At 70.8% G+C, this 230,686-nt stretch carries 189 protein-coding genes, 2 tRNA genes and 3 pseudogenes (1 of these 194 cut by a window edge); 73 read left to right on the plus strand and 121 right to left on the minus strand.

What is annotated here, in order from left to right; genetic code table 11:
* Positions 1-82: 82 nt before the first annotated feature.
* From ABH935_RS00950 to ABH935_RS00970, 5 genes are all read right to left on the minus strand, one after another.
* Entirely contained in the window at positions 83-958 is an 876-nt protein-coding gene (locus ABH935_RS00950; RefSeq protein ID WP_370375813.1) for a PstS family phosphate ABC transporter substrate-binding protein, read from the minus strand.
* The gene (locus tag ABH935_RS00955; RefSeq protein WP_370375814.1) at positions 895-1,680 is read right to left on the minus strand and encodes a hypothetical protein; all 786 of its coding nucleotides are present in this window, start codon (positions 1,678-1,680) and stop codon (positions 895-897) included. Before ABH935_RS00955 ends, ABH935_RS00950 begins: the two co-directional genes overlap by 64 nt.
* 106 nt (positions 1,681-1,786) lie before the next feature.
* Complete coding sequence (locus tag ABH935_RS00960) at positions 1,787-2,950, minus strand: hypothetical protein (RefSeq protein ID WP_370375815.1); 1,164 nt, start codon at positions 2,948-2,950, stop codon at positions 1,787-1,789.
* 95 nt (positions 2,951-3,045) lie between these two features.
* Positions 3,046-4,464, minus strand: a complete 1,419-nt coding sequence (locus ABH935_RS00965; protein WP_370375816.1) for an ABC transporter permease — start codon at positions 4,462-4,464, stop codon at positions 3,046-3,048.
* Positions 4,461-5,357, minus strand: coding sequence for an ABC transporter ATP-binding protein (locus ABH935_RS00970; protein WP_370375817.1), 897 nt, complete (start codon positions 5,355-5,357; stop codon positions 4,461-4,463). The genes ABH935_RS00965 and ABH935_RS00970 overlap by 4 nt, the downstream gene beginning before the upstream one ends.
* Before the next feature lie 69 nt (positions 5,358-5,426).
* Here ABH935_RS00970 and ABH935_RS00975 point away from each other — a divergent pair, with 69 nt between their 5' ends.
* The 7 genes from ABH935_RS00975 (at position 5,427) to ABH935_RS01005 (ending at position 12,005) form a co-directional block, all read left to right on the plus strand.
* Positions 5,427-6,959 carry a sensor histidine kinase gene (locus ABH935_RS00975; protein WP_370375818.1) on the plus strand — a complete coding sequence of 511 codons (1,533 nt, stop codon included), beginning with the start codon at positions 5,427-5,429 and terminating at the stop codon, positions 6,957-6,959.
* Complete coding sequence (locus ABH935_RS00980; RefSeq protein ID WP_370375819.1) at positions 6,956-7,642, plus strand: response regulator; 687 nt, start codon at positions 6,956-6,958, stop codon at positions 7,640-7,642. Before ABH935_RS00975 ends, ABH935_RS00980 begins: the two co-directional genes overlap by 4 nt.
* Positions 7,643-7,675: 33 nt before the next feature.
* Entirely contained in the window at positions 7,676-8,974 is a 1,299-nt protein-coding gene (locus tag ABH935_RS00985) for an ArgE/DapE family deacylase (RefSeq protein WP_370375820.1), read from the plus strand.
* A gap of 50 nt (positions 8,975-9,024) precedes the next feature.
* Complete coding sequence (locus ABH935_RS00990; protein ID WP_370375821.1) at positions 9,025-9,405, plus strand: PadR family transcriptional regulator; 381 nt, start codon at positions 9,025-9,027, stop codon at positions 9,403-9,405.
* On the plus strand, positions 9,402-10,379 hold the full coding sequence (locus ABH935_RS00995; RefSeq protein ID WP_370375822.1) for a hypothetical protein: 978 nt from the start codon (positions 9,402-9,404) through the stop codon (positions 10,377-10,379). Before ABH935_RS00990 ends, ABH935_RS00995 begins: the two co-directional genes overlap by 4 nt.
* The gene (locus tag ABH935_RS01000) at positions 10,376-11,161 is read left to right on the plus strand and encodes a hypothetical protein (protein WP_370375823.1); all 786 of its coding nucleotides are present in this window, start codon (positions 10,376-10,378) and stop codon (positions 11,159-11,161) included. Before ABH935_RS00995 ends, ABH935_RS01000 begins: the two co-directional genes overlap by 4 nt.
* A gap of 136 nt (positions 11,162-11,297) precedes the next feature.
* Positions 11,298-12,005: an AIM24 family protein gene (locus tag ABH935_RS01005; RefSeq protein WP_370375824.1), complete on the plus strand. Its 708-nt coding sequence runs from the start codon at positions 11,298-11,300 to the stop codon at positions 12,003-12,005.
* A gap of 36 nt (positions 12,006-12,041) precedes the next feature.
* Here ABH935_RS01005 and ABH935_RS01010 read toward each other — a convergent pair whose 3' ends face one another.
* The gene (locus tag ABH935_RS01010; protein WP_370375825.1) at positions 12,042-12,491 is read right to left on the minus strand and encodes a MarR family winged helix-turn-helix transcriptional regulator; all 450 of its coding nucleotides are present in this window, start codon (positions 12,489-12,491) and stop codon (positions 12,042-12,044) included.
* An 82-nt stretch (positions 12,492-12,573) separates the two neighbouring features.
* On the opposite strand from ABH935_RS01010, the gene ABH935_RS01015 reads away from it, so the two are divergent.
* From ABH935_RS01015 to ABH935_RS01035, 5 genes are all read left to right on the plus strand, one after another.
* The gene (locus ABH935_RS01015) at positions 12,574-12,930 is read left to right on the plus strand and encodes a VOC family protein (RefSeq protein WP_370375826.1); all 357 of its coding nucleotides are present in this window, start codon (positions 12,574-12,576) and stop codon (positions 12,928-12,930) included.
* A 207-nt stretch (positions 12,931-13,137) separates the two neighbouring features.
* The gene (locus ABH935_RS01020) at positions 13,138-14,829 is read left to right on the plus strand and encodes a hypothetical protein (protein WP_370375827.1); all 1,692 of its coding nucleotides are present in this window, start codon (positions 13,138-13,140) and stop codon (positions 14,827-14,829) included.
* A gap of 191 nt (positions 14,830-15,020) precedes the next feature.
* Complete coding sequence (locus tag ABH935_RS01025; protein ID WP_370376105.1) at positions 15,021-15,248, plus strand: MbtH family protein; 228 nt, start codon at positions 15,021-15,023, stop codon at positions 15,246-15,248.
* Entirely contained in the window at positions 15,245-17,125 is a 1,881-nt protein-coding gene (locus ABH935_RS01030; protein ID WP_370375828.1) for a non-ribosomal peptide synthetase, read from the plus strand. Before ABH935_RS01025 ends, ABH935_RS01030 begins: the two co-directional genes overlap by 4 nt.
* A gap of 97 nt (positions 17,126-17,222) precedes the next feature.
* Positions 17,223-18,089, plus strand: coding sequence for an RCC1 domain-containing protein (locus tag ABH935_RS01035; protein ID WP_370375829.1), 867 nt, complete (start codon positions 17,223-17,225; stop codon positions 18,087-18,089).
* Between the two features lie 124 nt (positions 18,090-18,213).
* Here ABH935_RS01035 and ABH935_RS01040 read toward each other — a convergent pair whose 3' ends face one another.
* Genes ABH935_RS01040 through ABH935_RS01055 form a run of 4 tightly spaced genes read right to left on the minus strand, consistent with a single transcriptional unit; the run spans position 18,214 to position 23,453 of the window.
* Complete coding sequence (locus tag ABH935_RS01040) at positions 18,214-19,131, minus strand: NAD(P)/FAD-dependent oxidoreductase (RefSeq protein ID WP_370375830.1); 918 nt, start codon at positions 19,129-19,131, stop codon at positions 18,214-18,216.
* Positions 19,132-19,185: 54 nt separating this feature from the next.
* Complete coding sequence (locus ABH935_RS01045) at positions 19,186-21,585, minus strand: ATP-binding cassette domain-containing protein (RefSeq protein WP_370375831.1); 2,400 nt, start codon at positions 21,583-21,585, stop codon at positions 19,186-19,188.
* A gap of 48 nt (positions 21,586-21,633) precedes the next feature.
* Positions 21,634-22,455 carry an ABC transporter permease gene (locus tag ABH935_RS01050; RefSeq protein WP_370375832.1) on the minus strand — a complete coding sequence of 274 codons (822 nt, stop codon included), beginning with the start codon at positions 22,453-22,455 and terminating at the stop codon, positions 21,634-21,636.
* Complete coding sequence (locus ABH935_RS01055) at positions 22,455-23,453, minus strand: ATP-binding cassette domain-containing protein (RefSeq protein WP_370375833.1); 999 nt, start codon at positions 23,451-23,453, stop codon at positions 22,455-22,457. Before ABH935_RS01055 ends, ABH935_RS01050 begins: the two co-directional genes overlap by 1 nt.
* 176 nt (positions 23,454-23,629) lie before the next feature.
* Here ABH935_RS01055 and ABH935_RS01060 point away from each other — a divergent pair, with 176 nt between their 5' ends.
* The gene (locus tag ABH935_RS01060; RefSeq protein ID WP_370375834.1) at positions 23,630-24,355 is read left to right on the plus strand and encodes a TioE family transcriptional regulator; all 726 of its coding nucleotides are present in this window, start codon (positions 23,630-23,632) and stop codon (positions 24,353-24,355) included.
* A 236-nt stretch (positions 24,356-24,591) separates the two neighbouring features.
* Positions 24,592-25,332: a thioesterase II family protein gene (locus ABH935_RS01065; RefSeq protein WP_370375835.1), complete on the plus strand. Its 741-nt coding sequence runs from the start codon at positions 24,592-24,594 to the stop codon at positions 25,330-25,332.
* 78 nt (positions 25,333-25,410) lie between these two features.
* Here the strand turns inward: ABH935_RS01065 and ABH935_RS01070 are convergent, their stop codons facing one another.
* From ABH935_RS01070 to ABH935_RS01080, 3 genes are read right to left on the minus strand one after another with little or no spacing between them, the layout of a single operon-like run.
* On the minus strand, positions 25,411-26,490 hold the full coding sequence (locus ABH935_RS01070) for a hypothetical protein (RefSeq protein ID WP_370375836.1): 1,080 nt from the start codon (positions 26,488-26,490) through the stop codon (positions 25,411-25,413).
* On the minus strand, positions 26,487-28,883 hold the full coding sequence (locus ABH935_RS01075; RefSeq protein ID WP_370375837.1) for an amino acid adenylation domain-containing protein: 2,397 nt from the start codon (positions 28,881-28,883) through the stop codon (positions 26,487-26,489). The genes ABH935_RS01070 and ABH935_RS01075 overlap by 4 nt, the downstream gene beginning before the upstream one ends.
* Positions 28,880-29,191: an acyl carrier protein gene (locus tag ABH935_RS01080; RefSeq protein ID WP_370375838.1), complete on the minus strand. Its 312-nt coding sequence runs from the start codon at positions 29,189-29,191 to the stop codon at positions 28,880-28,882. Before ABH935_RS01080 ends, ABH935_RS01075 begins: the two co-directional genes overlap by 4 nt.
* A 156-nt stretch (positions 29,192-29,347) precedes the next feature.
* Here ABH935_RS01080 and ABH935_RS01085 point away from each other — a divergent pair, with 156 nt between their 5' ends.
* Positions 29,348-30,109, plus strand: coding sequence for a thioesterase II family protein (locus tag ABH935_RS01085; protein ID WP_370375839.1), 762 nt, complete (start codon positions 29,348-29,350; stop codon positions 30,107-30,109).
* 33 nt (positions 30,110-30,142) lie between these two features.
* Here the strand turns inward: ABH935_RS01085 and ABH935_RS01090 are convergent, their stop codons facing one another.
* The 7 genes from ABH935_RS01090 to ABH935_RS01120 all read right to left on the minus strand — a co-directional run bounded on the left by ABH935_RS01090 (position 30,143) and on the right by ABH935_RS01120 (position 37,763).
* The gene (locus ABH935_RS01090; protein ID WP_370375840.1) at positions 30,143-31,975 is read right to left on the minus strand and encodes an amino acid adenylation domain-containing protein; all 1,833 of its coding nucleotides are present in this window, start codon (positions 31,973-31,975) and stop codon (positions 30,143-30,145) included.
* A gap of 21 nt (positions 31,976-31,996) precedes the next feature.
* Positions 31,997-33,205: a cytochrome P450 gene (locus tag ABH935_RS01095; RefSeq protein WP_370375841.1), complete on the minus strand. Its 1,209-nt coding sequence runs from the start codon at positions 33,203-33,205 to the stop codon at positions 31,997-31,999.
* 123 nt (positions 33,206-33,328) lie between these two features.
* Complete coding sequence (locus tag ABH935_RS01100) at positions 33,329-34,111, minus strand: PIG-L deacetylase family protein (RefSeq protein ID WP_370375842.1); 783 nt, start codon at positions 34,109-34,111, stop codon at positions 33,329-33,331.
* 33 nt (positions 34,112-34,144) lie between these two features.
* Entirely contained in the window at positions 34,145-34,660 is a 516-nt protein-coding gene (locus ABH935_RS01105; RefSeq protein ID WP_370375843.1) for a helix-turn-helix domain-containing protein, read from the minus strand.
* Between the two features lie 263 nt (positions 34,661-34,923).
* Complete coding sequence (locus ABH935_RS01110) at positions 34,924-35,628, minus strand: tryptophan 2,3-dioxygenase family protein (protein ID WP_370375844.1); 705 nt, start codon at positions 35,626-35,628, stop codon at positions 34,924-34,926.
* Entirely contained in the window at positions 35,628-36,851 is a 1,224-nt protein-coding gene (locus tag ABH935_RS01115; RefSeq protein ID WP_370375845.1) for a pyridoxal phosphate-dependent aminotransferase, read from the minus strand. Before ABH935_RS01115 ends, ABH935_RS01110 begins: the two co-directional genes overlap by 1 nt.
* 111 nt (positions 36,852-36,962) lie before the next feature.
* Positions 36,963-37,763, minus strand: coding sequence for an SDR family NAD(P)-dependent oxidoreductase (locus ABH935_RS01120; RefSeq protein ID WP_370375846.1), 801 nt, complete (start codon positions 37,761-37,763; stop codon positions 36,963-36,965).
* A gap of 398 nt (positions 37,764-38,161) precedes the next feature.
* Between ABH935_RS01120 and ABH935_RS01125 the strand changes: the two genes are divergently transcribed.
* A complete protein-coding gene (locus ABH935_RS01125; RefSeq protein ID WP_370375847.1) occupies positions 38,162-39,754 on the plus strand; it encodes a flavin-containing monooxygenase in 1,593 nt (530 codons plus the stop codon).
* A gap of 75 nt (positions 39,755-39,829) precedes the next feature.
* Here ABH935_RS01125 and ABH935_RS01130 read toward each other — a convergent pair whose 3' ends face one another.
* The 4 genes from ABH935_RS01130 to ABH935_RS01145 form a co-directional block, all read right to left on the minus strand.
* Entirely contained in the window at positions 39,830-40,045 is a 216-nt protein-coding gene (locus tag ABH935_RS01130) for an MbtH family protein (protein ID WP_370375848.1), read from the minus strand.
* A 35-nt stretch (positions 40,046-40,080) separates the two neighbouring features.
* A complete protein-coding gene (locus ABH935_RS01135) occupies positions 40,081-50,220 on the minus strand; it encodes an amino acid adenylation domain-containing protein (protein ID WP_370375849.1) in 10,140 nt (3,379 codons plus the stop codon).
* A gap of 7 nt (positions 50,221-50,227) precedes the next feature.
* Complete coding sequence (locus tag ABH935_RS01140; protein ID WP_370375850.1) at positions 50,228-58,126, minus strand: amino acid adenylation domain-containing protein; 7,899 nt, start codon at positions 58,124-58,126, stop codon at positions 50,228-50,230.
* A 125-nt stretch (positions 58,127-58,251) separates the two neighbouring features.
* Complete coding sequence (locus ABH935_RS01145; protein WP_370375851.1) at positions 58,252-58,542, minus strand: phosphopantetheine-binding protein; 291 nt, start codon at positions 58,540-58,542, stop codon at positions 58,252-58,254.
* A 232-nt stretch (positions 58,543-58,774) separates the two neighbouring features.
* Between ABH935_RS01145 and ABH935_RS01150 the strand changes: the two genes are divergently transcribed.
* Positions 58,775-59,803 (plus strand): methyltransferase, encoded by a 1,029-nt coding sequence (locus tag ABH935_RS01150; protein ID WP_370375852.1) that lies wholly within the window; start codon positions 58,775-58,777, stop codon positions 59,801-59,803.
* A gap of 60 nt (positions 59,804-59,863) precedes the next feature.
* Here the strand turns inward: ABH935_RS01150 and ABH935_RS01155 are convergent, their stop codons facing one another.
* Positions 59,864-60,295, minus strand: a complete 432-nt coding sequence (locus ABH935_RS01155; RefSeq protein WP_370375853.1) for a VOC family protein — start codon at positions 60,293-60,295, stop codon at positions 59,864-59,866.
* A 447-nt stretch (positions 60,296-60,742) separates the two neighbouring features.
* Positions 60,743-61,897: an FAD-dependent oxidoreductase gene (locus ABH935_RS01160; protein WP_370375854.1), complete on the minus strand. Its 1,155-nt coding sequence runs from the start codon at positions 61,895-61,897 to the stop codon at positions 60,743-60,745.
* Between the two features lie 215 nt (positions 61,898-62,112).
* On the opposite strand from ABH935_RS01160, the gene ABH935_RS01165 reads away from it, so the two are divergent.
* Entirely contained in the window at positions 62,113-62,613 is a 501-nt protein-coding gene (locus ABH935_RS01165) for a hypothetical protein (protein WP_370375855.1), read from the plus strand.
* A 10-nt stretch (positions 62,614-62,623) separates the two neighbouring features.
* Here the strand turns inward: ABH935_RS01165 and ABH935_RS01170 are convergent, their stop codons facing one another.
* Positions 62,624-63,013, minus strand: coding sequence for a hypothetical protein (locus ABH935_RS01170; protein WP_370375856.1), 390 nt, complete (start codon positions 63,011-63,013; stop codon positions 62,624-62,626).
* A gap of 320 nt (positions 63,014-63,333) precedes the next feature.
* On the opposite strand from ABH935_RS01170, the pseudogene ABH935_RS01175 reads away from it, so the two are divergent.
* Positions 63,334-63,606, plus strand: a pseudogene (locus tag ABH935_RS01175) (NADP oxidoreductase); the annotation flags it as partial.
* 122 nt (positions 63,607-63,728) lie between these two features.
* Positions 63,729-65,621: a Na+/H+ antiporter NhaA gene (locus ABH935_RS01180; RefSeq protein ID WP_370375857.1), complete on the plus strand. Its 1,893-nt coding sequence runs from the start codon at positions 63,729-63,731 to the stop codon at positions 65,619-65,621.
* Positions 65,622-65,673: 52 nt separating this feature from the next.
* Here ABH935_RS01180 and ABH935_RS01185 read toward each other — a convergent pair whose 3' ends face one another.
* Positions 65,674-66,120, minus strand: a complete 447-nt coding sequence (locus ABH935_RS01185) for a hypothetical protein (protein ID WP_370375858.1) — start codon at positions 66,118-66,120, stop codon at positions 65,674-65,676.
* 210 nt (positions 66,121-66,330) lie between these two features.
* Positions 66,331-67,197 carry a universal stress protein gene (locus tag ABH935_RS01190; RefSeq protein WP_370375859.1) on the minus strand — a complete coding sequence of 289 codons (867 nt, stop codon included), beginning with the start codon at positions 67,195-67,197 and terminating at the stop codon, positions 66,331-66,333.
* 174 nt (positions 67,198-67,371) lie between these two features.
* On the opposite strand from ABH935_RS01190, the gene ABH935_RS01195 reads away from it, so the two are divergent.
* Both ABH935_RS01195 and ABH935_RS01200 read left to right on the plus strand, forming a co-directional pair.
* Positions 67,372-67,674 carry a hypothetical protein gene (locus ABH935_RS01195; RefSeq protein WP_370375860.1) on the plus strand — a complete coding sequence of 101 codons (303 nt, stop codon included), beginning with the start codon at positions 67,372-67,374 and terminating at the stop codon, positions 67,672-67,674.
* A gap of 117 nt (positions 67,675-67,791) precedes the next feature.
* Positions 67,792-68,508: a response regulator gene (locus ABH935_RS01200; RefSeq protein WP_370375861.1), complete on the plus strand. Its 717-nt coding sequence runs from the start codon at positions 67,792-67,794 to the stop codon at positions 68,506-68,508.
* 50 nt (positions 68,509-68,558) lie between these two features.
* On the opposite strand, the gene ABH935_RS01205 is transcribed toward ABH935_RS01200, so the two are convergent.
* Entirely contained in the window at positions 68,559-70,274 is a 1,716-nt protein-coding gene (locus tag ABH935_RS01205; RefSeq protein ID WP_370375862.1) for a GAF domain-containing protein, read from the minus strand.
* A gap of 170 nt (positions 70,275-70,444) precedes the next feature.
* Between ABH935_RS01205 and ABH935_RS01210 the strand changes: the two genes are divergently transcribed.
* A complete protein-coding gene (locus ABH935_RS01210; protein WP_370375863.1) occupies positions 70,445-70,876 on the plus strand; it encodes a pyridoxamine 5'-phosphate oxidase family protein in 432 nt (143 codons plus the stop codon).
* Between the two features lie 173 nt (positions 70,877-71,049).
* On the plus strand, positions 71,050-71,664 hold the full coding sequence (locus tag ABH935_RS01215; protein WP_370375864.1) for a cation transporter: 615 nt from the start codon (positions 71,050-71,052) through the stop codon (positions 71,662-71,664).
* A gap of 42 nt (positions 71,665-71,706) precedes the next feature.
* Here the strand turns inward: ABH935_RS01215 and ABH935_RS01220 are convergent, their stop codons facing one another.
* Complete coding sequence (locus tag ABH935_RS01220) at positions 71,707-72,903, minus strand: cation:proton antiporter (protein WP_370375865.1); 1,197 nt, start codon at positions 72,901-72,903, stop codon at positions 71,707-71,709.
* A 209-nt stretch (positions 72,904-73,112) separates the two neighbouring features.
* Between ABH935_RS01220 and ABH935_RS01225 the strand changes: the two genes are divergently transcribed.
* Positions 73,113-74,006, plus strand: a complete 894-nt coding sequence (locus ABH935_RS01225) for a 2-oxo acid dehydrogenase subunit E2 (RefSeq protein ID WP_370375866.1) — start codon at positions 73,113-73,115, stop codon at positions 74,004-74,006.
* A 178-nt stretch (positions 74,007-74,184) separates the two neighbouring features.
* Here ABH935_RS01225 and ABH935_RS01230 read toward each other — a convergent pair whose 3' ends face one another.
* Positions 74,185-76,503: a M4 family metallopeptidase gene (locus tag ABH935_RS01230; protein WP_370375867.1), complete on the minus strand. Its 2,319-nt coding sequence runs from the start codon at positions 76,501-76,503 to the stop codon at positions 74,185-74,187.
* Positions 76,504-76,657: 154 nt separating this feature from the next.
* Here ABH935_RS01230 and ABH935_RS01235 point away from each other — a divergent pair, with 154 nt between their 5' ends.
* On the plus strand, positions 76,658-77,176 hold the full coding sequence (locus tag ABH935_RS01235) for a hypothetical protein (RefSeq protein ID WP_370375868.1): 519 nt from the start codon (positions 76,658-76,660) through the stop codon (positions 77,174-77,176).
* A 60-nt stretch (positions 77,177-77,236) separates the two neighbouring features.
* Here ABH935_RS01235 and ABH935_RS01240 read toward each other — a convergent pair whose 3' ends face one another.
* Entirely contained in the window at positions 77,237-78,289 is a 1,053-nt protein-coding gene (locus ABH935_RS01240) for an alpha/beta hydrolase family protein (RefSeq protein WP_370375869.1), read from the minus strand.
* A gap of 170 nt (positions 78,290-78,459) precedes the next feature.
* Positions 78,460-78,840: a hypothetical protein gene (locus ABH935_RS01245; RefSeq protein WP_370375870.1), complete on the minus strand. Its 381-nt coding sequence runs from the start codon at positions 78,838-78,840 to the stop codon at positions 78,460-78,462.
* Positions 78,841-79,186: 346 nt separating this feature from the next.
* Between ABH935_RS01245 and ABH935_RS01250 the strand changes: the two genes are divergently transcribed.
* The gene (locus ABH935_RS01250; protein ID WP_370375871.1) at positions 79,187-80,413 is read left to right on the plus strand and encodes a carbohydrate-binding protein; all 1,227 of its coding nucleotides are present in this window, start codon (positions 79,187-79,189) and stop codon (positions 80,411-80,413) included.
* Positions 80,414-80,458: 45 nt separating this feature from the next.
* Here ABH935_RS01250 and ABH935_RS01255 read toward each other — a convergent pair whose 3' ends face one another.
* Positions 80,459-81,667, minus strand: a complete 1,209-nt coding sequence (locus ABH935_RS01255; protein ID WP_370375872.1) for a low temperature requirement protein A — start codon at positions 81,665-81,667, stop codon at positions 80,459-80,461.
* A gap of 191 nt (positions 81,668-81,858) precedes the next feature.
* Between ABH935_RS01255 and ABH935_RS01260 the strand changes: the two genes are divergently transcribed.
* Positions 81,859-82,431, plus strand: coding sequence for a TetR/AcrR family transcriptional regulator (locus ABH935_RS01260; RefSeq protein WP_370375873.1), 573 nt, complete (start codon positions 81,859-81,861; stop codon positions 82,429-82,431).
* Between the two features lie 122 nt (positions 82,432-82,553).
* On the opposite strand, the gene ABH935_RS01265 is transcribed toward ABH935_RS01260, so the two are convergent.
* The 3 genes from ABH935_RS01265 to ABH935_RS01275 all read right to left on the minus strand — a co-directional run bounded on the left by ABH935_RS01265 (position 82,554) and on the right by ABH935_RS01275 (position 86,009).
* On the minus strand, positions 82,554-84,263 hold the full coding sequence (locus ABH935_RS01265; protein WP_370375874.1) for an alpha/beta fold hydrolase: 1,710 nt from the start codon (positions 84,261-84,263) through the stop codon (positions 82,554-82,556).
* 126 nt (positions 84,264-84,389) lie between these two features.
* Entirely contained in the window at positions 84,390-84,536 is a 147-nt protein-coding gene (locus ABH935_RS01270) for a hypothetical protein (RefSeq protein WP_370375875.1), read from the minus strand.
* An 81-nt stretch (positions 84,537-84,617) separates the two neighbouring features.
* Positions 84,618-86,009 (minus strand): tetratricopeptide repeat protein, encoded by a 1,392-nt coding sequence (locus ABH935_RS01275; protein ID WP_370376106.1) that lies wholly within the window; start codon positions 86,007-86,009, stop codon positions 84,618-84,620.
* A gap of 285 nt (positions 86,010-86,294) precedes the next feature.
* Here ABH935_RS01275 and ABH935_RS01280 point away from each other — a divergent pair, with 285 nt between their 5' ends.
* A complete protein-coding gene (locus ABH935_RS01280; protein ID WP_370375876.1) occupies positions 86,295-87,080 on the plus strand; it encodes a neprosin family prolyl endopeptidase in 786 nt (261 codons plus the stop codon).
* Positions 87,070-87,921, plus strand: a complete 852-nt coding sequence (locus tag ABH935_RS01285; protein ID WP_370375877.1) for a neprosin family prolyl endopeptidase — start codon at positions 87,070-87,072, stop codon at positions 87,919-87,921. The genes ABH935_RS01280 and ABH935_RS01285 overlap by 11 nt, the downstream gene beginning before the upstream one ends.
* A 455-nt stretch (positions 87,922-88,376) precedes the next feature.
* On the opposite strand, the gene ABH935_RS01290 is transcribed toward ABH935_RS01285, so the two are convergent.
* The 11 genes from ABH935_RS01290 to ABH935_RS01340 form a co-directional block, all read right to left on the minus strand.
* On the minus strand, positions 88,377-89,423 hold the full coding sequence (locus ABH935_RS01290; RefSeq protein WP_370376107.1) for an ABC transporter ATP-binding protein: 1,047 nt from the start codon (positions 89,421-89,423) through the stop codon (positions 88,377-88,379).
* 23 nt (positions 89,424-89,446) lie between these two features.
* The gene (locus ABH935_RS01295; protein ID WP_370375878.1) at positions 89,447-90,487 is read right to left on the minus strand and encodes an ABC transporter ATP-binding protein; all 1,041 of its coding nucleotides are present in this window, start codon (positions 90,485-90,487) and stop codon (positions 89,447-89,449) included.
* Entirely contained in the window at positions 90,487-91,461 is a 975-nt protein-coding gene (locus ABH935_RS01300; protein ID WP_370375879.1) for an ABC transporter permease, read from the minus strand. Before ABH935_RS01300 ends, ABH935_RS01295 begins: the two co-directional genes overlap by 1 nt.
* A gap of 68 nt (positions 91,462-91,529) precedes the next feature.
* Positions 91,530-93,290 carry an ABC transporter substrate-binding protein gene (locus tag ABH935_RS01305; RefSeq protein ID WP_370375880.1) on the minus strand — a complete coding sequence of 587 codons (1,761 nt, stop codon included), beginning with the start codon at positions 93,288-93,290 and terminating at the stop codon, positions 91,530-91,532.
* Between the two features lie 56 nt (positions 93,291-93,346).
* The gene (locus ABH935_RS01310; RefSeq protein WP_370375881.1) at positions 93,347-94,354 is read right to left on the minus strand and encodes an ABC transporter permease; all 1,008 of its coding nucleotides are present in this window, start codon (positions 94,352-94,354) and stop codon (positions 93,347-93,349) included.
* A 175-nt stretch (positions 94,355-94,529) separates the two neighbouring features.
* Positions 94,530-96,194 (minus strand): alpha/beta hydrolase, encoded by a 1,665-nt coding sequence (locus ABH935_RS01315; protein ID WP_370375882.1) that lies wholly within the window; start codon positions 96,192-96,194, stop codon positions 94,530-94,532.
* Between the two features lie 78 nt (positions 96,195-96,272).
* Entirely contained in the window at positions 96,273-97,544 is a 1,272-nt protein-coding gene (locus tag ABH935_RS01320; protein WP_370375883.1) for an alpha/beta fold hydrolase, read from the minus strand.
* Between the two features lie 89 nt (positions 97,545-97,633).
* The gene (locus ABH935_RS01325; RefSeq protein WP_370375884.1) at positions 97,634-99,922 is read right to left on the minus strand and encodes a collagenase; all 2,289 of its coding nucleotides are present in this window, start codon (positions 99,920-99,922) and stop codon (positions 97,634-97,636) included.
* 196 nt (positions 99,923-100,118) lie between these two features.
* A complete protein-coding gene (locus ABH935_RS01330; protein ID WP_370376108.1) occupies positions 100,119-101,075 on the minus strand; it encodes a LysR family transcriptional regulator in 957 nt (318 codons plus the stop codon).
* Positions 101,076-101,259: 184 nt separating this feature from the next.
* A tRNA-Leu gene (locus tag ABH935_RS01335) sits at positions 101,260-101,345 on the minus strand.
* Positions 101,346-101,393: 48 nt separating this feature from the next.
* Positions 101,394-101,467, minus strand: a tRNA-Leu gene (locus tag ABH935_RS01340).
* 407 nt (positions 101,468-101,874) lie between these two features.
* Between ABH935_RS01340 and ABH935_RS01345 the strand changes: the two genes are divergently transcribed.
* Positions 101,875-103,197, plus strand: a complete 1,323-nt coding sequence (locus tag ABH935_RS01345) for an alginate lyase family protein (RefSeq protein WP_370375885.1) — start codon at positions 101,875-101,877, stop codon at positions 103,195-103,197.
* On the opposite strand, the gene ABH935_RS01350 is transcribed toward ABH935_RS01345, so the two are convergent.
* Positions 103,184-104,029 (minus strand): alpha/beta fold hydrolase, encoded by an 846-nt coding sequence (locus tag ABH935_RS01350; protein WP_370375886.1) that lies wholly within the window; start codon positions 104,027-104,029, stop codon positions 103,184-103,186. The two genes, ABH935_RS01345 and ABH935_RS01350, sit on opposite strands and share 14 nt — an antisense overlap.
* 99 nt (positions 104,030-104,128) lie before the next feature.
* On the opposite strand from ABH935_RS01350, the gene ABH935_RS01355 reads away from it, so the two are divergent.
* The 3 genes from ABH935_RS01355 to ABH935_RS01365 are packed head-to-tail and all read left to right on the plus strand — an operon-like array spanning position 104,129 to position 106,520.
* On the plus strand, positions 104,129-104,548 hold the full coding sequence (locus ABH935_RS01355) for a winged helix-turn-helix transcriptional regulator (protein ID WP_370375887.1): 420 nt from the start codon (positions 104,129-104,131) through the stop codon (positions 104,546-104,548).
* A gap of 32 nt (positions 104,549-104,580) precedes the next feature.
* Positions 104,581-105,633: an ATP-binding cassette domain-containing protein gene (locus ABH935_RS01360; RefSeq protein ID WP_370375888.1), complete on the plus strand. Its 1,053-nt coding sequence runs from the start codon at positions 104,581-104,583 to the stop codon at positions 105,631-105,633.
* Complete coding sequence (locus ABH935_RS01365; protein WP_370375889.1) at positions 105,633-106,520, plus strand: ABC transporter permease; 888 nt, start codon at positions 105,633-105,635, stop codon at positions 106,518-106,520. The genes ABH935_RS01360 and ABH935_RS01365 overlap by 1 nt, the downstream gene beginning before the upstream one ends.
* Positions 106,521-106,541: 21 nt before the next feature.
* On the opposite strand, the gene ABH935_RS01370 is transcribed toward ABH935_RS01365, so the two are convergent.
* From ABH935_RS01370 to ABH935_RS01390, 5 genes are all read right to left on the minus strand, one after another.
* Complete coding sequence (locus ABH935_RS01370) at positions 106,542-108,797, minus strand: helix-turn-helix domain-containing protein (RefSeq protein WP_370375890.1); 2,256 nt, start codon at positions 108,795-108,797, stop codon at positions 106,542-106,544.
* Between the two features lie 288 nt (positions 108,798-109,085).
* Entirely contained in the window at positions 109,086-110,150 is a 1,065-nt protein-coding gene (locus ABH935_RS01375) for a low specificity L-threonine aldolase (RefSeq protein WP_370375891.1), read from the minus strand.
* A gap of 26 nt (positions 110,151-110,176) precedes the next feature.
* Entirely contained in the window at positions 110,177-110,890 is a 714-nt protein-coding gene (locus tag ABH935_RS01380) for an SDR family NAD(P)-dependent oxidoreductase (protein ID WP_370375892.1), read from the minus strand.
* A 55-nt stretch (positions 110,891-110,945) separates the two neighbouring features.
* On the minus strand, positions 110,946-113,084 hold the full coding sequence (locus ABH935_RS01385; RefSeq protein ID WP_370375893.1) for a DUF6421 family protein: 2,139 nt from the start codon (positions 113,082-113,084) through the stop codon (positions 110,946-110,948).
* Positions 113,085-113,350: 266 nt separating this feature from the next.
* On the minus strand, positions 113,351-114,319 hold the full coding sequence (locus ABH935_RS01390; RefSeq protein WP_370375894.1) for an NADP-dependent oxidoreductase: 969 nt from the start codon (positions 114,317-114,319) through the stop codon (positions 113,351-113,353).
* Between the two features lie 71 nt (positions 114,320-114,390).
* On the opposite strand from ABH935_RS01390, the gene ABH935_RS01395 reads away from it, so the two are divergent.
* Positions 114,391-115,437, plus strand: a complete 1,047-nt coding sequence (locus ABH935_RS01395) for a GlxA family transcriptional regulator (protein WP_370375895.1) — start codon at positions 114,391-114,393, stop codon at positions 115,435-115,437.
* Between the two features lie 43 nt (positions 115,438-115,480).
* Positions 115,481-116,530 (plus strand): DUF4037 domain-containing protein, encoded by a 1,050-nt coding sequence (locus ABH935_RS01400; protein WP_370375896.1) that lies wholly within the window; start codon positions 115,481-115,483, stop codon positions 116,528-116,530.
* A gap of 47 nt (positions 116,531-116,577) precedes the next feature.
* On the opposite strand, the gene ABH935_RS01405 is transcribed toward ABH935_RS01400, so the two are convergent.
* Both ABH935_RS01405 and ABH935_RS01410 read right to left on the minus strand, forming a co-directional pair.
* On the minus strand, positions 116,578-118,368 hold the full coding sequence (locus ABH935_RS01405; RefSeq protein ID WP_370375897.1) for an ABC transporter ATP-binding protein: 1,791 nt from the start codon (positions 118,366-118,368) through the stop codon (positions 116,578-116,580).
* Between the two features lies 1 nt (position 118,369).
* Positions 118,370-120,136: an ABC transporter transmembrane domain-containing protein gene (locus ABH935_RS01410; protein WP_370375898.1), complete on the minus strand. Its 1,767-nt coding sequence runs from the start codon at positions 120,134-120,136 to the stop codon at positions 118,370-118,372.
* 214 nt (positions 120,137-120,350) lie between these two features.
* On the opposite strand from ABH935_RS01410, the gene ABH935_RS01415 reads away from it, so the two are divergent.
* The 6 genes from ABH935_RS01415 (at position 120,351) to ABH935_RS01440 (ending at position 129,019) form a co-directional block, all read left to right on the plus strand.
* A complete protein-coding gene (locus ABH935_RS01415) occupies positions 120,351-122,771 on the plus strand; it encodes a nitrate- and nitrite sensing domain-containing protein (RefSeq protein ID WP_370375899.1) in 2,421 nt (806 codons plus the stop codon).
* A 44-nt stretch (positions 122,772-122,815) separates the two neighbouring features.
* The gene (locus tag ABH935_RS01420) at positions 122,816-123,253 is read left to right on the plus strand and encodes a roadblock/LC7 domain-containing protein (RefSeq protein WP_370375900.1); all 438 of its coding nucleotides are present in this window, start codon (positions 122,816-122,818) and stop codon (positions 123,251-123,253) included.
* Positions 123,253-123,840: an ATP/GTP-binding protein gene (locus tag ABH935_RS01425; protein WP_370375901.1), complete on the plus strand. Its 588-nt coding sequence runs from the start codon at positions 123,253-123,255 to the stop codon at positions 123,838-123,840. The genes ABH935_RS01420 and ABH935_RS01425 overlap by 1 nt, the downstream gene beginning before the upstream one ends.
* Positions 123,840-125,153, plus strand: a complete 1,314-nt coding sequence (locus ABH935_RS01430; protein WP_370375902.1) for an ABC transporter substrate-binding protein — start codon at positions 123,840-123,842, stop codon at positions 125,151-125,153. The genes ABH935_RS01425 and ABH935_RS01430 overlap by 1 nt, the downstream gene beginning before the upstream one ends.
* A gap of 1,014 nt (positions 125,154-126,167) precedes the next feature.
* On the plus strand, positions 126,168-127,373 hold the full coding sequence (locus ABH935_RS01435) for an FAD-dependent monooxygenase (protein WP_370375903.1): 1,206 nt from the start codon (positions 126,168-126,170) through the stop codon (positions 127,371-127,373).
* Between the two features lie 104 nt (positions 127,374-127,477).
* Positions 127,478-129,019 carry a hypothetical protein gene (locus ABH935_RS01440; RefSeq protein ID WP_370375904.1) on the plus strand — a complete coding sequence of 514 codons (1,542 nt, stop codon included), beginning with the start codon at positions 127,478-127,480 and terminating at the stop codon, positions 129,017-129,019.
* Positions 129,020-129,395: 376 nt separating this feature from the next.
* On the opposite strand, the gene ABH935_RS01445 is transcribed toward ABH935_RS01440, so the two are convergent.
* From ABH935_RS01445 to ABH935_RS01460, 4 genes are all read right to left on the minus strand, one after another.
* Positions 129,396-130,337, minus strand: a complete 942-nt coding sequence (locus ABH935_RS01445) for a beta-ketoacyl-ACP synthase III (RefSeq protein ID WP_370375905.1) — start codon at positions 130,335-130,337, stop codon at positions 129,396-129,398.
* A gap of 242 nt (positions 130,338-130,579) precedes the next feature.
* Positions 130,580-131,407: a tetratricopeptide repeat protein gene (locus ABH935_RS01450; RefSeq protein ID WP_370375906.1), complete on the minus strand. Its 828-nt coding sequence runs from the start codon at positions 131,405-131,407 to the stop codon at positions 130,580-130,582.
* Between the two features lie 64 nt (positions 131,408-131,471).
* On the minus strand, positions 131,472-132,167 hold the full coding sequence (locus tag ABH935_RS01455) for an SIMPL domain-containing protein (RefSeq protein ID WP_370375907.1): 696 nt from the start codon (positions 132,165-132,167) through the stop codon (positions 131,472-131,474).
* Between the two features lie 45 nt (positions 132,168-132,212).
* A complete protein-coding gene (locus tag ABH935_RS01460) occupies positions 132,213-132,494 on the minus strand; it encodes a metal-sensitive transcriptional regulator (protein WP_194910670.1) in 282 nt (93 codons plus the stop codon).
* A gap of 133 nt (positions 132,495-132,627) precedes the next feature.
* On the opposite strand from ABH935_RS01460, the gene def reads away from it, so the two are divergent.
* Positions 132,628-133,209, plus strand: a complete 582-nt coding sequence (def, locus tag ABH935_RS01465; RefSeq protein ID WP_370375908.1) for a peptide deformylase — start codon at positions 132,628-132,630, stop codon at positions 133,207-133,209.
* A 146-nt stretch (positions 133,210-133,355) separates the two neighbouring features.
* The gene (locus ABH935_RS01470) at positions 133,356-133,757 is read left to right on the plus strand and encodes a nitroreductase family deazaflavin-dependent oxidoreductase (RefSeq protein ID WP_370375909.1); all 402 of its coding nucleotides are present in this window, start codon (positions 133,356-133,358) and stop codon (positions 133,755-133,757) included.
* Between the two features lie 49 nt (positions 133,758-133,806).
* On the opposite strand, the gene ABH935_RS01475 is transcribed toward ABH935_RS01470, so the two are convergent.
* Entirely contained in the window at positions 133,807-136,074 is a 2,268-nt protein-coding gene (locus ABH935_RS01475; RefSeq protein WP_370375910.1) for a transglycosylase domain-containing protein, read from the minus strand.
* 286 nt (positions 136,075-136,360) lie between these two features.
* Here ABH935_RS01475 and ABH935_RS01480 point away from each other — a divergent pair, with 286 nt between their 5' ends.
* Both ABH935_RS01480 and ABH935_RS01485 read left to right on the plus strand, forming a co-directional pair.
* Positions 136,361-137,545 (plus strand): HoxN/HupN/NixA family nickel/cobalt transporter, encoded by a 1,185-nt coding sequence (locus ABH935_RS01480; protein WP_370375911.1) that lies wholly within the window; start codon positions 136,361-136,363, stop codon positions 137,543-137,545.
* A 9-nt stretch (positions 137,546-137,554) separates the two neighbouring features.
* Positions 137,555-138,019 carry a DUF4442 domain-containing protein gene (locus ABH935_RS01485; protein WP_370375912.1) on the plus strand — a complete coding sequence of 155 codons (465 nt, stop codon included), beginning with the start codon at positions 137,555-137,557 and terminating at the stop codon, positions 138,017-138,019.
* A gap of 197 nt (positions 138,020-138,216) precedes the next feature.
* Here the strand turns inward: ABH935_RS01485 and ABH935_RS01490 are convergent, their stop codons facing one another.
* Positions 138,217-138,630, minus strand: a complete 414-nt coding sequence (locus ABH935_RS01490) for a PaaI family thioesterase (RefSeq protein ID WP_370375913.1) — start codon at positions 138,628-138,630, stop codon at positions 138,217-138,219.
* Positions 138,631-138,737: 107 nt separating this feature from the next.
* On the opposite strand from ABH935_RS01490, the gene ABH935_RS01495 reads away from it, so the two are divergent.
* The gene (locus ABH935_RS01495; protein WP_370375914.1) at positions 138,738-139,379 is read left to right on the plus strand and encodes a TetR/AcrR family transcriptional regulator; all 642 of its coding nucleotides are present in this window, start codon (positions 138,738-138,740) and stop codon (positions 139,377-139,379) included.
* A 116-nt stretch (positions 139,380-139,495) separates the two neighbouring features.
* Here ABH935_RS01495 and ABH935_RS01500 read toward each other — a convergent pair whose 3' ends face one another.
* Genes ABH935_RS01500 through ABH935_RS01510 form a run of 3 tightly spaced genes read right to left on the minus strand, consistent with a single transcriptional unit; the run spans position 139,496 to position 142,358 of the window.
* On the minus strand, positions 139,496-140,311 hold the full coding sequence (locus tag ABH935_RS01500) for a GPP34 family phosphoprotein (RefSeq protein ID WP_370375915.1): 816 nt from the start codon (positions 140,309-140,311) through the stop codon (positions 139,496-139,498).
* Between the two features lie 36 nt (positions 140,312-140,347).
* A complete protein-coding gene (locus ABH935_RS01505) occupies positions 140,348-141,520 on the minus strand; it encodes an S-adenosylmethionine:tRNA ribosyltransferase-isomerase (RefSeq protein ID WP_370375916.1) in 1,173 nt (390 codons plus the stop codon).
* Between the two features lies 1 nt (position 141,521).
* Complete coding sequence (locus ABH935_RS01510) at positions 141,522-142,358, minus strand: SDR family NAD(P)-dependent oxidoreductase (RefSeq protein WP_370375917.1); 837 nt, start codon at positions 142,356-142,358, stop codon at positions 141,522-141,524.
* Positions 142,359-142,505: 147 nt separating this feature from the next.
* Between ABH935_RS01510 and ABH935_RS01515 the strand changes: the two genes are divergently transcribed.
* Complete coding sequence (locus ABH935_RS01515; RefSeq protein ID WP_370375918.1) at positions 142,506-143,675, plus strand: GAF domain-containing sensor histidine kinase; 1,170 nt, start codon at positions 142,506-142,508, stop codon at positions 143,673-143,675.
* 34 nt (positions 143,676-143,709) lie between these two features.
* Complete coding sequence (locus ABH935_RS01520; RefSeq protein ID WP_370376109.1) at positions 143,710-144,357, plus strand: response regulator; 648 nt, start codon at positions 143,710-143,712, stop codon at positions 144,355-144,357.
* 26 nt (positions 144,358-144,383) lie between these two features.
* Here the strand turns inward: ABH935_RS01520 and ABH935_RS01525 are convergent, their stop codons facing one another.
* Complete coding sequence (locus tag ABH935_RS01525) at positions 144,384-145,145, minus strand: dienelactone hydrolase family protein (protein ID WP_370375919.1); 762 nt, start codon at positions 145,143-145,145, stop codon at positions 144,384-144,386.
* Positions 145,146-145,225: 80 nt separating this feature from the next.
* Entirely contained in the window at positions 145,226-146,293 is a 1,068-nt protein-coding gene (locus tag ABH935_RS01530; protein WP_370376110.1) for a hypothetical protein, read from the minus strand.
* 68 nt (positions 146,294-146,361) lie between these two features.
* Here ABH935_RS01530 and ABH935_RS01535 point away from each other — a divergent pair, with 68 nt between their 5' ends.
* Complete coding sequence (locus tag ABH935_RS01535) at positions 146,362-146,979, plus strand: TetR/AcrR family transcriptional regulator (protein WP_370375920.1); 618 nt, start codon at positions 146,362-146,364, stop codon at positions 146,977-146,979.
* A 27-nt stretch (positions 146,980-147,006) separates the two neighbouring features.
* On the opposite strand, the gene ABH935_RS01540 is transcribed toward ABH935_RS01535, so the two are convergent.
* The 3 genes from ABH935_RS01540 to ABH935_RS01550 form a co-directional block, all read right to left on the minus strand.
* A complete protein-coding gene (locus tag ABH935_RS01540) occupies positions 147,007-147,660 on the minus strand; it encodes an N-acetyltransferase family protein (RefSeq protein ID WP_370375921.1) in 654 nt (217 codons plus the stop codon).
* Complete coding sequence (locus ABH935_RS01545; protein WP_370375922.1) at positions 147,657-149,984, minus strand: acyltransferase family protein; 2,328 nt, start codon at positions 149,982-149,984, stop codon at positions 147,657-147,659. The genes ABH935_RS01540 and ABH935_RS01545 overlap by 4 nt, the downstream gene beginning before the upstream one ends.
* Positions 149,985-150,105: 121 nt before the next feature.
* The gene (locus ABH935_RS01550) at positions 150,106-150,891 is read right to left on the minus strand and encodes a hypothetical protein (RefSeq protein WP_370375923.1); all 786 of its coding nucleotides are present in this window, start codon (positions 150,889-150,891) and stop codon (positions 150,106-150,108) included.
* A gap of 201 nt (positions 150,892-151,092) precedes the next feature.
* Here ABH935_RS01550 and ABH935_RS01555 point away from each other — a divergent pair, with 201 nt between their 5' ends.
* The 4 genes from ABH935_RS01555 to ABH935_RS01570 all read left to right on the plus strand — a co-directional run bounded on the left by ABH935_RS01555 (position 151,093) and on the right by ABH935_RS01570 (position 155,673).
* Positions 151,093-152,433: an MFS transporter gene (locus ABH935_RS01555; protein ID WP_370375924.1), complete on the plus strand. Its 1,341-nt coding sequence runs from the start codon at positions 151,093-151,095 to the stop codon at positions 152,431-152,433.
* 2 nt (positions 152,434-152,435) lie between these two features.
* Positions 152,436-153,029 carry a hypothetical protein gene (locus tag ABH935_RS01560; RefSeq protein WP_370375925.1) on the plus strand — a complete coding sequence of 198 codons (594 nt, stop codon included), beginning with the start codon at positions 152,436-152,438 and terminating at the stop codon, positions 153,027-153,029.
* Positions 153,030-153,143: 114 nt separating this feature from the next.
* On the plus strand, positions 153,144-154,535 hold the full coding sequence (gene fxlM, locus ABH935_RS01565) for a methyltransferase, FxLD system (protein WP_370375926.1): 1,392 nt from the start codon (positions 153,144-153,146) through the stop codon (positions 154,533-154,535).
* 328 nt (positions 154,536-154,863) lie between these two features.
* On the plus strand, positions 154,864-155,673 hold the full coding sequence (locus ABH935_RS01570; protein ID WP_370375927.1) for a DUF3048 domain-containing protein: 810 nt from the start codon (positions 154,864-154,866) through the stop codon (positions 155,671-155,673).
* 21 nt (positions 155,674-155,694) lie between these two features.
* Here ABH935_RS01570 and ABH935_RS01575 read toward each other — a convergent pair whose 3' ends face one another.
* Entirely contained in the window at positions 155,695-156,594 is a 900-nt protein-coding gene (locus ABH935_RS01575) for a diiron oxygenase (RefSeq protein WP_370375928.1), read from the minus strand.
* Positions 156,595-156,767: 173 nt separating this feature from the next.
* Positions 156,768-157,520, minus strand: a complete 753-nt coding sequence (locus ABH935_RS01580; protein ID WP_370375929.1) for a hypothetical protein — start codon at positions 157,518-157,520, stop codon at positions 156,768-156,770.
* 273 nt (positions 157,521-157,793) lie between these two features.
* Here ABH935_RS01580 and ABH935_RS01585 point away from each other — a divergent pair.
* Both ABH935_RS01585 and ABH935_RS01590 read left to right on the plus strand, forming a co-directional pair.
* Positions 157,794-158,111 (plus strand): annotated as a pseudogene (locus ABH935_RS01585) (gamma-glutamylcyclotransferase family protein); the annotation flags it as partial.
* Positions 158,112-158,819: a M24 family metallopeptidase gene (locus ABH935_RS01590; protein ID WP_370376111.1), complete on the plus strand. Its 708-nt coding sequence runs from the start codon at positions 158,112-158,114 to the stop codon at positions 158,817-158,819.
* A gap of 149 nt (positions 158,820-158,968) precedes the next feature.
* Here the strand turns inward: ABH935_RS01590 and ABH935_RS01595 are convergent, their stop codons facing one another.
* Complete coding sequence (locus ABH935_RS01595; RefSeq protein ID WP_370375930.1) at positions 158,969-159,388, minus strand: hypothetical protein; 420 nt, start codon at positions 159,386-159,388, stop codon at positions 158,969-158,971.
* A 190-nt stretch (positions 159,389-159,578) separates the two neighbouring features.
* Here ABH935_RS01595 and ABH935_RS01600 point away from each other — a divergent pair, with 190 nt between their 5' ends.
* Positions 159,579-161,594, plus strand: coding sequence for a cell wall-binding repeat-containing protein (locus ABH935_RS01600; RefSeq protein ID WP_370375931.1), 2,016 nt, complete (start codon positions 159,579-159,581; stop codon positions 161,592-161,594).
* Positions 161,595-161,728: 134 nt separating this feature from the next.
* On the opposite strand, the gene ABH935_RS01605 is transcribed toward ABH935_RS01600, so the two are convergent.
* A complete protein-coding gene (locus ABH935_RS01605) occupies positions 161,729-162,835 on the minus strand; it encodes a DUF4132 domain-containing protein (RefSeq protein ID WP_370375932.1) in 1,107 nt (368 codons plus the stop codon).
* A gap of 357 nt (positions 162,836-163,192) precedes the next feature.
* Between ABH935_RS01605 and ABH935_RS01610 the strand changes: the two genes are divergently transcribed.
* Positions 163,193-163,699, plus strand: a complete 507-nt coding sequence (locus ABH935_RS01610; RefSeq protein ID WP_370375933.1) for a hypothetical protein — start codon at positions 163,193-163,195, stop codon at positions 163,697-163,699.
* Between the two features lie 22 nt (positions 163,700-163,721).
* On the opposite strand, the gene ABH935_RS01615 is transcribed toward ABH935_RS01610, so the two are convergent.
* Genes ABH935_RS01615 through ABH935_RS01645 form a run of 7 tightly spaced genes read right to left on the minus strand, consistent with a single transcriptional unit; the run spans position 163,722 to position 170,250 of the window.
* Positions 163,722-164,915: a 4-hydroxybenzoate 3-monooxygenase gene (locus ABH935_RS01615; RefSeq protein ID WP_370375934.1), complete on the minus strand. Its 1,194-nt coding sequence runs from the start codon at positions 164,913-164,915 to the stop codon at positions 163,722-163,724.
* Complete coding sequence (gene pcaD, locus ABH935_RS01620; protein WP_370375935.1) at positions 164,915-166,141, minus strand: 3-oxoadipate enol-lactonase; 1,227 nt, start codon at positions 166,139-166,141, stop codon at positions 164,915-164,917. Before pcaD ends, ABH935_RS01615 begins: the two co-directional genes overlap by 1 nt.
* Positions 166,138-167,544 (minus strand): 3-carboxy-cis,cis-muconate cycloisomerase, encoded by a 1,407-nt coding sequence (gene pcaB / locus ABH935_RS01625; RefSeq protein ID WP_370375936.1) that lies wholly within the window; start codon positions 167,542-167,544, stop codon positions 166,138-166,140. Before pcaB ends, pcaD begins: the two co-directional genes overlap by 4 nt.
* The gene (gene pcaG / locus ABH935_RS01630; protein WP_370375937.1) at positions 167,531-168,100 is read right to left on the minus strand and encodes a protocatechuate 3,4-dioxygenase subunit alpha; all 570 of its coding nucleotides are present in this window, start codon (positions 168,098-168,100) and stop codon (positions 167,531-167,533) included. The genes pcaB and pcaG overlap by 14 nt, the downstream gene beginning before the upstream one ends.
* Positions 168,100-168,852: a protocatechuate 3,4-dioxygenase subunit beta gene (gene pcaH, locus ABH935_RS01635; protein WP_370375938.1), complete on the minus strand. Its 753-nt coding sequence runs from the start codon at positions 168,850-168,852 to the stop codon at positions 168,100-168,102. Before pcaH ends, pcaG begins: the two co-directional genes overlap by 1 nt.
* Before the next feature lie 7 nt (positions 168,853-168,859).
* On the minus strand, positions 168,860-169,495 hold the full coding sequence (locus ABH935_RS01640) for a CoA transferase subunit B (protein ID WP_370375939.1): 636 nt from the start codon (positions 169,493-169,495) through the stop codon (positions 168,860-168,862).
* A complete protein-coding gene (locus ABH935_RS01645) occupies positions 169,492-170,250 on the minus strand; it encodes a CoA transferase subunit A (RefSeq protein ID WP_370375940.1) in 759 nt (252 codons plus the stop codon). The genes ABH935_RS01640 and ABH935_RS01645 overlap by 4 nt, the downstream gene beginning before the upstream one ends.
* A gap of 151 nt (positions 170,251-170,401) precedes the next feature.
* Between ABH935_RS01645 and ABH935_RS01650 the strand changes: the two genes are divergently transcribed.
* Complete coding sequence (locus ABH935_RS01650; protein WP_370375941.1) at positions 170,402-172,057, plus strand: IclR family transcriptional regulator C-terminal domain-containing protein; 1,656 nt, start codon at positions 170,402-170,404, stop codon at positions 172,055-172,057.
* 14 nt (positions 172,058-172,071) lie between these two features.
* Here ABH935_RS01650 and ABH935_RS01655 read toward each other — a convergent pair whose 3' ends face one another.
* From ABH935_RS01655 to ABH935_RS01715, 13 genes are all read right to left on the minus strand, one after another.
* Complete coding sequence (locus tag ABH935_RS01655) at positions 172,072-173,172, minus strand: LacI family DNA-binding transcriptional regulator (protein ID WP_370375942.1); 1,101 nt, start codon at positions 173,170-173,172, stop codon at positions 172,072-172,074.
* Positions 173,173-173,177: 5 nt separating this feature from the next.
* Positions 173,178-174,230 (minus strand): LacI family DNA-binding transcriptional regulator, encoded by a 1,053-nt coding sequence (locus ABH935_RS01660; RefSeq protein WP_370375943.1) that lies wholly within the window; start codon positions 174,228-174,230, stop codon positions 173,178-173,180.
* Positions 174,231-174,285: 55 nt separating this feature from the next.
* On the minus strand, positions 174,286-175,752 hold the full coding sequence (locus tag ABH935_RS01665; RefSeq protein WP_370375944.1) for a GH1 family beta-glucosidase: 1,467 nt from the start codon (positions 175,750-175,752) through the stop codon (positions 174,286-174,288).
* Between the two features lie 141 nt (positions 175,753-175,893).
* Positions 175,894-177,609, minus strand: coding sequence for an ABC transporter substrate-binding protein (locus ABH935_RS01670; protein ID WP_370375945.1), 1,716 nt, complete (start codon positions 177,607-177,609; stop codon positions 175,894-175,896).
* Between the two features lie 204 nt (positions 177,610-177,813).
* On the minus strand, positions 177,814-179,301 hold the full coding sequence (locus tag ABH935_RS01675; RefSeq protein WP_370375946.1) for an ABC transporter ATP-binding protein: 1,488 nt from the start codon (positions 179,299-179,301) through the stop codon (positions 177,814-177,816).
* Complete coding sequence (locus ABH935_RS01680; RefSeq protein WP_370375947.1) at positions 179,298-180,395, minus strand: ABC transporter ATP-binding protein; 1,098 nt, start codon at positions 180,393-180,395, stop codon at positions 179,298-179,300. The genes ABH935_RS01675 and ABH935_RS01680 overlap by 4 nt, the downstream gene beginning before the upstream one ends.
* Positions 180,395-181,420: an ABC transporter permease gene (locus ABH935_RS01685; protein WP_370375948.1), complete on the minus strand. Its 1,026-nt coding sequence runs from the start codon at positions 181,418-181,420 to the stop codon at positions 180,395-180,397. Before ABH935_RS01685 ends, ABH935_RS01680 begins: the two co-directional genes overlap by 1 nt.
* Positions 181,421-181,423: 3 nt before the next feature.
* A complete protein-coding gene (locus ABH935_RS01690; protein WP_370375949.1) occupies positions 181,424-182,410 on the minus strand; it encodes an ABC transporter permease in 987 nt (328 codons plus the stop codon).
* A 1,112-nt stretch (positions 182,411-183,522) separates the two neighbouring features.
* Entirely contained in the window at positions 183,523-184,362 is an 840-nt protein-coding gene (locus ABH935_RS01695; RefSeq protein ID WP_370375950.1) for a substrate-binding domain-containing protein, read from the minus strand.
* A 5-nt stretch (positions 184,363-184,367) separates the two neighbouring features.
* On the minus strand, positions 184,368-184,982 hold the full coding sequence (locus tag ABH935_RS01700) for a hypothetical protein (RefSeq protein ID WP_370375951.1): 615 nt from the start codon (positions 184,980-184,982) through the stop codon (positions 184,368-184,370).
* Positions 184,983-185,079: 97 nt separating this feature from the next.
* The gene (locus ABH935_RS01705) at positions 185,080-186,537 is read right to left on the minus strand and encodes a benzaldehyde dehydrogenase (RefSeq protein WP_370375952.1); all 1,458 of its coding nucleotides are present in this window, start codon (positions 186,535-186,537) and stop codon (positions 185,080-185,082) included.
* 168 nt (positions 186,538-186,705) lie between these two features.
* A complete protein-coding gene (locus tag ABH935_RS01710) occupies positions 186,706-187,323 on the minus strand; it encodes a hypothetical protein (RefSeq protein ID WP_370375953.1) in 618 nt (205 codons plus the stop codon).
* Positions 187,320-188,678 (minus strand): MFS transporter, encoded by a 1,359-nt coding sequence (locus ABH935_RS01715; RefSeq protein ID WP_370375954.1) that lies wholly within the window; start codon positions 188,676-188,678, stop codon positions 187,320-187,322. The genes ABH935_RS01710 and ABH935_RS01715 overlap by 4 nt, the downstream gene beginning before the upstream one ends.
* Before the next feature lie 305 nt (positions 188,679-188,983).
* On the opposite strand from ABH935_RS01715, the gene ABH935_RS01720 reads away from it, so the two are divergent.
* Both ABH935_RS01720 and ABH935_RS01725 read left to right on the plus strand, forming a co-directional pair.
* Positions 188,984-189,556, plus strand: coding sequence for an ArsR/SmtB family transcription factor (locus ABH935_RS01720; RefSeq protein ID WP_370375955.1), 573 nt, complete (start codon positions 188,984-188,986; stop codon positions 189,554-189,556).
* On the plus strand, positions 189,556-190,824 hold the full coding sequence (locus tag ABH935_RS01725) for an MFS transporter (protein WP_370375956.1): 1,269 nt from the start codon (positions 189,556-189,558) through the stop codon (positions 190,822-190,824). The genes ABH935_RS01720 and ABH935_RS01725 overlap by 1 nt, the downstream gene beginning before the upstream one ends.
* A gap of 53 nt (positions 190,825-190,877) precedes the next feature.
* Here the strand turns inward: ABH935_RS01725 and ABH935_RS01730 are convergent, their stop codons facing one another.
* Positions 190,878-192,350 carry a PLP-dependent aminotransferase family protein gene (locus tag ABH935_RS01730; protein ID WP_370375957.1) on the minus strand — a complete coding sequence of 491 codons (1,473 nt, stop codon included), beginning with the start codon at positions 192,348-192,350 and terminating at the stop codon, positions 190,878-190,880.
* A gap of 92 nt (positions 192,351-192,442) precedes the next feature.
* On the opposite strand from ABH935_RS01730, the gene ABH935_RS01735 reads away from it, so the two are divergent.
* Positions 192,443-193,699 (plus strand): metallophosphoesterase, encoded by a 1,257-nt coding sequence (locus ABH935_RS01735; RefSeq protein ID WP_370375958.1) that lies wholly within the window; start codon positions 192,443-192,445, stop codon positions 193,697-193,699.
* Positions 193,700-193,923: 224 nt separating this feature from the next.
* On the opposite strand, the gene ABH935_RS01740 is transcribed toward ABH935_RS01735, so the two are convergent.
* Positions 193,924-194,781 (minus strand): NmrA family NAD(P)-binding protein, encoded by an 858-nt coding sequence (locus tag ABH935_RS01740; protein WP_370375959.1) that lies wholly within the window; start codon positions 194,779-194,781, stop codon positions 193,924-193,926.
* Positions 194,782-194,867: 86 nt separating this feature from the next.
* Here ABH935_RS01740 and ABH935_RS01745 point away from each other — a divergent pair, with 86 nt between their 5' ends.
* A complete protein-coding gene (locus tag ABH935_RS01745; protein ID WP_370375960.1) occupies positions 194,868-195,614 on the plus strand; it encodes a TetR/AcrR family transcriptional regulator in 747 nt (248 codons plus the stop codon).
* A gap of 102 nt (positions 195,615-195,716) precedes the next feature.
* Here ABH935_RS01745 and ABH935_RS01750 read toward each other — a convergent pair whose 3' ends face one another.
* Positions 195,717-197,279: a DEAD/DEAH box helicase gene (locus ABH935_RS01750; protein ID WP_370375961.1), complete on the minus strand. Its 1,563-nt coding sequence runs from the start codon at positions 197,277-197,279 to the stop codon at positions 195,717-195,719.
* 450 nt (positions 197,280-197,729) lie between these two features.
* On the opposite strand from ABH935_RS01750, the gene ABH935_RS01755 reads away from it, so the two are divergent.
* The gene (locus ABH935_RS01755) at positions 197,730-200,189 is read left to right on the plus strand and encodes a penicillin acylase family protein (protein ID WP_370375962.1); all 2,460 of its coding nucleotides are present in this window, start codon (positions 197,730-197,732) and stop codon (positions 200,187-200,189) included.
* Positions 200,190-200,202: 13 nt separating this feature from the next.
* Here ABH935_RS01755 and ABH935_RS01760 read toward each other — a convergent pair whose 3' ends face one another.
* The 3 genes from ABH935_RS01760 to ABH935_RS01770 all read right to left on the minus strand — a co-directional run bounded on the left by ABH935_RS01760 (position 200,203) and on the right by ABH935_RS01770 (position 202,680).
* Positions 200,203-200,841, minus strand: a complete 639-nt coding sequence (locus ABH935_RS01760) for a DUF3105 domain-containing protein (RefSeq protein WP_370375963.1) — start codon at positions 200,839-200,841, stop codon at positions 200,203-200,205.
* A gap of 103 nt (positions 200,842-200,944) precedes the next feature.
* On the minus strand, positions 200,945-202,294 hold the full coding sequence (locus tag ABH935_RS01765; RefSeq protein WP_370375964.1) for a hypothetical protein: 1,350 nt from the start codon (positions 202,292-202,294) through the stop codon (positions 200,945-200,947).
* Positions 202,295-202,302: 8 nt separating this feature from the next.
* Positions 202,303-202,680, minus strand: a complete 378-nt coding sequence (locus ABH935_RS01770; protein WP_370375965.1) for a hypothetical protein — start codon at positions 202,678-202,680, stop codon at positions 202,303-202,305.
* A gap of 156 nt (positions 202,681-202,836) precedes the next feature.
* On the opposite strand from ABH935_RS01770, the gene ABH935_RS01775 reads away from it, so the two are divergent.
* The 3 genes from ABH935_RS01775 (at position 202,837) to ABH935_RS01785 (ending at position 205,091) form a co-directional block, all read left to right on the plus strand.
* Positions 202,837-203,223 carry a BlaI/MecI/CopY family transcriptional regulator gene (locus ABH935_RS01775; protein ID WP_370375966.1) on the plus strand — a complete coding sequence of 129 codons (387 nt, stop codon included), beginning with the start codon at positions 202,837-202,839 and terminating at the stop codon, positions 203,221-203,223.
* On the plus strand, positions 203,220-204,194 hold the full coding sequence (locus ABH935_RS01780; RefSeq protein WP_370375967.1) for a M56 family metallopeptidase: 975 nt from the start codon (positions 203,220-203,222) through the stop codon (positions 204,192-204,194). The genes ABH935_RS01775 and ABH935_RS01780 overlap by 4 nt, the downstream gene beginning before the upstream one ends.
* A gap of 171 nt (positions 204,195-204,365) precedes the next feature.
* Positions 204,366-205,091, plus strand: a complete 726-nt coding sequence (locus ABH935_RS01785; protein WP_370375968.1) for an anti-sigma factor — start codon at positions 204,366-204,368, stop codon at positions 205,089-205,091.
* A gap of 30 nt (positions 205,092-205,121) precedes the next feature.
* Here ABH935_RS01785 and ABH935_RS01790 read toward each other — a convergent pair whose 3' ends face one another.
* The 4 genes from ABH935_RS01790 to ABH935_RS01805 form a co-directional block, all read right to left on the minus strand.
* Positions 205,122-205,637 carry a hypothetical protein gene (locus tag ABH935_RS01790; protein ID WP_370375969.1) on the minus strand — a complete coding sequence of 172 codons (516 nt, stop codon included), beginning with the start codon at positions 205,635-205,637 and terminating at the stop codon, positions 205,122-205,124.
* A gap of 1 nt (position 205,638) precedes the next feature.
* A complete protein-coding gene (locus ABH935_RS01795) occupies positions 205,639-206,205 on the minus strand; it encodes a hypothetical protein (RefSeq protein ID WP_370375970.1) in 567 nt (188 codons plus the stop codon).
* A 311-nt stretch (positions 206,206-206,516) separates the two neighbouring features.
* Positions 206,517-206,987: a hypothetical protein gene (locus ABH935_RS01800; protein WP_370375971.1), complete on the minus strand. Its 471-nt coding sequence runs from the start codon at positions 206,985-206,987 to the stop codon at positions 206,517-206,519.
* A 186-nt stretch (positions 206,988-207,173) separates the two neighbouring features.
* The gene (locus ABH935_RS01805) at positions 207,174-208,736 is read right to left on the minus strand and encodes a serine hydrolase (RefSeq protein WP_370375972.1); all 1,563 of its coding nucleotides are present in this window, start codon (positions 208,734-208,736) and stop codon (positions 207,174-207,176) included.
* Positions 208,737-208,797: 61 nt separating this feature from the next.
* Here ABH935_RS01805 and ABH935_RS01810 point away from each other — a divergent pair, with 61 nt between their 5' ends.
* The 3 genes from ABH935_RS01810 (at position 208,798) to ABH935_RS01820 (ending at position 210,891) form a co-directional block, all read left to right on the plus strand.
* Entirely contained in the window at positions 208,798-208,926 is a 129-nt protein-coding gene (locus ABH935_RS01810; RefSeq protein WP_370375973.1) for a hypothetical protein, read from the plus strand.
* 10 nt (positions 208,927-208,936) lie between these two features.
* Complete coding sequence (locus tag ABH935_RS01815) at positions 208,937-210,505, plus strand: WD40 repeat domain-containing protein (RefSeq protein WP_370375974.1); 1,569 nt, start codon at positions 208,937-208,939, stop codon at positions 210,503-210,505.
* 77 nt (positions 210,506-210,582) lie between these two features.
* On the plus strand, positions 210,583-210,891 hold the full coding sequence (locus tag ABH935_RS01820; protein ID WP_370375975.1) for a WhiB family transcriptional regulator: 309 nt from the start codon (positions 210,583-210,585) through the stop codon (positions 210,889-210,891).
* Positions 210,892-210,925: 34 nt separating this feature from the next.
* On the opposite strand, the gene ABH935_RS01825 is transcribed toward ABH935_RS01820, so the two are convergent.
* From ABH935_RS01825 to ABH935_RS01870, 10 genes and pseudogenes are all read right to left on the minus strand, one after another.
* Positions 210,926-211,588, minus strand: a complete 663-nt coding sequence (locus ABH935_RS01825) for a hypothetical protein (protein WP_370375976.1) — start codon at positions 211,586-211,588, stop codon at positions 210,926-210,928.
* Between the two features lie 63 nt (positions 211,589-211,651).
* Positions 211,652-212,704: a LacI family DNA-binding transcriptional regulator gene (locus ABH935_RS01830; protein WP_370375977.1), complete on the minus strand. Its 1,053-nt coding sequence runs from the start codon at positions 212,702-212,704 to the stop codon at positions 211,652-211,654.
* 90 nt (positions 212,705-212,794) lie between these two features.
* The gene (locus ABH935_RS01835) at positions 212,795-214,849 is read right to left on the minus strand and encodes a glycoside hydrolase family 2 protein (RefSeq protein WP_370375978.1); all 2,055 of its coding nucleotides are present in this window, start codon (positions 214,847-214,849) and stop codon (positions 212,795-212,797) included.
* Between the two features lie 58 nt (positions 214,850-214,907).
* Positions 214,908-215,894 (minus strand): carbohydrate ABC transporter permease, encoded by a 987-nt coding sequence (locus tag ABH935_RS01840; protein ID WP_370375979.1) that lies wholly within the window; start codon positions 215,892-215,894, stop codon positions 214,908-214,910.
* On the minus strand, positions 215,891-216,949 hold the full coding sequence (locus tag ABH935_RS01845; protein ID WP_370375980.1) for a carbohydrate ABC transporter permease: 1,059 nt from the start codon (positions 216,947-216,949) through the stop codon (positions 215,891-215,893). Before ABH935_RS01845 ends, ABH935_RS01840 begins: the two co-directional genes overlap by 4 nt.
* Before the next feature lie 98 nt (positions 216,950-217,047).
* Positions 217,048-218,451, minus strand: coding sequence for an ABC transporter substrate-binding protein (locus tag ABH935_RS01850; RefSeq protein WP_370375981.1), 1,404 nt, complete (start codon positions 218,449-218,451; stop codon positions 217,048-217,050).
* Between the two features lie 228 nt (positions 218,452-218,679).
* On the minus strand, positions 218,680-220,746 hold the full coding sequence (locus ABH935_RS01855) for a ricin-type beta-trefoil lectin domain protein (RefSeq protein ID WP_370375982.1): 2,067 nt from the start codon (positions 220,744-220,746) through the stop codon (positions 218,680-218,682).
* Between the two features lie 715 nt (positions 220,747-221,461).
* Positions 221,462-222,250 carry a DNA-formamidopyrimidine glycosylase family protein gene (locus tag ABH935_RS01860; RefSeq protein ID WP_370375983.1) on the minus strand — a complete coding sequence of 263 codons (789 nt, stop codon included), beginning with the start codon at positions 222,248-222,250 and terminating at the stop codon, positions 221,462-221,464.
* Between the two features lie 42 nt (positions 222,251-222,292).
* Positions 222,293-223,975 (minus strand): annotated as a pseudogene (locus ABH935_RS01865) (FAD-binding dehydrogenase); the annotation flags it as partial.
* Between the two features lie 110 nt (positions 223,976-224,085).
* Positions 224,086-224,526 carry a sugar:proton symporter gene (locus ABH935_RS01870; RefSeq protein WP_370375984.1) on the minus strand — a complete coding sequence of 147 codons (441 nt, stop codon included), beginning with the start codon at positions 224,524-224,526 and terminating at the stop codon, positions 224,086-224,088.
* 163 nt (positions 224,527-224,689) lie between these two features.
* Between ABH935_RS01870 and ABH935_RS01875 the strand changes: the two genes are divergently transcribed.
* Positions 224,690-225,262: a hemerythrin domain-containing protein gene (locus ABH935_RS01875; RefSeq protein ID WP_370375985.1), complete on the plus strand. Its 573-nt coding sequence runs from the start codon at positions 224,690-224,692 to the stop codon at positions 225,260-225,262.
* Between the two features lie 3 nt (positions 225,263-225,265).
* Here the strand turns inward: ABH935_RS01875 and ABH935_RS01880 are convergent, their stop codons facing one another.
* The gene (locus ABH935_RS01880) at positions 225,266-226,201 is read right to left on the minus strand and encodes a diacylglycerol kinase family protein (protein ID WP_370375986.1); all 936 of its coding nucleotides are present in this window, start codon (positions 226,199-226,201) and stop codon (positions 225,266-225,268) included.
* A 71-nt stretch (positions 226,202-226,272) separates the two neighbouring features.
* Here ABH935_RS01880 and ABH935_RS01885 point away from each other — a divergent pair, with 71 nt between their 5' ends.
* On the plus strand, positions 226,273-227,214 hold the full coding sequence (locus tag ABH935_RS01885) for a YihY/virulence factor BrkB family protein (protein ID WP_370375987.1): 942 nt from the start codon (positions 226,273-226,275) through the stop codon (positions 227,212-227,214).
* On the opposite strand, the gene ABH935_RS01890 is transcribed toward ABH935_RS01885, so the two are convergent.
* Positions 227,192-227,890: a phosphatase PAP2 family protein gene (locus tag ABH935_RS01890; RefSeq protein WP_370375988.1), complete on the minus strand. Its 699-nt coding sequence runs from the start codon at positions 227,888-227,890 to the stop codon at positions 227,192-227,194. The two genes, ABH935_RS01885 and ABH935_RS01890, sit on opposite strands and share 23 nt — an antisense overlap.
* Positions 227,887-228,675: a phosphatase PAP2 family protein gene (locus ABH935_RS01895; protein WP_370375989.1), complete on the minus strand. Its 789-nt coding sequence runs from the start codon at positions 228,673-228,675 to the stop codon at positions 227,887-227,889. The genes ABH935_RS01890 and ABH935_RS01895 overlap by 4 nt, the downstream gene beginning before the upstream one ends.
* 188 nt (positions 228,676-228,863) lie before the next feature.
* Between ABH935_RS01895 and ABH935_RS01900 the strand changes: the two genes are divergently transcribed.
* Positions 228,864-229,343 carry an SRPBCC family protein gene (locus ABH935_RS01900; protein WP_370375990.1) on the plus strand — a complete coding sequence of 160 codons (480 nt, stop codon included), beginning with the start codon at positions 228,864-228,866 and terminating at the stop codon, positions 229,341-229,343.
* A 47-nt stretch (positions 229,344-229,390) separates the two neighbouring features.
* Here ABH935_RS01900 and ABH935_RS01905 read toward each other — a convergent pair whose 3' ends face one another.
* From ABH935_RS01905 to ABH935_RS01915, 3 genes are all read right to left on the minus strand, one after another.
* Positions 229,391-229,555 carry a hypothetical protein gene (locus tag ABH935_RS01905; RefSeq protein ID WP_370375991.1) on the minus strand — a complete coding sequence of 55 codons (165 nt, stop codon included), beginning with the start codon at positions 229,553-229,555 and terminating at the stop codon, positions 229,391-229,393.
* A 61-nt stretch (positions 229,556-229,616) separates the two neighbouring features.
* Complete coding sequence (locus tag ABH935_RS01910; protein ID WP_370375992.1) at positions 229,617-229,973, minus strand: PRC-barrel domain-containing protein; 357 nt, start codon at positions 229,971-229,973, stop codon at positions 229,617-229,619.
* 136 nt (positions 229,974-230,109) lie between these two features.
* Positions 230,110-230,686 carry the 3' portion of a DUF1345 domain-containing protein gene (locus tag ABH935_RS01915; protein ID WP_370375993.1) on the minus strand. Its footprint extends 65 nt past the window's final position, so the window shows 577 of its 642 coding nt (coding positions 66-642); its start codon lies off the right edge, out of view; its stop codon occupies positions 230,110-230,112.

A 230,686-nucleotide genomic window follows, 5' to 3' on the forward strand; every position in this document is an offset into this window, starting at 1 on the left:
GGGCCGGATCCGGTGTCATGACCTGGGCGACTCGCACACCATGCAGCCGCAACTCAGGCGCCTAACAGAACCCGGACCGCTCCTACGTACACATCCCCGAGACATCCGTCCCCCCGATCTCCGAGCACGGAATGAACCCGTCGTCGTGCAACCGGCCGGCCATGGCGTCCGAGGTCAGGAAGCCGACGAAGTCGTTCGCCAGGTCTGAGCGGTTCGTCGCTTCGAAGAGGTTCTCCGTCGCGACGAACGGATACGCGTGGTGCAGCGCGGCGTCGCGGGTCGGGAGGCGGCCGTCGAGGGCGACCACGTCCACTGATGGGAAGAACGGCAGGGCGTCGGCCTCGGCGTAGCCTACGGCGCCGGGGGTGGCGTTCACGTAGGCGAGCAGTTGCATCGTGGTCGCGGCGGTGCAGCTGGTGGGCTTGGGGCCCGGGTCGTCCGACGCGGGGCAGGGGGTGGCGCTCACCACGCTTGAACGGGACTGCGCGACGGTGTCGAGGAAGGCGGTGCGGGTGCCGGAGCCCGTCGGCCGGCCGACCAGCTTGTAGGCGCCGATCGGTGTGGTGCCGGTGAACAGGCCTCGGACCGTCTCGGCGGTCAGGGATCCGGCGACGTCGTGGTTGGCCACCACCGCGAAGATGACCACCCCCACCGGCTTCGGGGTCAGCCCGACCGGCGTCGAGTCCGGTGGCCCGTCCACCATCGCCAGTTCGCGGGCCGCGCCGAGCTGGGTGCCGAACTGGTCCAGGCCGGTGCCGCTGCCGACCGGTGACACGCCGATGTGCGCGTTCGGGCACTGCTGTTCGTAGGCGTTCTTGGCGATGGTGGCGATCGGTGCGAACGCCGTGGAGCCCTCCAGCTGGAGCTGGCCGGAGGCGCACAGTGCCCGCGGCGTCAGGGCTCTGTTGGAGACCCACGCGCCGGCGCCGATGCCGGCCACCAGCGCCACCACCGCCACGAGCGACTGCCAGACGGTACGCCGCCGCCGGGTGCCTCCGGCCCGGTGGATGCGGCCGCCGGTGACGTCGCCGGAGCGGACGATGCCGATCGGGGCGTTGCGCTCCCGGGGCCGTCCAGCAGCGCCATGACCTGGAAGCTGGCGCCGCGGTTGAGGTTGAACGGCGGCAGCTGGATCCGGTTCTCCTCCTTGGGGAACAGCTTGACGAGCTCGGCCTGCTCCACCGCGCGCCGCTCGTCGTCGCTGGAGCGCGCGGTCAGCTTCCTGGCCCGCTCCGCCGCGGCCCGGTCCTCAGACCGCTGCTTCTCGACACGGTCCCGCACGCCGTCGGTGTTCTCGGTGCCGTGCCGCCGGTGCGAACTGTCGTTGCGGACCTTCAGGTCGACCACGGTCACGCCGGTGAAGGCGAACTTCAGCCGGCTGTCCCAGTCCTCCTCGCGGACCTCCAGCAGCCCGGCGTTGCGGATCTCCAGGACCACCAGCTGCGGCTCTTCGATGCCCTCGTTGGTCTGCGCGGACTTGATCGTCCACAGATCCTGGTCGTCGATGTTGATCGGCGCGTCGTAGACCACCGACCAGGTCAGCCGGCGCCGGTTGACCAGCGTGGCCCACAGGACACCGCCGAGGGCCAGGACCGCCCCGGTCAGCACCCCCGCGGGCACGACGTTCTGGTTGAGCCAGTTGTTCACGGTGGCCAGCGGCCCCTCGGCGACTGCTCTCACAGCCGCACGTTACGGACCACTGGCCACAGCGGCGTATACGGGCTCTGAATCCCCGGCGAACCGCGGCGAACCGTGACGGGCCGCGATGGGTTCCCCGGTGCGGGAATCAGCCGTTGCGCAGCGCGAACGGGTTGTACTGCGGCGTGGAGGTCCCGGAGTTCGAGTAGCCCACGGCGTGCACGATCGACGCGCCGGGCGTCGTGGTGACGCCGCTGAGCGTGGTGGAAGCGCCGGTGGCGTTCGGGCTGGCGACGACGGCCCAGGTGCTGCCGTTCCAGTGCAGCGTCAGGCTCTGGCGCTGAGTCGTGCCGGGGACCACGTCATCGCCGACGGCCCAGACGCTGTTCGCCGCGTTGGCCGTGGTCACCGAGTGCAGCAGCGGGTCGGTACCCGCGTTCGGGCTGGGGACCTTGGTCCAGGAGACTCCGTTCCAGTGCTCGATCAGGGTGCTGTGACTCCCCACGGAGTCGATGACGCCGGACGTGCCGACGGCCCACACGTCCGTGGCGCTGTTCGCCTTCAGGCCGTACAGGTTGTCGACCGCGTTGATGTTGCTGCTGCCGACCGGAGGCATCGGCACGAGCGACCACGACGTGCCGTCCCAGTGCACTGAGTACGGCTCGTCCTGGTAGGCGTTCGCACCGATCTGCTCCAGCGCCGAGCCGACCATCCACACGTCGTCGGGCCCCGCGGCGGAGATCGCGGTGAGGCTGGCGCCCATGTTGTTGTTGGCGGGCTGCGGCGGCGAGAAGTTGGTCCAGGCAGTGCCGTCCCAGTGCGCAGCCTGTCCGTTATGGGTGTAGCTGCCGAACGCGTAGGCGTCGGTGGGGCTGATGTCCGCGACACCGAGCACTTCGGTGGATCCCAGAACACTGATGTTGACCGTGCTCCACGCGCTGCCGTTCCAGTGCAGAGCCAGCGGCAGGAACTGGTAGCGCTGCTGCCGCATCTGCCCCACGGCCCAGGCGTCGGAAGGCCCGCTGGCACTGACCGCGTCCAGCGCCGCCGTCGGCTCGCCGACCGCCGGCACCGCCGACTGGCTCCAGGCGGTGCCGTCCCAGTGGTCGATCAGAGCCTTGGAACCGAGGTTCGTGGCGGCGGCGCCGCCCTGGCTGCCGACGGCCCAGGCGTCGGTGTCCGACGTCGAGGCCGCCGCGACCAGGAACGCGTTCTGCCCCGACGGCGGAGCGGCGACCACCGTCCAACCGCCGGCTGCCAGCACGAGCGCGGCAGCCGCCACGACGCCGGAACTGATTCGCGATAGGTGCATGCGTTTCCCCTTCTGCGAATGGTGGCTTCCGGCATGAAACGGCAGCAGCACGCGCGCGGTTCGGAGAATCGGGCAAAGCTTCGCAGAACGCTGCTTTAATTCCCGGCGCTCGGCTGCGGGCGGGCACCTCCGAACAGGTCGCGCAGGCCCACGCGGCGCCCGGTCCGCAGGATCGAGCGGCGGTAGACGACGGCGGCGAAGCGCGCCACGCCGACCGTCGCGACGAGGCTGACCACGACCGAGGCCGCGAACTGCCACCAGGCGACGTCGCCGAAGCCGACCAGGGTCGGCATCGCGAAGGGCGCGGTCGGCGGCAGATAGGCCAGGACGCGGTAGAACGTGGACGGCGCGCCGCTGGTGATCGTGGACAGGGAGATCGCGTAGCCGAACAGGATCGGCATGCTCAGCGGCAGGGCCACGCTCTGGACCTGGTCGCGGCGCTCGGCCAGGGATCCGGCGGCGGCGTAGACCCAGCTGTAGAACGCGTAGCCGAGCAGCAGCCAGGTGAGGGATGCGGCCACGGCCAGCGGTCCGCTCCCCCGCATCAGCGTCGAGCCGACCGATTGCGCCACCACCAGGGCGAAGGTGACGATCAGCGCCGCCTGGGCGAAAGCCGCGACGCCGATGCCCAGGACCTTGCCGGCCAGCAGGCGTGCGGGGCGGACGGCGGAGAGCAGGACCTCGGCGACGCGGCTGGACTTCTCCTCCATCACTCCCATCAGGGTCCAGGTGTTGTACTGCGTGAGCATCATGAAGATCAGGATGATGCCGATGACAGAAAAAGCACCGGACGGTCGCTTGGCGGCCGGTCGCAGGCTGCTGATCGACAGCGGTCTGGTGTCGGCGACCTGCGATGCCTGCTGCGTGGTGAGACCTGCGGATTGGAAGGACGCGTCCTCGCCGAGCACCACAGACAGGGAGCGGACGAACTGCGCGGTGACGGAGGTGGCCTTCGGGTCCGGGGACTCGTCGACCAGCAGGTTCACGCCCTGGTTCGGGTCGTCGATGACCGCGACCGTGAGCCGGCCGGCGTGGACGGCGTCGCGCGCCGCGGCGGCGTCCGGTTCGGTGATCAGGGTGGCGGTGGTTCCGGTGCCGGCGGCCGCGGCGGAGGCCGCGGACCGGACGGCGGACTGCACCGCGGGTGTCAGGGTACTGACGACGCCGACGTTCTGGGGCGTGGGGTGGTTCTTGTGCAGGGTCGGGATCACGATCGCCGCCGCGACCGCCACCAGGATCAGCAGCGTGCCGATGCGGAACAGGCGGCCGCGCAGGCGCTCGCTCAGTTCCCGGCCGGCGACCAGGCCGAGTTCGTGGGCGCGCGGGGAGACGGTGATGAGGTCGCTGTCGAGCCAGGCGCGCGCCGGGCGCTTGGGCTTCGCGGCCTCCGCAAGCTGCCCGTCCTTCGCGGGCTTCGCGTTCTTCGCGGCTCTGGCCCGCAGGCGGGACCGGATGCGGATCGCCGCCACCGTGGCGCTGATCGCCAGCAGCACGAACGGCAGGGAGTTCTTCACGCGATCGCCTCTCGGAACACTTCGGACAGCCTGCGCCGTTCGAAGACGAATTCGGTGACCCGGCCGGCGGTCATGGCCGCGCGCAGGACCGTGTCGCTGTCGGTTGCCTCGTCGAGGATCAGGCGGACCGCGCCACGCTCTGATTCGGAGATGCTGACGCCCGGCAGCTCCTTGGCCCAGGTGGCGTCGCGATCTCCCGCCACCCGCACCACGAGGCGGCGCGGGCCGCCGGCGGCGAGCTCGTCCACCGTCCCGGTCGCGACCAGGTGTCCGTGCGCGATGATGACGACGGTTTCGCACAGGTCCTCGACCTGGTCGAGCTGGTGGCTGGAGAAGAGCACGCATTTGCCGGCGCGGGCCTGGTCGACCAGGACCTCGCCGATCGCGTCCATACCGGTCGGGTCCAGGCCGGACAGGGGCTCGTCGAGGACCAGCAGGTCCGGGTCGTGCAGGAGGGCGGCGGCCAGTTGCACGCGCTGCTGGTTGCCGTGGGAGAGCTCTTCGACCTTGCTGGCGGCGCGGCCGGGCAGGCCGAGGCGTTCCAGCCAGGTGTCCACGGCGCGCTCGGCGGCCCGGGCGCTGAGGCCGTGCAGGCGGCCGAGGTAGCGGAGCTGGTCGCCGACCGGCATCGCCGGGTACAGGCCGCGTTCCTCGGGCATGTAGCCGAAGCGGCGGCGCTGCTCCTGGCTCAGCGGCGCGTCGTCCCAGCGGACCTCGCCGGAGTCCAGGTCGGTCAGGCCGAAGACGGCGCGCATGGTCGTGGTCTTGCCCGCGCCGTTGTGGCCGAGGAAGCCGGTGACCTGGCCGGCCGGGACGTCGAAGGTCAGGTCGTCGAGCGCGGTGAGCGCGCCGAAGCGGCGGGTCAGGTGGCGTAGTCGCAGGGGTCCGGGCACCGGGGTCAGGACCTCCGATCGCAGGTCAGGTTGCGTTTCTGGCCTTGATGCGGGCCGTGTGTCAGGAGCATGAGGCGAGTATCGGGGCGAGTGCGGCGCGCGGTCATCGGCGCCCGGATGGAATCCGACGGGCCGGTCCGGTTCCAGCGCCGGGCGGACCGCTTCCACCCGGGGGTGGAGGCGCGCGGCCGGATCATGTCCACCCTGCGCACCATGACCGGGGCGCGACCGGGACCTACACTCCTGATCGTGAGCCTGATCGGGAGCTGGCGACTGGAGGACCACCGGTACGTCCTGCGCGGTGTGTCGGCGACGGGACTCGCGATCGGCGGCATCGCGATCTCCCTGCGCACCGACCCGCGCCCCGGCGGCCACGGCGCCGGCCTGGTCGTCTCCGTCGCGCTCGGCGCGCTGGTCGTCGGGCTGCTCAGCTCGGTGGTGAACCTGGAGGCGCCGGCGCGGCGGCTGATACCGCTGGTCGCGGTGCTGGCCGCGGGCTCCTTCACGCTGCTGTGGGTGCAGCAGCGGGGCAACGCGGGGCTGCCCGGGGCGGGGACCATCTTGATGATCGCGGCGGCCCGGCTGTTCCAGCGTCCGCGGGTATTGGCCGCCGTCACCGTCGCCGTCGTCGCGGTGGTCACGGTCGAGGCGCAGCGGCGCACATCGCTGGCGCAAAGCGTGGTGCTGTGCTGCCCGATCGTCGCGGTATGCCTGATGATGGCGATGTTCCAGCGGCTGCGCGACGCCAAATGCAAAGCCCAGGCGCTGCTGGCGGAGCTGGAACAGAGCCGGGACGCGCAGGCCCGCGCGGCGGCGATGGCCGAGCGCCAGCACTTGGCACGCGAGATGCACGACGTGCTGGCGCACTCGTTGTCCGGGCTGATGCTGCAACTGGAGGGCGCGCGCATGCTGGCGCGGGCCGCGCCCGACGACCCGCGGCTGCCGGAGGTCGTGAACCGCGCACACGAACTGGCCAAGGACGGCCTCGCCGAGGCCAGGCACGCGATCGGCATGCTGCGCGGCGAGCAGCTGCCGGGCCCGGACGCCATCAGCACCCTGACGTGCCAGTTCGAACAGCACAGCGGCATCCCCTGCACCTTCGCCGCCGCCGGCCCGCCCCGCACGGTCCCGCCCGACGCGCGCCTGGCGGTCTACCGGGTCACGCAGGAGGCGCTGACGAACGTGGTGAAGCACGCGCGCGCGGCGCGAGTCGAGGTGCGGTTGACGTACGCGGCGGACGAGGTGTTGTTGTCGGTCGAGGATTTCGATTGCGGGGATGAGGCTTCGGCCAGGGCAGTCGTGGCGGAGGCCGAAGCAGCCGCAGCGGCGGCGGTCGCGACTGCGGCGGCGAGCAGCGGGAAGACGGCACCAAGGTTGGGCGCGGAGACGAACACGGGGACGAGCGCGGGGTCGGGCACGGAGGCGAGCGCCGGCGTGAAGGCTTCGGTGGCGACGGACGGAGTTCCGGCTCTGATTCCGGCGCACCCCGCCACCGGCTACGGCCTCACCGGCATGCGCGAGCGCGCCGAACTCCTCGGCGGCACGCTCAGTGCCGGCGCCACCGGGGCCGGGTTCCGGGTCGTGCTGCGGGTGCCGGTGTGAGTGGCGTGATCCGGGTGCTGGCCGCGGATGATCAGCGGGTGGTGCGTGAGGGGCTGGCGCTGGTGCTCGGGTTGTTGCCGGGGGTCGAGGTCGTGGGGACGGCCGCCGATGGTGATGAGGCGATCGACATGGCGCACCGGTTGAGTCCTGATGTCGTGCTCATGGATCTACGCATGCCTCGGCGCGATGGGGTGGCCGCGATCCGGGTGTTGCGCGAGGAGTGTCCGCGGGTCAAGGTGATCGTCCTGACCACCTATGCCGACGACCGCTCGGTTCTCGACGCGCTGCGCGCGGGTGCTCGCGGCTACCTCACCAAGGATGCCGGGGGCGAGCAGATCGAGCAGGCGTTGCGCGACGTCGTCGACGACCGCTCCGTGCTCGACCCGGCGGTGCAGCATCACGTCGTGGACGCCATCGCCGCCATCGCCGCCGCGCCGACGGCGACGGCGCCGCGGGCGGACCCGCCGCTGCCGGCCGGGCTGACGCCGCGCGAGGCGCAGGTGCTGGAGCTCATCGCGCGGGGCCTGGCCAACGCCGAGATCGCGCAGCGGTTGGCGGTGAGCGAGACGACCGTCAAGAGCCATATCAACCATCTGCTGCCGAAGATCGGTGCTCGGGACCGCGCGCAGGCCGTCGCCTTCGCCTATCAGCAAGGTCTCGTTCCTTCGATCCGCGATCAGTAAGGCGACCACGCGCCCCAGACCGAAGGACCAGCCGTGCCCCACACTCCCGCCCTCACCGCCGACGAATCCGCCGCCCTCGCAGCCATCGACGAACCCGGCATCGCCACCACCCTCCGCGACCTCATCGCGGTCCCCAGCGTCACCGGAAGCGCGGCCGAATCCGAGCTCCAGCACACGCTGGCCCGCCGGCTCGACCAGCTCGGCCTCGACGTCGACCTGTGGCCGATGGACCTGCCCGAACTCCGCGCCGACCCCGGCTTCCCGGGCACCGAGGCGCCGCGCCAGGAGGCGTGGGGTCTGGTCGCGACGACGCCGGAGCACGCCGACGGGCCGACCGTCATCCTGCAAGGGCACGTCGACGTCGTCCCGCCCGGCGACCTCGGGCTGTGGGACGGCGACCCCTTCACGCCGCGCGTCACCGGCGACGCCGTGACCGGCGAGGTGATGCACGGCCGGGGCGCCTGCGACATGAAAGCCGGGCTGGCCGCCAACCTCGCCGCACTCGCCGCGATCCGAGCCGGCGGCGTGCGCCTGCGCGGACGCCTCGCCGCGCACTTCGTCGTCGGCGAGGAGGACGGCGGCCTCGGCGCCTTCGGCACCCTGCGACGCGGCCACACCGGCGACGCGTGCGTCATCACCGAACCGACCTCCGGCACGCTGGCCACCGCGAACGCCGGCGCGCTGACCTTCCGCATCGAGGTCCCCGGCAAGGCCACGCACGCCAGCACCCGCGACGCCGGCGTCAGCGCGATCGACGCCTACCTGCCGATCCACGCGGCACTGGCGCAGTTGGAGACCCGCCGCAACGATCGCGCCGCGCTCGACCCGCTGATGGCCGAGTACCCCATCCCCTACGCGCTCTCCGTCGGCACCGTCCAAGCCGGTAGCTGGGTGAGCAGCGTGCCGGACCTCCTGGTCGCCGAGGGCCGGCTCGGCGTCCGGCTCGGCGAGGACCCGACCGCCGCGCGCGCCGACCTGGAGTCCTGCGTCGCAGAGGCCTGCGCGCGAGACCTGTGGCTGCGCGATCACCCGGCGACGGTCGCCTGGACCGGCGGCCAGTTCGCCAGCGGCCGCCTGCCCGCCGATCATCCCCTGCGGGACCTGGTGCGGACCGCGCACGCCGACCTCACCGGCGGCCCGCGTCCGCGCGAGCGGGGCGTCCCCTACGGAAGCGACCTGCGCCTGTACGCGGCGGCGGGCATCCCGACCCTGCAGTTCGGGCCGGGCGACGTCGAACTCGCGCACAGCCCGCGCGAGCAGGTCTCGGTCTCGGAGATCGTCGCCGTCGCGCGCACGCTCGTCCTCACGGTGCTGCGCGCGACCGCACTCTGACTCGCCTGCGCTCTTGCGCTCATATATCGCGAGCCGATATATCTTCTCCCATGAAACCACTGGGCAGAACGGAGCCGGTGTTCCTGATCCTCACGGCCCTGATCGACGAACCCCGCCACGGCTACGGCATCGTCCAAGAGGTCCGGCGCATCACCGACAGCCGCGTCGACCTGCGCATCGGCACGCTCTACGGAGCCCTCACCCGCCTGTCGGAGGACGGCCTGGTGGAAGCGCACCGCGACGAGGTCGAGAACGGCCGCCTGCGCAGGTACTACCGCCTCACCGACGCCGGGGCCGCCGTCCTGGCCGCCGAGGCCAGCCGCATGGCGGCCGACGCGGCGGTGGCGATCTCGCGATTGAAGAAGTTCACGATGCCGACCGGCCACGCCGGGCTGGACACGAAGCTGGACACAAACGGGGGCGCGATATGAGTACTGCGAACAATGCCAGCGATGTGACCGACGCGCTGGAGACGGGCTATCGCAAAGCCCTCAGGCTGCTGCCGCGCACCTACCAGGCGCAGCACGCCGAGGAGATGCTCGGGGTCCTCATGGACGGCGCGCAGCCGGGGCAGAGCAGACCCAAGGCACGCGAGGTGCTGTCGGTGGCGATGCTCGGCCTCCGGCTGCGGCTCATCGTCGCCGACGCGGGAGGACCGACGGGGAGGCTCGCCGCGAACATCGCGCGCCGAGCGATCCTGGTCTACTTCGTGTTCGAGTTCGGGCTTCTGATGCAGTGGAACGCCTACGGCGCGCGCATCGGCTACTCCTTCCTCCCCGTACTCCTCCAAGCCGGCATCATCGTGGCGCTGATTCGGGGGTGGTCCTGGTGCGCGCAGGCCTTGTGCCTCGCCGACATCGCTTACGTCGTCAATAACGCGCAGTGGGAGTACTGGAGCTCCGCGAGTCTGTTCTCGTACGGCGGTTTCGCCGTCTTCACGCGGCTGTTCATCCTCGCGGCGACCATCGTCGTGTTCCACCGCAAAGCTCCGCGTATCGCCGGGAGCACCTGGTGGTTCACCGCCTTGGCCGCGATCACGGTGGCATTCTGGATCCGGGGGAAGACCGTCGACCACATGTGGGAGTTCGACAACGACTTCTCCCACACCCCGGCGCTGCCGGCGCTCCTGTTTGCGGCGGCGGTGGTTGTCGCGCTCTGGCGAGTCAAGTCCTCGTCGGTCTGGCCGGCGGCGCTGGCGCTGGCCGGCCTGCCCGTATTCGGGGGGACGACGCTGCGATACGTGACAGCGTGGCCTCCCCAGCTGGCAGACTCGCCGCGCGACACGTTCTACGTGGAGCTGGCTCTGGGCTGCGAAGTCGTGCTGATGTGCCTGGCGCTGGCGTCGTTCGCGTTCGCCCTCTACCGACGCCGCACCACCACTTTCAGATCATTGGAGGCACCGTGAGCGCGGTCGGCTTGAAAGTCCTGACCGACCTGGAGCACGGCGGCCGCTGGACGTCGTTGTCCGGCGGCGGGCGGGAGTGGCTGTGGCACCGAGACGAGCCGCGCCGGGCCGGTGCCGCGCCCGGCGACGAGTTCGCCGACGCCGGCGGCTTGGAGGAGTGTTTCCCCACGATCAGCGGCACGCCGGACCACGGCGAGGTGTGGGCGCGGCCGTGGTCTCGGCGCGCGGACGGCGCGGCGGTGGTGACGACCGAGCGCTACGAACTGACGCGCACCCTGACCGAGGCCGCCGGCGCGGTGGTGGCCGACTACCGGCTGACCGCCGACCCGGGCTTCGGCTTCATCTGGGCCGCCCACGCGCTGCTGGATCTGTCGGAGCAGGCGCGCATCGTGGTCCCGGCCGGCGTGTCGACGACAGTGTTCGACGACGCGGACCCGATCGCCACCGGCCCCTGGCCCGCCCCTGCCGGCACCCGCCTGGACCTGCTGGGCGCGTCCGACGGCAGCGCCACCGCCGCGACCCTGGCCACCGCCGAGGTCACGATCGCCGACGGCCCCGACCGCCTGACGCTGCGCCTGGAGGCGGACGCCGAGCCGATCTCGACCGCGCTCTGGCGCAACTTGGAGGGCTGGCCGGAGGGCGCGCCGTATCGGAGCGTGGGCATCGAGCCGATGCTGGGGCGGGCTTTCGACTTGGCGAAGGCGGGGCGGGACGCGCAGGCGCGGGTTCCGGCTTCCGGGGAGATGGTGTGGCGGCTTTCGGTGTGGGCGGAGCGGGAGTGATGCCGGCCGGTGATGCCGGCCCTTCTTACTCTCCCTTACTCTCCCTCACAGCCGCCGATCGCTATGGTGTGCGAGGGGGGCGGCACGGCCGCGCGAAAAGGATCCCCGAAACGGGCGTGATCAGGGGGAGGCGGCTGTGCAAGCCAACGTCAAGGGCACCACGATGCCGGTGCTGGAGTTCCTGCTCACTCCGGGTGAGTCGATCATCTCGCCGCACGGCGAGCTGTCGTGGATGTCGCCGAACGTGCAGATGTCGCAGACCATGAACTCCGGCGGCGCGCGCGGCTTCATGGCCGGCCTGAAGCGGGTGGCGGGCGGCGGCGGGCTGTTCATGACGCGCTACGACGCCACCGGCGGCGGTACGGCGCTGCTGTGCTTCGCCGCGAAGGTACCGGGCCACATCATGCCGGTGGACGTCCAGCCGCACCTGCCGCTGATCGTGCACAGGCACGGCTGGCTGGCCTCGACGCCTGGCATCACCGCGACCGTGGCCTTCCAGAAGACGTTCAGCCGCAGCCTGTTCGGCGGCGAGGGCTTCGTGCTCCAGCGGCTGGACGGCCAGGGGCGGGCCTGGATCGAGCTGTCCGGCGAGCTCTCGCACTACACGCTGGGGCAGGGGCAGCAGATGCTGGTGCACCCCGGGCACATCGGCATGTTCGAGTCGAGCGTGCAGTTCACGATGACGACGGTTCCCGGCATCCGGAACAAGGTGTTCGGCGGCGACGGGCTGTTCCTGGTGGCGCTGACCGGGCCGGGGCAGATCTGGCTGCAGTCGATGCCGCTGCCGAACCTGGCGCATTCGCTGGAGCCGTATCTGCCGCAGCCCAACGGGAACGACCGATAGAGCGCGTCTTTCAGTAGTTCACGGGGCTTCAGTAGTTCACGGGGCTTCGGGCGCGTCCGGCTGCGCGGGCTTCAGGGCCGCGATGCAGCTGCGCAGCGCCGCGACGAGGTCGCGGCGTTGGCCGGAGTCGAGTCCGGCCAGCATCTGCTGCTCGATGACGGTCACCGCGGCGTCGCAGGCCTGGAGCGTCGCGTGGCCCTCGTCGGTGAGCTCGATCTGGAGAATCCGGGCGTGCGCGGGATGGGGGTGGCGCCGGATCCAGGTGCGCCCTTCGAGCTCGCGCAGGTTCTCGTTCATGCTCTGCGGGGTGATGAACGCGCGGCGCGCCAGCTGGGCGTTGGACAGGCCCGGTTCGTCGGCCAGGGCGGTGAGCACGGCGAACTGCGAGAGGGTGACGCCTTGCTCGTGCAGCACCCGGGACATCTGCGCGTTCAGCGCGAGCTGGGCCTGCTTGATCAGGTATCCGGGCCGGTCGGTGGTCTCCACGAGTATCAGGTTACCTTGCACAGGGCCGCGCGGCGGCGTAGTGTCAGTATCAGGTTTCCTGATACTGAAAGGTGCTTCCGTCATGGCTGTCATCGGACCGTCGTTCATCTCGCTGCAGGTCCACGACTTGGAGTCCGCCGCGCGCTTCTACGAGGAGCGGCTGGGCCTCGCCCGCGCGGCCTTCTCCCCGCCGCACGCGGTGGTCTTCGACACCCAGCCGGTCCCGTTCGCGGTCCGCGACGCGCTGGCCGACCTGGACACCGTCGACAAGCTCGGCTGGGGCGTCGCGCTGTGGTTCAAGGCCGAGGACGTCGAGAAGATCCACGACGACCTGGTCGAGCACGGCGTGCGGATCGTGACCGCGCCGTTCGACGGCCCGTTCGGCCGGACGTTCGCGTTCGCCGACCCCGACGGGTACGTCGTCACGCTGCACGGCTGACAGCGCGGGACAACGTCGAGCCGCGGACGGCCTTCTGTAGCCCTCACAACCGTGACACCCCCCATCGACACATCGTTACTGGGCGTCTACCTTCCCCCCATGGACCGCTGACACAGAACCCTGCGTCAGCGGTCATCAGAGTCCTGGATCGACGGCGACGTCGGGGCACCGGCGCACCGGCGCGCCGCGAGTTGGGTCGGAGGGCACATGAGAAGAGTCAGACGCAGGTGGCGGGTCGGCGGGGGGATCGCTTGCCTGGTCGCCATCTTGGCCATCGCCGCGCCGATCGCCGCAGCGGGGCCACGAGCCGGCGCTGCGGGCGCGGCATCGCCGGCGGGTTCGGCGAAGGCGACGATGAGCTGCGCATCGAGCCGTTTCTTCTGTACAGAGGTCGACGACAGCGAGAACGTCTTCGGCGACGGCCACTATGTCGGACATGACGAGCCGGCCACCCTGTTCTACAGCAACACGCCAGGGGCCGGGAACGACAACACCTACCTGCTCCGGCTACCCAAAGACCCGGCGGCGCAGCCGGTTCAGGACGGCTCCGGCTCGACCTGGAACTTCCAACTGCACCCGGCGTTCTGGTTCGGCATGGCGATGTGCGACGACCAGTCGGCGCCCGCGCCCGGGGCCAACGCGAAGTGCAAGCGGGACAGCGACACCAACATCTACACCAGCACGGATCCGAACTCGCCGGCGTACATCGGCAAGCACCCCGGCGCAGGCTTCATGGAGATGCAGTTCTACCCGCCGGGCTGGGTCTCGCAGCCCACCGGCAACGGCTGCGACCCCACGAAGTGGTGCGCGGCGCTGAACATCGACAGCCTCTCGCAGAACTACAACACCGGAGCCGTGAACAACGCGGCGTGCCTCAACAGCGCGGGCATCGAGTACGTCAACTTCGCGTTCCTCACCAAGGACGGGAAATCCACGACACCGGCCGACCCCACCAACGGCGCCCGGTTCAACCTCGACCAGGCGCGTGACTACTTCATGAACTCCGGCGACTCCCTCGCCGTCCACATGTTCGACACCCCGTCGGGCTTCCGCGTCGACGTCGCCGACCTGAGCAACGGCACCCACGGATCGATGACCGCCTCGAAGCAGAACGGCTTCGCGCAGGTGGCCTTCCAACCGACGGCGACGACCTGCACGACCATCCCGTCGGACTACCACCCGATGTACTCGACGTCCAGCGAGAACACGCGGGTTCCGTGGGCGGCGCACTCCTACAACACGGCGTTCTCCGACGAGACCGGCCACTTCGAGTACTGCGCCGCGTCGGACCCGGGCACGCAGAACTGCACCCAGTCGGCCGGCACCGAACCGCTCGACGCGGACGACAACTTCTGCTTCAACGCGAGCGACTCCTCGCTCGTCAAGATCGGCGGTTGCGTCGGCGGAAACCCGGTCACGGACGACGACTACGACGGCGTCCCGTATCAGAAGACGTGGCCGGGCAGCGGCGCGACGAAGCCGACACCGGAGCCGATCATCTTCAGCAGCCCCGTCATCCACGGCTTCCGACCCTTCGACCGCGTCGCGTTCGAGACCGACCTGCCGCGCATCGAGGACAACGACACGCTGGCCCACCCCTGCAACCGCACCACCGGCGCGAACTGCGTCAACCCGCCGCCGGGCGCGAACTTCTACCCGATGTTCACGACCAGGAACGTCGGGCCGGCCTGCGTGTGGCAGGAGGGCGGAGCCGCGATCCCGGGCACGACCCGGACCTTCGGCGGCTCGTCGACAACCGAGTTCGGTCCGCTCCTGCCCCTGACCTACCCGCGGCCGACCGGACCGGTGACGTTGTTCAACGACTTCCGCCAGGTGCTGCCGAACAACCCCTGCACGTTGTTCGGCGGGATCAGAGCGGGGGCGACGCCGCTGATGTAGCCGGTTCCTCCCTCCTCATCAGCTGAAGCTTCAGCCCACGGGCTCCGCCGACTCCGGCGGAGCCCGTCGCGTTTCTGTCGCGGTTGCTTCGGCGGTCTGTCCGGCATCCTTCGGGTCGGGCCGCCGGCGGGCGCCGGGGTCGTACCGTGCACCGACGAGGCTTGTGCGGGCGGCGGATGTGGAGGGTGGCGATGACCGACAGTGCGGCCGCGGACGACTATCTGGTGGTTCTGAACGACGAGGAGCAGTACTCGATCTGGGCAGGCGGGGAGCCTGTGCCGGACGGATGGCGGGCGGAGGGGACGCGAGGCGGTAAGGAGTTCTGTCTCGATCACATCGAGCGGATCTGGACGGACATACGGCCGCGCAGTGTCCGGGAGCGGCTGGCCGCGGAAGCGGTTCGGGACGGTCGGTCATGACGGTTCTCGGGGCCCGGGGCGGGATGGAGAAGGGGACGGAGATGGACGAGTTCGTGCCCGTACACCGGATGATCGCCGACCGGGCGGTCGAGACGCCGGACGCGCCGGCCCTGGTGGACGAATGGACGGCCCTGAGCTACCGCCAGCTGATCGATCGCGCCGACGAGGTGGCCCGCGCGCTGATCCGGGACGGGGTGCGCCACGGGGACACGGTGGCGGTGCACATGGAGCGCGGCGCGGCGATCCTGGTGGCGCTGTTGGGCGTCTCCCGGGCCGGGGGTGCGGCGTTGATGCTCGACGTGGGCGGGCCTAGGCAGTGGCTCACGGGTTTCATCGAGAAGGCGCGGCCGGTGGCCTGGGTGACGCATGAGAGCAGCGCGGAACCGCCCTTCTCGGGGACCGTGCGTCGACTCGACGTTGGCGGGCGGCTCGCGATGGACACCGGCACCGACACCGTTGAAGACACCCACGCCGCCATGAGCGCCACTGGATCGGCCGTGCCCGACTCCCCCGACTCCCCAGGCTTCCCGGAGGTGACACCGGAGGACACGGCCTGCCTGGTGCAGACATCCGGCTCGACCGGAGAGCCCAAGCTGGTCGTGGTGCCGCACCGCACCTGGTGCTTCGCGACCGCCACGCAGCGGCTCCTGCACCGGATCGGCCCCGACGACCGCGGGGCCTGGCTGTTCCCGTCGCACACCAACGTCTCGGTCAGCGTGGTGGTCTGGCCGTTCCTCGCGGCCGGCGCCCGGCTGTCGATGCCGCCCCGGGAGATCGTCACCGATCCGGTGGAGCTGGCGGAGTGGATCCGCCAGGAGCGGATCACCCAGCTCTTCGCCGTGGCGCCGCTCGCCGAGGCGATGGCGCGGCTCGACTGGCCGCCGTGCGATCTGCGGGTGATGCTCACCGGCAGCGACCGGGTGCGCGAGTGGGGGCGGCCGGACCTGCCGTTCGAGATCGCCAACTGGTACGGGGCGAACGAGGTCAATATCGTGACCTCGCCGCTTCTGCCCTGGGACGAGCGCGTCACCTCGGCGACGGCCACCGCCGCCGACCGGGCCGGGATGCCGCCGATCGGCCGGGTGTGGCCCGGCGCGACCTGGCGGGTGGTCGACGCGCTCGGCCGGCCGAGCGCCCCCGGCGAGGTGGGCGAGCTGCTCGTCGGCGGAGAGCAGCTGGCTCTCGGGTACCTCTCGCCGCGTACGACGGCGGAGAAGTTCCGGCCCGACCCGCACGCGACCCGGCCGGGAGCCCGCGTCTACCGCACCGGCGACCTGGTGCGCGTCCGGCCGGACGGCGCGCTGGAACACTGCGGACGCCTCGACGACCAGATCCAGGTCAACGGCAAGCGGGTCGAGCTGGCCGAGGTGGAGCGGGCCCTGCTGACCTGCCCCGGCGTCCGGGAGGCGGCCGCCAAGGCGGTCGAATCGGCCACGGGGCGGCCCCAGCTGGTCGGATATCTGGTGACGGACACACCTGTCGTGCACTCCGAGGTCCGACGCCTGATGGCCGAGGCGCTGCCGCACCACATGGTGCCGGTGGCCTTCGTCCGGATGGCCCGGCTGCCCCGCAACCGCGGCGACAAGATCGACCGCCGGGCGCTGCCGCATCCCTCCTCGGCGGCCGCGAGCCACGGCGAGTACTTGCGAGCGCTGGTCGCTTCGGTTCTGTCGGATCTGTTGGACCGGGATTCCTGCGCGCCGGATGACAATTTCTTCCTGCTCGGCGGCGACTCGCTGCTGGCGGCCACCGCCGCGCGCCGGCTAAGTCGGGAAGCGGGTTATCCGGTGAGCGCGGAGAACATCTTCCTGCATCCGACCCCCCAGGAACTGAGCGAATACCTGGGGAAGGCGGCGGCGGAGCCGGCACGAACCTGAACGCGCGCCGCCCTCCCCAAGGCAGGCGGCACGACACGTTGGAGGTCCCCATGGACGGTTCCGGTCCCAGCCAACTCAGTATCCGTATTATGTGCATGTGAGCAGCCTTATCATCGCCGCCGGCCGACAGCACTCGGTGGGAGTCCGAGCCGACGGCACCGTGGTCGCGGCCGGGGCGGGGAAGTCCGGTGAGCTGCGGGTCGCGGACTGGGCCGACGTGGTCGGCGTAGCGGCGGGGAACGTCCACAGTGCGTCGAACACCGGGCGGTCCCACACCGTCGGTCTGCACGCGGACGGCTCGGTGGCGGCGACGGGCTGGAACAACAGCGGGCAGTGCGACGTCGCGGACTGGAAGGACGTGACCCTCGTCGCCGCGGGCTGGCGCCGCACCCTGGGGCTGCTCGGCGACGGCACCGTGGTCGCCGCGGGACGGCCCAACGAGGGCGCGTGCCGCGTGGGCCACTGGCGCGAGATCGTCGCGGTGTCCTGCGGGGACTGGCACTCGGTGGGCGTCCGGGCCGACGGCACCGTGGCCGCCGCGGGCAACAACCAGCACGGGCAGTGCGAGGTCGGCACGTGGCGCGGCGTCACCGCCGTCTCCGCCGGCTACCTGCACACCGTCGGCCTCACCGCGGACGGCCGGGTCCTGGCGACCGGGTACCTCGCCGGCGGCGCCCGCGAGATCGGCGCCTGGCGGGACGTCGTGGCGGTGGCGGCCGGGAGCTACCACACCGTCGGGGTCACCGCCGCCGGCGCGGCCGTGGCCGCCGGCGACCACAGCCGCGGCCAGTGCGATGTGGCCGGCTGGCGCGACATCGTGGCGGTCGCGGCCGGATCCACCCACACGGTCGGCCTGCGCTCCGACGGCACGGCGGTGGCCGCCGGAAACAACGAGAGCGGCCAGTGCGACGTGTCCGACTGGCACGGCCTCCGGTCGCCCTCCGCCACGATGGTCGACGGTTAGCGCACCGCGACCACCCGCGAACCCACGCGCAGCCGCCCTCCACCACGAAGGTCGACGCCTAGCGCACCGCGACCACCCGCGAACCGGCGCCCCGCCTACCGTTCGCAGGGCTCGCCGCCCGACCTCACGCGGCGTCGGCCATGACCAGGTCCATCGTGAGCGCCTCCCCGGCGGTCACCCCGGCCGCGGCCGAGGACAGCAGCTGGGCCCTGGGATCGCTCGCGTTGCCCGCCACCCACACGCCGGGCACCGACGTGCGCCCGGTCGGGTCCTCGGTCGGCAGGTAGGTGCCGAGTCCCATCGGCAGCTCGACGGGCTTGAGTCCGAGCGGTCCGAGGAAGTCGGCGCGCGCCTCGACCCGGGTGTGCAGGGTCAGGTAGTCGCGGGGGACGACCGTGCCGTCGGCGAGCCGCACGCCTTCGTCGGTGAAGGAGACGACCCGGCCGGCCACGACCCGGACCCCCTTGGCGTCGAGCTGCCGGGACTGCTCGGCGTCCAGGTCCGCCGCGTCGTTGAGGAACAGCACCAGGTCTTCGGTCCACTGCCGCCACAGCAGGGTGTTCATGGCCACCGCGAACTGGTCGCCGAGGACGCCGATGGCGGACCCGCGGACCTCGTGGGCGTGGCAGTGGGCGCAGTGCAGCACGGTCCGCCCCCAGCGTTCGGCCAGGCCCGGGATGTCCGGCAGCACGTCGGCCAGGCCGGTGGCGACGAGGATCCGGCGGGCGTGGACCACGGCGCCGTCGGCCAGCCGCACCTCGAATCCGGGCAGGGTCCCAGTGACGCCGGTGACCCCTACGACCCCGGTGACCGTACCGGTGCGGAACTCGACGCCGTACCGCTCGGCGTCGGCGCGCCCGGCGGCCAGCAGGGCGCCGGGGCTCAGCCCTTCCCGGGTCAGGAAGTTGTGGACCTCCTGCGCGCCGGCGTTGCGGGGGCCGTCCGCGTCGATGACGACCACCGATCGCAGAGCTCTGCCCAGGACCACGGCGCCGGCCTGTCCGGCCGGTCCGCCGCCGACGACTGCCACGTCATACGTCATGTCCTGACCATGTCATCGGCGGCTGAGCGGAGAAAGGGGTATGGCGGAGTTCTGTCACGCTCCGGCGTACTGTGCCGCGCCGACGTATTCGGCGAGGTGCTCGCCGGTGACGGTGGACCGGGTGGCGACCAGCTCGGCGGGGGTGCCCTCGAAGACCACGCGGCCGCCGTCGTGCCCGGCGCCGGGGCCGAGGTCGACAATCCAGTCCGCGTGCGCCATGACGGCCTGGTGGTGTTCGATGACGATCACCGACCGGCCGGCGTCGACCAGCCGGTCGAGCAGGCCGAGCAGGTTGCGCACATCGGCCAGGTGCAGGCCGGTGGTGGGCTCGTCGAGCACGTAGACGCCGCCGTCGGCGGCCATGTGCACGGCCAGCTTCAGCCGCTGCCGCTCGCCGCCGGACAGCGTGGGCAGCGGCTGGCCGAGGGCGACGTAGCCGAGGCCGACGTCGGCCAGCCGGCCCAGGACGGCGTCGGCCGCGGGCGTGCGCGCGGCTCTCGTACCGAAGAACTCCCGCGCCTCGGCCACCGGCATGGCCAGCACCTCGCTGATGTCGCGGCCGCCGAAGCGGTATTCGAGCACCGAGGCCTGGAAGCGCCGGCCTTCGCAGTCCTCGCAGGTGGTCGCGATCCCCGCCATGATCGCCAGATCGGTGTAGACGACGCCCGCGCCCTTGCAGGTGGGGCACGCGCCTTCGGAGTTCGAGCTGAACAGCGCCGGCGACACGCGGTTGGCCTTGGCGAAGGCCTTGCGGATCGGTTCCAGCAGCCCGGTGTAGGTGGCCGGGTTGCTGCGCCGCGAGCCCTTGATCGGGCTCTGGTCGATCGTGACGACGCCGGGGCGTCCGGCCACCGAGCCGTCGATCAGCGAGCTCTTGCCCGAGCCGGCCACCCCGGTCACGACGGTGAGGACGCCGAGCGGGAGGTCGACGTCGACGTTCTTCAGGTTGTGCTTGTCCGCCCCCCGCACCGCCAGGACGCCGGTCCGGGTCCGCACCCGGTCCTTGACCGCGGCCTTGTCGTCCAGGTGGCGGCCGGTCAGCGTGTCGGCGGCCCGCAGGCCCGCTACGGTGCCCTCGAAACAGACCGCGCCGCCCGCGGTGCCGGCGCCGGGGCCGAGGTCCACCACGTGGTCGGCGATCGCGATCACCTCGGGCTTGTGCTCCACGACGAGCACCGTGTTGCCCTTGTCGCGCAGCCGCAGCAGCAGCTCGTTCATCCGCTGGATGTCGTGCGGGTGCAGGCCGACGGTCGGCTCGTCGAAGACGTAGGTGACGTCGGTGAGCGCCGACCCGAGGTGCCGGATCATCTTGACCCGCTGTGCCTCGCCGCCGGAGAGGGTGCCCGACGCCCGGTCCAGGGAGAGATAGCCCAGTCCGATGGTGACGAACGAGTCGACGCTGTGCAGGAGCGCCGCCTGAAGCGGCGCCACGGAAGACGCGTCCAGGCTCCGGACCCAGTCCGCGAGGTCGCTGATCTGCATCGCGCAGGCGTCGGCGATGGTGATCCCGCCGATCTTCGAGGAGCGGGCCTTCTCGTTGAGCCGGGTGCCGCCGCACTCGGGGCAGGCCATGAACCTGACCGCCCGCTCCACGAAGGCCCGCACGTGCGGCTGGAGCGTTTCGACGTCCTTGGCCAGCAGCGACTTGCGGACCCGGTCGACCAACCCTTCGTAGGTCGTGTTGTAGCCGCCGACCTTGACCCGCGTCGCCTCGTGGTGGAGGAAGTCGTCGAGCTCCTGCGCGGTGTAGTCCTTGATCGGCTTGGCCGGGTCGAGGAGCCCGGAGGTCGCGTAGATCCGGTAGTTGTAGGAGCCGACGTGATAGCCGGGAACGGTGATGGCGCCGTCCTCCAGCGACTTCGAGGCGTCGTAGAGCTGGTCGGGGGCGATGTCGGTGACGGACCCCATGCCCTCGCAGCGCGCGCACATGCCGCCGGCCATGTCGAAGTTGCGCTCCTCGACCTTCCCCTCCCCCATCTCGACGGTGACCGCGCTCGCGACGCTGATCGCCGGGATGTTGAAGGAGAACGCCCGCGGCGCGCTCAGGCGCGGCTCGCCGAGCCGGCTGAAGAGGATCCGCAGCATCGCGTTGGCGTCGGTGACGGTGCCGACGGTGGAGCGCGGGTTGCTGCCGATGCGCTCCTGGCTGACGATCAGGGCCGTGGTGAGGCCTTCGAGCACGTCGACGTCGGGCCGTGACAGGGTCGGCATGAACCCCTGCACGAACGCGCTGTAGGTCTCATTGATCAGCCGCTGCGACTCCGCGGCGATCGTGTCGAAGACCAGCGAGCTCTTGCCCGAGCCGGACACGCCGGTGAACACGGTCAGCCGGCGCTTCGGGATCTCCACGTGCACGTCTTTGAGATTGTTCTCCCGTGCCCCGAACACCCGGATGAGATCGTGGGTGTCCGCGGGGTGCGGCAGGTCGCTGCGATCGATGGACTCGGCGGTCATGGCGTCTCCAAGAGCGTCAGAGTGTTCCAGAAGCGGGCTCGGCGGGCCTCAGCGGGATTGCGACGCGTACTTGCGGACGGCGAGGGTCCCGAACAGCAGGGTCACGCCGGCCGACCAGGCGAGCGTCTGGAGGACCTCGCTGCCGACGGGCGTGCCGTCGCTCAGCCCGCGCACCGAGTCGACCATGGTCGTCATCGGGCTGTGGTCGGCGTACGCCTGGAGCCATCCCGGCATCGAGCCGGTCGGCGCGAACGCCGAGGACAGGAAGGTGAACGGGAACAACCAGGTGAGGCCGGCGGACTGGGCCGCGTTCGGGCTGCCGGTCGACATGCCGACGTAAACGCCGAGCCAGGACATCGCGTAGCCGAAGAACAGCAGCAGCGCCAGGCCGCCCAGCGCGGGCAGCAGTCCGTCGTCGAGCCGGAAGCCGATGAGCAGGCCGACGACGATCATCACGGCCACGGACACGAGGTTGCGGAGGATCTCCGACACGGTGCGCCCGACGAGCACGGCGGAACGGCTGATCGGCATCGAGCGGAAGCGGTCCATGATCCCGGAGCGCAGGTCGGTGGACACCCCGACCGTGGTGCCGAAGACCGAGCCGAACAGCACCATCTGCACGAAGATGCCGGGCAGCAGGAACTGCTTGTAGTTCCCGCCCGGGACGTGCATCGCGCCGCCGAAGACGTAGGTGAACAGCAGGACGAACATCACCGGCTGGATCAGCGCGTACGCGACCAGCTCGGGGCTGCGCAGGATGTGCCGGATGTTCCGCCGCGCCATCTCCGACACACCGGAGAACCACCACCCGGGCCCGCGCCGGGGCGCCTGGGCCGGATCGCTCCGGAATTCCACGGCCATCGCGACCATCACCGTCCGCCTTTCCGCTTCTTCGAGCTCTGCCGCGGGTCCGGAGCCGGCTCGGCGGGGTGGCCGGTCACCGCGAGGAAGACGTCGTCGAGCGTCGGGCGCCGCAGCGCCACGTCGCCGACCACGATCCCGCCGTCCTTCAACAGGGACATGACGCCGGTGAGCTCGGTGCCGTCGGAGACCGGCGCCTGCATCCGCAGCGTTTCCCGGTCGACGACCGGATCGACGCCGAGCCGGTCCACGAGCAGGGCCCGGGCCCGGTCGAGCGCCTCGCCGTCGGCCAGCGCCACGTCGACCCAGTCCGATCCCACCTCCGCCTTCAGCTGGTCGGGGGTGCCGTGCGCGATGACCCGGCCCCGGTCGAGCACGGAGAGCGAGTCGGCGAGCTGGTCGGCTTCCTCAAGGTACTGCGTGGTGAGCAGCACGGTGGTGCCTTCCTGGCGCAGTTCTTTCACCAGGCCCCAGAGCTCCCGGCGGCTGCGCGGGTCGAGTCCGGTCGTGGGCTCGTCGAGGAAGAGCAGCCGGGGCGCGGCCATCAGGCTCGCGGCCAGGTCGAGCCGGCGGCCCATGCCGCCGGAGTAGGTCTTCACCTGGCGGTCGGCCGCTTCCAGGAGGTCGAAGCGGGTCAGCAGCTCGTCCGCGCGGGCCGCGGCCCTGGCGCCCGACAGCCCGAACAGCCGGCCGACCATCCGCAGGTTCTCCCGGCCGGTCAGCAGGTCGTCGACCGCCGCGGTCTGGCCGGTGAGGCCGATGGCCGCCCGGACCCGCCAGGCGTCCTTGCCGACGTCGAGGCCGAAGACCTCAGCCCGGCCCTCGTCCGGCCTGAGCAGGGTGCTGAGGATGCGGACGACGGTCGTCTTGCCGGCGCCGTTCGGGCCTAGCAGGCCGTGGACGGTACCCTCGTCGACGGTGAGTTCGAGGTTGTCGAGGGCCGTGACGGCACCGCGTTTGGATTCGAAGCGCTTGGAGACGCCGGCCACCAGGACCGCTGCCGTCATGGGTGAGGCTCCCTTCTCGCCGAGAATTCCGCCGAGGCCGGGAATTCGCGGGAATATGGATTCGATGACCGGGCTCTGAGATCAGCCGGTTGCCATCCCCATTCAGCATATATCTGAAATAACGATGTAAACTTTTCACCCCGGCGGACGAGGTGGCGGGCGATAAAGTCTCAATCGTGAAGAAGCTGCGACCCGTCGATCTGGCCCGGGAGCACGGCATCTCGCCGCAGGCGGTCCGCAACTACGAACGGGAGGGCCTCATCCCGTCCGCCGAGCGAACCGCCTCCGGCTACCGCGTCTACACCGAGGTGCACGCCGCGGCGCTGCGGGCGCTGCTGATGCTGGTCACCGCGCACGGCTACCCGGCCGCCCGGGAGATCATGCGCGAGGCCACCGCCGGGCGGCTCGACGCCGCGCTGACCGCGATCGACCGCAGCCACACGCAGCTCCTGCGCGACCGCGAGACGCTGACGGTGGTCAGCGCGGGGGTCGCGCACCTGACCGGGGCGCCGGCCACCGAATCCGGATCCGGATCCGCTCCGCCGGAACGCGGCCAGGCCCTCAGCATCGGGCGGCTGGCCGGCCGCCTCGGGGTGACGGCGGCGACGCTACGCAACTGGGAGAGCGCGGGCATCGTGGCGCCACAGCGGCTGGCCACCGGCCATCGCGCGTACAGCGCGCAGGACGTCCGCGACGCCGAGCTGGCCCACCTCCTGCGCCGCGGCGGCTACCGGCTGGAGGTGATCGCGACCGTGGTCCAGCAGCTCCGCACCGCCGGCGGCACCCAGTCGTTGGCGGCGGCGCTGGAAGACTGGCAGCGACGGCTGACCGCGCGCGGCACCGCGATGCTCGACGCCGCCGGCCGGCTCGCCGGGTATCTGGCGGTGCTCGAACGCGGCTGAGCGACCGCCGACACCGCCCGAACCAGCTGAGCCACCCGAACCACCCGAACCAGGCAAGCCGCCGGAGCTGCTCGACGGCATCGCGGCCCGAGCCGGACCCGATCAGGGCTCAGCGTGGCCGACGCCAAACCCGATCGATGTCTTGCGGGTCTCTTTCTCGAATCGCCATGGCGCGCGCCGGAACGACGAACGATGCACTGGCAGGCGTTCGGCAGGTGGCGAGAAAGGGCGGGTCGATGAGCCGGATACGGGAGCAAGGCTGGATACGGACCCTGACCGCGGTCAGGGCGCCCTCCGTCCGCTTGGTGTGCTTCCCCCACTCCGGGGGCTCGGCGTTCGCGTTCCGGGACTGGGCGGCCGCGCTGCCGCCCGGCGTGGAGCTGCTGGCCGTGCAGTATCCCGGGCGCGGCGACCGGTTCGGCGAGGACCTGGTGGACGACGTCGCCGAGCTGGCCGGGCACGCGGTGGGGGAACTGCTGCGGCGGCCCGCGGCCGAGCAGGTCCTGTTCGGGCACAGTCTGGGCGCGATGGTGGCGTACGAGACCGCCGTGCTGCTGCGGGACGTGGGGTGCGAACCGGTGCGGCTTTGCCCCTCGGCCTGCCTGCCGCCGGGCCAAATGGCGAACCGGGACGTCCACCGGGCGCCCGACCGCGAGTTCTGGGACAGCCTGCTGGCGCTGGGCGGCATCGACCCGCGGATCGCCGAGGACATGGAACTGCGCCAGATGCTGACCCCGGCGCTGCGCTCGGACCTGCGGGCGCACGCGACCTACCGGCCCGGCAGCACGGCGGCCTCGCTGTCGTGCCCGATCAGCTGCTACCACGGCGCCGGCGACCCGCTGGTGGACCAGAGCCGGCTCCCGCGCTGGGGCGGCGTCACCTCCGGCGAGTTCCGGCTGCGGGTGCGGCCGGGCGGACACTTCCACGTGACCGCCGACGTGGCCGAGCTGGTGTCGGACATCCTGGCCCCGCGGTGACGTGAGCGGGCCGGCGGGCGGTGCCGCGATCGGGTCCGTCCAGGACACCTGATCTCGGCACCGACCCCGCCACCGACCTCAGGGCCGGGGCGCGTCCCACCACACCGCCGTGTGATGCGTCTGCTCCCCCTCACCCGGCGCCACGGCGTAACCGGCGGACCGTCCCTCGGCGTTGACCGCGAAGACGTACGAGCCCAGCCCCAGGTCGCCGAGATCGGTCGCGCGCTCCCGGCCCGGCTCCCACAGGACCGTGGTGAACGGGAACGTGGCGGCGCCGGCGAAGTCGCGGATGCCGACGATCTGGCCGGCGTCGTTGGCCGTGAACGCGACGCGGCCGGGCAGCTCGACCGGGGCCGCATCCGGCGCCGTCCAGTAGACGGCGATCGACGGACCGCCGCTGACGGCCATCCGCCAGCCGACGATCAGCCCCTTGTCGTTGCCGCCGGTGGCGTACGCGTCGGTGCCGCCGCCGGCGGACAGCTCGTGCGGGGTCAGCGTGCCGGGCTCCCAGACCACCGCCGCGTGGTGCCAGCTCCGCTCGTCGAGCTGGGTCACCACCCCGCCGATCACCCCGCCGTGCTCGTCGAGCGTGCGCGCCAGGGTCAGCGGGCCGACGGCCGACGGGTCGAGCAGCGGAAGCGGCGTGTAGGCGCGGTCCGCCGGATCCCACAGGAACGACCCCACGGGCACGTTCATCCCGGGCGCGGCCGGGTCCGGGACGTCGGTCATGCCGACGACGAGAATCGTGCCCCGGTCGTTGACGTCGACGGCGACGGCGCTGGCGGCGCCGGGCGGCAGCGGCAGGACCGCCGGCCCGGTCCGCACCTCCCAGACGAACGCCTCCATCGGCCGGCTGCCGTCCGCGGACGCACCGAGCCCGCCGACCACCACCCCGGCCCGGTTGATCGCCTCTGCCTGCGAACTGCGCTCCTCGGACGGCGTGAGGTCGATCAGCGCGCCACCGTCGGTCTCGGGATTCATCAGGAAGGCGTGGGTCGTCTCCGTCCCCGGGAGCGCGGTCGTGCCCACGACGTCGCCGCGGTCGTTGAGGTCGGCGGCCCGGCTCACCGCCCCGGGCCCGGCCAGCGACCCGATGATGGTGAGCCGCGGGCTCTGCTCGGCGCGCGGGGATACGGCCGGTTCGGATCCTGTCGTCATCGTCTTGCCCTTCCATCCGGTTCGGGGTTCGGGGGGTTCGGGTCTGGAGGCCGCAGCCGGTGCAGCAGCGCCGCCCGGTCGACCTTGCCGGTGTCGGTCAAGGGCAGTTCGTCGAGGGCGACGATGCGCGCCGGGACCATGTACGAGGGCAGGAGCGTCCGCAGCACGCCGACGATCTCCGCCTTGGGCAGCGGCTCGGCGGCCGGGACGTAGAAGGCGGCCAGCGTCCGGCCGCCCGGCCCGGCCGGCGCCACCACCGCCGCGGCGCCGACCCCCGGGCACTGCAGGAACGCGCTCTGCACCTCGCCCAGCTCGACCCGGTAGCCGCGGACCTTGACCTGGTCGTCGAGGCGGCCCAGGAACTCCAGGTCGCCGCCGGGCAGCCAGCGGGCGCGGTCGCCGGTCCGGTACATCCGCTCGCCGGGCCGCGCCGCCCACCGGTCGGCCAGGAACCGGGCGGCCGTGAGGCGGGGAGCGCCGGCGTAGCCCAGGGCGACGCATTCCCCGGCGATGTAGAGGTCTCCCTCGCCGCCGACCGGGCACGACCGCAGGCCCTCGTCCAGCACGTAGTAGCGGGCGTTCTGCATCGGCTTGCCGTAAGGGATGCTCGGCCAGCCGGGATCGACCTCGCCCACCGGGTAGCGGTTCGACCAGACGGTGCATTCCGTGGCTCCCCCCAGCGCCACCACTTCGGCGCCGGGGAAGGCGGTACGGATCTGGTCCGGGAGCGGCACCGGGATCCAGTCGCCGCTGAGCAGCACCAGGCGGAGCGTGTCCCGCCCGGCCGGCGCGCGGACCGTGAGGAAGGGCATCACCATGGCCAGCGCGGCGGGTGCCGAGTCCCAGATCGTGACGTCCTCCTGTTCGAGCACGTCCGCCAGGCTGCCCGGCTCGGCGAGCTCCGCCGCCGACGCCAGCCGCACCGACGCGCCGGCCGCCAGCACCCCGAAGATGTCGTAGACCGACAGGTCGAAGGAGAAGGACGTGACGAACAGGACCCGGTCGGCGGGCCCGACCGCGTGGGTGCGGTTCATCCAGTCGAAGAGGTTCACCGCCGACCGGTGGGTGACGACGACGCCCTTGGGCGCGCCGGTCGAGCCGGACGTGAAGATGGTGTAGCAGACGTCTTCAGCCCTCGGGCCGCTGGCGAGCGGATCTGCCGACTGCCGGCCGACGTGGTGCCCGGTCCACAGCGGCTCGCGAGGCGCCGCCGTGCCGTCGCCGGGCGGCGCGCCGCGGATCACGGCGTCATACCGGACGGCCAGTTCGCCGGCGAACCGCTCGGGATCGCGGCGGTGGACCCGGGAGTACGCCACGCCCGGCAGCACCTCGGGGAGGCGCTCGATGAAGCGCGGCGGCACCCGGAGCTCGGCGCCGCCGCCGGATTCGGGGTCGATCAGGTCGGCGAGCACGATGGCGCCGCCGGGGGCGAGCAGTCCGAGCAGCGAGTCGAGGGTGCCGATCACGTAATCGAGGTCTGGCAGGAACTGCACAGTGCTGGCGAGGAGGATGACGTCGAACGGGCCCCGCACGCGCTCGGCGGCCTCGTGGGCGAAGCACACCACGCCCTCGACGACGCCCTCTCCCCCGGCCCTCGCCCCGGCCTCCAGGCTCCGCGCCACCGACACCGGTGACGGGTCCACGGCGACGTAGCGGGACGCCCCCGGCGCCAGCGCCTCGACGATCAAACCGGACCCGCATCCGATCTCCAACACGGCGGGCCGCTGCCCGGCCGACGCGGCCAGGGCGAAGGAGGCCACGTGGTCGCGGTAGGTCCGGACGTCCTGTTCGTCATAGGGCCGCGCCGAGCGGCGCAGGTTGAACCCGGCGGCCTCCAGCGGGTCGGGGGCGCCGGCCACGAAGTCGAAGAAGTCTGCGACCCGCCCCGGCCGCAGGGTCGCGGTCCACGAGAACTCCTCCGGGACGTCCGGGCACAGCACGTGGCGCAGCGACGGCACCTCCCACCGGAACTCCTGCACCGAGCGCAGGGTGGCCCGGTCGGTCAGCACCGCGGCCGCGCCGAGCCGGTCGAGCAGCCCGACCATGCGGCGGGCCGGCCACGACGGGTCGAGCGGGACGTAGGACGCGCCGCACTTGAGCACGGCCAGCAGGCCGACGAGGGACGACACGTCCCGCTCGCCGCACAGCGCCACGACGGCGCCGCGGCCCAGACCCAGACCGCGCAGCAGCCGCGCCAACCGGTTGGCCCGGTGGTCCAGCTCGCGGTGCGTCAGGACCTGCTTGTCGGCGGTCACGACCGCCGGGTGGTCCGGGTAGCGCCGGGCGGCCTCGGCGACCAGGTCCGGGATGGTGGCGTCGGCGCGGAACGGCCGTGCGGTCCGGTTCCACTCGTTCCGGGGGGCGCTGGACGCCGAAGCCGGTTGGGTGCTCATCGGGCCGGCGTCCCGACGACGGCCCCGGCCTCCGCGAGCGCGTCCGTCAGCTCGTTCACCGTCGGGTGGTCGAAGAAGAGCCGGAGCGACAGGCGCCGGCCGAGCTGCGCTCCGAGCCCGGCCATGATGTCGGCGATCAGCAGCGAGTGCCCGCCGACCTCGAAGAAGTCGTCGTCGTCGGTGAAGCGGTCGTGGTCCAGCGCGTCGGCCCACCGGGCCCGCACCTGGGCGCGCAGCGGGCCGCGCGCCGAGTCGCCGTGATCGCCGTGATCGCCGTGATCGTCCTGGCCCGATCCGTTGTCCTTCACCGCGCCTCCTGTCCGCGGTCGCCGCCGCTGATCGGCTGTGACGGTCGCCGCCCAGGTGCCAGTCTCGCGACGGCGCCGCGTGGTCGTCCGTGGGTCTGTCAGACTTCAGTCAGGGTTGCGGCCGGCCGACCCCGCGGGCCCGTCATCCTCACGTACATGGGATCGAACTCAAAGAACCGATGGTTCGTCGGCGTCGCCCGCAATCCGGCCCGGGAGTGCGCGCTGTACGCCTTTCCACACGCGGGTGCGGGCACGACCGCGGTGCGCGACGTGTGCGCCGATCTCGCGGACAGTTTCGACACCTTCGGCGTCCGGTTGCCGGGCCGCGAGTCCCGCCTCGGCGATCCGGTGGAGACCGTGATGGCCACGCTCGCCGACAAGCTCGCCGACGAACTGGCTCAGCACACGCGGGGACGGCCGCTGGTGCTGTACGGCCACTGCGCCGGCACGGTGATCGCCTACGAGGTGGCTCGGCGCCTGGACCCCGCGCAGCTGCGGGGGCTGGCGGTGTCCGCGCACCCGGCGCCCGGCACCGTCGGCCGGGAGCCGACCTGGCAGCGCCCCAGGCGGGAGTTCTTCCAGCAGGTCGTGACCGACGGGTTCCTCCCGCCGGAGATCCTCGCCGACACCGAGTGGCTCGACATCGTCGAGCCCGCGATGCGCGCCGACTACGAGCTCGTCGAGACCTACGAGCTGGAACAGTTCGCCCGCGGGACCGTCGAGCGCATCGCGGCCCCGACGGTGGCCGTGTTCGGCCGCGACGACCGCACCCTGGACCCGGCCCATGTCGAGGCCTGGTCGGCGTGCACCACCGGGGCGTTCCGGGTGGTGTCGACACCGGGTTCCCACGACCTGCCGCGCAGCCATCCCGCGGAGCTGGCGGCGGCCATCCGCGGCCACCTGGCCGCAGAGTCCTGATCCGCCGGACCGGTCAGGACCAGTCAGAACGGGTCAGGACCGGTCCGGCTGCCGCGCCGCGTCCACCTCAGCCGCCAGGTCCGCCAGCGTCGCGGCCTCGAAGATGCTCCGCATCGGGATCACGACGTCGAACTCCTTGCGGATCTGGCGGGCCAACATGGTGGCGAGTACCGAGTGGCCGCCGAGGAGGAAGAAGTTGTCCTCCGGACGCGCCTCAGGAATCCCCAGGACGCGCCGGACGATGCTGTACAGATCTGTGTCAGTGTCCAGATCCACGGGATCGGACACGGCCGCCGGCGGCGCGGAGCGCTCGGCGTGGGCGGCGCTGACCGCCGCCCGGTCGATCTTGCCGTTGGGATCGGTGGGGAAGCGGTCGACCACGGTCACCCGGTACGGCACCATGTGGTCGGGCAGCGACCGGGCCGCGAACTCCCGCAGCTCCTCGCCGCCGATGCCGCCGACACCGCCAACCCCGCCGGCCCCGGCGGCCCCGGCGGAGGCGGTCACGTAGCCGGCGATCCGGGCGCTCGCCACATCTCCCTCGACCACGACGCAGGCGAGCTCGACCGAGGGATGCGCCGCCAGCCTCGTCTCGATCTCCCCCAGCTCGACCCGGAAGCCGCGGAGCTTGACCTGGCTGTCCGCCCGGCCGGTGAAATAGAGCTCGCCGTCCGCGCGGCGCCGGCCCCGGTCCCCGGAGCGGTAGATCCGGCCGCCGGCGGGGCCCGCGGGATCGGCCACGAACCGGGTCGCTGTCAGTCCCGGATGGTTCAGATAGCCCCGGGCCAGGCCCGGTCCGGCGAGGTACATCTCACCTTCGCCTCCGGCGGCGACCGCCCGCAGCCGCTCGTCGAGGACCCGCACCACGTTGTCCGGGAACGGCCGGCCGATGCTGATGTCTTCGGGTTCTGTCACGCGCCCCATGCTGCTGCCGACGGTCACCTCCGTGGGCCCGTACCCGTTGAACAGCGACCGGCCCTCGGACCAGGTCCGCACCAGGGCCGGGGACACCGCGTCGCCGGTGGACACCAGCTTGCCGCCGGGCAGCACGCCGTGGGCGTCGGTGACGCTCAGCGCCACCGGCGGCAGGGTCGCGTGGGTCACCGCGTTCGCGATCATCGTCTCCCGCAGCGGCGCTCCGGGCAGCAGATCCTCGGCCGCGGCCATCACCAGGGCCGCGCCGGACAGCAGCGCGAGCGTGATGTCCCAGAAGGCGGCGTCGAAGCTGATCGACGCCCACTGCAGCACCCGGTCGCCCGGACCCGCCCCGAGGTGTTCGCGCTGGCCGGCGGCCAGGGCCGCGACGCCGCTGTGCGGCACCGCGACGCCCTTGGGCCGGCCGGTCGATCCGGAGGTGAACACGACGTACATCAGATGCTCGGGACGCAGCGGGCGGCGCCGCTCGGCGTCGGTCACGTCGTGGCCCGGACGCGCCGCGCACTCGGCCCGGAAACCGGGGTCCAGGACGTCGATCCGCGGCAGCGCCGTCTCGGCCGGCAGCACCGGTTCGGCCTGCCCGCCCAGGTGGATCAGCAGCAGCGGCCGAGCCTGGCGCACCATGTGGGCCAGGCGTTCGGCCGGATACGCGGGGTCGAGCGCGAGATAGGCCCCGCCCGCCTTGAGCACCGCCAGCAGCACCACGATCAGCTCGTCTGACTTCGGCGCGGACACGGCGACCACCCGGTCGGGCCCGACACCGCGGTCGATCAGGGCTCTGGCGAGCCGGTTGGCCCTGGCGTTCAGCTCCGCGTAGCAGACGCTCCGGCCTTCGTACAGGACCGCCGGCCGGTCGGCCGCCCGGGCGGCGACCGCCTCGAACAGCCACGGAACGGTCCGCTTCTCCTCGCGGGATGATCCGCCCGGCATGCGCGCCGCCTCTCACAGGAATCAGGGATGGAAGGTGACCGGGAGCGTGCTGTGGCCGCGGATGAAGTTCGAATAGATCCGGCTCGGCACCCCGGCCAGCTCGATCTCGCCCACCCGCGCGACCAGCGCCTGCAGCAACGCGCCCAGCGACGCCCGCCCCAGTGCCGCACCCAGGCAGAAGTGCGGACCGTGGCCGAACGCGACGTGCTTGTTCGGCTCGCGCGAAAGGTCGAGCTCGCGCGGCGCGGCGAACACCGTCTCGTCGTTGTTCGCCGAGATGGTCCACAGCGTGACGATGTCGCCCGCGCGCACCTGCCGGTCCCGGAGGGTGAAGTCGCACAGGGCCGTGCGCGCGAAGTGCATCCCCGGCGTCGCCCAGCGCAGGAGTTCCTCCACGGCGGTGGCGATGGAGACCGTCCCCTTGCGCAGGCCCTGCCACTGGTCGGGGAACTGGGTGAAGGCCAGGACCGAGCTGATGGCCGTCACCCGGGACGACTCGTCCCCGCCCAGGATCAGGCTGTAGCAGTTGAGCGCGACCTCTTCCGGGGACAGCGGCCGGCCCTCGACCTCGGCCCCGGCGATCATGCTGATCACGTCGTCACCCGGGTGCTCGCGCCGCTCGAACGCGAGGTCCATCAGGTAGAGCACGATCTCGTTGCGGGCCTCGATCGCGTCCAGCCGGGCGCCGCCCGGGCGGTCCGCGCTCAACGCCGCCTTGTTCCAGCCGAGCAGGTCCCGGCGGTCCGCCGGCGGGATCGACAGCAGATCGCAGATGGTGTCCATCGGAATCCGGTCGGCGACCTCCGCGGCGAAGTCGAACGTCCCCAGCTCGGCGACCTCCGCGACGAGCGCCGCCGTCCGCTCCTGGACCCGCCGCACCACCTGGTCCAGCACTCGCGGCGAGACCGCGCGCAGGACCACGTTGCGCAGGGCGCGGTGCCGAGGCCGGTCGGTGACCACGAGCATCTTCGCGCTCGCCGAATCGTCGCCGTGCAGCAGCACGTCCAGGACGTTGCCGCGGGCCGAGCTCAGCCGCTTCCAGTCGCCGTGGCCGGCCAGGACGTCGTCGTAGGCGGCCACCACCCAGAACCCGGGCCGTCCCGAGGAGGACGGGTGCCAGTACACGGGCTGTTCCCGGCGCACCCGGCGCCAGAACTCGTGCGGGTCGTTCTCCACGAACGTCGCCGGGTCCGTAAGGTCGAGCGACAGTGTCATCAGTCCCTTCGCCATCAGCCCCTCCCTGGCTCTGCGGCCCCGTTATGGATTGTGGCGACCAGGCCGCCGCGCCCGCCGGTGTCTTGCCGGTCTCTTTCCTCGCCGGATCGGCGGTAGCCGCCAGCGTGGCCGAGGCCGTCAGGGCCCGAGCACCGGTTCGGCGACCCGGGCCGGCGCGGGGGTGAGCAGTGTGTCCACCGCTCCGCGCTCGCCCTCGCGGACGAACCACTCCCGGCCGTAGGCCCCGGCGAAGCCCGCCGGGTCCAGGTCGGCCGTCTCCACCTGGCTGGCGTGCGAGGCCATCGCCGCCATCTTGGCCAGCAGGTCGGGGCCCTCGGCGTCGATGGTGACCGAGATCCGGGACGCCGGGACGCCGACGTCCAGTCGGCCGCCGGCGGCGCGGTGCAGCACGTGGCCCGGACCCGCCCGCAGCGCCGCGGCGTCCACCGTCGCCTGGTAGCCGGCCAGGCGCAGGCCGCGGGCGACCACGGCTCCGACCCGGTGGACCTGGACGTGGTCGACGTGCCCGTAGATACCGCCCGGGTCGTAGTGCACCAGCGTGGAGGCGCCTTCACGGACCGCGATCCGCGCCACCCGGCGGGCCACCTCCGCGACCGGTGCCGCGCCGAGCGTCCCGGCGCGGTACGGGCCGTCGTGAGCGCCGGAGTCGGAGTAGCCCAGGACCTCCAGCCTGGCCACGCTCAACAGGTCGCAGGCCCGTTCGAGTTCGGCGAGGCGACGGCTGCGCAGGGACTCTCCGGGGGACAGCGGCACTCGGAGGATGCCTGCGGCGCCGTCGGTCGCCATGACGAGGACCACCCGCGCACCGGCGTCGGCCAGCCGGCGCATGGTGAGTCCGGTGAAGATCGTCTCGTCGTCCGGGTGCGCGTGCAGGACGAGCACGGTGGGCCGACTGGTCATGATGGGTCCCCCAGTGGTTGCCGGGCCGGCGGGTCAGAACGAGAGCTGGGGCTCCATGCAGTCCAGCATGTAGCCCCGCCCCCACACGGTCCGGATCAGCAGGCCGATCGGGAGCAGCCGGCGGCGCAGCCGCATGATGTGCAGGTCCAGGGAGTTCCGGTTGAGCTTCGGGGTCCGGTCGGCGAAGCGCTCCATGAACTCGATGCGGTACACCACCTTGCCGAAGCGGTCGATCAGCAGGCGCATCAGCTCGGTCTGCGTGCTGGAGATGGAGATGGTGTGCTGGCCGAAGGTCAGTGTCCCGGTGGCGTCGATGGTCGGCGCCCGGCGGCGGTTGAAGCGGTGCTGCAGAGCCCTGACCCGCGCCTGGAGGTCGTCGGTGGACACCGGCGGACGGACCCAGTCCTCGACCGGATCGTCGCTGATCGGGGGCTGCGCGCATCCCTCCACGACGAGCAGCCTGGGTACGCCGTCCTGCTGACAGCGGCTCCGCAGATCCGATTGCACCGGCCACCGGATGAATATGACGTCGAAATTCTTGACACCCACTGGAAACATCCTCCCGTGATCACTCGATGAGATGCATGCCTCCATCGACGTCTGACAAGCGTCAGCCGCTCGCCCGCTGAAGGCACTGTTCGAGTAGTTCGGGCCCGCCGTATCGGACGACGGCGTTGGCCGCTCCGCGGCAGCGCGGAAATGGCGGCCCGATGCCCCGTCCGACCCGTTCACGCCAGAGCCGTATTGATCCGATTTCTGCCCATTAAAATAGTAGGTACGTCAACAGCCGTAGCCTGCCGAGCCCTGCGTCGTCAGTCGACGCGGCCCTGCCCGTGTACCCCGGACACGCAGTCCCACAACTCCGGGAACGGCATCGCCAGCCGATCGGCCAGATACGCGGTGCCCGCGGTACCACCCGTTCCCCGCTCGCCGTGGCCGATCATCTTGGCCACGAGCTCCAGATGCATCACCTTCCACTTCCAGATCTTCCGGGCCAGGTCGAGCATCGCCGACACCACCCGGGCCAGCCCTTCGCAGCCCGGACAGCCGCGGGCCATCACCAGGTCCGGCAGCGCGACGTCCTCGGCCTCGCAGGCCACCGCCAGCGCCTCGGACAGCGGGCAGTCGCCGCGCTTGGTCAGGCCCAGGCGCCGGTCCAGCGCCGCGAACTGGGCCGACTGGCCGCCGCTGGCCTGACCCAGGGCGCCCCGGAAACACGCGAACCGCCCCGGCGGCATGACCGCCAGCGTGTCCAGGCTCGCCGCCATCACGTCCAGGACGGCGACCGAACGCCGCAGGCACTCCTCGGCGTCGGCGTACTGTCCCGCTTTCAACGCCGGGACCGCCTCGTCGAGGTCGAGCAGCACCTGGGACAGCCACAGCTCGCCGGCCTGGTGCACGACGATGAAGAAGTGCTCCCAGGCGCGGATCAGCGGCGTCTCCCGGGGCGAGCGCGGCTGCTGCAGTCCGAGCAGGTCGTCCACCCGGATGTAGCTCCCGTAGGTCAGCCCGCTCATCACGCCCGCCCCGCCGCTCGCTCGCCGCCCCAGGTGCGGCACGCCCGGAGGAGTGCCTCAGTGCCCTCCAACAGCCGGGTCCGGTCGCCCGCGAAGGAGATGCGCACCACGGTCCGGGTGCTCGGGTCGCCCGGGACGGTGAAGGCCGCCGCCGGGGCGACGGCCACGCCGTACTCGGCGAGCAGCCGGTCGGCGAACTCCGTGGCCGTGTGGCCCGAGGACGCGATGTCCAACAGCGCGTACCAGCCGCCGGCCGGCGGGCCGGCGATGAGGCCGGCCTCGACCAAGGCGCCCATGGCGGCGTCCCGGGAGCCCCGCACCGCCGCGACGTTGGCGCGGACCGCGTCGCCGTCGCCGAGCGCGGCGAGCGCGCCGATCTGCGCGGGCGTCGGCGGGGCGATGATCGAGCCCTCCTGGACCCGGCGCAGCAGGCCGGCGAACTCGTCGTTGGGCGCGACGATGTAGCCGACGCGGCATCCGGTCATCGCGTAGCCCTTGGAGAAGGTGAAGGCTGAGAAGACGCGCCGCCGGGCCGGCTCCACGTCCGCCTCCAGCGCCGCCAGCGGAGGATGTCCGCCCTCGTAGACGAAGTCCTCGTAGGCCTCGTCGCTGACGACCAGCCAGTCCCGCTCCGTGGCCAGCGCCAGCAGCTCGCGAAGCGCGTCCGGATCGGCGACCGCGCCGGTCGGGTTCGCCGGCGAGTTCACGACGATCACCCGGGTGGCCGGCGTCGCGGTCCGGGCGACGGCGGCCACGTCGAGGGCGTAGCCGGGCCCGAGCGGATACCCGGCGACGTCGTATCCGTTCAGCACCCCCTGCTGGCGGTAGATCGGCCAGTGCACCCGGGGGATCAGCCAGGCGGCTCCGGGAGTGTGGACCGCCGCGCCCACCGCCGAGAGCCCCTGGCACGAGCCGGGAGTGACGAAGACATGGTCGGCGGTGGTGCCGACGCCCTGCGCGGCCAGCTTCGCGACCAGGGCCTCGCGCAGTTCCGGCATGCCCTCGGCACTGGTGTAGGCGCACCGGCCGTCGAGCAGCGCCCGGCGCATCGCCTCGACGGCGGCCGGCGGCATGGCGAACGCCGGCTCGCCGACGTGCAGGGCGTTGGCCTCCCGGCCGTGGGTGTCGGTCCAGCGCCGCGAGGCGCGGAACACCGCGTGCAGACTGGATTCCGGCACGCGCTCCACCGGGTAGCGTCGTCGGTGTTCGACCAGTTCGGTCATCGGCCCGCTCCTATGTCGTGTCCCTGTCGGCGGGTAACCGCGGACAGAGGTGAACGCTGATTCGCTTTTTCGCTGATTCGTGGGCCCTCCGCGGCCCTCCGCGCCGGTCCATCACGCACTCCGCCCGCCGTCGATGGCGAGCAACGCGCCGGTGATCCAGCCCGACTGGTTCGGATCCACCAGGGCGCACACCCACCCGGCCACCTCGTCCGGCGCTCCGAACCGGGCCATCGGCGTACTGTCGAGCAAGGTCTTCCGCAGGCTCTCGGTCTCTTCGGCGCCGAGGCCCAGGTCCTCGTACATGGGGGTGTCCACCGGGCCGGGCACCACGGCGTTCACCCGGATCCGGGGAGCGAGCTCGCGGGCCAGCGACCGGGTGAGGCTGTTGACCGCCGCCTTGCTCGCCCCGTAGAACGAGCGGCCGGGCATCGCCAGCACGCCGCCGACGGAAGTGACGTTGACGACGCTGCCACCCGCCTCGGTGAGGGCCGGCAGCAGCGCCTGAATCAGCGCCGCCGGAGCCCGCACGTTGACCGCCAGCATCCGGTCGAAGTCGCCGAGATCGGCCGTCTCCAGGCGGGCGAAGCGGGCCACGCCCGCACAGTTGACCAGCCCGTCGAGCCTGCCGAAACGCTCCTCGACGAAGGCGCGCAGCCGTTCCGGGGCCGCGGGATCGGCGACGTCCATCGGCAGCGGCAGCACCGGGCCGCCGTCCTCACCCCCGCTCCCCCGGCCAGCGGCCGAGGCCGCCTGCGACGTCTGCGACGCCTGCGATGCCAGGTCCGCCAGCGGTGCCGGGCGGCGGCCGACAGCGATCACCGTGTCGCCCGCCGCGGCGAGGCGCACGGCCACGGCTCGGCCGATACCCGAGCCCGCTCCCGTGACCGCGACCACCCGGCCCTGATCCACCATCTTCGCCTCCTGATATGACAAAACCGATTCTTCTGGTTCACGCCGCCCAGGACATTTCTTCTGTCGCAAATATTTCCGTCACCCGAACTGATTGGCGCGATCCGTGCCGTGTCAACCGAGGACGGGTTGGGGTCCTTACCGCGCTGTAAAGCGCCGAACCCGTGGAAAGCCGAGTTCACCAGCCCGTCCCGCCGCCGCACCGGCCGGCCCGGGCGCCGCGCCGCCGTGGCGGGAAGCAGCCGATCGCGCCGCCCGGCGGACCGGTGGCACTGACAGAGACGAAGCATCCACGACAGATCCGTGTCCCCGTGTGTGTGGCTGCACCGACGATGGCGGGCGGGCCGTGGCCCGCAGCCCGCAGCCCGGCTCGTCGTAAGGATCCCCGGACGTGAGGCGACATGATGAAGACAGACTTCGACGCCATCGTCATCGGCGCCGGTTTCGGCGGCGTGTACGCACTGCACAAGCTGCGCAACGAGCTGGGCCTGACCGTCCGCGTCTTCGAGAAGGGCGGCGGGGTCGGAGGCACCTGGTACTGGAACCGGTATCCGGGCGCGATGTCGGACGTCGACGGGCACGTCTACAAGTACTCGTTCGACAAGGAACTGCTCCAGGACTGGGAGTGGAGCACCCGCTACGCCTCGCAGGCCGAGAATCTGGCCTACCTGCACGCCGTGGTGGAGCGCCACAACCTGATCGGGGACATCCAGTTCGACACGGAGATCGAGTCCGCGGCCTACGACGAGCGCCGCGCGGCGTGGACGGTGGCCGACAGCCGCGGCGCGCGGTTCACCGCCCGGTATCTGGTGACGGCTCTGGGCCCGCATTCGAGCCGCAACTTCCCGGACATCGCAGGGCTCGACCGCTTCGAGGGCACTGTGGTCCACACCGGCGCCTGGCCCGACGGCCTGTCGATCGCCGGCCGGCGGGTCGGCGTGATCGGTACCGGGTCCACCGGCACCCAGTTCGTCTGCGCGGCCGCTCAGACCACGGCGCACCTCACCGTGTTCCAGCGGACGCCCCAGTACGTGGTCCCGTCCGGCGACCGCGCCGTCGCCGCCGAGGAGGTCGCCGCGATCCGTGCCGGCTATGACGGGATCTGGGAACAGATCCACGACTCCCGCGTCGGGTGCGGCTTCGCCGAGAGCGACGTACCGGCGATGAGCGTCTCGGCCGAGGAACGCCACAGAGTGTTCCAAGAGGCCTGGGACGCCGGCAACGGCTTCCACTTCATGTTCGGCACCTTCGGCGACATCGCCGTGGACCCGGATGCCAACGCCGCCGCGGCCGACTTCATCAGGGCGAAGATCCGCGAGATCGTCCGGGACCCGGAGACCGCACGCCGGCTGACCCCGACCGAGCTGTTCGCCAAGCGCCCGGTCTGCAACCAGGGCTACTACGAGTCCTTCAACCGCGACAACGTCCGCCTGGTCAGCCTGCGCGAGACCCCTGTCGTGGAAGCCGTTCCGCGCGGACTGCTGACCGCGGACGGCGCCGAGCACGACCTCGACGTCCTGGTCTTCGCCACCGGCTTCGACGCGATCGTCGGCGGTTACCGGCGGATGACGATCCGCGGCCGGGCCGGCCTGGACCTCGCGGCGCGCTGGAAGGACGGCGCGCGCAGCTACCTGGGCGTCTCCGTCTCGGGGTTCCCCAATCTGTTCCTGGTCTTCGGCCCGCACAGCCCGTTCAGCAACCTGCTGCCCAGCATCGAGACCCAGGTGGACTGGATCACCGAGCTGATCGCGGCCGCCGAGGGGTCCGGCCGGACCTCCGTCGAGGCGACTCGCGCCGCGGAGGACGCCTGGGTCTCCACCTGCGAGCAGGCCTCCGCGCAAACCCTGCTGCCCCGGGTCCAGTCCTGGATCTTCGGCGGGAACGCCCCCGGCGAGCGCCGGACGACTCTGTTCTACTTCCCGGGCCTCGGGCCGTTCCGCGCGAAGCTCCGCGAGGTGGCGGCCGCCGGGTATCAGGGTTATTCGTTCGACTGACCGGCACTGACGGTTCGACCGTGGCCCGCGGCCCGCGGCCCGCGGGCAGGCCGGCTGCCCGCGGGCCGCGGCGGCTCACGATCCCTGCATGGCCTCGCGCAGGCTCTTCGGCCGCATGTCGGTCCAGTTCTCGTCCACGTACGCGAGGCTCTCGGCCCGCCCCGCCGGCCCGAACACCGGGCGCCAGCCGTCGGGCACGTCCGCGAACGTGGGCCACAGCGAGTGCTGCTCCTCGTCGTTGACCAGCACGTAGAACTCTCCGCTTTCATCGTCGAACGGGTTGACGGACATCGCTCCTCCATCTCGGTGTCGGCGGGTGCGCCGGATCATCGGCCCGATCCCAGGATCTCGTTGATGACGCGGCCCATCTGGGCCGCGTTGTCGGGCCACATCATTTCGTTGTGCGCGCATTCGATCTCGATGCGCCGGATCGTCCCGTCGACGTAGTCCCGCCACATGACGTCGAGCTCCACGGGCAGTTCCCGCCGCTCGCGCGTGACCTGGTCGATCAGAGCGCAGAAGAATGTCAGCTCCCCGCGGAACGTCGGGGAGGTGAACCTCGTCATCAGCTCGGTGTGTTCGATGAACAACGACGTCGAGGTCTGCACCAGTGACTCGAACTCCTTCATCCCGGCCAGGTGGCCCATGTAGTGGGCCAGATACCTGCGGACGATCGTCTCGTCGGGGGTGGTGAAGTCGGCGAAGTAGCTCGACGGGCCCGAGTCGAGCACCCCCAGGAAGTCCACCTCGCGGCCGCGGCGCTGGAGCTCGGCGGCCACCGCCTGCGCGATCGGCCCGCCCAGCGACCAGCCGAGCACGTTGAACGGGCCGTCCGGCTGCACACGCAGCATCTGGTCGACCCAGTCGTCCACCACGCTCCCGATCGAGGCCGGCCGCGGCTCGCCGCCGAACCCGCGGGCCTGGAGCCCGTAGACCGGCCGGGAGGCGTCCAGGTGCTGGGCGAAGCCGAGGTAGGCCCAGGCCAGCCCGCCGCCCGGCGGCACCCACCAGATCGGCGCCTTGTCGCCGCCGGTCCGGATCGGCAGCACCACCGAGAACGGGTCGTCGAACTCGCCGAACTCCACGACGTCCTTGCCCGCCGACAGGTACTCCGCGACCTCGGCGACGCTCGGGTGCTGGAACACGGCCCGGACCGGCAGCTCGAAGCCCAGCTCCGCGCGGACCCGCCAGATCAGGCGGATGACGTGCAGAGAGCTGCCGCCGCAGTCGAAGAAGTCGTCGTCGATCCCGATCCGGTCCAGACCGATCACCTCGGCGAACAGCCCGGCCAGCTCCCGCTCCAGCGGGGTGCGGGGCGCGTCGTCCTCCCCGTCGTCGGCGGCGTCGGCGGCGTCGAGCGCGTCGAGCGCGTCGAGCGCGTCGAGCTCCGGGAGCCGGGCGCGGTCGAGCTCCCCGCTCGCGGTCGACGGCAGGTGCTCCAGCACCACGATGTCACTCGGCACCAGGTGCTCGGGCAGCTCGGCCGCCAGCTCCTCGCGCAGCAACGCCGGCAACCGCGAGATCTGGCGCGCCAGCACGGGGGCGTTCACCAGCCGCCGCCCCGCGAGATCCAGCGGCCGGTACACGCCGTCGAAGCAGTCGGCGCCGCCTTCCGGAACGAGCACCGCCTCGAACCAGTCGGGCGCCTCGGCCGACCACGTGCAGTAGACGGCGAGGCCCCGGTCCCGGCCCCAGGACTGCAGCTCGTGCGGATCGATGGCGGTCTGGCGCTCATCGACGGGAACGCCGTACTCGGCCGCCTCGCTCACCAGCCTGGCGTTCGGAATCCGCACCAACCGAAGGCGGTCGCCGTGCTCGGCCAGCGCGGTCTGGAGCTCGTCGAGGTCCCGGACCTCGGCGGCCCAGGCCACCGTCCGCAGATCGGCGAGGTACGCCGGCCGGCTCCCCTGCTTGTGCAGCACGACCTCGTACCGGTGCCGGGTGAGCTCGTCGTGGTGCTCGCCGGGCTTCAGCCGGACATCCACCGCCACGACGTCGGGGCGCTCATCGGCCCACCGCGTGAAGAAGCCCGGGTCGACGACCAGCTCCTTCTCGCCCAGCACCGCACGCTCGACCTCCGCCCGCACCACCGCCGGCCGATCGGCCGGCCGCCGCGCGTGGTGCACGGCGGTCAGGAGCTTGCGCAGGGTGGCATGGTTCCGCACATCGCCGATGACGACCCGGCCGCCGGGCGCGAGCCGGTCCACGGCGACCTCCAGCACACGACTCAGATAGGCCGCATCGGGGAAGTACTGCACGACCGAGTTGAGGACGACGGTGTCGAAGAACTCCGCCGGCAGCCCATCGGCGACATCAGCACTCTGACACAACAGCGTCACCTTGCCGCGCAGGCGCGAATCCGCAGCCACCCGGCGCCTCAGCCGGTCGATGACCGGCGCGGAGAAGTCAGTGCCCCAGTACCGCTCAACGTCCGGCGCCAACGGCCCCAGCAGCAGCCCCGACCCGACCCCGACCTCCAGCACACGCCGCGGCCGCAGCCCGCGCACCCGCTCGACGACCCCGTCGCGCCACTGGCGCATGGCGGGCAAGGGGATCGGCTCGCGCGTGTAAGAGCTCTGCCAGCCGGTGAAGTCCTCAGCGAGGTCGGCGGTGGCGCTGCCGAAGCCGGTGCCTGTGTCGGTGTCGGGGTCGATGTCCGCGCCAACGCCGGTGCCGGGGTCGGAGTCTCTGCCGAAGCCGGCGCCAGCGCCGCTGCCAGTACCGGTGCCGATGTCAGTGCCAGCGCCGCTGCCGAAACGGGTGCCGGAGTGGGAGTCCGTGCCGATGTCAGTGCCGGTCTTGGTGCCGCTGCCGGTACCTGTGCCGCTGCCGGTGTCCGTAGCGGTGCCGATGTCGCTGCCGATGTTGGTGCCGGTGCCGGTGGCGATGCCGGAGTCCGTGGCGATGTCGCTGCCGATGTCGCGGTCAGTGTTGGTGCCGGTGCTGGTGCTGGTGCCGCTGCCGGTGTCTGTGGCGGTGCCGGTGCCGGAGTCGCTGCCGAAGTTGGTGTCGGTGTCGGTACTGGTACTGGTGCTGGTGCTGGTGCTGGTGTCGGTGTCCGTGCCGGTGTTGGTGCCGCGGCCGGAGTCCGTGCGGATGTCGCTGCCAGTGTTGGTGCCGGTGCCAGAGTCGCTGCCGGAGTCCGTGCCGATGTCGCTGCCAGTGTTGGTGCCGGTGCCAGAGTCGCTGCCGGAGTCCGTGCCGATGTCGCTGCCAGTGTTGGTGCCGGTGCCGGAGTCGCTGCCGATGTCGGTGCTGGTGCTGGTGCTGGTGTCGATGTCCTCGTACATCGAGTCGTAGATCGCCCGCCACTTCTCGACGTGCGCCGCCGTATCAGCGGCCGTGCCTGCGGCGTCCTGCGGGACCACGTAGGCCACCAGTTGGCGGCCGCCGAGGCGGCCCGGGCGGGCGATGACTGCTGCCTGCGCTACGCCGGGGCGCTTGCGCAGGGCCGCTTCGACTTCGCCCGGCTCGACTCGGAGGCCTCGGATCCGGAGCTGGTCGTCGGTGCGGCCGAGGTATTCCAGGTGTCCGTCGTGGTTCCAGCGGACGAGGTCGCCGGTGCGGTACAGGCGGTCGCCGGGGTGGCCGAAGGGGTCCGCGACGAAGCGTTCGCTCGTCAGGCGCGGGCGGTTCGCGTAGCCGCGGGCCACCCCGGCGCCGCCGATGTAGAGCTCCGCCGCCACGCCCTGCGGTACCTGCCGCAGGCGGTCGTCGAGGGCGAACAGGCGGCTGCCCGCCAGTGGCCCGCCGATCGGCAGCGGGTCCTTGCACCCGGCCGGCGAAGATACCCGGTGCCAGGCCGCGAAGGTGGTGGCCTCGGCGGGACCGTAGCCGTTCACGACGGTGGTCGCGCCAGCGTCGCCCAGCAGCTGCCGCACGGCGGACGGTGACAAGACGTCGCCGCCGGCCCACACCTCCCGCACCCCGGACAGGGCCGCGAGGTGGTGCCGCGTGATCAGGTCGAGCATGTCGGCGGTCAGCCACACCGCGGTCGCGCCGTGCTCGGCGACCAGCGACGCCAGCCGCGCCGGGTCCAGGCGGCCGGGCGGCGCCACGACGGCCGTGCCGCCCCGCAGCAGCGGCACCCAGAGCTCGTACGTCGACGCGTCGACCCCCACCGGAGAATGAGCGAGCACCCGTTCGTGCGCGCCGCCGGACCAGCACGGATCGAGCGCGAGATCGAGCACGTTCCCGTGGCTCACCTCGACGCCGTTCGGTGTTCCGGTCGCACCGGAGACATAGGTCACGTACGCGAGGTGCCGCGCATCGACCCCGTCGGCGTCCGGCGGCAGCGACGGATAGCCGTCGAGGTCGATCTCGGCCAGACGCTCGTCGACCACGACCGCCGGGTCCAGGTCGGCGAGAACGAGCTCGACGCGAGCGCGCGGACCGGCCGGATCGACGGGCACGTAGCAGGCCCCCACCTTCAGCGCCGCCAGCATGGTCGCGACCCACAGCGGAGACCGATCCATCACCAGAGCCACCCGGCTGCCCGGGCGAGCTCCGCGCTCCCGTAGATGATGCGCGATGCGATCGGCCCACCGATCCAGCTCCCGATACGTCCAGCTCTCAGCGCCGTCCCCGGCCACCACCGCCACCGCGTCCGGCCGCTCGGCGGCCACCTCGGCGAAGCGCTCGTGGATCGTGCCGACGACGCGCCGGGTGCCGTTCTGGCGGCCCGACCACCGCTCCAAGGCCGTCAGGTCGTCCCGCGTGAGCAACCCCACCGCGCGCATCGGCGACTCCGGCGCCTCGACCCACTGACGCAGCAGATGACGCCAGCGGTCCACGAGCCCGACGACCGTGACCCGGTCGAACAGGTCTGTCGCGTACTCCACCACGCCGACGATCCGCCCCCGTCCGTCGGACCCGGTCCGCTCGACGAGGTTCAGGAACAGGTCGAACCGGGAGACGCCCATGTCGACCGGCTCGTGAGTGACCACCAGCCCCGGCAGGTCAAAAGCCGGCTGCACGTTGTTCTGCAGCGCCAGACACACCTGGAACAGCGGATGGTGCGCGGTCGAGCGCACCGGGTTCAGCGACTCGACCAGGTGCTCGAACGGCAGGTCCTGGTGGTCGTACGCGGCGAGGCTGACATCCCGCACCCGTCCGACCAACTCGACCAGACTGGGATCGCCGCCGGTGTCGACGCGCGCCACCCAGGTGTTGACGAAGAACCCGACCAGCCGGTCGAGCGCTTCGTCGGTCCGTCCGGCGATCGGCGCGCCGATCGGGATGTCGTCCCCGGCGCCCAGCCTGCTCAACAGCCCCGCGAGGCCCGCCTGGAGCACCATCGAGACGGTCGCGCCGGTGTGCACGGCCAGTTCGCGGACGCTCTCGGTGAGAGCTTCATCGAGCTCCACGGGCAGCAGCTCGCCCGCGAACGAGGCGACGTCCGGCCGGGCGCGGTCGGTCGGCAGCCCCACCGCCTCCGGCAGGCCGTCGAGCTGCTGCCTCCAGTAGCTCAGCTGCCGCTGGTACAGGCTGTCGGGACCGTCGTCGGTGAGAAGGTCGCGCTGCCAGAGCGTGTAGTCGGTGTATTGAACCGGCAGCGGAGCCCACTGCGGCCGGCGTCCCTCGCGCCTGGCCGCGTACGCGGCAGTGAGGTCCTCGGCCAGCGGGCCCAGCGACCAGCCGTCCGCCGCGATGTGGTGCACCGGCAGGAGCAGCACCGCGTCCTGGTCGCCGAGGCGGAACAAGGCGGCGCGGATCGGCACGTCCTTCGCCAGGTCGAACGGGCGGCGCGCCTCGGTCCGCAGGGCCCGCGCCAGGTCCGCCGCGCCGATCTCCTGATCCTGCCAGGGGATCCGCAGCTCACCGGGCTCCAGGACGCGCTGGTGGGGCACCCCATCCACCTCGTCCACGACGGTGCGCAGCGACTCGTGCCGGATCACGACGTCCCGGACCGCCGCCCGCAACGCGTCCGGGTCCAGCGTTCCGGTCAGCCGCATCGACAGCGGGATGTTGTACGTCGGCGACGGCCCTTCGAACCGGTGGATGAACCACAGCCTCTGCTGCGCGAAGGAGACCGGGATCCGGTCGGGCCGGGGCTGCGGCCGCAGCCGCGGCCTGGTCTTGCGCTGGTCCGTCAGGTGGGTGACCAGCTCCGCGACGGTCGGCGCCTCGAAGACCGTCCGGATGGGGATCTCGACGCCGTACGCCGCCCGGATACGGCTCACCACGCGCGTCGCCAGCAGCGAATGCCCGCCGATGGCGAAGAAGTTGTCGTCCACGCCGACCCGGTCGAGTCCGAGGACGGCGGCGAAGATGTCGCACAGCGACTGCTCCTCCGGCGTCGAGGGCGCCCGACCGCCGCCACCGACGGCGTGGTCCGGCGCCGGTAGCGCGGCCCGGTCGAGTTTGCCGTTGACCGTCAACGGCACGGCGCCGATCGGCATGATCGCCGACGGCACCATGTAGTCGGGCAGGGCCTGAGCCAGGTGTTCGCGCAGGATTCCGGGAAGCGCGGTGATACCAGCGGCCGCGGCCGGGTCGTTGATCCAGGTACCGGCGCCGGAGGTCGATCGGTAAGTGCCGACCAGTGCTCGGGGCTCCCCGTCCTGGAACAGGACCGCCTCGAACCGGTCGATGGCCGCCGGCGACCACGTCAGCACCGCGTGCCAGCCCTGCCGCGCCGCCCACGCCTGGAGCTCGGCCGGATCCAGCGGCGCCGACGGCGAGGGCTCGGAATCCTCCATCCCCAGCAGCCGTGCGGCAGCGGCCTCCTCGACGACGCGCGCGTTGGGAATCCCCGTGACGCGAATCCCAATGACGCGCGCCGCCGTCCCGCCCAGGGCGCGAATCCGGTCGGCGAGGCCGCCGAGGTCGCCGTCCCATTCCAGGGCGGGCACGGCGTCGACCCGGCTCGTCGGTGTTCCCGGCTTGTGCAGGACGACCTCGTACCGGTGCCGCGTCAACTCATTGTGATAGTCGCCGTCCTTGAGCCGGACGTCGACGCCCGCGGCTCCCGCGCGCTCGGCCCAGCGCTGGAACCATTCCGGGTCGATCACGAGCTCCTTCTCCAGCAGGATCGCCTGCTCGACCGCGGCGCGCAGCTGGGCCGGCGTGGCGTCCGGGCGCTTGGCCCGCTGGACGGCTGCCTGGAAGGCCCGCAGCGAGCGGGCCCGGCGGAGGTCGCCGAGCACGAGCCGGCCGCCCGGCTCCAGCAGCTCCCAGGCGCCGTCGAGCACCTGCTCCAGGTACCGCTCGTTCGGGAAGTACTGGACGACGGAGTTCAGCACCACGGTGTCGAAGGTGGAAGGAAGGCCGCTGAGATCGTTCGCGCGGCGGCACAGCAACCGGACCCGCTCGGCCCAGCCGGCGTCCGCCACCTGACGGCCGAGCCGCTCGATGACCGGTTCGGAGAAGTCGGTCGCCCAGTAGGCCTCGGTGCCACCGGCGATCGGCGCGAGCAGGAGCCCGGTTCCGGCGCCGAGTTCGAGCACGCGGCGCGGCGAGAACCCGGTGACGCGTACGACCGCTGCGTCCCGCCACACCCGCATCTGCTCGACCGGGATCGGCTCACCGGTGTAGCTGGACACCCACAGGCTGAAGTCCTCGCCGAACGGCTGGTCGCCGTCCTCGACGTATCCCTGGTCGTAGATCTCCTGCCACTCGTCGACCTGCTGGTCCACGGCGACGACGCTCTCCACCTCCGCCAGGTCGGGCACGACGTAGCCGACCAGCCGGAGGTCGCCGGCGGAGTCCCGCCGCGTGACGGCGACGGCGTGGCGGACGGCCGGGTGGCCGCTCAGGGCGTGTTCGATCTCGCCGAGCTCGATGCGGAACCCGCGCACCTTCACTTGTCCGTCGGCCCGGCCGAGGAAGCAGATGGTGCCCTCCGGGAAGAAGCTCGCGCGGTCGCCGGTGCGGTAGATCCGCCGGCCCGGGAGGTCACCGAAGGGGTCGGCGACGAACCGCTCGGCGGTGAGTTCGGGCCGGTTGACGTACTCCAGGGCGATGACCGGGCCACCGATGTAGAGGTCTCCTTCGACGCCGACCGGGCAGGGGTCGAGGCGCTCGTCGAGCACGTAGTAGCGCGCGTTGTCGATGGGCCGTCCGTAGGGGATGCTCCGCCATCGCGGGTCGATCTCGCCGACCCGGAAGTAGTTCGACCAGACGGTCGCCTCGGTGGCGCCGCCGAGGCTGACGATCTCGGCGCGCGGGAACGTGCCGCGGATCTCGTCCGGCAGGGACAGCGGGGTGAAGTCGCCGGACAGGAAGACCAGGCGCAGGTCCCGCACGCCCGGGTGCCCGGAGGCCTGCGGCAGCAGCGGGACCAGCTGGTTCAGCGTGCCGGGCACCGAGTCCCAGAACGTGATCGGCTCCGACAGCAGGACGTCCAGCAGCATCTCCGGGTCGCGCTGCTGGGCCGCGTCGGCGATGTAGAAGCCGCCGCCGACAGCGAGCAGGCCGAAGATGTCGAACACCGACAGATCGAAGTCGAGCGAGGTGACGCACAGGGCCACGTCGTCGGCGTCGAATCCGAACGTCTGGCGGCACCAGTTCAGCAGGTTGTGCACGGGCCGGTGGGTCACGGTGACGCCCTTGGGCTTCCCGGTGCTGCCCGACGTGAAGATGATGTAGGCCGTGTTGTCCGGACCCGCCACCGGTTCGGGATCGCGTTCGCCGTCCAGGGACAGCGCCATACCCGCCCGGCCCACGTCGATCAGGTCCACGCCGTCCGGCGCGGTCCAGCTGTTGGTGTCCTCGGTGACCAGCACGATCGTCGCCGAGGTGTCGGCGAGCATGCCGGCGACCCGGTCCGACGGCAGCGCGGCGCCGATCGGCACGTAGGCCCCGCCCGCCTTGAGCACGCCGAGCACGGCCGCGATCATCAGCGGGCTGCGCCGCACCGCCACGCCCACCACGGTCTCCGGCCCGACGCCGCGGCGCTTGAGGGTCCAGGCGATCCGGTTGGCCTGCCGGTTCAGCTCCCGGTAGGTCAGCGTGCCGTCGGCGGACCGGACGGCGATCGCGTCGGGCCGCGCGGCGGCCTGCCGCTCGAAGGGGAGATGGATCGGTCCGGGGCAGGGAAACGGACGAGCGGTGTCGTTCCACTCGTAGAGGATCTTCTGCCGTTCCTCGGGATCGAGCCCTGCGGCGGGCGCGTTCGCGGGACGGTTCACGGGCGCGGGCATCGGTTCCACGGCCAGCGCGGCGACGCGGGTCCGGGGGTCTTCGACCACCTGTTCCAGCACCCTGACATACCGCGCCCCGATGGCGGCCGCCGTGGCCTCGTCGAACAGGTCCGTGGCGTATTCGAGGTCGACGGTCACGGTCCGGCCCGCCGGGTCCGGCATCAGGTTGAAGAAGAGGTCGAACTTGGCGGTGCCGGTGGCGACCGGCTCCATCGAGGCCCGGACCCCCGGCAGATCCACCTCCTGCCGCACGCTGTTCTGCCACGCGAACGTCACCTGGAACAGCGGGTGGTGCGCGATCGACCGCTCGGGGCGCAGCAGCTCCACCAGCCGCTCGAACGGCAGGTCCTGATGGTCGTAGGCGGCGAGCGCCTTCGCGCGCACCGTGTCCAGCACCTGGTCGAACGCCTCGTCGGCGGTCAGCCGCACCCGCAGGACCCAGGTGTTGACGAAGAAGCCGACGAGGTCGTGGAGCGCCTCGTCGGTGCGGCCGGCGATCGGCGAGCCGACCGTGATGTCGTCGTCTCCGCCCACGCGGTGCAGCAGGACGGCGAGCGCGGCCTGGAACACCATCGGCACCGTCACGTCATACGCCCGGGCGAGCTCCCGGGCGCCGTCCAGCAGGCGCTCGGAGATCTCGAACCCCACATTGCCGCCGCGGTAGCTGGCCCGGGTCGGACGAAGACGGTCGGCGGGCAGCGAGATCGGCCGGAGCACCCCGGCCAGTTCCTGCCGCCAGTAGGCGAGCTGGGTGGAGAAGGCGCTGTCCGGATCCGACTCGTCGCCGAGCACCTCGCGCTGCCACGCGGCGTAATCCGAGTACTGCACCGGCAGCTCGGCCCACGCCGGCTCCGCGCCGCGGGCGCGAGCGCGGTAGGCGGCCGACAGGTCCGCCGTGAACGGCCCCAGCGACCCGCCGTCGGCCGCGATGTGGTGCAGGACCACCACCACCAGCGTGACGTCCGGCTCGGGACGCAGCAGGAACAGCCGGACCGGCAGATCGGCCGCCAGGTCGAACCCCTCGCGGACCGACGCCGAGACCACACCGGCCACCTGCTCGGCGCGGACCCATCCCCAGTCGGTCCAGGGCGGGACGACGTCGGCCGGGGCGACCACCCGCTGGACCGGCTGGCCGTCCACCTCGTCGTAGACGGTCCGCAGGATCTCGTGGCGGGTGAGGACGTCGAGGAACGCGCGCCGCAACGACTCGGTGTCGACCCGCCCGCGCAAGGTGATCAGGATCGGGATGTTGTAGGTCGCGGTCCCGCCTTCGAACCGGTTGACGAACCACATGCGCTGCTGCGCGTATGAGAGCGGCCACATTGTCCTGTCACCTTTCGGTCATCCTGTGCAGGGGCTTGCGGACCGAGGCCGCCAGGCCGTCCCACCGCCGGGCGAGCTCGGCGACGGTCGGCGCGGCGAACAGGGTCCGGATCGGGATCTCGACGCCCAGGTCCGACCGGACCCGGGCGGCGAGCCGGGTGGCCAGCAGCGAGTGCCCGCCCAGGGCGAAGAAGTCGTCGTCGAGGCCGACCCGGGGCACGCCGAGGATCTCGGCGAACAGCTCGCACAACGCGGTCTCACGCGGTGCCTCCGGCGCGCGGTACGTCGCGCCGGCCGTCTCCGGCCTGGGCAGCCGGGCGCGGTCGAGCTTCCCGTGCGGCGTCACCGGGATCGCGGTCAGGGCGACCACCGCCGACGGGACCATGTAGTCGGGTAGCAGGTCCCGCACGAACCCGCGGATCTGCCCGGTCGGCGGTAGTTCGGCGGCGGCATCGGGGTCGGCGTCGGCGTGATCGTCAGCGGCGTCGTCGCCGGCGCCGGCGACGACGTACGCGACGAGCCGCTTGTCGCCGGGCCGGTCCTCCCGCACGATGACGACCGCCTCGCGGATCGCCGGATGCCGGATCAGCGCGTGCTCCACGTCGCCGGGCTCGATCCGGAAGCCCCGGAGTTTGATCTGGAAGTCCGCCCGGCCCAGGAACTCCACTTCCCCGGTGCGGGACCAGCGGGCCAGGTCTCCGGTGCGGTACATCCGGCTGCCCGGCGGGCCGAACGGGTCGGCCGCGAACCGCGCGGCGGTCAGGCCGGGCTGTCGGTGGTAGCCGCGGGCCAGACCGTCCCCGGCGATCCACAGGTCTCCGGCGACGCCCGGCGGCACGGGCCTGAGCGCGGCGTCCAGGATCAGGATCCTGGTGTTCGCGACAGGCGTCCCGATCGAGGGCGGCTGGCTGGTCGCGAGGTCGGCGGAGGTGGACCAGACGGTCGTCTCCGTGGGGCCGTACAGGTTCACCACCTGCGCGGCGTGGGCGCAGAGCGCGTCGGCGAGCGGCCGGGGCAGCGCCTCGCCGCCGGTCAGCACCCGCAGACCGGCCAGGCGGCCCGCGTCGTGGGACACGAGCATCTGCCACAGCGCCGGAGTCGCCTGCAGGACCGTGACACCGGCGTCCTCGACGAGGTCGAGCAGAACCCGCGGGTCGGCGGCCTGTCCACGGTCGGCGAGCACCACCCGGCTGCCCGTGGTGAGCGGCAGGAACAGCTCCAACGCCGCGATGTCGAAGGCGATCGTGGTGACCGCCGCCAGCCGGTCCGACGCTGACATGCGGAGCGCGCGCCGCATGGCCGCCAGGAAGTTTGTCAGCGCCCGCTGCCCGACGACGACGCCCTTGGGCGTTCCGGTCGAGCCGGAGGTGTAGATGGTGTAGGCGGCCCGGTCCGGTGCGGCGTCGAGCACCGGATCGGCGGCGGGGTACCCGGCCAGGTCGGTGCGGGCCAGCAGCGCCTCGTCGAGGACCAGGTCCGCCCCGCAGTCGGCGATCACGGACCGCACCCGCGCCTCGGGATGGTCCGGGTCCACGGGTACGTAGCACCCGCCGGCCTTCCAGACCGCCAGCAGCGCGGCCACCAGGTCCGCCGAGCGGGGCAGCAGGACGACGACCCGGCGCTCGGCGCCGATCCCCCGCGAGATCAGCCAGTGCGCCATCCGGTTCGCGCGCTCGTTCAGCTCGGCGTAGGTGAGGCGCTGCTCCCTCACCTGAAGAGCCACCGCGTCCGGTGTCGCTGCCGCCTGCCGGGCAAACTGCACGACCGCGCACTCGTCCGGCACCTCCGCCGCGGTGTCGTTCCACTCCTGGATCACCAGTCGCCGCTCGGCGTCGGACAGTAGATCGACGGAGGCGGCGCGGGCCCGCGGATCGGCGGCGAACTGCCGGAGCACCCGGGCGAAGCGGTCCGCGATCTCCTCGACGGCGCCCGGGTCCAGCACCTCCGGATGGAACTGCAACGTCAGGCCCAGGATCGGGTCGGCGGCGGCGAGCACGGTCAGCGGGTAGTGCGTCGGCGCGAAGGGCCGGATCCCGGTGACGGTGAGGTCCGCCGACGCCCCGGCCCGGGACAGCGCTGCCCAGTCCACGGGGAACGACTCGAAGACCACGATGGTGTCGAAAAGCGGGGTGAGCCCGGTCGCCTGCTGGATGTCGCTGAGCCCGGCGTGGTAGTGCTCCAGCATCCGGGCCTGGGCGTCCTGGACCGCGCGGAACATTTGTTCGAGGTCGGCGCCGGGCTCGCACCGCACTCGCACCGGCACGGTGTTCGTGAACATGCCGACGGCGATGTCCGCGTCCGGTACCTGCGGCGGGCGCACCGCCACCGAACTGCCGAACACAACGTCGGAGCTGCCGGTGAGCTGCGCGAGCACGACCGCCCAGGCACCCTGCACCAGGACGTTGGGGGTGATGCCGCACGCCGCCGCCTCGCGTACTACGGCGGCCGCCTCCTGGCGGGTGAGCCGGACATCGCACTGGCCGATCTCGGAGACCACGGTTCCGGCGCCGACCGGCGCGGTGCCTTTCGCCAGCAGCGTCGGCTGCGTGACGCCGGACAACTCCTCGGCCCAGGCCGCGACCGCCCGGCCGGTGTCCTGCCGCGACCGCCAGCGCAGGAAGTCCCGGAAGCCGTGCTCGACCGCGTCGAGGTCGTCGTCCGCACCGGCGTAGAGGCGCATCAGCTCCTGTTCGATGAGCGGCAGCGACCAGCCGTCGAAGAGCACGTGGTGCGCGGTCAGCGCGAGCTCGGACTGCGACGGGGAGAGCGTGACGAGGCCGAACCGCAGCAGCGGCACGGCGTCCGGACGGAACCGGTTCTCCCGTTCCTCGGCCAGGATCCGGAGCAGCCGTTCCTCGGGCTCCGGGGAGCCGGCGAGATCGATGTGCTGGAACGGGGCCTCGACACCGTCCACCACCACCTGCGCCGGTTCGCCGGTCGCCGTGGTCACGAACGCCGTCCGCAGGGCGGGATGCCGGTCTAGAAGGGTCTGCGCCGCGAGCCGCAGGCGTTCGGGGTCCACGGGCCCGGTGATCCGGAACACGAACTGGGTCTGATACGACGTGGAGGCGGTGTCGCCGAGCATGCCGTGGTAGAGCAGCCCCTGCTGAAGCGGTGTCAGGGGCCATACGTCGCGGACCCGGCCGAACCGGTGCCGCCACTCGTCCAACTCCTCCTGGCGGACGTCCACCAGCGGTGTGTCGGAGGGAGTCAGGCCGCTCGCGCCAGCGAGCGCCTGCGCGTGCAGGCTGCGCAGGGCTGTCTGCCAGGACTCGGCGAGGGCCTGGACCTCGGCTTCCGACAGCAGCCCGGTGGCGAACGTGAACAGCGCCAGCAGCCGTTCGCCGTCGTCGGCGCCGACCACGAGGGAGTTCAGTTCCAGCCCGCAGGCCAGCGGCATCTCCGGGTCCTGCGCCGGCACGAGTTCGGCGAACTCCGGCGCCGGCGTCCACGCCGCCTCACGGTCGGTCCGGGACCGTTCGAAGGAGAACCTGCCGAGGTAGTTGAACCCCACCTCGTCGATCGGGTGGTCCCGCAGCACCGCCGCCGTCGTCTCGTTGACGTGCCGCAGCAGGGTGTAGCCGAGGCCCTGGTCGGGCAGGGCGCGCCGGCTCTGCTTGACCCTGCGGAGCGCGGCCGCCGCGGCCGGACCGCCGTCGAGCGCGTCGGCGACGTCGAGGCCGGCCAGATCGACGCGGACCGGATAGACGGTGGTGAACCAGCCGATCGTGCGGGTCAGGTCAACGCCGGGGACGAGCTCTTCCTGGCGGCCGTGCCCTTCGACGCGCACGACCTCCCCGGCAGTGCCCGGTCCGCGCCGGCGGGCGGCCAGTGCGAGGACGAAGGCGGTGAGCAGCACCTCGTCGACGCCGCACCGGAACTCGGCCGCCACTGTGGTGAGCAGCGCTCTGCTGAGCGCTTCGGGGAGCTCGAACCGCAGCGTCCGCGCCGTCTTCGTCAGATCAACCCGCGGATCGACGAACCGGGATCCCAGCGGCTCGGCCGGCTCCTGGAGCATCCCGCGCCACAGTTCCAGCTCGGCCACGCGCGAGGGCCGCGCCGCCTCGGCGGCAAGCTCGTCGAGCCACCTTCGAAGCGGCGTGCCCACCGGCGCCGGCGACGGCGGCCGGCCGGCGCGCAGCTGCTTCGCCGCCTCGGCGAGATCCGGGACGAGCACCCGCCACGACATCCCGTCCACGACGAGGTGGTGGAGCGCGATCAGGAGCCTGCCGGATCCGCCGCCCGACGGCTCGAACCACACCAGCCGGACCATTTCCCCGGCCGAGGCGCTGATCTGACCGGTCGCCGCCGCCCCCTCATCCGCCAGCGCCGCCTGCCACTCGGGCCCGCTCCAGTCCCCGGGCCACGGCACCCGTCGGACGAGCCGGTCCGCCGTCACCGAGCCCGCCGGCCGGATCTGCAGCTCGCCGTCGGCCAGCCGGGCGCGCAGCACGTCGTGGTGGTCCAGGACGGCCTGGACCGCCCCGGTGAGCAGCTCCAGATCCAGGTCCGCTGACACGCTCAGCACCAGCCACTGGGCCAGCCGGTCCAGGCCCGGCCCGCGCTCGGCGAACAGTCGGGCCATCGGCGGGAGCGCGATCGGACCGGCTGCCCGGTCCGCGTCCCGCGCGACGGCGGCGGCATCGACGGCGCCGTCGCCGTCGCCGTCGGCCTCGGCGTCGGCCCGGGTGGCCGCAGCCGCCAGCGCGGCGACGGTCCGGCACTCGAAGACCGTCCGCGCGGACAGCGTCAGACCACCGGCCCGGGCGATCGTGACCACCCGCATCGCCGAGATGCTGTCGCCGCCCAGGGTGAAGAAGTCGTCGTCCACACTGATGCGGCCGCCGCCCAGCACTTCGGCGAAGGCGTCGGCCAGAATCCGTTCCTCGCCGGTCCGCGGCCCCCGGTGCGCCCGCCGCGTCGTCCGCGGTTCCGGCAGCGCGGCGCGGTCCAGCTCGCCGTTCGCGGCGGTCGGCAGACTGTCCAGCACGATCACGGTGGCCGGCACGAGATGCGCGGGCAGCCGGGCGGCGGCGAACCGCCGCAGCTCGGTCACGTCCAGCCCGGCGCTGAAGTCCGCGTCCTCGCCGGCCGCGCCGAGGCGTCCGGCGGCGGCGGGCACGACGTAGGCGACCAGGTGGCCGGGCTGGTCGGGCTGGTCCGGCTGTTCGGGCTGCTCGGGCCGGTCCGGCCGGGCGATCACGGCGGCCTGGGCCACTCCCCCGTGCGCGGCCAGGACGGTCTCGACCTCGAAGGGGTCGGCCCGCAGGCCCCTGATCTGCACCCGCTGATCGGCCCGGCCGGCGTATTCGAGCTCTCCGTCACGGTTCCATCGGGCCAGGTCGCCCGTGCGGTACAGGCGCGATCCGGCCGGACCGAACGGGGAGGCGACGAAACGGTCCGCGGTCGCGGCCGGGCGGCGCAGGTAGCCGCGCGCCAGCCCGGCGCCGCCGACGTAGACCTCGCCGACCACTCCCGCCGGCACCAGGTGCAGCCGGCCGTCGAGCACGTACACGCCGGTGTTCCCGACCGGCCGCCCGAGCGGCACCGTGGGCGCCCCGGGCAAGTAGTCCGACGAGGCGACGTCCGGCGCCGCCCCGTCCACCCCGTACAAGTAGTGGACCGGCACGCCGGACACCTCATGGAACCGGGCCGCCACGCCGGCCGGCAGCGCCTCCCCGCCACAGAGGACGCGTCGCAGGCCCTTGCAGTCGGCGGCGGCGTCCTCGCGTACCAGATCGGCGAGCACGGACGGAACGACGGTCAGAGTGGTGGCGGCGGTCCGCCGCACGGTCGCGGCGAGAGAGGCCGCGTCCCAGCGGAGGTCCTGCCGCGGCAGCACGATCGTGGCGCCGGCGATCAGCGGCCCCAGGATCGTCCGGACCGGATCGGCGAGCGACTCCGGGGACCCGGACAGCACGCGGTCGGTCTCGTCCAGGCGGTACCGCTGCCGCATCCCCAGCAGGCCGTTCGCCAGCGCGGTGTGGGTCAGGACGACGCCAACCGCCTCGCGGTGCGGCGCCGAGGCGTAGCGCACCAACGCGGCGTCCGCGCCGGCGCACGAGCCGACCGGCGCGTCGTCGGTGTCCGCCGCTCCCGCCGACCCCGCCGATCCCTCGACGACGCTCGCCTCCCACCGCGGCTGCCCGCCGTCGAACGGCGTGATCGCGAGGTCACCGGCTCCGACGACAGTGAGAAGCAGCGTCGGCCGCGCGTCGGCCAGCATCGCCTCCACATGCTCCGACGTGCTGCCCGGGTCGATCGGCAGGACGGCAGCCCCGGACCTGAGCACCGCGACGACCGCGACGACCAGTTCGATCGAGGACGGAACGGACACCGCCACGCACCGGCCCGGCGCCGCGCCGCAGGCGACCAGGCGGCGTGCGAGGACGGCGGCCCGAGCCGCGAGCGCTCCGTAAGTCAGGACACTGTCTTCGTGCTCGACCGCGACCGTCTCCGGAGCGGCCGCCGCCTGCCGGTCGAGCAGCTCGGGCACCGTCGCGCCGTACAGCTCGGCGACGGGACCGGTGCCACGGTCCAGGATCGCGTCCCGTTCGTCCGCTCCCAGGACGCTGACGTCCTGGACCCGCGCGCGGGGATCGGCCAGAGCCGCCCGGACGAACGCCGTGAACATCTCGGTGAGCCCGGCGGTGTCCTCGTCGGAGTACAGGTTCGCGGGCGCGTCGAACCGGATGTACAGATCGCTGTCCGCACCGCCGTCGGTGTAGGTGACGATCCTGATCTCGTCGGGCACGCCGTGCGTCCCGCCGGCGAACCGTCCGACGGCGCCGGCCAGATCCAGCTCCCGGAGAGCCGGGACGACGGTGAGCACGGGACCGAACGGGCTGCGGGCCTCACCGGCGTGGCCGGCCAAGCGCTTGATGAGGGCCACGTTGTACTCGGCGTGCTCCAAGACCCGCAGGCGCGCCTTGCGCACCGCACCCGCCAGCTCGACGAAGGTGGCCGAGGCCGGCACCTCGACCGCCAGGGGCAGGGTGTTGGAGTACAGGCCCAGCGCCTGCCGGACCCGGCCGCTGCGGTGGTTGACGGTGAAGGAGAACACCGGTTTGGGGGTGTCGCACAGGCGTTGCAGGAACACGGCCACGGCCGCGGTGATCAGGTCTGTGACGTTCGTGCCGGCCGCCTCGGCAGCGCTCTGCCATCCGGCGGCCTCGATCGCCGCGACGCGGGCGGTGGCGGTGGCCACGCCCAACGGCCCGGTCAAAGCGTCCCAGAACGAGGCGTCGGCGGCGCGCGCCGTGGCCGCCGCCCGCACGCCGGCCGGGATCCGGGCCGCCGTTCCGCCGTCGGTGACGTAGCCGCGCCAGAACTCTTCGGCTTCGGCGAACTGGCCGGAGGCATGATAGGCGGCCTCCCGCTCGCCGGCGGTCCCGGGCGGCGGCTGCGGGCGGTCCGGCGCCGGCGAGCCGGTGCGCAGGCCGCGGTAGATCTCGGCGACGCGCTGGGACAGCAGGGTGAGGACCCCGAAGGCGTCGATCAGGATCTGATGCAGGATCAGGCACAGCAGGTGGTGGTCCTCGGCCAGCCTCACGGTCCCGATCCGGAACAGCGCGTCCGTGCCGAGGTCGAACGGCCGGCCGACCTGCTCGGTGAGGAAGGCGCGGGCGGTGGCGGCGGGATCGGCCGCGGCGCTCACGTCGAGGCTGAACAGCTCCCACGCGTCGGGTTCCCGGGGGACGAGCCGCAGTTCGTCGCCGTCCCGCTCGAAGTTCACCTGGAGCGCGGTCGCCTCCGCCACCGCCGTGCGCACCGCGTCTTCGAGAAGCCCCCGGTCCACGTCGCCTCGCAGGGCCCAGATGGTCGTGGTGCTGTTCGGCACCCCGGGCGCGAGATTGTGTTCCAGCCACAGGGCTTCTTGTGCCGAAGAAACTCCGCTGAAGGTCATGCAGGCTCCTCGCCAAGTGACTCTGCCCACCGCGGTCAGGCGTTCGTGGGCCATCGGACGGCCGGAAGACGTCGGCGACGGGCCGCCGGGCGCCGGCGGTGTCCCCATCGCGACGATCCGCCGGGTCAGGCGCGGGCTGCCACCACCGTGGTGCGCAGGTATTCGCTCAGTTCCTGGGGGGTCGGGTGCAGGAAGATGTTCTCCGCGCTCACCGGATAGCCCGCTTCCCGGCTCAGCCGGCGCGCGGCGGTGGCCGCCAGCAGCGAGTCGCCACCGAGCAGGAAGAAGTTGTCGTCCGGCGCGCAGGAATCCCGGTCCAACAGATCCGACAGAACCGAAGCGACCAGCGCGTCGAGGTCGTCCTCGCCGTCCGGGGTCGGGGCGTTCGTACCGGATCCGGGCTCGAACTCGTTCATCACCATCTCCTTCGTGCGGTGGCCGCAGAGGTCGTGGTCGTACCGTAGGGCCGGGTCGCCGGGCCGCAGGACCGGGACGAAGTATGTGGAACAGATCCAGAAGCAACCGCGAAAGACTTGTAGTCACGCCTCGCACGCCGCGCCGACCATGAGCGGGCAGCCCTCGACCTGCCCCGACCCCGCGCGGTGCCCGTCCCCACGGACGGCAGATCGCCGCAGCATGGAGACGATCATGAGCATGACGACCGGCAAGCCCCCGTCCAGCGGTCCCAACGGCGCGCGGCGCCTGACCGATCCGGCCGACTACGTCGTGCCGTTCACGCTGCGCGCGATCTGCGACCTCGGAGTGGCCGACCATCTCGCCGACGGTCCGCTGTCCGTGGAAGAACTCGCCCGCCTGACCGACAGCCACGCGCCCTCGCTGTATCGCGCGCTGCGCGCGTTGGCCTGCCGGGGGATCTTCACCGAGGCTCAGCCCGCGGTGTTCGCGCTGACGCCGCTGGCCGAGCCGCTGCGCAGCGACCACCCGGAGTCGCTGCGCGAGGCGTACCCCTTGATCCCGGCCGACGTCCAGGCCTGGGCCGCGCTCGGCTACAGCCTGCGGACCGGCAAGGCCGCCTTCGACCACGTGCACGGCAAGGGGTACTTCGAGTACATGGCCGAGCACCCGGACGAGTGCGCCCGGTTCGACGCCTCCCAGCAGGCGATCACCCGCCGCGAGGTCCAGTCGGTCTCCGGGTACGACTGGGGCGACGTCCGCACCGTGGTGGACGTGGGCGGCGGCAACGGCGCGTTCCTGGCCGGCCTGCTGGTCCGCAACCCGTCGCTGCGCGGCACGGTGTTCGACCAGCCGCACGTGGTCACCGGCGCGCCGAAGGTGCTGGCGGACCACGGGGTCGCAGACCGCTGCGACGCCGTCGGCGGCAGCTTCTTCGAGTCGGTGCCGGCGGGCGCCGACGCGTACCTGCTCAAGCGGATCATGTTCGCCTGGAGCGACGAGGAGTCGGTGACACTGCTGCGGACCATCCGCGCGGCCATGCACGACAAGAGCCGCCTGCTGCTCATCGAGCCGGTCCTGGAGCCCGGCGACGCGTTCAACCCCGGCAAGCTCTACGACATCGTGCTGCTGGTCCTGGCCGGCGGCGGATCGCGCACCGTCGAGGAGTTGGAGGCGCTCTTCGCCCAGGCGGAGCTGAAGATGACGCGCATCGTGCGGACCCGCCTGCACCCGATCGTCGAGATCGCCCCCGTCGTGTCCTGAGTCGCCGCTCGACCGGCCGCCAATCGGCGGCCGGTCGGGGGTATCGCAATACACGGAAGATCAGAGGACGACCGCGCCCCATTCGCCGGGCGGTACATCCCGCAGGTGCCGGGTGAACTCCCAGAGATGGCCTTCGAGGTCGCGGACCAGATACTGGCGCAGCCCCCACGGCTTGTCCGTCGGGGGCTGCTCGACGACGGCACCCGCCGCCGAGGCGCGCGCGAAGTGCCGGTCCACATCCGGGACCCAGACGATGACCTGCTTGCAGGTGTGTCCGGCAGCGCAGGCGGGACTGTGCCGGCCGCCGGTCCGCCGCACCATGACGACGCCTCCGCCGGTGTCGAGGTCGGCGTGCTGGAGGGGACCCGACTCCGGGTGCCTCAGGGCCAGCCGGAACCCGAACACCCGCACCAGCCAGTCGACGGCGCGGTCGGGGTCGGCGTAGGCGAGCTCGACGACGACCTGGGGGAACCCGCGAGCCGGGTCGTACACGATGTCTCCCTGGGACGGCGGGCGGGTTCGGGCGCGCTCACGTTCGGGCGAGTCCGATTCGGGCGAGTCGGGCGGGTTCGCGCGCGCTCAGGTTCGGGTGAGTCGCGCTCGGGTTCAGGCGCGTCCCGGTTCGGGCGAGTCGGGCCGGGTTCAGGCGCGCTCGGGTTCGGGCGCGTCCCGATTCGGGCCAGTCGGGCCCGGTTCCGGCGCGCTCAGATTCGGGTGCGCTCGGGTCGGGCGCACTCGGGTTCGGGCACGTCCCGATTCGGGCGACTCGGGCCCGGTTCGGGCGCGCTCGGGTTCAGGCGCGTCGCGCTCGGGTTCAGGCGCGTCGCGCTCGGGTTCAGGCGCGTCGCGCTCGGGTTCAGGCGCGTCCCGGTTCGGGCCAGTCAGGCTCGGTTCGGGTGCGCCCCGGTTCGGGTCTGTCCGAGAAGTTCCGGCGGCCGCTCAGCTGGTCTGCCGCTTGATCCCGCGCTGGGCGAGCCCGCGGATGCCGGGCAGCATCATCGTCCGGGTCATCAGCTCATACATCCGCACGTGGAAGCGGCTCGGCGGCACGTAGTAGGCCGCGCCGCGCCGGGCGTGCGCCTGCCGCTTGGTGACCTCGGGCCGCAGTCCCGCCTCCCACTCGGCCAGCGCCGCGGCGACATCGTCGCCGTGCTTGAGCAGCCCGGCGCCGAGCTGGTCGGCGCCGGCGAGGGCCAGCGACGCGCCGTGCCCGGCGAAGAGCGTGACGCACCACGCCGCGTCCCCGACGAGCACCACCCGGCCCTTGCTCCACGCCGGCGCGACGACCTTGCTCACCCGGTCGAAGTACACGATGGAAGGATCCTTCTCCAGGTGCCGGATCGCGTCGGGCACACCCGCGGCGAGGTCTCCGAAGGACCCGCGCAACGCGTCCACCGGACCCCTCGCGAGCTCCAGCGCCGGATCCGCGCACCCATAGGTGAAGAACGCCGACGACCGTTCCGGACCCAGATTGACGACGCCCGCAGTACGCCCCGGACCGATGAAGGTCGCAGCGGACTGCTCAGGCACATCCGAAACCGCGCCGATCGGGAACGCCGCGACCATGTAGGGCATGTCGACCCGGTAGTCGGCGCCGAACACCGCCGTGCGCGTCGCCGACTGGACACCGTCGGCACCGATCAACAGATCGGCCTCGTGGCTGGTGCCGTCGCTGAGCGCGACCCGCACCCGGTCGGCATCCTGCTCGACGGCGGACACGGTGGTGCCGAAGCGGAACTCAGCGTACTCACTCGCGGCCGCGAACAGCGCCGACTCCAGATCGCTCCGGAACACCGTCATGGTGCGAGGGCCCAAAGCCCCCTGCGCGAAAGTGGCCGGCATCATGAGCTTCACCTGACCGTCCTCCCGCACCATCACCGAGTCGAACAGATCGAAGGCCCGCTCAGACAGCGCCGGAAGCAACCCCAGCCGCTCCGCGGCCGTGAACCCCATCCCGAGCAGATTCAGCATGTAGCCACCGCTCCGCCGCGCCGAAGCGCGCTCCAGCACGGTGACACCCCACCCGTCCTGCCCCAACCGCAACGCCGTGGTCAGACCAGCGATCCCGGAGCCGACAACAACCGCTCGCTTCATCCGCACTCCCCGGTCGACGCCCTGGCCGGCGCGCAACACGCCGTCGCCCACATTGTGATGACGCGACGACGGCGCCAGCCGAGGTCTTGCCGGTGTCTTTCGTCGCCGGCCGGTCCGAGCCGGCAACACCGACATGGGATCATTCGCGATGACCAGCCACAACGGAGTCGATCCGCGGTGGCTCTCGGCGGGACTCTCCGGGACGAGGGAACAGTATGGCTCTGTGGCGTATCCGCGCGGCGTTGGAAGACGAACCAGGCCGCCTGGCGGCGATCACCGCCGCGATCGCGGCCTGCGGCGGCAACGTGTTCGGCTTCAGCGTCCAGACCCACGAGGGCGGACCGGTCGACGAGTTCTTCGTCAGCACCCCCGAGGAGACCGGCCGCTTCCGCCTCGTCGAGGCGGTCACCGAGGCCGGGGGCGCCCAGGTCACCGCCGTCCCGGCCGACCCGCACGATCTCGTCGACGTCCCGACCAAGGCACTGCAGTTGGCCGCCGCCCTGCAAGACGCCCCGGATACCCTCCCCGACATCCTGGCCGACCTCCTCGACGCCGACGACGCCTGGTGGGACGAGGGCACCGAGGGCGTCGCCGACGCGACCGTGCTCATCGTCCCGGTCGCCGACGGCCGCAGGGTCGCGGTAGTCCGGGAGGGCCTGCCGTTCACCATGACCGAGGCCGCGCGGGCCGGGGCCTTGGCGGCACTTGCCCGCTGACGACCCGAGCTCACCACGACTGCGCCGACAACAGGCGCTGCTGCTCTCCTTTGAGTTGCGCAAAGGAAAGGCATACGTATTGGACGAAATCGGATCCAGGATGACGGATATGCGTCGCGGGACGTTTGCCCACACCTGCTCCGCCTTCTTCAGATTCGGCCAGTAGCGCCTCGCACGAAGCGACATGCGCGCAGAAGTCGCGGAGCGGCGCCGGAAAGTCCGCCTCCCGGAGCAGGTCCGCGTGCTCGATGATCAGATCCCTGATACGCGCGTTGGTCGGCATCAGGAACGCCTCACGCCGCGCCGACCACCCTTGGCCGAGCGTGTCGGCATCGCGCTGCGAAGCGGACGGAAGGCCGTTCGCGCGCAGCGCCGCCCAGATCCGCTCGTTCGTGTCCACCAGCGCGAACATCGGGCCGTAGAGGTCGCGGAGTTGGCTGTTGATCCGCGCGAGGTGCCCTTGCCGCCGTTCCAGCCGCAGCTGCGAGTACTACGGAGCCAGCGGCACGTACACGGGTTCGCATGTGCACACGGCCGGGTCGCAGTGCTCCTTCCCGCCTGCGCAGCCTCCTCCACAGCCGGCCAGGCCCGCGATCAGCAAACTTCCGCTTACTTTAAATCAGGGCACAGTGATACGGAACGGTGCAGGCACAACAGCGGCCTGAGCCTCCGTCCCGACTCGCACTTGGCAACTCGCAGTCAGCGACACGCACATCGCCGGTATTTCCCGCCGAGCAGTGGTCCACGCCCGCCGCCGGCGATGCCGACTCCCCCGGTGCCCACTCCCCCGTCACGGTGGCCATCTGCGGCGACGACCCGGCGGCCGTGCGGCTCGTCGGCCGGCTCGTGCGCGATGTCGGCGCGGTCCCGGCGGTGTTCGGGACGCTGGACCGGGTCCGGCAGCTGGAGGAGGCCGCGGGTTTCGTCATCGGGCTGGCGTTCGCCGGCACCGATCCGAACTCCGCCATCCCGCGCGTCGGCGGCGCGCAGTGACGCCCCGATCTCCGCCACCACACCGCCGCCGCACCGCCGAGAACCACGAAACTCGAAGAATTCGCATATCTCTCGCCTCCTTCCCCGAGCGCGCGGTGCCTCCGATTCGGCAGAATCCCGGTATGGCGATCTTGCGCTCCTCCGCGCCGGTACCGGAAGCCGCGATGACCTCGGCCGACGACCGGAGCACTCCCCGACGGCAGTTCCTGCGTACCGAGACCGGGAGCGCCGCGCTGCTGGCCGCCGCCGCGATCGTGGCGCTGGCCTGGGCGAACATCGCCCCGGCCGGGTACGACAGCGGGTGGGCGACCCGGGCGGCGGTCACGGTCGGGCACTACGGCGTGGAGCAGGACCTGCGCGGGTGGGTCAACTCCGGCCTGATGACGTTCTTCTTCCTGGTCGTGGGGCTGGAGGCGCGCCGGGAGTTCGACATGGGCGAGCTGCGCCGGCGCAGCCAGGTCGCGCTGCCGCTGGCCGCCGGGATCGGCGGGGCCGTGGTGCCGGTCGCCATCTACCTGGCCGTCAACGCCGGGCACGCGTCGTGGCACGGCTGGGGCGCGGCGATGAGCACCGACACCGCGTTCGCTCTGGGCGCGCTGGCGCTGGTCGGGCGGGGTCTGCCGCTGCGGGTGCGCACCTACCTGCTCACCGTGTCGGTCGTCGACGACGTGGTCGGCATCCTGGTCATCGCCTTCGTCTACAGCAGCCGGGTCGAGCTGGTGGCGCTGCTGGTCGGACTGGCGCTGCTCGGTCTGGTCCTGGTGCTGCGGCAGCGGGGCGTGCGCTACGGGCCGCCGTACTTCGTGATCGGGCTCGCGGCCTGGGTCGCGTTCTTCAAGTCCGGTGTGGACCCGGTGGCCGTCGGGCTGGTGATGGGGTTGCTGACGTTCGCCTATCCCGCCGCCCGCGATGATCTGCAGCAGGCCAGCGAGCTGTTCCGGAGCTTCCGCGAGCAGCCGACGGCCGAGCTGGCGCAGAGCGCGCGGCTGGGGGTCTCGGCCGCGATCTCGCCGAACGAGCGGCTGCAGAGCTGGTACCACCCCTGGACCAGCTACGTGATCGTGCCGCTGTTCGCCCTGGCCAACGCCGGCATCCCGATCGACGCGCGCTTCCTGGCCGACGCCTACACCTCCCCGATCACGCTGGGCATCCTGATCGCCTACGTGGTCGGCAAGCCGGCCGGCACGCTGGGCTCCGCCTGGCTGCTCACCCGGGCCAGCCGCGGCCGGGTCCGGCTGCCGGTGGGCTGGGCCGGGGCCGCCGGCGCCGGGGCGGCCGCCGGCATCGGGTTCACCGTCTCGCTGCTGATCGCCACCCTGGCCTTCCACGGCGTGCAGCTGGAGCAGGCCAAGCTCGGCGTGCTCACCGCGGCACTGGCGTCCTCGGCGCTGGCCTGGGCGGTCTTCCGAATCACGGCGCTGCTGCCCAAACCGGCCCGCCAGCGCGCACTGCTGGGCACCACCGAGTCGATCATCGACCTGGCGGTCCCCGTCGACCCGCACCGCGACCACGTCCGCGGCCCGGCCCGCGCCCCGGTCACGATCGTCGAATACGGGGACTTCGAGTGCCCCTTCTGCGGCCAGGCCGAGCCGGTGGTGCGGGCCCTGCTGGCAGAGTTCGGCGACGTCCGCTACGTCTGGCGCCACCTGCCGCTCGACGACGTCCACCCGCGCGCCCGCCTGGCCTCCGAGGCCTCCGAAGCCGCGGCCCGCCAGGACGCCTTCTGGCCGATGCACGACCTGCTGATGGCACACCAGGACGCCCTCACCCCGGCCGACCTGCGACGCTACGCGACCGAACTGAACCTGGACCTGGCACGCTTCACCGAGGACCTGCGCGGCCACGTCCACGCCACCCGCGTCGCCGAGGACGTCGACTCCGCCGACCTGAGCGGCGTGTCCGGCACACCGTCGTTCTTCATCAACGGCAGGCGCCACCACGGCGCATACGACATCGAGACACTCACGACCGCGGTCAAGGCGGCCTATGCGCGGGCGCGGATCAACCAGACCTGAAGACGTGACGCGGCAGGCTCCCTGACGGGCTCGGGCCGGCAGCCCGCACCGGTCAGACTTCGAAGAGCGCTTCCTGCTCGCCCCGGGCCCCGGGTTCGGCGAACGCCTCGTTCACCATGGCGCCGATGTCGTCGGCGTCGGGCCGGTTCGCCCCGCGCTGCGCCAGCAGTCGCCTGCTCACCGCGACGAGCCGGAGCTCGGCGTCGGCCAGGACTTCGTCCGCGGCGCCGAGTCCGTAGATCCGCTCCAGCACGATGCCGCGGCGGCCGGAGGCGACGCGTGCCGCCGATTCCGCGCCGGCGGAGTGTGCTGTCCGGCCGTCGGTGGCCAGCTGCTCGGCGAGCGCCCAGCCGCGGGCGACTTCAGCCTCCACCGCGGAGCGGACGATGGCCAGGCCGTCCAAGCGCCGGCGCACGTCGACGAGGTCTGTCGGGTCCATGTCCGGCCCGGATAAGAATCGGGACCGCAACGCCGTCATGATCGGTCGAATCAGGGTCATGGCATGTTCTCTCGGGTTTCGGGCTGCATATCGCAGCGTGTTGCGAATTGCTGTTGTCTCGCAGGTATCAGACTCGCGAGAGCGAGCTCTCACGCACAGGGTCTTTCGGCCCGGAACCGACCCGGACCACCGGCCCTGCGGCAGTGTGCCGGTCGGCCCGCCGGGGCCGCGTCGGCCGGGTCGCCCCCGGGCGGTCCGAGCCGCTCCGGCTCAGCTCAGCGGCACGACGGCGACCGGGCACGCCGAGTAGTGCAGCAGCGTGTGCGAGACCGGCCCGATCTGCATCCCGTGGCCCTCGCCGTGCCGCCGCGCGCCGGTGACGAGCACGTCGGCGCGCTGCGAGGCCTCGACCAGCAGGCGGCCGGCGGAGCCGGTGGCGACCTGGTGGAACGGCTGGACCTCGGGGTGGCGGCGCCGGACGGAGGCGATGATCGCGCTCAGCCGGTCCTCGCGTTCGCGCTCGATGAGGGCGATGTCGTCGGCGATGCCCGGGTCCTGCTGGCCGTAGCCGATGATCCAGGGCTCGTCCCAGACGTGGACCACGGTGAGGCGGGCTTCGCGGCGGGAGGCCTCCAGGAAGGCGAATTCCAGGACCGGTTCGCAGGGCTCGTCGATGTCCACCGCGGCCATCACCCGGGAGTGGTCGGCCTCGGTCTCGCCGCGCACCACCAGCACCGGGCAGCAGGCCCCGGCCACGGCGCGCATCGCGGTGGAGCCCAGTTGCAGATCGCTGAAGCCGCCCTTGCCCCGGCTGCCGACGACCAGCAGGTCGGCGCCGTGCGCGGCCTGTGCCACCAGCTTGCCGGCCGGGCCGACCAGGGCGAAGGGGCGCACCGCCAGGCTCGGGTGGCGCCGGAGGACGCGGTCGACGCCGTGTTGCGCGACGGCCTCGGCGGCCTTGCGCGCGGCGTCCTGCGAGTCCTCGACCGGCGCGCCGGAGCCGGGAGGCAGCGGACGCAGGAACGCGGTGACGACGTTCAACGCCGCACCGCGCATCACCGCCTCGCGGGCCGCCTCGGCCAGCGCGACGTCGCTGTGCGGGGTCTGGTCGTAGCCGACGACGACGGTGCTGCTCATCATTCCTCCAGGGAGCTCGGACCGGCGCGTTGCTCGCGCTACTTCCACCGTCGCCGGTGCCGCCGCCGCGCCCCAGGGTCCGAAGTCCCGGTCAGGTCGGGCCGATCGACCGCGTCGCGATCGGCCTCGTCGTACGAGCCTTGAGGAGAAGGACTCTCAGAGAAGGACCCCGCCATGAACACGATTCTCGAAGGCAACGCCTCGCCCACGCCGTACGACGCTGAACACCACCGCGACCCGCATCGCGACGCGCTGCTGGCCGTGCAGCGCGCGCTCGCCGCGAACTGGGACGACGACCAGCCGCGCGTCGCGGTGGTCGAGCGCAACGGCGTCTCGTCGGTCTACGTGAGCACGCTCCGGACCGTGGAGCCCGCGGCGCGCCAGGACATCCGCGGCGCGGTCCGGGCCGCCCTGGCCTCCTACACGCCCCTGGCCCCGTACACCAACGTCGTCTTCCTCCGTCGCGGCATGCCGTAGAACCGACCGCACCGCTCCCCCGGATCGCCGAAGACGGGACCTTCGGCCCGTCCCGCCGTGCGCCGCAAGCCCTACTGTCGGAGGCAGGAAACCGGAGCGGTCACAGGAGGCGGCACGATGGACGGCGACAGCGGCGGCAGCGGCGGCAGCGGCGGCAGCGGCGGCGGCAGCGGCGGCAGCGGCGGCAAGATCGGCGTGTTCCTGCTGGACGACCACCAGGTCGTGCGGCGCGGGCTGAAGGACATGCTGGAGGACGAGCCGGACTTCACCGTCGTCGGCGAGGCGTCCACCGCCGCCGAAGCCCTCGCCCGGGTACCCGCGCTGCGGCCGCGAGTGGCGGTACTGGACGTGCGACTGCCCGACGGCGACGGCGTGATGGTGTGCCGCGAACTGCGCTCGAAGCTGCCGGAACTGTCCTGCCTGATGCTGACCTCGTTCCCCGACGAGGAGGCCCTGTTCGACGCCATCATGGCCGGCGCCTCCGGCTACCTGCTCAAGCAAACCCTCGGAGCCGACCTGGTCGCGGCCGTCCGCACCGTCGCCGGCGGCGAGTCGCTGCTCGACCCCAGACTCGCGGCCAAGGTCATGGCCAAACTCCGGGCCGCCGACGAGAAGAAGGACCCCCTCGCGCAGCTGACCGCCCAGGAGCACAAAGTGCTGGACCTGATCGGCGAGGGTCTGACCAACCGGCAGATCGCCGAGCGGATGTTCCTGGCCGAGAAGACCGTGAAGAACTATGTCTCCGCGCTGCTGGCCAAGCTCGGCCTCACCCGACGCGTGCAGGCCGCGGTACTGGTCTCCGAGATCAAGTCCGAGCAGTCGCGGCACCGCTGACGACAGGATTCGGACTTGGCGGCGTGCCGAGACGCGGTTCGGCGCCGGCGTCAGTCGTCCAGCGGCACCCGCCACAGCAGGACGGTGCCGCCTTCCTCGCCGGGCCCGGTCGTGAACTCCCCGCCCAGCGCCGCGGCCCGCTCCGCGAGGTTGCCCAACCCGCTGCGCCGCCCGCCCTCCGGCATCCCGACGCCGTCGTCGGCGACCCGCAGCACCAGCCAGCCGTCGGCGGTCGCCACGTCCACCTCGACCTTCGCGGCCTTGGCGTGCCGCGCCACGTTGGACAGGGCTTCCCGGGTGACCGCCAGGGCGTGTTCGGCGACCTCGTCGGAGACCTCGTAGTCGACGGGCCCGGTGAACCGGACCGCGGGGCTGAAGCCGAGAAGATCCGCAGCATCCTGACACAACTGCAGCACCTGCGACCGCAGCCCCGGTACCTCGTCGGTCGTGGCGTGCTCAGACAGCGCGAAAATAGTCGAGCGGATCACCTTGATGGTGTCATCGAGCTCGGACACCGCCTTGTTGACCCGGTCCCGCACCGCCTGCTTCTCAGTGATCTTCAGCACCGACTGCAACGTCATGCCGGTGGCGAACAACCGCTGAATCGCCAGATCGTGCAGGTCACGGCCGATGCGGTCACGGTCGGAGTACAGATTCAGCAGGTCGGCGTCGACGCGGCGGTCAGCCAGCTCCAGCGCCACCGCGGCCTGCCCACCGACCTCGGTCAGCATATGGGTGTCGACGGCGTCGAACGGCAGGGCGCCAAACCGCTTGCCGGCGACCAGGACACCCCGGACCTTGCCCGCCGCACCCAAGGGTGCGATGTACGCCGGCCCCAGACCAAGCTCCTTCCACACCGGCTGCGGCTCCCGCTCCCCGTCGACCACGGCGTGCCCGGCACCCGCGGCGAACACCGAGCCGACGTCGGAGTCCGCGATCGGCAGGGACGTACCCCGGACCCGTTCCGCGCCCAAGCCCGCCGCGACGTGGACCGTCAGGTTCTCGGCCGCCGCATCCGGGAGCATCACCAGCACCAGCTCGGCGCCGGCCATATCCCGCACCCGCTCGACCAGCACCGCCAGCACATCCCGGCTGTCGGCACCGGAGAGCAGGCCACGGGTCAGCTCCGCGGTGACCTCCATCCGCCGCTGGCGCCTCTGCGCCTCGTCGTACAGCCGCGCGTTGTCGATCGCCACGCCGGCCGCGGCGGCCAGCGTGGTCAGCAGGGTCTCGTCATCGGCGTCGAACAGCGCGCCGCCACGCTTCTCAGTCAGGTACAGGTTGCCGTAAACCTTCTCCCGGACCCGGATCGGGACACCGAGGAAAGTCCGCATCGGCGGGTGGTTGTCGGGGAACCCGAACGACGACTCGTGCCCGGCGATGTCCGGCAGGCGCAGGGGCAGCGGGTGCCGGATGAGCTGGCCGAGCAGCCCCATGCCGGTGGGATACGGCCCGATCGCGTCGATCTCCTGCTGGGAAAGGCCCACGGTGACGAACCGTTCCAGGCGGTCACCGCGGCTGTCGATGACGCCGAGGGCCCCGTACCGGGCGTCCACCAGTTCGGTGGCGGTACCGATGATGGTGGACAGCACCTGGTCCAGTTCCAGACCGCCGGAGACCGCCAGCACGCCCTGCAGCAGCTGCTGGACCCGGTCCCGGGTCGCCCGGATCTGGGTCACGCGGGACATCAGCTCGTCCAGCAGCTCGTCGAAGCGCAACTGCGGCAGCAGCTCGCTGCGCGGCTCGCCCGGCTCTCGATCGGCCATCGCCAGAGAACCGCCCTTTCCATGACGCGTGCGAGCCGATGGCCTCGCACCGGCGTCCCTACCACCGCCAGATTAGTCGGACGGCGTTCGGCGGGGAACAGGGCGCGCGCCAGGCGAACAGGGTCCAAAGACCCTTCCGGGCACGCAGCAGCTCCGGAGACGATCAGGGCATGACCGTGGAGCAGAGAATGGAGCGATTCGGCGAGGCCGATGCCTTGGCCCTCGCCGAGACGGTGCCGGTCGGGCGGATCGTCTACAGCCGCTACGCCCTGCCGGCGGTCTTCATCGTCAACTTCAAGCTCGACGGCCGCGACGTCGTGTTCCGCACCCGCAAGGGCGCGATGTTCGGCGCCGGAGTCGCCGGCTCCGTCGTCGCCTTCGAAGTCGACCGGATCGACGAGCAGGCACACGACGGATGGATGGTGACCTTCCTCGGCCGCGCCAAACTCATCACCGACCCTGCCGAACAGGCCCGGCTGGGCGAGCTCGGCGTCGACTCGTGGGCGCCGGGCGAGCGGAACTACTTCATCAAGGTCGTGACCGAGCGCGTCGTCGGTCGCCGCATCCCGCACGGCGACGACGACGGCGACCAGGCCGAATGACGGACGGCCGGTAGCCGACCGGGCCGGTCGATGGGCCGGCGGGCCCGGGGGCCAGTGCGCCAGTGGGCCAACGGGTCAGCGGGCCCGGGGCCGCATCCGCGAACGGCACCGCAGGTCGTGCCCGGGTACGATCATGCGCACCGATCCACTCGCCGAACGATCAGAGTTCTGCCATGACCGCCGTACCCGCCGTGCCCGCCACCGACGACCCGCGCCGCGCCCGCCTGCTGCGCCGGGGCCTCGCGCTGGAGTACGCGACCCTGGCCTGGAACGTCGTCGGCATCGTGGTGCTGGCCGTGGCCGCGCTCGGCGCCCGCTCGGTGGCGCTGGCCGGGTTCGGGCTGGACTCGCTGATCGAGATCGGCGCCTCCACCGTCGTGGTCTGGGAGTTGTCCGGCACCGGCGAGGACCGGCAGCGGCGCGCCCTACGGCTGATCGGCGCCGGGTTCGCGGCCCTGGCCGGGTACCTGCTGATCCAGTCCACCGTCGTGCTGGCCACCGGCTTCCACCCGCGCCACTCGGCCCTCGGCATCGGCTGGACCGGCGTCACCGCGGCCGCCATGTTCGCACTCGCCGCCGGGAAGGCCCGCACCGGGGCCGCGTTGGACAACCCGGTGCTCAAGACCGAGGGCCGCGTGACCCTCATCGACGGGCTCCTGGCGGCGGCCGTACTCGTCGGACTGGTGCTCAACAGCACGCTGGGCTGGTGGTGGGCGGATCCCGCAGCCGGCTATGTCCTCGTGTACTACGCCGTACGGGAAGCCCGGGAGATCTTCAGGGGCCACTGAACGCGCCCAGGCAAGTGACCTCCCATGCTTGGTGAGCGCCCATCAGTCGCTGTCCGGCCGTACGTGCTTCTGCTCTGGCTCCTGCTTCTGCTCCGGCTCCTGCTCCTGCTCCGGTGGCGCGCCGCGCTGGGCGATCGCCGCGGCCACGGCCGTCACCCCGAGCCCGACCACCGCGGCGGCCAGGATCGCGCCGCCCTCCCCGGGCCTGAGCAGCCCGGCCCGCTCCCCGATGGTGACCGAGGCGACCGGCACCCCCAACTGCGCCCCGGCCAGGACCGCGAGCGGCAGCGGCTGGCCCAGCAGCCGGGCCGCGGCGTGCACCGCGAGCGTGGCCAGCGCCAGCAGCCCGGCCAGGGCGATCAGGCGGGGGTGCTTGACCAGGTCGTCGAGCTGCAGGGACGCGCCGAGCCAGACGAAGAACACCGGCCCGAGGAAGCCGTCGGCGACCGCGAACAGCTGCCGGGCCAGCCGGCGCGGCTCGCCCTGCGCCGCCAGCATCAGGCCGGCCGCGAACCCGGCGAGCATCACCGACACCCCGACCGCCTCGGCCAGGCCCGCCAGCCCGAACACGATGATCAGCTGTTCGCGCAGCTCCAGCCCGAGGTTCTTCCGGCGGCTGAAGTGGTGCAACCGCTCCTGCCAGCCGCGGGCCCGGACCTCGCGCAGCACCAGGAACGCCGCGAGCGCCGTACCGGCCACCGCCAGCATCCCGAGCGCGGCGCGCCCGGCCCGGGAGGGCTGCTCGGCCAGCGGCAGCAGCACGATCGCGGCGGTGTCGGCGATCGCGACCTGCGCGATCATCACCACCGCCGGCGGCGAGGACAAGCCGGCGTCCTGGACCACCGGCAGCACCAGCGCGGCCGAACTCGACGCGAGCAGCACCGCGTACATCCAGCCGTGCCCGGTCCCGGCCAGCGCGGCGACGCCGAGCCCGGCCGGCACCGCCAGCAGCCCGGTGAAAGCCGCCAGGCCCGCGCCGCGGCCCAGCGCCGGACGCAACTGAGCCGACCGGACCGGGACGTGGCTGCCCGCGACCAGCATGATCAGCGCGAACCCGGCCTGCGACAGGAACACCAGCACCGGCTCGTCCGGATGCACCCACCCGAAACCGGTCCGCCCGACGACCACCCCGGCCAGGATCTCGCCGACCGCGACCGGCACCGCCGCGCGCCGCGATGCGGCCAGCAGCGGGCCGACCAGCCCCACGGCCAGCACCAGCGCGAGGACCGCCAGGCTCACCTGTTCCTCCTTCACCAAGGCGTTTTCTCATCATTGAACACCTCGGAACACCTCGGCGGTGTCGCGAGTCCTCACGTATGACAGGGGTCTTTCGGCCTGCCGGCACCGGGCCGCACGGCACTACGTCCCGGCCCCGCGCCCAGCGAGCCTGGGGCAGGAGGAAGTCTCATCCGAGCCAACCCACAGACTCCACCCGTCAAGGAGGCGTCATGCGATCCGAACACACCGGCTCGACGGCACGGTCCCGCGGTGTCGAGATCCGCCGGCTGCCCGTTTCCCGCCGGCTCGCGATCGGCGCCGAACGGGCCGGCCGCCACCGCGCCGCGATGTCCTACCTGATGACCGCCGACATCACGGTCGCACGCAGGCTGATGGCGATGGCCCCGGAGACCCTGTCGCTCCCGGCGTTCATCACCGCATCCGTGGCGCGGGCGGCGGCCGACTCCCCCGAGGTGCACGCCTACCGGGACTGGCGCGGACGGATGGTCGTGCACCGCCATGTCGACGTCATGGTCCCGGTCCTGGCGCGGACCGAGCAGGCGCCGCACGCCCTCCCGCACCTCGTCCCGCACGTCGTCCGGGACGCCGACCGGCACAACGTCGCGCAGATCTCCGCCGAACTGCTCGCCGCCGAGAACTTCCCCACCACCGACGGAATCTTCGACCGCGTCCCCGGGCTCACCCGGATCCCGGGCCTGGTCCGGGCGGTCTACACCGTCCAGGACCGCTCGATCCGGCTGCGGCAGCGGATCGGCACGGTCATGGTCACCACCACGGGACTGAGCGACACCGGCGAGACCTTCAGCCTCGCCGCGCCAACCCTGATGCCGCTGCACGTGGTGATCGGCAGCGTCAACGGCTGCCCCCACCAGTCGGGCAGCCTCGTCGAGCAGCACGAGATCCTCAACCTGACGCTCACCTTCGACCACGATGTCGTGGACGGCGCCCAGGTATCCGCGTTCGCCGCGCGGCTGTGCTCCGCGATCGAACACGCGGAAGCGCTGCTGCCCTTCCGCCTCAGGAAGCCCCTGCGGGCAGCGGAACCGGCCGCTAAAGCCCAGGTCGTGTCATCGAACGGGTTCTACGCACAGCAGGCCCGGTAACGACCTGGGTCCGGTGCCTCCCGCGAGTCACCGAACCGTGCACACGCCCGACCGCCGCTCAAGCCTCGGCATCCCGCCGGACGACGCGAAGTCGGCCCCACCTCGCATCTTCTCGATCCGGACGCACGTCGGGGACAGCCGGATCGGCTGTCCCCGACGGCGCTGGCGCCTCAGTGCATCAGCTCACTGCGACGTCGTCGTAGTTGGTGTACGTGGGGTCGCCGGGGTAGTTGTCGTCCTTGTTCGTCAGCGTCAGCGTGTAGCTGTGGCCGGCGGTGATCGTGGAGGTCACCTGCTTCCAGCCGGAGCTGGAGACGCAGGTCTTGGCCAGGACGGTCTTGGTGGTGCCGGAGGTGTTGTCCTTCAGCGTGGCCGTGGCCCAGTCATAGGTGACGGTGTCGGGGCAGGTCACGTTGTACCAGAACGACAGCTTGCTGCTGCCGGCCGGAGCGGTGAAGGTCTGCGCGGCGGTCGAGGTGTTGCTGGGGTTGGTGTTCCCGAGTTCGGCCGCGTGCGTGCCCGAGTGCGCTCCGGAGCTCACGACCGCCGCGGTACCGCTGGTGGTCCAGCCGGTGAAGTCGCCGGTCTCGAAGCCGCCGTTGGTGATCGCCCCGCCCCCGCCGGATCCGTTGACGGTCAACGAGAACGTGGCCGTGTGGGTCGCCGACGTCCCGGTTCCGGTCACCGTGATCGTGGAGGTGCCGGGCGGGGTGGACGCGGAGGTGTTGATGGTCAGCTGGGAGGTGTTGCCGGCAGTGACCGACGCCGGGTTGAAGGAGGCGGTGGCGCCGGCCGGGAGGCCGGAGGCCGACAGGGCGACGGTCTGTGCCGAGCCGCCGGTGAGGGTGGTGGCCACGGTGGTCGTCACCGAGCTGCCCGGGTTCGCCGAGCCCGAGGCGGGCGACACCGAGATGGAGAATCCGCTGCTGCCCGCGGTGCAGGTCGGGTCGCCGGACTGGGCCGGGACGCTGACCGCGTCCCACGCGGCCTTGACCGTGGTGAACTCGGCGCAGGTCGGGTCCAGGTTCTTCGCGGCCTGCAGCGTCCAGGTGCGGTAGTTCAGGTAGTCGCTGGCGGACGTCTTCATCAGCTGCGCGTTGTACACGATCTTGATCGCGTTCTCGACGCCCACACCACCGGTGACCGTGGAGTTGTTACAGGTCGGGCTGACCGGTCCGCCGGCCGGGTTGCTGCCCTCGGCCAGCAGGTAGAACCAGTGGTTGCCCGGGCCGGCCGCGGCGTGCACCTCAGCGGAGGGAATGCTGCTGTCGTAGCAGTTCGGGTCGTTGTTGATCAGCGACGGGTTGTACATGTTGCGGATCGGTCCGGTGCCGGCCAGGTTGATCTGGTCGCCGACCAGGAAGTCCGGGACGGCGTACGGCGCGGGCTCGTTCAGGAAGAACTCGGTGGAGGCGCCATAGGTGTCGGCTATGAACTCCTGGGTGCCGTTGCCGGATATACCGCCGGGAGTGTGGTCGTCGATGCCGTGGCCCATCTCGTGCGCGACCACGTCGACCGCGCTGATCCACTGGTTGGCGTTGTTGTAGCCGATCTGGACCTGGGTGCCGTCGTAGTAGGCGTTCTCCTCCTGGTCGCCGACCCGGATCGGCCAGGCGCCGCCGTTGCCGTCCATACCGTTGCGGCCCAGCCACTGCGACAGCATCCGGAACTCACCCTGCGCCACGTACTCGGCGTCGACGCAGCCGGTCTCCTTGCTGGTGGCGTCGCCGTTGCCCCAGGTGTCGGTGGACTTGGTGAACGTGGTGTTGTTCGCAGCGTCCTGACACGGCATGTTCGAGATGTTGGTGGGGCTCAGCGAGTAGGTGCCGCCGGAGTTGGTGGTGTTGATGGTCAACGGCTCCGGACCGTTCCATGCGCCGGTGCCGCTGCCGTGCTCCACGTGCTCCTGGGTGTGCAGCACGGCGCCGGTGCGCGCGTCGACGTCCACGCTCAGACGGCTGACGCCGTCCGAGCCCGTACCGTCCAAAGTGGTCTCCCACGCCAGCGTCGCCGGACCCGAGCCGAGCGCGTACACGACCAGCCGGGTACCCTCGACCTTGGACACCGACCGCAGCTGGGACGACGCCACCGAGACGGCCTTGGCGCTGGTCAGGACGGGAGTGGTGGACAGACTCCCGATCGCGTGACGCTGCGCCACGGAGTGGAACATGACCTGGCCGGCCCCGTTGGTCACGACGACGAAGTCACCGCCGACGACGGGGAGGCCGGAGTACGTGCGCTCGTACGGCACGTACTGGATGCCGCTGGAGGAGGCGACAGAGCCCCGGACGTACTGTTCGCCCTGGCTGGCGTACAAGAACGCCGGGTGGCCGGCCACCAGCGTGTCGGCACTGCGAGCGGCCAGCGCCTGAGCCGTGACGGGGGCGGGCGGCGGTGTCGCGGCGCGCGCGGCGCCGGCGGCCGGGGTGGTCAGCGCGGTCGCGGTGGCGACGACGGTGGCCCCGGCGGCGATGCCCGCGGCGATCAGCCGCGGCATCCTCCGGCGGCTGGTGATTCACGACCCTGTTTTGTCGACTCATTACCCTGACTTGGCATGGTATTGACTGAAACGCCCAACGCTCACGGGAAAACAAACACTCACAACCGTTCACGGCGCGTCGGCGAACCCTGAGCTTTCGAGGAGAACCCTGATGGCACGCACGAAGCCACGTCTGACGGACCTGACGCCCGTGACGTTCGGCGTCGGGCTGATCCTGCTGGCATCGATGACCGCCGGGTGTGCGTCTCAGCGCAGCGGCACCACCGGCCACTCCTCCGGCGCGGACTCCACATCCGACCCTGGTTCACTGCCGCCGATCGCCGTCCAACGCACCGGCGGATTCGCCGGCTTCCAGGACACGGTAATTCTCGATCCGCAGGGCACCTGGAACGTCACCAACCGGGCCGGCACGCACACCAACGGCTCACTCACCACGAATCAGCTCGCTGAGATCCGCACCCTGGCAGCCGACACCCGCCTCGCCTCCGAGGCCGGCCAGACACGACCGCCGACCCGGTGCCGCGACGCGTTCACCTACCGACTGACCGTCGGCGGCAGGCAGATCGAGTTTGTGGACTGCCCCGCCGACCCGGATCAGCCCGCAGCGAGCATCGCCCTCGCCAAAAGGCTTGTGGGATACACCATCTCCAACCCTGCGCGGCGGACTTAGCCCATGCCCTGCTGAGACGACGACGCTGATCACAGGCTTACACGGCCCGCCCGCTGAGCCTCACCGCCCGGGCGGCACCACCCGGGTTGTCGAGGTGACTCCCGGCAGCGGCTGTGCGCCGGTCAGGACCGGGAGGCCGGACGGGTCGCCGTAGAGCTCGTAGCGATAGAAGGCGCTCGCGTAGGCGACCAGCGTGTCGCGCTGCTGGTTCTGCGGCATTTCGGTGCTGGGGCAGGTGCTGTCGTCCTCGCCGAACGCGAAGGGCGGCGACCAGTTCGCGTTGTAGTAGTTGTGGTTGGCGCCCCGCAGCGAGATGGAGAAGTCGGCGGCCGTGTTCTGGCCGGCCAGGTCGTCCAGATATTGTTGGCCGGCCTCGTGGACGGCGCCGTCGCAACTGCCGGTCACGACGGCGAAGGGCAGCGTGGTGATCAGTGTGTCGCTGTGGTCGCCCTCGGGATCGTCGAACTTCACCGGAGCCAAGCCGAGTACCGCCCGTACCTGCACCCCGGCCGGCCATTCCGACTTGTGTTTGTCAGAGGCCTGCCACATCACTCCCTTGCCGCCCCGCGAATGCCCCATCGTGCCGACATCCTTCATATCCACGTGCCCTGCGAAGCACGGCGCGACGAGCCGTCCCGTCGCCGCGTCGTAGAACTTCCCGACCAGCGGGCCGCTGTCGTGGTCGGCCAGCTGTTCCCAGAGCGACAGATGCTCGTTGACCAGCCGCGCCCGATCACCGTAGTCAAAGGAGGTCATGTTGATGCCGTCCGCGCTGATCGACACCACGATGAATCCTTGCGCCGCCAAGGCTTGGCCCAGATAGGCGTAGCCCTGGTAGCTGGGAAACGGGTGTGAACCGGCCGGACAGGGCCAAGTCGTCGCGGCCTGGACGTCGCAGGCCCACCACGAACCGTGAGACATCACGATCAGAGGATGGCGGCCGACCAGTACACGCGGGTAGTACACCTCGGCACGCAACTCACTGACCGTGCCGCTCTGCGGGTCGGTGAACGCAGTGTCCCCGAGGTTGTAATCGACGACCGCGACCGACCCGGGCTTACCCGAGCTCGCGTTGGCGGCCGGGGCCGTCATCAGGCCGCTCGCGACCAGCACGGCGACCATTAGGCTAGGTAGTTTCACACCCAGAGGACGCTCGCTCGTCGGCGCCGGTTGCGCAGCATGACAGTATTTTGACAACTTCGCCACTTCGCGGGACATGCGGCACCCATACGGGCACCCGTCGTAGGGCCCCGCGCCCGATCTCGATCAGGTCGGACTTCTTCTTACGTCGAGCGACCGTCGTACTCGTCATCGATGTCGTAGTCGGGTGACTCATACATGTCCCACGGCTCTGAGAAACCGACCCGCCCCGGCTCCGACCCGCCGCGGTGGTCACGCGGTACGAGCCTTACCCCGACCGACCAGTCCCGCGTGATACGGGCCATCGCCTCGCGCAGCTGCACCGCGGCGGCATCGACGTCCGTGCCGGCGGGCAGGCGCAGTACCCCGGCCCCGACCACCTTGTAGTCGTTTCCCGTCGAGCGCGCGTCCCACAGAAACACCTCGATGTCGTCCCGGGAGACCTCAAGCGCCAGCTCCACCTGGCCGCGCCAGTGCTCCAGCGCTGTGCGCTGCTCGCCGGGGCGCGGACTCTGCTGTTCCAAAACCGCCGCCTCCTTATCAGCCCACTGTGTCACCTATTCTGCAGCTCAGCTAGCTGACGTCCGCGCGATTCGGGTGGACATCGCATCCTTTTTATGGGTTTTCAGCCGTTCCAATCGCCACGCAGACCAATTGGTCTGAACCAATCTCGCGAATGGTCTTGACCAATCCGCTCCCCGCACGTACAACGTGGACACCGGGCCTCCCCACGGGCTCGGCGAGATGCGCAAACCACCAGCACCTCCCCCACGCTTTGGAGGGTTCATGCGGATCGCAAGACGGAATCTTCGCGCAGCACTTACAGCCGGCTCGGCATTTGGGCTGGCAGTCGGCGCAGCAGTCTTCGCGGTGGCTTCGGCTCCCGCGGCACAGGCCGCTACATGCGCCGCGGCGTGGAGTTCCACCGCCGTCTACACCGGCGGCCAGCAAGCCAGCGAGAACGGGACCAACTACACCGCCAACTGGTGGACCCAGGGCAACGATCCGGCGACGAACAACGGCGGATCCGGCTCCGGACAACCGTGGACGTCCAACGGCGCGTGCACCGGCGGCGGAACCGGTGGCGGATCAGGCGGTGGCAGCACCGGCGGCGGAACTGGTGGCGGCACCGGCGGCGGAACGGGTGGGGTGAGCGGCCTGCTGCTCAGCCCGTACAAGGACGTCACCGTCAACATGAACTGGAACACCTACCAGATGCAGTCGGCCGTGACGGGGTCCACCCTGCCGGTAGTGGGTTCCGGAAGCCTGGTGTCGCAGTACATCCCGAAGCTGCCCGCGATCACCCTCGCGTTCGCCACCGGCTCCTGCGGCGGCGAGACCTGGGGCGGTGTCCCGGCTGCCAACTTCGCCTCGGAGAACGTGGCCCAACTGCACGCCGCCAACCTGAACTACGTCGTGTCGACCGGAGGTGCGGCTGGGACCTTCACCTGCGCCTCGACGGCCGGCATGGACTCCTTCATCGCCCGCTACGCCAGCTCCAACATGGTCGGCGTCGACTTCGACATCGAAGGCGGCCAGAGCCAGTCGGACATCCAGAACCTCGTCTCCTCCGCGGTCGGAGCACAGGCGCAGTACCCGAATCTGCAGTTCTCCTTCACCCTCGCCACACTGGGTGCCTCCGACGGCAGCTACGGCGGAGTGAACTCGCTCGGCGACCAGGTCGTCCGGGCGGTGCGCGGCTCCAGCCTGAACCACTACGTCATCAACCTGATGACCATGGACTACGGCAGCGCGTCCAGCAGCGTGTGCGTCGTCTCCGGAGGCAGTTGCCAGATGGCCCAGTCGGCGATCCAGGCGGTGAAGAACCTCGAACACACCTACGGGATCCCGGCCAGCAAGATCGCCGTCACGCCGATGATCGGCATGAACGACGCCACCAGTGAGATCTTCACAGTCGCCGACGTGAACACCCTGTCGTCGTACGCAGTCAGCAACAGCCTTGCCGGGCTGCACTTCTGGTCACTGGACCGGGACACGCCCTGCTCGAACACCTACGCCTCCCCCACCTGCAACTCCATCCCCAGCACGACAGCGCTGCAATACACCAAGCAGTTCATGAGCGACACCGGGCACTGACGAAGAACCCAGAGCGGGCCGCGCGAGTTCCCGTGCGCGGTCCGCTCAATCATTGGCGAGATCGTCCGTTGCGAGCCGGTGCCACACCGCGAATACCCAGGGGACGCCGAGCAGCAGTACGAGGGCCACGCCGAGCAGCACGGGTGCCGGCCGTGCGGCGGCGAGGACGAGGCACGCGAGTGCCACCGCGGCGCAAAGCCTGGCGAGCGTCCGGTAGAAGTTCCGGTCGTCCCGCCAAGCCTGCAAGCTCGCGGCCACCAGCATGGTCGCGCAGAGTGCGACGGCGGTGCCCGCGCACAAGACCCATGCTGTCGCCGCCGGGGTGCGGCTGTCGTGTGCGTGTGCGATCAGGCTGACCATCGCGGTGCCCATGGCGGCGATGGCGGCGGTGAGGGGCAGGTGGGCCAGCAGCCATTGCAGGTTCGCCCGCGAAGTCGGTCTCGGCTCGCGGTGTCCGGCGAAGTCGAAGTAGGTCCACCAGGCGCCGAAGCCGACCACGACGGCGACCAGGCCGACGGTGAGGGTGAGTGCGTTGATCGGGCGGTTGGACAGGCCGCCGGCCACGTTCGTGAGCGTTTCGCCGAGCACGATGATGGTGATGAGCCCGAACCGTTCGATGAGCGCGTCGGTGATGGTCAGGGCGGAGGCCTCCTCGGGCAGCGCGGCGATGGCCAGGGCGCCGAACGCGGTCAGGTACGCGACATCGATCAGGCCCCAGGACCACACGCGGGCGCCGGACGGCAGGAGGGCGGACCCGGCCACCAGTACGGCGCACGCCGCCGTGGCGGACACGAACAGCAGGCTGGACCGGCGGTATTCGGGGCTGTCGCCCCGGCTCGCCAGCAGCCAGAGCATCGCCAGCACGGCGAACAGCGCCGCCGACGCGATGGCGAAGCCCGCGCCGCGCGCGCCGCCCGCGTCCGGGATCATCGCGCCCATGGTGACCAGGAGCAGGATCTGGAGCAGGAACGTACTGCGGGCGCGGGCGTCCTCGTGGCCGTGGAGTTCGTGGTGGAGGCTGCCGTTGACCCAGGCGATCCACACGAGTGTGAACACCGCGGTGAACTCGCCGAGTCTGCCCCAGGCCAGGTGTCCGGCGAGGTGGTGGGCGGCCTGGGCGACCAGCACGACCACGGCGAGGTCGTAGAAGAGTTCGAGTGGTCCGACCACGCGGTCGCGGGGCTGCTCGCCGTGGGGACGGGGCGGCTGCCACAGACGGCGGCGCAGCAGGGCCCAGCGCTCTCGGGGTGTCATGGCCTGGTTCGGTGATCAGGGCGTGGACGGCCGCGTCTCGGTCCAGTCGACCATCAGGCGGCGCTCGGCGAACAGCTGAAGTGGGTGGGGGCCGTCATGGCAGTTCCCTCTCGTCGGAAATCCACGGGCCTATTTGACGTCTGTATAGCATCAGGAGTCGTGACGTTTCGCAACCGCGCTGGAGGCACCGGGTGACAGAACGCACTGACCCGCGGATCACCCGGACGGTCCACGCCCTGGAGCAGGCAATCGTCGAGCTCGCCGCGCAACAGCCGGTTTCGCGGATCTCCGTAGCGGCCCTCGCCGATCGGGCCGGGGTGACCCGGGCCACGTTCTACAACCGCTACGACAGCCCCCTGGACCTGCTCATCCAGGTCCTCTACGCGGACCTGGACCGCGGCCATCGCCGGGAGCAGGACCTGCGGGCCGAGGGCACGCACTCGGCCGCCGAGATGCTACGGCTCACCACCGCGGAGGTCGCCGAGCACGTCGAACGGTTCCGGACCGTCTACCGCCAGGCCCTGCAGGACCCGGCGGATCGCGGGGTGTACGAGGCGCTGGTCCGGCACTTCGCCGACTACGCCATGGCGTTCATGGCGCGGTCGGACGATCCGGGGGTGCCCCGCGCGAATCAGGAGGTTGTCGCCGCCTTCATGGCCCACGGCTTCGCCGGAGCCATCGCCGCCTGGCTCGGCGACGACACCGTGACGAAAGCAGATCTGGTCGACGCTGCGGTGGCCTGCGCGCCGTACTGGTGGACGTGACCCCAGCTGAGACGCCTGCGACCGCGCCGACGGCCAGGCCGGCACGGGGCCGGAGGGCCGCGGCATGACGGACCCGATCGTCGGCGCAGTCACGGTGCCACCTGGCGAGGCGGCGATCGGCGCTACGCCAGGGGGTGCAGGGGGATGTCGATGTAGGACTCGGTGCCGTTCGGGGACGTGAGCTCGACGACCGTGGGCTCGGCTTCGGTGCCGTCGTTGGCGTCGGCGAAGAACGGGTCGTGGGTGTCGATGATCAGCTGGAGTTGGCGGCCCTTGGCCAGGACGTAGTGCGCCGGCTGCAGGGGGAAGGTGACCGTGCGGGCTTCGCCTGCCTTTCCGCCGGCGAGCGTGTAAGGCGCGTTGGTGATGATGTACGCGTTGCCGTTGGCCGGGTTGCAGTCCAGCAGATACGCCACGATCGTGGCGTCAGTGCGGCCGGCGGCGGGCTTGACCGTCACCCGCAGTTCCAGGTCGCCCTGGACCCGCATCGGCCGCTCAAGTGGCGCGGACGTCCAGACCGCCGCGCGGGCGCGGTCCTCGTTCGAGGTCTTGTAGACCTTCGGCAGCCCCATCCGCTCCGCGGCGCCGGTCTGCACCAGCTTCGGGGCGACGACGACTTCAGTTTCCACGCCGGTCGCCTGCAGCGAACGTATCCACCCCGACTGCGCCGGGCCCTGCGCCATCGACGCGTCGGTCTGGCCCGGCTGGACGGGGCCCAAGTGGAACCGCTGCTTGGCCAGGGCGTAGTCCTCCCAGCTGTCGTGATGCAGCTCGGACAGCAGGTTGTGCATGTACTCCGAGCGCACGCCGAGCTGCGGTGCCGCGCCCCCGCCGCCGGCGTTGCCGCCCAGGTAGTGGTCCAGCCAGCGGTAGGCCATCTCGGTCGGCTTGGCGATCAGGCCGAGCAGCCCGGGCCCTTCGCCGTTGCCGTGGTCGCCGATCTGGATGAGCAGCGATTTCGGGGTCTGCAGCTGGGTGAAGAAGTCGACGACCGCCGGCAGCGAGAAGATGGTCTCGTGCCAGTAGGTGCCCATCAGGACAGGCGTCTGGTACTCGGAGTACGCCGACAAGTACTCCTTCGGCGAGCGTATCCGGGCGAACTCGCGGACGTCGTCGTCGATGACGTTGTTGCGGATCTTCTCGATGACCTCCCGGAACTCCTTGGAACAGCGGTCCTCGCCGAACAGGGCGACCAGCGCTTCGAAGGCTGCCAGGTGCCGGGTGTCGTTCTCGTACAGGGAGCCGAACAGGTCCGCCCAGGCGCTGGCGCCGGCCACAGCCTTGACCCGCGGGTCGTGCGCGGCCAGCAGCAGGCTGGTCCCGGCTCCGTAGGAGGCGCCGAAGCAGCCGATCCGGTCCGGGTCGACGGCGTCGTGACCGCTCACCCAGCTGAGGATCTCGCTGCCGTCGGACCAGTCCGTCGGCCCGGCCACCTGTATCTCGCCGTCGGATTCGGCCAGGCCACGCTGGCTGTACGCCAGCACGGCATAGCCGCCCAGCGCCAGGCGCGGGAACATGCCGAGGTACGCCTTGCGGCCGACCGCGATCAGCGGGGCGGGCATCACGACCGTGGGGCAGGTCTGCCCGGGCGCCAGGTTCCGCGGGACGCTCAACGCCGCGTCGATCCGCGTCCCGTCCGCCATCACGATCGGGGTCTCCTGGTACGCGGCGATCTCGGCGTACGTCTCGTAGGTGTCCGCGAGCCCCCACTGGTCGAGGCGTCCGATACGCCGCGGCGAGGGGTCGAGCATCGCCTCGCGGATCGCGTCCAGTTGGTGGAGGCTGTCGTCGTCGAGGGCGAACGGGGAGGCCGAGTAGGTGTCGCCGGACATGGGTGTACCCACTTTCCGTGAGGGGAGGATCCCGATCGGGAACATCTCCACACTCTCACCGGAAAGCGGACAAAGACAGTCTTCTGATTCACTCTCCGTCGTGGTATGACTACATCTCGTGATGGATCAGCACTCGCCGTGGGTCATGCCGACTCTGCCTACGGTGCTCAGGGAGTGTTGAGGGTCTACGTACAAGTCAGCCTCGTAGACCATGGCGAACGTCGGAACCTGGTTGGCGGCCAGCGCGGCCTCGTCGTAGTTGGCCGACCACACCGTCGCCGACCTGGCGACCTGGCGACCTGGCCACGTGGCGCCCCGGCGGGCCGGCCTAAAAGGCCGAAGCGCGGACGCCGATCACAGACCGCGGGGCATAGCACCAGCCGCCGGGATCACCGGAGGCGGCAGCGGCGCGGGGCCGAGCGTCGTCGTACCCGGACGCGCCAACCGGGTCAGGCCGTGCCGATACGCCTCGACGGCCTCGCGGGTGCGGCCTTGGCGGTCGAGCAGATCACCGAGCAGGCGGGAGGTGTCCGCCAGGTCCCCGGTGACATCAGCTTCCTGCTGAAGTTCGATCGCGGCGCGGTAGTGGCGTTCGGCGGCGTCCAGATCCCCGGCGCCTTCGCGGATCACGCCGAGCAGATGGTGCGCGGCAGCGGCGTGGACCGCGCCGTGGCCCGGACCCAGACCTGCCAGCAACCCGCCGAGCACCTCCTCGGCCTCGGCGGTGTGGCCCAGCCGCCAGCGAACGTCGGCGAGTTCCACCTCGACCTGTACGGCGTAGAACGCCGCACCGCTGGCTCTCAGCATGTCAGCGGCGGTGCGCAGCTCGATCTCGGCGGCGTCCAGGCGGTCGTGCTGGGCATGCAGGTAACCGCGCATCCAGTGGCACTGCGCCAGCTCGACGCGGATCTCCCACTGCTGATACACCTCCTGCGCCTTGACCAGCGCGGCCTCGGCCTCATCGAACCGGCCACCGGCGGCCAAGGTGCGGGCCACCGAGCGGTGCAGCGTGGCGATGGCCACCGGGTCCGAGACCCGCGGTGCCAGATCGAGGGCCAGCGACGCCGCCTTCGTCGCCCGCTCCAAGGCGCCCAACTCCAGGTACGGGCCGATCACAGCCGCGTAGAGCAGCATCAGCGAGGCCGGATCCGGCAGGCCGCCGCCGTTCAACTCGTTGATCGTCGACTCCAGCAGATAGCAGGAGTACCGGACGTCGCCCTCCAGGTAGTGCGCGGTCGCGCGGCCTCGGATGGCCCGGACCCGGGCCGGCAGAGGCTGGTCGGTTAGCAGCGCCTCAGCCTGCTCAAACTGCTCCCGGCCCGCGGCCAACCCACCGCGGCGCAGCAGGAACGAGCCCAGCGTGATCCGCAGCTCGGCGACCAGATCCGACAGATCGTGGTCGCCGGCCTTCCCGATCAGGTCCGCGAGCAGGGCCTCGGCCCGCTCCCCCTCGTCGCCGTCCATGAGCCGCTGCGCCTCGGCCTGGCCCTCGCGGATCTCGGCCCGCAGTCCCCCCGGCACGCCGGCGGCCAGTTCCTCGTAACTGACCGCGAGACGCTCGGCGAAGTACCGCAACGCCGCCTCCGACGGCCGGGCTTTGCCGGCCTCCACGGTGGACACGTACGCGGCGGTGTATCCCGGTTCGGCCAGAGCCTTCTGCGTCAGGCGGCGGCTGGCGCGCAGGCGCTGCAGGCGCGCGCCGAGGATCCGATCCGGACCTTCTTGGCCGGCGGCGAGAGGAGCCATCGCGCCTTCCTCTTCGTTCTGTTTCAGGTTGCTCACCGCACTCCTATCACGAATCAGCCCCGGGTCTTGCGCCTGCCAGGAGTCTTGCTCTACGTTAACCCACACCCTAAGTGAAGTTACTTCTTCATTTAACTTCAGGGTGCGGCGCTGAGCGACCGGATCCGGACCGGGACGACCACGCCGATCCCCCACGACGGCCTGCACCGCCGGCAGCAGGCCGCCCCCCACCGCCGTCCCCTCCCTTCTTGGCGCCCGAAAACGGCGCCTTCCCCACCGGAGGCACTCATGCCATCGAGAAAGTCCCGTGGTGCCCGCAGATCCCGCATAGCCGCAGCCATCCTGTCAGCGGCGGCAACCAGCGCCGTCGTCCTCCCCGCCGGCAGCGCCCACGCGTCCACCTGCTGGTTCGGGTCCTGCTTCAGCTATGTCACCGGGCGACAGTACGCCGCCGCCACCGGCGCCAGCGTCACGATGTACCAGGCCGACCCCGGCGGTGTGGCCTCCAACGGCCACTCCCTGCAGGAACTCGCCCTGCAGAGCACGAACGACACCACCACCGCCAACACCATAGAGATCGGGTGGACGGTGGACCCCGGGGTCAACGGCGACTACCAGCCCCACCTGTTCGTCTACCACTGGGTCAACGGCCAGGCCACCTGCTACAACGGCTGCGGGTTCGTGTCGACGTCCTCGACCGTGCAGCCCGGGATGGCCCTCGCCCCCGGAACCACCGGCACCTTCACTCTGTACAACTACGGCGGCGACTGGTGGGCGTACTACAACGACGTGCCGTTCGGATACTTCCCCGGCTCGCTGTGGAACGGGGCGTTCACCACCGCGTACTCCATCTCCTCCTTCGGAGAGGTCGCCGCGAGCAGCCAGAACAGCTGCACAGAAATGGGCGACGGCGCCTACGGCACCAGCGCCGGTTCCTCGTCCATATCCGGCTTCCAGCTCTACGGCTCCTCCTCGGCTCCGCAGTTCACCGTCACGGCCACCGATCCGAGCTACTACAACTACGGCTCGGCCACCGCCACCTCCTTCCAACTCGGCGGCCCCGGTGCCTGCTAGGTTCCGTGGCGCCTTCGCCGCCGCAGCATTCGCGGCAAGTCTGCTCAGCGCGGCGCCAACCTCCGCATCCGCCATCGCCCCCGCTCCCCCGCCCGGGACGCCACCGGCCGCGGCATCGGCCGCCGGCGGACCGATTTGCTGGTACGGAGCCTGCTACGACTACGTCAGCGGGCAGCAGCGGACCGACACGACCGGAGTCAGCGTCCTGATGAAGGTCGAGGCCCCAGCGGTGAACCCGGCCCAGACCGGCGAGCACAGCCTGCAGGAAATCGCGCTGCAGAACACCGCGCGGACCTCGACCGTCGAGATCGGCTGGACCGTGGACCCCGAGCTCAACGGCGATGCCCGGTCGCACCTGTTCGTCTACCACTGGGTCGACGGCCAGGAGAGCTGCTACAACGGCTGCGGCTTCGTCCAAGTCTCCCCGATCATCCGCCCCGGAATGGCGCTGCCGCCGCACATCGCCGCGAACTTCGCCATCCGCACCATCGACGGCAACTGGTGGGTGTACTTCGCCGACCTGCCGGTCGGCTACTTCCCCGGCTCACTGTGGAAGGGCACCTACAAGACAGCACAGGTCGTGTCAGTGTTCGGCGAAGTCGCGGAGAACCAGGCAGACACCCCCAGCTGCACACAGATGGGCGACGGCCGCTTCGGCAGCACCGGCGGCGCCTCCTGGATCCGCGACCACCAGATCGCGGGAACCACCGACAAACCACAGCTCACCGTCAAAGCCACCAGCCCCGACCACTACAACTACGGCGCGGTGACCCCGACGTCGTTCCGACTCGGCGGCCCGGGAACCGGAGGCTGCACACAGCCCTCCGCCAGTTCGCGTTGAAACAGGAGCAGGCCGCACTCGGGCCGTGGGCTGAGTGGGATCTCGCGGAGTTCATGGCTATGTGGTGAGTGTGGTGGGTGCGGTTTGTTGGTGGGTTTTAAGAGCTTTTTACGGCTTCGCGCGGGTTTAAGAAGGATCCGCTGGGTGGCGCAGTTCGGTAGTGCCCCGCTGGTTACGTCGGCGGCTGGCGGTTGTCCGTGTCCACGACCGCGCGCGGGTCCGAGTCACTGCGCACGCGTCGGGCGGGCGGGCGGTCGTGTTCGGCATCACCGGCCGGCCGCCAACGCCACGCCAGGCACACCACCGAACTGCGCCACCCAGCGGATCCTTCTTAAACCCGCGCGAAGCCGTCAAAAAACGCCCTTGACTGTCAACCCACGAACAAACCGCACCCGCCACACCCACCCGCCGCCAACACCCACTACCACCCACACACAGGTCAGCACCGCCCAAAATCAGGCGGCCGAAGCAGGGAAATGACACGCCGCAAGGTGCTCGCCCGCTGATCCCACAAGCCGGACCAGCGGAGGTTCCTCGGCGGCGCAGATCTCCGCCGCTTTCACGCAGCGGGTCCGAAACGCGCAGCCCGAGGGCGGGTTCAGTGGGCTGGGCACGTCGCCGACCAGCCGGGTGCGCTCGCGCGCGGGGCTCCTGCCGTCGTCCACCTCGGGGACGGCCGACAGCAATGCCTGCGTGTAAGGGTGTCGGGGGTGGCGATACAGGGTTTCACGATCTGCGGTTTCGACGATCCGCCCCAGATACATGACCGCGACGCGTCGGCTGACCTGGCGGACGACGGCCAGGTCGTGGGCGATGAACACGAAGGCGATGCCGAGGTCACGCTGGAGTCGCCGGATGAGGTTGACGACCTGGGCCTGGATGGAGACGTCGAGCGCCGAGACCGGTTCGTCGGCGACGATCAGCTCCGGCTCGGTCGCCAGGGCCCGGGCCACCCCGATCCGCTGGCGCTGGCCGCCGGAGAACTCGTGCGGGTATCGGTGGACGTGCGCCGGGTCGAGACCCACGACGTCCAGCAGTTCGGCGACCCGGTCCCGGCGGCTGGATGTCGGGCCGATGCGAAGGGACTCCAGCGGCGCGGCGATGATGTCGCCCACGGTGTGGCGCGGATTGAGCGAGGCGTAGGGATCTTGGAAGACCATCTGTATCCTGCCGCGCAGTGGCGCGAGTTCCCGGCGGCCGGCGTGGGTGATGTCCTGCCCGTCGTAGCGGATGGTGCCCGCGGTCGGTTCCAGCAGCCGGGTGACCAGGCGGCCGGTGGTGGACTTGCCACAGCCGGATTCACCGACCAGTCCGAGGGTCTCGCCGCGGGACACGGCGAACGACACCCCGTCCACGGCCTTCACCGCGCCGGCGTGGCGTGGGATGAGGAGTCCGCGGCGGACGGGGAAGTGTTTCGCCAGTCCTACGACGTCAAGGAGCGGGTCCGACTTCGGCGGGTCCGACTTCGGCGGCCTCAGGTCGAGGTCCATGGGGCTGGTCATGGGGCCGGTCGGGGAAGTGTCCATCAGGCTGTGATCCGTTCGACGGCGAGGTGGCAGGCTCGTGTACGTCCGTCGGCCGAGCCCGGTCCGAGGATCGGAACGACCGTTGTGCAGCGGTCGCCTGAAACCTGCGTGCGGAGCTCGCACCGGGGGTGGAAGGCGCAGCCTCCCGGCGGGTCGAGCAGGTTCGGCGGACTCCCGGCGATCGGAACGAGTTCGGAGTCGGGATCGCCGGACAGCGTCGGTACGGAGCGCAGCAGTCCTGTGGTGTAAGGGTGCTCAGGTGCTGCGAGCACTCGCGCGGCCGGACCGTATTCGACGCAGCGCCCCGCGTACATCACCATCACGTCGTGCGCCACCCCGGCCACGACGCCGAGGTCGTGGGTGATCAGCAGGATCGCGAGCTGCGACTCGGCCTGGATCTCGGTCAGCAACTCGAGAATCTGTGCCTGGACGGTGACATCGAGCGCCGTGGTGGGTTCGTCGGCGATCACCAGGTCCGGCTCGCCCATCAGCGCCATGGCGATCATGACGCGCTGCCGCATCCCGCCGGAGAACTCGTGGGGATACTCGTCGACGCGTCGGCCTGGGTCCGGGATACCGACTCGGGCCAGCATGTCGATCGCCCTGGTTCGGGCCTGACGCCGACCCACGCCGGTCCGTCGGCGGTAGGCATCAGTGAGCTGATGCTCCACCGTGTGGTACGGCGACAGTGCGGTCAGCGCGTCCTGAAAGACCATCGCGATGCGTGAACCGCGGTAGGACGACATCCGTCGCTCGTCGAGACCGCTGAGCTCGACGCCGTCGAATTCCACCCGGCCGGAAACCTCGGTGCGGCGCCGATCGTGCAAGCCGAGCAACGCCAGCCCTGTGGCGCTCTTGCCCGAACCGGACTCCCCCACCACGGCGAGCGTCCGACCGCGGCGCAGGTTGAAGCTCAGGCCGTTGACCGCTTGAACGGTCCCGCCTTCTGTGTGGAAGCGGATGCCTAGGTCTTCGACCGCGAGCAGGGAGCGGAGCAGGGGGCGTTCGGCCGCCGCGGCGAATTCGTGCGCAGTGCCCATCACAGCCTCACTCGGGGATCGATGAACGCATAGCAGAGATCGACCGCGACATTGCACAGAACGATGAAGGCTGCCGCGACCAGGACGGTCCCGGTGATCATCGGCAGGTCCAAGTCCGTCACCGAAGAGACGGCGAGTTGCGCGATGCCGTGAATGTTGAACGTGGTCTCGGTGATCACGGCGCTGCCGAGGAACAGCCCGAGGTCGAGCCCGAACTGAGTGAGCACCAGGGTCATGGCGCCGCGCCAGGCGTAGCGCAGGTGCACCACGCGGGGTGGAAGACCCTGGGCCCGCGCCGTCCGGACATATTCCTGGGCCTCGGCCTCGATCATCGAGGAGCGGGTGAATCTCACATAGGTCGCCGCGCTCACCACGGCCAGGGTGCTCCAGGGCAGGATCATCCCGCCGAACCACTTGCCGGGATCTGAGGTGATCGGGCTGTAGCCGGGCTGCGGGAGGACGGAGAATTCGTCCACCAGCAGGTATCGCGCGACGATGCCGACGAAGTAGACCTGCATGGACGAACCGACCAGAGCGATGGCGGTGAGCCGCTTGTCGAGGGCCTGGCCCCGGCGCAACGCGGCGATGACCCCCAGGCCGACTCCGACGGTCAGGATCAGGACGGAAGCGCCGACGGCCAGGGAAAGCGTCGCCGGGAAGCGGTCGGCGAGTGTGGACGTCACCGACTTGTGATTCACGAACGAGTAGCCCAGGCAGGGCGCCGCACACCAGGTCGCGCCGAAGTGGCGGCCGTCGAAGATCCCGTGCAGGAACTGCCAGTACTGGTCGAAGAGCGGGCGGTCCACGCCCAGGTTGTGGCGGATCGCTGCCAAGGTCTGCGGCGTGCAGGTCTTGCCGCAGGACAGTCGGGCCGGGTCCGACGGGAGGGCGAAGAACAGGAAGAACGTGACCGCGCTGACCGCGAACAGGATCAGCGCCGCTCCCAGTCCCCGCCGGAGGATGAATCCGAACAAGGCTTGCTCCAGGTCGATGATTCGGGCGGCGCGGCCGGGCTCGGGTGGCCGGCCGCGCCGCGCGGCGGCTACTTCACGTAGACGTCGAGCGGGTAGCAGGTACCGATGAATCCGGTGTGCACTCCCCCGAGTCCCGGGCCGTACAGCGAGACCTGGCGAAGGTCGACCCAGGGGATCACCGGGGCGGACTGCATGATCTTCTTGTCCAGCACGCCCCAGGCCGCGTCCTGCTGGCTCAGGTCCGCCAGCCCTTGGATCCGATCGATCTCGGCGTTCACTCCGGAGTCGTCGAACAGCGAGTTGTTGCCGCCGCCGTCAGTGATCTGACGGCCGTCGAACAGCGGCGGGATGACGGAGGAGGCGCTGGGCCAGTCCGGTCCCCAGCCGCCCCAGTACAGGTCGAACTGGTTGTCCACCTTCTGGGTCTCGTCGTAGTAGTTCTTCGAGCTGATCGGCTTGGTGACAACGGTGAAGCCAGCCTTGTCCAGCGCTTGGGAGACCGCGACCGCGGCCTGCTGCCAGGTGGGGTCGTCCGAGTAGGCGAACACGATCGTCGGGTGCGGGTTAGAGGTCTGGGCCAGCAGGGCCTTGGCCTTGACCGGGTCGCCTGTCATGGCGACGCCGTAGAGGTCGTAATCCTGATAGCCGTTCGTCACCGGCGACAGGATCGTGGTGGTGAAATCCCCGTAGACCGGCCCGCCGAACAGTTGCCGAACCTGCTGGCGGGGGAAGGCCTCCAGCAGCGCCTGGCGGACCTTCACATCGATGATCCGCCTGGTGTTGATATTGAAGAACTCTGAGAACGGCGTGACCTGGTTGACCAGGCGGGCTTTGAGGTTCGGGTCGGAGTTCACCTGTCCGGCGAGATCCGCCCCGATCGAGACCTTGAAGGTCATGGCGGTCCGGTCCGGTCCGTTGGCTGCCATGAGTCGTTGGTTGATGTCGACTTCCTGCGCTCCGAACTCGAATCGCCACTGGTCGGGATAGGCGTGGCGGACGGGGTCGGTGTCCGGGTCCCAGTAGGGGTTGCGCGAGAGCACCATGCCCTTGTCGATGTCGTGGCTGTCGATCTTGTAGGGGCCGGAAGAGAACGGGTGCTGGTCGAAGGCGGCCTTGGTGTCCTTGGACTTCGGGACCGGGCTGTAGGACTGCATGGCCAGCGCGAACGGGAAGTCGGCGTGCATCGATGCCAGGTGGAAGACGATGGTCTTGGCGTCGGGCGTCTGGATCGCCGACAGGTCCTGACCGTTCCATGGGCCGGAGTAGACGCCGGAGTAGTCGTCTTTGCCGGTCAGCCACATCTGCAGATATTGCGGGCCGCCGGACAGTTCCTTCTGGAAGGTGCGCTCGATGCCGTATTTGACGTCCTGGGCGGTGATCGAGCTGCCGTCCTCGTACTTGAGGCCGTCCTTCAAGTGGTAGGTCCACGTCTTGCCGTCGGGGCTGGATCCGGTGTCGGTGGCCAGATCGCCGACCAGCTTCGTCGTGTCCCCGACCTGCTGATAGCTGGTCAGCTGCCGGGACAGGAGCAGGTCGGCAGTCTGATTGGTGGAGGACCAGACCCGGGCCGGGTCCAGGTGGCTGAAATCGGAGTGTTGCAGCACTGTGACGGCGCCTCCGGACTTGGCCCCTGGAACCGCCGGGTCCGGTCCCTTCGAGTCGACCGCCGTACCGATCGCGACAGTCTGCTTGGCCGCCGCCTTCGCGGCCGGATTCGAGGCGTCGGTCTTCTTGCTGGACGCCGAGCACCCCGCGCTGATCGTCAAGGTGCCGAGCATCAGGAGCGCGAGCGCCGACCGCGATCGATGTTTGGATGTGGATATGGCCATGGGAGTTCCCTCCGGGGTTCGGTTGGTGAGACGGCAGTCGTGTCCGGCGGCGGATGTCAGCGGCCGGAGGGTGCGAGAGCGTCGCGCACTGAGTCCCCGAGCAGGTTGAAGGCGACCACGAAGATCAGGATCGCCACGCCCGGGACGAGCATGTAGGTGATGTCCGACAGGTACACCTCGGCCCCGCGGTGGATCATGCGTCCCCAGTCCGGGGTGGGCTCGACGATTCCCGCACCGAGGTATGACAGCGCGGCCTCGGCCGTGACGTACGCGGGCACCGACAACGAAGCCGTCACCAGGATCGGCGTCCACAAGTTGGGAAGCAGCTCCTTGACGATGATGCGGAACGGCGAGGCACCGCCGATGCGCGCCGCCTCGACGAACTCCCGGGTCCGCAAGGAGATCACCTGACCGCGCAGCAGCCGGGCCACGGGCGCCCAGCCGAAGGCCGACAGCACCACCACCAGCGTCATGACCCGCATCCAGGTCGGGGTCTGCTGATCGGCCGACACGAACAGCGACTGGACCACCGGCACGAACGCGATGATGAACAGCGTCGACGGGAACGACAGGGCGACGTCCACGACCCGGCTGATGCCGAAGTCCAGCCACCCGCCGGCGTATCCGGAGACCAGCCCGACCGCGGTTCCCAGCACCGTGATGATCAGGACGACCGCCATCGCGATCAGCAGCGAGGTCCTGATCCCGTACAGCAACTGCGTGAAGACGTCACGCCCCAGCCCCGGCTCCAGACCCAACCAGAACCGGCCGCTGACCCCACCCATCGCACCGACCGGGTAGCCGTAGTCGTCAAGGAGTCCAGACTCGTCCTGGCCGTAGGTCGTGTAAGGATCCTTGCCATAGACAGCACTGATCAGCGGAGCGCACAGCGCGACGACGAAGAACAGACTGACGACTATCCCGGCCACCATCCCGGTCCGATCGGAACGGAACCGACGCCAGGCCAACGCCGCGGGTGTCCGCGGCACAGCCGTAGCGGCGGCGGGACGCCGTGCCGGGTGATGATCGAAACCATCGGGATCGGTCGAGGCAGCCGCATCCATCTCAGGGCCGTCCATTCTTGAGCTGGTCATTCGGGAGCTCGGGAGCAGATCGCACGCAGGTGCGTGGCAGAAGAGTTGCTATAGGTGGGCCTGTGCTCAGCCGGCCCCCTCGACCGACTGAGCACCATGCATCTCACAGCCGGCATCTCACAGCCGGTATCTCAAAGCCGGTATCTCAAAGCCGACCCACGACGGCTTCCGGATCGTCGGCCGGCGTCCGTGCGGTGGTCGACGCGTTCCCCTTTACCTGCGGGCTCTTCGTGACCGCGGGTGTCGGAGCGATGTACGTCGGGACCGGGTCGGGCTCGGGGGCGCAGGTCTTGGCGATGAAGCCCTTGCCGTTCGGCAGTGTGCCGTCACGCAGGTACGCGATGAACGTGTCGTCCAGGCAGGTGTCGCCGTGGAAGAGGATCTCGTGGAAGCTGCCCCCGGTCTGGACTACCAGCTTCGAGCTCGGGAGCGCCTGGTGCATCGCGACAGCACCCTCATACGGCGTCGCCGGATCCTCGGTGGCCTGGAACAGAAGCACAGGCGGCAGCCCCTTGCCGGTGATGGGCAGCCGGCCGGCCGGGTTGCCCTGGTAGGGCCAGAACATGCAGGCGGCGTTGTACCACATGTTGTTGTAGGTGTAGAAGGGCGCGGCGGCGTTGACCGCGGCCTGGTCCTTCTGCCAGACCTGCCAATCCCGGGGCCAGGCGTTCTCGGTGCATTGCACAGCGTTGTAGCTCGGGAAGGAGCCGTCGTCCGCGCCCGGTGCCGCGTAGCGGTTGTAGGCGATGTTCAGCGGGCGGGTGTCGTGGTTGACGAGGTACGCCGACAGCACGGTCGCCATGCGCGGCCAGCGCAGGAAGTTGTAGCCACCGCTGTAGAAGGTGTCCTCGAACTCCGCGGGACCGATCTTGCCAGGCGCCGGGGCGGCGTCGGCCGGGTTGGACCGCAGCGCCTGCTCGACCGCGTAGTAGTTCTTGATGACGGCGTCAGCTGTGGTTCCCAGGTGATAGACGCCGTCGGCCTTGGCGGTCCATTCAGCGAAGGATTCGAAGCGGCGCTGGTGTTCCTTGTCCTGCAGGATGTTGTGGTCGTACCAGGTGATCGTGGGGCCGACGATGCTGTCCAAGACCATGCGGCGAACGCGCGAGGGATAGAGCTGGCCGTAGGTGGAGCCGAGGGAGGTGCCCCACGATCCGCCGTAGAACGAGATCTTCGACGTGCCCAGCGCTCGACGGATGCTGTCCATGTCGCGCGCGTTGTCGACGGTGGTCATGTGCGGTAGCAGCCAGCTCCAGTTCGCCGCGCAGTCCGCCGCGTACTTCGCGTCCTTCTCCAGCCATGCTTGCGAGGTCCCCTGCGACACCTGATAGTCCGGGCGTTCACCGTCGAAGTAGTGCGGATCGCAGACCACGTGGGGATCGCTGGCGTTGGTGCCGCGCGGATCGAATCCGATCCAGTCGTACGCGGACGCCACATCGGCCGGCATCTGCCCGGTGATGTAGGCGGGCATCCACAGCCCGCTGTCGCCGGGGCCGCCGGGGTTCAGCAGGATCGGCCCCTGCTGCTTGGCCTTGGGGGCGGTGGCCGGCAGCCGGTCCACCTTGATCTTGATCTTCTGGCCGTGCGGCCGGCTGTAGTCCAACGGGACCTCCAGCATGGCGCATTGCAGAGCGGGCGTCGTCGGATCGTTGCACGATGCCCAGTTCAGCGTGCCCTGGCCGCTGTCCTGGGCCGCTTCGGCCTGGAGCGTGGAGCCCGGGTCGGCCGGTGCCGCAGACGCGGGAACGGCGCATACGGCCGCGACGGCAGCTACAGCCGCGGCGGTCGCGATGACCGCGGTCTTCTTCATGTCGGTTCCTTCAATTGGTGATGAGGCGGCGCCGTGGTGCCGCGGATGCCGCGGTTCGCGGGGGCTTCTCGACGTGGCTCAGCAACGCCCGGCGTTCATGTCCATCAACCTGGACAGCACGACGTCCCCCGATGCGTTCACACCGTCGTGCTCCCATTCGTTGGTCACCCAGGCTCGGGCGGTGCCCACCTGGTTGAGCGTGCGCAGTGACAGCTCCGTGGGGATGTACATGTCGTCGTGGTAGACGACCGCCGCGAGCGGGACCTGGTTGGCCGCCAGCCGCGCCGGGTCGTACAGCGCCGGCCACTCAGTCCAGCCGGCCAGGATCTCGGCGGCCGCGGCGAACGGTTGCAGGGCCTTGACCTCCTGGAACATCCAGGGGTAGATCATCTCGCCGGTGAACAACAGCGGTTCCGCCGCTTCGTCGAACCTCGGATACTCGGCCATGATCCGCTGCGCGGCCCAGTCAGTCGGCCGCGATCCTTGGGCGAAGCAGGGCTCCTGCATGATGGTGAACAAGGGGTTGTCGACGAACCCGGTCTGCTGCATGACGTGGAGCAGGAAGGTGTCTGTCAGCTCGCCCACGGCGTCGAAGGCCTCGTCGAAAAGCCAGTGCACCCGCTCGAATCCGTCGCTCATCCCGAATGCCAGCCCCAGGCTGCGCAGCCGGCGAACAGTCAGCTTGGTGCCGTCCGGCAGGTCCACGCGTCCGGTGGCCGCCAGGTCGGCGACTCTGCGGACCTGAGCCGCGTCCGACGGATAACGCGCGTAGTATCCGCGGTTCTTGGCCTCCACCCGCGGATAGGTGTTGCGGTACACGTCATCGGCTGTGGCTTCCAGGCCCGGAATGCCGCCGGTGACATGGCAGGCTCGCAGCCCTTCCGGGGCGAGCGACAGGTACGTCAGGGTGATGAATCCGCCGTAGCTCTGGCCGAGCGTCTCCCACGGCTCATCGCCGCACAACTGGCGACGGATCAGCTCGGCGTCGCGCACGATGGCGTCTGCCCGGTGGAATGACAGGTACCGGGCCAGGTCTTTGGCGGAATCGAAGCGGCCGGCGGCGGTGGGCGTCACCGGAGTGGAGCGCCCGGTGCCACGCTGGTCGAGCAGCAACACCCGATGCGTACACAGGGCCCGCTCAAGCCAACCCGGGAAATGGCCACTGGGACGTGGCGACTTGCCGCCCGGACCACCCTGGAGGAAGACGAGCCAGGGCAGGCTCCCCCGTCTGGTGGCAAGGACCGGGTCAACGACCTCGCGGGCGAACACTTCGATGGTCGCGCCCTTGGGCTCGTCGTGGTCGAGGGGAACGATGAACACGTGATCGGTGATGGCCAGACGTGGATTCATTGAGAAGGATCACCTCCGAAAGCCAGTGCGGATGGGCGCCCGTGGGCCGGGCGGCTTGTGGCCGCCCCGCCCACGGGCCGACAGCGGTGTCAGTACTGGGTGGATACGGTGACTCCGCTGAAGTCGGTCACGGCGTACAGGCTGAGGTAGCGGTAGCCGGCCGTGGTGTTGGTGACGGTGAGGTGTTGGCTGGTGCCGGAGTTGGTCGAGCTGGCGGTGTAGGTGTTGGGGTCGGCCCAGGTGTCCGGGTCGTAGTAGAGGGCCGCGTCGCCGGTGCCGCCGCTGGTGGTGACGGTCAGCGTGGTGGTGCCGGCGGGGAGGTAGACCCACAGGTAGTCGGTGTTGCCCGCGGTCGCCGACTGGTTGGAGCGGGAGCAGTTCTGGCCCATGGCCTGCGGGTTGGAGTCCGAGCAGGCCGGCAGGGTGCCGCCGCCGCTGCCGCCGTTGGCGACGGTGTCGAGCCAGGAGTCGAAGTCGGCGTCGTAGGCGGTGCCGATGCTGTTGTAGACCGCGTAGCCGCCGGTGTAGTCGCCGGTGCGGAAGTGGCTGAGCATCGTGTTGATGACGTCGGGGTGCTTCTCGAACATGTAGCGGACGGCGAGGTAGCCCCACGGGTAGGTGCGGGTGGTGTCGTCGATCGCGTACGTGTTCTGGAACAGCTGGCTGAGGGTGTAGGTGTGCTTGGCGGCCTCGGCGACCGCCTCGGTGTCGGTGACACCGCGGTAGCTGTACGAGACGTATTCGGCCTGGCCCTCGATCCACCAGACGTCCGGCACCGTGACCTGGGTGCCGAAGTCGCCCTTCATGTCGTAGATGGACTGCTGGACGTGGGTGAACTCGTGGTTGAGGTTCCAGGCGTTGGCCGTGAAGCCGTTGGCGGACGACTGCTGGTAGAGGATGGAGTAGGCGACGTTGTTGGGGTCGGTCGGGTCGCCGGTCAGCGTCTCGCCGCCGTTGTTGGTGTCGTTGCCGAAGATCGCCCACGAGTAGGTGACGTAGTCAGCCCTGCTGCCGTAGATGACCATCTTGACCTGGAAGTACTGGCCGGGGATCGGTGCGGTGGCCTTGTCGAGGTTCTTGATGTACGGCACCTCGTTGGCCAGGCTCGTACACACGTCGCTCTGCTGCTGAGCTGTCAGCGACTCCGCCATGATGGTGAAGTTGCTGCACGCGTAGGAGATGGGCAGGGAAGCAGCGGTGAGCTGCGCGGTCAGGTTGCACGTCCCGTAGTACGAACACTGCGACGCTGCGTCGTACTGGCTGGTCTGGTACGCGACGTGGACCCAGAGGCTGGCTGTCGGTCCGGTGATCGACGAGGCGTTGAGCAGCCCCTTGGCCAGCGGCCGTATCTTGCTTTGCAGCGCCGTGATCCCGACCATGCGGGCCAGATCGTTGCCGGCGTTGGAGTCCAACACGTCGTTGGCCCCGCCCAGCAGGGACCGGTGGTTCAGCGCGAATGTGGACAGGGCGTCCGCGACGCCGGGGTTGCTCGTGATCGCGGTGACGAACGCCGGGTTCCAGTTGCCGTCCCACAGCGGCGTGTAGACATTGTTCAGCTCGTTGTCCATCGCGGGGTAGGCGTCCCACGCGCTGGTGTAGCTGTTGAGGATGCGGCTGTAGACGTTCAGGAAGGCGCCCTGCAGCCCCGAGCTGTCGGTGGTGATGACCGCCTCGCCGAGCACCTGGCCGTTGCCGGCGCTGACGTCGCTGAAGTGCCGGCTGTTGAACAGCGTCGTGAGCGCGGACTTGACGGCGTTGGCGAGCGTGGAGTCGTAGGCGGGGACCCCGGAGTTCGGCTGCGACTGGACGAAGTAGCCGGCCCGCATGAAGTACAGCAACTCATACAGACCGGTGGAGTCGTCGCCGGTGTAGGACGAGGCCGAGCTGGCCACACCGTTCGCGACTGTGACCATGCTGGTCTCGTTGAACACCGCGTTCGCGTCCGAACCGCTCAGGGAGAACAGCGGGTTGATGCAGGCGACCCAGTCCACGGACTCGATGTAGGAGACCAGCGCAGCGCCGCGTCGGCTGGCGAAGTCGGCAGTGGTGCATGAGGTCACCGCCGCCTTCGTGGAGGACGCGGCCGTGGCGGACGTGGTCTTGGCTGCCGGGTGCGACGGTTTGCTCGCCGGGAGCTTCACAGGAGCTCCGCGGAGCGTGGCCGGCACAGGCGTGGAGCGATCCGCGAGTCGCTGCGACGTGGTGGCGGTGTCCGCGCCGGTCGGAGGCGGGACCTGCTTGACGACGTGCTTTGCGACCGGGGCCGGAGCCGGGGGTTGCTGGGCCGCGGAAGCGGGGCTGGCCAGCAAGCCGACGACGAGGCCTGCGGCTGCCACTCCGGCGGCCATGATTCTGGGCAGGTGTGATCGATGGCGCATGGTGCTCCCTTGGGGGATGGGTAGCGCCTCCGGACGAGGGCGAGGCGTGATACGTAACATTGCACTGCGATAGACAGCAAGCAACGGGTTGAGATACAACACCTCGCGGCTTTCGATCACAACATCCGCAGTCGCCGTTTCCGCGACATCACGGCCTGCCTAGATCTTGAGCAGCGCGTTCGCCATGCGGCCGCTACTACGATCGCGACGTCTTGTAGGTCCGCAGCGACCAAGCCTGGAAGTGCGGCGACTGAGCGATGAGCTCCCGGTAGGCCGCCTGAGTCGCCGCGAACAGTGCTTCCGCCAACACGTCGGGCACGCTGTCCCGGCGCCAGGCCAGAGCGTACCGGCACCACAGCGGAGTGCCGGTCAGCGCCTTGACGATCAACCCGGCCGCCGCCGGAAAGGTCGCCTGGACCGGCGATATCCCGAGCCCGGCGGCGATCATCCCCTGCAACTGCTTCTGGTCTCCGAGGAACTCGTGGACCTTCATGGGCTTGAAACCAGCCGCTTCACAGGCCGCGTAGAAGACCCCCGGCCAACCCGCCCCGTCATCCGGGGTGAGGAACCACGCCTCATCCGCCAAGTCGGCCAGCTCGACCTGCAAGCTCTGACGGTGCCTGTGGCGAGCCGGCAGCGCCACGAACGTGGGCTCGGTGGCGATGCCCCGATGGGCCACCGCCCGGGAATGCCGCAGTTCCAATCCCGGATAGTCCGCGGCGATCGCCGCGTCCAGCTCCCCGGACTCCAGCTGCTCGACGATCTCCGAAGAGGCGTAGACGCTGTTCACGGTCAGCGCCACATCAGGCATCTGCGCACTGACCCTGGCGACCATCCCCGCCAACACCGGCGAATTGGTCGCGGCCAGCCTCAACACCCGAGTCGAAGAGGCGCCCTCCTCAGGCATCCGCCTTATCGCATCCACTCGGGCCACGACATCGCGAGCTCGCGCCAAGATCTCCAGCCCGTACCCGGTCGGCTTCACGCCGGCGGGGCTACGTTCGAAGACGGCCCGCCCAAAGAACTGCTCGATGCGAGACAGTTGCGCGCTGAGCGCCTGCTGGGAATAGCCGAGGACCGCGCCGGCCCGGGCGACACTCCCGGCATCGGCGATGGCACACAACACCCGCAGATGACGCAGCTCCAGCTCCACTGGCACACCCCTTTTCCTCACTCGCAGGGAAGAGCATCCGACAGTAGGCGTGCGATTCGAACAGCCGTATCGAGAGCAGTCTTCAGGGTCCCACGACGACGCGGCCACGCTCGACGGACCGCCGAGCCACATTCGGCTGAGGAGCGAGCCTTCGGAGTAGTCGCGAACCTCTGCCGTTCAGCGGTGCACTCGATGGGATTCGAACCCACACGCCCGTCGCCGGGCCCCGGCTTCTCAGACCGGGCTGTCAACCAGTTGCAGCACGAGTGCTCGGCGGCCGCCGCGGCCAAGATGGCCGGGACGCGGCGGCTGCCGGTGTGCTCCCGGTGGGATTCGAACCCACACTTGCGGCGCTCTGAACGCCGTGCCTCTCCCAATTGGGCTACGGAAGCTTGGATCCTGCTCGGGCCTGCGCCCGACGGCGGCATGAGAAAGGGCCGCCCGCCGGAGGTTTCCCCTTCCGGCGGGCGGCCCTTGGACCGTCACCTGGTGACGGTCAGGCCGAGATCTCCTCCGGAAGGCGTGCAAGGCACAGGGACCGGAGGACGCACAGTCGGGTCGCTTCGACGGTCATGTCCCTGCTCCTCCCTTTCCGATCTCGGCAACGGAGCCGCTTGATGGTTACAGCCTGCCGGGCTCGCAGGGTACGGACAACTGATTTAACCGGCCGGTGGGACGGACCGAATGAGTTCATTGACGCGCCCCGTCTCCCGCGCGACACTGGGGCCGCGGAATTCATAAGTCTGTCATCGCTTCACGTATGTGAATCACCTCTACCAGGTGGAACGGGAGACCTTCGTTGAAACGCAGCCGCACGACGTCCCGAATACTCGCAGCCCTCGCCCTCGTCCTCGCCCTCGTCACCGGCCTGCTGGCGCCGTCGGCGGCCACAGCCTCCGCACACTCCGCGCATCCCGCGCAGCAGAGCTCGCCCGCGCACCGGTTCCAGGTCCCCGCGACCGTCGTCCTGGACGGCTACCGCCTGGCTCTGACCCGCGAGCTCGTCCGCGTCGGCCTGCCGTCGCTGCAAGCCCCGCTCGCCGACCTGCGCAAGCAGGCCGATGCCGCGCTGACCGCCGGGCCTTGGTCCGTGATGGACAAGCCGCAGCTGCCGCCGAGCGGCGACAAGCACGACTATCTGAGTCAGGCCCCTTACTGGTGGCCGACCCAGCCCGTCACCGCCGCCAACCCCTGGGGCTGCCCGTACGTGCAGCGCGACGGCGTGCGCAACCCCGCGATCGACGACATCACCGACCACGCCGAGCGCGGTGAGATGTTCAACGCCGTCTACGACCTCACCCTGGCCTGGTACTACACCGGCGACGCGGCCTATGCCCAGCGCGCGGCGCTGGACCTGCGCACCTGGTTCGTCGACCCGGCCACGCGCATGAACCCCAGCCTGAACTACACGCAGTTCATCCCCTGCGCGGTCAGCGGCCGGGGTATCGGCATCATCGACTTCTCGCAGCAGTTCACTGACATCCTCGACGCCGTCGCGCTGCTGAACACCGGCGCGCCCGGCTGGTCGGCCTCGGACCGGGCCGGCATGACCACCTGGAACAAGCAGTTCCTCACCTGGCTGCAGACCAGCAAGAACGCCTCCGACGAGGCCGCCTCGACCAACAACCACGGCTCGTTCTTCGACATGCAGGAGGCCGCCCTCGCGCTGGCGACCGGGCAGCCGACGCTGGCCCGCTCGATCGTCGTGACCGCGGAGACCAAGCGGCTGAACGTGCAGCTCGCCGCGAACGGCGGCCTGCCGCTGGAACTGGCCCGGACCCGCAGCTTCCACTACTCGACCTTCGACCTGGTCGCCCTGACCCGGCTGGCGATGATCGGCAAACACGTCGGCGTCGACCTGTGGCACTACACCACCCCGACCGGCGGCACCCTGTTCAAGGCCGTCGACTTCGTCGTCCCGGCCGCCACCGGCCAGGCCGCGTGGACGTACCCGGAACTCCAGTTCCAGGCTTTCGCCGCCGACGACGTCGTCCACGCTGCCGCCGACGCCGGAGACCACACGGCGCGCGCCGCCGTGTCGCACCTCCCGACGCCGCCCGGCGGGGACATCTGGCTGCTGCGTCCGGCACCGGAACAGTTGGACCCGATCAGCGGCTCGTGATCAGGAAATCGTTCAGCACAGCGAGCAGAGCCTCGGGACGATCCAGCGGGATGATATGTCCGCACTCTGCGATGTCCTGCCGAGTGACATCGTCCGCAACCTCGCGCACCTGCTGATAGAGCGCTGGCCCCACCGGCTGCGCACCGACCGCCAGCACCGGCACGGTCAGCCGGTGCCCGGCGGTCGCGGCAGCGATCTGACTCGCGGTCTCCGGCATCGCGCGGTAGTGCTCGAAGGCGCAGCGCAGGGACTCGGTACCGGTGTACGCGGCGACGAAAGCGTCGCGTACACCGGCGGGAATGCCGCGCCCCTGCGTCCCAGTCGCCAAGAACCAGTCCACGTATTCGGCCTCGTGTCCGGCCAGAACCGTCTCGGCCAAGCCCGGCACAGCGTGGAAACCGAACCACCACGGCGCACCGGCGGCCCGGAAGTCCTCAGCGCCGGGCAGGCGACCGAGTATCGCCTCCATCAGCACCAGCTGACGCACCAGATCCGGCCGGCGCATGGCGAGCAGGAACGCCGGGGCGGCACCGGCGTCGATCCCGACGACCGCCGCCGAGTCCACGTCCAGCGCGGCCAGCAGTTGTTCGGCGTCGGCAGCGAGGGTTTCGCCGTCATAGCCCCCGGCGGCACGTGAGCTGTCCCCGAGACCGCGCAGATCCGGGGCGATGACTCGGAACCGCTCGGAAAGCGGTCCGATGACGGCGCTCCAGAGTCGCCACGTGTGCGGGAACCCGTGCAGCAACAGCAGCGCCGGGCCGCTGCCGGCGACGGCGACGTTGACCTCGATCCCGTTGGCGGGCACTCTGAGCAGTTCGACCGGCGTGGACACATGTCCTCCCAGGTAAAAAGCGGTTACCATCAGATATCTCGTAACCGTAAGAGACCGAGGGAGCGGCGCCAAGACGGCACTTCTCCGTCAGGTGGTAAGGTGGAAGTGACCGCCCTGGCTGTACACCTAGGCGATGACGCACGCGGCGACCTGTTCGATCCGGCGTGCCCGACCCGCGAACTGCTGGACCGGCTCGGCTCGAAGTGGACGTCGATGGCGGTGAAGGTGCTCGCCGATGCCGCACCGCAGGAGGTCCGCTTCGCCGAGCTGCGGCGCCGGATGCCCGGCGTGTCCCAGAAGATGCTCTCGACCACGTTGCAAGGCCTGGTCAAAGACGGTCTCGCGCGCCGCCGCGTCGAGCCGACGGTCCCACCGCGCGTGCACTACAGCCTGACGCCGCTCGGTCTGTCGCTGGAGGAGCCGCTGGCCGCGCTTCGCGCGTGGGCCGAGGAGCATATGGCGGAAATCGATCGCGCCAACGAACGTGCGGCGGCCGAACGAGGGACGACCGACCTGTAGCGGGCTCCGGGCGGCGGCAATAGCCTGAGCGGGTGGAGTCCCCAGCGGTCCCGGTCCCGCAACCGGGGGCCACGGCCCCGGCCGGCGTCAGCGATGACAGTGATGGCAGCGGCGCCAACGGCCGCGGAGCCGCCGAGGCCGGCAGCGTCATCAGCACCCGGGAGTTGACCAAGGTCTACCGCGGCACGGATTTCGCCGCCGTCGACCAGCTGGACCTGGACGTGCGGCCCGGCGAGATCTTCGGCCTGCTCGGCCCGAACGGCGCGGGCAAGACGACCACCGTCGGCATGCTCACCACCCGGGTGGTGCCCACCTCCGGGCGGGCGTCCGTCGGCGAGGTGGACGTGGTGGCGCGCCCGGCGCTGGCCAAGCAGCTGATCGGCGTGGTCTCGCAGCAGAACACGCTGGACCGGCAGCTGACCGTCTGGGAGAACCTGTACGTCCACGGCCTGCTGTTCGGCATCCCCCGGGCCGAGTCGCGCCGCACCGCCGACCGGCTCCTGGAGCAGTTCCAGCTGGCCAAGTGGGCCAAGGCCTCGGTCTTCGCGCTGTCCGGCGGCATGGCGCAGCGCCTCATGGTCGCCCGCGCCATCTTCCACCGGCCCGCCGTCCTGTTCCTGGACGAGCCGACCGCCGGGCTGGACCCGCAGAGCCGGCTGGCGCTGTGGGACATCCTCGGCGAGCTCAACGCCGACGGCCAGACCATCCTGCTGACCACGCACTACATGGAGGAGGCCGACCGGCTCTGCGGCCGGGTGGCGATCATGGACCACGGCCGCATCCTGGCCCTGGACACCCCGGCCCGGCTCAAGCACGGCGTCGACGCGGACACCGTGGTCACGATCAAGGCCCACGGCGACCTCGACGCCCTCGGGGCCAGGCTGCGCGAGTCCGTCTCCGGCATCACCCGGCTGCGCGCCTCCGGCGACAGCCTCGAAATGCACCTGCGCGGCGCCGACGGCTCGCTGGCGCGGATCATCGGCGCCGCGGAGAGCGCCGGCTACGTCGTGGCCGACCTCTCGGTGGCGGCGCCGAGCCTGGAGGACGTGTTCATCGGCCTGACCGGTAAGGAGCTGAGGGACTGATGACCGCGCGAACCGAAGCCGTGCGCGGCACCGGACAGCAGATCCGCTCCCGCCCGGCACGCTCGGCCGCCGCCGCGTCCCGCACCGCGCTCGGCGCGCTGATCCTGCGCGACCTGATGGTGCTCAAGAAGCACTTCGGCGAGTTTGTGGCGCGCACGCTGGTACAGCCGTTCCTGCTGGTCTTCGTGTTCTTATACGTGTTCCCCACGATCGGCCAGGGCATCGGCGGAGGCGGCGGCGCGCGCAGCGAGTCGGCGTTCGCGACGGTGCTGGTGCCGGGGGTGGTCGGGATCGCGATCATGTTCCAGGGCATCCAGGCGGTGGCGCTCCAGCTGGCCTCGGAGTTCGGCTACACGCGCGAGATCGAGGACCGGGTGCAGGCGCCGTGCCCGATCTGGCTGGTGGCGATGGCGAAGGTGTTCTCCGGCGCGGTCCAAGGGATGATCTCGGCGCTGCTCGTGTTCCCGATCGCGGCGGTGGTACACGCCGAGGGTGTGCACGCCGACCTGTCGTACCACTGGTGGATCCTGCTGACGCTGATCCCGCTGGCGTGCGTGGCGATGACGTCGTTGGGGCTGCTGCTGGGCACGACGTTCGAGGCCCGCAACATCGGCCTGATGTTCGGGTTCGTGGTGCTGCCGCTCACGTTCCTCGGCGGGACCTACTACGAGTGGACAAGGCTGGCGCCGGTGAAGGTCGGCGGATTCCCGTGGCTGCAGACGCTCGTGCTCGTCAATCCCCTGATCTACATCAACGAGGGGATGCGCGCGGCGCTGACCGACGCGCCGCACATGCACCTCTACATCGTGTATCCCGTGCTGATCGGGTTCCTGGCGCTGTTCCTGGGCTTGGGGCTGCGCAACTTCGGGCGGCGCGTCCTGTCCTAGATGTACTGACGACGGCTGGAGTCAGCCCCACTCGGCCAACAACGTGTCCGCTTCCGCGACCTCCGGTGCGGCGTCGACCTCGACGAACCGTTCGCGTGCCGACCGCAGCAGCGTCGCAGCTTCCTTACGCCGATCGGTGCGCTCCAGCAGGAGGGCGAACCCGCGCTCGACCTTCGCCTGCTGATACGGCGTCCCGGCTGCCTCGGCACTGGTCAGGGCCAGGCGGTAGGCGTCCTCGGCCGCCGCGTCCGCGCCGGTCTGTTCGTAGGCGCGCGCCAGGTACCAGGCGCTGAGCAGTAGCGCGACGTCGGCGATCAGCTGGAGGCCGGGTCCGACCTGCGGGACGCGCGCCAACTCCACGGCTTCGCGAAGCTTCTCAATACCCTCATCGGCGTGGCCCAGCATGAGCGAGATCATGCCGACCGTCTGCAGGGCGTTGAGTCGGCCCTCGTAGTCCTCGCTCTGGGCGAACAACCGGTCCGCGTCCTGCGCGTGCCGCAGCGCCTTGGACAGATCCAGCTGCGCTTCGGCGTTCGCCGCGAACAGGAACGCCCAGGCTTGCGGGCCCACCGCTCCGGCTTCCTCGGCCATACCCGCCGCGCGCAGAGCGGTCTGCGCCGCCGTCGCGTGCTCGTGGCGCTGTGCTTGGGCCCACGACAGGTAGTTCAGCTGCTTGGCCTGGGCCACGGTGTCGCCGAGCCGAGCCGCGGCTTCGACGCCCAGCACGAAGAGCTCGTGCCAGTGCGTCCACAGGAACCAGCGGTCGGAGTACCAATGTGCTGCTTCAGCCGTATCAATGACCTGACGGTGGTGGCCCTCCGACGCGGCGATACGGACGGCGCCGAACCAGTTGTCCGCCTCGTCCTGCAGCCACGCCGAGGCGGCCTCGGCGCTCGTCAGGTCCACCGGGAGGTCCCATTCGGCCGGGGCGGCGCCGTATGAGGGCTCGAACCATCGGCCGGCGGCGACGGCCACGGTCAGCAGCCAGTCGGTCATCGCGGCGGCCAGGGGTTCGCGTTGCCCGGGCTCCTCGGCGTCGAGGCGGTCGTTGGCGAACAGGCGGATCAGGTCGTGGAAGCCGTAGCGGCCGCTGTCGGTCTGAGACAGCAGGCCGAGTTCGTGCAGTTCGTCCAGCAGCTCCTCGGTGTCCAGGACCGAGGCGCCGATCAGCATCGAGGCCAGCGGCGCGGCGAAGTCGGGGCCAGGCACGAGCGCGGCCCGGCGGCACAGGCGTTGAGCGGCCGGGGTCAGGTGGTCGTAGGACATGGCGAAGGCCGCGGTGATCTGCAGGTCGCCGGCGTGGATCCGCTCCAGGCGGCGCTCGGAGTCGCCGAGGCGGTCGGCGAGCTGGCGGGCGGTCCAGCGGGGGCGGGTGGCCAGGCGGTTGCCGATGATGCGCAGCGCGAGCGGCAGGCCTCCGCACAGCGCGGCCAGGTCCTCCAGGCCGTCGCCCCGGGGGCCCTCGGTGTCGCCGATGATCGAGGTCAGCAGGTCCTGGGCCGCCTCGTCGTCGAGGATCGAAACCGCCAGGCGCTCGACGCCCTCCAGTCCTGTCAGGAGTCTGCGACTGGTGACGAACACCGATCCGAGACCGGCGCCGGGTAACAGAGGTCGAACTTGCTCCTCGTCGCGCACGTTGTCCAGGACGACGATCGCCGGCCGCTGCTCCAGCAGCGTACGGAACTGCCCGGACCGGCTGTCGAGGTCGTCGGGCATGTCACGGTTGCCGACCCCGAGCGCCTTCAAGAGGCGGAACAGGGCCACCGCCGGTTCCAGGGGCTCCGGGTCCATGCCGCGCAGGTCCAGATAGAACAGCGGCAGACCGGCGGTCGCGGCCGCACGACGACCGGCCTCGACCGCGAGCGTGGTCTTGCCGACGCCGCCGGGCCCGGAGAGCACGGCGACCGCAGCGGCGGCGCTCGCGTCGGCGCCGGACTCTGCGGCCACCGCGACGAGCCGGTCCACCTCCGCGTCACGTCCGGTGAAGTCGGGAACCGGCCGCGGCGGCACGCACCAACCGCCGGGCGCGGTGACCGGACGGGGACGACCCACCTCGGCAAGCTGCTCCAACGCCTGCCGCTCGGCGTCGTCGAGCCCGAGCCCGTCGGCCAAGGCAAGCACAGTCCGGCGCTGCGGACCCAAGCTCTGGCCGCGCTCCAGCGCACCGATCGTCCGAACGCTGACGCCGGAGGCCTCGGCGAGCGCCTCCAACGTCAACTGGGCCCGCAGCCGCAGCCGGCGCAGCTCCGCCGCGAAGGTCGTTTCCAGCTGCGGCATGGCGGCCCTCCGGTCGGCGGTGTGACCGTTGATCTTAGTGGGCCGAACGGGTGTGCACAGCTCAGGAGCAGTCGACCCAGGCGACGAGGTCTCTGGAGGCGTCGGGGTCGTTCGCGTGCACGACGCCGAAGGTGACGTGCTGGCCGCTGGACACCTGAAGGCCTGAAACCCTAGATGTTCGCCGGGGGAACCACAGCTGCGCAGAAATACAGCTCACCGCGCGCCGAAGCCGCCCCGTCCTGACCCCCGAATCAGGACCGAGCAGACCGGCGCCGCACCGCGGGCCCGTCAGGCCCCGGCGTGGCTCATCTCCTCGCGCACCGCGGCGGCGAACGCGTCGATGTCCGCCTCCGTGGTGTCGAACGAGCACATCCAGCGCACCTCGCCGGTGTGCTCGTTCCATGTGTAGAAGCGGAAGCGCTTCTGCAGGCGCTCGGTGACGTCGCGCGGCAGCTCCGCGAACACCGCGTTCGCCTGCACCTGCTGCGTGATCGTCACGCCCGGCACCTCGCGCACCGCCGCCGCGAGCCGCTGCGCCATCGCGTTGGCGTGGGAGGCGTTGCGCAGCCACAGGTCGCCGGACAGCAGCGCCTCGAACTGCGCGGACAGGAAGCGCATCTTCGAGGCCAGCTGCATCGACATCTTGCGCAGGTACATCACGCCGTGCGCGGCGTCGGGGTTGAGCACGACCACGCACTCCCCCAGCATCAGGCCGTTCTTGGTGCCGCCGAAGGTCAGGACGTCCACGCCGGCGTCGGTGGTGAAGTCCTTGAAGGGGCGGCCCAGGGTCGCCGCGGCGTTGGCCAGGCGGGAGCCGTCCAGGAAGACCTTCATGCCGTGCTGGTGCGCGTGGTCGCAGATCGCCTTGATCTCCTCGGGGGTGTAGCAGGTCCCGAGTTCGGTGGACTGCGTGATCGCGACCACCAGCGGCTGCGCGCGGTGCTGGTCGCCCCAGCCCCAGGCGTGGGTGTCGATGAGCTCCGGGGTCAGCTTGCCGTCGGGGGTGGCCACGGTCAGCAGCTTCAGGCCGCCGATCTTCTCCGGCGCCCCGCACTCGTCGACGTTGATGTGCGCGGTGGAAGCGGCGATCACCGAACCCCAGCGCTCGATCATCGCGTCCATCGCCACGACGTTGGCGCCGGTGCCGTTGAACACCGGGAACGCCTCGGCGCGCGGGCCGAAGTGGCCCTGGAAGATCTCCTGCAGGTGCTCGGTGTAGACGTCCTCGCCGTAGGAGATCTGGTGGCCGCCGTTGGCGACGGCGATCGCCTCCAGGATCTCGGGGTGGATCCCGGCGTAGTTGTCGCTGGCGAAGCCACGGTAGTCGAGGTCGTGGCGACGGGTGATAGTCACGGTGTTCCTTAGCGGGTCAGGCTGGTTCAGGGGGCGAGGCGGACGCGGGTGCCGTTGACCTCGGCGGCCGGCTGCCCGAACAGCTTCACGATCTCCGAGGCCAGGTCGTCGACGTGGGTGTAGCCGGGGAACTTGCCCTCCGGCTTGGCCTCCTTCATGGCGTCGGTCAGCAGGGCCTTGACGACCAGCACGACCGCCGCGGCGTTGTCGCCGCTCTTCTTGAAGTTGTCGGCCAGCGCCAGCGTCCAGGCCTCGGCGGCGGCCTTGGCGGCGCCGTACGCGGCGTTGCCGGCGGTCGGCGCGGAGGCGGCGGTCGCCGAGATCAGCACGAAGCGGCCGTCGCCGGCGGCGTCCAGGGCGTCGTGGAAGGCCAGCGAGGTGTGCTGCAGGGTCTGGATCAGCAGCTTGTGCAGCAGCTCCCAGTCCTCCAGCTTGGTCTCGCCGAAGGTCTTCGAACCGCGCCAGCCGCCGACCAAGTGGATCACGCCGTCCACCCGGCCGTGTTCCTTCAGCACGCCCTCGGCGAAAGCCTTGGTGGCGTCCAGGTCGAGCAGATCCACCCCGGCCGGCACGGCGCGGCCCGGCTCGACGGCGAGCGCCACGCCGCGCTCGGCGTTCTCGGTCGAGGTGTCCACGCCGATCACGGTCGCGCCGGCCGCGGTCAGCGCGCGAACGACGGCGCCGCCCGCGCCGCCGCCGACGCCCGCCACCACGACCACGGACTGGTTGTTCAGGCTCATTGCTGCGAGTCTCCTCATCGAAGGTGCGGCGATACGCGGGTCAGGATATTGCGGCTCAGCCCGTGACACCCCGGGTGGCCTCGATGACCGGCTTCAGCTTCTTGTTCAGGGCCTCGTAGAACATCGACAGCGGGAACTCGTCCGGCAGCACCGCGTCGACCAGGCCCTTCGGCGGCCCGTCCAGCGGCAGCGCGGAGGCGCCCCGCGCCCAGACGGAGTTCGGGTTCGGCGCCACGTAGCTCGCGACCAGCTGGTAGGCGGCCATCCAGTGCGCCGGCTTGGGCCGGTCGATGCCGTCCCGGTACAGCGTCTCGACCTCGGTGGCCAGCGCGATCACCGCGTCGGCGATCCGCGACCAGTCCACGGCCAGCCGGTTGTCGGTCCAGTGGATCAGGCCGTGCCGGTGCAGGTAGGCGAACAGCAGCTGGCCGCCGAGGCCGTCGTAGTTGCGCACCCGGCCGCCGGTGATCGGGAAGCGGAACAGGCGGTCGAACAGGATCGTGTACTGGACCAGGCGCGCGTGCGAGGTGCCGGGGCCGCCCTCGCGCTCAAGATCGACCGCGGCGCGGAACGTCGTCAGATCGCAGCGCAGCTCCTCCAGCGAGTACAGGAAGTACGGCATCCGCTGCTTGATCATGAACGGGTCGAAGGGCAGGTCGCCGTGGCTGTGCGTGCGGTCGTGGACCAGGTCCCAGAGCACGAACACCTCCTGCGTCAGCCGCTGGTCCGCCAGCAGCCGCGCGGCGTCCGGCGGCAGCGACATCTTCAGCGTCGCCGCGGCGGCCGAGGTGACCATCCGGAACCGCGCGGCCTCGCGGTCCTGCATGATGGCGCCCCAGGTGAACACCGGGGTCTCGCGGACGGCCACGGTCTCCGGGAACAGCACGGCGCTGTTGGTGTCGTAGCCGGCGGTGAAGGCGTCGGCGGCGACGAACTCGATCGGCACGAACTGCGGGTTCGGGTACTTGTCGCGCTCCAGCTCGGCGATCCAGTCCGGCCACACGGTGCGGATGATCAGCGCCTCGAAGTTGCGGTCCAGGTTGCCGTTCTGCGTGTACATCGGGAACACCACGAGGTGCTCGCGGCCGTCCTCGCGCTGCGCGGCCGGGTGGAAGGCGCCGAGGGAGTCCAGGAAGTCCGGCACGCCGAAACCGTCCTCGGCCCAGCGGCGCAGGTCCTTCAGGACGGCGCCGAGGTAGTCCGCGTCGTGCGGGAACTCCGGCGCCAGCAGCTCCACGGCCGCGCCGATGCGCTTGGCCAGGGACTCGGCCCGTGCGCGATCGTTACCGTCGGCCTCGAAGTCGATCGAGCCGTCCTTGGACTGCAGCGGCCGCAGCTCCTCGATCGCCGCCTTCAGGTCGCCGAACGCCTCCGAGGAAGCGACCGGGTGCGGCACGACATCGGCCGCGTTCGCCTGCTTCGGCCGGCGCGAGGCCCAGGTGACGGCGTTGATCCAGAGCGCGCGGTGGTCGTAGTCGGCGATCGAGTCGTCCCCGAACATGTCGGAGTCGGCGAACACCGCGACCCGGCCCTTGCCGAAGCGCACGCCCACGGCCAGCGGCCGGTCGGCGGGGTCGGCGGTCGGCGAGGAGTTCAGCAGCGGCAGGATGTCGGCGTCCTGGGCGGTGAACAGGGTGCCGGAGCGGTAGAAGCAGACCTCGGCGACGCCGGCGAGCACGTCCTCGGACTCGATCCGGTTCTCCGGCAGCGCGGCGCGCTCGGCCAGCACCCAGCGGGCGTTGCCGTTGTGCCGCCGCGCGGCGTCCTGTACCGTGAAGTGGTCGATGCCGACGCCGAAGCGGCCGAGCAGCGCGGCCAGGTTGGAGCCGGTGTCCTGCTCGCTGTCGGCGAGCAGCACCAGACCGCCGCCGGCGGCCACATAGGACTGCAGGATGTCCAGCTCGGCCGGGGTGAACACGGGGGTCCCGACGCCGGTGGTGCGCTCGCGCGCGGGATCGGCCGGGTGCGCGATGACCAGGACGTCGGCGCCGGACAGCGAGTCGGGCGTGAATGCGCCCTCGCGGTGCGCGGTGACGGAGTAGCCCCGCCCGCGCAGGAGGTCGGCGGCATGCGTATAACCGGCGTCGGCCGGGTTCACGGGATTCATCGCCAGGGCGTCGGCCGGATCGATCGTCCAGGCCTCGCTGTGGGCCTCGTCGAACAGGACTCGCAGGATTCCCGTGTGCTGCCGCATGTGTCACCTCGCCTGATCATCGGATGATTGGTGGAAGAAATAGTGTGCGACCAGTCTAGCGACGGAAATCCTTCGGAATCAATCCTTGATCGCCGGATTACCTTGCGGTAGCCGGGGGTAACGGGGCGCCCGGGACTGGTGCGACCGGTCCCGGTGGTCGAGCTGGTGGCCGAGCACGGCGGCGCCCCGGACCGGTGGTGCGGTCCGGGGCGCTCGTGAGGTGGTTGTGAGCGGACTACCTGTCGACGGTCAGCCCTCGATGACGGTCAGTCCTCGATGACGGTCAGGACGATCTTGCCGGCGGCGCGGTTGGTCTCGCCGAGCTCGTGCGCCTTGGCGGCGTCGGCCAGCGGCAGCACGGTGTCGACGACGGGACGCAGCCGGCCGTCGGTCACCAGGGCGCGGATCGCGGTCAGGCCGCCGAGGTCCGGTTCGACCAGCATGAAGTCGGCGGTGATGTCCCGCTCGGCGGCGCGCGCCTTCATCGCAGAACTGACGTCGTAGCTCAGGGCGACGAAGGTACCGCCGGGGTTCATCGTGCGCAGGGAGCGGTCGAAGTAGTCGCCGCCGATGGCGTCGACGACCACGTCGACGCCGGTCAGGGTCTCGGCGAAGTCCACCTCGCGGTAGTCGATCACCTCGTCGGCGCCGAGCTCGCGCAGGAGGTCGTGCTTGGCGGCGCTGGCCGTGCCGACGACGTGCGCGCCGAGGGCCTTGGCGATCTGGACCGCGAGGTGGCCGACGCCGCCGGCCGCGGCGTGGATCAGGACCTTCTGGCCCGGCTGGACGTTCGCGAAGTCATGCAGCGCCTGGTAGGCGGTGAGCGCGGCGAGCGGGAGGGCGGCGGCCTGGACGTGGGTCAGGTCCGCGGGCTTGCGCACGAACTGGCGGGCCGGGGCGGCGACGTACTCGCTGTAGCCACCGGGGAAGTGCGGGAACAGCGGCATGCCGAAGACCTCGTCGCCGGGCTTGAAAAGGGTGACGCCGCGGCCGACCGCCTCGACGACGCCGGAGACGTCCCAGCCGAGGATCGGGCCCTGCTCGGTGACGTCGGGGCGGCCGGCCCAGCCGCCGGCGGAGCGGGTCTTCCAGTCGGCCGGGTTGATCGCGGCGGCGTGCACGCGGACCAGGATCTCGGTGCCGCCGGGCTGAGGCTTGGGGACGCGGGTCTCCTGGAGGACGTCGGCGGGGCCGGGCTTGGTGGCGACGATCGCGCGCATGCTCTGTTCGGTCATGGCTCCACATTCGCGGACCGTCCCCGGATGCCGACAGTGGCCCGATGGCCAACATGTGAAAGAATCGGGCCATGGCCCAGATCCAGCGGCAGTCCCCGCTCACCGGTCCCTGTCGCGTTGCGCCGGACGAGCCCGGCGCCGAGCCCGTGCGCGGGCGGCACCGCGTCGTGGTCCTCGCGCTGGACGGCGTGATCCCGTTCGATCTGGGCATTCCGGCGCGGCTGTTCGGCGCGGCGCCCGGTCCAGACATGGAGCCGCTGTATGACGTCGTGACCTGTGGGTTGACGGCCGGGCCGGTGACCACGACCGAGGACTACTCGCTGTATGTCGAGCACGGCGCCGAGGCGCTGGCCGAGGCGGACACGGTGATCATTCCGCCGGCGTACCCGATCGTGGACGAGCTCGCCGACGGCGCTCCCCTGCCGCCGGAGCTCGCGGAGGCGCTGGCCCGGATCCGTCCGGAGACGCGGAAGGTGGCGTTGTGCACCGGCGCGTACGTCTTCGCCGCCGCCGGGCTGCTCGACGGCCGCAGGGTGACGACGCACTGGCACCAGGCCGACCGGATGGAGGGGCTGTTCCCGACGCTGTCGGTGGACCCGAACGTGCTGTTCATCGACGACGGCGACATTCTCACCTCGGCCGGCGTCGCCGCCGCCATCGACCTGTGCCTGCACATCATCCGCACCGACCACGGGAGCTCGGTGGCGAACGCGGCGGCGCGTGCCTGCGTGGTCCCGCCGTCGCGGGACGGCGGGCAGGCGCAGTACATCGAGCGGCCGGTCCCGACGCCGGCGGCCACCGGGACCGGGCCGGCGCGCGCCTGGGCGTTGGAGCGGCTGCACGAGCCCTTGACGTTGCAGGACATGGCGGGCCAGGCGCGGATGAGCATCAGGACTTTCACTCGCCAGTTCCGCACCGAGACCGGGCAGAGCCCCGGGCAGTGGCTCACGGTGCAGCGGGTGGATCTGGCGCGGCACCTGTTGGAGGCGACCGATCTGCCGATCGACCGGGTGGCGGAGAAGGCGGGGTTCGGGACGGCCACCTCGATGCGGCAGCATCTGCGGGCTTCGGTGGGGGTGTCGCCGCAGGCCTATCGGCGGACTTTCGCTCGGGCTTGAAAACCGGTCGCGCGACAGCGATCTTCGCGGGAGGCTTCGGAGCATGACCGCCTCGGATTTCGCGCCCGCCCCGGATTTCGTGCCCGGCCTGGAACTGTCACGGCGTTTCTACCTCGAAGCCGTGCTGCCGATCCTCGACAAGGAGCTGCCGGGGTTGCCGCACGCCGCAGCCCGGCTCGGCAGCGGTTCGGAGGTGCTGGGCTTCGACACGGCGCGTTCGGCCGACCACGACTGGGGTCCGCACGTGCAGCTGTTCTTCGCGCCGGACGATGTGGCGCGGCATCGTGAGCGGCTTTTGTCAGCCTTCGCATATCAGCTCCCGGAGACGTTCCTCGGCTACCCGGCTCAGGTGCTCGTCGCAGGGGTCGACGACTGGCTGACCGGATGCCTGGGGTTCACGCCGTCGCGGGGCGTGACGACCGCCGACTGGCTCGCGACGCCGACGCAGCGGCTGCTGGAGGCGACATCGGGCGCGGTGTTCCACGACGGGCTCGGGCAGCTCACAGCCGATCGCGCGCGGCTGGCGTGGTACCCGCGCGACGTGTGGCTGTATGTGCTGGCCTGCCAGTGGAAGCGCGTCTCGCAAGAGGAGGCCTTCGTCGGCCGCTGCGGCGAGGTCGGCGACGAACTCGGCTCGGCGGTGGTGTGCGCGCGGCTTGTTCGTGACCTGATACGGCTGGTGCTGCTGATGGAGCGGCGGTATCCGCCGTACAGCAAGTGGCTCGGGTCGGCGTTCGCGCGGACGGATGCGGCGGCGAACCTGGTGCCGCTGATGACCGCCGCGCTCGCCGCGACGCATTGGAAGGCCCGGGAGCAGGAACTCGGGCGCGTCTACACGCTCGTCGCCGAGCAGCACAACGCCCTCGGGCTCACCGAACCGCTCGATCCGGAAACGCGTCTGTACTTCGAGCGGCCGTTCCAAGTCATCGGTGCCGAGCGCTTCACCGACGCGCTGATGAAGCAGATCACCGACGCCGATATCCGTGCCCTGCCTCGCACCGGCGCGATCGACCAGTTCGCCGACAGCACCGACTTTCTTGGACAAGCGGAGTTCACGCGCGCCGCGATCACCACGATGGTCGGCGACGCGTAGCGGTCCGCGAATCGTCGTCCCGGGGCCCGCGCTCGCCCGCGTTCTCGCTACACCTGCTCCGCAGCCGCAGCCCCGCGCCCATGCCACGACTCCCACAGGTCTGCATACGCCCCGCCGGTCGCCACCAGCTCCTCATGGCTCCCGAGCTCGGCGATCACGCCGTCCTCCACCACCGCCACGCGGTCCGCGTCGTGCGCGGTGTGCAGGCGGTGCGCGATCGCGATGACCGTGCGGCCTTCCAGCACCGCCGCCAGTGAGCGCTCCAGGTGACGGGCTGCGCGGGGGTCGATCAGGGAGGTCGCCTCGTCGAGCACCAGGGTGTGCGGGTCGGCCAGGACCAGGCGGGCGAGCGCCAGTTGCTGGGCCTGCGCCGGGGACAGGGTGTGGCCGTCGGCGCCGATCGCCGTCTGGAGCCCCTCGGGGAGCGCCTCGGCCCACGTCAGTGCGTCGACCGCGGACAGGGCGTCGCGGACCTGGGCGTCGGTGGCCTCGGGGCGCGGGAGGACCACGTTCTCGCGGACCGTGCCGGCGAACACGTGGTGCTCCTGGTTCACCAGCGCCACCTGGCCGCGCAGGTCGGCGAGCGGGAGTTCGACCAGGGGGACGCCGCCGACCGCGATCGAGCCCGCGGTGGGGCCGTGGATGCCGGCCAGCAGGCGGCCGAGCGTCGACTTGCCCGCGCCGGAGGGGCCGACCATCGCCAGCCGTTCGCCGGCGGTCAGGGACAGGTCCACACCATGCAGCACCTCGCGGCCCGGGATGTAGGAGTAGCGCACGTCCCTGGCGCGCATGTCCTCGCCATCCGGCTGCTCGCCCGAGGCCTCGCGGTCGGCCGGGACGCCGGCCACGCCGAGCAGCCGCGCCAGCGAGGCGCCGCCGACCTGCAGCTGGTCGGCCCAGGCCAGCATGTCGTCGATCGGTCCCATGATCTGCTGCATGTACAGCGTGGCCGCGGTGACCTGCCCGAGGGTGAACCAGCCGTGCACGTATCCCAGCCCGCCGAGCAGCAGCGTCAGCGCCACCGGCAGGATGTAGCAGGACTCTGCGGTCGGCCAGAACACGCACCGCAGCCGCAGCGTGTAGCGCTCGGCGGCGAACTGCCGCCGGATGTCCTCGTCGGTGCGGCCGATCCGGTACCGCTGAAGGCCCAGCGCCTCGACCGTGCGCGCTCCGTCCACGGTCTCGGCCAGGCTGTCGGTCATGTCCGCGTAGCGCGCGCTCTCGGCCAGGTAGCCCTCCGGCGCGCGCTTCATGTACCAGCGGAACACCACCGCGATCGGCGGCACGATGACCAGCAGCGGCAGCACCGCCCAGGGGCTGACCAGCGCCAGCGCCCCGACGGTGAGCAGCGTGGTGACGATCGCGACCAGCGTCGTGGGCACGCCGTAGCGCGCGGCCATGCTCAGCATGTCCACGTCCCGCGAGGAGCGCGAGAGCAGGTCGCCGCTGCCGGCCCGCTCCACCACGGACAGCGGCAGTTCCAGCACCCCCGCCACGAAGTTCTCGCGCAGCTCGGCGAGCACGCCCTCGCCGAACTTGCCGGCGGCGAGCTTCGCGTACCGGGTCACCACGGTCTGCACGATCAGGAACAGCGCGATCAGCCCGACGATGGTGTCGACGTGTCCTGCGGTGGTGCCGTGCTGCACGCCGTCGATCAGCGAGCCCAGCAGCCGCGGCCCGAACAGCCCGGCCACCGCGGCCAGCGCGAACAGCCCGACGGTCAGCGTCAGGTCCCGGCCGCGAGCGCGCGCGACCTGCCCGGCATACAGACGCACCTCGGGATATGTCGCCACCGGCAGCGCTTGGCGACCGGAGGCCTGAGGCCCGGACTCGGTCATCTCAGTCCTCTTCTCTGGTCACAGTGGCCCGGTAAGCGGGCACAGTCGCCAACAGCTCGCGGTGCCGGCCCTCGGCGGCGGCCCGGCCCCCGGCCAGGAACACCACGCGCTCGGCCCGGTCGAGCATCAGCGGGCTGGTGGTGAACACCACCGTGGTACGACCGGCCCGGGCCGCTGCGAGCCGCTCGGCGATGCGCGCCTCGGTGTGCGCGTCGACCGCGCTGGTCGGCTCGACGAGCAGCAGCACCTCCGGGTCGGCGAGCAGCGCACGGGCCAGGCGCAGCCGTTGCTGCTGGCCGCCGGAGAAGGACCGGCCGCGCTCGGAGACCGTGGTGTCCAGGCCGTCGGGCAGGGCCTCGATGATGTCCTCGGCCGCGGCGGTGTGCAGGGCGGCGGTGACGCGTCCCATGCCGTCGGCGCGGGCATCGGCGCCGACGCCGACAGCAGCACCAGCACCAACTCCGGCACCGGCACCGGCACCGGCACCGGCCAGCCCATCAGCCAGCCGCCCCGAGAACAGCCGTGCGTCATTGTCCGCGACGAGCACCCGCCGCCGCAGGCTCCCCAGCGGCATCGCTTCGAGCGGCACGCCGTCCAACGTCACGCCCTCGGCGGCCCGGTAGCGCCCGAGCCGGTCGGCGAGCTCGATCGCCTCGGCCGGGTCCGCGGCGGCCACCGCCGTGAACGACCCCGGCTTCAGATTCAGACCGGAGTGCTCGTCGACCAGCGCCCCGCTGCCCTCGGCCCGCTCCTGAGAACCGGCCGTCTCAGCGAGCGGATGGCTCAGTGCCAGCACCCTGACAACCTTTGTCGCCGCCACATGCGCCCGCAGCAACCGGCCCCACGCCTCGGTGATGGTCCGCAACGGCACCACAAGGAACGCGGCATAGCCGTAGAACGCCACCAGCTGCCCGGTGGTGATGTCGTGGGACACCGCCAGACGGGCCGCGAGCCAGGTCACACCGACCACGAACAACCCCGGCAGCAGCACCTGCGCCGACTCCAGCACCGACTCCACGCGCGCCACCCGCACCCCGGCGAACCGCAGCTCCTGCGACTGCTCGCGGTAGCGCTCGGCGAACTCCGGCTCGCCGCCGATGCCGCGCAGCACCCGCAGGCCGGCCACGATGTCGTTGGCCCGGCCGGTCAGCTTTCCCTGCAACGCGCGCACCTCGCTCTGCCGCCGGTGCATCGGCTTGAGCAGCGGCCCGACCAGGGCCATGATCAGCGGCACGCCGATCAGCACGGTGAGCCCGATCCGCACCTCGGTGCTGAGCAGCAGCACCGAGACCAGCACCACCGACACCACCGCGCCGGCGAACCGCGCGCTGACGTCCATCGTGCTGCCGATGCTGGAGGTGTCGGCGGTGCCGATGGCCACCACGTCGCCGGTGGCGATCCGGCTGGGCAGGGTGGCGCCGAGGTCGGTCGCCTGGCGCGCGGTGAGCTGCACGGTGCGGTACGCCGAGGTCAGCCAGTTGGTGACGGCGCACCGGTGCCGCAGGATCCCGGCCAGACCGGTCAGGCAACCCAGGAGAAGCACCACCGCCGACCAGCGCCAGATCTCCGCGGTGTCCTTCGCGGTGACGCCGGCGTCGATGGTCTTGCCGATCGCGGCCGGCATCAGCGCCTGGCTCACCATCCAGACCACGCCCCAGAAGGCGCCGAGCGTCATCGACGTCCACTGCATCCGTACGAGCCAGATCAAGTACCGGGTCGCCGATCGGGTGTCGGGAAGGCCGGGGTCCGGCTCGGGGAGGCGCCGCATGATCGCCACGCTAGTAGCGGCCCCGGGGCGGGGCCACCGAATTTAACGCCGCCACCACCTGCGCGAATAGTCCACGCTATTCGAGGCTTGACTCAGGTCCCCGCCTCCCGGTTGGATGAGGCCACCTTGCCCGGCATCACCTGCACCACACTCGCACCACACGCATCGCAAACAGTCCGCCTATACCCTGTCAGCCTTGTCGCGAGGGGCCGTCTTGAGGATCACGCGCAGGCTCGGCGTCCTGGTCGCCGTCCCGCTCGCCGCGGTGTCCGGCTTCGGGGCCGTGGCGCTGACCGCCTCCGCCGGCGCGGCCTGGCGCAGCGAGCGTCTGTGGTCCCTGATGCACACCTCGGACGCCGCGGGCAAGCTCCTGTACCGCTTACAGGACGAGCGCACCGCGATGGCGTTGCTGCTCACCACCCACCAGAACCAGCTCTCCCCCGACGTGCAGACCCGGATCGCGCAGACCGACGCGGCGCTGGCCGCCTACCGGCAGCAGGTCCGCTCCATGCCGCGGATCACGCCCGGTACCAGGACCCTGCTTTCGCGCATCGACCAGGACCTGACACAGCTGACGACGCTGCGCGCGCAGATTAAGGCGCAGGCCGCGCCGGCGTTGTCCACGGTGGTGTTCCAGTACCGCATCGCGATCGCCGACCTGGCGCAGCTGCGCAGCTCGGTGATCGACGACGGCAGCGCCACGCAGCCGATCGCGGCCCGGCTGCAGGCCGCGAACCTGCTGTATCAGGCCTCTGAGGCGACCGGCCAGGAGGAGTCCGACGTGCTGCGCTCGGCGGTCGGACTGCCGCTGACACCGGCCGCCGTCACCGCCGTCGCGCACGACCGGCAGGCCTACGACGACGCGATGGAGTCCTTCGACACCGCGGCCCCGGCCGGCTGGAACGAGCGCCCGGACCAGGCGATGACCACCGCGGACATCCTGAACGCGCAGCAGTTCGAGGACCAGATATCCCACCTGGGCCCCGGGGACCTGCTGTCCCCGGACAAGGACATGTGGGTGCAGACGATGAGCGCCCGGCGGACCGCGCTGGACACGGTCCGCGAGGAGATGGACATGGCCACCATGTCCGCCGTGGCGAAGCTGCGGGACCGCTCCGAGCACATCGCCGAGGTGGAGGCCGCCGCGATCGCCGGCACCGCGCTGCTGGTGGTGATGATCAGCCTGCGGCTGGGCCGGCCGATGATCAGAGGCCTGCGACAGCTGCGGGACGCCGCGAACACCGTCGCCTTCACCGGCCTGCCGGCCGCCGTCGAGGAGCTGCGCACCAGCGAGTCGCTGACCGGCCGGACCCCCGAGGAGTTCGCCGACCACGCCGGCGACGCGCTGCCGCTGGGCACCGGGCGCGGGGACGCACTGAACGCGAACGACCCGAAGGACGAGCTGGCCGCGGTCGCGCGGGCCTTCAACTCGGTGCACCGCGAGGCGCTGCGGACCGCCGCGGAGCAGGTGCTGCTGCGCGCCGGCGTGGGCGCCACGTTCGTGGCGCTGGCCCGCCGCGGCGAGCGCCTGACCGGCGCGCTGACCAGCGAGCTGGACCGCGCCGAGCGGCTGGAGCAGGACCCGGACCGGCTGGCGCGGCTGTTCGTGCTGGACCACCTGGCCGCGCGGATGGCGCGGAACAACGAGAGCCTGCTGGTGCTCGGCGGCGAGGGCTCGGCGCGGGTGCGGGAGCGTCCGGTGACGCTGCTGGACGTGCTGCGGGCGGCGCTGGGCCGGATCGAGCGGTACACGCGCGTGGACCTGGCGGCCGTCGACCCGGGGGTCGTCATCGCGCCGCACGTCGTGGACCACCTGGTACACCTGTGCGCGGAGCTGCTGGACAACGCGACCGCGTTCTCCGCGCCGGACAGCCGGGTGACGGTCGAGGGCCACCGGATGACCGACCGGGTGATCATCCAGATCGCCGACCGCGGCCTGGGCATGACCCCGGCCCGGCGCGCGGAGCTGAACACGCAGCTGGCCGCACCGCGGCAGGTGGACAGCGAGACGGTGCGGGCGATGGGCCTGACCGTGGTCGCGCATCTGGCCGCGTGGTACGGGATCGAGATCCAGCTGCGGGCCCGGCCCGGCGGCGGGACCGTGGCCGAGGTGGGGTTGCCGTTGCGGGTGGTCTCGGCGCAGGGCGGTGCCGTTCCCGCTGACGGCACGGTCCATCTCGTGCCCGACACGGCCGTCGCGGTCACCGGCGAAGGCGCCGCCGCCGAGGACATCGACTGGCCCGAGTTGCCGTTCGCTGATATCGAGGAGCCCGTCGCGACCGCCGCCAACGGCAGCACTCAGGTCAACGGAAGCGCTCCCGTCAACGGCAGCGCTCAGGTCAACGGCACCGCTTCCGTCAGCGGCAGTAACGGATCTCAGGCTTCTGACACCTCTACTACTGTGAACGGCCTGCCCGTACGTCGCCCGAAGACCCACTTGCCGGCCAAAGCACGGCGTACTCCGGCCCCGGAACAGGCCGCGCCCGCAGAACCTCCGACCAACGGCGAGCCCGGCAGCCACCCCGAGCCCGTCAAGAAGAAGGCCCGCATCGACCGCGACCCCGATTACGTGGCGGCCACCATGGCCGCCTACGCGCGCGGGCTCAGCGGCCGCAACGGACCGAAATCGCAGTGACGCAAACCCCTCATGCCATCCTCTAGCCCCACGGGAACCGCCCCATGAACGAACCTGCACCCGATCTGCACGGCAACCTCGACTGGCTGCTCAACGACTTCGCCCACGGCACGCCCGGGGTTCAGCACGCGCTGGCGGTCTCCGCCGACGGCATCGTGGTGGCCGCGTCCCGGGATCTGGGCGAGGAGCAGGGTGAGCAGCTCGCGGCGGTGGCCGCCGGACTGGTGAGCCTGCTGGCCGGGGCCGCGCTGCTGCTGGACTCCGAGCCGGTGCGCAGCAACCTGACCGAACTCGGCAACGGCTTCCTGTTCTCGATGGCCGTCAGCGACGGTGCCTCACTGCTGGTGTACGCCGAGCGCGAGTGCGACATCGGGCAGGTCACCTACGCCATGGCCGAGCTGATCAACCAGGTCGGGGAATCGCTGACGCCGACCGCGCGGGCCCGGATGCTGGCCCACGGCAACCTCCCGGGGGCCCGCTGATGGCCGCTCCCACGATCGCGGCGAAGATCGTCGTGGCCGGCGGCTTCGGCGTCGGGAAGACCACCCTGGTCGGGGCGGTCTCCGAGATCCAGCCGCTGACCACCGAGGCCGAGATGACGCAGGCCGGCCTGGGGGTGGACGACGTCCACCTGATCCCGGCCAAGCGCAGCACCACGGTGGCCATGGACTTCGGCCGCATCACGATCGCCGAGGACCTGATCCTGTACCTGTTCGGCACGCCCGGCCAGGAGCGCTTCTGGTTCTTCTGGGAGGAGCTCTCCCGCGGCGCCCTCGGCGCGGTGGTGCTGGCCGACGTCCGGCGCCTCGGCGACGCCTTCGCGGTCATCGACTTCTTCGAGGACCGCGGCATCCCGCACGTGATCGCGGTGAACCAGTTCGACGGCGCGCAGGTGTACGGGCACGAGGAGCTGCGCCAGGCACTGGCCCTGGAAGACGACACACCGCTGCTGATCTGCGACGCCCGGCGGCGCGACTCGGCCAAGGGGGTGCTGGTGACGCTGCTGGAGCACGCGATCACCCAGCAGCGGATGCGCGCCGAGCTGCCGCCCGACGGCCGGATGAACTGATGGCGGCGGCCCGGGGCGGTGCCCCCACGCCGGATGCCGCCGGGGTTCGCCGCGGGCCGCACCGATCGTCGTACCGCACGCCGCACCGCCGGCGAGCCTTCGCCGCGCTGCTGCTGGCGGCCTCCACCGCCGCCTCGGCGGGCTGCGGGCTCAGCGGCGGCTACGGCGGCGGCCTGTCCTACGGCGACCCGGGGGGCCGCCCCGACAGCCACACGCCGTTCCCGGTGGGCCTGCTGCTGGACACGTCCGGCACCAACGGCAGCGACGGCGCCGACGCCCGCGACGGCTTCGAGCTCTACGTCAGCCAGCACGGCGGCCGACTCGGCGGGCGCCCGGCGCAGGTGACGGTCGCCAACGAGGGCCCGACACCGGCGGCCACCGCGACGACGATGCAGGGGCTGGTAGCCGCCGGCGCGCAGACGGTCGTCGGCCCGATCGACTACGCGGGTTACGAGAGCGTCGCGCCACTGGCGGACGCGGCGCACGTGCCGCTGATCGGCGTCGTGGCGCGCCCGGACCTGACGGACATCAGCTACGTGTGGAACGTGGCGTTCCTGTCCACGGAGCCGGGCGCGGCGATCGCACCGTTCATCTACAACCACGTCAAGTCCCCCGTCTTCGCGATCGGCGGCAACTACCCCGGCGACTGGGAGCAGGTACGCGGGTTCGTCGACTCCTACACCGCCCTCGGCGGCAAGCTGGCCAACACCGCGGGCCAGCCGACGTTCACCCCGGCGGCGACGTTCACCCCGGCCAACGACACCACCGACTTCACGCCCTACCTCCAGGCGATCAAGGACTCCGGCGCGAAAGCCGTGTACTGCGCCTTCACCGGCGCCGAAGCGGTGCGCTTCGTGCAGCAGTACGCACGCTCGGAGGTGAAGGACGTGCCGCTCTACGCGGTCGGCCTGGTCACCGACGGCCCCCTGCTGAAGCAGGAGGGCCCGGCGGCCACGAACATCACATCGGTCTTGAACTACTCCCCCGACGTCGACACCGCCGCCAACCGAGCCTTCGTCTCAGCATGGGCAGCAGGCCACGACGGCCAGGAACCGAGCGTCTACGCACTGACCGGCTACGACGCGGCGGCACTGCTGGACCAGGCGGTAGCCCAGGCCGGCCCGAACGCGGGAGCCGCGGCGGTCAACACGGCGATCGCGGCACTGGGGCGAATCGACAGCCCGCGCGGCGCATGGCAGCTGGCGTCGACGACGCACGCGCCGATCCAGAAGTGGTACCTGCGGCGGGTGCAGGTGGACGGGACGGCGCCGGCCAATGTGGAGATCGAGGAGCTGGCCACGCTGCCTGATTGATGGCGCTCCGCAGTGCTTGTTCAGGATATTGTCACCACCGCTGAGAGATCGACGATGGCTGACGGGACGCGCGAAGCTCGCGCCCGGACGCGGTTTTCGGCCTGCTGGCAAAGCGCTGCGAGCTGCGGCCGGGTGCGCGGGTGCTAGAGATCGGTGCCGGACGGGTGCGGTTTGTTTGTGGGTTGATAGTCAAAGGCGTTTTCTGACGGCTTCGCGTGGGTTTAAGAAGGATCCGCTGGGTGGCGCAGTTCGGTGGTGCCCCGCTGGTTACGCTGGCGGCTGGCGGTGTTCGTGTGCACGACCGCGCGCGGGTTCGAGTCACTGCGCACGCGTTGCGTGGGCGGCAATCGTCGGGCCTGGTGGGTGCCTGAAAGTCAAAGACAGGGCCTCCGGCGGCGCCTGCGCGGCGAGCGGCACTCGCTCCGGGGAGGGGGGGTCGCGCTGTCTGCCGGCGGACGCTGCTTGTGGTCGCCTGTGTCCCGGGTTCCCCGTCGCATCGTCGCCTCACGGAAGCAGACCGGACAGCCGGTATCAAGCCGGATCGCTGTTGCTGTGGTGCTGTCGCGTCCGGCTTGACACCGGCTGTCCGGTCAGCTTGGCTACGCCCGCCGACGCGACGGGGAACCCGGGACAACCCCTCCTGTGGGAAAGGTTCCCGCACCTCGGACACGACAACTCACCGCCGCCTGTGGCCACCGGGTGGACCCCGTCCACACCACAGGCGGGGTGCCCCTGCCGGAGGCCCTGTCTTTGACTCTCAGGCGCCCACCAAACGCGGCCGCCGGCCGCCAACGCCACGCCAAACGCACCACCGAACTGCGCCACCCAGCGGATCCTTCTTAAACCCGCGCGAAGCCGTAAAAAGCTCTTAAAACCCACAAACAAACCGCACCTGCCACACTCACCACACCCCAGCCCCCCACCCACACATCAAGCAGCAGCGCCATAATTTCCGACGCATCCACCACCTCATCTCGTTACGAGTCGTAAGCACCAACATGGGGGTCTGCGATAGTGAGCACACTACGAATCGGCGTCGTCGGCGGCAGCATCGCCGGGTGCGCGGCAGCGTTGGCGGCGGCGCGGGCGGTGCCCGACGCGACGGTCGTCGTGTTCGAACGCTCGGCCGGCGAGCTGCGGGACCGCGGGGCCGGGATCGGGATTCAGCACGAGCGGTTCGCGGAGTTGGTCGCCGCAGGGCTGCTCGACGCCTCGCTGCCCGCCACGACTAACGCCGCGCGGCAGTGGTACGTGTGGGGTGGCGAGGCGTCCGGCCTCGGCAAGCTGGTCTGGCCGCAGCCGTTCCCGTTCAACGCCTACAACTGGGGCCACCTGCACCGCTCGCTGCGTGGGCGGCTGCCATCGCACGTCGAGTACCGGAGCGATGCGCGGGTGGTCTCAGCGTCGCCGACCGAATCCGGTGCCTCAGTCGCGCTGGCCAACGGCTCCATCGAGCGCTTCGACCTGCTCCTCGGCGCCGACGGCTACCGCTCGGTGGTGCGCGAGGGGATGTTCCCGGGCGTCGTCCCGGAATTCGCGGGCTACCTGTGCTGGCGCGGCCTGTCCGACTTCGCCGACCTCGAAGGCCTGCCGGCCGACGCGTTCTTCACCATCGGCTTCCCGCACGGCCACCTGGTCGCTTACCCGATCCCCGCCGACGACGGCCGCCGCCGGTTCAACTGGGTGCTATACTCGATGGTCCCGCCGGAACTGACCAGCGACCTGCGCACCGCGACGAGCATCCCGCCCGGCGCGGTCTCCGACGGTCTCCTGGACTTCATGGACGCGCTCCTCACCCGCGAACTGCCCCCGCTCTGGGCCACGGCGCTCCGCAAAACCCCGCGCGAGGACGTCTTCATCCAACCCATCTACGACTTCGAGGCCCCCGCCTACGCCAAGCACCGCATGCTCCTGCTCGGCGACGCCGGCGCGGTCGCCCGCCCCCACGCGGGCGCCGGCGCGGTGAAGGCCATGCAGGACGCCGCCACCCTCCTGCACCTCTGGCCCACCGCCGCCGGCCTCGACGACCTGGCCGCACGCTACGACGCGGCCCGCCGCCCCGCCGGCCACGCCGTCGTCGCCCTCGCCCGCCGCATCGGCGAGGCGCAGGTGTTGCACACACCGGACTGGTCGGCGTTCGAGGAGGCGACCTTCATACCCTGGCTCACCGCGCAGATGGAGCTGCCGGACGGGACCGAGATCGGCGGACGGCGATTGTGACGCCGTTGATCGACCGATCCACCGCCGAACCATGACACAGGTCATGCCAGGGTCATGATACGTGGCAATGTCGAAGCAGCTTGTCAGAGCCCTACGCTCGCCTCATGAAGACCGTTTCGAAGACCGCCGCCATCGCAGCGGCGGCACTCGCCGCGACGCTGGCGGCCGGTCCGGCCGCCACCGCAACCGCCACCGCGGACACCGGCGCCACCCCGATCACGGTAACGGTGCACGCCGACCGAGCCCTCGCCCGCGTGCCCGACGCGCCGATCGGCAGCAACGACTGGGACTCGGATCCGAACATCACCAACCCTGGTACCGGTCCGCTCCTGAACGCCGCCGGACTGCGCGTACGAGAGCTCAACACCGGTCCGTTCGACGACGTCTACCGCTGGCGCACCAACACCGACGACGCCAACCCGCTCACCGCCGCACTCGGGCCGGACAACCCGGTGCCGTGGCAGACGTGGGCACGCGAGACCGAACAGACACACGCGCAGGCGATGATCCACGTCAACTACGGCAGCACCGCCACCGACGGCCCCGGCGGCACCGACATCGGCCCGCAGGAGGCGGCGGCCTGGGTGCGGCAGGCGAACGTCGTGGACCACGACGGCATCAAGTACTGGACCATCGGCGAAGAGGTGTGGGGGAACGGCTTCTACACCAGCTTCCCGGCGTTCGAGCCGGACAACCACGCGGACAAGAGCCCCACGGCCTACGGACAGAACGCAGTGCTGTTCGCCAAGGCAATGAAGGCCGTCGACCCGAGCATCAAGGTGGGCGTCGAGATCTCGCCGTTCGCCCCCACCGCCGGACAACCGGACTGGAACGGGCCGCTGCTCAAGGCGGCCGGCTCGGCCATCGACTTCGTGGACGTGCACTGGTACCGCCGACCCTTCGCCGACACCAGCGACGCGTCGCTGTTCAAGGTACCGGCCCAGATCCCCACCGAAATGGCCTCCATCAAGGCCGGCATCGCGCAGAACGCCGGCGCGCACGCCGACCACATCCAGGTCATCGTCGGCGAGACGAACACCGCGGGCTTCGACCCGGGCATCCAGAGCGTCACCGCCCCGGACGCGCTCTACGCGGCCGACGACGTGGCCACGTGGCTGGAGCAGGGTGCGTCACAAGTGGACTGGTTCAACACACACATCGGCGCGGTCCAGGACTCAGCCGGCTCGCCGGACGACCCAGACGGCCACGGTTACGGCGACTGGGGCCTGCTCTCCTCAGGCGTGAACAGCTGTGTGACCAACGCCCAAGACGCCAAGGTGTGCGAACCACCTGTGAACACGCCCTTCCCGGCCTACTACGCGCTCAGCCTGACCAGCCGCCTGGCCAGCCCAGGGGCGGCCCTGGTCCAGACCTCGGTGTCGGGCACGGGCAACACGGGCAACGCACCGATCGTCACCCACGCCGCCGTACAGCACAACGGCAACCTGGTAGTACTGATCGAGAACGAGGATCCTGCCGCGACGCACACCGTGCAGCTGAACTACCCGGGCTACCGGCCACTGCCGCTGGCGATCACCTATCGCTACGCTCCCGGCAGCACTGGCATCGCCACCTCGCTCGGGCTGTCTGGCAGCGCCCAGCTACCTCCGTACAGCCTGACCGAGCTGGTTCTGTCCCGCAGCTGACGACGATCCACACCAGGGTGGTGCCACCGGCCGTCACAGCACTGACCGAGCGGCGCGCGCTCGGGGCACGTGAAGCCGTCTTCTGACGGCGTGCGACCCGCCCGCTGCTTCTGTGGCCGATCACGATCGTGGCGATGGCGCTCGCTGTCACCCTCGGGTTGCTCGGCTGGCACTGGCCGGCCCTCATCCTGATCGGGGTCCTCCTGGCCGGGATCTCGCTCTGGCGGTACGGCGGCGACGCCGAATGCTCGTCTGCTACGTCGGCCGGCAGCTGCGGTCTGTGCGCTGGGACGAGACGCTGTACTCATAGCGTGGCACGGCCGACATGGCGATCATGCCGCAGGAGGACGCCCTCGAAGCGACGGGCGTCCCGGCCTCAGGGACTCATCACGACCTGCCCGGCGTAAGACAGGTTCCCGCCGAACCCGAACAGCAGCACCGGCGCACCAGCCGGGATCTCCCGCCGCTCGACCAGCTTCGCCAGCGCGATCGGGATCGAGGCGGCGGAGGTGTTGCCGGAGTCGACGACGTCCCGGGCGATCACCGCGTTCACGGCGCCGAGCTTGGCCGCCAGCGGCTCGATGATGCGCAGGTTCGCCTGGTGGAAGACGACGCCGGCCAGGTCCTCGGGGCGGATGCCGGCGCGCTCGCACACCCGGCGGGCCACGGCCGGGAGTTCGGTGGTGGCCCAGCGGAAGACGGTCTGGCCCTCCTGCGAGAAGCGGTTCGGGGTGCCTTCGATGACCACGGCGCGGCCGCGTTCGGGGACCGAGCCCCACAGGACCGGGCTGATGCCCGGCTCCTGGTCGGTGGCGGTGACCACGGCGGCGCCCGCGCCGTCGCCGACCAGGACGCAGGTGGTGCGGTCGGTCCAGTTGGTGACCGCGCTCATGAAGTCCGCGCCGACGACCACGGCGGTGGCGGCCTGGCCGCAGCGAATGGCCTGGTCGGCCAGGGCCAGGGCGTGGGTGAAGCCGGAGCAGACGACGTTCACGTCGATGGTCGCCGGCGCCGTCATGCCCAGGCGCGCGGCGACGCGCGCGGCGGTGTTGGGGCTGGCCGCACCGGCCGTGCTGGTCGCGACGAGGACCAGGTCGACATCGCTCGCCGCGACACCGGCGCCGGCCAGCGCCTTGCCCGCGGCCACGGCGGCGAACTCGTCGACGGTCTGCCCCGGCTCGGCGACGCGCCGCGTCCGCACCCCCACTCGCGTGGTGATCCACTCGTCACTGGTGTCGACCAGCTGCGCCAGGTCGGCGTTGGTGAGGACGCGGTCGGGCTGGCTGTGGCCGAGGGCGGCGATCCGGGAAGCGGGCACGCGATGCTCCTTTGTCTGTTCGCGGAGCGGGTCGCTGCTCGCGGGGCGGGCGTTGTTCCCTACTGATCCTCGCGTGCTGACATACGGGGGTGCGGTCACGGAAGCACCAAGGGGTTCGTGTCGGGTCTGGAGGGTTCCGCCATAGGCGGCCTACGCGGGAAATGGTGTGCGCAGCTGGAAACGGTCGCGGCGGCGGACAGGAAGGCCTGTCCGCCGCCGCTGGTAGTGCATCGGTTTGCGCGCTACGCGTACTCCAGCGTCATCGCCGCAGCCATCCGCAGGTGCGTCCCGGCCTCCTCGGCGTGGCCCTGGCGCTTCAGCGTGCGGCCGAGCATCAGCCGCGCGTAGGCGTCGGCCGGGTGGTCGGCGAGTATCGCCTCCAGCACCTGGCGTGCCCGGCCGAGCTGCGCAGAGGCGAAGTAGGCCGACGCCGCTACCCGGCGGATATTAGGGTCCTGACCGTGCTCGGCCAGCAGCGGCTCCAGCAGCACGAGCGCGCCGAGCGGGTCGTTCAGGGCGACCAGTTCCTCGGCCCAGCGCAGCCGCTCGACCTCGGCCGGGAGCCGGCGCGCGCCTCGGTCGGCATCGCCGGCGGCGGGGTCGGGAGCGTCGGCCGCACCGAGGAACTCGCCGATCGTAGCCGGCGACATCGCGAACTCTAGCAACCGGTCCCCGTCGGCGAGCGTCGGCGAGATCGTGATCCCGCGCGCCTTGCCGATCAGCAGCAGCTCACGCAGCCGCGCCTGCCCCGCGCCGGACGCGAGCAGCGCCCCGCCGTCCGGGAACCCCGCACGCTCCGCGACGGCCGCCAGCTCGGCCGGGTCGCGCACGTCATGCGACGCCAGCAGCTCAGCGACGACCCGCCCCTGCAGCTCGACACCGCCACGCTCCTCGGCGAGCACCAGCAGGCGCAGAGCGTCGCGCGGCGCGTCGGGATCGGCGGCATCGGTCAGCAGCGGACGCCAGAGCACTTCGGCGGCGACGTCACCCGCCTCCAACGCCACGCGCAGCCGCTCGGCCGCGACGTGGGTCCACGGGTTGGCGATGTCGGCCCACATCTCGATACGCATGTCGGACAGAACGCACCAGCAATGGGGAACATTCCTGACCCGATACGGGGGACATTCGCCGAGGCTACAACTCCCCCGGCTGCGTAGCCGAGAACCGAGCCTCCACCGCCGCATAAACGTTCTGCCGCGTGGGCTCCAAGTCCAGCGCGGGCGGGCCGTCGTCGACCGTGCCGCCGCCGCGCGTCGCCATCGCGTACATCGCGCGGCCTTGGGGAGCCGGGACCCCGCCGGTCGACAGGCCGGTGTCGGCCAGTTCCAGCAGCGCTGTCAGCTGCGATCCGAGGGCGTCCGCGTACTCGCGCGCTCTGCGCACCGCCTCGCCGACGGCTTCCGTGCGGGCCTTGCGGTAGACCTCCGAGTCGCGGCGGAGGGTCCAGAAGGGGCCGTCGATCGCGCGGCCCTCGCCGTCGGCGATGCGGGTCACCATCTCGCCGAGGACGGCGAAGTCCTTCACCACGATACGCACCCGGACCGAGCCCTGATACGGGCCCATCTTGTCCGTGCGCTTGCGCCACTCCGGGTACACCGAGAAGCGGCCGGTCTCCAGTTTCTCCAGGGCGTCGCCGTAGTCGGCCTTGATCTGGTCGAGGAGTTCCTTGTTGCGCTTGGTCAACTGCTCCAGGGCGGTGCGGCGGTCCTTGTCGCGGGCCGTGACCGTGACCGCGAACTCGCACAGTTCCGGGTCCGCTTCGAGGTTCGCCTCGCCGCGGACGCTGACGACGATGGGGTTGCCGGCGGTCTGAGCGGTCTCATCAGTCATGTTCGCCAGTCTGCCGCAGGGACGGGGTGGTACGCCTGGCGGAACTCAGGAGCGCACCAGCCTGGCGATCGCCTCGTTGGCCTCCTTGACCTTCGCGTCCGCCTCCGGGCCGCCGGTCGCCAGGGCGTCCGCCACGCAGTGCGCCACGTGCTCCTCCAGCAGCCCCAGCGCCACCGACTGCAGGGCCTTGGTCACCGCGGAGATCTGCGTGAGGATGTCTATGCAGTACTTGTCCTCCTCGACCATCCGCTGCAGGCCCCGCACCTGTCCCTCGATGCGGCGCAGTCGCTTGTTGTAGTCGTCCTTGCGGTCGGTGTAGCCGTGCATGCCCTGTATCCCCATCCGTCGTCGCGCCTGGTGGATTACCCCCTAGGGGTAACTGGTCAGCCCGCTCCAGTGTTCCCGCGGATACCTACCCACAGTAACGGGCTGAACTGCGCCGACCCGTAAGATTAACGTCATGAGCCACTCCGATTCCGGCACCGCCCGGCCCATCACGATCGTCGGCAATCCGGTGCTGCACCACCCGTGCGCTCCGGTGGAGACCTTCGACGACCAGCTGGCGGTGCTCGTCGACGACATGTTCGCCTCGATGTACGCCGCCGAAGGTGTGGGACTGGCCGCCAACCAGATCGGCGTGGCGCTGCGGGTCTTCGTCTACGACTGCCACGACGACGACGACATCCAGCACGTCGGCCACATCGTGAACCCGGTCCTGGCCGAACTGCCGCCCGACCGCCGCCAGCTGGACGACTCCGCCGAGGGCTGCCTGTCGGTCCCCGGCCCGCACCACGAGCTCGCACGCCCCGACTACGCGAAGGTCACTGGCGTGAACGTCAAGGGCGAGCCGATCACCGTGGAGGGCACCGGCTACTTCGCCCGCTGCCTGCAGCACGAGTTCGACCACCTCGAAGGCCGCCTCTACATCGACCGGCTCAGCAAGCGCCAGCGCAAGAACGTGCTGGCCGAGATGGAGCGGATGCAGGCGGAGAAGGCTGAGAAGGCGGCGCAGGCCGAGACGGCGACCGCCCCGGCGAACTGAACCAGAACAAGAGATCGAAGAACGCCTTCGTACGGTCATAGCCTGGTGCGGGTCCGCACCAGGCCCCGCACCACGTACAGCATCCACCCCGCGCTTGAGGCCCTTCGGCCCTACTCCGAGCCCCCGGTCTCTGAGAACGTCGAGGTATGAAAGGCCCTATTCAGAACGCCTTGCGCTTGTTCACCCGAGTGATGCGGCCACTCGCCATGAGATCAGCCGGTAAGGAAGGCTCCGGCACGTCAGTCGTCCGCCACGTCGGGCGACGATCAGGACGAAGCTACGAGACACCCGTCGTCGCGGTCCAGCATGATGACAGCTTCCTTATCGCCCTACCGTACGGAGAGCGAACAGACTGGCTGAAAAACGTCCTGGACAAGGGCTCGGCGATCATCCTGACCGATGGGCACGCGTACGAGGTCGACCGGCCCGAGGTGGTCCCGATCGCAGAAGCGACCACATACTTCCGGGCCAAGGAGCAGCGCATGCAACGGCAGTTCCACGTGGAATCCGCCCTCCGGGTCCGTCAGCAGTTGGATGCCCGCCGATAGCGGCCTGATGTTCTAACAGTCGCCAGAAGCGCCAGAACCGCCGCCGATCTCACCCGCCCGACTGCGGCAGCAGCCCGCCGGTCGTCGTCGGCCGCCCGCTCGGCTGCGAAGGCCGCGACTGCGTCGTGCTCGTCCCCGGGGACCCCGGCGAGTTCGACGTGCTCGGCGGGTTCCCCGACGTCGTCCCAGTCGTCCCGCCGGTCGCCCCGGTCGTGCCCGTCGTGCTCGACGGCGGCGTGACCGGCGGCTGGTACGTGCTGGTCGGCGCCGGCGGCGACGGCAGCCCGGTCGAGGACTGGCCCGGCGTCGAGCCGGTGGTCCCCGGCGTCCCCGAGGGCGACGAGCTCAGCGGGTTCATCGGCACCGCCTGGTTGTTCTGCGCCGTGAACGTGAACGACTGCGCCTGCGTCCCGGCGACCGCCTTGTTCATGTACGCCGCCCACAGTGGCGCCGCCACCGCGCCGCCACCGACGGTGTCCTTGCCGGCCATCCCGTTGATCGGCATCAGTACCCCGCCCTCGGTCTGGCCCCAGACCGCGACCGCGGTCGACAGCGTCGGGGTGTAGCCGACGAACCAGACCGAGCCCAGCTTGGTGCCGTCGCCCGGCAGGTCGGTGGTGCCGGTCTTGCCGGCCACGTCGCGGCCGTCGGACAGCTGCGCGCCGCCGCCGGAGCCGTTGGTCACCACGCCCTGCAGCCCCTGCGTCACCTGGTCGGCGACGACCGGGGTGAAGGCCTGCTTGGCCAGGCTCTGGTGCGCGTACACGGTCTTGCCACCCTGCACGACGCTGGCCACCGTGTAGGGGTCCACCTGCTCGCCGTGCGCGGCGAAGGTGCCGTAGGCGCTGGCCATCGACTCGGGGTTGGTGGACACCACGCCCAGCGGCAGTGTCGGCAGCGACTGCTCGGCGGCGGTCACCGGGATGCCGGCGGCGCGCGCCGCGTCGGCGACCTTGGTCATCCCGATCTGCTGGCCCAGCTCGACGAACACCGAGTTGATCGACTGGTTCAGCGCGTACTGCACCGAGACCTGGCCGTAGCTGGTGCCGCCCTCGTTCGGGATCACCTGCTGGGAGTTGGGGACGCGGAAGGGCGAGTCGCCGTCGAAGGTGTCGTTGAGCGTGCCGCCCTTCTGCAGGTACGCGGCCAGCGCGAAGGTCTTGAACGACGAGCCCGGGGACAGCGTGCCCTGCCAGGAGGCGTTGAAGGCCTGCTTGGCGTAGTCGTCGCCGCCGTACAGGACGCGCACGGCGCCGTCGCCGGGGACCACGGTCGCGATCGCGGTGTGCACGTAGCTGTCCACGGACCGCTTGGTCGGGTTGAGCTGGCTGGTGATCTGCGCCTGCACGGCGGCGGCCGCGTCGTCCTGCATCTTGGAGTCGAACGTGGTGTTGATCGTGTAGCCGCCGGTGACCAGCTGCTCACGGGTCAGGCCGGTCTTCGCCTCGGCCTCGCCGATCGCCGCCTCGACCAGGTACGGGTCCTGGTTGTCGCTCTGGCTGCTGGGCCGGGGCCAGGCCGCCAGCGCCGGGAACTGCACGGCGGCGCGGTCGGTCTGGCTCAGCTTGCCCATCTTGACCAGGCCGTCGAGCACGTAGGTCCAGCGCCCCTGGAGCTTGGCCATGACGTTGGGGTCCTTGGGCGCCAGCTCGTAGTACGACGGGGCGTTCACCAGCGCGGCCAGCACGGCGCCCTCGGCGACGCTGAGCTGGCCCACGTCCTTGTTGAACCAGGCGCGGGCGCCCATCTCGACGCCGGAGGCGCCGCGGCCGAAGTACACGGTGTTCAGGTAGCCCTGCAGGATCTGCGACTTGGGCTGCTGCTGGGAGATCTTCAGGGCTATGACCGCCTCCTTGACCTTGCGCGACAGCGTGCGCTCGTCGGTGAGGTAGGCGTTCTTCACGTACTGCTGGGTGATCGTCGACCCGCCCTGGGTGGAGCCGCCGCCGAGGTCGTTGACCAGGGCGCGGGCCGTGCCGGTGACCGAGATGGCGCCGTCGGACCAGAAGTTGCGGTCCTCGGCGGACAGGAAGGCGTTCTGCACCTGGGCCGGGACCTGCGAGAGCGGGACGTCCTGGCGGATCTCCGGGCCGCGCCGGCCGAGCACCACGCCCTTGTCGTCGACGACCGTCAGGTGCTGCTGGGTCACCGACTCGTTGATCGGCGGGACGTCGATGGAGGCGTAGACCGCCCAGGCCCCGCCGGTGACCAGCAGCACGAACGCGATCAGCGTGCTGGCGACCAGCCGCCAGGACGGCAGCCAGTGCCGCAGCCCGGACTTCCCACGGCGGGGATAGTCGATCACACGCAGGGCCATGGGGAACGGCTCCTCATCCGGGCCCCTGCCGACACGGCAGACCCCTCGCAGTCATTGTCTTCGGGCGTCAAAACATCAGACCATCGTGAACTGAAAATTCTTAGAAAATCCGGAGGAAACGGTCGTGATCCACCTCTCATCACGGTATGCGTCCCTCCGCGGACTCATCGAGTAGTTGCGAACTCTTCGCAACTGCAAAATAATCGCGTCTGGGGCGGGCAGGTGTCCTCCCCCGCCGCCGGCCCCGGCGGCGACTTTGTACCGAGCACAGGGGGCGTCCCGCGCCATGACCGCGACCACAGCAGGTGGCACCGACAGCACCGGCCCCGCGCAGCCGGCGGGCGGGTCGGCGGGCGGGCCGGCCGGGTCCCGACTGGCCCGGATCCGGGCGAGCCTGACCCCCGCCGAGTGGGGGCGGGTCGGGGGCATGTTCGGGTTCATCGCGCTGCTGCACGTCGTCGGCTGGGGCATCCTGGCCGTGATCGTCGTGCCCGGCCACTACAAGCTGCAGGGCGGCCTGTTCGGCTTCGGCACCGGCCTGACCGCCTACACCCTGGGCATGCGGCACGCTTTCGACGCCGACCACATCGCGGCCATCGACAACACCACCCGCAAGCTGATGGCCGAGGGCAAGCGGCCGCTGTCGGTCGGCTTCTGGTTCTCCCTGGGGCACTCCACCATCGTGGTCGCGCTGACGCTGCTGCTGGGCCTGGGCCTGAAGGGCCTGGGCGTGCAGCTCACCGACGACAAGTCCGGGCTGCACAACTTCGGCGGCCTGGTCGGGACCACGGTCTCCGGCACCTTCCTGTACCTGATCGCGATCATCAACCTGGTGGTGCTGGTCGGGATCCTGAAGGTGTTCCGGCAGATGCGGCGCGGGGAGTTCGACGAGGCCACGCTTGAGGAGCACCTGAACAACCGCGGCCTGATGAACCGGTTCCTGGGCAAGGCGATGAAGGCGGTCAACAAGCCCTGGCAGATCTACCCGGTCGGCGTGCTGTTCGGCCTCGGCTTCGACACCGTGACCGAGGTCGGCCTGCTGGTCCTGGCCGGCACCTCGGTGGCCTCCGGGCTGCCCTGGTACGCGGTGATGTGCCTGCCGATCCTGTTCGCCGCCGGAATGTCGCTGCTGGACACCATCGACGGCTCGTTCATGAACTTCGCCTACGGCTGGGCCTTCTCCAAGCCGGTGCGCAAGGTGTTCTACAACATCACGATCACCGGCCTGTCGGTGGCCGTGGCGCTGATCATCGGCACCATCGAGCTGCTGAGCATCCTGCAGGACAAGCTGAACCTGACCGGCGGCTTCTGGGACTGGGTGGCGCACGTCGACCTGAACAGCATCGGCTTCGCCATCGTGGGCATGTTCCTGGTGGTCTGGCTGGCGGCCGTGGCCGTGTGGAAGTTCGGCCGCATCGAGCAGAAGTGGACCGCGGCGATGCCGGTGGCCGAGAAAGTTACCGACCAGTAGGATCATGGCATGACCGCAGCAGAGCAAGAGCCTTTCGACGTCGGCGCCTTCCTGACCGCCGCCGTCCCCATGGTCGGCACGCTGGCGTTGGAGTACGTCGAAACCACGCCGGAGCGCGCCGTGCTGAAGTTCCGGGACCAGCCGCAGTACCGGAACCACATCGGCGGCCCGCACGCCGGCGCGATGTTCACGCTGGCCGAATCCGCCTCCGGCGCGATCGTCACCGCCGCGTTCGGCCACCTCATGGCTGAAGCCACCCCCCTGCCCACCACCGCCACCATCGATTTCAAGAAGGTCGCGCGAGGCGACGTCACGGCCACAGCAACCCTCGGCCGCCCCGTGGACGACATCATCGCCGAGCTCAAGGGCGGCACCCGCCCCGAGTTCCCGATCCATGTCGCCATCCAGCGCGACGCCGACGACGCCGTGACCGGCGAGATGACCATCATCTGGACCCTGCGGCCCAACAACTGACCCCACCCACCGACAGCGCACGCGTTATCGGCCCCTGCTTATAGAACGCCGGGAACCCCGAAAAGGTTGCCATTCCGCGGTATGCGGGCCCGCCGGAGGATCACCACCGCCGACGGGCCCGTCCCTGTTCAGGGAGCTGATTCACCGTCAGGAGACGGCGTCGTGAGGCGCTGCCCGGGCCCGCGCCGGACACCCGGTCACGACACGCACAGCACCGACCCCTGGGCCACCGCGCTGAGCACCCGTGCGCCGTCCTCCGCCACGGCGTACAGGTCGCACCGGCACACGGCCTGGCGTCGTCCGGTGTAGGTGACCTCGGCTTCGGCCTGCAGCGTCACCCCGGACGCCGGTCGGACGTAGCTGATCGTGACCCCGCTGGTGAGCACGTCCGGGCCGAGCGTCGTGCCGGCCGCGAAGGTGATGGCGTTGTCCGCCGCGTAGGCGAGCACGCCCCCGTGGAGGAATCCGTTTTGCTGCTTGAGGTTCTCGCGGATGGGGACCGCCAATATCGCGCGCCCCTTCTCGAAGACCTCCACGCGCGCCCCGAGGAGGACGCTGAACGGCTGCGCGGCAAGGACCATGCGCGCCGTTTCGATGTCGAGGGTGACCATGGAGGTCCATTGAGCGGATCTCAGGGCCCGGCGTCAAATCGGGGACCGGGGACCGCTCCCCGTGGCCGGGAAACGCAAATGCGCCGCGCGTACCGTAGATTCCTGCCGTGGACCCCGACACACTGCCCGCCCCCCTGCCCCGCGGCAACCACGGCCTGAGCCGCGAGGACGTCAGCGCGGCACAACGCGGGCGGCTGCTGAACGGGATGCTGGAGGTCGTGGCGGAGAGCGGGTACGCCGCGGCCACGGTCGGGGCGGTGCTGTCCCGGGCGCACATCTCCCGCCAGACGTTCTACGAGCACTTCACCGACAAGCAGGACTGCTTCCTGGCGGCGTTCGACCGCTCGGCGGACAACTTCGCCCGCCTGATCGAGCAGTCCCTCGGCTCCCCGGGCGACCCGGCCCTGGTCCGCCTGGACCGGATCATGGAGGCCTACCTCGGCGCGCTGGCCGGAAACCCGACCAACGCCCGCGTCTTCATGATCGAGATCTACGCCGCCGGCTACCCCGCGGTCACCCGCCGCCTGGCCCGCGCGGAGGCCTTCGCGATGAACCTGGCACAGGCCGTCACGATCGGCCGGCGCTGGCGCGGCGGCCTGGACCCGCTGTTCGTGGCCCGGGCCGTGACCGGGGCCGTCGGCGGGCTGGTGACCGAGCGGATCAACGCCGGGGAGGTTGCGGCGCTGCCGGCGCTGCGGCCGCAGATCGTGGCGCTGGTGGAGGCTTTGTTGGAGGCGGATGACGGGTGAGGGGCGAGGGACGGCGGGTGAGGGACGGCGGGTGAGCGGCTCCGGGCGAGCGGCGCCGGGCGAACTGCTCCGGGCGAGCAGCGGCGGGCGAGCGTGATCGGCCTGCGGCGGCCGGATCAGCCGTGGTGGTGCCCGCCGCCGACGTCGCCCGAGCCCATGTGGTGATGGCCTGAGTGAGAGGTGTCGATCGACGTGTGATGATGGCCGCCGCTGGAGCTGTGCGAGCTGTACATTTCGAGCCTGTACTCCTGGCGCAGGACCAGCGTCAGTTCTTTGGTCATCTTCGCGATTCCACTGGACAGCGCCTCGGCCACGGCGTTCGCGAACTCGGCGTCGGCGGCGGTCACCACAGAGCGCATGCTCTCGGCGACTCCCTGCGGAACGGTGAACCGGGCCAGCCGCCGACGCGCCACCAAGCGATGCGGCCCACGGTAGAGGCGCGACCCGAGACCGCAGACGTGCACGATGCCGGCCAACGCTTGGTCCTCGACCGTGGCGGACGCCGCGCCGTGCGCCACGCCATCGATCCGAGCCCACGCTTCGGCCAATCGTCCGTCATCGCGCACCGTGATCCGCGTCGTTCGGGCGAGCCCCTGCCCGCGATACTCGACCCGGATCACCTGCTGCCGCCCCAACAGCGCGATGTACTGGCCGAGCGTTCCAGCCTCAGCCGGTTTCCCCCGCAGCCACGCCTCGACCTTCGGCGGCTTCACCTCGGCACTCAGGGAGCTCAGGCTGTGGTCCAACAAGCGATGCCCGACAGGCGAGGGATCCTTAGTCGCGATCCGCCCCTGCTCCACGACGACCCGCCCGCCCAAACTCAGCTCGATCAGCTCCAAGGCCCGCAACGCGGGCGACATGCGTTCGACGTTCCGGACCCTGCCGTTGCGCGGATGCACGGCAAGCAGCAGAAGATCCTCCCCCAGTGTCATAGCTCTGAGGCTAGAGGCATGTGGCGTTCTGGGCTATCACCGCCGCAGCAGAAGGTTCACATCCCCGAACTCATGCCACAGATACCGCCCCGCCAACGCCGCGTCGTAGCTGGCCCGGATCAGCCGGGGCCCGGCGATCGCCGTCAGCATCAGCAGATGCGACGCCTCCGGCTCGTGGAAGCCGGTCAGCAGTCCGTCGACGGCGCGGACCCCGCGCTCCGGCGTGATGATCAGCTCGGTCCATCCCTGCCTGGGATGGACCGTCCCCTCCTCATCGGCTGCCGATTCCAGGGCTCGGACTGCCGTCGTGCCGATGGCGATCACGCGGCCGCCTCGGGCGCGGACGTGGTTGACCAGCTCCGCTGTCGCCGCGGGGACCGAGTACCACTCCGCGTAGGGCTTCTCGTGCGCCTCCGGTGAGGCGACGCCGGTGTGCAGTGTGATCGGCGCGATGTAGACGCCCTTGGCCACCAGGCGGGCGACTACGTCGGTGGAGAACGGACGGGCCGCGCTGGGCATCTCCGCGCTGCCCGGGACGGCGGCGAACACCGTCTGGTACGCGGTGATCGGCCAGTCCCGGTCGACGTAGTCGTAGCGGATCGCGCGGCCGTGCCTGCTCAGGTAGTCGGCGACCGACATCCCCAGATCGAGCCGCGCCACCCACAGCCGGCTCGTGTACGGCCGCAGCAGCGTGACCGTCGCGCCGCCGGTGACGCGCAGCCGCAGCCCCGGCACGGCCGGGCTGTCCGGGTCCGGTGAGCCCGGCTCCAGTGCGAACGGCTTGGTCGACCCGTCCCCCATCGGCCGGCGCAGCTCGACGATCCACGCGTCCGGGTCCTGCGGTGTGCCGGTCGACACGTGCAGCACCACCGGGGCGCCGGAGTCCAGTGTCACCGCGTCCAGCGCGGCCGGCAGCGTTCCGGAGTTGTTGACCACCAGCAGGTCGCCGGGCTCCAGGACGTCCGGCAGGTCCGCGAACACGTAGTGCGCGACCTCGGGGTCGTCGGCGCCCCGCCCACGCGCGACCAGCAGCCGCACGCCGTCCCGGTCCAGGCCGCGGGCCTCGGCGGGCTTGCCGGCCAGCAGGTCGGAGGAGACGCGGAACCCCGGGCCCAGCGGTCCGGCCGGCATCGGCCCGGGCCGAGAGGACGCGGCGGCGTCGGAGTCGGAGACGTTCACGACAGTGGGCTCGTGCAGCAGAACCCCCATGTCAGGCCACCTCCACACCGGATGCCGCAGAAGCCTCGGAGGCCTGCGCCGCCTCGGCCGCGCCACCCCGCGACAGCAGATCAGCAGCCTGATACCGCCCCGAAGGCCGCCGCTCGTCGATCAGCCGCAGGAAGGCCGGCACCACCGTCTCCGGCAGCGGCAGATCGCTGATGTCCTCGCCGGGAAACGCGTCCTGGTGCATCTGCGTCCGCAGATCGCCCGGATCCACCGCCCACACCCGCACCTGCGGCTCCTCCAGCCCCAGAATCGCCGAGGCGTGGTCCAGCGCCGCCTTGGACGCCCCGTACCCGCCCCAGCCCTCGTACGGCTCGACAGCGGCGTCGGAGGAGATGTTGACCACCTCCCCGCCGTGCTGTCGCAGCTGGGGCAGCAGCAGCTGCGTGAGCGCCAGCGGCGCCACCACGTTCACCGCGAACGTCTCGGCCAGCGCCTCCACCGGGAACGCCGCGAGCGTCGGCATCGGCGACCCGCCGAGGCTGGAGGCGTTGTTCACCAGCAGGCTCGCGCCGCCCAGCTCGGAGGCCGCCTCGGCGAGGTCCGCGCGGTGCGCGTCGTCGGTGACGTCGCCGGCCAGCGCGACGACCGTGGTCAGCTCCGCCAGCTCGGCGCGCACGGCGGCCAGCCGGTCGGCGGTCCGGGCGTCGATCACCAGCGACCAGCCGCGCTCGGCCAGGCCGCGGGCCAGCGCCAGCCCCAGGCCCTGCGAGGCGCCGCTGATCACCGCCACCGGGTTGCTGCCGCCCCATGCGCTGTCCGCCGCCCGGCCGGGCGCCGTTTCGGCCAGCTTCGTATCGGTCTGCTTTGTCGTCGTGTTCATGCCCTTCACCCTGCTCCGCGACCCGGCCGCGGGGATCGGGCCGGGGACCGGAGTCGGGCACCGCCCTTGGTCCTAGGACCTGCGACCTAGGCCCGACCGGTCCCCGGCCCGATGGGGCCGCGCGATCATCGGCGATACCCTGCGAGCATGAGCCCGCAGAACGCGCTGGACACCATGCGCCGCCTGTCGGCGGCCGTCCTCGCGGTCAGCCGGCACCTCGCCACCGACGAGGTCCTGCAGACGATCGTGGCCACCGCCCGCGAGCTGATCGGCGCCGAGTACGCCGCGCTCGGTGTGCCCGACGGCGCCGGCAGTTTCGCGCAGTTCCTCGTGGACGGCATCAGCGACGAGCAGTGGGCCGCGATCGGCCCGCTCCCGCGCCAGCACGGCATGCTCGCCGTGATGCTGCAGGACCCGGCGCCGCAGCGGCTCCCCGACATCCGTCAGGACCCCCGCTTCCGCTGGTGGCCCAAGGCGCACCCGGAGATGGACGCCTTCCTCGGCCAGCAGATCCGCGACGGCGACGAGATCCTCGGCGCCCTGTTCCTGGCCAACAAGGCCGGCGGCTTCACCAAGGACGACGAGGAACTGCTCGGCGTGCTGGCCGGCCACGCCGCGATCGCCCTGCGCCACGCCCGCCTCTACGAACGCGAACGCGAGCTGGCGATCACCCGCGAGCGCAACCGCCTGGCCCGCGAACTGCACGACGCGGTCGCCCAGAAGCTGTTCGCGCTGCGCCTGACCTCCCAAGCCGCCGCCGACGTCCTGGACGCCGACCCGGCCCGGGCCCGCGCGGAACTGGAGCAGGTGGCCACCCTGGCCAAGGAGGCCGCCGAGGAGCTGCGCTCGGTGGTCGTCGAGCTGCGGCCCGCCGAGCTGGAGGAGGACGGCCTGGCGGTGACGCTGCGCAAGCACGTCGAGGTCCTGGACCGGGTGAACCAGACCGCCGGCGGCCCCCGCGTGACGTTCGAGGGCGCCGACGTCAAGGCCCTGTCACCGGCCGCGGAGGAGGTCTTGCTGCGCGTCGCCCAGGAGGCCCTGCACAACGCGCTGCGCCACGCCGACGCCACCAAGATCAACGTGCGCCTCCACGAGCACTGCCCGGCCGGCACCAAGTCCTGCGGCGGCGCCGCCCTGGAGGTCGTCGACGACGGCGTCGGCTTCGACCCGGCCGCGGTCCGCCGCGCCGGCCGCAGCCTGGGCCTGGTCTCGATGCGCGACCGCGCCAAATCGGTACGCGGACGCCTGGACGTCACCTCGGCGCCCGGGGCGGGAACGACGATCCGGCTGGAGGTGGACCGTGGGCGCGCGGCCTGAGGTCATCAGAGTGTTGATCGCGGACGACCACCGCATGGTCCGCCAGGGCCTGCGCACCTTCCTGGAACTGCAGGAAGGCATCGAGGTGGTAGGCGAGGCGGCGGACGGCGCGCAGTGCGCGGAGCTGGCGGCGGAGCTGAAACCGGACGTGATCCTGCTCGACCTGGTGATGCCCGGCGTGGACGGCGTCGGCGCGATGGAGCTGCTCCGCGAGGCGGGCTCCACGGCCCGGGTCCTGGTGGTGACCAGCTTCACCGACCGCCGCATGATCATCCCCGCGATCCGCGCCGGCGCCCGCGGCTACGTCTACAAAGACGTCGATCCCTCCGCCCTGGCCGCGGCGGTCCGCTCAGTCCACGCCGGCCATGTCCTGCTGGAACCCGAGGTCGCCGCAGCGTTGCTGGACTCCGGCGGCGGCAACGGCGAGACGGGGCCGCAGGCACCGCCGCTGACCGCACGGGAGCGTGAGGTACTGGTCCTGATCGCCCAGGGCCGCTCCAACCGCGAGATCGCCCGCGCACTGGTGCTCGCCGAGAAGACGGTGAAGACACACGTCTCCAACATCCTGATGAAGCTCGGCGTCGCCGACCGGACGCAGGCCGCACTGTGGGCGGTGCGGCACGGGATCGCGCCGGAGGATGAGGAGCGGGGTTCGGCGCGGGGTGCTTCGCAGCAGGTGTAGTACAGACCAACCGCACCCCGGTCGGCTCACTTCACCCGCGCCCCGAACCGAGCGCCCCCGAGCAGCTCCAGCAGCCGATCCCAATGCTGCTGCAACCCCGCCGCATTGAACGCCGACGTGTCAGCCATCGTGAACCCGTGAACAGTCCCCGGGTAGATCTCCGAGCTGTACCGCACCCCGGCAGCATCCAGCGCCTTGTTCAGCTCGACAACTTCCTCCGGCCGCATGTCGGTCTCAGCGTGCGCGATGTGCACATCCGCAGTGATCGCCGGGATGACCACGAGGTGCGGGCTCTCGGGCATGTCGTTGACCAGCTTGCCCGCGTGAAACGACGCGACAGCCGCCACCCGCTCGGGAAACGCCGCAGCCGTGCGCAGCGCCTGCCCGCCGCCCATGCAGTACCCCATCACAGCGACCGGCCCGGGCGTGACCCCCGGCTGCTCCGACAGGAACGTCAGGTACGCCTCAGCATCGCTGAGTCCTCGCTCAGCAGTCTGCGCATGCACCATCGGCATCAGCTGCTCGACCGCCTTGGACCGCTCCTCGTTCCCCACGAAGTCGGGCAGCTCGATCAAGGGCGCCGCTCCATGCCGGTAGAACACGTTGGGAACCAGCACGTAATACCCGTGCTCGGCCAGCTCAACAGCCTTGCGCTCCAGCTCCGGCCGAATACCGAAGATGTCCATGTACAGCAGCACCCCCGGATGCTGCCCGCCACCCTCGGGAAACGCGGCAACAGCATCAGCCTGGCCGTCGGGGGTCGGAATCTGCAGCGCTACGGTCGGCATGGTCTCTCCTACGTTCCTGCGGCGGTTCTTCGGCGGTCCGACCAACTCTTCCACGATCCCGCGCCCCGCGCGCACAACCCTCAGGCGCCCTCCACGACCCCGGCAAGCCGCGCGCGCCGCGCAAGCCCAAACTCTGCAACAGCCCCGAAAGCCGCCTTCGGCTCCCAGTTGAGCTCCGCATACTCCCCCACCGCCACCCCCGCCGGCAGCACCCTCACGATCCCGAAACTCGCCGCGTCGAAGTCCCGCTCCGGCTCCAGCTCCCGATCCCCCAGCGTCGGCAAATCCCAGCGCGCGAAGGTGTAGACGAACGCCGCCTCGACCCCGGCAGCGTCGTAGATCCCCAGCATCTCCCGCACATAGCCGGCCTGTTCCTCCTCGTCGCGAACGGTCCCCTCCACCATCCGCACCGGCCACGCGTCCTCACCCCACTCCACAATCGCGGCCCCCCGAGACGCCAAGGCAGCAGCACCACGAAACGCGCCACAGCCGAACTCGGTAACCGCAAACGGCTTCCCCTGCGAGACCTGAGCCTTCAACGCCTCAGGAAACGTCGCAGCATTGCCCGCATCCCGGTACCCGGCATCACTGGCGATCACATCGAACAGCGTCCAGTCCACCCGCTCGAAAGCGACCGACGCATACCCGACCGCCCCACGAAACCGAGCCCGAACCTCGACGGCGACCCGCGCCAAGAACGCGTTCAGATCAACACTCAGCTGCGGCAGCAACCCCCGAAACCGCACCGGATCGCGCAATACTGCGGCCCGCTCCTGAAACGTGTCTCCCGGCAGGAACCCGTCGGTGAACAACGTGATCTCCGACCCGGTGAGAAAGACCACCCGCGCCCCCTCGGCACGCAGCCGCTCAGCACGCTCAGCCGCATCAACCAGGAACCCGAACAGCTCCTCCTGACTCAGACCATTGGTGAACGGGCAGTACCAAACCTCCAACCCGACCTCAGCCGCCGCCCGTGCGGCGATCTCCAACCGCTCCGCGACCCCGCCAGTGATCCGCACCGCATCGCAATGCAGGTCCTCGCGGATCACCCGCATCTCACGCTGCACAATGTCCGGCAGGAACGGTTCGTGGTTGGTGGTTCCCGCGGTCGTGAAGCCGGTGTCGTACGTGACGCCGAAAACGCGCATCGCCATCTCCGATCACGGAAGCAATTTAGGGTACGCAGCGTACCCTATCCCCGAGAGGACCACCCGCCATGCCGCCCGACCAGCACCGCGACACCCCCACCCGCCGCCGCGGCGCGGAGCTGGAGGACGCGATCCTGCGGGCCGCTGCCAACGAACTCCGCGAATCCGGCTACGCGGGCATGACGATGGACCGCGTGGCGCAGCGCGCGGGAACGAACAAGAACGCGATCTACCGCCGCTGGCCGGCACGCGCCGCCCTCGGCGTGGCGGCGTACCGGCACCTGATCGCCGGAGAGTTAGAGGTCCCGGACACCGGGACGCTTCGCGACGACGCCCTGGCCCTGCTCCGAGCCGCGAACGCGACCTGGTCTTCCCCCCAAGGCGCCGTTCTCCGCAATCTGCTCGCGGCAGCGGCAGACGACCCGGACCTGCTCACCTTCCTTCGCGAACAAGCCGGCGGCAACGCCATGGACGCCGCATGGCTGACGCTCCTGAAGCACGCCGTAGCACGCGGCGAGGCGCCGCAGGAAGCCGTCCATCCTCGGGTCGCCTCGCTACCGATCATGGTGCTGCGCGGCGAGTACGCGGTGCGCGGCCTTCCCGAGGTCCCCGACGAGGTCGTGGTCGAGATCGTGGATGAGGTCTTCCTACCGCTGGTGCGAGGGCGGCGCGCCGCATCGACGTGAGCAGGGCCAACGCGGAGCCAGAAGCGCTCAGAAATCGATGCGCATCACAACACGCCGCAGCGTCGGCCGCGCGACCTCGACGAACCCGGCGTCCTCGAACATCGCCTTAGTCCCGACATGCGCCTCGCCCCAGGGCACAGGCTCGTCGGGCCCGGTGACCATGGGATATGCCTCCAGCGCCTTCGCACCCCGCTCGCGCGCGAACGGCACAGTGGCCTTGGCCAACTCCCCGGCGATGCCCCGCCTCCGGTGCCCGGGCCGGGTGTGGAAGCAGGTCACGGCCCACACCCCGGAGTCGTCCTTGTCCTCGCTGCGCCCCGGCCACAGAACGCGGCTGCGACGCAGCGCGCCGAAGGCCGTGCGCGGCTCGACCGAGACCCAGCCGACCGCCTCACCACGCTCCCCGTCCTCGCCATCGCCACCGCCACCGCCACCGCCACCGCCACCGCCACCGCCACCGCCACCGCTATAGGCGACAAGGCCGCTGGTACTCTGCGCCTCCGGATCGCCGCACGACGTCTGCGTCTGGAGCCGGAAGGCCCGCTCCTCGTCGGAGACGTTCTTCCAGTCGCTGCCGGGGCTCTTGAAGCGCTGGCAGTAGCACCGGCACCCATGGCAGTTGGCAGACCGGAGCACCGCTTGCAGGTCCGGCCAACTGGCCTGGTTCGCCGGGACGATCACGGCGTGTTCGCCTCCAGAAGTTGAGGGATCGCGTTCCGCAAATATAGACGCGCCCCCGGCTTGTAGTAGTGAACTCCGTCCCAGCGGTAGGAGCGGCTGGCGGCGATGATCGGGTCTTGGCAGAACTGCGCCGGCGGGTAGAGCGCGCGGACGTGGTGCGCCGGGTCCTGGGCGTAGGACGCCAGCAGGGTGTTGACGTGGGCGACGCGCGCGTCGTCGCCGCGCTCGGGCCACAGGCCGCCGGAACTGTCGGCGGTGTGGGTCGGCCGGTAGCAGGGCAGCAGCGCCAGGTCGAGCTGCGGCAGGCCGGTGGCCTTCAGGGTGCTGACGGTCTGGGCCAGACGGTCGGTGAAGTACGCGTCCCAGCCGGAGCTGCCGAACGGCAGCGCGGCGCCGTCCACCTGCTCGTCGAACAGGTCCCAGGCGCCGACCATCAGCAGCGCGGTGTCGGCGCGGTCGCGCTCGATCCGGGAGGCCCACTCGGCGACTGCCGCGCCGCATTCGGCGTCCAGGTCGCGACGGTCGCCGGCGCCGCTGCTGATGCGGCCGCCGAGGAAGTCGCAGCCCTCGGTGGTGTCGTCGAGGAGGTGGACATAGGCGGCGGTGTCCGGGGGGCGGTTGAGGTAGAGGGTCATGCCCTGCGAGTCGCCGATCAGAGCCACGCGCGGCGGGTGCGCGGGACGCGGCGGGAGCGCGGTCGGGTAGGAGGGCGTGCCTGCGTCTCCGCCGAAGGTCACGGCATGCGGGTGAGGTTGCGGTGCGCTGCCGTGGGGTTCGTCCAAGGCCGCGGCCGGACGGTTGTCGACGGCGACGGCCCGCGCGTCGGCGGGGTGCGCGGCTACGGTCGTGACCAGCGTGTCGGTGAGCATGGCGGCCGCCGCGAGCACGGCCAGCGCCGACCCGGCGGTCGCCAGCGGTACGCCGAACTCGCGCCGTTCGAACGCCTCGCGAGCCCGCGCGAAGGCACGGCCGAGGGCGCCGTGCCGGATCGGCGTCTCGATGAAGCGGTAGGTGAGGTCGGCAAACACCACGGACAGCAGGATGCGCACCAGCAGGACGGTCTGCGGGGGCCATGCGACGTCGACGCCGGGGCGGGTGACGTCGAAGATCGGCCAGTGCCACAAGTAGAGCGCGTAGGAGCGCTCGCCGAGCCAGACGAAGGGCCTGCCGGACAGCAGCCCGGACACCGCGGTGCCGGAGACCAGGGTCCTGATGAGGACGGCGGAGGCAACGGACACCGCGATCAGGCCCACCGGATAGAGCGTGGGCGAGGACGCGGGGACGACGGCGAAGGCCCACAGGATGCCGGCCAGCGTGAGGAACGACACCGATTCGATGGCGACGCGGCGCGCGGTGCTTGCGGCAGAGCGTGCTTCGAGGTCGGCCTCTGCCGCCACCGGCCGATGCGGCTTCTCTCGGGCGATCTGCATCAGCGCGGCCAGCACGCCGACCAGCAGCTCGAAGGCGCGGGTGTCGGTGCCGTAGTAGACGCGGGAGGGGTCGCGCCACGGCGAGTACAGCAGGGCGGTCAGCCCGACCGAGCAGACCGCCAGCAGCGTGGCCCACCCGACGGCGCGCCACAGGGCCCTGATGCGCTCAGCGCGCTCCGACTGCGGCGACCGGCCGAGCGCGACCAGCAGGAACGCCGGCCAGACGACGTAGAACTGCTCCTCGACGGCCAGCGACCACAGATGCATCACCAGGCTCGGACGGCCGGTGCCGCCGAAGTAGGACTGGCCCTTGGCGACGAACCACCAGTTGGTGATGTAGAACAGCGAGGCGGTGGCGTCGCCGCGGAAGCCCGCGGCCTCGCCGGGCAGCCGCAGCACCACGTAGGCGCAGACGGCCGCCAGGACGACGAACAGCGCCGGGAGCAGTCGGCGCGCGCGGCGGTGGTAGAAGCGGCGCAGGGCGACGGCGCCGGTCGCGAGGTACTCGCGGGCGAGCAGGCCGGTGATGAGGTAACCGGACAGGACGAAGAAGACGTCGACGCCGAGGAAGCCGCCGCGGGCCCGGGAGATGCCGGCGTGGTAGAGGAGGACGGCGGCCACGGCCAGGGCACGGAGCCCGTCGAGCGCGGGGACGCGGGTGAGGGTCCTGGGTGCCGGGTCCGACTCAGGATCCGACTCCGAGCCCGACTCCGCGTCCAGTTCCGGCTCCGGTTCCGGCTGGTGTCCGGGCGCCTCGATCCCGGCGATCGTCCTCAGCTCGGCGACGTCATCGGCCCGCACCCCGCCCACGGACCGCCCAGAGGCGGTGCCGAAGACCGGCAGCTCCACGAAACGATGACGCGGAAGCGGCCGCGCCGCCTCATCAGGCTCCATAAGTCCCCTTATGCACCACTTCCCTCAGGGCGTTAACGCACTTCGACGGGACTCCGGAGCCGAATCACCCGTCCAGCGGAGACGGATCGTTTAAGGATGCTTATATGACGTGCGGCCGGCGTCACCCTCGACGTAGCTGCCGCAAGGTCCATCCGCGTCCGGCCTCATCAAGGCCCTGCGTCGCGGCGGTGAACAACTCGGCCGCGCGCCGGTAGGACAGGCGGCCGCGGCCCGTCACGCGGCACAGGTCGCAGGCGGGGGTGTCGGCCGGCGCGCGCCGGTCGGTCAGGAACAGCGGGCCTGTGGGACGTCCGGCGGCGAGGAGCGCGAGGAGGCGTCCCGTCGTGGGGCGCCAGTGCAGGGGGTCGCCGGGCAGCCGGGGGTGGGTGCGGCGGCCGTTCGGGTCCAGGTCGGGGACGTCCAGGGCCAGGATGCGCTCGATGCCGCCGCCGCTGTCGTAGACCGCGTGCCACAGGGCTTGTTCGCGCAGCGGCGCGCGCAGGCGCAGGACCGCGCGTGCCTGCTCGTCACTCAGCGGCTCGACGCCTCGCGCGGACGCGGTTCGGCGGCGGATCCCGGCGGTCGGGTCGCAGGTCACCCACTCGCGGGCGCGCCACCAGGTCAGAGCGCTGCGCAGGATCGCCAGTTCGCGGTTCGCGGTGCGGGCGCCGACGGCCGCCTCGCGTGCGGCGAACCCGGCAGCCAGGCGGGACGGCGCCGAGGCGCTGTCGAGCAGCCCGAGCGGCACCACCGGCGCCGGCGCGCCCCGGCGGGCCGGGCCGACCGGCGACTCGCGCTCGACCAGCATCCAGGACCAGGTCGTCAGCGCGATCCGGTAGACCCGCTGCGAGGCCGGGCTCAGACCGGCGGAAGCCAGGAACCGCTCGACCGCGACCGCGTATTCCACCGGTGGCGCTAATTCCGAAGTTACCGCAGTAAACACGCTCTCCCACCTCCTTTCGGCTGCCTCAAAAGAAGTGTAGTACGACTGTTCAAGGAGGGTGTTTACTGCGGCAGATAGAGCAGCTCATAAAGTTTATGCAAAGAGACTCAACTTAAGCGCAGAAAACTCTTGAGCCGGTCCGCGCCGAGCGGCGACGCTCCCGATGTGTCTCGAATCTTCTCCACGCTGTCCGACAAGGACTTCCGGTGGTTCTTCACCGGCTACCTCACCTCCCGGCTCGGCACCTCCATGGCCCCGGTCGCCACCGCCTTCGCCGTCCTGCACACCGGCGCCGGACCCGGCGGCCTGGGCTGGGTGATGGCCGCGCGCATCGTGCCGGTGATCCTGCTCCTGCTGCTCGGCGGGGTGTTCGCGGACCGGCTCGGCGGCCGGAAGGTGATGATCACCTCCGACGTGCTGCGCTGCGGGGCCCAGGTCGCCTTCGGGCTGCTGGTGCTGACCGGGCACGCCACGCTGACCGCGATGATCGTCACGGCGGCGCTGTCCGGCATCGGCGAGGGCATCTTCAGCCCGTCGCTCCAGGCACTGATCCCGCGTCTCATCCCGGCCGGACGGCGCACCGACGCCAACGCCATGCTCAGCGTGGCGGTATCCAGCGCGGGGGTCGCGGGTCCGGCACTCGGCGGCATGATCGCGGCGGCCCTCGGCGGGGCGGCGGGGCCGGCGTCAGTGCTGTTCATCGACGCCGGGAGCTACGCGGTCAGCGTCGTGGTCCTGCTGCGCCTGTCGCACGTGCCGCAACCGGAGCCGGGCGAGCGGACCACGATCATCAGGGATCTGCGGGACGGCTGGGACGAGTTCCGCTCCCGGACCTGGCTGTGGCTGAGCACCGTGCAGTTCGCGCTCTTCAACGCCCTGGTCTGGGCGCCGTATCTGGTGCTGGGGCCGGTGGTGGCCGAGCACCGGCTGGGCGGAGCCGGCGCGTGGGGGCTGGTGCTGGCCGCGAACAGCGCCGGGTCGATCCTCGGCGGGCTGGCGCTGCTGGGACGCAAACCGAAGCGGCCGTTCCTGATCGCGATGGCGGCCATGTTCGGCTACGCGTTCACGCCGGCGCTGCTGGCCAGCAACCTGTCGCTGCCGTTCGTGTGCGCGGCCGCGGCGGTCACCGGGGTCGGCGGCGCGATCGGAGGCGCGCTGGACAACAGCGTGATGCAGGCGCGGGTGCCGGCCGAGGTGCTGGGGCGGATCACGGCGTACCAGACGCTCGGCGCGTTCGCGCTGGGGCCGCTCGGGCTGGTGGTGGCCGGGCCTTTGGGGGCGGCGTTCGGGATCGGGGCGTTCCTGGCGTTCGGGGCGGTGTTCCAGTTCGCGACGGTCGCACTGATGCTCGCTTTGCCCGCTATAAGACGTGTTGACCTGGAAGAAGAGGACTTGTCAGAACCCTCCGCTACGGTGGTCGAAACAGTGATCGAACCCGAATCGTCCGCACCGAGCCGGGAGCCCTCGCCGGCTTCCTCAGCATCGCCCTCGCCATCAGGAGGTTGACCATGACCGCCGAAGCCGCCGCCACCGGCACCACCACCGGCGACCGCTGGACCCGGTATCCCGACCACGTCCGCCGCCGAGCCGGCCGGGCGATCTGGGACGCCGCCGAGGCCGAGCCGGATCCGCTCCGGGCCATCGACGCCGCGCGCCGGCTGGCCGCCGACCTCGTGGACCGCCTGGCCCGCACCGCGCTCGACGGCGAACACCTGGCCACCTGCCTGGCGCACGGCCGCGGCGGCGAGCCGGGCCTGGCCGCCGACCTGGCACTGTCCCGGCGCGGACGGCGCTGCCTCACCGACCGCGAGGGCGCCGGGACGACGTTCGGCGCGCTGCTTGTGCTCGGCGCGCTCACCGGCGCCCCGATCGGGCTGATCCTGCGCAGCTGCCGCGGCCCCTGCCACACGCTGCCCGGTCACGAGTCCACGCTGCGCGGCTGGGTGGTGCGCGAGCGGCGGGCGCAGCCGATGAGCCGCGGGGCCGTCCGGACGATCGCGCACGGCGGCCGGCGGCCGCATCCTGCGCTGCCGCAGCACCCGGAGGAGGGAACACACTATGAAAAGGCTTACTCGCTGTACCAGGCTGGGGAGGACGCCTGATGCGAGGAGGTGGCGTTCGTGGCGACTGCGGATCCAGATCGGGGCGGACGCGGCGAGGGCGCGCGGTCCGGTTCGGGTTCCGGCTCTGGCTTGGGTTCCGGCTCTGGCTCTGGCTTGGGTTCCGGCTCTGGCTCTGCCTCGGGTTCCGGTTCCGGTTCCGGTCGCGATTCTGGTTCCGCTCCCGGCTCCGATTCCGGCTCGGATCGCGAGCGCCGCCGCCGGTCCTGGCGCGACCAGGCCGAGGCCGGGCGAGCCGCGTCCCGCGCTTCGCGGGCCGAGGCCCAGGCCGCCGCCTTCCGGGCCGCGCTCGCCGACCGCCTCGTCGCCGAGGGTGCGATCACCACGCCCGAGGTCGCGGCTGCCGTCCGCGCGGTGCCGCGGCATGTGTTCACGCCGGGGCTGTCGGTGGAGGCGGCGTACGCGAACCGGGTCGTGTTCGTGAAGCGCGACCGGCACGGCGTCCCGACCAGCTCCGTGAGCGCGCCCGACATCCAGGCGATCATGCTGGAGCAGGCCGGGATCCGGCCCGGCATGCGGCTGCTGGAGATCGGCTCCGGCGGCTACAACGCCGCGCTCATGGCCGAGCTCGCCGGACCGGACGGCGAGGTCACGACCGTCGACATCGACCCGGCCGTGACCGACCGCGCGCGCCGCTGCCTGGACCAGGCCGGCTACGCCGCCGTGCACGTGGTCACCGCCGACGCCGCGACCGGGGTGCCCGATCACGCCCCGTACGACCGCGTCGTCGTGACGGTCGAGGCCTGGGACCTGCCGCCGGCCTGGATCAGGCAGCTGACGCCGGCCGGGCGCGTCGTCGTGCCGCTGCTGCTGTACGGCATGACCCGCTCGGTGGCCTTCGACCGCGAGGACGACCGCCTCGTCAGCCGCTCCACGCGGCTGTGCGGCTTCGTCAAGATGCAGGGCGCGGGCAGCCACGCCGAGGAAGGACTCCTGCTCAACGAGGGTGACCTGACCGTCGCCGCCGACGACCTCGGCGCTATCCCCGACGCCACGCGCATCGAGGCGCACCTGCGTGGCCCGCGCGCCGAGCGCTGGTCCGGCGTCCAGGTCTGGCGCTGGGAGCCGTGGGACACGCTGCCGCTGTGGCTCGCCACCGCGTTCCCCGGCTACTGCCAGCTGACCGTGCACGTCCCCGGCGCCCCGGCCGCACCGGGACCGCCGGGTGCCCCGGGCACCGAACCCCTCGAACCCGCCCTGGCCACCGCCACTCCCGCCGTCGCCACCCCCACCGGCTTCGCACACCTCACGGCGCGCGCCCGCCCCGACGGCCGCATCGAACTCGGCGCTCACGCGTTCGGGCCCGACGCCGTGCACCTGGCCTCCGCCATGGCCGACAGCACCGCTGCGTGGAGCCGTGACCAGCGCCTGGGCTCGGGGCCGGTCATCACCGCGTGGCCGATCGACGGCCCGGTCCCGGATGCGGGTGTGATCGCCGTGCGGGAGCATGTGCGCCTTGCGGTGACCTGGCCGCCTGCGTCGAGGTAGGCCGAATCGGGTAAATGCACTACGTCGCTATGTGCAACGCACCGACGGGGAGGAAGACCGACCCATGCGACCTACGCGACCCGAGAGCCGACCCGAGACCCGACCCGAGACCCGACTCCGCACCGGAGCTCACACCCGCGCTTGCACCCGCACCTGTGCCGCCGTGCTGGCTTGCTGCACCGCAGCCCTCTGCCTGACCGCGTCGTGCAGCAGCGGTCACAAGAAGCCCGCCGCCTCACCGACCGGCCCGGAAGCATCGTCGACCTCTGTTTCGGGCAACGCCTCCCCGCTCACTGGCCTGCCGGGCCCGGCCGGGAAGATCCTCGCGGTGAAGATCGACAACATCGTCTACGCGCGACCCCAGACCGGTCTGGCCTCGGCCGACGTCGTCTACGCGATCGAGGTCGAGGGCGGCCTTTCGCGCTTCCTGGCCGTGTACGACTCCAACCACCTGCCGTCCGGCGGCAAGATCGGACCGGTGCGCAGCGCTCGGGAGAGTGACCTGCCGATCCTGGAGCAGTACGGCAAGGTCGACTTCGCCTACTCCGGCGCGCTGAGCGTGTTCCTGCCGGTCCTGGCCGCCGCGGACATCTACAACACCAGCCCAGACAAGGACGGCGCCGCGTTCTCCCGCGACGACTCGCGCAACGCGCCGTACAACGAGTACCTGAACCCGACCAAGGTGCTGGGCGACTTCCCGAACACCGTCGCCGCCAAGGACATCGGCTTCCGCTTCGGCACCGCACCGGCCGGCGGCGTCCCGACTGCGACTGCCACCGCGCGCATGCCCTCGGCGTCCTTCACCTTCACCTGGGATGCGGGCAGGGGCGAGTACCTGATCGCGATGGACAGCCGGGACGCCGCCACCACCGACGGCGGCGCGCTCGGGGCGCCGACGATCGTGCTGCAGAAGGTCGCCGAGACGACGTCGCCGCGCGGCTTCCACGACGTGCCCGACCAGCTCTCGCCGTACGCGCCGACGGTCGGCGGCGGCCAGGCCGTGGTGCTTCGCGACGGGAACTCGTACACCGGTACCTGGTCGCGTCCGAACGACGCCGCCACGACCAGCTTCACGTTCAACGGCCAGCCGATGCCGTTCCACCCCGGCCAAGTCTGGATCGTGCTCACGCCGCAATAGCCGGCGCTTGAGACCGACCGATCAGGCCACGAACCCAGACCTCTGCCACCGCTTCAACGTCGGCCCGCCGATCAGCCCGAGCTCCTCGAAGAACGGCACCACCTTCGCCGCAGCGCGCCGCTTCACCTCCAGGTGGTACGGATTCCCCTTCGCCATCCGCCGTGCGGCGAGCGGGTCCGCGATCCCGACCCGCTTGTACACGGCCGGGTTCACCATGAACTCGCCGACCACCACCGCACTCTCGGCCGCGACCAGCCGCGCGTGCTCGCGCTCCAGCCGGCCGGCCCGCGGAATGCGCCGCGCCAGTGCCTCCCGCGCGTAGCTGACGTGCCGCGTCTCCTCGATCACGTGGATCTTCGACACCTGCCGCACCAGGGGCTGCACGCGCTCGTCGCGGATCATCTCGCGCTGCATGACGTCGACGATCTCCTCCCCCATGAGCGTGCCCACCCACATCGGCGCCCCCTGCAGCAGCACCGGAACATAGCGGCCCAGCGTGTTGAGATACCCGGGACGCCCATAGGGCCGCGCCCCGACCGTCTCGATCATGCGGATGAACATGAGCGAATGCCGGCACTCGTCCCCGACCTCGGTGTACGCGTACTGCACATGCCGCGACTCCGGCCGATGCCGCTCATATGCCATCTTCAGCAACATGCGCATGAGGATGGTCTCAAACCAGATCCCCATCGACATGATGTTGACGATCTCCTGCTTACTCAACTCGATCCGCTGCTCCGCCGTCATCCGCTCCCACAACGGCGTGCCATACAAGGAGACGTGCTCAGGCACCGCATAGAACAGGTCCGCCGGCTGCTCCTGCTCCCAATCCACCTCGTGCACCGGATCAAACGAGTGCTTCGCGGACGCGTCCAGCAGCTTCTCCGCCACCTGCTCCCGGTCAAGCGTCCCGCGCGCCATGGTCCCATCCCCCAGCTCCAGGGTTACCGGCGGTAACCTCACGCCAAGCATGGGCCCTATTAGACCGTGCGTCAAGAGAAGTATGAAGCGTCAGTTGTCCTGTGACAGCACCTCTGAGCTGCGAAACTGCCGCGATTGAACCGCCGACCCGGGCAAACGGTTTCCAGGTGGGTTCAAGCAGCCCGGCTGCCGCGCGCGGCCAGCGCCGGGTGCGCGCCCATCGCGGCCAGGTCGGCGACGACCGCCGCCGGATCGGCGCCCGCCAGCAGCGCTGCCCCGACCAGCACCGCGTCGGCGCCGTTGCGGGCGCAGGCGATCAGGCCCGCGCGGCCTGTCGGGCCGCATTCGGCCAGCTTCACCACGCCGTGGGGAACCATCGACAGCAGGTCGTGCACGCACGCCCCGGCTGGCGCCGCGTCGGCGGTCGGCCGCACGAGGACGGCCCGGGCCCGGGCCTTCAGGGCGCGCACCAGATCCGCACCGCAGCGCACTTCGACGAGGCCGTCCATGCCGAGGGACTCGGTCCGTTCCAGCAGCGAGTACAGCGCCGAGTCCGACAGCGTCGCGGCGGGGAGCACGACCATGTCGGCGCCGCAGGCGCGGGCCTGCCAGATCCGGTAGCTCGTGTCGGCCGGTTCGAGGAACAGCAGCGGAGCCTGAATACGGACGCTGATCCGCGCCACGGTGTCCGGCTCCGCGTTCGACGGGCCCGCGCAGACGGCGATCGCGCCCGCTCCGGCGTCGACGTACCGGTTGCCGCGATCATCGGCGGCGGGATGGTTCGGATCGAGCTCGGGGATCACGGTTATGCGCTGGCCACGGAGCCGGTCCAACCCTGCGCGCGCGGCGGGACGCGACATCGCGAGCTTCTTGATCTCCTCCAGCGCGGAGAAGGCGCCTGCAGCTTCGGACTGGTACGGCACCATGGGCTGCAATGCTCATCCCCCTGAGGATCGTCCTGTGGGCCGACGTGGCCGCCCCATCCCAGCGGGACCTGCCCGGTCTACCCTTACGCTAACCGCCCCCGCACACTGATATGCAAATCAATGTTCGCCCGCCGGCGCATATGCGACCCATATCAGGCGATTCAGTCGGCATCCGCACCTCGAAACGAGGGCGCCGGGTCGCTTCTGCAAACGTGCGATGTGATGATCTATCGTGGCAACGACCGCTTCGTCGCACACGCCCCGGGGGTTCGCATGCCAGACCAATTGTTGTTCTCCTACGGAACGCTGCAACTGCCGCAGGTGCAGACCGCGCGTTTCGGGCATGAACTCGCCGGCCGGCCCGACGCGTTGCCGGGTTTCCGTCTGGAGACCGCGGTCATGACCGATCCGTCGGTGATCGCCGTCAGCGGCAGTGCGGAGCACCCGGTGGCGGTGCCGTCCGAGGACCGGGGCGACATCGTCGAGGGCGTGGTGTTCACTCTCAGCCCGGCCGATCTGACAGCCGCCGACGCGTACGAGGTCGACTATCTGCGCATTCAGGTCGCCCTGCGGTCCGGGGACAAGGCCTGGGTGTACGTCGACACCGCGACCGCCGAGGACTTCCGCGTCCGGCGGCTGCTCGCCGCGCAGGCCAACGCGCTCACGCTGTTCGACGAGGTCGTCGCGCGGAACCTGATCGTCGCCGGGGAGTCCGAGCGGGCGATCAGCGACCGGATCCGGGACCTGGCCGACGACCTGTTCGGCACCACCCGCCACTGGCACAAGCGGATCATCCGCTCCGGCCCGAACACCCTGCTGCCCTACAGCGACAATCCGCCGGACCGGATCCTGCAGGACGACGACATCGCCTTCGCCGACTTCGGCCCGATCTTCGCCGACTTCGAGGCCGACCTCGGCCGCACCTACGTCCTCGGTGCCGACCCGGTCAAGCACCGGCTGGCCGCCGACCTGCCGGCCATCTTCGAAGCCGGCCGCCGGTACTTCGCCGAGCACCCGGACATCACCGGCGCCGAGCTGCACGCCGAGATCGCCCGGCTCGCGCGGGCGGCCGGCTGGGAGTTGGGCGGGAGCGGCTTCGCCGGGCACCTGGTCGGGGAGTTCCCGCACGAGATCATGGACGCCGAGAAGATCCAGTCCTACATCGCACCGGCCAACACCACGCCGATGCGCGGCAAGGACAAGGCGGGGCGCGCGTGCCACTGGATCCTGGAGATCCACCTCGCCGATCCGGCCCGCGGTTTCGGCGGCTTCCACGAACAACTCCTCGACCTCGGCTGAACCCCTCCCGGTCGATGTGGCCGTCCGCGACCAGCAGATGCGGCAGGCCGTTCAGCAGCGGCGCTCACGTATGGGCGACCTGCAGCGCATACGACAGCTCGCCAGTCTGCGCACGCGTCAGCGGAGGCAGCGTCAGGAGTCGTTCGCCGTCAGCGCCGACCAGGATCGGTTGGCTGTCGCAGGCTCGGCCGGAGCACCAGCGACCCCGGCGGCCGGCGCGCAGCGGCGTCGCGGTCCTCCACGAACGGGAGATCCAGAGCCTCGGCCGTCAACGGCTTCCCGGACCGCCTCCGCGATCTGGCCACCACAGTGTTCAGACCGGCGAGCATGACAAAGAAGATCGCCTCGACGGTGCCGGCAAAGACCCACAGTCTCCGGCCCGACGAGTGCAGTTGGTGACCTTCACCCACGGCGATAAAGGCACTCTTGGCAAAGATGAGGAGGTTCATGACGGTTGAAAACAACAGGGCCGAGATTAAGGGGTGCCGCATCGCCCACAGCGAGAACCGACCACCACGACGACCTTCGCCGGGCCTGTCCTCGGAGTCCTCGCGGTGTCGCTCGCGCATTTGTGAACCATCCCCTCCAGAAAGCGGATATCGCAAGCATTTAACATCACTTTGCGAACGCGGACCTCGCCGTGTTCCAGACCCCCGAGCCAAGTGGAGGGGCATGGTCAAAGACACTCCCGCGGAGGTTGTATTCTTCCGCTCTCTGGTGTCGAACGCAGTGTCGACACCTATTTCCGGGGAGGGTCTTTTGTCCAGCAAGTTCAACCGGAAGCCGGTCGCGGTCGCCGCGCTCTTCGCTTCCTCCATCGGCACCGTCCTCGCCGCCGGTGGCGCGGCGCACGCGACCACCTACGGTGGCGCCGGGACGAATCCGGTGACGATCACCACCGGCGGGGCGATCCACATCGTCGGCGGGGGGACTGTCGCGCTGCCCGCCGGGGCGCACGATGTCTCGTGGGCCGGGCAGGGCGGCCGGTTCGCTTTCGTCGGGGCCGACAACGGGATCTGGACCGCCGACTTCGACGGCTCGCACGGCGTCAAGGTCGCGCAGGGCGTCGCGCCGTCGCACACCGTCTGGGACGCCAGCAACGAGGCCGTGTACTGGACCGAGGGCACCGGGGCCGGCGCCAAGGTCGTCGGCGCGCTGGCCAACGGCGGGTCGCTGGGCACCGACCACCCGACCTTCGACCTGGTCCAGGCGTCCGTCGCGCCGGCCGGTCTGGGCCTGAGCAGCCCGGACGTGGCCAGCGACCTGGCGGGCTCGATCGTGCTGCAGACCACTGACGCCAGCGGCAACACCGGCATCGGCCTGTCGTCCTACGACTCGAACGGCCAGCAGTCGTTCACCACGATCGTGGCTCCGGACGTCGCCGCCAAGGGCGGCTGGTCGCCGACGATCTCGGCGGACGGCAAGACCGTGGTCTTCGTCCGGAACGACGCCAACGGCGACGCGCAGCTGTTCGCGACGTCCTGGCAGAACAACGCCTGGTCCGCGCCGAAGCAGATCACCTGGATGACCGGCGGCCACGCCGCGCCGGTCTTCGAGGCCGCCACCCAGAGCGACACCCAGAGCATCAACGACCTGACCGTCGCCTTCGAGTTCACCAACCGCAAGGTCCAGGCCGGCAACAACGCCGACGGCACCTACCAGGTGAACGTGACGCAGGCGCTGGCCGCCTCGGCGCCCGCGCCGCAGCTGGAGACGAGCGTCTCGACGCTCAGCGGCGGCCTGGCCGTGCGCACCGACAACCCGGGCCACGTCTTCCGGTTCGCCGGCTCCGACCGCGTGGACACCGCGGTCCTGGCCTCGCGGCACAGCTGGCGGACCGCGGGCCAGAACGACCCGCGCCCGCAGGCCAAGTCGGTCGTGCTGAGCCGCTCCGACGTCTTCGCCGACGCCCTCGGCGGCGCGGCGCTGGCCGCGCACAAGAACGGCCCGCTGCTGCTCACCGAGACCAGCAAGCTGAACCCGGAGACGCTGGCCGAGATCCGGCGGATCCTGCCGACCCCCGGCACGGTCTACCTCCTCGGCGGCACCGCGGCGATCTCGCCGGCCGTCCAGACCGCGCTGACCAAGCTCGGCTACACCGTCGACCGGATCGCCGGCCAGGACCGGTTCGAGACCGCGGTCAAGATCGCGGACGCGATCGACCCCAACGCCTCGGACGTGCTGGTGGCCACCGGCACGAACTACCCGGACGCGCTGTCCGCGGGTGCCGCGGCCGGTACCTACAACGGCATGGTCGTGCTCCTGACCAACGGCAACGCCATGCCCGCCTCGACGGACGCCTACCTGCAGGCCAAGCTGGGCAAGGGTCCGGTCAACGTGGCCGCCGTCGGCGGGGCCGCGGACAAGGCGCTCAAGAGCGCCAAGTACTCCGGCTACGCCGCCCTGGTCGGCGCCGACCGGTACCAGACCTCGTACCTGGTCGCCCACGACATCTTCGGCGCCTTCAGCTCGGTCGGCGTCGCGACCGGCGCCAACTGGCCGGACTCGCTGTCCGGCGGCGCCCTGATGGGCGAGCGCCAGGGCCCGCTGCTGCTCGTGGACCCGAAGGCCGGCCTCAGCGCGGCCGACAACGCCCTGATCGACGCCAACCGCGGCGCCTCGAACTGGGCGTACGTCTTCGGTGGGACCGGCGCCCTGCCGCTGCGCGTCGACCAGCAGCTGGCGGCGGACATCGCCACGGCGTCGGGTTCCGCGACGAGCGCGGGGCACGCCGCGACCGCGCACCTGTCGACGCCGAACGTCGCCAAGGGCTGAGGTGCGAGCCCAGCTATGAGCTGAGTGGTGAGATGACAGAGCCCGGCTTGCTCCTTCGGGGGCGGGCCGGGCTTTGTCAGTGTTCAGTCATGACCGGTTCCGGCCCCTACGAAGCTCGCACCGCCTCGCGCGGGTCACCGCAGATCCAGTTGCTTGAACGGCTGCCTCAGCCTTAGCGCTCGGAGCCGCGTGCCCCAGGCCCGCGTCTCGGCTGCGGTGATGTGCTTCGGTAGGACGAGGCGGGCCTGCGACTCCTCCGCGATGTCGTGCGAAACGCCGTCCTCGCCGAGGCGGAGCCACGCCTCGCGGCTCGTGCTCCAGGTCGGCAGGAAGCGCTGCCAGTGCTCGCCGCCGTCGATCGACGACTCCCAGACCAGCCCCCGGCACAGCCGTCCGGTGACGCGGTTGCCGAGGTAGAACTCCATCCAGTCCTCGTATGTCAGGGTCCGCTGGTCCTTCATGAGCTGCTTGAGACGGAAACGCTCGGCGTAGACGACCGTCTGGAGGTTCCCCGCGATGTCGAGCGCCTCGCGGGCCCGGTCGGCGGACACGTTCGGCGGCTTGCTGGGCAGCCGCTGGCCGGTCGGGCTGCGGAAGAACCAGGTGACGGTCCCGTTGACCGCCATCTCGATCGTCAGCGTGCAGCCGTGGCCGAGGTCGACGACGCGTCGGCCGTCGCGGTCGAGCTCGAAGTCCTCGGCCTGCCATTCGGGGACGTCGGCGCGCGAGAGGTTCTCCTCCCCCAGCGTCCGGTCGAGCTCCTGGGACGCGGCCCGGCGGACGGCGCCGAGCCTGGCCTGCGCCTTGAGCTGTCGCAGCGCCGGCAGCGCGCGCTCACCGCCGATCGACCCCAGCGCCTCGACCGCGGTGAGCGCCACCGAGCGGTAGTCGCGGCCCCGGCCCGGCTCGCCGTAGGAGTTGGCGACGCGCACGAGCAGCGCGACGGCGTCTCCGGGCTCGGTCAGCCCGATCGCCCACATCACGGCGCGCGCGAACAAGACGCGGTGGTCGGCTCCCGGGCCGTCGAACGGCGTCTCCCGCAGCGCGACGGTCCGCAGCGCGGCGACGCCCGCAGCGTTGTCGTCGAGCAGCGTCGCCATCTGCTCGCGCCAGGAAGCCGGCGGCGTCGGGCCGCGCAGGCTGTCGCAGAGGTCGAGGACCCGCATGACGGCCGGCACGTCGGCAGCCTCGCCGAGGACGTGCCGCAACGCCTCGTCCTGCGCCCAGCTGACGACGATCACCGGCTGCGGGACCGCGTCCTGAACACGCGGCTGCGGCCGGTCAGGGCCAGGCGACGATGCGACGCTCGCCGTCGGCGTGTCAGCTCGGGAACCAGCCCCGGTGCCCTTCCGCCCGAACAACTTCCCGAGAAGACCGCCCTGCCCCATCCCGCCCCCTGATCCCGCGTCCACCCCGCAGAGATCTCCAGCTTACCGAGCTGGTCGGACACGGGAGCGGCACCGATTCACCGCGCCACGTCGATGACGGTTTCGGGCCATATTCCTTGATTCATCCTGTATCAGGGGTGACACAAGCCGTCACGAAGGGTAGGTCTCAGTTTTGACAACCAATGCCCGACGGGGCGGGAGATGGTGAACATGACGAAGAAACGAGTGATCGGCCTGGTAGCAGTGCTCTTCGCACTGCTCAGCTTCCTGCCGGCGGCGCCTGCGGGGGCACAGGCCGCGCCGACGACCACAACGGCCGTGGTGGCCGCGAAAGCGGTGACACCGGCCGCGGTGACACCGGCCGTCAGCAATCCTTGCGGCGGTTCGCCGTACGCGTGCGCCGACGGCAACTTCTACGCCTGGAACGGCCACAACGGAAGCCGCTGCCAGTGGGCCGGCAACGCTCCCAATCTCGGCAACTGCCGGAACACGGACTACCTGATCGCCAACTACGGCTACCCCTGCGCCGGCTGTGACTGGATCCACCTCTTCTACAGCCCGAACTACTCCGGCGCCTACTTTTGCCTTCCGCCCGGCTACGCCTACGGGCAGGCAACGTCCCCCGGCCTGACGTTCAACAAGGGGGCCGGACGACCCGGATACGGGCAGTCGATCTGGTACAATGCGGCCTCGGCGTCATGGGGCGCAGCCTGCTGAAAGAGGCCTGACGAGATCAGGCTCACGCGATCGGGACCCCGACGTAATTCTGGGCCAGTTCCGCAGACGCGTGCGGCGAGGCGGCGATGCGGGCGAGCTGCGACAGTTGCAGGCGGGTGTCGAAAGGGGGCTGGGCCGGGTCCTTGTGCAGGGTCGTGGTCATGAAGTGCGAGAAGTGTTCGGCGCGCCAGACTCGCTGCAGGCAGGTGTCGGAGTAGGCGTCGAGCAGGTCCGTGGAGCCGGTTCGGCGCAGCCGGGCGAGGGCCCGGGCCAGGACGATGACGTCGGCGGCGGCGAGGTTCAGGCCCTTGGCGCCGGTCGGCGGGACGATGTGGGCCGCGTCGCCGGCCAGCAGGACCCGGTCGTGGCGCATCGGCTCGGTGACGTGGCTGCGCATCGGCAGCACCGCCTTGGCGGTGATCGGGCCGCGGGTCAGCCGCCAGCCGGGGGCGCCGCGCAGGGCGAACCTCTGGTCGAGTTCGTCCCAGATCCGGTCGTCGGGCCAGTCTGCCGGGTCGGTGCCGTTGGGGACTTGGAGATACAGGCGGCTGACGGTCGCGGAACGCATCGAAGCCAGCGCGAAGCCGCGGTCGGAGTGCGCGTAGATCAGCTCGTCGTAGACCGGCGGCGCGTCGGCGAGGATCCCGAGCCAGGAGTAGGGGTACTCGCGCTCGTAGGTACGTCGCAGGCTCTCCGGGATGGCGTTCTTGACGACGCCGTGGAAGCCGTCGCAGCCGACGACCCAGTCGCACGTGAGGATCTGCTCGCGGCCCTGGTGGTGGTAGCGCACGTTCAGAGGCGCGCCGTCGGGCTGGTCCACCGGCTGTTCCACGGCCAGCACCTCGGCTTCGAACAGCAGTGGCCCGCCCTCGGCGAGCTGCAGCGCTATCAGGTCTTTGACCATCTCGGTCTGCGCGTAGACCATGACGTTGCGGCCGTCGGCCAAGCCGGGGAAGTCAACGCGGTGGGACCGGCCGTCGAAGCGGAGTTCGATGCCGTGGTGCACGATGCCCTCGCGGTCCATGCGTGCCCCGGCCCCGGCTGAGCGCAGGGCGTCAACGGTGACCTGTTCGAGGATCCCGGCACGCTGCCGCTGCTCGACGTAGTCGCGGTCGCGCGCTTCCAGGACCACGGAGTCGATGCCGGCCTGGTGCAAGAGCCGCGCCAGGAGCAGCCCGGCGGGGCCGGCGCCGACGATACCGACGGTGGTGTGCATCAGTGGCCGCCCTTGTTGTCTTCTTCGGGATCGTCAGAGCCGTACAGCACCTTGTTCGCGACGGCGAAGGCCGCGTTGGCCGCCGGAACACCGCAGTAGACAGCGGTCTGCAGCAGCACCTCTCCGATTTCCTCGGCGGTGAGGCCGTTGCGGAGGGCGGCTCGGACATGCATGGCCAGCTCCGCATGATGGCCGCCGGCGACCAAGGCGGTGAGCGTGATGCAGCTGCGGGTACGGCGGTCCAGGCCGGGGCGGGTCCAGATCTCGCCCCAGGCGTAGCGGGTGATGAAGTCTTGGAAATCAGCGGTGAGCGCGGTGGTGCCGGCGGCAGCCCGGTCGACGTGGGCGTCGCCGAGGACGGCACGGCGGACGGCCACACCAGTGGCGCGCCGTGCGGCGTCGGTGGATGGCGGCTGGCCGAGCTGGCCGAGCTGGCCGAGCTGGCCGAGCTGGCCGAGCTGGCCGTGGCCAAGATGGACGAGCAGCGCGTCGAGCACGGCGCCCGGCTGTTCGACCGGCGCGAGGTGCCCGGCGCCGGGGATCTCCACCAGGCCCGCGCCGCCGATACCGTCGACAAGCTCCCGCGCGTGCGACGGCGGCGTCGCAACGTCCTGCCGCCCCGCGATGACGAGCGTCGGCGCGCTGATACGACCCAACTCCGCGCGAAGGTCGTACCCGGCGAGAGCGTCACAGCATGCTGCGTAACCCTCCGGATCGGCCGCACGCTGGTCGCCGACCAGCCCCGCGATCGTCGCGGCGTCGGCGAAAGCCGGGGTGAACCAGCGATCCGCCGCCGAGGCAGCCAGGGCGCCAGTCCCGGCGCGCCGGACCTGCGCCGCCCGGTGCCGCCACGCCTGCGGGTCGCCGAAACGCGCGGACGAGCAGATCAGGGCGAGCGAGTCGATCCGCTCGGGATGGCTGACGGCGAGATCGGCGCCGACCGCCCCGCCGATCGAGATGCCCGCGTAGCCGAAGCGCGCCAGCCCCAGCTGGTCGGCCACGGCGAGGACCAGGTCGGCCAGATCGGCGACGGTAGCCCCGGCGCCGACCAGATCAGTCGAAGAACCACCATGCCCGGGAAGATCCCAACGGACCACCCGGTAGTGCCGGGCCAGGGCACTGACTTGCGCGTCCCATACTGCCAGGGATGTGCCGAGGGATGGCCCCAGCAGCAACGGCGGTGCGTCCGCCGGACCGTCAACGACGAAGTGCAGCAGAGGGCTCATATGCTGCTCCCCTTCGAGAACGCCGGCATAGTTCGTTCCAAAGCGCGGTCGACCAACGCCAAGGCCGCACCGAGGTAGTCCACCGGATCAGCGAGCCGACGCAGCTGGTCCCGGCTGATCCGGCCGTGGAGTTCAGGTGCTTCCGCCAGGATCTCCTCAAGGCTCCGACCGTCGCGGGCGACCTGCTGAGCGGCATCGGTGAGCATCTTCTTCGCCGGTTCGCGACCGATGAGATCGCTCAACTCCGCAGCGAGTCGCTCGCTGACCACGAGCCCGCGCGTCAGGTTCAGGTTCTGAAGCATCCGGTCGGGAAAGACACGCAGGTTCTCGACCAGCGCGACAGCGGTCTCGGCCGCGCCGCCGGCGAGCCGAAGCAGTTCCCGCAACGTCTGCCATTCGGCGTGCCAGGCGCCGGCGGGACGCTCGTCCTCGGCGGCGAGCGCGCCGAACATCACGGCGGTCAGCCCCGGCGCCTGACGCGCGGCGGCGGCGATCAGCGTGGCGCGGACCGGATTCGCCTTGTGCGGCATGGCCGAGGAACCGCCCGCGTCGCCCTCGGCGACCTCGCCGATCTCGGTGCGGGTAAGCACCAGCACATCGGCCGCGATCTTCCCGAGCGCGCCGACGGTGACCGCGAGCGCAGCGGCGAGGTCGGCGATCGGCGTGCGGAGCGTGTGCCACGGCAGCTGCGGCGCGGCCAGACCCAGCTCCTCCGCGAACGCCTCGACGAGGTCCAGAGCGGAGCCGGAACCGGGGACACTGGCCGGAACTTCGAACGCGGCCAGCGTCCCTGCCGCCCCACCGAGCTGGCACGGCAGGCGCAGCGCGACCAGCCGGTCCGCAGCGTCCAGCACCAGGCTGCGCCACCCGGCGACCTTGAGCCCGAATGTCGTGGGCACCGCGTGCTGGGTCAGCGTCCGACCAGCCATCGGCGTGCCCTGATACGTGGCGGCCAATCGGCCCGACGCATCGACGATGCGCCGGAGGTCGTCGAGCACCAACCCCACGCTTCGAGCGGCGACCAGCATGAACGCGCTGTCCATGATGTCCTGGCTGGTAGCACCCTGATGAACAAACGGCGCCGCCTCGACCGGCACGGCAGCCTTGAGATCGGCGATCAACGGAATCACCGGATTGCCGCCGCCACGCGCCCGCAAAGCGATGCCCCGCACGTCGAACCGCTCAGCGCGCGCCGATTCGGTAACCACCGCCGCAGCGGACGCCGGAGCCCGGCCGATCCCGGCCTGCGCGCGGACCAGCGCGGTCTCAGCATCAAGCATCGCTTGCAGGAACGCGGCGTCGCCGGTGGCCGCTTCGACGCGGGTGCCGACTCGGGCAGGTGCGAGCAGGCCGACGTCGGCGGCGAGCCACGCCACATCAGGGTTCTGATCAGCCGAAGTCAAGGAAGACCGTCTCCTTCTCCCCCTGTAGATGGACGTCGAACCGGTAAACCCGCTCCGACTCCTGTTCCGCGATCAGAGTGCTGCGTCGCTCCGGACCCACCGCGTCGAGCAGGCGATCGCCGGTCAGATCGGAACCGGGAAAATAGATGCGAGTGAACAGGTGGTGCAAGAGGCCGCGAGCGAAAACACAGACCGACAGGTACGGCACGCCGCCGGGTGGCAGCGTGCGAATGACGTAGTGGCCGGCGGCGTCGGTGGCGACGCGCCCGAACCCGGTGAAGCTGACGCCGTCCCGACCGGCGAATCCGCCGGTTGTCGGGTCGCGGCGCAGCGATCCGGGCGCGCCGGAGCGCGTGCCGTCCGGGGCCGGTTGCCAGATCTCCAGCAGCGCGTCGGGCACCGGCTCCCCGGCGCCGTCGAAGACGTGGCCGTGCACGGTGACGGTGTCCGGATGCCCGGCCGGGGCGATCGCGCCGCCGTCGGGGAACGGCAGCGCGTACCCGTAGAAAGGCCCGACGGTCTGGGACGGGGTCGGTGCGAACTCCTCGCCGGGCATCAGCGTCCTTCCTCGATCCAGGTAGCCGCCGGACCGTCGAGGACGATGTCCCAGCGGTAGCCGAGCGACCATTCCGGCGCCGACAGGTCGTACTCGTAGGCGGCGACGAGTCGGTTGCGGGCGGCGGAGTCGGTGACGGATTGCAGGATGGGGTCGTAGACGAAGAGCGGGTCGCCGGGGAAGTACATCTGGGTGACCAAGCGCTGGGTGAAGGCGCTGCCGAACAGCGAGAAGTGGATGTGCGCCGGCCGCCAGGCGTTGGCGTGGTTGCGCCAGGGGTAGGCGCCGGGCTTGATCGTGGTGAACCGGTAGCCGCCCTCGTCGTCGGTCAGGCAGCGGCCGACGCCGGTGAAGTTCGGGTCGAGCGGGGCCGAATGCTGGTCGCGTTGGTGCGTGTAGCGGCCGGAGGCGTTGGCCTGCCAGATCTCGACCAGCTGCCCCCGCACGGGCCGGCCGTCGCGGTTCAGGACTCGGCCGGTCACCGTGATCCGCTCACCGAGCGGTTCGCCGGTGTGCTGGCGGGTCAGGTCCGTGTCCAGTTCGGTGACGTCGGTGACGCCGAACACGGGGCCTGACAGCTCGACCGCCTCCGGGTCCCGCACGGTGACGAGCGGCCGCTTGGGGTGGCGTAGCAGGCTGCTGCGGTAGGGCGCGTAGTCGCGCGCCGGGTGATGCTGTGTCCGCTCGGCCTCGTCATACGCCCGGGATCGTTCGGCGATCTCTTGGGATATGTCCTGCTGCGTCAGTGCCATGAGGGCGTTACCTTTCCAGCCGGAGGGGAGCGGCCGTGCGGCGCGCGATCTCGTCGGTGGCGACCCCGGGCGCGGTCTCCACCAGGACCAAGCCCTCGTCGGTGACGTCCAGAACGCCCAGGTCGGTGATGACGCGGTCCACGCAGCGCCGCCCGGTGAGCGGGAGCGTGCATTCCGGCACGATCTTCGGCGAGCCGTCCTTCGCCGTGTGCTCCATCAGCACAATGACCCGGCGGGCGCCGTGGACCAGGTCCATCGCACCGCCCATGCCCTTGACCATCTTGCCGGGGATCATCCAGTTGGCCAGATCGCCGTGGGCGGACACCTGCATGGCGCCGAGGATCGCGGTATCGATGTGGCCGCCCCGGATCATCCCGAAAGACAGCGCCGAGTCGAAGAAGGCGGCGCCCGGCCGGACCGTGACGGTCTCCTTGCCGGCGTTGATCAGATCCGGGTCGACTTCCTCAGGGCTCGGATAAGGGCCGACGCCCAGCAGACCGTTCTCCGAGTGCAGGACCACGTCGACGTCGTCGGCGAGGAATCCGGGCACCAGCGTCGGCAGTCCGATGCCCAGGTTCACATAGGAGCCGTCGGTCAGCTCCGCGGCGGCGCGCGCCGCCATCTCGTTCCTGGTCCAGCTCATGACGTCCGCACCATCCGCTTCTCGATGGGCTTGTCGGCGGCCTGCTCCGCAGTCAACACGACCACCCGCCGCACGAACACGCCAGGCAGGTGGACCGAGTCGGGGTCGAGCGCCCCGGGTTCGACGAGTTCTTCGACCTCGGCCACGGTGACGCGGCCGGCCATCGCGGCCAGCGGGTTGAAGTTGCGCGCGGCCTTGGTGAAGACCAGGTTGCCGTGCCGGTCGCCGCGCGCCGCCCGGACCAGGGCGAAGTCTGTGGTGATACCGCGCTCCAGCACGTGGTCGCGGCCGTCGAACGCGCGGACTTCCTTCGGCGGGGAGGCGACGGCCATGCCGCCGTCGGCCGCGTAGCGCCAGGGCAGCCCGCCGTCCGCGACCAAGGTGCCGACGCCGGCCGGGGTGAAGAACGCCGGGATGCCGCAGCCGCCGGCGCGCAGCCGCTCGGCCAGCGTGCCCTGCGGCACCAGTTCGACCTCCAACTCCCCGAACAGGTACTGGCGCGCGAACTCCTTGTTCTCCCCCACGTACGAGCCGGTGACCCGGGCTATGCGCCCTGCCGCCAACAGGACGCCCAGGCCGCCGCCGTCCACGCCGCAGTTGTTGGACACCACGCTCAGCCGACCGGCGCCCTGCTGGAACAGCGCGCGGATCAGCGTCTCGGGGACGCCGCTGAGCCCGAAGCCGCCGACCGCCAGGGACGCGCCTTCGCCGATGTCGGCCACGGCTTCATCCGCCGATCGCACCACCTTGTCCATCCACTGCCTTCCCGCCGGCATACACCGAACCCACTAGTGTTCGCCCAGTGAACTATCTTTCGTAAACTGTGACCCCGAGAGTGTTCACCGCAACGCCGCACGTGTCAACGGCCCCGACCGGTTACGGTTTGGCGAACCACAAGGAGGATCCATGGCACCGACCGCCGCCGACGCCGGCGACGTGTCTGTCGGCCCGCTGGAACGCGGACTGTCCGTCCTGCGCGCGCTCGCGCCGGCCCCCGGCGGCCGGATGCGGGCCAGCGATCTGGCGCGCGCGACCGGCTTGGCGCGCTCGCCGGTCGACCGGATCGCCACGACCCTCCTGCGGCTCGGCTACCTGCGCGACGAAGGCGGCCGGGAACTGGCGCTGGCGCCCCGGGTGCTGGAACTCGGCCTGGCCTACCTGCGCTCCGGACGCCTGGCCGAGCGGCTCGGACCGCTGGCCGAGGCCCTCGCCGACGAGATCGACGAGTCCGTCTCCCTGGCGGTCCCGGACGGCGACGCGGTGCGTTTCGTCGTGCAGACACCGCGACGGCGCGCGTTGTCCGTCACCTTCCGCACCGGCGACGCCCTGCCGGCCGAACGCTGCGCCCCGGGAATCCTGTTCGCCGCCGAGTGGGACGAGCAGGCCTTCGAACGCTGGCAGGCCCGTATGGCCGCCGATCCCGAGGACGCGTCGTTTCCCGCCCTGGGCCGCGCGCACCGGCAACCGCGGCTGACCGCCGCGCAGTTCCGCGCCCTGGCCGTGGCGGCCCGCGACACCGACTGGGCGCTCGACGACCAGCTGATCGAGCCGGGACTCGTCGCGATGGCCGTGCCGGTCCGGGACGTGTCAGGGCACGTCGTCGCCGCACTGAGCGTGGTCAGCCACTCCAGCCGGCACTCGGCCGCCTCGCTGCACGATCACGTTCTGAAGCGGCTGCACGGTACAGCCCGGCAGATGACGGCGGCGCTCGAAGAACCCGAAGACCGCCCCGCTGCATCAATCCCGTCCCGCGACAATTCCCTGGATCCCAAACAGGAACTGGGCCCGGAGTACCTGCAGTCGCTGGCGCGAGGCCTGAGCGTGCTCGCCACGTTGTCCACCCCGGGCGGCATGACGCTCACCGAGGTCGCGGATGCCACGGCGCTCCCCCGGGCCACAGCCCGACGCTCCCTGCTGACGTTGGAACAGCTCGGCTACGTCGCCCTCGACGGCCGCCGCTTCACCCCGCTGCCCCGCGTCCTGGACCTCGGCTACCCGACTGTCTCCGCACGTCCGCTCGCCGATCTGGTCCAGCCGCATCTGGTCGAGCTCGTCCACCGGGTCCACGAGTCCGCCTCGGTCGCCGTGCTGGACGGCCAGGACATCCGCTACATCGCACGCGTCGCCGCGAGCCGGATCATGCGGGTCGAGATCACGGTGGGCACGCGGTTCCCCGCCTATGCGACGTCGATGGGGCGGGTCCTGCTTGCGGCGCTCACGCCCGAGCAGCGCGCGGCCTGGCTGGCCGACGCCGAGTTCGCACCGCTGACCTCGCACACCGTCACCGACCGGGCCCGGTTCGAAGCCCTGCTCACCGAGGCCGGCCACGACGGGTTCGCGATCGCGGACGAGGAACTGGAGGAGGGGGTGCGCTCGATCGCCGTGCCAGTGCGGGGACCGGACGGCCGAGTCGTGGCGGCAGTGAACATCGCGCTTCCGGCGGGAAGGACCTCGGCGATCGATATGCCCCGAGAGTTGCTTCCCGCATTACGCGAGACCGCATCACGGATCAGCGAAGATGTCGGACTCGCCTTCGCGCTCAAGCCCTCAGCAGTGCACTGACATATTTAGAGTAGTCAGCTTGACCCGCGACGCACGAGCGTGGTCCCAAGGATGACCGGCTCCACAAGTCCGGCGCCGTCGGCTATCCCCCGCAGCAGCTGGCGCGCCATCGCCGCTCCCATGTCCTCCACCGGCTGCCGCACCGTGGTCAGCGGTGGCCGGGTATGCGCCGCCAGCGGAGCGTCGTCGAACCCGACGACAGCCACGTCGTCGGGCACGCGGCGTCCGGCCCGGCACAACGCCCGGAGCGCGCCGGCCGCCATGAGGTCGGAGGCGGCGAACACCGCGTCGAGGTTCGGGCGGGCGTTCAGCAGGCTCGCCATAGCGCGCTCCCCCGACGGTCCGGAGAAGTCGCCGACCACGGACACCTGCGGCATCCCCGCTTCGCGAACCGCGTCGCGGTAACCCGCCAGGCGGTCCACCCCGGCGGCCATATCCTGCGGACCGGCGATCGTCGCGATCGCCCGTCGGCCCGCGCCGATGAGGTGTTCCACCGCTTCAGTAGCGCCGGATCGATTGTCCACATCGACGTAGGAATGCGAGTTCCCCGACAGCGGACGCCCCACGAGCACCGTCGGCACCCCGAGTGCCCGGACGCAGGCCGCGACCGGTTCGCCGTCGTGCGCGCTGATCATCAGCACGCCGTCCGGGCGGCTGCGGGTCAGGAACCGCTCGGCCGCCGAACGGTCCGCCGGTCCGCGGATCGCCAGCATCGCCAACTGGACCTCGCCGACCGGCAGCGCGCCGGTCACGCCCAGCAGCAACCGGGAGAAGAACGAATCGGCGAACATGCGCGCGCCGTCCTCGCACACGATCGCCGCGACCAGACCGGACGATCCGGCCTCCCGACAGGCGCGCGTCGAACCCACGGCACGCGCCGCGTCCCCCGCGCTCACCCGGCTCGCCCCGTTCACCGGACCAGCCGAAAAGGCCGCCGACGTTCTCCGAGTCCGCAGCCGGACATACGACAACCGCGCCGCCGCCGCTTGCACATCAGCCCGCGCACTCCGGCTGACCCCGGCGGCGCCGTTCAGCGCCCGCGACGCCGTGGCCACGGACACTCCCGCCATGGCCGCGACGTCGGCCAGGGTCGGCTGCGCTGTGCGTTCCGGCATCCGGCTCACCCCGAGGCGCGCAGCACCAGGCGGGTCGGCAGGATCGCCGGGCTCGGCTTGGGACGCCCCGCGACCCGGGAGAGCAGCATGTCCACCATCGTCACGGCCATCGCCTCGACGGGCTGGCTGACGGTGGACAGCGGCGGCTCGGTGAGCATGGCGACGTCCAGGTCGTCGTAGCCGACGACGGCGACGTCCTCCGGGACCCGGCGCTCGTGGCGGCGCAGGGCCCGCAGCGCGCCGGCGGCCATCAGGTCGCTGGCGCAGAACACGGCGTCCAGATCCGGGTGGTCGGCCAGCAGCGCGAGCATCGCCTGCTCGCCGGAGGACTGGCTGAAGTCGCCGAAGGCGACACGGTGGTCGGCCATCCGGGCCGCGAGCAGCTCCTGGCGGAAGCCGTCGAGGCGGTCGACGCCGGCCACCATGTCGTGCGGTCCGGCGATGGTGGCGATCCGCTGGCGGCCGATGGCCACCAGGTGCCGGACCGCCAGCCGGGCGCCGTGGACGTTGTCGACGTCGACGTAGGGCAGTTTGACGTCGCCGAGCGGCCGCGCCATCTGGACCACCGGGATGCCCGAGTCGGACAGGATCTGCGGCAGCGGGTCCCCCTCGTGCAGCGACATCAGGAACACGCCGTCGACGTGCCCGCCGAGCAGGTAGCCGGTCAGCCGCTGCCGCTCGTGGTCGGCGCGGACCATCATCAGGACCAGCTGGACGTCGTGCGAGGACAGCGCCACCCCCAGGGACCGCACCATGGCCGCGAGCAGCGGATCGGTGAAGACCTTCATCTCCGCCTCGCTGACCACCAGCGCCACCGAGCCGGTCCGGCGGGTCACCAGCGAGCGCGCGGCCCGGTTGGGCACGTAGCCCAGCCGGGCCACCGCCGCCTCGACGACCTCGCGCACCTCCTGCGAGACCTTCGGCGAGCCGTTGACGACGCGGGAGACGGTGGCCCTGGAGACGCCGGCCTCGGCGGCCACCGTCTCCAGGGTCGGTGCCGCCGTGTCCGGCGTGCGCGGCACCGTCGTCTCCGGGATTCCCCCGTCCTTGCCTGTCATGTTCTCGCCTGTGCTCCTTGCAAGTCATGCCGGCGGGCACCGGCACCACCGGGCGTCAACCCTGGACCGCGTTGGCCGCGATGACGCCTGAGTACCAGTTCCCGCTGGCCTTCACCGTACGCCGCTGGGTCGCGAAGTCGACGTGGACCACCCCGAAGCGCCGGGAGTAGCCGTAAGCCCATTCGAAATTGTCCAACAGCGACCAGCAGAAGTAGCCGCGGACGTCGACTCCGGCCTCGATGGCGTCGTGGACCGCGACCAGATGGCCGCGCAGGTACTCCACCCGCTGGGGGTCGCGCACCTCGCCGTCGGGGCCGACGTAGTCGTGGAACGCGGCGCCGTTCTCGGTGATCGCGATCGGGATCGGGCCGTAGTCGCGGTGGATGCGCAGCAGCAGGTCGTGCAGGCCGGAGGCGTCGATGGGCCAGCCCATCGCGGTCGGCTCGCCGGGCATCCGGACGAAGCGCAGCGACTGGCTGCCGACCCACGGCGAGAAGTCGCTGGCGCCGTGGCCGTCGACCCCGCGCTCGGGCTCGACGCCGTCCGCGGCCGCCGCCCCGACCACCACCGGGTTGTAGTAGTTCACCCCGAGCAGGTCGATCGGGGCGCTCACGGCCGCCAGGTCGCCGTCCTGGACGAAGGACCAGTCCGTGACGTGCGCGGTGTCCCGGATCAGGTCCTGCGGGTAGGAGCCGCGCAGGACCGGGTCGAGGAAGATCCGGTTCTGCAGCGCGTCCACCCGCCGCGCGGCGTCCAGGTCCTCCGGCGCCTGGCTCAGCGGCCGGACTTCGGCCGGGTTGACGGTCAGCGCCACCCGCGAGCCGGCCGGCAGCGCCGCGCGCAGGGCCTGGGTCCCGAGTCCGTGGGCCAGGTTGAGGTGATGCGCGGCGCGCAGGGCGACCTCCGGCTCGTGCCGCCCGGGGGCGTGCACGCCGGAGGCGTAGCCGAGGAACGCCGAGCACCAGGGCTCGTTCAGCGTGGTCCACAGCTCGACCCGGTCGCCGAGCCGTTCGGCCGCGAGGGCCGCGTACTCGCCGAACCGCTCGCTGGTGGCGCGGCTGCCCCACCCGCCGGCGTCCTCCAGCTCCTGCGGGAGGTCCCAGTGGTAGAGCGTCACCACCGGCTTGACGCCCTTGGCCAGCAGTTCGTCCACCAGCCGGGAGTAGAAGTCCAGCCCGGCGGGGTTCGGCGCCCCCTGTCCCCCGGGCTGGACCCGGCTCCACGACAGCGAGAAGCGGTAGGCGCCCAGGCCCAGGCCCGCCATCAGCGCGATGTCGTCGCGGAACCGGTGGTAGTGGTCGGCGGCGATGTCGCCGGTGTCGCCGTTGACGACCTTGCCGGGGACCCGGCTGAACGTGTCCCAGATCGAGGCGGTGCGCCCGCCGTCGAAGGCCGCGCCCTCGACCTGATAGGCGGCGGTGGCGGCGCCCCACAGGAAGTCGGTCGGGAAGGCCCTGGTGCGGGCCTTCCGGCCGCTCGCCGACACTGTTTCACCGGCCGCGGCCCGCGTACCTGTACTCATTCTTAAGACAACTCCTTGCGATAACCTTCAGCCGCCCTGCCGGGCCGCGGTGGTGATGTCCTTCTCAGCGAGCGTCCCGGCGGCCCGGCCCCCAGAAGGCGGCCGGACCGACCGGGACGCTAACCGGCCTCGCCGGTCGGATCAGGGCTTCGGCGTGAGCTTCAGGATCAGGTACTCGTAGTCCTGGCTCCGGGGCGACGGGTTCACGAACGGGTTGGCGCTGGTCGGCCAGCCGGTGAAGTTCGCCGTGCTGAACTCGTACCAGGCGGCGCCGTACAGCACCGGGACGGCCGGCACGTCGGAGGAGAACACGCCCTGCAGCGTGTTCAGCGCCGTGCTCTGGTCGGCGTCGGTGGTCGCGCCCTCGAAGGCGGCGATCGCGGCGTCGGCGGCCGAGCTCTTGTACTGCCCGAAGTCACCGGCCGCGGTCTGCCCGGCGGGCGCGGAGAGGCTGGAGTCCAGGATGAACTGCAGCCGCTGGAACGGCGTGGTCCCCTGGCCCCAGTGCAGCGCCGCGTCGTAGTTCCCGGTCGTGATCGCGGTGTTCCAGCTGTTGTAGTCGAAGGCTCCGTTGTCCTTGATGTCGAAGCCCACGCTGTTGAGCTGCTTGACCATGGCCTCGGCGTCGCACCAGTAGTCGGTGAAGGAGTTGGGGTCGATGATCGTGAACTTGATCGTGGCCCCGTTCTTCGTCCACTTGCCGCTGCTGTTCTTGGTGTAGCCGTCGGCGGTCAGCAACGAGGTGACGGAGTCCGGGTCCGGCCCGGGCTTGAGATCGTTGGTCTGGGCCGGGGCCAGCGACTTCTGGTCGATCGGCAGCGTCAGACCGCCCGAGGAGGAGGCCGGCAGCTCGTAGTTCGTCTCGCACTGGGTCGCCATCGAGGTGCGGTCCAGCGCCGCGCTGATCGCCTTGCGCACCGCGACGTCGGCCAGGGCCGGGGCGTTGGCGCTCTTCTCGTTCAGGAGCAGGGACACCGTGTTCGACGCCGGGAAGTACGGGGCCGTGCTCTGGAAGAGCTGGTTGTCCTTGCTCTTGGCCACGAACGTGTTCAGCACGTCGTTGATGTCGTTGCCGGTCAGGTCGATGTCGCCGTTGGCCAGGGCGAGCGTCGCGGCGTTGTTGTCGGCGTAGGCCGGGAAGGAGATCTTCTTGACCGCCGGCGCACCGTCGCGGAACGTCGTGTTCGCCTTGAGCGTGATGTTCTGCGGGGTGAAGTTGTCCAGTACGAACGGTCCGGTCCCGACCGTGTCGGCGCCGGTGACCACGGCCTTGTCCGGGTTGGTGATCCCCGACCACTTGTGCTTGGAGACGATGATCTGGTTCGCGATGGCCTGGAAGTTCGCGGCCTGCGGGGAGGAGTAGTTCAGGACCACCGTCTGCGGGTCGGTCGTCGTGACGCTGTCCGGGACCGGCGTGCCGTTGGTGTTGGCCGCCTTGAAGTTCTTCAGCAGCGTGAAGGTGAAGGCCACGTCGTCGGAGGTGAACGGCTGGCCGTCGCTCCACTTGACGCCGGACTTCAGCGTGAAGGTGAGCGTCTTGTTGCCGTTGGACCAGGTGTAGTTCGACGCCAGCCACGGGATCGGGGCCTGCGCGGAGTTCAGGGTGTTGAACTGGTACAGGGGCTCGTAGAACAGCGAGATCGCGTTCTCCTGGCCGACGAAGGAGTTGCCGTCGAACGGGTTGAAGTCGTTGGTGAACGACGCGACCGGCTTGTCCTCGACCACCAGCGTGCGGACCTTGCCCGAGCCGGTGCTGCTGTTGCCCGACGACGGCTTGGCCTTGCTGCTGCTGCACGCCGCCGCACTGAGACTGACGGCCGCGACCAGGGCTAGCCCTTTGATAGCTGTACGACGCATTGCGTACACTTCCCTAAAGATCCGGACCGGCTTGTGGGCCGGCCTGTCCTGAGCGGACATGGGCGATGACTATGGCTGTACGGGATGTGGAACGGATCTGACTTCCCTTCGCGCGAGTTGCCCCTCGGGCGAAGCCTGGCCGCCCGTCCCCCGGCGGGGGGCGGGCGGCGTTCCCGCCCGAGCTCCCTTCGCGACTGCGGTCTTTCATGCGGTCTCCTTACTGGTTGCGCTGGTTGCGCCGTTCACACTGCTGGTACTGCTCACACTGCTTCCGTTGCTTGCGTTGCTTGCGTTGCTTCCGTTGCTCGCGGCCGCGGCCAGCGGCTCGCGCTGATCGTCGCTGAGCCCTGAGACGTGCAGCCAGCACGCCGAGACGTGGTCCTCGGCCACCGGCTGAGCGACGGGAGACTGCTCCGCGCACACCTTCATCGCGAACGGGCACCGCGGATGGAACCGGCAGCCCGACGGCGGATTCACCAGGCTCGGCGGCGCTCCCCGGCCGCGCAGCACCGGGGTCTCGGCGCGCGCCGGGTCGGGCGCCGCGCTCAGCAGCAGCTGGGTGTAGGGGTGCGCGGGCTCGTCGGTGATCCGGGTGGCGGGCCCGGACTCCACGACCTGACCGGCGTACATCACCACGATGCAGTCGGCCAGGTAGCGCGCCGAGGCGATGTCGTGGGTGACGTACATGGTGGCCAGGTTCTCGCCGGTGCGCAGGTCGTCCAGGAGGTTGAGCACCCCCAGCCGGATCGACACGTCGAGCATCGAGACCGGCTCGTCGGCCAGCAGCACCCGCGGCTCCACGGCCAGACCGCGGGCGATCGCGACCCGCTGGCGCTGTCCGCCGGACAGCTCGTGCGGGTACTTGTCGAGGTAGTCCGAGGCCGGGGTGAGCGAGACGCGTTCCAGCAGCTGCCGCATCCGCTCGGCGCGTGCCGCACGTCCCAGCTTGGTGTGCAGCTTGAGCGGCCGCTCCAGGTGGTAGCGCACGGTGTGCACGGAGTTCAGGGACGAGAACGGGTCCTGCAACACCAGGTGGACGCTGCTGGTGTAGGTGCGCCGCGCCTTCGCACCGGTCCCGACCGGCACGCCGTCCAGCAGGACCTCGCCGGCCGTGGGCTTGATCAGGCCGGTCAGCAGCCGGGCCAGCGTCGACTTCCCGCTGCCGCTCTCGCCGACCACCGCGGTGACGGTGCCGGCCGGCAGGACCAGGGAGATGTCCTCCACGGCGTGCACGACCATGCCGCGGCCGATGCCGCTGTGCAGCGGGAAGTGCTTGACCAGACCGCGCGCCTCCAGCCTCGGGGTTCCGGGGCGGCGGGGGCCGTGGACGACTAGTGACCGCTCCGCGAGGTCCACCGGCGCGGCAGACTCGACCGGCGTGGCCAGCTCAGCAGGCGCGGCAGTCTCGACGGGTTCAGTCGCCTCGACCGCTGCGGCGGACTCGGTCGGCGCGCTCGCCTCGACCGCTGCGGCGGACTCGGTCGGCGCGCTCGCCTCGACCGCTGCGGCGGACTCGGTCGCCTCAGTCGCCTCGGTCGCCTCGACCGGCTCGTCGAGTTCGGCGGCCTCAGCGAGTTCCCCAGCCTGAGCGGTCTCCGTCGCCTCGGCGAGCTCGGTCGGCTCCGCGACCTCAGCGAGCTCAGTCGACTCCCCGCTCTCATTCGGCTCGGCGGGTTCGGTGGTGCCGGTCATGAAGTGCTCCTGGACAGGTCGCCGACAGCGGAGGCCGAAGGCGTTGCGAGCGGCGGGTAGGCGCGGGCCAGCGCCTCGGGCGGATCCTGCCGGCCGTCCTGCAACCAGCAGGCCGTGACCCGGCCGCCGCCCTCATCGGTCGGCCGGGTCAACGGCGGCTCCTGTGTCCGGCAGCGGTCCATCGCGTGCGGACAGCGCGGGTGGAACTTGCAGCCGTCGGGCATCGCGGCCAGCGACGGCGGCGAGCCCGGGATGCCCTCCATCCGCACCCGCTCGCCGTGCAGGCTCGGGAAGGAGCTCAGCAGCCCCAGGCTGTAGGGGTGGCGCGGGGCGTGGAAGAGCTCCGCGGCCTTGGCCCGCTCGACGATCCGCCCGGCGTACATGATCGCGATGGAGTCCGCGAGCTCGATCAGCAGCGAGAGGTCGTGGGTGATGAAGATGACGGCGAACCCGAGCTCGTCGCGCAGCGCCATCAGCTCTTCGAGGATCTCCCGCTGCGTCACCACGTCCAGCGCGGTCGTCGGCTCGTCCATGATGACGATCTGCGGCTGCAGGATCAGCGCCATGGCGATCATCACGCGCTGCCGCATGCCGCCGGACAGCTCGTGCGGGTAGCTGCGCAGCCGGTCGGCGTTGATCCCGACCATCCGCAGCATCTCCACCGCGCGGGCCCGCCGCTCCTGCGCGGACATCTGCGGCCGGTGCACACGCAGCACGTCAGTGAGCTGATTCTCGACCCGGGCCACCGGGTTGAGGGCGTGCATCGCGCTCTGGAACACCACCGCAATCTCCGACCAGCGGTAGCGCCGCAGCTCGTGCGCGCCGGCGGCGAGCAGGTCCACCGTCGTCGTCTCGCCGGTCTCGGCCGAGCGCGAGTGGAACAGCACGTCCCCGCCGGTGATGACGCCCGGCGCGCGCAGCAGCCGGGTCAGCGCGTAGGCGAGCGTGGACTTGCCCGAGCCGCTCTCCCCCGCGATCCCCAGGACCTCGCCCCGACGCAGGACCAGATCGGCGTCGGTCACGGCACGGACCGCGTCGGCGCCCAGGCCGTAGTCGACACACAGCCCGCGGACTTCCAGGACCGGATCGGCCATCAGCTCTCTCCTTCCAGAACAGGCGCCGCTATATCAAGGTTCGACGAAGAATCCGGTCGCGCCGCCCGCACCACCGGTGTCAGGCCCAGCTGGAACCGCACACCGCGCCGACTCCCCCTCCGGGACCGGACCCGCGGGTTGACGATCTCGTCGATCCCGAAGTTCAGCAGCGCCAGCCCGATGCCCAGCAGCGCCACGCACAGCGCCGGCGGCGCGTACCACCACCAGTCGTTCGAGATCATCGCGCTGGCCCCCTGGGCGTTCTGGATCATCGTGCCCCAGGACGCCTGCGCCGGGTTGATGATGCCGAGGATGGACAGCACCACGTAGATCCCGATGCCGTAGATGACGGTGAAGATGAACGACGAGGCCAGGATCGGCAGCAGGTTGGGCAGGATCTCCGAGACGATGATCCGCGGCCGGCGCTCGCCGATGATCCGCGCGGATTCGACGTAGTCCTGGTCGCGCAAAGCAAGCGTCTGCGCTCGCAGCACGCGTGCCCCATACGCCCACGCCGTCAGGGCGATGACAGACCCGATCAGGAACGGGTTGTCGGTGTCCCCGGCGGGCAGCGGCTTCATCACGACCATGAGGATCAGCAAGCCCGGCAGCGCCAGGAAGATGTTGGCGATGATGGACAGCACCTCGTCGACGAGCCCGCCCATGTACCCGGCGGTCACCCCGAACAGGATGGACAGGATGCTGGCGACGATGCCGGCGACGAACGCGATGACCATCGTCGACCGGCCGCCGGAGAGCACCTGCGACAGGATGTCGTGCTGCTGCCGGTCGGTACCGAGCCAGAACTTCGCCGACGGCGGCTGCGCGAAGGCGCTGGAGTTGCTCGCCTGCCAACTCGCCGAGTGCGGGGCCAGCGTCGGACCGAAGATCGCGATGAAGACGAAGAAGGCCAGGATCGAAGCGCCGACGACGATCTTCGGCGACTTGGTGATGCGGGACTTACGCCGCCTGGCGGCGACGGCGTTCCCCACGGGCTCTGCGGTGGCGACACCCACGACGGACATGGTTCAGGCCTCCCGGCGGGCGCGCGGGTCGAGGATCACATAGACGATGTCGGCCAGGAAGTTGACGACCAGCACCGCGAAGGTGACGCACAGCAGGATGCCCTGCATGAGCGGATAATCGGCGTCCAGCGTGGCATTGTTCATCGCCAGGCCCAGACCCGGATAACTGAAGACGATCTCGGTGATGATGGAGCCGGTCACGATCAGGCTCACGGACAGCGCCAGCGACGAGATGGACGGCAGGATCGCATTCCGCCCCGCCACCCACACCACCCGCCACCGAGGCAACCCCTTGGCAGCCGCGACCAGCACGTAATCCTCGTCCATGGTCGTGATCATCACGTTGCGCATCCCGAGGATCCACCCGGCTATGGAGGCCAGCACAATCGTCGCGACCGGCAGGAAGCCATGGTCCACGACACTGCCGATGAAGCCGCCGTTCCACCCGGGCGTCACCGTCGAGTCACGACTGATGTCGTAACCACCGCCCAACGGGAACCACTTCCACAGGTAACCCATGGTCATCAGCAGCAGGAACGCCAGGATGTAGTACGGAATCGCCTGGAAGAACGTCGCAACCGGCAGCAGCGTGTCGAGGAACCCGCCACGGCGCCACCCGGCGATCACCCCGAGGAACGTGCCGAGCACGAAGGCGATGACCGTAGCGATACCGACCAGCCCAATGGTCCACGGCAAGTCCGTACCGAGAATGTCGGTCACCGGCACCGACTTGCTGGTCGAGGTACCCAGGTCGCCATGAAACAGGTTACTGATATAGGTCGCGTACTGCGACAACAAGCTCTTATTACCGGCACCGTACTCGGCTTCGAGCGCATGCAGCTCATCCGGCGTAATCGGCGCGGAACGAATGGAACTGAGCACCGCCTGCAGCGCACTGCCAGGCAGCATTCGGGGCAGAAAGAAGTTGAGCGTCACGGCCGACCAGGCGGCGAGAAGATAGAACGCGAGCCTGCGCAGAATGGCTCTCACAGCACACACACCCTTCTTCTCAGTCGCGACGGCATCGCCGGAATACGAATCATGAGACTGCCTACATTTCGGGGACCGCGCGCTGACCCCCCTCACAGGGGTGGCACGGACGGTGGCCGGACGGGAGTCACGGATGGGGCTCTTGGGGTGCTCTTGCCTTGCGGATTGCCGGTACCGTAACCGAAAGAGAGCGCTCTCACAAGGCTCCAGCAGCCGTTACCAGGACGTTACCGACTACCGAAACGGGCCCACGGCGCGCCCAGCCCGGCCAGCCCGCAGGGGCTGACGTGCACCGAACACCTCGAAACACGCAGGTGGAAGCACCGGACGGCAGCCGGTGAGGACCTCAGAGCCCTCCGTCACCGGCAAGGTTTCTTGAGGAAGGGCGTGAGAGCGCTCTCTTGAAAGTTTGGAAGAGGGCAGCGCTGACTTCCAGCAGCGGGGCCCGGCGAGCCGCACGGAGTCGGCGCGGCGGGTACTCCGAGGCCGCCGACGGCGACGGGCCCGCGCGACCGGCCATGTCGTTCGTCGGGTCCGACCGGACCACGCGGGGTGTTGGTTCTGGGTCCCTCGCCGCGTCGGCGGGCTCTGCCAACCTGGCCGGTTTGGCCGTGTCAAGCCGAACGCAACCGGACCACAGCAGCAGTGATCCGGCTTTACACGGCCAAACCGGGCTGGTTCCGTTTACGGCGACGACGCGGCGAGGGACCCAGAACCCGGCGACCACAAGCAACACCGCCGCCGACCAACGCGGCGCAGGCAACAGCGGATAGAAAGCCGACCAGCCGCGGGCCGCCGCCAAACCGCCGGACGCGCGGGTCGCCCCCTCGCTGTAGAGCGCCCGCCGGAGGCCTCAAGGCACCCACCACGCCCAACGATTGCCGCCTACGACATGCGCAGTGACTCGGACCGACGCGCGGTCGTGTTCACGAAAACCGGCAGCCGCCAGCGCGACATGCGAGGCACAACCGAACTGCGTCCCCCTGCGAGGTCATCAAACCATGCGCGAAGCCGTAAAGATCGCCTGTAAACCACAAACCAACTGCAACCGCCCGCCACCAGCACCCACCCACAAAGCGGGCGCGCCCACCGAAACCGAAACGCCTTAAAGATCAACCCCCTGCGACCGCAGCACAAGACTCCCGTACCACCAACCGAGTCGCGACCAACACCGGCTCAGCAGCACGCCGCTGCCGACCTTCCCCGCCCCCGCCCTCTCCCGCTCCCCCGCCCCCGCGGCCATCACCACCGCCATCACCGCGGCCGTCACCATCACCCCCCGCCTCCATCCCAATCGTCCGCACCAGCAACTCCACAGCCCCAGCTCCAATAGCCACATAGTCCTGCGCCACCGTCGTCAACCCCGGCCGCACCAACGACGCCGCCTCAACATCATCGAAGCCGATCACCGACACCTCGCCCGGCACCGAAACCCCCAGGTCCGCCAGCGCCCGCAGGACCCCAACCGCCATCCGATCGTCGGCGGCGAACACAGCCGTCGGCGGCTCGGGCAGGGACATCAGCCGCCGCGCACACTCATAGCCGCTCTGCTCGCTGTACTCGCCGGAGACGACGTACTCGGGACGTACCGGCGTGCCCGTCCGGGCCATCTCGAAGCGGTAACCGACCAGCCGTTCGACCGCCGGCATGAGCGACAGCGGCCCGGTCACGGTGGCGATGGCGCGGTGCCCGAGCGCGTGGAGATAGCCGACCGCCGACGCAGCCCCCGCACGATGATCCGAAGCGACATACGTCGTACGATTCCGATACAGCGGCAAGTCCACCGCCACGCACGCCAGCCCCGAAGCAGTCAGCGCCGTCAGCGCCGGATGCCCCTCATCGACGCCCATAACGATCACGCCGTCCAGCCCATGCCGATGCGCGGCATCGACATACGCATCCACACCATCCTGCGGACGCGCGGCAGCAAGCATCACCAGGTCAGCGCCCATCGCACTCAACCTCCGCCGAATGCCTGCGAAGACATCGACGAGCAACGAATCGCGCCGCCGCCCACCAACAGCGCTACCCACGCCCACGCCAGCCCCGCCCGCGTCCGTGCCAGCACCGCCAGCCCCGCCACCGCCACCGCCAGCACCAGCGCCGCCCGCACTCGCGCCAGCGCCGCCCACGCCCACGCCGCCCGCACTCGCGCCAGCGCCGCCCATGCCCACGCCAGCCCCGTCCGCACTCGCGCCCGCACCGCCCACGCCCGCCTCCGTGCCAGCACCGCCACCACCAGCGCCGCCGACACCCGCGTCCGTGCCACCGCCAGCACGAGCGCCAGCACCAGCACCAGCGCCGCCCGCACTCGCGCCAGCGCCGCCCACGCCCACGCCGCCCGCACTCGCGCCAGTGCTGCCCACACCCACGCCAGCCCCGCCCGCGTCCGTGCCACCACCACCAGCGCCGCCGACACCCGCGTCCGTGCCACCGCCAGCACCAGCGCCGCCCGCACTCGCCTCCGTGCCAGCGCCGCCGGCACCCGCATCCGTGCCACCGCCGCCCGCACCCACACCCCCAGCCACGTCCAAGCCCGCACCCACACCCCCACCCCCAACCACGTCCCCACCCACACCCAAATCCCACACCATGCCAACGGCAACACCCGCCGGCCCCACAACATCACCACTCCCCGAAGTCTCCGTCATGCCCGGCACCGTACCGCTTCAGAACGGATACCGAGCCTGAGTCCCCCGCGCCGTAATCCACCGCGTCTCGGTAAACGCCTCAATGTTCGCCGCACCCCCGAACCGCACCCCCGTCCCAGACGCCCCGAACCCCCCGAACGGCGCCACCGCCTCATCATTGACCGTCTGGTCATTAACATGAACCAGCCCGGTCGGAATCCGCTCAGCAAGTTCCAGCCCGCGCATAACGTCAGCAGTCAAAATCCCCAACGCCAGCCCATAAGGCGACGCCGTCGCCAACGCGACAGCCTCATCGACATCCTCGAACGCCCGCACCGGCGCCACCGGCCCGAAGACCTCCTCGGCATACGCAGGCGAGCCGTCCGTAACATCAGCCAGTACGGTCGGACGATAGAAGAGCTCTTCATACGTACCCCCAGCCGCCAACCGAGCGCCCCCGTCAACACTGGCCCGAACCAGCCCATGAATCTTGTCCCGCTGACCGACATCAATAATCGGCCCCAGCGCCACCTCCTCCGTCGCCGGGTCCCCGACCGGCAGGTGCTCGGCCTTCTCCGCCAGACGCGCGACATACTCGTCAGCGATAGACCGGTGCACCAGGTGACGCCCGGTCGTCATACAAACCTGCCCCTGATGAAAGAACGACCCCCACGCCGCGGCGGACACAGCAAGATCCAGATCCGCATCCGGCAACACAATCAACGCCGAGTTCCCACCCAATTCCAAATGCGCACGCTTGAGATGTTCAGCCGCGGCAGCCCCGACCTTGCGTCCAGCCGCCGTGGAACCGGTGAACGAAATCACGCGCACCCGCGGCTCGACCACCAGCGCCGCCCCGACCTCAGAACCGCCCGGCACCAGACTCAGCACCCCCTCAGGCAGCCCGGCCTCCTCGAACACGCGCTGAATCACCACGCCCCCAGACACCGCCGTGCGCACATCAGGCTTGAGCACGACGGCGTTGCCGAGCGCGAGCGCCGGCGCCACCGAACGGATCCCGAGAATGAGCGGCACATTGAACGGCGCGATAACTCCGACCACCCCGGCCGGCACCCGCCGCACCAAACTGAGCCGAGGCTCAGCGGACGGCAACAACTCGCCGACCGGACGCGAGGCCAGCGCCGCAGCCTCATAGCACTCCTGAGCCGCAGTGACCGTCTCGAAGGCTGCCTTGCCGGGAATGCTGCCGGCCTCGCGGATCAGCCAGCCCTGAATCTCATCGGCATACTGACCGAACAGATCACCGGCCCGCCGCAAGACGGCAGCGCGCTCGGTGTACGGAACTCGCGCCCAAGCGATCTGAGCCTGCGCGGCACGCTCGGCCGCGACAGCAACGTCATCAGCGGTCGCAATGCCGATGCGCTCCAAGACCGAACCGGTAGCAGGCTCGAAGACAGGCGCAGTGCCGCCGGAAGCGGCAGTCCAGCCGCCGATGAAGACTTTGCCGGACCATATGGCGGGATCGAGAAGGGACATGCGGGGCTCCTGTTCTCGGGATGTCGAGAGTTTCGCAGAGCGCTGCATTGACGTCTATGTATCAGCCGCAAAGCCGATGCGATGCCACCGCAACCTTTCACCCCACCCGGCCCGGCCGTGTCTGGCGGTCGGACCGCTTGAGCAAGTGGCAGCGCCTCAGTGAGCTGATCAGGAACCAATGTGCAGATCATCCGCAAGGCGTTCCATGACCGCCTTCGTGACCGCCGCGTCCACCTGCTTGTACAGCTCCTGACGGCTACCGAGGTTCGTCAGCAGCATCCGCAGGTCGAGATCGTTGATCGTGCGACGCAAGATGTCATCGGTCGTCAGGGTCTTGTCAATGAGAGCGTCAGGAATCGCCCCGATCGCGACCTTGCGGAAGCCGCTGATGCCCGAGGCGGCGACCGCCTCGCGCACGAGCTGCGACGCTTTCGGGAGCTTGCCGGCAGCCTTCAGCGTGTCGACGGCGGTGAGCAGTCCGGCTCGCAACGCATTGATCTGCGCGTCCGTATGAGCACCGGGCTGAGCGATCTGCAGGGCGAATGCCTCACGCGTCACGCCGAGCTGGCAGGCGGCGGCCTCCAGGCCGGTCACGACGACTTCCTCGGTCAGGCCGTCGATCCCCGTCGACACCGAGCCGGCCGGCTGGATGACACACGAAACGGCCGGCTTGAGCGGGCTGTAGTGGCCGCCGCCGTTGGCAAGCTGGACGGCCAGCACCCCGCTCACCAGCACGACGGCCAGCGCGGGCAGCGCCGCGGCTCGCAGGCGGTCCACGACGGTCATCGCGCGCCCCCTCGACGGAACTGGATCAACGACAGCATCGCCGCGAGAGCGAGCCCCGCACCGATCAGGAAGGCGTTGCGGAACGCATGAGTGGCTGCGCGTTCGACCTGAGCATTGAGGTCACGCTCAAGCTGCGCCGCGGCGGGCTTCTCCACCGGGGGCACGTCCAGCTTCTGGAAGGCCGGGTCCAGGTCGGGCACCCGGCCGCCCTCCACCTTCAGCTGATCGGCCAGTCCGCGGGCGATCGTGATCTTGTCCTGGGGTGCCAGCGGAGCGTTCAGCACCAGCGCGGTGATGGCCTCCTCGGCGGGCGGCTGCGCGCTGCGAAGGTCCGCGACGAACACAGGCGTGAGAATCGCCAGTCCCAGGACCACCCCCGCGTGCCGGGCCGCGATGGTCCAGCCGCCGTGCAGGGAGTGCGGCGTGCGGCCGTCCATCGCCTGCAGGGTCAAGGGATCCAGCGTCAGGCCGAGCCCGAGTCCGACGAGCGCCTGGGGTGCGATCGTCCACGCCAGACCGGCCGACGGCAGCAGGGCCAGCCCGGCCAGGCCGCCGGCGATGAGCAGGCACCCCGACATCGTCTGGGCCATCGGTCCCGCGCGCAGCATCCGGATCAGCGGCCGGGCGAAGAGCGCCGCGAGCGGAATCACCGAGACCGTGACGGCCGCGACCGCCGGCGATCGACGCCAGCCGTCGACCAGGAGCAGCACGAACAGGAACAGCGCCGCGGTCAGCGCTGCCGAGAGCAGCGCCAGGGCGATGTTCGGCCGGATCCGCACGGGGTGTGTCTCGGTGTCGTCAGTGGCAGGGCTCTGCCCGTTCCTGCGGCGCCTGGCCAGTGCGGCAGGAACGGCCAGCACCGCGATCGGCACCTGGACGATGAAGATCGAGCGCCAGGAGAAGGCATCGGTGAGCAGGCCGCCGGCCACCGGGCCGACGGCGGTCCCGAACACGCCGGCGGCGATCCACCACGCCGTCCCACGACGCTCGCTCAGTTCGTCGACCAGGAGCTGAAGGCTGCCGACCACCGCGAACGCGCCGCCGATCGCCTGAACCGACCGGGCGGCGATCAGGACTCCCATGGAACCGGCTACCGCGCACAACGCCGAGGCCCCGGCGAACACCGCGATGCCGGCCGCGCACCACACGGCCGGATCCTGTTTCTTGAAGAACCACGCGGCGGGCCGGGCGACCACGGCGAGGACGAGGTTGAACGCGATCAGCACCCAGGCGACCTGACCCACCGTGGTGTGGAGGCGCTGCAAGATCTCCGGCAGGGCCAGGGTGACGACCGCCGAGTCGGCCAGTACGCACCCCACGGTCACCGCGAGGAGGGCCGCTCCAGCCCGGCGCATCTAGAACCCCGGCTTCGTGTCGGTGAGCCGCTCCGCGACGAGCCACAGCCAGGCCTGCTCAAGCCGGCCGTTCGTGGTCAGCATGCCGGCCGGCCTCGGCCCTCGGCGCTGCCGAACCGCTGTCCAGTCTGGTCAGAAACGGTGTACACGCAAGCTCCTCCCCTGTGGCAACAGCACTCTAGTTGGGCACAGCAGGACATGGTGCTGTGGTCGAGCACGGGAGTCGTTTGTTCTCGTCCAGTTTCCCTGGGCCCGCCGGGCCGACTCTACTTGAGAAGAAGTCTTTGCATAGGTATCTTCTCATCATGTCGCAGGCCCAGCCGCCCGAACTTTCCATCGACACGCTCAAAGCGCTCGCCCATCCGCTGCGCCAGCGCATGCTCACGCGGCTGCAACGCCATGGCCCGGCCACGAGCGCGGAGCTCTCGGTCGAATTCGGCGCCGACCGCGGGGCGACCAGCTACCACCTGCGCCAACTCGCCCGCTACGGGTTCATCCGCGAGGATGCCTCGCTGTCGGCGGGCAGGCGCAAATACTGGCGATCGGTACCGCAGGACATCCGGCTTCCCCGCGACCCGCGGAACGCGGAGCTCGCGGCGGCGGCCGAGGCCGTGGGTCGTCAGTGGATGGGCAGAGCCGCGGCCGAACTCGACGCGTACCTGCACAACCGCGACGCCTTCGGTGCCTTCGCACCGGCCGCGATGCATTCGTTCGGTTCCACCACGCTGAGCGCCGAAGAGCTCGCCGCGTTCGGCGAGGAGTACATCGCGCTGCTCAACCGCTGGCACCGTGCTCCCACCGAAGGAGCGCCCGAGAGCCGACCGATCACCGTCGTGTTCCATGCCTTCCCCACCCCCGACGAGACGCCGGCGCCCTGATGACGGCCCTGAGCACCGGCGAGATGCCCGCCGAACGCGTGTCCCTGTGGCGCAACCGCGACTTCCTGGCCCTGTGGAGCGGCCAGATCGTCTCGACGCTCGGCACCGCCGGCAGCGCCACGGCGCTCCCGCTGCTCGTGCTCGCGACCACGGGCTCTGCGACGGACGCCGGGCTGATCGGCGCCGCGACCGCCCTGCCCGCGCTCCTGATACAGCTGCCGGCCGGAGCGCTGGTCGATCGCTGGAACAGGCTGCGCGTCATGACCGTCTGCGAATCCGTCACCGGGCTCGCGCTCCTCGCCATCCCGTTCGCGCTCGTTCTCAGGCATGTCAGTCTTCTGATCGTCGCGGCGGCGGTCGTCGTCCAACGCTGCTGTGCCGTGTTCTTCGGCAGTGCCGAGCACGCGGTGCTGCCTTCGATCGTTCCCGCAGCGCAGCTCGGCGACGCGATCGCGCAGAACGAGGCGAAGTCACGCGCCGCCGGTCTCCTCGGCCCGCCGCTCGGCGGTGCGCTGTTCGGTTTCGGCCGCGCTCTGCCCTTCGTCGCGGACGCCCTGTCCTCCCTCGCGGCCGCCACCGCCCTGCTCTTCGTCCGCGCCGACCTGCGTCCCGCACGAACCGCTGCGCCGCAGTCACTCTGGCGCGAAACCGCGCAGGGACTCGGCTGGATATGGCGTCACCCGCTGATGCGCACCGCTCTCCTGCTCATCGCCGTGAGCAACATGGTCTTCCAGGCGCTGGCCCTCATCCTCGTCGTGCTCGCTCGGAGCCACGGCGCCACCTCGGCCGAGATCGGTCTGATGTTCGGCGTCTACGGCGCCGGCGGCATGCTCGGCGCACTGGCCGCACCGCGCATGCACCGCCGCCTCACCCCCACGACGGTGATCGTCGCCACGAACTGGATCTGGGCAGCCCTGCTGCCGCTGTTCCTCCTCACCACGAACCCCCTGCTGCTCGGCGCGATCGGCGCCGCCAGCGCGTTCCTCGGCCCGATCTGGAACGTCGTGATCATCTCGGCCCTCACCACCCTCGTCCCCGACGAGCTCAGGGGGCGCGTCGCCAGCGCCGCCATGACCGTCACCGCCGGCACGATCCCCCTGGCCTCCGCCACGGCCGGCTATCTCCTCACCGCCACGGGCCCGGCCGGCAGCACCGTTTCGATCACGGTCCTCATGCTCGCCACGGCGATCGTCGGCACCCTCAGTCCGGCCATCCGGCGCGCGCCTGGCCGGCCGGCCGCCGCCGACGCCGTCACCGCCGCCGAATAGCCGGCCCGTATGACGACGAACAGCCGATCTGTATGGACCCAATAACTCCCTTTCTAGCGGCGGCGGCTGTGGCTGGCGTGGAAGGCCGACCAGACGTCGCGAAGGTTGCGCAGGGCAGCCATGATCTCGTCATCGCCGGAGGTCAGGGTCATGCGGAGGTGTGCCGAGGGGCGCCCGTCGCTGCGGTAGAGGCCGCCGTAGCCGACTGTCGTGCCGTGCGCGTGTGCGAAGCCGACGAACTCGGCGGTGTCGCGCAGCGGTAGTCGGATCCACTGGGATGGGCCGATGCCCGCGGCCTCGTCGCGCCAGTCGGGCAGTTCGTCGTGCAGGAACGCCGAGGCGAGATGCGTGCGGCGCCTCGTCTCGGACTGGCGGTGCGCGACGATGTGGCCGTGGTGCGGCAGCAGCTTGGTGAGCAGGATCTGGCTGGGCACCGACGATCCGGCGTCTGTTCGTGACTTGATGCGCACCAGGGTCTCCACGAGGCTCGGGTGCAGGCGGATCCAGCCCATCTTCAGCCCGCCCCAGTAGATCTTGTTGAACGACCCGACCGTGATGATGTTCCGGTGCTCGGCGAGCGCCGCGACGGGAACGGGGGCCGGGGTCGGGTGGTAGTCCGCGAGGGTGCGGTCGTCGACCACGGCGACGCCGCTCTGCGCCAGGCGGACCAGCAGGGAGCGGTCGGCGTCGGTGAGGCTGCGGCCGGTCGCGACGTTGCAGGTGGCCATGACCACGGCCATCGTCGCGCGCGTCTTGCGTGCCAGGCGCACGAGCGCGTCGGCGCCGACGGTGCCGTCTCCGGTGCGGATCGGCACGATGCGCGCGCCGGTGCGGCGCAGCAGTTCCAGGGTGGTCGGGTACGTCGGCGATTCGACGATGACGACGTCGTCGGGGGAAAGCAGCATCTCGAACGCCAGCGAGAGCGACTGGGTGGCTCCCGTGGTCAGCACGAGCCCTTCCGGCGTGGTCGGCAGGCCGTTCGCGCTCAGTGACGCGGCGACGGCCACCCGCGTGGCATCGAGGCCTGCGATGGCGTAGCCGCTGCCCGGTGTGGCGCCGCTCGGCTGTGCGGAGAGCAGATCGTCCGCGTTGAGGGTCAAGGCCTCGCGCGGCAGGCCTGTGGCGTCGGGGAAGGTGGCGGCGGCGACGCCCGGGTCGGTGTCGCTCCCCAGCCGGTACTTCCCACGCAGCCCGCGCGGCAGCCGCGCTCGGGTTGCCGCGCTGGCCGCTGCACCGGCCGCTGCGCCAGACCGGCCCGCGACGAAGGTACCGGCACCCTGGACACGACGGACGACGCCGCGCTTAGCCAGCATTTCCATACCGCGCGCCGTCGTGCTGCGGCTGATATCCAACGCCGCTGCCAGATTCCGCTCCGAGGGCAGCACCCAGCTCTCAAGCAGTTCCCCGCGCTCTACGGCGTCTTCGACGGCGTCGGCCAGGCGCTGCGCGAGCGAGCCGGCGCCGTTGCGCCACTCCCCCAAAAGCGCCGGTATCTCGTTGCCGTGAACGGCACGCGAAGAATCCAATTCTGGCTCCAGTGGACACCGGCCAGCTGCTTAGCCTGCGTTTGCCCGACGATCCCGACCCTATCTCCATCGCCATCGCCAGGAGCCGAGTCATGAACCTGCCCAGCCAGACGACGATCCTGCACGTGTCCGATACGCATCTGTCCCCTGATTTCGCCGCGAGTACCGAGATGTGGACAGCAGCAGTGCGCTACATCGAGAAGACCCGCCCCGACCTCGTCATCCACACCGGCGACGTCGTGCACGACGACCCGGACAGCGATCGGGACCACGAGTTCGCCGCGTTCCAGATGCGCCGGCTCACTGCTCCGTGGCGGATCGTCCCGGGCAACCACGACATCGGCGACAGCACCCCCGACCCGTTCCGAGGCCTGGCCAGCGCCGAACGGCTGGCGCGGTTCCGGCGGCACTTCGGCCCGGACCGGTGGTCGGTCGCCATCGGCGGGTGGCAGCTGATCGGGCTGAACTCGCTGCTGTTCGACAACCGTCTCGCCGCCGAGGAGGCCGAGCAGTGGGAGTGGTTGGAGCAACGCCTTCTGGAGGCGGACGGCCGTCCGATCGGGCTGTTCATGCACAAGCCTCCTGCGATCAACTCCCTCGACGAGGACCTGCACGTCAACAAGTCGATCGGGGTGACGTCACGCCGTCGTCTGCGCGCTCTGGTCGTGTCGGGCACCCTGAAACTGATCGGCTCCGGACACCTGCACGAGCACGTAGTCCTCCACAGCCACGGCGCCCTGCTCGTCGGCGCGCCGGCGCTCGGGCCCGTACCCGCCGGTACCGCGACCTGGAATCTCGGGCTGCGCTGCAACGGCCTCGTCGAGTACCGCCTTTCGGGGGACACGGTACGGGTCCGACTGCTTCGAGAGGCAGACCTCGCCTCGGCCACACCAGCAGGGCTGCGGATCATCCCATCGGCCTACGCCCGCGCGTGCCCCCCGCCGCGCCTACCTAGCATCCAACGGGGGGCGTCAGAGCTAGCAGACTCGTGCGGAAGGAACCGGCACATGGCTGAGAACGGCACTCGCATCAAGGCGGCGGACAACCCCATGGTCTACGTCATCCTCGACGGCAAGCGGCGCGCGCTGGACGAACCGTCCTACGTGAACATCTTCAGCGACTGGGAGGGCATCGACGAGGTCAACGTCGACGACCTCGAAGACGGCGGCGCCATCCAGGCCGGCTACATCGGCAGCGCGAACGGCGAGACCTACCTGGTCGCCGACAGCGTCAAGTACCGCATCAACGGCAACGCCACCGCCGACCGGCTCCACCTCAAGGTCGGCGAGCCCCGCATGCTGTCCACCGAGGAGTTCGGCGCGCTCACCGACGGGGCGCAGCTCGGCTGACCGAGGCCGACACCAAGACGGGGAAGTCGACGTCGACCAAGCCGGTGTGAGTGCGAGTCTTCCGGAACAGCGCCCGGAACCGCGCTCGCACCGGCCACCGGACCATCTCCGCCACTTCGTCCGCGTCGCCGAGCGCGGCAGCGGATCGGATCGCCGGCGCTGCGAAGACGCTCTCCATCAACATCGGACGCGGCTACGGCATGCAGCTCTGCAGAAGCCGCCGCCTATCCGGCGGGCGTCTCGGCGAGAAAGTCGCGCGCCGTTCGCGGTTCCCGGCCGAGGAGCTTGCCGAGAAGCGGGTCGACGCCGGCGAAGCACCCCTGCTGCGCTGCCCGGTAGAACCCGAGCAGGAGGCGCGCCATGACCTCCGGCGTGCCGTGGTCGATCTGCGCGGCGGCCCACTCGTTCTCGTCCACGGCCACGCACTCGATGGTGCGGCCGGTCAGCTCCGAGGCGGTGGCGGCGATCTCCTGGAAGGTCGGTGCGGCGCTCGCGGTCAGGGTCGTCGGGCCGTCGTACGCGCCGTCGGAGGCGATGATGACGGCTGCTGCCTCGGCGGCGTCTTCGCGCGCCGTCCAGGACACTGGTCCGTCGCCGGGCACGGCGATGACGCCGGTCTCGCGCCACGGGCCGGCGAGCCAGGTGAGGCTGTGGGCGTAGAAGCCGTTGCGCAGCGAGGTCCAGGGCAGGCCCGAGTCGGCGAGCAGTTGCTCGGTCACGGCGTGGTCGTGGCCGGGGCCGAAGGGGCTGCCGAGGGCGGCGGCTTGGTGGCTGGTGTAGAGGATGCGGCCGACGCCCGCGGCGACGGCGGCGTCGATCGCGGTGCGGTGCAGGCTCACGGCGTCGGCGGTCGGGTCGTTGGTCGACACGAGCAGGAGTTGGTCGGCGCCGTCGAAGGCGGCGGGCAGGGAGGCCGGGTCGGCGTAGTCGCAGTGGCGCACCGCGACGCCGCGCTGGGCGAACCGTTCGGCCTTGGCGACGTCGCGCACGGCGACGGTGATCTCCTCCGCGGGTACGCGCTCCAGAAGGTGGTCGACGGTGGCGCCGTTGAGCGCGCCGGTGGCTCCGGTGATGACAAGCATGGTCGCCTCCAGGTGTTATCGGTGATCCGCGCTTGACGTTATCATCGATAAATCGCCGATAACAACCTTGCGTTATCATGGGAAACATGAGCGATCCCGGTGTGCCGCCCTCGCGCGACGCCGTCCGTGCCCGACTGGTCGACGTCGCCGCGGGGCTGCTCGCCGCCCAGGGCCCCGAAGCGGTGACCACCCGCTCGGTCGCGCTGGCGGCGGGCGTCCAGGCGCCGACGATCTACCGCCTGTTCGGTGACAAGAACGGGCTGCTGGAGGCGGTGGCCGAGAACGGCTTCGCGAACTACGTCGCGCAGAAGCACCCCGTCGACGCGGACGACGATCCGGTCGAGGGGCTGCACGCCGGATGGAACCTGCACATCGGCTTCGGCCTGGCGAACCCGGCCCTGTTCCGGCTCATCCACACGGCGATGCGGACGCCCGACGGCCGATCCGCCGTCGAGGCCATCGAGGCCGGTGCCAACGTGCTGCGACAGCGGGTGACGCGGGTCGCCCGCGCCGGACGCCTGCGCGTGCCCGAGCAGCGCGCCGTGGATCTGATCCACGCGGCGGGCACGGGCGTCGTGTTCACGCTCATCGACCAGCCCGCGGAGACGCGGGACGAATCGCTCGCGGACCTGGCCTGGGAGGGGGTGTGCGCGACCATCTTGACCGGCGAGCACACCGGCGAGCGCACTGGCGAGCACGCCGCCGCGCCGGCGGCTCCGGCCACCGCGGCGGTCACGCTACGCGCCGCGCTGCCGGACCTCGTGATGTTCACGCCCCACGAGCGGGCGCTGTTCGGGGACTGGCTCGGGCGCGTCGTCGATGCGGAGGGGTAGGGGGTCAGTGTGCTGTGCGAGTGCGGTCGGCCTGTTGTTCTACAGGTCGCCGTCTCGCACAGCGGTACCGCGGGCCGCCGACGCAGCCCGTCTCGCGCCGTTCTAAGCAGCGCCCCGAGCCCGCCGAGGCTGCTGACCGCGGGCCCCGGGATTCCCCTGCGCGCCACGGCTCCCATGCGCAGGCCGCCCCCGGCGGCTGCGGCCCGAGCCATTCGCGCCGCCGGAGCCGGTACGCCGCGGGCGCTCAACCACCGGGTCGGGGATCGTGACCGGGATGCCGGTGGGGACCTTGGCGCCGGTGATGCGGGCCAATTCGGCGTCGCCGGGCTGGGTGTGGGCGGTGTGGGGGGTGATGCCGGCGGCGGCCATCATGCGGGTCATGTCGCGGCGTTGGGTGGGGAGGACCAGGGTGACCACGGTGCCGGACTCGCCGGCGCGGGCGGTGCGGCCGCCGCGGTGGAGGTAGTCCTTGTGGTCGGTCGGGGGATCGATGTTGACCACCAGGTCCAGGCCCTCGATGTGGATGCCGCGGGCGGCGACGTTGGTGGCGATCAGCGCTGTGACCTGGCCGTTGCGGAACTGGGTGAGGGTGCGGTTGCGCTGGGGCTGGGACTTGCCGCCGTGCAGTGCCGCCGCCTTCACGCCGTTGGCCAGCAGGTCCCGGACCAGGCGGTCGGCGCCGTGGCGGGTGTCGGTGAACATGATCAGGCCGCCGTCGCGGGAGGCGATGTGCGCGACCGTGGCGTTCTTGTCGCCGGGCTGCACGTGCACCAGGTGGTGCTCCATGGTGTTGATGCTGGCGGCCGAAGGGTCCACCGAGTGCGTGACCGGGTCGGTGAGGAAGCGGCGGACCAGGCGGTCGATGTTGCGGTCCAGGGTGGCCGAGAAGAGCATCGTCTGCCCGCCGGGGGCGACCTGGTCGAGGAGTTCGGTGACGTCGGGCAGGAAGCCCATGTCGGCCATCTGGTCCGCCTCGTCCAGGACGGTGACGGTGACCTGGTCCAGGTGGCAGTCGCCGCGCTGGATCAGGTCCTTCAGGCGTCCGGGGGTGGCCACGACGACCTCCACGCCGTTGCGCAGCGCCTGGGCCTGACGGCCGATCGACATCCCGCCGACGACGGTCGCCATCCGGACCTTGACCGCGTCGGCGTAGGGCGTCAGCGCCTCGGTGACCTGCTGCGCCAGCTCCCGCGTGGGGACCAGGACGAGCGCCAGCGGCTGGCGGGGCTCGGCCCGGCGCCCGGCGGTACGCGCCAGCAGGGCCAGGCCGAAGGCGATGGTCTTGCCGGAGCCGGTCCGGCCGCGGCCCAGCACGTCCCGCCCGGCCAGCGCGTTCGGCAACGTCGCGGCCTGGATCGGGAACGGGGTGAGGACCCCCTGGCGGGTCAGGGTGGCGAGCAGCGCCTGCGGCATCTCCAGCTCGCTGAAGTCTTCGACGGCGGGCAGCGCGGGGGTGACGGTGACCGGGAGCGCGAACTCGCTGGTCGAGGACGACCCCTGGCGGCCGGAGGCCGGATTCCCGCCGCGACGGCCGCCGCCGCCGGAACGGTAGCCGGAACCGGAGCTGGAGCTGGATCCGGACAGGCGCGAGCCTGAGCCGGCGTTCTGCTTGAAATCGCGCTCGGAGGAGCGGTTGGGACGACTGGAACGGTTGGAGCGGGTCATAAAACCTTCTTCAAGAGGCACGTGGCACTAGGACGCCGGGCCGCACTGGACCGCAGAGGGGTCACGCGAACGAGCCGGAAAGACGTGGGGCGTGGACGGTGGAACCGTTCGGCACGTCACCTACGGTCGGTGCACACCCACGGCAGCGGGGCCAAATGGCGTCGGCACAAATGAAGTGCACCTATCGTCTCCAACCGGTAGGTGCACACAGGTTTCTGGAACCACAACCGCAACAGGTTCAAGTATAGCAGTCCAGGTCCTGATGAGAGCGCACCCTCAGACAAGACCTCGACAACGCGTGCGGAGCGGGCGCGAGCCAGTGCGAGCGAGGACGCGCGAGTACATCAGTGCACTCATCCCGGGGGGCTCATCCCCGAGGCGGATGATCCACTCCGACACCCCTCCCCCGGGCGGATGTCACGCCACTGATACCGGCATAACGTACTGATCATGACCGGTAACCCTTTGCGCACCAAACGAATGGCGGCCGCGCTCGCCGCGGTGGCCGTCGTCGCGGGAACCCTTGCCTCAGCCCCGGTATCCGCGTCGGCCGCCAGTCCTCCGGCCACGACCACCACGACGACCACTCTCGCCGCGCCGTCCGCCGGCGGCATCCACTTCGCGGTCGACATCCGCAGAACCGAATACGGCATCCCGCACATCCTCGCCGGCGACTACCCCAGCCTCGGCTACGGCTACGGCTACGCGTTCGCCCAGGACAACATCTGCGTCATGGCCGACCGGATGCTGACGGTGAGCGGCGACCGATCCCAGTTCCTCGGGCCGACCGCGATCGTGGCCGATCCCCTCGCCGGCCGGACCACCAACCTGCAAAGCGACCTCTACTACCAGAGCGTGCGGCAGTCCGGCCTCGTGCAGCGCCTGCTGGCCCAGCCCGCACCGCTCGGCCCGACGGCGCAGGTGCGCCAGATGGTCGACGGCTACGTCGCCGGCTACAACCGCTACCTGCGGGCCACCGGCGTGGCCAATCTGCCCGACGCCACCTGCCGCGGGCAGGCGTGGGTGCGCCCGATCACCGCGACGGACCTGTGGGACAACATCCTCGACGTGGACAGGATCACCGGAACCGCGCACTTCAAGGCCCCCATCGCCGACGCTGCTCCGCCGGCCGCGGGGACGACCGCCGGGACGACGGCGACGTCCGCCGCTCCATCACTGTCGGCACTCCTTTCCAGCACCACGCAGACCGAGAACAAGAGCCTGGGCAGCAACGGCTGGGCCCTCGGCAAGGACGCCACCGCCGGCCACGACGGGATGCTGCTCGCCAACCCGCACTATCCCTGGGCCGGCTACGCCCGCTTCTATCAAGTCCAGCTGACGATCCCCGGCAAGATCGACGTCACCGGCGCCAGCCTCTACGGCTCGCCGGTGGTCGAGATCGGCCACACCAACGGCTTGGCCTGGACCCACACGGTGTCGACGGCGAACCGCTTCACCCTCTACCAGCTGACCCTGGCCCCGGGTGACCCGACCAGCTACCTGGTCGACGGCAAGGTGGTGCCGATGACGCGGCAGAAGGTGTCCGTCACTGTGCGCGGCACCGACGGAAAGCTCTCGACCGTCGTCCGCACCCTCTACGGCACGAAGTACGGCCCCGTACTCGCCAACGGCTGGACCGCCACGAGCGCCGTCGCCCTCGACGACGCCAACGCCGACAACCTCCGCTCGATGAACGAGTGGCTGGCGATGGACACCTCGCAGAACCTCGACCAGCTCCACAAGGCGCAGGACACGTATCAGGCCATTCCGTTCATCAACACCATCGCGACGGACTCCAGCGGCACCGCCTTCTACGGCGACGCCGGCGTGGTCCCGAACGTCACCGACGCCGAAGCCGCGCGCTGCATCGACACCCCGGCGGGCCGGCAGGCGTTCCCGGAGAGGTTCATCATGGACGGCTCCACCTCGGCCTGCGCCTGGGGCACCGACCCCGACGCCATCACGCCCGGCATCTTCGGGCCGTCCCGCTACCCGCAGCTGACCCGCGGCGACTACGTCGCCAACTCCAACGACAGCGCGTGGCTCACCAACCCGGCGGCGCTGATCACCGGCTACCCCGCCATCTACGGCGACACCGGCACCCCGCGCTCCCTGCGGACCCGGCTCGGACTGACCATGATCGGCCAGCGGCTGGCCGGCACCGACGGCCTGGGCGCGCCGGGATTCACCCTGAGCGATCTGCAGACCGTCGAGCTCAACGACCGCAACCTCAGCGCGGAGCTGGCCCGCGACGCGGTGGTCGCGATGTGCGAGGCGAACCCCGTCCTGACCGCCGACGACGGCACTCGCGTGGACGTCGGCGCCGCCTGCTCGGCGCTCGCGGCCTGGGACGGCCGCGGCGACGCCGGGAGCCACGGTGGCGCGCTGTGGCAGGCCTTCTTCACGCAGCTCGCCAACAGCTTCAACCAGCAGACGTGGTGGCAGGTGCCCTTCGACCCGGCGCACCCGGTCACGACTCCCGGCGGGTTCGTCGCCGACGACCCGAACGTGCGGCACGCACTGGCCGACACTGTGCAGCAGTTCACGGCCAGGAAGATCCCGGTGGACGCCACGCCCGGCGACGTCCACCAATGGGACGGCGTCCCGCTGAACGGCTGCTCCGACGAGGAGGGCTGCTTCGACGTGGTCGGGGCGTCCCCCGACTCGGGCCAGAACTCCTCGGTCGCCGACGGCGCCTTCGGATCCAGCTTCATCATGACCGTCGAGCTGACCCCGTCCGGCCCGCACGCCCGGACCATCCTCACCTACTCCGAGTCGTCGAACCCTTCGTCACCGCACTACACCGACCAGACGGTCCTCTTCTCCCACAAGCAGTGGGTCACGGAGCGGTTCTCCGAGGCTGAGATCTACGCCGATCCGCAGCTGCGGAGCACGATTCTGATCGGGTGACGCCGCTCAAGCATCAAGAGCCGCTCGGGGTCCCGGTGCCGCCTGTGCAGGCGGCGCCGGGCTCCGGGGTCTGCGGGCCCTGCATGTACTTGCTGATGAACTTGGCGATCCGGGGGTCGGTGGCTGAGTCGACGTTGAGCTGCTTGCCCCAGGCGGTCACGGTGATCGGCGAGGGCTGGGTCGGGTACGGGCTCAGGACGGTGTAGGCCTTGCCGTGGACGTCGGCGGAAAGGGTGGCGATCTGGCCGGCGCCGATGCCGGGCTGGTAGGTGACCCAGACGGCGCCGTGCTCCATGGCGTGGACGGCGTTCTCGTTGGCGACCGGCGCGGTGTAGACGCCGCAGTTGAGCCAGACCGGGGCGTGGTCGCCGCCGACCGGCGGGGTCTGCGGGTAGGTCACCGGGGTGGTGACGTGGTTGCGGCTCAGCCCGCTGAAGGATTTGACCCCGGCTATGTCCGCCGAGGCCTGCGAGGCCAGGACGACGGCGGTGATGGTGCCGACGATGCCGGCCAGCAGCAGGGCCAGGATCCCACGGAAGATCATCTTGCCGCGGCGGGCCTTGCGCTTCGCCTCGGCCTGAGCGGCGGCCACGCGTTCGCGGGCCGCGGCGGCGCTCTTGGCCCTGCTGTTGGCGTTCTTCCCGGAGGCCATGCCTGCTCCTAACGGCCGGGCCGCATCAAGGTCGCGGCCGATTACCTAATCTCCTAAGAAGATTAGTGGATGGGTACTGACTGCGGCTACGCCCGCCTGCGGCTCAAGCGGAGAACAGCAGCGCCAGGCCGCCGAGGGTGTAGCCGACCATGAGGGCCAGCAGCGGCAACTGGCTGCGGACCAGGGACTTGGGGAACAGCTCGGCGGCCCGGTCGTGCGCGGACACGGTGCCGATGATATGGCCGATCACCACCCCGGCGACCTGGACCAGGGAGATCGTGCTCAGGCTGATCAGGCGGTAGTCGACGACGTGCCCGGCAGTGCCGAACAGGTTCGCGCCGTCCACGAGCGGATCGGAGGCGAGGATCAGGGCCTGCTGGCCGTTGAAGACCAGGAGCGAGAAGTAGTGCGCGATGACGTAGCCGGCCGCGATGGGGATCAACGAGTGCGCGAACCGTCCGGCCGCCGCGCGCCCGGGCACATCGCCGGCGCCGGCCAGCCGGGTCGACAGATACATGACCGCGCTGAAGCTGGCCGCGACGAAGGCCACGACCGCGACCAGCCCGAGCGTGTTCGCCCACGTCACGCCCAGCGGCCCGGACTGGACGTGCGCGGCCCAGGCCGGGGAGGCCGAGGCCCCGTCGAAGGCGGTCGAGCCGAGCATCACCGAGACGATCGCCACCAACCCCGGCGCGGCTTCCAGCGAAGCCAGTCCGTCCAGCGGATTGCGCACCACGATCCGGCCATCGTCGCGCCGGCCGATCGGGGCCAGGCGTCCGATCAACGTCGAATAGGCCTCGAAGGCGTCGCAGCGATCGAACCACCCGGCACCGAATACCGTCGCCGCACTCACGTGGACGATGCCGTAGATGCCGAACCACAGCGCGAGCACGCGCGGATCGTCCCGGTTCGGGCCGGCCAACTCCAGCCAGGTGAACGCCAGCAGCCCCACCGCGGCCGGGTAGTAGCCGACGCTGGCCGGAAGCTCGGCGAATCCTTGATCCGGATCACGGCGCAGCACGGCGGAGATCGCCAGATGCACCGTGCGCAGCGGATTGAGCTGCCGCCAGATCGGGCCGAGCAACAGCGAGGCGGGCACCAGGCCGACCCAGAACACGACGAAGACGAAGGTGGCGGTCGGATTGAGGTCGTCGACGCGGCCGAACAGCGCCGCGACCGCGGTGAACCCGCCGAGCAGCAGTCCCAGTCCGCGCAGCAGCCACCGGGTCTCCGGGGCGTCGACCGCCATCGTGGCCCAGCCCGGCAATGCCCGCCCGGCCCCCGCGCCCCGCAGCTTCGGCGTCGGCCACAGCACCAGCAGCGCCGCGAAGGACACCGCCACGGCGAGCCCTCCCCCGACCAGGACGGAGTTGAACGGGATCGGGAGGTCTCGGCGTCCGCCGACGCCGTGGGCCAGGATGACGACGTTCGGCGGGGCTATGTCCGTCGGCATCGCCGCGCTCACTTCACTTCGATCTGCAGCAGCTGCAGGTTCGACTTGTGCGTCTCGACCTCGAAGATCCCGGGCAGGTTCGCGGTGAAATCGATGGTTCCCGGCTTCCCGGCGGCGATCTCGATCTCCTTGTCGTAGCCGTGCAGGTGGACCTCGTCGTCGGCGTCGCTGGTCACGGTGAGCACGACCTCGTCGCCGAGGTGGACGTCGTGGACCGCGTCGGTAGGCGTGACCTTGTGGTGCGCGATCTGTACGGCGATCCGCACGGGACCGGCGCCGCCGGCCGCCGCCGTGGGAGTCGATTTGGCCGAGGAGCACGCGGCGATTCCGAAGGCGCCGACGGCGACCGCCGCCAGCGCTATCGCCCGGGATCGACGACGGGCCATGGAGACTCCTCGGGGTCGCGGCGGACCAATCTCCAATCCACCTAAGTAGGTTGGGAGAATACGGTACACGCGCCCGCGCGCCAACACCCGTCCCATGGTCGGCGCGCTATCGTGGCCGTAGTTCTAAGTCGGTTAGGACACCGCGGAGGTGGTGGGATGGCGCTCGGCGAGACAGTACGCGGCTTCGGCGAGCTGGAGTCCGAGATCATGGACTTCGTCTGGTCCGCCGACGGCGCGGTGCTGGTCCGGGAGGTCCGCGACGCCATCAACGAGCAGCGGCCGATCGCCTACAACTCGGTGCAGACAGTGATGGAGATCCTGCATCGGAAAGGCTGGCTGACCCGGGCCCGCGACGGCCGGGCGTTCCGCTACAGCGCCGTGCACTCCCGCGAGGACTACGCCGCCTCCCTGATCGATCAGGTCTTCGAGTCCGGCGCGAATCGCACCGCCACCCTGGTCAAGCTGGTCGAGCAGATGGACCCGGCCGAGGCCGAGGAGCTGCGCACCGCGCTGGCCGCCGCCAGGAGCGGCGGAGCCTCGTGAAGATCGCGCTGATACTCGCCGCCTACGCCGCGGTGCTCGCGGTGGCCGGGCCGCGCCTGATGACCCGCGCGGCCTGGACCACCCGCGCGCCGCGCCTGGCGATCGCCGCCTGGCAGGCGCTGTGCGCGGCGGTGGTGGCCTCGGTGCTGCTGGCCGGATTGGCACTGGCGGTCCCGACGATGCGGATCAGCGGCGACCTCGCGACGCTGCTGAAGGCATGCGGGATGGCGCTTCGTGCGCAGTACGCCACGCCGGGCGGGGCCGCGGTCAGCGCCACCGGCGCCGGGCTCGCCGCGGCCGTGGCCGCGCGGCTGCTGTGGTGTCTGGGCGGGAGCCTGGCCTCGGCCCGCCGCGAGCGCACGCGGCACCGGCGGACCCTGGCCCTGGTCGGGGCGGTGCACGGCGACACCGGGGTGTCGGTGGTCCCCGACGGCCGCCCGGCCGCGTACTGCCTGCCCGGACGCGGGCATCGCATCGTGCTGACCTCGGCGGCGCTGGCGAAGCTGGGGCCGAGCGAGCTGGTCGCGGTGATCGCCCACGAGCGCGCACACGTACGCGGACGCCATCACCTGGCGCTGGCCTTCGCCGGCGCGATGACCGCCGCCTTCCCCCGCATCGGCCTGTTCGCCGCCGCGGACTCCGAGACCCGGCGGCTGGTGGAGTTGGCCGCCGACGACGCCGCGTGTGCGAGCACTGACGAGCTCACGCTGGCCGAGGCACTGCTGTCGATGGCCGGCGCCGGTGCCCCGGTCGCTCCGGTCGCCGCGCTGGCCGCCGGCGGTGATGTGGGCGACCGGATCCGCCGCCTGATCGACGGCCGGCGTCCGCTGCCGCGCTGGGGCTCCCGGCTCGGCCTGGTCGCGGCGCTGGCACTGATCGTGGTGCCGTTCGTCCTCGCGGCCGAGCCCGCGTTCGCCGTGGCCAGCATGAACTACTGCCCGCTGAGTGCCCACACCTGCCCGTTGCGCTGACTTACCGCGGCGGCTGCGACTGCGGCTTCGTGGGACGACTTCGGCGGCGGAGATCGAACCGGAACCGCCTGCCAACCGTGTCCACAGTGCGGACGTTGCGATCGCGACTCCAGGTTGGGAGGTGGCAGAGGCGATGGCCACATTGACTCCTGACCACCGCGGGTTCGAGCCATGAACACGATCAACGGCAGGCCCGGCGTGCCGCGGCAGGAGGGACACTGCGAGCAGGAGGATCTGCGGATATCCCTGGGCGCATATGTGCTCGGCGCTCTGGACGAGGCCGATTCGCAGCAGGTGCGCAAGCATCTGCGGGACTGCCTCCCGTGTCAGAAGGAGTACGACGAGCTGGTCGAAGTGCGCATGGTGCTCGACCACGCCCGCGCCACGTCGGCGCTCGCCGCATGGTCCGCTCGCGACGCCGCGCCGGACCGGGCACCTCAGCCGACCGGCCAGGCGCCGAATCGCCGCCACCACCGCCAACCCCGCCAGCCCCGACGCCGCCTCGGACTGGCGGCGGCCGGCGCGGTGCTGGCGAGCACCGCCGGGATCGGCGGCTTCCTGCTCGGCGGCCAGGGCGGCGGCAATTCCGGCACGCCGCCGGGTACGCGCGCCGTCGCGGCCACCGGCTTATACGGCATCACCGCCTCGATCCGGTTCCACCCCGAGGCCTGGGGCACCTCGATCCAGGTGACGATGAGCCACGTCCCGGCCGACTACACCTGCACGCTGACCGCGGTCACCAAGGACGGACGCGCCGAAGCCGCCTCCACCTGGTCCTCCGGCCCGCAAGGCGGGACCGTGACGGTGCCCGCCGCCGTCGCGTTACCGGCATCCTCGATCGACCACTTCGACGTCGCCGTCGCGCCGGGGATCGATCTGATCGTCCCCGCAGGCTGACGCCCCCGGAGCTGGGCAGCCTGTCGCAGGTCAGCTCGGCGGGGGCGGCGGCAGGCCGAGCTGCTGGCGGATCATTTTGACGGCGTTCTCCACGGGGACGTTGGCGGCCGTCAGTTGCTTCTCGTATCCGGCCAGGCCGGCTAGCGAGGTGACGCGCGCCGCCGTCGCTGTCAGGTCGGCGCGCGCCTCGTTGACCGCGAACAGCGACTTGGCGACCGCCTCGGTCGGTGGCGGGAACGTGATGGCTTGAAGGCTCTGATCGAAGAGGTGCTCGGTGGCCGAGGCGTCGCGGAGATCGGCCTGCGCAGCGGACAGATCGCCTCGGTCAGGTCCGTCCAGATGGTCGAAGTCGATTTCGAGGCGCTGGTTTCCGGCATTCGCGATGGCGAGGTAGCGCGCTGCTGAGGCGCGGCCGTCAGGCGCGGACCGCCCGCTGGTCTGCGACGCGCACCCGGACGCGAGCAGCACCCCCGCAAGCGCCACCGCCACAGCCGCCGACGCGACGAGGCGCGCGGCGGGCTGCGGCGGAGGCGAGCGGTGCTGCATGTCAGTAGTTGTAGCCGCCCCCGGACGTACTCGGCGCGGGCGCGGACGGCGTCGAGGACGGAGCCGCGGTGATGGCGTTGCCGTCGGTGCCGACGACGTACCAGATGCCGCCGAAGGTCGCGACGCCCTCGCCGTTCACGTCGCCCGCCTTGGCGTCGTGACTGAAGGTGTACAGGGGGTGGCCGTTGTAGGTGACCTGCGTGGTGTGGTCGGTCCTGGCGGTCGTGCCGACCAGGGAGGCGGTGACCCCACTGCTGGCCGGCATGCCCGTCGTGGTGTCCGGCGGCCAGATCCCGGCACAGGTGCTGTAGCAGCTGGACGTCGAGCCCTTGTCGGCCGTCAGCACGTAGAGCGTACGGCCCGAGCCGTCGACCAGGATCTGGCCGTACTTGGAGTTCTCCGTGTGTACCGCGGCCGAGGCCGCGGGTGTGCTGCTGGAGGATGACGGAGCGCTTGACGGTGTGCTCGACGCTTTGCTGGAGCTACTGGAGCTACTGGAGCTTCCGCACCCGACGGCCAGCGCCGCGACGGCGCCCACACCGGCTGTGACGGCGATGAGACGGTTCATGGTGCACTTCTTCCGCTGGAACCACCGCGTCGCCTGATGCGATGCGGCCAATCCATCGGCCCGTGAATGGGTCTTCATTCGCAAAACGTCCCGAACAGTCCGCGGGTTCACCACCGAAGGGCTCCGTCCGCAATCAGCTCACGGGCTGATCACCTTCACCATGCGGCTCACCGACTACATCAGCCGGCAGGCCACCGGTCGTTAGGTGAGACGCGCTGGTCAAGACCCTGGTAGATCTTCCCGGAAGACGACCTCCGACGACCAAGGAAATCAGGCCTCGATGACAGCCTGACCGTACCCCCCCGGAGCGATCAGACCTTGTCACCGGCAGCGTTCACAGCGAACCAGCCGGCCCCGAAGGAGGTGTTGCCCTCGCCAGTGGTCTGCCCGGCGGCGCTGTCCCCGGCGTAGGTGTAGAGCAGGTGACCGTTGTACTCCAGCTGCTTCGTGCCGTCGGCGCGGGTCACCGTGGTCAACAGCGATGCGGTGAGCCCGGAGCCCGCGACCGGCGTGCCGGTGGCGGTGGCCGGAGGCCACACGGCAGCGCACGCTCCCGAGCACGCCGACTTGGTGGCGGTGTCGGCCTGGAACAGATACAGGGTGAAGCCCTGCGGGTTGACCAGGACCTGGCCCAGCGGCGTGGAGCTCAGAGAGACGGAGGCGCCGGGCACTGATGACGGCGACGCAGGCTGGGAAGGTGACGAACTCGACGATCCGCCGCAGGCGGCCAGCAGGACAGCCACGGCAGCAAGGCCGCCGCCGACGAGAACCGAACGGGACATGACGCACCTCCGGCGCACTCACTCAGGGCGGCCCGTGATGGCCAAATCGCCCTTTCCGCCCAAAACGGCTTCCCAGGGGCGCGAGTTCAATCAGGCCCGAGGAACGGACCGAGGGCCGCCCGGTCGGACGGCCCTCGGTCGCGAACCCAAGTCGCGATCCTCAGTCACGCACCGTTGTCACACGGCTCACGCCAGCGGCCGGACCAGCTTGACGTTGACCGCCTCGACCGTGGTCAGCCGGTTGGTCAGCACGACGCTGGTACGCCCGCTGTCCGGGCTCACGAGCAGCGAGGCCGACGCCCCGGGGCCGCTCCCGGCGTGGCCGACGACCTGCTTCGGATAGTGCAGCAGCCAGCCGAGCCCGATCTCCGCGCCCGCCTCATCGCGCGAAGCGTGCGGCCGCAGCGCCTCGTCCGCGAGCTCCCGGGGCAGCAGCGTGGACCAGGCGGAGCCGAAGCGGACCAGATCCGCGCCGGTGGACCACAGCCCACCCGCGGCTTGGAGCGTGAACATCGGCAGCGGCTCGGGGACGAACGTACCGTCCTGCGCCAGCCGGTAGCCGGAGGCCATGTCCGTCGAGGTCGGCGTCGGTGGCTCCTGCGGGAACCACGAGTCGGCCATCCCCAGCGGTTCGAGCACCAGTCCGGTGACCGCCTCCGCGAAGGAGGACTCTGTGACGTCGGCGATCAACTGCCCGAGCACCGCGTAGCCGCCGTTGCTGTAGGCGAACTCCTCACGTGGCCCGGAACAGCCGACGACCTCCCCGAGCACGGCAACGGGATCAGCGACGGAATCAGCCCACATCGACGCCGGGCTGTCGACGCCGCCGGTATGCGAAAGCAGTTCCCTGACGCTGACCGCGTCATCGGCGAGCCGGAGCGACCGCAGGCGGCCGTTCACCGGATCGTCCAGGCCGAAGACACCACGCTCCACGAGGCGCAACACCGCGGTGGAGGTGATGAGCTTGGTGATGGCGCGCGCCGGAAAGCGGTGCTCGGGCCGCAGCGGCACGCCCTGGTCGAGGTCGGCCCAACCGTGCGCGTACGCCCAAGGGATGGGTGTCGGCGCCGTGCCCCAGTCGCCGGCTGCGATCACTCCGACGAGACCGAGTTCGGCGGAGGACTCGTCGATCTGGCCGGGCACCGCCTCGGGGACCGCACCGAGGCTCGCGGCCGGTGGCCGGGCCACGCGGGTGTCGGTGACGGTTCCGCCGTCGGGGTAGATGCGCAGGCCGGTGAGCCGGTACGGAGGCTCCTGCTCCGTGGTGGCCTCCACCCGCAGGTCCGCGACGCGAGCGCGCAGGCGATCCGGTTCGACGCCGACGGGAACCAGCTCCTGCCGCAGCTTGGCCGCCACACCGACAAGCGTTGTGGCCAGCGTCTCCGGTGGGACCAGGTCCAGGAAGTGCTCGGTGAAGTGTTCGGCCAGCTCGCTGGTGGCGGGCGGGGTCCAGCCCGGTACGCCGTCGGAGGTGGCGTAGCGCTGAAGGACCCAGCGCACCTGGTCGAGTGCGTGGCTGGGCTCGGCCTCTTCGACCTGACCAGCCTGTGCGGCCTCGATGTGCTGCTTGAGTGCCGCCCAGCTGCGCATCCCGTGCTCGCGGGCGACGGCCAACTGGGCATCGTGCAGGGTGGTGAACTCTCCGGCGGCCAGCCGACGCTTCGCTTGAAGCTTCAGGTGGCGGACACTCGGGTTCCGCGGGAGGTCACGGAATTCGTCGTGGGCAGCGGCCCCTGACTCGTGGGACAAGGCAGTCCTTCCTCGTCGCCCGCGGATCCGCGTTCATCGGGCTGGAAAGACATGCCGACGCATGTACACGCTCGAACCGGTGAGCTTGGAGCTCTACCCGCGGACCCAGGTGCGGCCGGTGACCACCGCGAGCGACGATACACCGCCCGCCGCCGCGAGCGCGACCGCCTTCACGGCCGCGCAGGCGTAGCGTGCTGGGCATGTCAGAGCACGCACAAGACGACGGTCCGTGGACGGTCGCCTGGTCCACGACGTCGGCAGAACCCCGCCTCCGTTTCGCGTGGGACATCGGCGAACCCCCGGAGGCGCTGGCGACCAAGGTGGTCGACGGCCGCACACTGGTGGTCGCCGAGCCTCGTGGCCAGACGGTAAGGGTGTGGGATCTGGCCACCGGCGGAGGCAGAGACGAACCCGCGTCCGACTTCGCCGACGTGCACTGGGAAGGGCCCTCAACGTTCGAATTCGGCGGACAAGTGTACACCGACAAACCGTCCGCACCGGCGACCGTGGACGGTCACGCCCTCGTGGTGAGCTGCGACGGCATCCGGGTACGAGTGTGCGACGCGCGCACCGACCAGCCGTTCGTGGAGTCGTTCCGGGTCGCTCCCGAGTCGGTGACCGCGGTGACGACCGCCGTGGTGGATGGCGAGCAGTTGGTCGTCGCCACCAGCGGAGATGACACGCACGGCAACGGCACCTTGTGGGCGTGGGAGCTGGCTCCGCGCGAGAAGCCCGGCGCTCCGATCACCGGGCACGCCGGCGAGGTGGCGGATCTGGCCACCTCCATCGTGAACGGTCGGCGAGTCATCGTCAGCTGCGGGGACAGCACGCTGCGGCTGTGGGATCCGGCCGCCGGAGGACTCGTCGGCGCGCCCCTGACCGGTCACCTCGACACGGTGAACACCGTCACCACGATCGTGCTGGACGAGCGGCCGCACGCCGTCACCGGCAGCATGGACTCCACGGCGCGGCTGTGGGACCTGACCACCGGGCGCCAGGTCGGGCCCGACCTGAGCAGGTATCCCGCCGCTGACCTGCCGGCTATCCCTCTTGCGCGACGGATAGCGGCCATCTTCTCAGGCACCACCCCGCATCACGTGTTCGCGGTGGCGACCGCGAAGGTCGGCGACGACGGTGTCGCAGTGGTCGGGGGCACCGACGGAGCCCAGGTCTGGGATCTGGCCAGCGGCGAGGCGCGGGGTGAACCGCTGACCGAGGACTTCCTGATGCACGTGGTGACGGCGGAAGTCGACGGCCGAGTCGTCGCCGTCACGGCCGGCGGCCCCAGCAAGGTCGGGCTGTGGGACCTCGCCACCGGCGCGTCGATCGGGGAACTGCCGGGCGAGATCGCGACCGAGGGGCCGGTGATAGCGCTGGCGGCCGAGAAGGTCGACGGCCGGACCATCATCCTCACCGCGAGGACCCCTCTGACGGGCGGTAGCAGAATACAGATATGGGACCCGATCACCCGCACGCTGATCAGCGAGATTCCGGAGAATCCGGAATCGCACATGTTGGTGGGCTCCCTCACGGTCGCGGTCCTCGACGGACGCCTCTGTGTCATAGCCGGCGGTACCATCCCGAAGAGCCGCGGAACACTGCTGGCTTGGGACCTGGCCACCGGCGAGCAGGTGGGAGAAACGCAAGTCTTTCCCTCCCCGGTGTCGGCGGTGATCCCGTATCCCGAGGGACCCGATCGACGCGAACGGCGCGATGGATCGTTGGCGATCGCGATCGGCCATGATGTCGCCGTACTGACGCCACGCTGACCCGCCGCAGGTCGCGCGGATTCCTGTTTCGACGCCGCCGAGCCGGACACCAGACGTCTACGACGGAGGTGATCTGAATGCTCACCACGAGGCCACATCCGGACCTCGCTACGAATCGCGATGCCGGCTGGCAGGAACGCGCGGCCTGCCGGACCACCGACCAGGGCTTGTTCTTCGAGCCCGAGCACGAGCGCCAGGACGTGCGCGACCGCCGGACCCGAGCGGCCAAGGCCGTCTGCGCGACGTGCCCAGTGCGCCGCGAGTGCCTGCTCTACGCGCTGTCCACGCCGGAGCGCTACGGGATCTGGGGCGGGTTGACCGCGAAGGAACGGGGCCGGATCCGGAGGCAGCGCCCCGCCGGGCGGACCGACCGCCGTGGTCCGTAGCCCCGGCCGGTCGACAGACTGCCGCTGCGCGGGATCAGTCCTGCTCAGAGTCGAGTCCGGTGATGGCCCGCATGGTCACGTCGTCGAACGGGCTCAACGGCTCCAGCACCGCGAGCTTGCGGCCCAGCGCATCGAACGCGACAACCACTGGTCTAGCGGTCGGTCCATACGGCGTGGCCGAGGCTTTCCAGACCACGACCAGCCGGCCGTGATCCGGGACGGCGATGGTGCGTCCGTCGACGACTACGTGATCGACGACATCGGCGGCACGCAGAGAGAATGTGGCGACGAACCCGACAGCGTCGAAAGAGGGTGGCGAAAACGGGTCCGCACCCTCGCGATCCCGTCGGCTACGGGTGAACCCGATGCCGCCTTCGGCTGTGAGCAACGGCGTGCCGACGCTCGCGGCCGACGGGCGCGGACCGACCATCTCAGGGCTGATACTCCCGCTTCCGCCGCCGAGGATGTGCCACTCTCCCGTGGCGTCCTGCTCGTAGTCACAGCGAAACGACCGCCCGCCTTGCACGAGACACACCGTGCCGATCCCGCCGCTGCCGCCGTCGGAGACGTCCATGCCCAGCAACGAGAAGCCCCCGCGTCCAAGCACGGCATCGCCGCCACCGTCCAGCAGCGCGCGCCCCAGCTGCGCCGCCCGTTCGAACAGGTGGATCGAAGAACTCTGCGCTGAATCCCCCATGAACCCACCATAACCGCCGGCCGCGCTGGGCGCCGTGCTGGGCGGTACCGGCGGCACAGCCTCCTACGTCCCGGAACCCCCGACCGCCGGATGAATAAGGCCCGTACTCTCACGGACGATGAGCTCGTACGGCGCCCACAACTCCACCGGTCCGCTGTCCGACCGCTTGCCGAGCCGGGCGATCATCCGATCCACCGCCAGCCACGCGATCGTCGCCTTGTTCGGCGAGATGGTCGTCAGCGACGGCGTGTTGTACCGCCCGGCCTCGATGTCGTCGAAGCCGACGACGGCGATGTCCTCCGGCACCCGCACACCGTGCGTGAGCAGGGTCCGGATCGCGCCGAGGGCGAGCAGGTCGTTGTAGCAGAACACCGCGTCCGGCGGCCCCTTCGGGTGCTGGAGCAGGGCGGCCATCGCCTCGGCGCCGTTGGCACGGTGGAAGCGCCGGGTCGTGACGATCAGCGACTCGTCCACCTTGCGCTTGCGGGCCTGGTGCGCCTCGCGGTAGCCGCGGGTGCGGAGCTGGGCGGTCTCCCCGGTCTCCCAGGGTTGGTCGCCGACCGCCGCGATCCGCGTGCGGCCGAGGTCCAACAGGTGCTCGGTGGCCACACGCGCCGCCTCGACGTTGTCGATGGCGACGTGGTCGTAGGCGCTCTCAGCGATCCGCTCGCCGAGCAGGACCAGCGGGCGGGAGCGGGTCGGGTCGCGCTGGGCCAGGTCCGCCTGGGACAGGGCGAGCGGGCTGAGGATCACGCCGTCGAACATGGTCGCGAGCGAGTCGCCCATGATGAGCTCGCGCTCGCGGTCCGGTTCGCCGTCGGTCTGGTCGATGACGACGGTGTACCCGTGCTGGCGGGCCTTGGTGACGACGGCGCGCGCCAGCTCGGAGAAGTACGGCACGTCCAGTTCCGGGACCACCAGGGCCAGCATGCCGGTGCGGCCGCTCTTGAGGTTGCGGGCCGTCAGGTTCGGCCGGTAGCCGAGTTCGGCCACCGCCGCCTCGACCCGGGCCCGCTTCTCGTCCGACACCGGCGCGTACCCGTTCACCACGTTGGACACCGTGCGGATCGACACGCCGGCGCGCTCGGCGACGTCGCGCAGACGAGGGGTGGTCATCGCGGTTTCCTCCCGTGAAACGTGATGTGGCGGTTCCAGTTCAACGATGCATCGATGCAGAGCCGGGCCGGGCCGGCTCGGCGACGCGGCCTACCGCGTGACGTCCACGACGGTGCTCCCGATGATCCGTCCCGCCGCGACGACCAGCAGGTGCAGCCGCGCGGCGGCGCGGTCCGCGGGCAGGGTCTCGGTGACGCGGAGGGGCTCGCTGAGCCGGAACGGATGCACTTTGACAGTATTCTGCAACCAGGTCCCTTCTCCGCGCGCGATCTCGGAAACGGCGTCGGCGTCGTAGTCCCCCAGCGCCGCGCTCCACACCGGCAGCACGGCCGCCTCGACCGCCGAACCGCCGTGATGCGAGATCCGCACGTCGAACGCCACCTCGCCGCCGGGCCCGACACCGACCACGTCCCGGCCCGGCGCGACCGGGCTGAGCTCGGGGACGACGACGGTGTCGGCGTTGGTCGCGCCCGGCCGGTTCGCCCCGGTGTCCTTGTCCTCGCGGTGGAAGGTGTGGATGCCGGCCATCTCGTGTTCGATGTCGTAGAGCTCGGTCCACACGTAGCCGGACAGCATGTCGCGACGCCGCAGCTCAAGGGTCTGCCAGCGCAGGTTCCACCCGCGCTCCACGCTGGTCTTGCCGCCGCCGAACTCGCTGTTCAGGTTCGGCAGCTCCGGCGTCGGACCGGACTTCGCCGCCATCAGCACCTTCTCGACGACCCGGCCGGGCCCGAGCCCGACCGGGAAGCTCTCCGCGCCCTCGTCGAGCAGGGCGCGCATCTTGGCGGCCCAGCCGGCCGGCGTCTCGTCGTAGATGTGCCAGTCGATCAGGTCGGTGGCCACGTGCGACCACCCGGAGTCGTCGACCGCCGGGCGGCTCGGGTCCAGCTCCTTGAGCTGCTCGTACGCACGCCGGACCGCCTCCTGCTTCGCCGGGTCCGCCACGACGTCCCAGTCCAGCCCCCACTCCTCGTTGTACAGGCCCCAGATCACGATGCTCGGGTGGTTGCCGTCGCGGCGCACCATCGGCTCGATCTGCGCCTCGAAGCGGGCGACGGCGGCCTGGGTGAAGATGCCGGTGCTGGCGGGCTCGGCCCACACCAGCATGCCCAGCCGGTCCGCGTGGTGCAGGAAGCGGGGGTCCTCCAGCTTGAGGTGCTTGCGGACCAGGTTGAACCCGTCCGTGCGGGCCAGTTCCAGGTCGGTGACGAAGGCTTCGTCGTCCGGCGCGGTGATGCCGGTGCGCGGCCAGTAGCCCTGGTCCAGCACGCCGCGCACGTACAGGCGCTCGCCGTTGAGCAGGATCTGGTCCCCGCGTACCTCGACGCGGCGAAGCCCGGTACTGGAAAGCACCCGGTCGGCACCGTCCGCGGACTCCAGCCGTACTTCGACCTCGTACAGGTGCGGATCGTCGGGGCTCCAGAGGCGCGGCGCGTCGATCGGCAGCGTCACCCGGAGCGGCGCCGTCGGGTCGGTGACCTCGACGGTGACGGACGACGCGCCGGTGGCCCCCACGATCCCGACCTCGACCTGAGCGCCCACGGTGTGCGGTCCGGCGACCGAGACCGTGGCCGTGATCGCGTCGAGCGTGTCGGCCGGGACCAGCGCGACGGCCGACAGATGAGTCGCCGGCCGGACCTCCAGCCACACCGGCTGCCAGATGCCGCTGCTCGGGGTGAAGGCGCAGTCGTCGTAGTCGTCGCGCGGGATGCTGCGCTGCTTGCCGTGGACGATCTCCCGCTTGTCCGCCGGCGCCCACACCCGGACCAGCACGTTCACCGCCGACTCGCCGTCGAGCGCGTCGGTGATGTCGAACTCGAAGGGGGTGTATCCGCCCTCGTGCTCCCCCACCGAGACGCCGTTCACCCACACCGTGGCGAGGTGGTGCACGGCGCCGAAGTGCAGGACGACCCGCTGGCCGGCCCAGTCCTCCGGTACCGAGATCTCGCGCCGGTACCAGCCGTACTCCAGCCAGTGCGCACCCACGCCCGAGGCCTCGGTCTCCCAGGCGAAGGGCACGACGATCTGCTCGGACCAGGGCCCGCGCTCACCATCCCGAGCGAAATCCCACGCGCCGTTCAGGCTGACCCAGGCGTGCGAGCGGTCGAAATGCGGCCGAGGGTACTCGGGGCGGACGAGAGACACTTTCCCTCCAACGGGTTTTGCGACATACGAGTGATGACAAAGATCGGTGTGCCACAGCTCAGCCGGTGACGCTGCCCTGCAACGCTCCGCCCCGGAAGTACTTCTCCAGGATCAGGAACAGCGCGATAAGGGGCAGTACGGTGACCAGGCCGCCGGTGATGAGGACCGGGACCAGCTCGGCCTTCGTGCCGGTCTCCGCGGCCTGCGACAACGAGGACAGGCCCACGGTCAGCGGGTACATGTCGCTGCGGCTGAACAGCATCAGCGGCAGGAAGTAGTTGTTCCACACGGCCACGACGGTCAGCAGCAGGACCGTGAGCAGCCCCGGCACCATCAGCGGCAGCGCGACCCGGCAGAAGACGCGCACCTCGCCCGCCCCGTCGATGCGTGCGGCGTCGAGCAGGTCCTGGGGCACCGTGGCGTCAATGAACGTGCGCATCAAGTAGATGCCCACCGGGGAGACCATGCTCGGCAGGATCATGCCCCAGACCGAGTTGACCAGGCCGACCTTCGCGTAGACGAGGAACAGCGGCAGCGCGATCGACGTGATCGGCACCAGCAGCGTGGACATCACCAGGTAGAACAGCGCGTTGCCGCCGCGGAACCGGAAGCGGGAGAAGCCGTAGCCGGCCAGCGCCGACAACACTGTCGCCCCGGCCGCTCCGACGACCGCGTACAGCAGCGTGTTCTCCAGCCAACGCAGATAGACTCCCGCGCCACTGATGTTCTTGCCCAGACCGGCGAGATTCTGGAACAGGCGGAACGGCCGCGCGAACCAGAAGCCGGAGCTCTGGTAGACGTTGGCCTGGGTCTTGGTCGAGTTGATCAGCAGCCAGACGAGCGGCGCCAGGATGAACACCGCGAAGCCCGCACACACCAAGGTCAGCAGCGTCGTCGTCCCGCGGCGCAGCCCGTAGAGGCGGACCGGCACGCTCTCGCGAGCCGCCGCCGCTCGCCGAGCCGTCTTCCGCGCGGCACGGGACGATACGGCACGAGCCGACGCGGTACGGGACGAGGCAGCGCGTGACGCCGTGTCAGTGCTCATCGGAACTCTCCATTCCTGCGGCGCACCGCGAAGGCGGCCAGCGAGATCGCGCCGATGATCATCGCCAGCAACACGGCCGCCGCGGCGCCGAGGTTGTACTCGCCGCTGCCCACGGCGGTGTTGTACACGTACAGCGAGGGGGTGAAGCCGTAGGAGACCGCCTGGGGCTGGAAGGCCGCGAGGATCGACGGCTCGGTGAACAGCTGCAGCGCACCGACCATGTTCAGGAACAACAGCATCACGATCGTCGGCCGGACCATCGGCAGCTTGATCCGCAGGATGATCGTCGTCAGCGAGGCCCCGCCGACCACCGCGGCTTCGGTGATCTCCCGTGGCACGGCCTTGAGGGACGTGTAGAGGATCGTCATGTTGTAGCCGGTCCACTCCCAGAGCACGATCAGGACGATCGTCGGCAGGATCATCCCCGAGGAGAAGAAGTCGACGTGCCCGAATCCGAGCCAGCTCATCGCCTTCGAATACGGGCCGAACACCGGTAGCAGCAGGAACGACCACATCACGGCCGCGACCACGCCGGGGACGGCGAAGGGCACGAAGAACACGGTGCGGAAGAAGCGGCTGAACCTGACCACGCCGGCCTCGAAGACCGCCGCGAAGAAGAACGCGACCGCGATCGTCAGCGGGACCTGGACCGCGGCGAACACCAGGACCCGCCGCACGCCGTCCCAGAACTCCGGTGAGCTCAGCACCGTGCGGTAGTTGGCCAGGCCCGAGTAGCGCGTGCCGCCGATGAGCCGGCTGGTGTACAGGCTCGTGTAGATGGCGTAGATCGTCGGCACGACCATGAACAGGGCCAGCACCAGCATGTGCGGCGCGATGAAGACCGCGCCGGGCCACTGGCGGCCTCGCCCCTTGCGGCCGGGGCGGCGCGTGGGGCGCGTGGGGCGCGTACGGTGCGGCCGCCCGGTGCGGACGGATCCGGCCGGCACGGCGTGCCCGGTGTCGTCGGCGTCGTCGGCGGTGGCGACGACATGGCCGTCGGCGCCGACAGCGCGCGCGGGAGCAGGCCGCGCCTCGCGGATGGTCTGCCGACCCATGGGCTCGTCCTTTCGTTCCGTCGGAGGTGGTGGGCATTGGGGGAAATCTCGGGAGTCTCGCCGGCGCGGTGCGGACCGCGCCGGCGAGCGGCGTCCGGTCAGCTCCCGGTGACCTTGAAGCCCTGGTCCTTGGCGTACTTGACCATCTGCTGCTGGAAGGTCTGGAACGCCTGCGGCAACGTCTCAGACCCCTTCGTCACCCCGGCAAACGTGGAGGTCCACTGGGTCGCCGCCGCGGTCATGATCGGAGGCCACTGGGCCGCGGTCATGTTCTGCGCGGCCGTGGCGAAGACCGCGTTCGGCTTCGAGGTGCCCGAGATCGGCAGGGTGGCGTCCTGCAACGCGGGCGAGTTCAGCAGCGGCAGGTAGCCCGGGAAGGCACCGGCGACCGGGCCGCTGAGGATCTTCCAGGCGTCGGCCGAGCCGCCGAACCACTGCACGAACTCGGCGGCGGCCTTGGCGTGCTTGCTGCCCGCGATCACGGCCAGGGACGAGCCGCCCCAGTTGCCGGACATGCTCTGCCCGGCCTGGAGCTGCGGCAGCGGCGCGGCGCGCCAGTCGCCGACGGTCTGCTTGATGCTCAGCTGCATGCCCACCGGCCCCCACGCCGGGCTGAGCCGGGCAGCGTTGGCCCCGCTGTCGAGGTTGGACCACTGCGCCGGGGAGAAGTCGGCGGCCGTGGTCACCTCGTGCTTGTCGATCAGGCCCTGCCAGTAGTTCGCGAACGCCGTCTGCGCCGGGCCGGTGAAGTTGACGCCCAAGGTGTCCCCGCCGCTGTAGGTGAACGGGAAGGCGTTGTACTGCTGCATCAGCGCGAGCACGGGCTGGATGTCGACCGGGTCGAAGTTCGTGATCGCCGCCTTCGGGTCGGCGGCGTGCAGCTTGTCCGCCGCGTCGGCGAACTGCGCCCACGTCGTCGGCACCGAGACACCGGCGCCGGTGAACTGCTTCTCGTTGTAGTACAGCGCGAGCGGGCCGAGGTCGACCGGCATCGCGTACACCGCCGAGCCCTGCGACACCTGCGACCAGGCCACCGGCGCGATGTCCTTCTGCGAGGACCCCACCCCGTACTGCGACAGGTCGACCAGGCTGTGCGTGATCTCGAACGACGGCAGCTCGAAGTACTCGATCGTGGCCACGTCCGGAGCCCCGGTGTGCGCCTTGAGCGCGTCGTTCAGCTTCACGTACTCGGCGGTCGTCGCGCCGGCGTTCTCCAGCTGGACGCAGACATCCGGGTGCGTCTTGTTGAACTCGGCCACCGCCAGGTCGTAGCCGGTGGTCCAGCTCCAGAAAGTCAGTGGGGTGGCGCCGGCGGCGCATCCCGCGCCCGACGCCGCGGCACCCGACGAACCGCCGGAAGTACCGCCGGAGGAGCCGCCACGGGCCGCAGCCGGTGACGTGGAGCCGCCGCACGCCGCCAGCGGAACCACCGCCAGCACCGCGGCCGCCAGACCGATCGCACGACGACCGACGGTGCCGGTGCCGCCTCGGGACTTGCCCATCGCAACCACGCTCTCTCTCACTCGTTGATGGAGGTTTTCCGGCCTCTCTGCAACGTTGCAGAGAGGCTATCCCCGTCCTTGCCGACGTTGCAAGGGAATGACGATCACATTTCGGCGACGAGTCCGCGCGGTGGCTCTTGCCGGACCGAGGGCCGGCAAGAGCCACCGACGGGTTTCTCCGATTCCGGCTCAGAAGCCCTCAGACGCCCTCAGACGCCCTCAGACGTCTCAGACGGCCGGGGTCCACTGCTGGGTGGACAGGCCGTTGCAGTCGTAGATCTGGAGCTGCGTGCCGTCGGCCGTGTTGCCCTGGGGATCGTCGAGGCAGCGGCCGGACTGCGGATTGAGCAGCGAGCCGTTCGCCTGCGGAGCCCACTGCTGGCCGCCGCTGCCGTCGCAGTCCCGGAGCTCGACCTTGGTGAAGTTCGCGGTTCCGTTCCCGACGATGTTCAGGCACTTGCCGTAGGCCTGCAGGGTGCCGTTCGGCATCACGGACCACTGCTGGCCGGGTACCCCGTTGCAGTCCCACAGCTGGACCGCGTTGCCGTTGGTCGGGGTGTTGGTGTTGTCGTCGACGCACTTGCCCGTCGTGCCCGGCCCCGTGATGGCGGCGGTGGGCGCTCCCGGCATCGTCCACTGCTGCGTGGACAGGCCGTTGCAGTCGTAGATCTGGAGCTGGGTGCCGTTGGCGGTGTTGGCCTGCGGGTCGTCCAGGCAGCGGCCGGACTGCGGGTTGAGCAGCGAGCCGTTGGACTGCTCCCGCCACTGCTGACCCAGGGCGGGACCACAGTCCCAGAGCTCGACCTTGCTGAAGTTGGCCGTCCCGTCGCCGACGATGTCCAGACACTTGCCGAACGCCCGCACGGTGCCGTCCGGCTCCACGGACCACTGCTGGCCCGGGATACCTGTGCTGTTGCAGTCGTACAGCTGGACCGCGTTGCCGCTGGTCGAGGTGTTGGTGTTGACGTCGACGCACTTGCCGACGGTGCCGGGACCGGTGATCCTGCCGGTCGGGCCGGGCGCCACGTCAGTCCCGAACTGGACCTCGCACTTCCCGTTGCTGATGTGGGTTCCGGCCAGGTAGAGAATCGTCGAGCCCGAGACGGACGGCAGGATCGGCGAGCTGTAGCCGGCGCAGGCGGTCTCGCCGGAGTCGTAGCCGCCGGTCGGGTTGGTGCTGACCGGGGCGGTGGTCTCGGTCCAGGCACCGGAGCCGAGGTTCGTGTTGGCCAGCAGGACGATCCCGGACTCGTCCTGGTTCGTGATCGAACCGTCCGCGCCGTAGACCAGGCGCTGGCCGGACACCAGGAGGGTGCCGTTCGGACCGCCGATCGGGGACCACGCGAGTTCCGGGGTGTGCAGGAAGTGCCGGCCGTCCGCGGTCTGCACCAGGGATCCGAGGCCTGAGACCGGGGACCAGTTCACCCCGTCCGGGGAGGTCTTGAAGTAGACCGAGCACGCCGTGTCCGGGTCGAAGCCGGCCTTGCAGTCCTCGAAGGTCATGCCGTAGGTGCCGTTGGGCAGTTTCACCACCGTCGTCATGCCCGGCCGCTGGACGCCGTCCTGCACGGCCACGTCGTAGACCTCGCTGCCCCAGGTGGCGCCGCCGTCCGTACTCACGACGTGCGCCAGGACCTGGTTGTAGCTGTTGGTCGAGGGCCGCTCGTCGGAGAAGTAGCAGACCAGGCTCCCGTCGCCGGCCACCGTGAACGCCGGCTCCCAGATGCCGTGGCCCTGGGTGTCGGCCATCCCCGATTCGGACGTGCAGGAACTGCGGTAGGTCCAGGTGGCGCCGTGGTCGGTGCTGACGAAGACCTCGACGGCCTGCTGGGTGTAGTCGTTGTGGTTCCAGGCGGTACCGGCGGCCAGCAGCGTGCCGGCCGGCAGCGAGCCCTCGGCCCGGGGCAGTTCGTACAGGGTCGGTCCGTCCAGGTCCCAGCCGTGCTGGGTATCCGTCACGGTCCCGATCGGCGAGGACGACCAGGTCTGTCCGTTGTCGGTGGACCGGTAGATCGGGAAGTTCGCCTTCGTCGAGCCGACGCCCGAGTGGGAGAAGGTGGCCAGCACGGTGCCGTTCGCCGAGCCGCTGTTCGCCAGCCGGATGACGCGCGGGTAACTGGCGTCCTCGTTCGGGTTGGCCGAGACGTTCGGCGCGTACAGCACTCCGGTGGTCGCCGCCGCGGACGCCGGGGCGGTCACCAGCGCCGCCTGCGCCCCGATCAGACCCAGGACGACCAGCAGCGCGGCCGCCGCCGCGGTCAGGCGGCGGCCGGGCAGTCTTGTTCTGCGAACCATGCGGACTCCTTTGTGACGCCGGGAGTGCAACGATGCAAAGAGGCGACCGGGGTTAATGCAACGTTGCAGAATGGGTAGGCGTGACAGTAGCGGCGCGCGAGGGGAACCACAATGGGTCGGTCAGGGGAGCATGGCTGCGCGGCACGCGCGGACGGCGCCGAAACCAGGCCGAGCGGCGCCGGCTGAATACTCAGCCGGCGTGGTCGACCTGTGGTTTCGGCGCCGTCAGGAGCAGAGTTCCGCGGAGTTCTCGGTCGTGCCGCGGATTCACGGCAGCGATCTACAGCCGCGCCAGCCCGGGCGGCCCGGCCGGACTCGGCGCGGGCTCCGGCAGCGGATCGGGGCTAGGGACCGGGCCGGGCGTCGGAGGTGTGGGCTCCGGGAAAGGCTGCGGCGGGCCGGGCGTCGGGCGGGGCGTCGGCGGGACGGGCGTCGGCGTCGGAACGGGCTCGGGACCGGGGCCCGGAGGGCTCGGGATGGGAGGCTCGGGCACGGGCTCGGGGTGGCCGGGGCGCGCCGGGGGTACCGGTGTCGGCGGGACGGTGTCGGCGACTGGGCTTCCGCCCGAATGAGTCGGACCGGAGTTCTGGATGCGGGTCGGTGTGGTGACGGTCATGGTCGTTCCTCCTCGCAATCGCGTCCCGTCCGGCTGCCCGGGATCACCGAGGTGAAACGGCGCGCTGCCCGAATGGCCTCCATCCGGCGCCGTGACCTGCTACTTCTCCGGCTGGCAGCGAGGACACCAGTACACGACCCGGTCCTGCGGCGGCTCTCCCAGGCTCGACGTCAGAATCCGCGTCCCGCAGCGCCGGCACGGCTGGCGGGCCCGGCCGTAGACCCAGTTCCGGCGGTCGGCGCGGGTGTCGCCGGTGGTGACGTGTCCGACGCGCAGCCGGTTGAGTGTCAGCAGGCGGTGCGCCGTATCCACCACCTTCTCCAAACCGGGCACCTCCCCCACCGGCCGCCAGGGCGGGACGCGGGCCAGGAAGCTGAGCTCGTTGGCGTAGACGTTGCCCACTCCGGCCAGGTTCCGCTGGTCGAGCAGGGCCAGGCCCAGCGGCCGCGAGGGATCGGCGGACAGCCGACGCAGCGCCTCCTGCGCGTCCCAGTCCGGGCCCAGCAGGTCCGGGCCGAGGTGTCCGACGACGGTCGCCTCCTCAGCCGTCGGAAGCAGTTCGACCACGGGCAGCCGGTAGCCGACCGCGGTGTTGCGCGCGGTGCCCAGGACCGCACGGATCTGCCACCCCGGGCCGCCGCTCCAGCGTTCGCCGGCTCGGTAGACGGCCCAGCGTCCGTCCATCCGCAGGTGCGTGTGGAGCGTCAGGCCGCCGTCGAGCCTGGTCAGCAGGTGCTTCCCGCGAGCCGTCGTCTCCAGCACGCGGCGCCCGGTCAGGTCCGTCGTGGCCAGCGCGGGGACCCGCAGGTCGGCGACGGCGAGTTCGTCGCCCGCCAGCGCTTCGTGGAGCTGCGCGGCGGTCCGGAACACCGAATCACCCTCCGGCACGGGACCTCCTGCGTTCGTGGAAGAACTGCCGCCTGGATTCTCTCAGCCCGCAGTCGACTCCGCCGCAGCCCGCCCGGCGGTTCGCCCGGAGAACAGGCAGCCGCCCAAGAACGTCCCTTCCAACGCGTTGTACCCGTGCATGCCGCCCCCGCCGAATCCGGCGACCTCGCCGGCCGCGTACAGCCCCGCGATCGGCGAGCCGTCGGCAGCCAGGACACGGGAGTCCAGGTCGGTCTGGATCCCGCCGAGGGTCTTGCGGGTCAGGATGTTGAGTTTCACGCCGATGAGCGGACCGGCCGCCGGGTCGAGGATGCGGTGCGGGGTGGCGGTACGGCCCAGGCGGTCGCCGATGTAGCGGCGGGAGTTGCGGATGCCCTGGACCTGCGCGTCCTTGCTGTAGGGGTTGGCGATCTGCCGGTCACGCGCCTCGATCTGCCGGCGCATCGCGGCCGCGTCCAGCAGGGACTCGTCGGTCATCGCGTTCATCTTCGCGACCAGCTCTTCCAGGCCGCGGGCGACGGCGAAGTCGGCGCCCTTCTCCACGAACGCGGCGACCGGCGCCGGGGCGCCCTTGCCGACGAGCCGCTCGCGCAGGAAGGCCTTGCGGTCGTTCGCGGTGATGTCAGGGTTCTGCTCCGACCCCGACAGCGCGAACTCCTTCTCGACGATCTGCCGCGTGAGCACGAACCACGAGTGGTCGTAGCGCGCGATCTCCGGATCGGTGCGCAGGTGGCGCAGCGTGCCGAGGGTGTCGTAGCCCGGCAGGTACGGCGCGGGCAAGCGGCGGCCGAGGGCGTCGAACCACATCGACGACGGCCCCGGCAGGATCCTGATCCCGTGCCCGGACCACACCGGGTTCCAGTTCCGCAGGCCCTCGGTGTAGTGCCACATCCGGTCGCGGTTGACCAGCCGCGCGCCGGCCTGCTCGCTGATCTGGAGCATCCGGCCGTCCACATAGGCCGGGACGCCGGTGACCATGAAGCCCGGGGCCTTGCCCAGCCGCTCGGGCCACAGCTGCCGCACCATCTCGTGGTTCGCGCCGATCCCGCCGCTGGTGACGATCACCGCCTGCGCCGACAGGTCGAACTCGCCGATCGCCTCGCGGTTGGAGGCGACGCCGCGCGCCGCGTCGTCGGGCGCCAGCACGGTGCCGCGGACCCCGGTGACGGCGCCGTCGGTGACCACGAGCTCGTCGACGCGGTGCCGGTGGTGGAACGTCAGCAGCCCGGCGGCCGCGGCGCGCTTCGCCGAGGCGACGAAGGGGGCGACGACGCCGGTCCCGGTGCCCCAGGTGACGTGGAACCTCGGCACGGAGTTGCCGTGCCCGTCGGCGCGCAGGTCGCCGCGCTCGGCCCAGCCGACCGTCGGCAGGAACTTCAGGCCGTGGCCGACGAGCCAGGAGCGCTTCTCCCCCGCCGCGAACTCGACGTAGGCGCGGGCCCAGCGGTAGCCCCAGGAGTCCTCGTCGTCCCGGCGGTCGAACTGCGCGCTGCCGAGCCAGTCGTTCCAGGCGAGGTCGAAGGAATCCCGCACCCGCAGCCGCCGCTGCTCGGCGGAGTCCACCAGGAACAACCCGCCGAACGACCACCAGGCCTGGCCGCCCAGGTTCGCGGCGTTCTCCTGCTCGACCAGCGCCACCTTGCGGCCGCGCGAGGTCAGCTCGTGGGCGGCGGTGAGCCCGGCCAGGCCGGCTCCGACAATGATGACGTCAGCGTCCACGGGGCGGCTCCAGTTCTGTCGCGAAGGCGTTCTCTGTCATGAAGGCGTTGAGGACGAACTTAGCGGCCGGGGGTACGGCCGCTCGCCAACGGGGGACGTCGATCGCCGACGCGGCGTCACTCCTCAATGATCACGGGCCGCCGCTCGGAGCCGGAAAGGCCTCCCAGCACGCACAAGACCGAGCCCGCCAGCGCGAACCACAGGCCGACCTGCATGCTGTGCTCGGACGACCGCTGGACCTGGATGATGAACAGGACCGATCCCACGATGCCCACGGCACCGGCCAGCCGGACCAGCCAGCCGCTGGCGTCGGCCAGGCCGAGCACGGCGATCAGGCCGAGCAGGATCGAGGCCCCGCCGATCGACTGAACGATGTCGTTGGTGCCGCCGAAGGAGTCCTGGTACACCGAGCGCCAGGACACGTGCGTGCCTTGCGTGTTCCGCGTCCAGTTCAGAAACGCGCCCACGATCAGGCCCGCGGCGCCCAGCGCCGTGAGCAGGACCCGGGATGTGACGCCGGTGGATCCGACCCTTGACGTCGTGTGATGCATCACCATGTGCTGCTCCTCTTCTCTCGTCTTCTCTCGCGGAAGCGTCCTGGTGCCCCGGCCGTCCGGCGCCAAACACTCGTTTGCCGCCGGTCCGGCTGGACACCCGGAGGGCTCCGCGGGCTCTGACGAGCCCGGCGCACACGCAGCGATACGGAAGAAGTGGCTTTCCATGAACGAGAACGCACACGACGACGTCATCGCCGTCCTCACCCACGACCACCGGGAAGTCCAGGCGCTCTTCGCCGAGCTGGACGAGACCCGCGACGGCGCCGATCCGCAACAGCGCAAGGACCTGGTCGACCGCGCCACGATCGAACTCGTCCGGCACTCGACCGCCGAGGAACAGCTGGTCTATCCGACGGTGCGCCTGAACGTGGACGGCGGCGCGGAACTGGCCGACCACGAGCTCAGCGAACACGCGCAGATCGAGCGCAGCCTGAAGGAACTCAACGGGATGCAACCCGGCGACGAACCGTTCGAGGCGACGCTTGAGCACCTGATAGAGCTGGTCAACGCGCACATCGCCGAGGAGGAACAGGTCATGTTCCCGCGGCTGCGAGCCGTCTGCACCGAAGAAGACCTCGTGGAGATCGGCAAGATGGTGACGGCGGCCAAGAAGCTCGCCCCCACCCGGCCGCGTCCCGGCGCCCCCGACACGCCGCCCGGCAATCTCACGGCTCCGGCCCTCGGCCTCATCGACCGCATCCGCGACGCGTTCAGCGGCCGGGGACGCGGGGCCTGAGCTTCACGCCGGATCGGACACGCCGGCCGGGTCGACTCTGAGCAGCAACGCGGCCGGCTCGACCACGACGTCGAGCACAGGACCGTCGGCGAGCGGCTCCCCGTCCGCTTCCCGCCGCAGCGGGTGCTGCCCGGACACCACGATGTGCCGACCGCGACGCCGCTCGACCGCCGACGATCGATCCCGATCCCGATCCCGACCCCGGCCCCGGCCCCGGCCCCGCAGCAGGCTCCCGGCGACGGGCACCCAGCCCAACGCCGTACGCGGGGCCAGCACCGCGACCTCCAGGACACCGTCGTCCGGCTCCGCGTCAGGGAACAGCGACAGTCCGCCGTGCAGTCCGCCGACGTTGCCGACCACGACACTGCGCACATGCCGGTACCGGGTCCGCTCGCCGTCCACCTCGACCGTCGCGGTGAATCCGCGGTCCGCCAGATGCCGGAAGAGGGAGACCACATACGCCGGCCAGCCAACCCGGCGCTTCAGCCAGTGCGGGGCATCGTGCACCATCGCGGCGTCCAGCCCGACGCCGGCCATGCCGACCATCACCGCGCCGTCCAAGCGCCCCACGTCCACAGCCCGATCGGCGCCGTCGACCGCGATCTGCACGGCCGCCGCCGGATCCTGCGGGATCCCCAGGTTCCGCGCCACCAGGTTCCCGGTTCCGATCGGTACCACCGCCATCGGCACACCGCTCCCGGCCAGCACGGCGGCGCACGCGCTCACCGTGCCGTCGCCGCCGCACACGACCACGAGCCGCGCCCCTTCGGCCAGCGCCGCGCGCGCCGCCGCTCCCCCGGCGTCCCCGCTGCTGGTGGGATACAGCTTCGGTGCCGGCTCCCCGCGCGCCCGCAGCGCCCAGCGCAGCAGATCGCGCGGGTCGTCGCCGCGCAGCGCGGCGAGCTTGCCTTCGTGGACCACGACCGCAACCTGGTTCATGGGCCCCATGTAGCCGCACGCGCGTTCTCCAAACCGCGCATGATTCCGCGCCGCCTGGACATCCGGGCGCCATGTCGACCACGACGAAAGTGCCGCAGACCCGGACGATGTCGGGCGAGGAGCTGTCCGCGGACGACGCCTGGCGGACGCTGCGGCGTACCGGAACCGGAACCCTGTTGCGCGACGCGTTCCTGCGACTGCGCTACGGCGACGGTTTCAGCCACGCGCGCGCCCTGGCGCTGCAGATGGCGCTCACCGCGATCCCGGGCCTGATCGCGTTGGTGGGCCTGGCCCAGACGGCGCACGACGCGCGGTGGGGCCAGGCGTTGCAGGACACCATCGAACGGGTCACGCCCCCGGCCAGCCGCGCCGCCGTCCACCAGGCCCTGCAGAACGCCGGGGACGGCGGCCGCACGGCGGTGTGGCTCGGTCTGGCGGCGGCGCTGCTGTCGCTGACCGTGGCCATGGGCCAGATCGAGCGCGGCGCCAACCGCATCTACGGTCTGCAGCGCGATCGTCCCGCCCTGGCCAAGTACGGCGGCGCGTTCCTGCGCGCGGTGCTCGCCGGAATACCCATCGCGTGCGGTCTGGCGCTGCTGGTCTTCGGCGGGTCCTTCGGCAGTGCCCTGGCCGATACGTACCGCTGGCCGCCGAGCGGTCTGCACGCCTGGGACCTGGCGCGCTGGCCGATCGGCATCCTGTTGGCCCTGGTCTCCGCCGGCATCCTGTTCCGCAAGGCGCCGCGCCGCCGCCAGCCCTCGGCGACCTGGCTGGTCTTCGGCGCCGCGGTCGCGTTGGTGGTGTGGACCGCGGCCACCGCGCTGCTGGCGTGGTACGTCGAGGGCAGCCACACGTTCGGCGCCACGTACGGACCGCTGACCGCGGTGCTGGCGTTCCTGCTGTGGGCGAACCTGAGTTCCATCGCGCTGTTCTACGGGATCGCGTTCGCCGCACAGTTGGAGAGCCGCCGCGCCGGGGTCCGCTCGCCGATCACCGCCGACCCCGGCGACTGATCGGCTCGTGCCGTGCGGAGCCATCGCTGAGCACGACCCGATCGGCGAGCAGTACGCACAGGGCTCCCAGCATCACCCCGGCGACGACGTCGCTGGGGTGATGCATTCCCCGGTACAGCCGTGAGAAGCCGACCGCGCAGGGCACGACAATCAGGAGCCACACCGGCCACGAGCCGCCGTGTCGCCAGGCCACCACCGCGACCGCCGCGTAGAGAGCCGTGGCGGCGGCGGTGTGGCCGGACGGGAAGCTGGACGTCGGCGGGGCGACGTCCAGGTGCGGCACCGCCGGCCGGGGACGATCGACCACCATGGTGGTCACCAGGAAGACACTGACCTCGGACACCAGGACGGTGGCCACGAACAGCGCCTCGGGCCAGCGGTGGGTCAGGACTCTGATGGCGATGACCGCCCCGGCGCTGAGCGCGATGGCCGACGGGGTATTGGCCACCGTCGAGAAGAACCCTGTGAGGCCGTTCAGCGCGTGATTCCGATGCCGCGCGAGGGCGCGGTTCACGCCGTCCTCGGCGCTCAGCGGCCAGGCGTGCGCCAACGGCCCGGTGACGAGCCAGCCGACGGCGATCAGGAGGGCGAGGATCGCGCCCGCGCCCAGGATCAGGCCTATTCCAGTGCCGCGGACGTCACGCCGCGAGGCCCCGTGGGCCGTCGTCGCGGTCATGGCCTGCCCCCATCGCTCTCGGCGGGCAGCGTTTGCTCCGAGCGCGCAAGCTCCTCACGCTCCTCGGGTTCCACACCCTCGGTCGCCGGCCGTGCCCGCCGCAGCCCGTGCTCGACGCGCCAGGTCTGGAACGCCGAGACCGAGACCGCCAGCAGAGCCAGCGCCAGCAGCCAGGCACCCACCACGTCGGTGACCCAATGCACGCCGAGCGCCACGCGGCTGTATCCGACCGCGAACACCGCCAGCGTCGCGATGGTCCACACGACGACCTTGCCGACCCTGCCGACCAGCGGCAGGACGAGCAGGACGACGATCCCGCACGCCAGCGCGGAGGCCATGGCGTGACCGGAGGGGAAGGACGCGCCGGGGGCGTGCGCGAACGGGTTCGGCAAGTGCGGCCGGGCCCGGTCGACCAGGGCCTTCAGGCCGGTGTCCAGCACGGCACCGGCCACCATCGTCGAAGCCGCCCACAACGCCAGACGGCGCGCGCCGCGCAGCCACAGCACCACGGCGAGAACCGCGACGAGCACGCGCGCAGAGGTGGGGCCGCCGACATCCGACACCCGTAACAGGATCTTGATGGCGAGCGGATGGCCGGACGTGTGGTCGTGGAGGTAGGACGCGGTGCGCTGATCGAGCTGACGGAACGGATCCCAGGCGCTCTCCACCGCGACGGCGAGCAGCCCGGCCAGCGCGGCGGCCGGGACGGCGACGAACAGCGTCAGGCCGAGACGCGCGCCGAAGCGCTCGTGCACGGTACGGCGCAAGGACCCCGGCGCGCTCATCCGCCTGCTCCATCCGCTGTCATGCCGATGGTGAGCGCAATGATCTCTCGCATGGACGAATCCTCCTTCGTGTCGGACGGCGAGGCATACCCCGACGCCGCGCCTCAAACCGTTTGGCCGCATCGGATGCGGGCAGCAGAAGCGCTCCGCTACAGGGAGACCCCCGGGCGGAGAAAGAGGTGAAGCAGATGAACGACGTGACGAAGTACGTGGACGTCCGAGTCCCGCTCCGGACCGCCTACAACCAGTGGACGCAGGTCGAGTCCTTTCCGCACTTCATGTCGGGGGTCGTCGCCGTCCAGCAGATCGACGACCGTCACACCCACTGGGTGACCGAGGTCGCGGGCAGCCGCCGGGAGTTCGACGCCGAGATCGTCGAGCAGCTACCCGACGAGCGCATCACCTGGCGCAGCATCGACGGCGACGTACGGCACGCCGGGATGGTGACCTTCGAGGCCCTCGCCGACGGCGTCACCCGCGTCACAGTGGACCTGGCCTGGGAGCCGGACGGGCTGGTGGAGAAGGCCGGCAGCGCGATCGGCATGGACCGGCTGCAGGTCAAGGCGGACCTGGAGCGGTTCCGCGTGTTCATCGAAGAGCGCGGCGTCGAGACGGGCCAGTGGCGCGGGCGGATTCCGGAGTCAGGGCACGCCGGCCAGGGCGGATGAGGCTGCTCAGCCGCCGACGCGCCTCAGGTAGTGCGGTCAGAAAGCACTCACCGCAGCGGCTGTCGCGGCCGGCGAAGCCGCACCACGCCATAAACGATGTCCGCGGCTACCAGCACGCAGCCGATGAGCAGCAGGTAGAAGAGCCCATTGGCCACGGCGCCGATGATGCCGAGCACCACCGCCGCGAGGATCACGAGCAAGAACAGGACCATGATGCTCCTTTCCGTCGGGCGCGAACGGTCCGCGACCGGGCCGCGAACGGTCCGCGTGCGGTCAGCGGCGGGCGAGCTGCCGCTCCCCGGCGGCGCCCGGCTCATACGGCAGGTCGTAGTGCTGGAACACGGCTTCCTCGTCCTCGAAGGGCAGAACGTCGTCGGTGCCGATCGCCGGGCTGCCCTTCACGAGCGACTTGGCGTAGTTGACCTTGACGTAGCCGGGCCCCACGATCACCCCGTCCAGGGGGACGAACACCAGCCGGTGCCGGGTGGGCAGGCCCACCTGGACGGTGGCCATCGCGGGTTCGTCGGTGCTGGTGTCCACGTAGACCGCCTCCAGGGAGCCGATCTTGTGCCCGCCGGAATCGATCACGTCGTGGGTCCGCCACTCCCGCAGGTCCGCTGCCTGGATCATGGTGTCTCCTCTCGCGCCAGGCCGGTGGCGTGGGCCGCCCGGACCTTCGTGTCCAGTGCTTCCATTGTGCGCAGATCAGCGCGAATGAAACACCGCAGGTCAAAAGCCCCTCAGCGGCGGGGCCGGACCACGCGCGTCACTTCGCCAGCCCGGACACCAGGTTGATCGACGTCGCGATGATCACCGCACCCAGCGGGAACGAGAGCCAGGCGTGCCGCAGCGCCGTGCGCCGGATCTCCTTGGTCTTGATATTCGTGTCGGAGACCTGGAACGTCATGCCGATCGTGAACGCCAGGTAGGCGAAGTCGCTGTACTGGGGGTCGTCCGGCTCGTTGAAGTCGATCCCGCCGACCTCGCCGGAGTAGTAGAGCCGCGCGTACTTCAGCGTGAAGACCGTGTGGACGAGCGTCCAGGACACGAAGACCGAGGCCAGCGCCAGAGCAGCCTGCAGGTACTTCGCGTTCCCGCTCGCGTGGCCGGCTCCGAACAGCACCACCCCGACGGCGACCAGGCTGGCGACCGCGGCACCGAGCAGAGCCAGATCCGCCAGGTCGCGGCTGGGATTCTCGCGCTTGGCGTGTCGCGCGGTGCTCTCCGCGTCCAGGCTCCAGATGGTGGACCACACCCACGCGCAGAACACGACCGCCAGCACGTCCCACCCGATCAGGGGCGCGGCACGGCCAGCTCCCGCCAGCGCCGTGGCCACGCCGGCT

It is taken from the genome of Catenulispora sp. GAS73, assembly GCF_041262085.1.
Taxonomy (GTDB): Bacteria; Actinomycetota; Actinomycetes; order Streptomycetales; family Catenulisporaceae; genus Catenulispora.

Coding starts and splice junctions, on each gene's coding strand:
- ABH935_RS01450 (WP_370375906.1), bottom strand. CDS start 131,407: ATGCGTATCGAGATGTGGGCCGACATCGCCAACCCGTGGACCCACGTC.
- ABH935_RS01745 (WP_370375960.1), top strand. CDS start 194,868: ATGAGCGATCCCGGTGTGCCGCCCTCGCGCGACGCCGTCCGTGCCCGA.
- ABH935_RS01875 (WP_370375985.1), top strand. CDS start 224,690: ATGAACGAGAACGCACACGACGACGTCATCGCCGTCCTCACCCACGAC.
- ABH935_RS01380 (WP_370375892.1), bottom strand. CDS start 110,890: ATGAGCCTGAACAACCAGTCCGTGGTCGTGGTGGCGGGCGTCGGCGGC.
- ABH935_RS01750 (WP_370375961.1), bottom strand. CDS start 197,279: ATGACCCGCTCCAACCGTTCCAGTCGTCCCAACCGCTCCTCCGAGCGC.
- ABH935_RS00995 (WP_370375822.1), top strand. CDS start 9,402: ATGAGTACTGCGAACAATGCCAGCGATGTGACCGACGCGCTGGAGACG.
- ABH935_RS01480 (WP_370375911.1), top strand. CDS start 136,361: ATGACCGCGACCACAGCAGGTGGCACCGACAGCACCGGCCCCGCGCAG.
- ABH935_RS01685 (WP_370375948.1), bottom strand. CDS start 181,420: ATGTCCGTCGTGGGTGTCGCCACCGCAGAGCCCGTGGGGAACGCCGTC.
- ABH935_RS01225 (WP_370375866.1), top strand. CDS start 73,113: ATGCGATCCGAACACACCGGCTCGACGGCACGGTCCCGCGGTGTCGAG.
- ABH935_RS01840 (WP_370375979.1), bottom strand. CDS start 215,894: ATGAGCACTGACACGGCGTCACGCGCTGCCTCGTCCCGTACCGCGTCG.
- ABH935_RS01315 (WP_370375882.1), bottom strand. CDS start 96,194: ATGAAGAAGACCGCGGTCATCGCGACCGCCGCGGCTGTAGCTGCCGTC.
- ABH935_RS01325 (WP_370375884.1), bottom strand. CDS start 99,922: ATGCGCCATCGATCACACCTGCCCAGAATCATGGCCGCCGGAGTGGCA.
- ABH935_RS01855 (WP_370375982.1), bottom strand. CDS start 220,746: ATGGTTCGCAGAACAAGACTGCCCGGCCGCCGCCTGACCGCGGCGGCG.
- pcaG (WP_370375937.1), bottom strand. CDS start 168,100: ATGCCCGGCGAGGAGTTCGCACCGACCCCGTCCCAGACCGTCGGGCCT.
- ABH935_RS01710 (WP_370375953.1), bottom strand. CDS start 187,323: ATGACCGTCGTGGACCGCCTGCGAGCCGCGGCGCTGCCCGCGCTGGCC.
- ABH935_RS01610 (WP_370375933.1), top strand. CDS start 163,193: ATGACGAAGAAACGAGTGATCGGCCTGGTAGCAGTGCTCTTCGCACTG.
- ABH935_RS01675 (WP_370375946.1), bottom strand. CDS start 179,301: ATGACCGGCACCACCGAACCCGCCGAGCCGAATGAGAGCGGGGAGTCG.
- ABH935_RS01370 (WP_370375890.1), bottom strand. CDS start 108,797: ATGCCGCAGCTGGAAACGACCTTCGCGGCGGAGCTGCGCCGGCTGCGG.
- ABH935_RS01615 (WP_370375934.1), bottom strand. CDS start 164,915: ATGCACACCACCGTCGGTATCGTCGGCGCCGGCCCCGCCGGGCTGCTC.
- ABH935_RS01050 (WP_370375832.1), bottom strand. CDS start 22,455: ATGGTCGCGATGGCCGTGGAATTCCGGAGCGATCCGGCCCAGGCGCCC.
- ABH935_RS01040 (WP_370375830.1), bottom strand. CDS start 19,131: ATGACGTATGACGTGGCAGTCGTCGGCGGCGGACCGGCCGGACAGGCC.
- ABH935_RS01305 (WP_370375880.1), bottom strand. CDS start 93,290: ATGGCCATATCCACATCCAAACATCGATCGCGGTCGGCGCTCGCGCTC.
- ABH935_RS01905 (WP_370375991.1), bottom strand. CDS start 229,555: ATGGTCCTGTTCTTGCTCGTGATCCTCGCGGCGGTGGTGCTCGGCATC.
- ABH935_RS01275 (WP_370376106.1), bottom strand. CDS start 86,009: ATGGCTCCTCTCGCCGCCGGCCAAGAAGGTCCGGATCGGATCCTCGGC.
- ABH935_RS01525 (WP_370375919.1), bottom strand. CDS start 145,145: ATGCCGACCGTAGCGCTGCAGATTCCGACCCCCGACGGCCAGGCTGAT.
- ABH935_RS01395 (WP_370375895.1), top strand. CDS start 114,391: ATGGCCCAGATCCAGCGGCAGTCCCCGCTCACCGGTCCCTGTCGCGTT.
- ABH935_RS01575 (WP_370375928.1), bottom strand. CDS start 156,594: ATGGCGCGCGGGACGCTTGACCGGGAGCAGGTGGCGGAGAAGCTGCTG.
- ABH935_RS00960 (WP_370375815.1), bottom strand. CDS start 2,950: ATGCACCTATCGCGAATCAGTTCCGGCGTCGTGGCGGCTGCCGCGCTC.
- ABH935_RS00975 (WP_370375818.1), top strand. CDS start 5,427: ATGAGGCGAGTATCGGGGCGAGTGCGGCGCGCGGTCATCGGCGCCCGG.
- ABH935_RS01405 (WP_370375897.1), bottom strand. CDS start 118,368: ATGACCGAGTCCGGGCCTCAGGCCTCCGGTCGCCAAGCGCTGCCGGTG.
- ABH935_RS01705 (WP_370375952.1), bottom strand. CDS start 186,537: ATGTCCCTTCTCGATCCCGCCATATGGTCCGGCAAAGTCTTCATCGGC.
- ABH935_RS01650 (WP_370375941.1), top strand. CDS start 170,402: ATGGCACCGACCGCCGCCGACGCCGGCGACGTGTCTGTCGGCCCGCTG.
- ABH935_RS00990 (WP_370375821.1), top strand. CDS start 9,025: ATGAAACCACTGGGCAGAACGGAGCCGGTGTTCCTGATCCTCACGGCC.
- ABH935_RS01085 (WP_370375839.1), top strand. CDS start 29,348: ATGGGATCGAACTCAAAGAACCGATGGTTCGTCGGCGTCGCCCGCAAT.
- ABH935_RS01020 (WP_370375827.1), top strand. CDS start 13,138: ATGAGAAGAGTCAGACGCAGGTGGCGGGTCGGCGGGGGGATCGCTTGC.
- ABH935_RS01195 (WP_370375860.1), top strand. CDS start 67,372: ATGAACACGATTCTCGAAGGCAACGCCTCGCCCACGCCGTACGACGCT.
- ABH935_RS01755 (WP_370375962.1), top strand. CDS start 197,730: ATGACCGGTAACCCTTTGCGCACCAAACGAATGGCGGCCGCGCTCGCC.
- ABH935_RS01055 (WP_370375833.1), bottom strand. CDS start 23,453: ATGACGGCAGCGGTCCTGGTGGCCGGCGTCTCCAAGCGCTTCGAATCC.
- ABH935_RS01135 (WP_370375849.1), bottom strand. CDS start 50,220: ATGTGGCCGCTCTCATACGCGCAGCAGCGCATGTGGTTCGTCAACCGG.
- ABH935_RS01640 (WP_370375939.1), bottom strand. CDS start 169,495: ATGAGCTGGACCAGGAACGAGATGGCGGCGCGCGCCGCCGCGGAGCTG.
- ABH935_RS01825 (WP_370375976.1), bottom strand. CDS start 211,588: ATGGGGGATTCAGCGCAGAGTTCTTCGATCCACCTGTTCGAACGGGCG.
- ABH935_RS01460 (WP_194910670.1), bottom strand. CDS start 132,494: ATGCACGGCTACACCGACCGCAAGGACGACTACAACAAGCGACTGCGC.
- ABH935_RS01365 (WP_370375889.1), top strand. CDS start 105,633: ATGACCGCGCGAACCGAAGCCGTGCGCGGCACCGGACAGCAGATCCGC.
- ABH935_RS01205 (WP_370375862.1), bottom strand. CDS start 70,274: ATGGCCGATCGAGAGCCGGGCGAGCCGCGCAGCGAGCTGCTGCCGCAG.
- ABH935_RS01295 (WP_370375878.1), bottom strand. CDS start 90,487: ATGGGCACTGCGCACGAATTCGCCGCGGCGGCCGAACGCCCCCTGCTC.
- ABH935_RS01500 (WP_370375915.1), bottom strand. CDS start 140,311: ATGACACTGGGGGAGGATCTTCTGCTGCTTGCCGTGCATCCGCGCAAC.
- ABH935_RS01145 (WP_370375851.1), bottom strand. CDS start 58,542: ATGAACGAGTTCGAGCCCGGATCCGGTACGAACGCCCCGACCCCGGAC.
- ABH935_RS01900 (WP_370375990.1), top strand. CDS start 228,864: ATGAACGACGTGACGAAGTACGTGGACGTCCGAGTCCCGCTCCGGACC.
- ABH935_RS01775 (WP_370375966.1), top strand. CDS start 202,837: ATGGCGCTCGGCGAGACAGTACGCGGCTTCGGCGAGCTGGAGTCCGAG.
- ABH935_RS01655 (WP_370375942.1), bottom strand. CDS start 173,172: ATGCCGGAACGCACAGCGCAGCCGACCCTGGCCGACGTCGCGGCCATG.
- ABH935_RS01830 (WP_370375977.1), bottom strand. CDS start 212,704: ATGACCACCCCTCGTCTGCGCGACGTCGCCGAGCGCGCCGGCGTGTCG.
- ABH935_RS01595 (WP_370375930.1), bottom strand. CDS start 159,388: ATGCGCGAGCGACACCGCGAGGACTCCGAGGACAGGCCCGGCGAAGGT.
- ABH935_RS01115 (WP_370375845.1), bottom strand. CDS start 36,851: ATGACCGAACTGGTCGAACACCGACGACGCTACCCGGTGGAGCGCGTG.
- ABH935_RS01740 (WP_370375959.1), bottom strand. CDS start 194,781: ATGCTTGTCATCACCGGAGCCACCGGCGCGCTCAACGGCGCCACCGTC.
- ABH935_RS01530 (WP_370376110.1), bottom strand. CDS start 146,293: ATGCGCGTTTTCGGCGTCACGTACGACACCGGCTTCACGACCGCGGGA.
- ABH935_RS01895 (WP_370375989.1), bottom strand. CDS start 228,675: ATGAGCGCGCCGGGGTCCTTGCGCCGTACCGTGCACGAGCGCTTCGGC.
- ABH935_RS01110 (WP_370375844.1), bottom strand. CDS start 35,628: ATGAGCGGGCTGACCTACGGGAGCTACATCCGGGTGGACGACCTGCTC.
- ABH935_RS01885 (WP_370375987.1), top strand. CDS start 226,273: ATGTCGACCACGACGAAAGTGCCGCAGACCCGGACGATGTCGGGCGAG.
- ABH935_RS01520 (WP_370376109.1), top strand. CDS start 143,710: ATGGTCCGCCAGGGCCTGCGCACCTTCCTGGAACTGCAGGAAGGCATC.
- ABH935_RS01430 (WP_370375902.1), top strand. CDS start 123,840: ATGGCGGCGGCCCGGGGCGGTGCCCCCACGCCGGATGCCGCCGGGGTT.
- ABH935_RS01845 (WP_370375980.1), bottom strand. CDS start 216,949: ATGGGTCGGCAGACCATCCGCGAGGCGCGGCCTGCTCCCGCGCGCGCT.
- ABH935_RS01670 (WP_370375945.1), bottom strand. CDS start 177,609: ATGCGTCGTACAGCTATCAAAGGGCTAGCCCTGGTCGCGGCCGTCAGT.
- ABH935_RS01255 (WP_370375872.1), bottom strand. CDS start 81,667: ATGACACCCCGAGAGCGCTGGGCCCTGCTGCGCCGCCGTCTGTGGCAG.
- ABH935_RS01410 (WP_370375898.1), bottom strand. CDS start 120,136: ATGCGGCGCCTCCCCGAGCCGGACCCCGGCCTTCCCGACACCCGATCG.
- ABH935_RS01470 (WP_370375909.1), top strand. CDS start 133,356: ATGAAAGGCCCTATTCAGAACGCCTTGCGCTTGTTCACCCGAGTGATG.
- ABH935_RS01680 (WP_370375947.1), bottom strand. CDS start 180,395: ATGGCCGATCCGGTCCTGGAAGTCCGCGGGCTGTGTGTCGACTACGGC.
- ABH935_RS01095 (WP_370375841.1), bottom strand. CDS start 33,205: ATGGCGAAGGGACTGATGACACTGTCGCTCGACCTTACGGACCCGGCG.
- ABH935_RS01165 (WP_370375855.1), top strand. CDS start 62,113: ATGGCTCTGTGGCGTATCCGCGCGGCGTTGGAAGACGAACCAGGCCGC.
- ABH935_RS01090 (WP_370375840.1), bottom strand. CDS start 31,975: ATGCCGGGCGGATCATCCCGCGAGGAGAAGCGGACCGTTCCGTGGCTG.
- ABH935_RS01070 (WP_370375836.1), bottom strand. CDS start 26,490: ATGACGACAGGATCCGAACCGGCCGTATCCCCGCGCGCCGAGCAGAGC.
- ABH935_RS01440 (WP_370375904.1), top strand. CDS start 127,478: ATGAAGACCGTTTCGAAGACCGCCGCCATCGCAGCGGCGGCACTCGCC.
- ABH935_RS01760 (WP_370375963.1), bottom strand. CDS start 200,841: ATGGCCTCCGGGAAGAACGCCAACAGCAGGGCCAAGAGCGCCGCCGCG.
- ABH935_RS01735 (WP_370375958.1), top strand. CDS start 192,443: ATGAACCTGCCCAGCCAGACGACGATCCTGCACGTGTCCGATACGCAT.
- ABH935_RS01425 (WP_370375901.1), top strand. CDS start 123,253: ATGGCCGCTCCCACGATCGCGGCGAAGATCGTCGTGGCCGGCGGCTTC.
- ABH935_RS01645 (WP_370375940.1), bottom strand. CDS start 170,250: ATGGACAAGGTGGTGCGATCGGCGGATGAAGCCGTGGCCGACATCGGC.
- ABH935_RS01125 (WP_370375847.1), top strand. CDS start 38,162: ATGATGAAGACAGACTTCGACGCCATCGTCATCGGCGCCGGTTTCGGC.
- ABH935_RS01015 (WP_370375826.1), top strand. CDS start 12,574: ATGGCTGTCATCGGACCGTCGTTCATCTCGCTGCAGGTCCACGACTTG.
- ABH935_RS01810 (WP_370375973.1), top strand. CDS start 208,798: ATGTACACGCTCGAACCGGTGAGCTTGGAGCTCTACCCGCGGACCCAG.
- ABH935_RS01180 (WP_370375857.1), top strand. CDS start 63,729: ATGGCGATCTTGCGCTCCTCCGCGCCGGTACCGGAAGCCGCGATGACC.
- ABH935_RS01385 (WP_370375893.1), bottom strand. CDS start 113,084: ATGCGGCAGCACACGGGAATCCTGCGAGTCCTGTTCGACGAGGCCCAC.
- ABH935_RS01800 (WP_370375971.1), bottom strand. CDS start 206,987: ATGTCCCGTTCGGTTCTCGTCGGCGGCGGCCTTGCTGCCGTGGCTGTC.
- ABH935_RS01265 (WP_370375874.1), bottom strand. CDS start 84,263: ATGTCCGGCGACACCTACTCGGCCTCCCCGTTCGCCCTCGACGACGAC.
- ABH935_RS01515 (WP_370375918.1), top strand. CDS start 142,506: ATGAGCCCGCAGAACGCGCTGGACACCATGCGCCGCCTGTCGGCGGCC.
- ABH935_RS01120 (WP_370375846.1), bottom strand. CDS start 37,763: ATGGTGGATCAGGGCCGGGTGGTCGCGGTCACGGGAGCGGGCTCGGGT.
- ABH935_RS01560 (WP_370375925.1), top strand. CDS start 152,436: ATGACCGCCGAAGCCGCCGCCACCGGCACCACCACCGGCGACCGCTGG.
- ABH935_RS01715 (WP_370375954.1), bottom strand. CDS start 188,678: ATGCGCCGGGCTGGAGCGGCCCTCCTCGCGGTGACCGTGGGGTGCGTA.
- ABH935_RS01130 (WP_370375848.1), bottom strand. CDS start 40,045: ATGTCCGTCAACCCGTTCGACGATGAAAGCGGAGAGTTCTACGTGCTG.
- ABH935_RS01200 (WP_370375861.1), top strand. CDS start 67,792: ATGGACGGCGACAGCGGCGGCAGCGGCGGCAGCGGCGGCAGCGGCGGC.
- ABH935_RS01210 (WP_370375863.1), top strand. CDS start 70,445: ATGACCGTGGAGCAGAGAATGGAGCGATTCGGCGAGGCCGATGCCTTG.
- ABH935_RS01400 (WP_370375896.1), top strand. CDS start 115,481: ATGACCGCCTCGGATTTCGCGCCCGCCCCGGATTTCGTGCCCGGCCTG.
- ABH935_RS01320 (WP_370375883.1), bottom strand. CDS start 97,544: ATGAATCCACGTCTGGCCATCACCGATCACGTGTTCATCGTTCCCCTC.
- ABH935_RS01790 (WP_370375969.1), bottom strand. CDS start 205,637: ATGCAGCACCGCTCGCCTCCGCCGCAGCCCGCCGCGCGCCTCGTCGCG.
- ABH935_RS01215 (WP_370375864.1), top strand. CDS start 71,050: ATGACCGCCGTACCCGCCGTGCCCGCCACCGACGACCCGCGCCGCGCC.
- ABH935_RS01820 (WP_370375975.1), top strand. CDS start 210,583: ATGCTCACCACGAGGCCACATCCGGACCTCGCTACGAATCGCGATGCC.
- ABH935_RS01230 (WP_370375867.1), bottom strand. CDS start 76,503: ATGCCGCGGCTGATCGCCGCGGGCATCGCCGCCGGGGCCACCGTCGTC.
- ABH935_RS01770 (WP_370375965.1), bottom strand. CDS start 202,680: ATGGCCCGTCGTCGATCCCGGGCGATAGCGCTGGCGGCGGTCGCCGTC.
- ABH935_RS01185 (WP_370375858.1), bottom strand. CDS start 66,120: ATGACCCTGATTCGACCGATCATGACGGCGTTGCGGTCCCGATTCTTA.
- ABH935_RS01190 (WP_370375859.1), bottom strand. CDS start 67,197: ATGAGCAGCACCGTCGTCGTCGGCTACGACCAGACCCCGCACAGCGAC.
- ABH935_RS01765 (WP_370375964.1), bottom strand. CDS start 202,294: ATGCCGACGGACATAGCCCCGCCGAACGTCGTCATCCTGGCCCACGGC.
- ABH935_RS01075 (WP_370375837.1), bottom strand. CDS start 28,883: ATGAGCACCCAACCGGCTTCGGCGTCCAGCGCCCCCCGGAACGAGTGG.
- ABH935_RS01485 (WP_370375912.1), top strand. CDS start 137,555: ATGACCGCAGCAGAGCAAGAGCCTTTCGACGTCGGCGCCTTCCTGACC.
- ABH935_RS01850 (WP_370375981.1), bottom strand. CDS start 218,451: ATGGGCAAGTCCCGAGGCGGCACCGGCACCGTCGGTCGTCGTGCGATC.
- ABH935_RS01880 (WP_370375986.1), bottom strand. CDS start 226,201: ATGAACCAGGTTGCGGTCGTGGTCCACGAAGGCAAGCTCGCCGCGCTG.
- ABH935_RS01510 (WP_370375917.1), bottom strand. CDS start 142,358: ATGAACACGACGACAAAGCAGACCGATACGAAGCTGGCCGAAACGGCG.
- ABH935_RS01065 (WP_370375835.1), top strand. CDS start 24,592: ATGAGCCGGATACGGGAGCAAGGCTGGATACGGACCCTGACCGCGGTC.
- ABH935_RS01235 (WP_370375868.1), top strand. CDS start 76,658: ATGGCACGCACGAAGCCACGTCTGACGGACCTGACGCCCGTGACGTTC.
- ABH935_RS01795 (WP_370375970.1), bottom strand. CDS start 206,205: ATGAACCGTCTCATCGCCGTCACAGCCGGTGTGGGCGCCGTCGCGGCG.
- ABH935_RS01140 (WP_370375850.1), bottom strand. CDS start 58,126: ATGACCTTCAGCGGAGTTTCTTCGGCACAAGAAGCCCTGTGGCTGGAA.
- ABH935_RS01725 (WP_370375956.1), top strand. CDS start 189,556: ATGACGGCCCTGAGCACCGGCGAGATGCCCGCCGAACGCGTGTCCCTG.
- ABH935_RS01535 (WP_370375920.1), top strand. CDS start 146,362: ATGCCGCCCGACCAGCACCGCGACACCCCCACCCGCCGCCGCGGCGCG.
- ABH935_RS01310 (WP_370375881.1), bottom strand. CDS start 94,354: ATGGATGCGGCTGCCTCGACCGATCCCGATGGTTTCGATCATCACCCG.
- ABH935_RS01390 (WP_370375894.1), bottom strand. CDS start 114,319: ATGACCGAACAGAGCATGCGCGCGATCGTCGCCACCAAGCCCGGCCCC.
- ABH935_RS01455 (WP_370375907.1), bottom strand. CDS start 132,167: ATGACTGATGAGACCGCTCAGACCGCCGGCAACCCCATCGTCGTCAGC.
- ABH935_RS01150 (WP_370375852.1), top strand. CDS start 58,775: ATGAGCATGACGACCGGCAAGCCCCCGTCCAGCGGTCCCAACGGCGCG.
- pcaH (WP_370375938.1), bottom strand. CDS start 168,852: ATGGCACTGACGCAGCAGGACATATCCCAAGAGATCGCCGAACGATCC.
- ABH935_RS01290 (WP_370376107.1), bottom strand. CDS start 89,423: ATGACCAGCCCCATGGACCTCGACCTGAGGCCGCCGAAGTCGGACCCG.
- ABH935_RS01505 (WP_370375916.1), bottom strand. CDS start 141,520: ATGGGGGTTCTGCTGCACGAGCCCACTGTCGTGAACGTCTCCGACTCC.
- ABH935_RS01025 (WP_370376105.1), top strand. CDS start 15,021: ATGACCGACAGTGCGGCCGCGGACGACTATCTGGTGGTTCTGAACGAC.
- ABH935_RS01475 (WP_370375910.1), bottom strand. CDS start 136,074: ATGGCCCTGCGTGTGATCGACTATCCCCGCCGTGGGAAGTCCGGGCTG.
- ABH935_RS01100 (WP_370375842.1), bottom strand. CDS start 34,111: ATGACCAGTCGGCCCACCGTGCTCGTCCTGCACGCGCACCCGGACGAC.
- ABH935_RS01030 (WP_370375828.1), top strand. CDS start 15,245: ATGACGGTTCTCGGGGCCCGGGGCGGGATGGAGAAGGGGACGGAGATG.
- ABH935_RS01720 (WP_370375955.1), top strand. CDS start 188,984: ATGTCGCAGGCCCAGCCGCCCGAACTTTCCATCGACACGCTCAAAGCG.
- ABH935_RS01695 (WP_370375950.1), bottom strand. CDS start 184,362: ATGGGCGCTGACCTGGTGATGCTTGCTGCCGCGCGTCCGCAGGATGGT.
- ABH935_RS01580 (WP_370375929.1), bottom strand. CDS start 157,520: ATGGTGCCGTACCAGTCCGAAGCTGCAGGCGCCTTCTCCGCGCTGGAG.
- ABH935_RS01420 (WP_370375900.1), top strand. CDS start 122,816: ATGAACGAACCTGCACCCGATCTGCACGGCAACCTCGACTGGCTGCTC.
- ABH935_RS01815 (WP_370375974.1), top strand. CDS start 208,937: ATGTCAGAGCACGCACAAGACGACGGTCCGTGGACGGTCGCCTGGTCC.
- ABH935_RS01160 (WP_370375854.1), bottom strand. CDS start 61,897: ATGAAGCGAGCGGTTGTTGTCGGCTCCGGGATCGCTGGTCTGACCACG.
- ABH935_RS01890 (WP_370375988.1), bottom strand. CDS start 227,890: ATGACCGCGACGACGGCCCACGGGGCCTCGCGGCGTGACGTCCGCGGC.
- ABH935_RS01910 (WP_370375992.1), bottom strand. CDS start 229,973: ATGATCCAGGCAGCGGACCTGCGGGAGTGGCGGACCCACGACGTGATC.
- ABH935_RS01045 (WP_370375831.1), bottom strand. CDS start 21,585: ATGACCGCCGAGTCCATCGATCGCAGCGACCTGCCGCACCCCGCGGAC.
- ABH935_RS01545 (WP_370375922.1), bottom strand. CDS start 149,984: ATGGAGCCTGATGAGGCGGCGCGGCCGCTTCCGCGTCATCGTTTCGTG.
- pcaD (WP_370375935.1), bottom strand. CDS start 166,141: ATGAGCCCTCTGCTGCACTTCGTCGTTGACGGTCCGGCGGACGCACCG.
- ABH935_RS01785 (WP_370375968.1), top strand. CDS start 204,366: ATGAACACGATCAACGGCAGGCCCGGCGTGCCGCGGCAGGAGGGACAC.
- ABH935_RS01660 (WP_370375943.1), bottom strand. CDS start 174,230: ATGACAGGCAAGGACGGGGGAATCCCGGAGACGACGGTGCCGCGCACG.
- ABH935_RS01490 (WP_370375913.1), bottom strand. CDS start 138,630: ATGGTCACCCTCGACATCGAAACGGCGCGCATGGTCCTTGCCGCGCAG.
- ABH935_RS01665 (WP_370375944.1), bottom strand. CDS start 175,752: ATGAGTACAGGTACGCGGGCCGCGGCCGGTGAAACAGTGTCGGCGAGC.
- def (WP_370375908.1), top strand. CDS start 132,628: ATGAGCCACTCCGATTCCGGCACCGCCCGGCCCATCACGATCGTCGGC.
- ABH935_RS01870 (WP_370375984.1), bottom strand. CDS start 224,526: ATGGTGATGCATCACACGACGTCAAGGGTCGGATCCACCGGCGTCACA.
- ABH935_RS01280 (WP_370375876.1), top strand. CDS start 86,295: ATGCCATCGAGAAAGTCCCGTGGTGCCCGCAGATCCCGCATAGCCGCA.